Annotated in this window: 206 protein-coding genes and 2 tRNA genes (2 of these 208 only partly in view); 101 read left to right on the top strand and 107 right to left on the bottom strand. The window is 70.8% G+C overall.

The features are described from left to right. Positions 1-656 carry the 5' portion of an SGNH/GDSL hydrolase family protein gene (locus A3G1_RS0116650; protein WP_018350611.1) on the bottom strand. Its footprint begins 163 nt before the window's first position, so only the first 656 of its 819 coding nucleotides appear in the window; it begins with the start codon at positions 654-656; its stop codon lies beyond the left edge, outside the window. Between the two features lie 299 nt (positions 657-955). On the opposite strand from A3G1_RS0116650, the gene A3G1_RS0116645 reads away from it, so the two are divergent. Next, a complete protein-coding gene (locus A3G1_RS0116645; protein WP_245563512.1) occupies positions 956-2,116 on the top strand; it encodes a trypsin-like serine protease in 1,161 nt (386 codons plus the stop codon). Positions 2,117-2,172: 56 nt separating this feature from the next. On the opposite strand, the gene A3G1_RS40635 is transcribed toward A3G1_RS0116645, so the two are convergent. The 4 genes from A3G1_RS40635 to A3G1_RS40625 all read right to left on the bottom strand — a co-directional run bounded on the left by A3G1_RS40635 (position 2,173) and on the right by A3G1_RS40625 (position 4,899). Continuing rightward, a complete protein-coding gene (locus tag A3G1_RS40635) occupies positions 2,173-2,760 on the bottom strand; it encodes an HAD family hydrolase (RefSeq protein ID WP_018350609.1) in 588 nt (195 codons plus the stop codon). After that, positions 2,757-4,040 (bottom strand): NsdA family TPR-like regulatory protein, encoded by a 1,284-nt coding sequence (locus A3G1_RS41155; protein WP_018350608.1) that lies wholly within the window; start codon positions 4,038-4,040, stop codon positions 2,757-2,759. The genes A3G1_RS40635 and A3G1_RS41155 overlap by 4 nt, the downstream gene beginning before the upstream one ends. Positions 4,041-4,309: 269 nt before the next feature. Further along, a complete protein-coding gene (locus A3G1_RS35260; protein ID WP_018350607.1) occupies positions 4,310-4,735 on the bottom strand; it encodes a S26 family signal peptidase in 426 nt (141 codons plus the stop codon). Continuing rightward, on the bottom strand, positions 4,732-4,899 hold the full coding sequence (locus A3G1_RS40625) for a hypothetical protein (protein WP_157641179.1): 168 nt from the start codon (positions 4,897-4,899) through the stop codon (positions 4,732-4,734). Before A3G1_RS40625 ends, A3G1_RS35260 begins: the two co-directional genes overlap by 4 nt. A gap of 192 nt (positions 4,900-5,091) precedes the next feature. Between A3G1_RS40625 and A3G1_RS35255 the strand changes: the two genes are divergently transcribed. Continuing rightward, positions 5,092-8,112 (top strand): AfsR/SARP family transcriptional regulator, encoded by a 3,021-nt coding sequence (locus tag A3G1_RS35255; protein ID WP_018350606.1) that lies wholly within the window; start codon positions 5,092-5,094, stop codon positions 8,110-8,112. 74 nt (positions 8,113-8,186) lie between these two features. On the opposite strand, the gene A3G1_RS0116620 is transcribed toward A3G1_RS35255, so the two are convergent. Beyond that, positions 8,187-8,705, bottom strand: coding sequence for a CHAP domain-containing protein (locus A3G1_RS0116620; protein WP_157641178.1), 519 nt, complete (start codon positions 8,703-8,705; stop codon positions 8,187-8,189). A gap of 248 nt (positions 8,706-8,953) precedes the next feature. Between A3G1_RS0116620 and A3G1_RS41800 the strand changes: the two genes are divergently transcribed. The 5 genes from A3G1_RS41800 to A3G1_RS0116590 all read left to right on the top strand — a co-directional run bounded on the left by A3G1_RS41800 (position 8,954) and on the right by A3G1_RS0116590 (position 17,190). Next, positions 8,954-10,018, top strand: a complete 1,065-nt coding sequence (locus A3G1_RS41800; RefSeq protein WP_018350604.1) for an N-acetylmuramoyl-L-alanine amidase — start codon at positions 8,954-8,956, stop codon at positions 10,016-10,018. A gap of 185 nt (positions 10,019-10,203) precedes the next feature. Beyond that, positions 10,204-13,221: an AfsR/SARP family transcriptional regulator gene (locus A3G1_RS35250; RefSeq protein WP_169437585.1), complete on the top strand. Its 3,018-nt coding sequence runs from the start codon at positions 10,204-10,206 to the stop codon at positions 13,219-13,221. Positions 13,222-13,325: 104 nt separating this feature from the next. Next, entirely contained in the window at positions 13,326-14,387 is a 1,062-nt protein-coding gene (locus A3G1_RS0116605) for an alpha-hydroxy acid oxidase (protein ID WP_018350602.1), read from the top strand. Further along, positions 14,387-15,673 (top strand): aminotransferase-like domain-containing protein, encoded by a 1,287-nt coding sequence (locus tag A3G1_RS0116600; protein ID WP_018350601.1) that lies wholly within the window; start codon positions 14,387-14,389, stop codon positions 15,671-15,673. The genes A3G1_RS0116605 and A3G1_RS0116600 overlap by 1 nt, the downstream gene beginning before the upstream one ends. Positions 15,674-16,032: 359 nt before the next feature. Continuing rightward, on the top strand, positions 16,033-17,190 hold the full coding sequence (locus tag A3G1_RS0116590; protein ID WP_245563511.1) for an ATP-grasp domain-containing protein: 1,158 nt from the start codon (positions 16,033-16,035) through the stop codon (positions 17,188-17,190). A 51-nt stretch (positions 17,191-17,241) separates the two neighbouring features. Here A3G1_RS0116590 and A3G1_RS0116585 read toward each other — a convergent pair whose 3' ends face one another. Together A3G1_RS0116585 and A3G1_RS0116580 are read right to left on the bottom strand one after the other, a co-directional pair. Continuing rightward, positions 17,242-18,474 (bottom strand): ATP-grasp domain-containing protein, encoded by a 1,233-nt coding sequence (locus tag A3G1_RS0116585; protein WP_018350598.1) that lies wholly within the window; start codon positions 18,472-18,474, stop codon positions 17,242-17,244. After that, entirely contained in the window at positions 18,471-19,385 is a 915-nt protein-coding gene (locus tag A3G1_RS0116580) for an alpha/beta hydrolase (RefSeq protein ID WP_018350597.1), read from the bottom strand. The genes A3G1_RS0116585 and A3G1_RS0116580 overlap by 4 nt, the downstream gene beginning before the upstream one ends. 322 nt (positions 19,386-19,707) lie before the next feature. Between A3G1_RS0116580 and A3G1_RS0116575 the strand changes: the two genes are divergently transcribed. Beyond that, positions 19,708-21,102, top strand: coding sequence for a class I adenylate-forming enzyme family protein (locus tag A3G1_RS0116575; RefSeq protein ID WP_026212204.1), 1,395 nt, complete (start codon positions 19,708-19,710; stop codon positions 21,100-21,102). Positions 21,103-21,110: 8 nt separating this feature from the next. Here the strand turns inward: A3G1_RS0116575 and A3G1_RS0116570 are convergent, their stop codons facing one another. Beyond that, positions 21,111-21,671, bottom strand: coding sequence for a 4'-phosphopantetheinyl transferase family protein (locus tag A3G1_RS0116570; RefSeq protein ID WP_018350595.1), 561 nt, complete (start codon positions 21,669-21,671; stop codon positions 21,111-21,113). A 17-nt stretch (positions 21,672-21,688) separates the two neighbouring features. Between A3G1_RS0116570 and A3G1_RS0116565 the strand changes: the two genes are divergently transcribed. The 13 genes from A3G1_RS0116565 (at position 21,689) to A3G1_RS40615 (ending at position 32,516) form a co-directional block, all read left to right on the top strand. Beyond that, a complete protein-coding gene (locus tag A3G1_RS0116565; RefSeq protein ID WP_018350594.1) occupies positions 21,689-21,943 on the top strand; it encodes an acyl carrier protein in 255 nt (84 codons plus the stop codon). A gap of 29 nt (positions 21,944-21,972) precedes the next feature. Further along, positions 21,973-22,167, top strand: coding sequence for a hypothetical protein (locus A3G1_RS0116560; protein WP_040478668.1), 195 nt, complete (start codon positions 21,973-21,975; stop codon positions 22,165-22,167). After that, positions 22,168-23,253, top strand: coding sequence for a beta-ketoacyl-[acyl-carrier-protein] synthase family protein (locus A3G1_RS0116555; protein WP_018350592.1), 1,086 nt, complete (start codon positions 22,168-22,170; stop codon positions 23,251-23,253). After that, positions 23,250-23,723 carry a beta-ketoacyl synthase chain length factor gene (locus A3G1_RS0116550; RefSeq protein ID WP_018350591.1) on the top strand — a complete coding sequence of 158 codons (474 nt, stop codon included), beginning with the start codon at positions 23,250-23,252 and terminating at the stop codon, positions 23,721-23,723. The genes A3G1_RS0116555 and A3G1_RS0116550 overlap by 4 nt, the downstream gene beginning before the upstream one ends. Then, positions 23,720-25,321 (top strand): class I adenylate-forming enzyme family protein, encoded by a 1,602-nt coding sequence (locus A3G1_RS0116545; RefSeq protein ID WP_018350590.1) that lies wholly within the window; start codon positions 23,720-23,722, stop codon positions 25,319-25,321. Before A3G1_RS0116550 ends, A3G1_RS0116545 begins: the two co-directional genes overlap by 4 nt. Beyond that, positions 25,318-26,574, top strand: a complete 1,257-nt coding sequence (locus A3G1_RS0116540; RefSeq protein ID WP_018350589.1) for a beta-ketoacyl-[acyl-carrier-protein] synthase family protein — start codon at positions 25,318-25,320, stop codon at positions 26,572-26,574. The genes A3G1_RS0116545 and A3G1_RS0116540 overlap by 4 nt, the downstream gene beginning before the upstream one ends. 244 nt (positions 26,575-26,818) lie before the next feature. Beyond that, on the top strand, positions 26,819-27,889 hold the full coding sequence (gene hppD / locus A3G1_RS0116535; protein WP_018350588.1) for a 4-hydroxyphenylpyruvate dioxygenase: 1,071 nt from the start codon (positions 26,819-26,821) through the stop codon (positions 27,887-27,889). 14 nt (positions 27,890-27,903) lie between these two features. Continuing rightward, a complete protein-coding gene (locus A3G1_RS0116530) occupies positions 27,904-28,809 on the top strand; it encodes a phytanoyl-CoA dioxygenase family protein (RefSeq protein WP_018350587.1) in 906 nt (301 codons plus the stop codon). Between the two features lie 81 nt (positions 28,810-28,890). Beyond that, on the top strand, positions 28,891-29,856 hold the full coding sequence (locus A3G1_RS0116525; RefSeq protein WP_018350586.1) for a thiamine pyrophosphate-dependent dehydrogenase E1 component subunit alpha: 966 nt from the start codon (positions 28,891-28,893) through the stop codon (positions 29,854-29,856). Continuing rightward, positions 29,856-30,824, top strand: a complete 969-nt coding sequence (locus A3G1_RS0116520; protein ID WP_018350585.1) for an alpha-ketoacid dehydrogenase subunit beta — start codon at positions 29,856-29,858, stop codon at positions 30,822-30,824. The genes A3G1_RS0116525 and A3G1_RS0116520 overlap by 1 nt, the downstream gene beginning before the upstream one ends. Before the next feature lie 96 nt (positions 30,825-30,920). Then, positions 30,921-31,466, top strand: a complete 546-nt coding sequence (locus A3G1_RS0116515) for a DUF4352 domain-containing protein (protein ID WP_157641176.1) — start codon at positions 30,921-30,923, stop codon at positions 31,464-31,466. A gap of 19 nt (positions 31,467-31,485) precedes the next feature. Next, positions 31,486-32,019 (top strand): hypothetical protein, encoded by a 534-nt coding sequence (locus A3G1_RS40620; RefSeq protein ID WP_026212203.1) that lies wholly within the window; start codon positions 31,486-31,488, stop codon positions 32,017-32,019. A gap of 38 nt (positions 32,020-32,057) precedes the next feature. After that, complete coding sequence (locus tag A3G1_RS40615; RefSeq protein WP_157641175.1) at positions 32,058-32,516, top strand: hypothetical protein; 459 nt, start codon at positions 32,058-32,060, stop codon at positions 32,514-32,516. On the opposite strand, the gene A3G1_RS0116505 is transcribed toward A3G1_RS40615, so the two are convergent. After that, positions 32,479-33,141 carry an SGNH/GDSL hydrolase family protein gene (locus A3G1_RS0116505; protein ID WP_018350581.1) on the bottom strand — a complete coding sequence of 221 codons (663 nt, stop codon included), beginning with the start codon at positions 33,139-33,141 and terminating at the stop codon, positions 32,479-32,481. The genes A3G1_RS40615 and A3G1_RS0116505 overlap by 38 nt on opposite strands. A gap of 23 nt (positions 33,142-33,164) precedes the next feature. Between A3G1_RS0116505 and A3G1_RS0116500 the strand changes: the two genes are divergently transcribed. Further along, positions 33,165-33,743: a TIGR03086 family metal-binding protein gene (locus A3G1_RS0116500; RefSeq protein ID WP_018350580.1), complete on the top strand. Its 579-nt coding sequence runs from the start codon at positions 33,165-33,167 to the stop codon at positions 33,741-33,743. Positions 33,744-33,793: 50 nt separating this feature from the next. Here A3G1_RS0116500 and A3G1_RS35240 read toward each other — a convergent pair whose 3' ends face one another. Further along, positions 33,794-35,050 carry an MFS transporter gene (locus A3G1_RS35240; RefSeq protein ID WP_018350579.1) on the bottom strand — a complete coding sequence of 419 codons (1,257 nt, stop codon included), beginning with the start codon at positions 35,048-35,050 and terminating at the stop codon, positions 33,794-33,796. Continuing rightward, complete coding sequence (locus A3G1_RS0116490) at positions 35,047-36,591, bottom strand: AMP-binding protein (RefSeq protein WP_018350578.1); 1,545 nt, start codon at positions 36,589-36,591, stop codon at positions 35,047-35,049. Before A3G1_RS0116490 ends, A3G1_RS35240 begins: the two co-directional genes overlap by 4 nt. Positions 36,592-36,859: 268 nt before the next feature. Between A3G1_RS0116490 and A3G1_RS0116485 the strand changes: the two genes are divergently transcribed. Then, positions 36,860-38,101 (top strand): cytochrome P450, encoded by a 1,242-nt coding sequence (locus A3G1_RS0116485; RefSeq protein ID WP_018350577.1) that lies wholly within the window; start codon positions 36,860-36,862, stop codon positions 38,099-38,101. Next, positions 38,094-39,023 (top strand): hypothetical protein, encoded by a 930-nt coding sequence (locus A3G1_RS0116480; protein WP_018350576.1) that lies wholly within the window; start codon positions 38,094-38,096, stop codon positions 39,021-39,023. Before A3G1_RS0116485 ends, A3G1_RS0116480 begins: the two co-directional genes overlap by 8 nt. 7 nt (positions 39,024-39,030) lie before the next feature. Here A3G1_RS0116480 and A3G1_RS0116475 read toward each other — a convergent pair whose 3' ends face one another. Next, entirely contained in the window at positions 39,031-41,691 is a 2,661-nt protein-coding gene (locus A3G1_RS0116475) for a S8 family serine peptidase (RefSeq protein WP_018350575.1), read from the bottom strand. A 131-nt stretch (positions 41,692-41,822) separates the two neighbouring features. After that, complete coding sequence (locus tag A3G1_RS0116470; protein WP_040478661.1) at positions 41,823-42,722, bottom strand: hypothetical protein; 900 nt, start codon at positions 42,720-42,722, stop codon at positions 41,823-41,825. Positions 42,723-42,844: 122 nt separating this feature from the next. On the opposite strand from A3G1_RS0116470, the gene A3G1_RS41445 reads away from it, so the two are divergent. From A3G1_RS41445 to A3G1_RS0116445, 5 genes are all read left to right on the top strand, one after another. Beyond that, a complete protein-coding gene (locus tag A3G1_RS41445) occupies positions 42,845-44,605 on the top strand; it encodes a metallophosphoesterase (protein ID WP_083936954.1) in 1,761 nt (586 codons plus the stop codon). Positions 44,606-44,669: 64 nt separating this feature from the next. Further along, positions 44,670-45,833, top strand: a complete 1,164-nt coding sequence (locus tag A3G1_RS0116460; protein WP_018350572.1) for an MFS transporter — start codon at positions 44,670-44,672, stop codon at positions 45,831-45,833. Then, on the top strand, positions 45,830-46,762 hold the full coding sequence (locus tag A3G1_RS0116455) for a TolB-like translocation protein (protein WP_018350571.1): 933 nt from the start codon (positions 45,830-45,832) through the stop codon (positions 46,760-46,762). The genes A3G1_RS0116460 and A3G1_RS0116455 overlap by 4 nt, the downstream gene beginning before the upstream one ends. A 63-nt stretch (positions 46,763-46,825) precedes the next feature. Next, positions 46,826-47,446: a hypothetical protein gene (locus A3G1_RS0116450; RefSeq protein WP_018350570.1), complete on the top strand. Its 621-nt coding sequence runs from the start codon at positions 46,826-46,828 to the stop codon at positions 47,444-47,446. A 40-nt stretch (positions 47,447-47,486) separates the two neighbouring features. Further along, positions 47,487-48,659, top strand: coding sequence for an aminotransferase class V-fold PLP-dependent enzyme (locus A3G1_RS0116445; protein ID WP_018350569.1), 1,173 nt, complete (start codon positions 47,487-47,489; stop codon positions 48,657-48,659). 98 nt (positions 48,660-48,757) lie between these two features. Here the strand turns inward: A3G1_RS0116445 and A3G1_RS0116440 are convergent, their stop codons facing one another. Next, positions 48,758-49,687: a LysR family transcriptional regulator gene (locus A3G1_RS0116440; protein ID WP_026212199.1), complete on the bottom strand. Its 930-nt coding sequence runs from the start codon at positions 49,685-49,687 to the stop codon at positions 48,758-48,760. Between the two features lie 166 nt (positions 49,688-49,853). On the opposite strand from A3G1_RS0116440, the gene A3G1_RS0116435 reads away from it, so the two are divergent. Next, the gene (locus tag A3G1_RS0116435) at positions 49,854-51,272 is read left to right on the top strand and encodes an ATP-binding protein (protein WP_026212198.1); all 1,419 of its coding nucleotides are present in this window, start codon (positions 49,854-49,856) and stop codon (positions 51,270-51,272) included. A 76-nt stretch (positions 51,273-51,348) separates the two neighbouring features. Here A3G1_RS0116435 and A3G1_RS0116430 read toward each other — a convergent pair whose 3' ends face one another. Continuing rightward, on the bottom strand, positions 51,349-52,464 hold the full coding sequence (locus A3G1_RS0116430) for a GDSL-type esterase/lipase family protein (protein WP_083936953.1): 1,116 nt from the start codon (positions 52,462-52,464) through the stop codon (positions 51,349-51,351). Between the two features lie 201 nt (positions 52,465-52,665). Between A3G1_RS0116430 and sigK the strand changes: the two genes are divergently transcribed. From sigK to A3G1_RS0116385, 9 genes are all read left to right on the top strand, one after another. Next, positions 52,666-53,244: an ECF RNA polymerase sigma factor SigK gene (gene sigK, locus A3G1_RS0116425; protein WP_018350565.1), complete on the top strand. Its 579-nt coding sequence runs from the start codon at positions 52,666-52,668 to the stop codon at positions 53,242-53,244. Then, complete coding sequence (locus tag A3G1_RS0116420; protein WP_018350564.1) at positions 53,244-53,939, top strand: anti-sigma factor; 696 nt, start codon at positions 53,244-53,246, stop codon at positions 53,937-53,939. Before sigK ends, A3G1_RS0116420 begins: the two co-directional genes overlap by 1 nt. Before the next feature lie 40 nt (positions 53,940-53,979). Next, a complete protein-coding gene (locus tag A3G1_RS0116415) occupies positions 53,980-55,440 on the top strand; it encodes a molybdopterin-dependent oxidoreductase (RefSeq protein WP_425411387.1) in 1,461 nt (486 codons plus the stop codon). 45 nt (positions 55,441-55,485) lie between these two features. Then, positions 55,486-56,079, top strand: coding sequence for a fasciclin domain-containing protein (locus tag A3G1_RS0116410; protein ID WP_040478431.1), 594 nt, complete (start codon positions 55,486-55,488; stop codon positions 56,077-56,079). A gap of 418 nt (positions 56,080-56,497) precedes the next feature. After that, the gene (locus A3G1_RS0116405) at positions 56,498-58,999 is read left to right on the top strand and encodes a collagenase (RefSeq protein ID WP_018350561.1); all 2,502 of its coding nucleotides are present in this window, start codon (positions 56,498-56,500) and stop codon (positions 58,997-58,999) included. Between the two features lie 87 nt (positions 59,000-59,086). Continuing rightward, positions 59,087-60,019 (top strand): NAD-dependent epimerase/dehydratase family protein, encoded by a 933-nt coding sequence (locus tag A3G1_RS0116400; RefSeq protein ID WP_018350560.1) that lies wholly within the window; start codon positions 59,087-59,089, stop codon positions 60,017-60,019. A 69-nt stretch (positions 60,020-60,088) separates the two neighbouring features. Beyond that, positions 60,089-61,378: a hypothetical protein gene (locus A3G1_RS0116395; protein ID WP_018350559.1), complete on the top strand. Its 1,290-nt coding sequence runs from the start codon at positions 60,089-60,091 to the stop codon at positions 61,376-61,378. 32 nt (positions 61,379-61,410) lie between these two features. Beyond that, positions 61,411-62,046 carry a GNAT family N-acetyltransferase gene (locus A3G1_RS0116390; protein ID WP_018350558.1) on the top strand — a complete coding sequence of 212 codons (636 nt, stop codon included), beginning with the start codon at positions 61,411-61,413 and terminating at the stop codon, positions 62,044-62,046. A 176-nt stretch (positions 62,047-62,222) separates the two neighbouring features. Beyond that, a complete protein-coding gene (locus A3G1_RS0116385; protein WP_018350557.1) occupies positions 62,223-62,879 on the top strand; it encodes a hypothetical protein in 657 nt (218 codons plus the stop codon). On the opposite strand, the gene A3G1_RS0116380 is transcribed toward A3G1_RS0116385, so the two are convergent. The 15 genes from A3G1_RS0116380 to sph all read right to left on the bottom strand — a co-directional run bounded on the left by A3G1_RS0116380 (position 62,866) and on the right by sph (position 76,767). Further along, positions 62,866-64,158, bottom strand: coding sequence for an ABC transporter ATP-binding protein (locus A3G1_RS0116380; protein WP_018350556.1), 1,293 nt, complete (start codon positions 64,156-64,158; stop codon positions 62,866-62,868). The two genes, A3G1_RS0116385 and A3G1_RS0116380, sit on opposite strands and share 14 nt — an antisense overlap. After that, the gene (locus tag A3G1_RS0116375; protein WP_211216321.1) at positions 64,155-64,931 is read right to left on the bottom strand and encodes an ABC transporter permease; all 777 of its coding nucleotides are present in this window, start codon (positions 64,929-64,931) and stop codon (positions 64,155-64,157) included. The genes A3G1_RS0116380 and A3G1_RS0116375 overlap by 4 nt, the downstream gene beginning before the upstream one ends. Then, positions 64,928-65,857 carry an ABC transporter permease gene (locus A3G1_RS0116370; RefSeq protein ID WP_018350554.1) on the bottom strand — a complete coding sequence of 310 codons (930 nt, stop codon included), beginning with the start codon at positions 65,855-65,857 and terminating at the stop codon, positions 64,928-64,930. The genes A3G1_RS0116375 and A3G1_RS0116370 overlap by 4 nt, the downstream gene beginning before the upstream one ends. Next, on the bottom strand, positions 65,854-67,389 hold the full coding sequence (locus A3G1_RS0116365; RefSeq protein ID WP_051110546.1) for an ABC transporter substrate-binding protein: 1,536 nt from the start codon (positions 67,387-67,389) through the stop codon (positions 65,854-65,856). The genes A3G1_RS0116370 and A3G1_RS0116365 overlap by 4 nt, the downstream gene beginning before the upstream one ends. Continuing rightward, on the bottom strand, positions 67,383-68,159 hold the full coding sequence (locus A3G1_RS0116360) for a class I SAM-dependent methyltransferase (protein ID WP_018350552.1): 777 nt from the start codon (positions 68,157-68,159) through the stop codon (positions 67,383-67,385). The genes A3G1_RS0116365 and A3G1_RS0116360 overlap by 7 nt, the downstream gene beginning before the upstream one ends. Continuing rightward, positions 68,156-69,274 carry an MFS transporter gene (locus A3G1_RS0116355; protein WP_051110545.1) on the bottom strand — a complete coding sequence of 373 codons (1,119 nt, stop codon included), beginning with the start codon at positions 69,272-69,274 and terminating at the stop codon, positions 68,156-68,158. The genes A3G1_RS0116360 and A3G1_RS0116355 overlap by 4 nt, the downstream gene beginning before the upstream one ends. Positions 69,275-69,371: 97 nt before the next feature. Continuing rightward, positions 69,372-70,430 (bottom strand): PLP-dependent cysteine synthase family protein, encoded by a 1,059-nt coding sequence (locus A3G1_RS0116350; RefSeq protein WP_018350550.1) that lies wholly within the window; start codon positions 70,428-70,430, stop codon positions 69,372-69,374. Then, the gene (locus A3G1_RS0116345) at positions 70,427-71,194 is read right to left on the bottom strand and encodes a Rossmann-like domain-containing protein (RefSeq protein WP_018350549.1); all 768 of its coding nucleotides are present in this window, start codon (positions 71,192-71,194) and stop codon (positions 70,427-70,429) included. The genes A3G1_RS0116350 and A3G1_RS0116345 overlap by 4 nt, the downstream gene beginning before the upstream one ends. Next, entirely contained in the window at positions 71,191-72,396 is a 1,206-nt protein-coding gene (locus A3G1_RS0116340) for an ATP-grasp domain-containing protein (protein WP_018350548.1), read from the bottom strand. Before A3G1_RS0116340 ends, A3G1_RS0116345 begins: the two co-directional genes overlap by 4 nt. Before the next feature lie 117 nt (positions 72,397-72,513). After that, on the bottom strand, positions 72,514-72,888 hold the full coding sequence (locus tag A3G1_RS0116335; RefSeq protein WP_018350547.1) for an FKBP-type peptidyl-prolyl cis-trans isomerase: 375 nt from the start codon (positions 72,886-72,888) through the stop codon (positions 72,514-72,516). A 46-nt stretch (positions 72,889-72,934) separates the two neighbouring features. Beyond that, positions 72,935-73,840, bottom strand: a complete 906-nt coding sequence (locus A3G1_RS0116330) for a hypothetical protein (protein ID WP_026212194.1) — start codon at positions 73,838-73,840, stop codon at positions 72,935-72,937. A gap of 14 nt (positions 73,841-73,854) precedes the next feature. Continuing rightward, positions 73,855-74,343 (bottom strand): SigE family RNA polymerase sigma factor, encoded by a 489-nt coding sequence (locus tag A3G1_RS0116325; RefSeq protein WP_018350546.1) that lies wholly within the window; start codon positions 74,341-74,343, stop codon positions 73,855-73,857. Between the two features lie 77 nt (positions 74,344-74,420). Further along, positions 74,421-75,035, bottom strand: coding sequence for a LysE family translocator (locus tag A3G1_RS0116320; RefSeq protein WP_018350545.1), 615 nt, complete (start codon positions 75,033-75,035; stop codon positions 74,421-74,423). Positions 75,036-75,039: 4 nt separating this feature from the next. Beyond that, the gene (locus A3G1_RS0116315) at positions 75,040-75,759 is read right to left on the bottom strand and encodes an alpha/beta hydrolase (RefSeq protein WP_018350544.1); all 720 of its coding nucleotides are present in this window, start codon (positions 75,757-75,759) and stop codon (positions 75,040-75,042) included. Between the two features lie 57 nt (positions 75,760-75,816). Then, a complete protein-coding gene (sph, locus tag A3G1_RS0116310) occupies positions 75,817-76,767 on the bottom strand; it encodes a sphingomyelin phosphodiesterase (protein WP_026212193.1) in 951 nt (316 codons plus the stop codon). Between the two features lie 208 nt (positions 76,768-76,975). On the opposite strand from sph, the gene A3G1_RS0116305 reads away from it, so the two are divergent. The 6 genes from A3G1_RS0116305 to A3G1_RS41440 are packed head-to-tail and all read left to right on the top strand — an operon-like array spanning position 76,976 to position 83,808. Next, positions 76,976-78,472: a hypothetical protein gene (locus A3G1_RS0116305; protein ID WP_018350542.1), complete on the top strand. Its 1,497-nt coding sequence runs from the start codon at positions 76,976-76,978 to the stop codon at positions 78,470-78,472. Positions 78,473-78,507: 35 nt separating this feature from the next. Continuing rightward, a complete protein-coding gene (locus tag A3G1_RS0116300; protein ID WP_018350541.1) occupies positions 78,508-78,897 on the top strand; it encodes a hypothetical protein in 390 nt (129 codons plus the stop codon). Beyond that, complete coding sequence (locus A3G1_RS0116295; RefSeq protein ID WP_018350540.1) at positions 78,894-79,457, top strand: FHA domain-containing protein; 564 nt, start codon at positions 78,894-78,896, stop codon at positions 79,455-79,457. Before A3G1_RS0116300 ends, A3G1_RS0116295 begins: the two co-directional genes overlap by 4 nt. After that, positions 79,458-80,222, top strand: a complete 765-nt coding sequence (locus A3G1_RS0116290) for a protein kinase domain-containing protein (protein WP_018350539.1) — start codon at positions 79,458-79,460, stop codon at positions 80,220-80,222. It begins immediately after the preceding gene. Further along, entirely contained in the window at positions 80,219-82,045 is a 1,827-nt protein-coding gene (locus tag A3G1_RS35230) for a cation:proton antiporter (protein WP_018350538.1), read from the top strand. Before A3G1_RS0116290 ends, A3G1_RS35230 begins: the two co-directional genes overlap by 4 nt. Further along, a complete protein-coding gene (locus A3G1_RS41440) occupies positions 82,045-83,808 on the top strand; it encodes a serine/threonine protein kinase (protein ID WP_018350537.1) in 1,764 nt (587 codons plus the stop codon). Before A3G1_RS35230 ends, A3G1_RS41440 begins: the two co-directional genes overlap by 1 nt. 58 nt (positions 83,809-83,866) lie before the next feature. Here A3G1_RS41440 and A3G1_RS0116275 read toward each other — a convergent pair whose 3' ends face one another. Next, a complete protein-coding gene (locus A3G1_RS0116275) occupies positions 83,867-84,388 on the bottom strand; it encodes an FKBP-type peptidyl-prolyl cis-trans isomerase (RefSeq protein WP_026212191.1) in 522 nt (173 codons plus the stop codon). 155 nt (positions 84,389-84,543) lie between these two features. Here A3G1_RS0116275 and A3G1_RS0116270 point away from each other — a divergent pair, with 155 nt between their 5' ends. After that, entirely contained in the window at positions 84,544-85,263 is a 720-nt protein-coding gene (locus A3G1_RS0116270; protein WP_018350535.1) for a GntR family transcriptional regulator, read from the top strand. Here the strand turns inward: A3G1_RS0116270 and A3G1_RS0116265 are convergent. From A3G1_RS0116265 to A3G1_RS0116250, 4 genes are read right to left on the bottom strand one after another with little or no spacing between them, the layout of a single operon-like run. Continuing rightward, complete coding sequence (locus A3G1_RS0116265) at positions 85,235-85,726, bottom strand: anthrone oxygenase family protein (protein ID WP_018350534.1); 492 nt, start codon at positions 85,724-85,726, stop codon at positions 85,235-85,237. The genes A3G1_RS0116270 and A3G1_RS0116265 overlap by 29 nt on opposite strands. Before the next feature lie 7 nt (positions 85,727-85,733). Continuing rightward, entirely contained in the window at positions 85,734-86,732 is a 999-nt protein-coding gene (locus tag A3G1_RS0116260) for an S-adenosylmethionine:tRNA ribosyltransferase-isomerase (RefSeq protein ID WP_018350533.1), read from the bottom strand. Next, the gene (locus tag A3G1_RS0116255) at positions 86,729-87,049 is read right to left on the bottom strand and encodes a hypothetical protein (protein WP_018350532.1); all 321 of its coding nucleotides are present in this window, start codon (positions 87,047-87,049) and stop codon (positions 86,729-86,731) included. Before A3G1_RS0116255 ends, A3G1_RS0116260 begins: the two co-directional genes overlap by 4 nt. Continuing rightward, positions 87,046-87,705, bottom strand: coding sequence for an SDR family NAD(P)-dependent oxidoreductase (locus tag A3G1_RS0116250; RefSeq protein ID WP_018350531.1), 660 nt, complete (start codon positions 87,703-87,705; stop codon positions 87,046-87,048). The genes A3G1_RS0116255 and A3G1_RS0116250 overlap by 4 nt, the downstream gene beginning before the upstream one ends. A 142-nt stretch (positions 87,706-87,847) precedes the next feature. On the opposite strand from A3G1_RS0116250, the gene A3G1_RS0116245 reads away from it, so the two are divergent. Next, on the top strand, positions 87,848-88,972 hold the full coding sequence (locus A3G1_RS0116245) for a GAF domain-containing sensor histidine kinase (RefSeq protein ID WP_018350530.1): 1,125 nt from the start codon (positions 87,848-87,850) through the stop codon (positions 88,970-88,972). After that, entirely contained in the window at positions 88,965-89,600 is a 636-nt protein-coding gene (locus tag A3G1_RS0116240) for a response regulator (RefSeq protein WP_018350529.1), read from the top strand. Before A3G1_RS0116245 ends, A3G1_RS0116240 begins: the two co-directional genes overlap by 8 nt. A gap of 129 nt (positions 89,601-89,729) precedes the next feature. On the opposite strand, the gene A3G1_RS0116235 is transcribed toward A3G1_RS0116240, so the two are convergent. Next, on the bottom strand, positions 89,730-90,161 hold the full coding sequence (locus tag A3G1_RS0116235) for a GNAT family N-acetyltransferase (RefSeq protein ID WP_245563510.1): 432 nt from the start codon (positions 90,159-90,161) through the stop codon (positions 89,730-89,732). A gap of 202 nt (positions 90,162-90,363) precedes the next feature. Here A3G1_RS0116235 and A3G1_RS0116225 point away from each other — a divergent pair, with 202 nt between their 5' ends. Next, positions 90,364-91,095 carry an SDR family NAD(P)-dependent oxidoreductase gene (locus A3G1_RS0116225; protein WP_018350526.1) on the top strand — a complete coding sequence of 244 codons (732 nt, stop codon included), beginning with the start codon at positions 90,364-90,366 and terminating at the stop codon, positions 91,093-91,095. Between the two features lie 22 nt (positions 91,096-91,117). On the opposite strand, the gene A3G1_RS0116220 is transcribed toward A3G1_RS0116225, so the two are convergent. Next, the gene (locus A3G1_RS0116220; protein ID WP_026212190.1) at positions 91,118-91,777 is read right to left on the bottom strand and encodes a TetR/AcrR family transcriptional regulator; all 660 of its coding nucleotides are present in this window, start codon (positions 91,775-91,777) and stop codon (positions 91,118-91,120) included. A gap of 176 nt (positions 91,778-91,953) precedes the next feature. Between A3G1_RS0116220 and A3G1_RS0116215 the strand changes: the two genes are divergently transcribed. After that, entirely contained in the window at positions 91,954-92,736 is a 783-nt protein-coding gene (locus A3G1_RS0116215) for a DUF3050 domain-containing protein (protein ID WP_018350524.1), read from the top strand. 9 nt (positions 92,737-92,745) lie between these two features. Here the strand turns inward: A3G1_RS0116215 and A3G1_RS0116210 are convergent, their stop codons facing one another. From A3G1_RS0116210 to A3G1_RS0116195, 4 genes are all read right to left on the bottom strand, one after another. Continuing rightward, positions 92,746-93,585 carry a PhzF family phenazine biosynthesis protein gene (locus tag A3G1_RS0116210; protein ID WP_026212189.1) on the bottom strand — a complete coding sequence of 280 codons (840 nt, stop codon included), beginning with the start codon at positions 93,583-93,585 and terminating at the stop codon, positions 92,746-92,748. A gap of 73 nt (positions 93,586-93,658) precedes the next feature. Next, positions 93,659-94,468 (bottom strand): methyltransferase domain-containing protein, encoded by an 810-nt coding sequence (locus A3G1_RS38650; RefSeq protein ID WP_245563519.1) that lies wholly within the window; start codon positions 94,466-94,468, stop codon positions 93,659-93,661. An 87-nt stretch (positions 94,469-94,555) separates the two neighbouring features. Then, on the bottom strand, positions 94,556-94,957 hold the full coding sequence (locus A3G1_RS0116200; protein ID WP_018350521.1) for a hypothetical protein: 402 nt from the start codon (positions 94,955-94,957) through the stop codon (positions 94,556-94,558). A gap of 39 nt (positions 94,958-94,996) precedes the next feature. Then, a complete protein-coding gene (locus A3G1_RS0116195) occupies positions 94,997-95,350 on the bottom strand; it encodes a nuclear transport factor 2 family protein (protein ID WP_018350520.1) in 354 nt (117 codons plus the stop codon). Positions 95,351-95,473: 123 nt separating this feature from the next. Here A3G1_RS0116195 and A3G1_RS0116190 point away from each other — a divergent pair, with 123 nt between their 5' ends. Genes A3G1_RS0116190 through A3G1_RS0116175 form a run of 4 tightly spaced genes read left to right on the top strand, consistent with a single transcriptional unit; the run spans position 95,474 to position 97,680 of the window. After that, positions 95,474-96,148 (top strand): VOC family protein, encoded by a 675-nt coding sequence (locus A3G1_RS0116190; protein ID WP_018350519.1) that lies wholly within the window; start codon positions 95,474-95,476, stop codon positions 96,146-96,148. A 2-nt stretch (positions 96,149-96,150) separates the two neighbouring features. Beyond that, positions 96,151-96,768 (top strand): pyridoxamine 5'-phosphate oxidase family protein, encoded by a 618-nt coding sequence (locus A3G1_RS0116185; RefSeq protein ID WP_018350518.1) that lies wholly within the window; start codon positions 96,151-96,153, stop codon positions 96,766-96,768. A 19-nt stretch (positions 96,769-96,787) separates the two neighbouring features. Further along, positions 96,788-97,006: a hypothetical protein gene (locus A3G1_RS0116180; RefSeq protein ID WP_018350517.1), complete on the top strand. Its 219-nt coding sequence runs from the start codon at positions 96,788-96,790 to the stop codon at positions 97,004-97,006. A gap of 11 nt (positions 97,007-97,017) precedes the next feature. Continuing rightward, the gene (locus tag A3G1_RS0116175; protein ID WP_018350516.1) at positions 97,018-97,680 is read left to right on the top strand and encodes a hypothetical protein; all 663 of its coding nucleotides are present in this window, start codon (positions 97,018-97,020) and stop codon (positions 97,678-97,680) included. Between the two features lie 10 nt (positions 97,681-97,690). Here the strand turns inward: A3G1_RS0116175 and A3G1_RS0116170 are convergent, their stop codons facing one another. The 6 genes from A3G1_RS0116170 to A3G1_RS0116145 form a co-directional block, all read right to left on the bottom strand. Then, positions 97,691-98,944, bottom strand: a complete 1,254-nt coding sequence (locus A3G1_RS0116170) for an urea ABC transporter substrate-binding protein (protein WP_018350515.1) — start codon at positions 98,942-98,944, stop codon at positions 97,691-97,693. Continuing rightward, positions 98,941-99,849: a bestrophin-like domain gene (locus A3G1_RS0116165; protein ID WP_018350514.1), complete on the bottom strand. Its 909-nt coding sequence runs from the start codon at positions 99,847-99,849 to the stop codon at positions 98,941-98,943. Before A3G1_RS0116165 ends, A3G1_RS0116170 begins: the two co-directional genes overlap by 4 nt. 27 nt (positions 99,850-99,876) lie before the next feature. Continuing rightward, positions 99,877-100,539: a hypothetical protein gene (locus A3G1_RS0116160; RefSeq protein ID WP_018350513.1), complete on the bottom strand. Its 663-nt coding sequence runs from the start codon at positions 100,537-100,539 to the stop codon at positions 99,877-99,879. Positions 100,540-100,615: 76 nt separating this feature from the next. After that, positions 100,616-101,641: a family 2 encapsulin nanocompartment cargo protein polyprenyl transferase gene (locus A3G1_RS0116155; RefSeq protein ID WP_018350512.1), complete on the bottom strand. Its 1,026-nt coding sequence runs from the start codon at positions 101,639-101,641 to the stop codon at positions 100,616-100,618. Beyond that, positions 101,641-103,032: a family 2B encapsulin nanocompartment shell protein gene (locus A3G1_RS0116150; RefSeq protein ID WP_018350511.1), complete on the bottom strand. Its 1,392-nt coding sequence runs from the start codon at positions 103,030-103,032 to the stop codon at positions 101,641-101,643. Before A3G1_RS0116150 ends, A3G1_RS0116155 begins: the two co-directional genes overlap by 1 nt. Positions 103,033-103,143: 111 nt before the next feature. Continuing rightward, complete coding sequence (locus A3G1_RS0116145) at positions 103,144-104,541, bottom strand: family 2B encapsulin nanocompartment shell protein (RefSeq protein ID WP_018350510.1); 1,398 nt, start codon at positions 104,539-104,541, stop codon at positions 103,144-103,146. 231 nt (positions 104,542-104,772) lie between these two features. On the opposite strand from A3G1_RS0116145, the gene argS reads away from it, so the two are divergent. Then, on the top strand, positions 104,773-106,476 hold the full coding sequence (argS, locus tag A3G1_RS0116140; RefSeq protein WP_018350509.1) for an arginine--tRNA ligase: 1,704 nt from the start codon (positions 104,773-104,775) through the stop codon (positions 106,474-106,476). Positions 106,477-106,485: 9 nt separating this feature from the next. Here argS and A3G1_RS0116135 read toward each other — a convergent pair whose 3' ends face one another. Beyond that, positions 106,486-107,028, bottom strand: a complete 543-nt coding sequence (locus A3G1_RS0116135; protein WP_018350508.1) for a hypothetical protein — start codon at positions 107,026-107,028, stop codon at positions 106,486-106,488. A 99-nt stretch (positions 107,029-107,127) separates the two neighbouring features. Beyond that, entirely contained in the window at positions 107,128-107,850 is a 723-nt protein-coding gene (locus A3G1_RS38645; protein WP_026212186.1) for a helix-turn-helix domain-containing protein, read from the bottom strand. A gap of 123 nt (positions 107,851-107,973) precedes the next feature. On the opposite strand from A3G1_RS38645, the gene A3G1_RS38640 reads away from it, so the two are divergent. From A3G1_RS38640 to A3G1_RS0116095, 7 genes are all read left to right on the top strand, one after another. Then, the gene (locus A3G1_RS38640) at positions 107,974-109,326 is read left to right on the top strand and encodes a CHAP domain-containing protein (RefSeq protein WP_169437584.1); all 1,353 of its coding nucleotides are present in this window, start codon (positions 107,974-107,976) and stop codon (positions 109,324-109,326) included. Positions 109,327-109,499: 173 nt separating this feature from the next. Continuing rightward, positions 109,500-110,621: an ROK family transcriptional regulator gene (locus tag A3G1_RS0116120; RefSeq protein ID WP_018350506.1), complete on the top strand. Its 1,122-nt coding sequence runs from the start codon at positions 109,500-109,502 to the stop codon at positions 110,619-110,621. Between the two features lie 230 nt (positions 110,622-110,851). After that, a complete protein-coding gene (locus tag A3G1_RS35205; RefSeq protein WP_018350505.1) occupies positions 110,852-111,838 on the top strand; it encodes an ABC transporter substrate-binding protein in 987 nt (328 codons plus the stop codon). Between the two features lie 6 nt (positions 111,839-111,844). Further along, a complete protein-coding gene (locus A3G1_RS0116110; protein WP_018350504.1) occupies positions 111,845-112,789 on the top strand; it encodes a TauD/TfdA dioxygenase family protein in 945 nt (314 codons plus the stop codon). Then, a complete protein-coding gene (locus tag A3G1_RS0116105; protein WP_018350503.1) occupies positions 112,789-113,619 on the top strand; it encodes an ABC transporter permease in 831 nt (276 codons plus the stop codon). Before A3G1_RS0116110 ends, A3G1_RS0116105 begins: the two co-directional genes overlap by 1 nt. Continuing rightward, positions 113,619-114,335 (top strand): ATP-binding cassette domain-containing protein, encoded by a 717-nt coding sequence (locus tag A3G1_RS0116100; protein ID WP_018350502.1) that lies wholly within the window; start codon positions 113,619-113,621, stop codon positions 114,333-114,335. The genes A3G1_RS0116105 and A3G1_RS0116100 overlap by 1 nt, the downstream gene beginning before the upstream one ends. After that, positions 114,332-115,399: an aldo/keto reductase gene (locus tag A3G1_RS0116095; protein ID WP_018350501.1), complete on the top strand. Its 1,068-nt coding sequence runs from the start codon at positions 114,332-114,334 to the stop codon at positions 115,397-115,399. Before A3G1_RS0116100 ends, A3G1_RS0116095 begins: the two co-directional genes overlap by 4 nt. Here A3G1_RS0116095 and A3G1_RS0116090 read toward each other — a convergent pair. Beyond that, the gene (locus tag A3G1_RS0116090; RefSeq protein WP_018350500.1) at positions 115,396-116,340 is read right to left on the bottom strand and encodes a TetR/AcrR family transcriptional regulator C-terminal domain-containing protein; all 945 of its coding nucleotides are present in this window, start codon (positions 116,338-116,340) and stop codon (positions 115,396-115,398) included. The two genes, A3G1_RS0116095 and A3G1_RS0116090, sit on opposite strands and share 4 nt — an antisense overlap. Before the next feature lie 175 nt (positions 116,341-116,515). Between A3G1_RS0116090 and A3G1_RS0116085 the strand changes: the two genes are divergently transcribed. Further along, positions 116,516-117,628 (top strand): FAD-dependent monooxygenase, encoded by a 1,113-nt coding sequence (locus A3G1_RS0116085; protein WP_018350499.1) that lies wholly within the window; start codon positions 116,516-116,518, stop codon positions 117,626-117,628. Positions 117,629-117,651: 23 nt separating this feature from the next. On the opposite strand, the gene A3G1_RS0116080 is transcribed toward A3G1_RS0116085, so the two are convergent. The 8 genes from A3G1_RS0116080 to A3G1_RS35190 all read right to left on the bottom strand — a co-directional run bounded on the left by A3G1_RS0116080 (position 117,652) and on the right by A3G1_RS35190 (position 125,305). Next, entirely contained in the window at positions 117,652-118,884 is a 1,233-nt protein-coding gene (locus A3G1_RS0116080) for an MFS transporter (RefSeq protein WP_018350498.1), read from the bottom strand. Between the two features lie 533 nt (positions 118,885-119,417). Continuing rightward, on the bottom strand, positions 119,418-120,557 hold the full coding sequence (locus A3G1_RS0116070) for a CapA family protein (RefSeq protein WP_211216320.1): 1,140 nt from the start codon (positions 120,555-120,557) through the stop codon (positions 119,418-119,420). A 77-nt stretch (positions 120,558-120,634) separates the two neighbouring features. Next, positions 120,635-121,753 (bottom strand): alpha/beta fold hydrolase, encoded by a 1,119-nt coding sequence (locus A3G1_RS35200; protein WP_018350495.1) that lies wholly within the window; start codon positions 121,751-121,753, stop codon positions 120,635-120,637. 38 nt (positions 121,754-121,791) lie between these two features. Beyond that, positions 121,792-122,235, bottom strand: coding sequence for a S26 family signal peptidase (locus tag A3G1_RS41795; RefSeq protein WP_018350494.1), 444 nt, complete (start codon positions 122,233-122,235; stop codon positions 121,792-121,794). Further along, a complete protein-coding gene (locus A3G1_RS41790; protein ID WP_018350493.1) occupies positions 122,232-122,729 on the bottom strand; it encodes a MauE/DoxX family redox-associated membrane protein in 498 nt (165 codons plus the stop codon). The genes A3G1_RS41795 and A3G1_RS41790 overlap by 4 nt, the downstream gene beginning before the upstream one ends. Continuing rightward, entirely contained in the window at positions 122,726-124,525 is a 1,800-nt protein-coding gene (locus A3G1_RS0116050; protein ID WP_018350492.1) for an ABC transporter ATP-binding protein, read from the bottom strand. Before A3G1_RS0116050 ends, A3G1_RS41790 begins: the two co-directional genes overlap by 4 nt. Then, positions 124,522-125,016 carry a TlpA family protein disulfide reductase gene (locus tag A3G1_RS0116045; RefSeq protein WP_018350491.1) on the bottom strand — a complete coding sequence of 165 codons (495 nt, stop codon included), beginning with the start codon at positions 125,014-125,016 and terminating at the stop codon, positions 124,522-124,524. The genes A3G1_RS0116050 and A3G1_RS0116045 overlap by 4 nt, the downstream gene beginning before the upstream one ends. A gap of 94 nt (positions 125,017-125,110) precedes the next feature. After that, positions 125,111-125,305, bottom strand: a complete 195-nt coding sequence (locus tag A3G1_RS35190; RefSeq protein ID WP_018350490.1) for a hypothetical protein — start codon at positions 125,303-125,305, stop codon at positions 125,111-125,113. Positions 125,306-125,482: 177 nt separating this feature from the next. On the opposite strand from A3G1_RS35190, the gene A3G1_RS0116035 reads away from it, so the two are divergent. After that, complete coding sequence (locus tag A3G1_RS0116035; protein WP_018350489.1) at positions 125,483-126,082, top strand: pentapeptide repeat-containing protein; 600 nt, start codon at positions 125,483-125,485, stop codon at positions 126,080-126,082. Between the two features lie 24 nt (positions 126,083-126,106). Further along, positions 126,107-127,216, top strand: a complete 1,110-nt coding sequence (locus A3G1_RS39655; protein WP_083936948.1) for a methyltransferase — start codon at positions 126,107-126,109, stop codon at positions 127,214-127,216. Here A3G1_RS39655 and A3G1_RS35185 read toward each other — a convergent pair. From A3G1_RS35185 to A3G1_RS0116010, 4 genes are all read right to left on the bottom strand, one after another. Continuing rightward, the gene (locus tag A3G1_RS35185; RefSeq protein WP_018350487.1) at positions 127,097-128,362 is read right to left on the bottom strand and encodes a bifunctional glycosyltransferase family 2/GtrA family protein; all 1,266 of its coding nucleotides are present in this window, start codon (positions 128,360-128,362) and stop codon (positions 127,097-127,099) included. The genes A3G1_RS39655 and A3G1_RS35185 overlap by 120 nt on opposite strands. 7 nt (positions 128,363-128,369) lie before the next feature. Then, a complete protein-coding gene (locus tag A3G1_RS0116020; RefSeq protein WP_018350486.1) occupies positions 128,370-130,559 on the bottom strand; it encodes an ArnT family glycosyltransferase in 2,190 nt (729 codons plus the stop codon). A gap of 79 nt (positions 130,560-130,638) precedes the next feature. Further along, positions 130,639-132,084 carry a sensor histidine kinase gene (locus A3G1_RS0116015; RefSeq protein WP_018350485.1) on the bottom strand — a complete coding sequence of 482 codons (1,446 nt, stop codon included), beginning with the start codon at positions 132,082-132,084 and terminating at the stop codon, positions 130,639-130,641. Then, the gene (locus A3G1_RS0116010; RefSeq protein ID WP_040478623.1) at positions 132,062-132,778 is read right to left on the bottom strand and encodes a response regulator transcription factor; all 717 of its coding nucleotides are present in this window, start codon (positions 132,776-132,778) and stop codon (positions 132,062-132,064) included. Before A3G1_RS0116010 ends, A3G1_RS0116015 begins: the two co-directional genes overlap by 23 nt. 131 nt (positions 132,779-132,909) lie before the next feature. Here A3G1_RS0116010 and A3G1_RS0116005 point away from each other — a divergent pair, with 131 nt between their 5' ends. Then, on the top strand, positions 132,910-133,701 hold the full coding sequence (locus A3G1_RS0116005) for a dioxygenase family protein (protein WP_018350483.1): 792 nt from the start codon (positions 132,910-132,912) through the stop codon (positions 133,699-133,701). 5 nt (positions 133,702-133,706) lie between these two features. Here A3G1_RS0116005 and A3G1_RS0116000 read toward each other — a convergent pair whose 3' ends face one another. The 7 genes from A3G1_RS0116000 to A3G1_RS0115970 all read right to left on the bottom strand — a co-directional run bounded on the left by A3G1_RS0116000 (position 133,707) and on the right by A3G1_RS0115970 (position 141,948). Then, positions 133,707-135,032, bottom strand: coding sequence for an AAA family ATPase (locus A3G1_RS0116000; RefSeq protein ID WP_018350482.1), 1,326 nt, complete (start codon positions 135,030-135,032; stop codon positions 133,707-133,709). Between the two features lie 200 nt (positions 135,033-135,232). Next, a complete protein-coding gene (locus A3G1_RS0115995; RefSeq protein ID WP_018350481.1) occupies positions 135,233-136,819 on the bottom strand; it encodes an ABC transporter ATP-binding protein in 1,587 nt (528 codons plus the stop codon). After that, complete coding sequence (locus A3G1_RS0115990) at positions 136,816-138,486, bottom strand: ABC transporter substrate-binding protein (RefSeq protein ID WP_211216319.1); 1,671 nt, start codon at positions 138,484-138,486, stop codon at positions 136,816-136,818. Before A3G1_RS0115990 ends, A3G1_RS0115995 begins: the two co-directional genes overlap by 4 nt. 11 nt (positions 138,487-138,497) lie before the next feature. Then, complete coding sequence (locus A3G1_RS0115985) at positions 138,498-139,487, bottom strand: ABC transporter permease (RefSeq protein WP_018350479.1); 990 nt, start codon at positions 139,485-139,487, stop codon at positions 138,498-138,500. Next, a complete protein-coding gene (locus tag A3G1_RS0115980) occupies positions 139,484-140,407 on the bottom strand; it encodes an ABC transporter permease (protein WP_018350478.1) in 924 nt (307 codons plus the stop codon). Before A3G1_RS0115980 ends, A3G1_RS0115985 begins: the two co-directional genes overlap by 4 nt. A gap of 208 nt (positions 140,408-140,615) precedes the next feature. Then, positions 140,616-141,440, bottom strand: coding sequence for a hypothetical protein (locus tag A3G1_RS0115975; protein ID WP_026212178.1), 825 nt, complete (start codon positions 141,438-141,440; stop codon positions 140,616-140,618). Next, positions 141,430-141,948: an RNA polymerase sigma factor gene (locus A3G1_RS0115970; protein WP_018350477.1), complete on the bottom strand. Its 519-nt coding sequence runs from the start codon at positions 141,946-141,948 to the stop codon at positions 141,430-141,432. The genes A3G1_RS0115975 and A3G1_RS0115970 overlap by 11 nt, the downstream gene beginning before the upstream one ends. Before the next feature lie 211 nt (positions 141,949-142,159). On the opposite strand from A3G1_RS0115970, the gene A3G1_RS0115965 reads away from it, so the two are divergent. Beyond that, the gene (locus tag A3G1_RS0115965) at positions 142,160-144,151 is read left to right on the top strand and encodes a proprotein convertase P-domain-containing protein (RefSeq protein WP_018350476.1); all 1,992 of its coding nucleotides are present in this window, start codon (positions 142,160-142,162) and stop codon (positions 144,149-144,151) included. A gap of 21 nt (positions 144,152-144,172) precedes the next feature. On the opposite strand, the gene A3G1_RS0115960 is transcribed toward A3G1_RS0115965, so the two are convergent. Genes A3G1_RS0115960 through A3G1_RS35175 form a run of 4 tightly spaced genes read right to left on the bottom strand, consistent with a single transcriptional unit; the run spans position 144,173 to position 148,089 of the window. Continuing rightward, the gene (locus A3G1_RS0115960; protein WP_018350475.1) at positions 144,173-145,753 is read right to left on the bottom strand and encodes an N-acyl-D-amino-acid deacylase family protein; all 1,581 of its coding nucleotides are present in this window, start codon (positions 145,751-145,753) and stop codon (positions 144,173-144,175) included. After that, positions 145,753-146,850 carry an o-succinylbenzoate synthase gene (gene menC / locus A3G1_RS0115955; protein WP_018350474.1) on the bottom strand — a complete coding sequence of 366 codons (1,098 nt, stop codon included), beginning with the start codon at positions 146,848-146,850 and terminating at the stop codon, positions 145,753-145,755. Before menC ends, A3G1_RS0115960 begins: the two co-directional genes overlap by 1 nt. Continuing rightward, positions 146,847-147,608, bottom strand: coding sequence for a GNAT family N-acetyltransferase (locus A3G1_RS35180; RefSeq protein WP_018350473.1), 762 nt, complete (start codon positions 147,606-147,608; stop codon positions 146,847-146,849). The genes menC and A3G1_RS35180 overlap by 4 nt, the downstream gene beginning before the upstream one ends. Positions 147,609-147,657: 49 nt before the next feature. Beyond that, a complete protein-coding gene (locus A3G1_RS35175) occupies positions 147,658-148,089 on the bottom strand; it encodes an NUDIX domain-containing protein (RefSeq protein WP_018350472.1) in 432 nt (143 codons plus the stop codon). Positions 148,090-148,147: 58 nt separating this feature from the next. Here A3G1_RS35175 and A3G1_RS38630 point away from each other — a divergent pair, with 58 nt between their 5' ends. From A3G1_RS38630 to A3G1_RS35160, 3 genes are all read left to right on the top strand, one after another. Further along, complete coding sequence (locus A3G1_RS38630) at positions 148,148-148,969, top strand: nucleoside-diphosphate kinase (protein ID WP_018350471.1); 822 nt, start codon at positions 148,148-148,150, stop codon at positions 148,967-148,969. 127 nt (positions 148,970-149,096) lie between these two features. Then, positions 149,097-149,426 (top strand): hypothetical protein, encoded by a 330-nt coding sequence (locus A3G1_RS41435; protein ID WP_211216318.1) that lies wholly within the window; start codon positions 149,097-149,099, stop codon positions 149,424-149,426. After that, positions 149,423-149,815, top strand: coding sequence for a hypothetical protein (locus tag A3G1_RS35160; RefSeq protein WP_018350469.1), 393 nt, complete (start codon positions 149,423-149,425; stop codon positions 149,813-149,815). The genes A3G1_RS41435 and A3G1_RS35160 overlap by 4 nt, the downstream gene beginning before the upstream one ends. 58 nt (positions 149,816-149,873) lie before the next feature. Here the strand turns inward: A3G1_RS35160 and A3G1_RS0115925 are convergent. After that, positions 149,874-149,947 (bottom strand) — tRNA-Cys (locus A3G1_RS0115925). 521 nt (positions 149,948-150,468) lie between these two features. Here A3G1_RS0115925 and A3G1_RS0115915 point away from each other — a divergent pair. The 9 genes from A3G1_RS0115915 (at position 150,469) to A3G1_RS40600 (ending at position 158,550) form a co-directional block, all read left to right on the top strand. After that, entirely contained in the window at positions 150,469-150,891 is a 423-nt protein-coding gene (locus A3G1_RS0115915; RefSeq protein WP_018350467.1) for a low affinity iron permease family protein, read from the top strand. Positions 150,892-151,069: 178 nt separating this feature from the next. Next, positions 151,070-151,681 carry a trimeric intracellular cation channel family protein gene (locus A3G1_RS0115910; protein ID WP_018350466.1) on the top strand — a complete coding sequence of 204 codons (612 nt, stop codon included), beginning with the start codon at positions 151,070-151,072 and terminating at the stop codon, positions 151,679-151,681. 111 nt (positions 151,682-151,792) lie between these two features. After that, on the top strand, positions 151,793-152,473 hold the full coding sequence (locus A3G1_RS0115905) for a response regulator (RefSeq protein ID WP_018350465.1): 681 nt from the start codon (positions 151,793-151,795) through the stop codon (positions 152,471-152,473). Positions 152,474-152,565: 92 nt separating this feature from the next. After that, positions 152,566-152,772: a heavy-metal-associated domain-containing protein gene (locus tag A3G1_RS0115900; protein WP_018350464.1), complete on the top strand. Its 207-nt coding sequence runs from the start codon at positions 152,566-152,568 to the stop codon at positions 152,770-152,772. A gap of 16 nt (positions 152,773-152,788) precedes the next feature. Next, the gene (locus A3G1_RS0115895; RefSeq protein WP_026212176.1) at positions 152,789-153,733 is read left to right on the top strand and encodes a hypothetical protein; all 945 of its coding nucleotides are present in this window, start codon (positions 152,789-152,791) and stop codon (positions 153,731-153,733) included. Between the two features lie 236 nt (positions 153,734-153,969). Continuing rightward, on the top strand, positions 153,970-155,901 hold the full coding sequence (locus tag A3G1_RS0115890; protein ID WP_026212175.1) for a hypothetical protein: 1,932 nt from the start codon (positions 153,970-153,972) through the stop codon (positions 155,899-155,901). Between the two features lie 37 nt (positions 155,902-155,938). After that, the gene (locus tag A3G1_RS38625) at positions 155,939-156,943 is read left to right on the top strand and encodes a glycoside hydrolase family 26 protein (RefSeq protein ID WP_018350462.1); all 1,005 of its coding nucleotides are present in this window, start codon (positions 155,939-155,941) and stop codon (positions 156,941-156,943) included. Between the two features lie 18 nt (positions 156,944-156,961). Further along, a complete protein-coding gene (locus tag A3G1_RS0115880) occupies positions 156,962-158,158 on the top strand; it encodes a hypothetical protein (protein ID WP_018350461.1) in 1,197 nt (398 codons plus the stop codon). A gap of 194 nt (positions 158,159-158,352) precedes the next feature. Beyond that, entirely contained in the window at positions 158,353-158,550 is a 198-nt protein-coding gene (locus A3G1_RS40600; RefSeq protein WP_157641171.1) for a hypothetical protein, read from the top strand. 210 nt (positions 158,551-158,760) lie between these two features. Here the strand turns inward: A3G1_RS40600 and A3G1_RS38620 are convergent, their stop codons facing one another. The 9 genes from A3G1_RS38620 to A3G1_RS0115830 all read right to left on the bottom strand — a co-directional run bounded on the left by A3G1_RS38620 (position 158,761) and on the right by A3G1_RS0115830 (position 168,712). Beyond that, a complete protein-coding gene (locus A3G1_RS38620; protein WP_018350459.1) occupies positions 158,761-159,696 on the bottom strand; it encodes a glycosyltransferase family 2 protein in 936 nt (311 codons plus the stop codon). After that, entirely contained in the window at positions 159,693-161,177 is a 1,485-nt protein-coding gene (locus A3G1_RS0115865) for a lipopolysaccharide biosynthesis protein (protein WP_018350458.1), read from the bottom strand. The genes A3G1_RS38620 and A3G1_RS0115865 overlap by 4 nt, the downstream gene beginning before the upstream one ends. Further along, positions 161,174-161,935, bottom strand: coding sequence for a DUF1616 domain-containing protein (locus A3G1_RS0115860; protein WP_018350457.1), 762 nt, complete (start codon positions 161,933-161,935; stop codon positions 161,174-161,176). The genes A3G1_RS0115865 and A3G1_RS0115860 overlap by 4 nt, the downstream gene beginning before the upstream one ends. Continuing rightward, positions 161,932-164,106 (bottom strand): ICP22 family protein, encoded by a 2,175-nt coding sequence (locus A3G1_RS0115855; RefSeq protein WP_018350456.1) that lies wholly within the window; start codon positions 164,104-164,106, stop codon positions 161,932-161,934. Before A3G1_RS0115855 ends, A3G1_RS0115860 begins: the two co-directional genes overlap by 4 nt. Continuing rightward, entirely contained in the window at positions 164,099-165,370 is a 1,272-nt protein-coding gene (locus tag A3G1_RS0115850; protein WP_018350455.1) for a glycosyltransferase family 2 protein, read from the bottom strand. The genes A3G1_RS0115855 and A3G1_RS0115850 overlap by 8 nt, the downstream gene beginning before the upstream one ends. Then, positions 165,367-166,380, bottom strand: coding sequence for a glycosyltransferase family 2 protein (locus tag A3G1_RS35145; RefSeq protein WP_018350454.1), 1,014 nt, complete (start codon positions 166,378-166,380; stop codon positions 165,367-165,369). The genes A3G1_RS0115850 and A3G1_RS35145 overlap by 4 nt, the downstream gene beginning before the upstream one ends. Continuing rightward, a complete protein-coding gene (locus tag A3G1_RS35140; protein ID WP_245563508.1) occupies positions 166,373-167,233 on the bottom strand; it encodes a glycosyltransferase family 2 protein in 861 nt (286 codons plus the stop codon). The genes A3G1_RS35145 and A3G1_RS35140 overlap by 8 nt, the downstream gene beginning before the upstream one ends. A gap of 342 nt (positions 167,234-167,575) precedes the next feature. Beyond that, positions 167,576-167,995 carry a VOC family protein gene (locus tag A3G1_RS0115835; RefSeq protein WP_018350452.1) on the bottom strand — a complete coding sequence of 140 codons (420 nt, stop codon included), beginning with the start codon at positions 167,993-167,995 and terminating at the stop codon, positions 167,576-167,578. 177 nt (positions 167,996-168,172) lie between these two features. Next, positions 168,173-168,712 (bottom strand): GlcG/HbpS family heme-binding protein, encoded by a 540-nt coding sequence (locus A3G1_RS0115830; protein ID WP_018350451.1) that lies wholly within the window; start codon positions 168,710-168,712, stop codon positions 168,173-168,175. Positions 168,713-168,846: 134 nt separating this feature from the next. Between A3G1_RS0115830 and A3G1_RS0115825 the strand changes: the two genes are divergently transcribed. Together A3G1_RS0115825 and A3G1_RS0115820 are read left to right on the top strand one after the other, a co-directional pair. Then, on the top strand, positions 168,847-169,914 hold the full coding sequence (locus A3G1_RS0115825; RefSeq protein ID WP_018350450.1) for a sensor histidine kinase: 1,068 nt from the start codon (positions 168,847-168,849) through the stop codon (positions 169,912-169,914). Continuing rightward, on the top strand, positions 169,911-170,528 hold the full coding sequence (locus A3G1_RS0115820) for a response regulator (protein WP_018350449.1): 618 nt from the start codon (positions 169,911-169,913) through the stop codon (positions 170,526-170,528). The genes A3G1_RS0115825 and A3G1_RS0115820 overlap by 4 nt, the downstream gene beginning before the upstream one ends. Positions 170,529-170,549: 21 nt before the next feature. Here A3G1_RS0115820 and A3G1_RS0115815 read toward each other — a convergent pair whose 3' ends face one another. After that, positions 170,550-171,212, bottom strand: coding sequence for an AMIN-like domain-containing (lipo)protein (locus tag A3G1_RS0115815; protein WP_157641170.1), 663 nt, complete (start codon positions 171,210-171,212; stop codon positions 170,550-170,552). Positions 171,213-171,378: 166 nt separating this feature from the next. Between A3G1_RS0115815 and A3G1_RS0115810 the strand changes: the two genes are divergently transcribed. The 3 genes from A3G1_RS0115810 to A3G1_RS0115800 are packed head-to-tail and all read left to right on the top strand — an operon-like array spanning position 171,379 to position 173,767. After that, positions 171,379-172,008, top strand: a complete 630-nt coding sequence (locus A3G1_RS0115810) for a DedA family protein (RefSeq protein WP_018350447.1) — start codon at positions 171,379-171,381, stop codon at positions 172,006-172,008. Then, positions 172,005-173,132: a sensor histidine kinase gene (locus A3G1_RS0115805; protein WP_157641168.1), complete on the top strand. Its 1,128-nt coding sequence runs from the start codon at positions 172,005-172,007 to the stop codon at positions 173,130-173,132. Before A3G1_RS0115810 ends, A3G1_RS0115805 begins: the two co-directional genes overlap by 4 nt. Beyond that, the gene (locus tag A3G1_RS0115800; protein ID WP_018350445.1) at positions 173,123-173,767 is read left to right on the top strand and encodes a response regulator; all 645 of its coding nucleotides are present in this window, start codon (positions 173,123-173,125) and stop codon (positions 173,765-173,767) included. The genes A3G1_RS0115805 and A3G1_RS0115800 overlap by 10 nt, the downstream gene beginning before the upstream one ends. A 56-nt stretch (positions 173,768-173,823) precedes the next feature. Here A3G1_RS0115800 and A3G1_RS0115795 read toward each other — a convergent pair whose 3' ends face one another. Next, positions 173,824-174,747 carry an RICIN domain-containing protein gene (locus A3G1_RS0115795; protein WP_157641167.1) on the bottom strand — a complete coding sequence of 308 codons (924 nt, stop codon included), beginning with the start codon at positions 174,745-174,747 and terminating at the stop codon, positions 173,824-173,826. A gap of 100 nt (positions 174,748-174,847) precedes the next feature. Further along, positions 174,848-175,135: a DUF1905 domain-containing protein gene (locus A3G1_RS0115790; protein ID WP_018350443.1), complete on the bottom strand. Its 288-nt coding sequence runs from the start codon at positions 175,133-175,135 to the stop codon at positions 174,848-174,850. A gap of 63 nt (positions 175,136-175,198) precedes the next feature. Between A3G1_RS0115790 and A3G1_RS0115785 the strand changes: the two genes are divergently transcribed. Together A3G1_RS0115785 and A3G1_RS0115780 are read left to right on the top strand one after the other, a co-directional pair. After that, the gene (locus tag A3G1_RS0115785) at positions 175,199-176,518 is read left to right on the top strand and encodes a PQQ-binding-like beta-propeller repeat protein (protein WP_157641166.1); all 1,320 of its coding nucleotides are present in this window, start codon (positions 175,199-175,201) and stop codon (positions 176,516-176,518) included. Positions 176,519-176,607: 89 nt separating this feature from the next. Then, a complete protein-coding gene (locus A3G1_RS0115780) occupies positions 176,608-177,468 on the top strand; it encodes a hypothetical protein (protein WP_018350441.1) in 861 nt (286 codons plus the stop codon). 1 nt (position 177,469) lies between these two features. Here the strand turns inward: A3G1_RS0115780 and A3G1_RS35135 are convergent, their stop codons facing one another. The 4 genes from A3G1_RS35135 to A3G1_RS0115760 all read right to left on the bottom strand — a co-directional run bounded on the left by A3G1_RS35135 (position 177,470) and on the right by A3G1_RS0115760 (position 182,603). Beyond that, positions 177,470-178,447 (bottom strand): serine hydrolase, encoded by a 978-nt coding sequence (locus tag A3G1_RS35135; protein WP_018350440.1) that lies wholly within the window; start codon positions 178,445-178,447, stop codon positions 177,470-177,472. Positions 178,448-178,519: 72 nt separating this feature from the next. Then, positions 178,520-179,650, bottom strand: coding sequence for a low temperature requirement protein A (locus A3G1_RS0115770; RefSeq protein ID WP_157641165.1), 1,131 nt, complete (start codon positions 179,648-179,650; stop codon positions 178,520-178,522). A 74-nt stretch (positions 179,651-179,724) separates the two neighbouring features. Then, on the bottom strand, positions 179,725-180,732 hold the full coding sequence (locus A3G1_RS0115765) for a 3-oxoacyl-ACP synthase III family protein (RefSeq protein ID WP_018350438.1): 1,008 nt from the start codon (positions 180,730-180,732) through the stop codon (positions 179,725-179,727). Continuing rightward, positions 180,729-182,603, bottom strand: a complete 1,875-nt coding sequence (locus tag A3G1_RS0115760; protein ID WP_211216316.1) for a ThiF family adenylyltransferase — start codon at positions 182,601-182,603, stop codon at positions 180,729-180,731. The genes A3G1_RS0115765 and A3G1_RS0115760 overlap by 4 nt, the downstream gene beginning before the upstream one ends. 84 nt (positions 182,604-182,687) lie before the next feature. Here A3G1_RS0115760 and A3G1_RS38615 point away from each other — a divergent pair, with 84 nt between their 5' ends. Beyond that, positions 182,688-183,233 carry an EF-hand domain-containing protein gene (locus tag A3G1_RS38615; protein WP_018350436.1) on the top strand — a complete coding sequence of 182 codons (546 nt, stop codon included), beginning with the start codon at positions 182,688-182,690 and terminating at the stop codon, positions 183,231-183,233. Here the strand turns inward: A3G1_RS38615 and A3G1_RS0115750 are convergent. After that, positions 183,215-183,433: a sterol desaturase family protein gene (locus tag A3G1_RS0115750; RefSeq protein WP_018350435.1), complete on the bottom strand. Its 219-nt coding sequence runs from the start codon at positions 183,431-183,433 to the stop codon at positions 183,215-183,217. The two genes, A3G1_RS38615 and A3G1_RS0115750, sit on opposite strands and share 19 nt — an antisense overlap. A 33-nt stretch (positions 183,434-183,466) precedes the next feature. Beyond that, entirely contained in the window at positions 183,467-184,183 is a 717-nt protein-coding gene (locus A3G1_RS0115745) for a FadR/GntR family transcriptional regulator (protein ID WP_018350434.1), read from the bottom strand. Positions 184,184-184,279: 96 nt separating this feature from the next. Between A3G1_RS0115745 and A3G1_RS0115740 the strand changes: the two genes are divergently transcribed. Then, a complete protein-coding gene (locus A3G1_RS0115740) occupies positions 184,280-185,452 on the top strand; it encodes a GyrI-like domain-containing protein (protein WP_018350433.1) in 1,173 nt (390 codons plus the stop codon). Here the strand turns inward: A3G1_RS0115740 and A3G1_RS0115735 are convergent, their stop codons facing one another. Continuing rightward, positions 185,453-188,191 (bottom strand): helix-turn-helix transcriptional regulator, encoded by a 2,739-nt coding sequence (locus tag A3G1_RS0115735; RefSeq protein WP_026212173.1) that lies wholly within the window; start codon positions 188,189-188,191, stop codon positions 185,453-185,455. Positions 188,192-188,253: 62 nt separating this feature from the next. On the opposite strand from A3G1_RS0115735, the gene A3G1_RS0115730 reads away from it, so the two are divergent. Then, positions 188,254-189,372, top strand: coding sequence for an epoxide hydrolase family protein (locus A3G1_RS0115730; protein WP_018350431.1), 1,119 nt, complete (start codon positions 188,254-188,256; stop codon positions 189,370-189,372). 51 nt (positions 189,373-189,423) lie between these two features. On the opposite strand, the gene A3G1_RS35125 is transcribed toward A3G1_RS0115730, so the two are convergent. From A3G1_RS35125 to A3G1_RS0115700, 6 genes are all read right to left on the bottom strand, one after another. Beyond that, positions 189,424-195,795, bottom strand: a complete 6,372-nt coding sequence (locus tag A3G1_RS35125) for a MupA/Atu3671 family FMN-dependent luciferase-like monooxygenase (RefSeq protein ID WP_051110543.1) — start codon at positions 195,793-195,795, stop codon at positions 189,424-189,426. Then, positions 195,792-198,524 carry a beta-ketoacyl synthase N-terminal-like domain-containing protein gene (locus tag A3G1_RS0115720; protein WP_211216315.1) on the bottom strand — a complete coding sequence of 911 codons (2,733 nt, stop codon included), beginning with the start codon at positions 198,522-198,524 and terminating at the stop codon, positions 195,792-195,794. The genes A3G1_RS35125 and A3G1_RS0115720 overlap by 4 nt, the downstream gene beginning before the upstream one ends. A 160-nt stretch (positions 198,525-198,684) precedes the next feature. Further along, positions 198,685-199,098: an arsenate reductase ArsC gene (locus A3G1_RS0115715; protein ID WP_018350430.1), complete on the bottom strand. Its 414-nt coding sequence runs from the start codon at positions 199,096-199,098 to the stop codon at positions 198,685-198,687. Beyond that, positions 199,095-199,826, bottom strand: a complete 732-nt coding sequence (locus A3G1_RS0115710; RefSeq protein WP_040478597.1) for an aquaporin — start codon at positions 199,824-199,826, stop codon at positions 199,095-199,097. The genes A3G1_RS0115715 and A3G1_RS0115710 overlap by 4 nt, the downstream gene beginning before the upstream one ends. Next, positions 199,826-200,131 carry an ArsR/SmtB family transcription factor gene (locus A3G1_RS0115705; protein WP_018350428.1) on the bottom strand — a complete coding sequence of 102 codons (306 nt, stop codon included), beginning with the start codon at positions 200,129-200,131 and terminating at the stop codon, positions 199,826-199,828. The genes A3G1_RS0115710 and A3G1_RS0115705 overlap by 1 nt, the downstream gene beginning before the upstream one ends. A gap of 84 nt (positions 200,132-200,215) precedes the next feature. Further along, positions 200,216-200,599, bottom strand: a complete 384-nt coding sequence (locus A3G1_RS0115700; RefSeq protein WP_018350427.1) for an ArsR/SmtB family transcription factor — start codon at positions 200,597-200,599, stop codon at positions 200,216-200,218. 78 nt (positions 200,600-200,677) lie between these two features. On the opposite strand from A3G1_RS0115700, the gene A3G1_RS0115695 reads away from it, so the two are divergent. The 6 genes from A3G1_RS0115695 (at position 200,678) to A3G1_RS0115670 (ending at position 205,532) form a co-directional block, all read left to right on the top strand. Beyond that, positions 200,678-200,917 carry a hypothetical protein gene (locus tag A3G1_RS0115695; RefSeq protein ID WP_157641164.1) on the top strand — a complete coding sequence of 80 codons (240 nt, stop codon included), beginning with the start codon at positions 200,678-200,680 and terminating at the stop codon, positions 200,915-200,917. Then, a complete protein-coding gene (locus tag A3G1_RS35120) occupies positions 200,914-202,089 on the top strand; it encodes a M28 family peptidase (protein WP_051110542.1) in 1,176 nt (391 codons plus the stop codon). The genes A3G1_RS0115695 and A3G1_RS35120 overlap by 4 nt, the downstream gene beginning before the upstream one ends. A gap of 101 nt (positions 202,090-202,190) precedes the next feature. After that, positions 202,191-202,523 carry an ArsR/SmtB family transcription factor gene (locus A3G1_RS0115685; RefSeq protein ID WP_018350425.1) on the top strand — a complete coding sequence of 111 codons (333 nt, stop codon included), beginning with the start codon at positions 202,191-202,193 and terminating at the stop codon, positions 202,521-202,523. 97 nt (positions 202,524-202,620) lie between these two features. Beyond that, positions 202,621-202,788, top strand: coding sequence for a hypothetical protein (locus tag A3G1_RS40595; RefSeq protein ID WP_018350424.1), 168 nt, complete (start codon positions 202,621-202,623; stop codon positions 202,786-202,788). Positions 202,789-202,824: 36 nt separating this feature from the next. Continuing rightward, entirely contained in the window at positions 202,825-204,297 is a 1,473-nt protein-coding gene (locus A3G1_RS0115675; protein WP_018350423.1) for an FAD-dependent oxidoreductase, read from the top strand. After that, the gene (locus A3G1_RS0115670; protein ID WP_018350422.1) at positions 204,294-205,532 is read left to right on the top strand and encodes an MFS transporter; all 1,239 of its coding nucleotides are present in this window, start codon (positions 204,294-204,296) and stop codon (positions 205,530-205,532) included. Before A3G1_RS0115675 ends, A3G1_RS0115670 begins: the two co-directional genes overlap by 4 nt. Positions 205,533-205,699: 167 nt before the next feature. Here A3G1_RS0115670 and A3G1_RS35115 read toward each other — a convergent pair whose 3' ends face one another. Continuing rightward, complete coding sequence (locus A3G1_RS35115; protein WP_157641163.1) at positions 205,700-206,323, bottom strand: class I SAM-dependent methyltransferase; 624 nt, start codon at positions 206,321-206,323, stop codon at positions 205,700-205,702. 431 nt (positions 206,324-206,754) lie between these two features. On the opposite strand from A3G1_RS35115, the gene A3G1_RS0115660 reads away from it, so the two are divergent. Continuing rightward, a complete protein-coding gene (locus A3G1_RS0115660) occupies positions 206,755-207,009 on the top strand; it encodes a hypothetical protein (protein WP_169437582.1) in 255 nt (84 codons plus the stop codon). A gap of 45 nt (positions 207,010-207,054) precedes the next feature. Here the strand turns inward: A3G1_RS0115660 and A3G1_RS0115655 are convergent, their stop codons facing one another. Next, positions 207,055-207,915: an alpha/beta hydrolase gene (locus tag A3G1_RS0115655; protein ID WP_026212170.1), complete on the bottom strand. Its 861-nt coding sequence runs from the start codon at positions 207,913-207,915 to the stop codon at positions 207,055-207,057. 633 nt (positions 207,916-208,548) lie between these two features. After that, complete coding sequence (locus A3G1_RS0115650) at positions 208,549-209,790, bottom strand: SGNH/GDSL hydrolase family protein (protein ID WP_026212169.1); 1,242 nt, start codon at positions 209,788-209,790, stop codon at positions 208,549-208,551. Between the two features lie 542 nt (positions 209,791-210,332). Here A3G1_RS0115650 and A3G1_RS35110 point away from each other — a divergent pair. After that, positions 210,333-210,548 (top strand): hypothetical protein, encoded by a 216-nt coding sequence (locus A3G1_RS35110; RefSeq protein WP_018350416.1) that lies wholly within the window; start codon positions 210,333-210,335, stop codon positions 210,546-210,548. A 986-nt stretch (positions 210,549-211,534) separates the two neighbouring features. Here the strand turns inward: A3G1_RS35110 and A3G1_RS41785 are convergent. Continuing rightward, positions 211,535-211,888 carry a hypothetical protein gene (locus A3G1_RS41785; RefSeq protein ID WP_245563507.1) on the bottom strand — a complete coding sequence of 118 codons (354 nt, stop codon included), beginning with the start codon at positions 211,886-211,888 and terminating at the stop codon, positions 211,535-211,537. Between the two features lie 14 nt (positions 211,889-211,902). After that, complete coding sequence (locus tag A3G1_RS42370; protein WP_483804226.1) at positions 211,903-213,720, bottom strand: RHS repeat-associated core domain-containing protein; 1,818 nt, start codon at positions 213,718-213,720, stop codon at positions 211,903-211,905. A 4,833-nt stretch (positions 213,721-218,553) separates the two neighbouring features. On the opposite strand from A3G1_RS42370, the gene A3G1_RS38610 reads away from it, so the two are divergent. After that, positions 218,554-221,577 carry an FG-GAP-like repeat-containing protein gene (locus tag A3G1_RS38610; protein WP_018350413.1) on the top strand — a complete coding sequence of 1,008 codons (3,024 nt, stop codon included), beginning with the start codon at positions 218,554-218,556 and terminating at the stop codon, positions 221,575-221,577. Between the two features lie 27 nt (positions 221,578-221,604). On the opposite strand, the gene A3G1_RS0115620 is transcribed toward A3G1_RS38610, so the two are convergent. After that, positions 221,605-222,321, bottom strand: coding sequence for a hypothetical protein (locus A3G1_RS0115620; RefSeq protein ID WP_018350412.1), 717 nt, complete (start codon positions 222,319-222,321; stop codon positions 221,605-221,607). Positions 222,322-222,438: 117 nt separating this feature from the next. Here A3G1_RS0115620 and A3G1_RS0115615 point away from each other — a divergent pair, with 117 nt between their 5' ends. Together A3G1_RS0115615 and A3G1_RS35095 are read left to right on the top strand one after the other, a co-directional pair. Continuing rightward, entirely contained in the window at positions 222,439-223,050 is a 612-nt protein-coding gene (locus tag A3G1_RS0115615; RefSeq protein WP_018350411.1) for a hypothetical protein, read from the top strand. 419 nt (positions 223,051-223,469) lie between these two features. Next, positions 223,470-224,900, top strand: coding sequence for a recombinase family protein (locus tag A3G1_RS35095; protein WP_157641162.1), 1,431 nt, complete (start codon positions 223,470-223,472; stop codon positions 224,898-224,900). 27 nt (positions 224,901-224,927) lie between these two features. Here A3G1_RS35095 and A3G1_RS0115605 read toward each other — a convergent pair. Beyond that, positions 224,928-225,012, bottom strand: a tRNA-Leu gene (locus A3G1_RS0115605). A 112-nt stretch (positions 225,013-225,124) separates the two neighbouring features. On the opposite strand from A3G1_RS0115605, the gene A3G1_RS0115600 reads away from it, so the two are divergent. Continuing rightward, positions 225,125-225,689: the 5' portion of an SGNH/GDSL hydrolase family protein gene (locus A3G1_RS0115600; RefSeq protein WP_026212167.1), read on the top strand. 287 nt of this gene lie beyond the right edge of the window; 565 of the gene's 852 nt are visible here — the first part of the coding sequence; it begins with the start codon at positions 225,125-225,127; its stop codon lies beyond the right edge, outside the window.

Below are 225,689 nucleotides of genomic sequence, written 5' to 3'. Positions count from 1 at the left end.
TGGGCGAGCTGCGCGTTGTACTCGGCCACCCGCTGGCGCACCCGGTCACGGCGGTCCACATCGGCCTGGGCCGTCGAGGTCGGGTTGGCGAGCATCGACTGGCAGATGCCGAACATCGACCAGGCGGTACGGGCCGAGCCGCTGACCTTGCCGACCTCCCACAGCCGCTTGATGTCCGGCACGCTGACGACGTACACCGAGGCGTTCGGCAGGCCGGACTTCAGCCGGCTCAGGGCGCTGTCGAGCTGGGCGCGGTACGTGCTGACCGGGGTCATTCCGGCCTCGGTCGACGTGCAGGCGTCGTTGGCTCCCATCAGGATGGTCACGTACCCGGCGCCCTGGCTGACGGCCGTCGAGGCCTGCCCGGCGAGGTCGGACATCTTCGCGCCGGACTTCGCGTCGTTGTAGTTCCTGCCGCTGATCGCCGGGTTGATCGCGAGGATGCGGCGGTAGTGGGAGTTCACCCCGGTGTCGGTACCGGTGCTCCACGACCGCGACGTGCAGTCGCTGTACCAGCCGCAGGCGTTGAAGCCGCGCGTGATCGAGTCACCGAGACTGGCCATCGAACCCGGTACCGGCGGCGCGGCGTGGGCCGCCGTGGGCAGCGCGAGGACGACGGCGAAGGCGAGCAGGGCGAGAACGCGGGTGGGTCTCACGGTTTCCTCCTGTGCACGACGGGTACGAGGGGACAAGAGCACAGTGGAGCGATATTCATCACTCTGTGGAGTGATTACCGCACAGTAGGGCGGCACAGCCGCCAAAGCAATGGACGGCGGTCGAAGTTCTTCCTGAATGGAGAGTGAAGCTCGGGAGATCCTCTGCTGTGTAGTCACTGAACAACCCAAAGTAATTGACATACTCCGATATTGCTTCCAGTGATGGTGATCGCTAGGTTTCCTCCCAACCCGCCCACGGCGCACATGCCGGGGAGGCGGTACCCCTCAGGGAGGTTTCCGTGGCAATCGCATTTCGCACCATGATCAAGGCCAGCGCGATCGCGCTCGCCGGGATCGTGGCCGGCGGCCTGGCCGCCACTGCGCCAGCCCAGGCAGCCACCGACCCCAGCCCAACTGTCGTCGGGGGCACCCGTGCCGCCCAGGGAGAATTCCCCTGGATGGTCCGGCTCTCGATGGGCTGTGGCGGAGCGCTGTACACCAACCAGATCGTTCTCACCGCCGCGCACTGCGTGAACGGATCTGGCCCCAACACGTCGATCACCGCCACGATGGGCGTGGTCGACCTTCAGGACACGTCCGCGGTCAAGCGCACGTCGGTCGAGGTCCTCCAGGCGCCCGGCTACAACGGGACCGGGAAGGACTGGGCGCTGATCAAGCTGGCCAGCCCCGTCTCCGGCATCCCGCTGCTGCCGATCGCTACCACGAACGCGTACGACAACGGCACGTTCGACGTGGCCGGCTGGGGTGCGGCGTCCGAGGGCGGCGCGCAGCAGCGGTACCTGCTCAAGGCGCAGGTCCCGTTCATCAGCGACGCCACCTGCAAGGCGGCAGGCGGCAGCTACTCCGGCCTGGTCGACGCCGAGGAGATCTGCGCCGGCTACAACCAGGGCGGCGTGGACACCTGCCAGGGCGACTCCGGTGGCCCGATGTTCCGCAAGGACGCGAACAACGCCTGGATCCAGGTCGGCATCGTCAGCTGGGGTGAGGGCTGCGCCCGTCCGGGCAAGCCCGGCGTGTACACCCAGGTCAGCCACTTCGCCGCCGCGATCAAGACGGCCGCCGACTCCCTCGGCGGGACCGTACCGCCCGGTGGCTGCGGCAAGTCCTTCACCAACGGCACCGACGTGGCCATCCCGGACAACACGACCGTGACCAGCTCCGTCGCCGCCTCCGGCTGCACGGGCAACGCGTCGGGCTCGTCCAAGGTGGAGGTGCACATCGTGCACACCTACATCGGTGACCTGGTCGTGAGCCTGGTCGCCCCGGACGGCAGCGCCTACGTGCTGCACAACCGGGCAGGTGGCAGCGCCGACAACATCAACACCACCTACACGGTGAACCTGTCGGGCGAGGTCGCCAACGGCACCTGGAAGCTGCGGGTGCAGGACGCGGCAGCCCAGGACATCGGAAAGATCGACACCTGGACGCTGACCGTCTAGGAACGCGATAACCAGAGCCGCTGCGGGTACCCCTCCCCGCAGCGGCTCTCCCGTGTTCAGAGGTCCAGCAGCTGGTCCAGTTCGGCCAGGGTCCCTGCGGCGTCCCGGTGGTGCACGACGGTCATGCCCAGCCTCGCAGCGGGTACAAGATAGTCCTTGACGTCGTCGACGAAGACGCACGCCGTGGCCGGCACTCCCAGCCTGGCCACCGTCAGCTCGAAGATCCTCGGGTCGGGCTTGCGCAGCCGCACCTGGTCGGAGATCACCACGACGTCGGCCCGGCCCTCCACATCGAACGGCCGGTAGGGATCGAAGTGGCCGGTGCCCCACGAGTTGGACAGGATGGCCACCCGCACTCCGGCAGCCCTGATCCTGGCCAGGCCGGCCAGCATCGCCTCGTCCGGCTCCAGCGCTGCGGCCATCCGCGCGAGCAGGCCCTCCGGCGCGACACCCAGCCGGACCGCCATCTTCTCCTCGAACTCCCGCTGCCCGATCGCGCCCCGCTCCAGATCCCGGCCGAGGTCGCTGGCCACCGCCGAGGCGAGCGTGCCCGGAGGCAGGCCCTCTGCCGCGTCGAATGCCGAGAGGCAGCCCAGGAAACTGCTGGTCAGCACGCCGCCGAAGTCGGTGATCAGTGCTTTCACGACTCTGAGCCCCTGGCCTTGGCGTCCAGCGAGTCCGCCTTCACCGCGATCACCTCGCGCCGCAGCGCCCGCCCGGCCGCCGAGCCCGTGGCCAGCGCCCGCTGGGACAGCGTGTCGAGCCGGCTGAGGTTCTGCGCGTGCTGCACCTGGAAGGCCATCGCCAGTGCGGCGCTCGCGTCCGCACAGGAGCCGTCGACCTCCCCTGCGCCGAACCGCGCCTCCGCCCGGTCGAGCAGCGCCGTGCACTTGTGCCGCTGACTGCTCTCGTCGAACCGGCTGATCGCCGCGTCGAGTAAGGGCTCCGCCTCGCGGAACTTGCCCAGCCGCACCAGATCCCCGCCCTCGTAGGCCAGCAGCTTGTCCCCGTTGAACCCGCCGAGCCCCAGCCAGACGCTGTCGTCGCCCGGCACGTGCTCCAGGGCCGAGCGGGCCTCGGCGAGGCGTTCCCGGCAGCCGCGCTCGTCGCCGAGGGACGCGTGCCGTTCCGAGGCGACGGCAGCCACCCAGGCCCGGGTCTCCCACGAGGCGCCGGTCGCCGCCACCTCGCAGCCCAGCTCGGCGAACTCCAGCCCGTCCTGGTGCCGCCCGGCGCCGTAGGACACGGCGAAGCTCTTCGCGCCCAGCGTCACGGCCTGCAGCTCCGGATCGTCGAGGCTCCTGGCGGCCTTCCAGCACAGGTCCAGATACGGCTGTGCCTGGTCGCGCCATCCAAGATCCATCATCAGGAGTACCGCGACGAGGGAGGCCATCTCGCCAGCCGTGCTGAGGATCGCGGCGTGCTGGGCCGCCGACCGGCTGCCCGGCCGCATCGCGAGTGCCCGGCCCAGGTGGGCGCGGGCGGCGGGCATCAGCTCGGAGGACGGCACGGAACGATAGGACCGCCGGTACTCGGCGGACACCCGGCGCAGGGCGGCGATCGCCTCGGGATCGGCGGGCCCGCCGGGCGCTGGCGGCAGGTCCAGCGCACCCAGGCCCGCGGCTGCCGCGGCTGTCCCCGCAAGGAATGTCCGCCGCAGCATCTCACTCCAGTCATCGACGTTCCCCGCTGGAAGTCTAGCCGCGAGCCGCTCCTGGCTGCGATAGGCGGAGATCAATGCGCCGTTACCCGACAGTGCCGCGTCGCACCGCTCGGCCAGCCGGAGCGACCCCGGCTGCCTGCCGTGTTCCACATGGGAGATGTAGGTGTAGTCGAAACTCGTCGCCGAGCCGAGCTGCCGCAGGGACAGCCCGCGCTGCGCCCGTAGCCGCCGCAGCGCCCGGCCGAACGTATCACCGTCCACAATGGCCTCGCCCGTAGCCTGGAGGAAGCCGCACGCGTATCGGCCGGAAGCCGTTGTTGGTCAACGCCTCAGCCAACGGCAGCCAACTTCCGTAAGCCGCACTGTATGGAAGACGCTACTCAGGACGGGTGGATGATCGCCAGACCCAGCCACAGGAGATCTGCCAGCCGCCGGGGGGAATGCCAGGGGCGCGGTAGTCGGATGAAGCAGGGCCGGCCGCCGTGCCCCTTCCAGCGCTCAGGCTTCGCCTGGCCGGGCGAAGCCCAGGATCACAGCTTGCGGACGACGACGCCGAGGAGCTGGTCGGCCGGTACGTAGCCGCAGTGCCGGGAGTCGAAACTGAGTTCCTGGTTGTCGCCGAGGATCACCAGCCGCCCCGGCGGCACCCGGTCGCCGGCCGCCAGCAGCAGCGCTGGTTCGAGGCCGGCCGGTACGGGATCACCCGGCAGAGCCGCCGCCCGGTTGACCAGCCAGCGGAGCGCCTTGTCCGCACCCGGCTGCCGGTCGATCACCACGATCTCGCCCCGGCGTACCCGGTTCAGCCTCCGCCGCCGCACCAGCACCCGGTCGTCGTTGCGCAGGGCCGGCTCCATGTTCGCGCCGGACACCGTGACGACGGCGAACTGGCTGCGGAGCACCCCGCACACCACCCCGGCCGTGACCAGCACCCCCGCGATCACCAGTAGCGGTGTCATCGGCGGCACCACGCATCCCACAGCGTCCCATCCAGACCACGGGACGGCGGGCGGGACAGCTGCCGGGCAGGCTCGGCGGCCGCCGGGCCGGGCGCGGCGTGAGCCCCCGGCGGGGCGCCGGTCTGGCCGCCGGTGTGACCGTGCGGGCTGACCAGGTAAGACATGGGCCTCCCCTTCCTGTGACGCCGGCGGGCACGCGAAGGACAGTCCGCGCCCGCCGGGCGGTGACGCCAGAGTGCACTGTGGACCTGGCACAGATCTTGCAACGATCTGGCAGCCGTTGAACCACGGCCGGCCGCGATGCTGCAATCTGTGGCTCACGCGCCAGCCATCGCCACGCCACCGGAGGAGGAGACATGCTCGACGTCGGCCTCCTGGGCACTGTGACTGTCAGTGTTGACGGCGGGCAGGCCGAAGTCGGCTCGGGCAAGCAGGCGTGCTTCGTCGCGGCTCTCGCCCTGTACGCGGGCCAGCCGGTCCCGATGGACACGCTGATCAGCCGGGTGTGGGGCGAGGCGCCACCGCCGGCTGTCCGCAGCACGCTCTACAGCCAGATCGCCCGGATCCGCCGGCTGATCCCGGCCGGGCTGATCGCCAGGCGCGGCGGCGGGTACGTCCTCGACGTCCCGTTGTCCAGCGTGGACGTGTTCCGGATGCGGGCACTGGCCGCCGAGGGTTCGGCGGCTGCCTGCTCCGGTGACCTGGCCGGGGCCACGGCGCTGTGGCGGGAGGCGGCGGCGCTGTGGCGTGGCCCGGCGCTGGCCGGGGCGACCGGTGACTGGGCCGACCGGACCAGGGCCGGGCTCGACCAGGAACGCCTCGCGCTCCTCGGCCAGCTCCACGACGCCGAGCTGGCCCTCGGCAGGCACGCCGAGATCGTCGCGGCCCTGGCCGGGCTGGTCGCTGAGTATCCGCTGAACGAGCCGCTCACCGGCCAGCTCATGCTCGCACTGCACCGCTCCGGCCGCACGGCCGAGGCACTGGACCGGTACGCGCAGGCCCGCGCCCGGCTCCGCGACGAGCTGGGCACCGAGCCGGGCCCGGCACTGGCTGACCTGCACCAGCAGCTCCTGCTCGGCGCGCCGCCAGCCACGGACCCGGTGCCCTCAGGCGGCCCGGCCGCCCGGCCCCGCCAGCTGCCGGCCGCCGTGCCGAGCTTCACCGGCCGGTCAGCCGAGCTGGCCGAACTGGACGGAGCGGCGGGCATCACCGTCCTCGCCGGTACCGGGGGAGCAGGCAAGACAGCCCTCGCCCTGCACTGGGCGCACCGGGCGGCAGCCGGCTTCCCGGACGGGCAGCTCTTCGTCGACCTGCGCGGCTACTCCCCGGCCCGCCCGCTCCCGCCGGAGGAGGTGCTGAGCCGTTTCCTGCGCGCCCTCGGCGTCCCGCCGGCCCAGATCCCGCAGGAGCCCGACGAACAGGCGGCACTGTACCGTTCGCTGCTCGCCGACCGCCGGATGCTGATCGTTCTCGACAACGCCGCCTCTCCGGCCCAGGTCCGGCAGCTGCTCCCCGGCACGCCACACTCCCGCGTGGTGATCACCAGCCGGGGTGACCTGCGCGGGCTGGCCGCGACGCACGACTTCCGCACCGTCCACCTGGGAGTACTCACCGAGCCGGACGCGGTGGGCCTGCTGACGGGTGTGCTCGGGCCGCTGGCTCCGTCCACGGCGGAGGCCGCGGAGCTGGCGAGGCTCTGCGGGTACCTGCCGCTCGCGCTGCGCCTGGTGGCTGCCGGGCTCGCCGCCGACCCTGACCAGCGGGCCAGCGACCTCGTGGCCCAGCTCGGCAGCCCGGGGCGGCTCGCGGCGCTGGCCTCGGGCGACGACCCGCAGGCGGCGGTCCGCGCGACCTTTGAGCTGTCGTACCGGGCAGCGGACCCCGAGGCGCGCCGCGTCTTCCGCCTGCTCGGCCTGAGCCCGGCCCCGGAACCCGACCCGGCGGCGATCACCGCCCTCACCGGCACCGACCCGGCCGGAGCGCTCGACCGGCTGGCCGCCGCGTACCTGATCGAGCCGTCCGGGGACCGCTGGCGGCTCCACGACCTGCTCAGGGAGTACGCGGCTGACCTGTCGGCGGCCGAGGACACCCCGGCCGAGCGTGACGCGGCCATCGGCAGGCTGCTCGGCTGGTACCTCGACGCGGCGACCGTGGCCGCGACCCGGATGGACCCCACGCACGTGCGGACCACGGTGCCCGGCCGGGCGGCTCCTGAGTTCGCGGACCACGGGGCGGCGCTGGCCTGGTTCGAGACGGAGCGGCCGGCCCTCGTCGCCCTGGTCGGGCACGCATCGGCTGCCGGGCTGCACAGCCACACCTGGCGGCTGGCGCACACGCTCACCAGGTACTTCCACACACGCGGCTACCTCGCCGACTGGCTCGGCACCGGCAGGCAGGCCCTGACAGCCGCCAGGGAGCTGGCCGAGCCGCACGCCGAGGGCGAGATCCTGAACAGCCTCGGCCTGGCGTACGGCGAGCTGGGCAGGCTCGCGGAGGCCACCGAGTGCCACGAGCGCGCGATCGGGCTCCGCGACACCGCCGGTGACCTGATGGGCCAGGCCCGCTCGCTCGGCAACTTCGGCAACGCCCGCCGGAAGCAGGGCCACACCGCCGAGTCCGTCGGGTACTACGACCGGGCGCTCGCGCTCTTCGAGGAGCTGGGCGACTCGCGCGGCACGGCGATGGTCCTCAACTGCCGGGCCATCGCGTACGTCCACCTGGGACACACCCTGCGTGCGGTCAGCGACTACGAGCAGGCCCTCAAGCTCGTGCTGGACGGTTTCCCGCTCGGCCGGGCCACGCTCCTGCTCAACTACGGCAACATCCTGAGCCGGCGGGGCCACTGGGAACGCGCGATCGGCTGCTTCCACGAGTCCCGCGCGCTCTTCGCCGGGATCGGCGACACGCACGGGGAGGGCGCGTGCGTGGCCACCGAGGCGCACGCTCTGCTCCGCGCTGGCCGGTACTCGCAGGCCGTCGAGGCCGCGCTGGCCGCCGTGGACATGTTCGGCGGGCTCGACGGCCAGCCGGACGTGGCCCGGCCGCACGGTACGGCGGCGGTCGGCCTGGCCCGGCTCGGCAGGCACGAGGAGGCGGCCGCGCACTGTGCGGCGATCCGCGCCCTGGTCATCGGGGCCGGCGATCCGCCACTCTTCCGCGACGTGTTCAACGCGATCGGGGAGTGCGAGCTGGCGGCCGGGGACCCGGCGGCGGAGGCCACCTTCCGGGCCGTCCTCGCGGCTGGGGACGCCGACCTGTACCAGTCGGCGCGGGCCTTGCTGGGGCTGGCGCAGGCGCTGGGAGCCGCTGGCTCGGAGTACCGCAGAGAAGGTCTTGATCTTCTGTCCTACCTGGATCTTCCCGAACCCGGCTGCTGAACGCACGCCGGGGCCGGGCCCGCGTGTCGCGAGCCCGGCCCCGGAACCCCTCAGAGCGTGCGTTCAGGTGCTGGTCAGGCGGCCTTGGCGGTGGTGTAGCCGACGATGTCGGGGTTGGAGCGCTTGATCGCGGTGGAGCCGGTCTTGTGGCGGACCGCGCCGCTCTCGTTGCCGCCGACAGTGTCGATCGTGGTGCTGCCGACCTTCACCACGATCGAGACGTGGTCGATCTTGCCGTCGTTGTTCCAGTCGAACATCACGGCGTCGCCGACCTTGGGCGTGCCGGTCCGGCCGCGGTAGGTGCCGTTGGCCTGGCCGTAGGACTTGAAGCTGGCGGCGAGCGAGTTGGTGCCGGAGGTCTTCGCGCCGGACTTCTTCCAGACCCAGCGCACGAAGTCGGCGCACCACGCCTGGCACGGGCCGTACGGGTTGCAGTTGTTACCGGTCTCCTTGACGCCGACCTGCGTCTTCGCCTTCGCGGCGATCTTCTCGCCCAGGGTGGGGGCCGCGTTGGCCTGGCCTGCGGTCAGGGCGACGATCGCGGTCACGCCGGCCAGCAGGGCGCCGGCCCGCTTCATGGTCAGAGCAGACATGGTGCTTCCCTTCGGTGGGGGTGGCGGGCCGCTCCCGGCTCGGGGCGGCCTCGATGGCACCGAATCTGCCGGGCCCGGTTGAAGAAACGCTGAAGTGCCTGGCCGGCCGTTGTTTGCTCCCCGCAAGTGCCGCAAAAGCGACAGCATTTCGTTCAGTACTCCGTTCAGCGTCCTGTTCAGCACTCGTTCAGTACCGGCGCGCAGGCTTCACCCCATCAAGTCAGCGCTCCACACAGGATGGTGATGACATGCGCAAGTTGGCAGCGTTACTGCTCGGCGGCGTCGTGGTGGCCTCGCTCAGCGGCCTGGCCCAGCCGGCCAGCGCGGCACCGGCGGGCGGGCTCGACGGGGCCTTCACGGCGGCCGGCGCCGAGTACCAGGTGCCCCGCGACCTCCTCGCGGCCGTCGCGTACTCAGAGAGCGGCTTCGACGGCCACCAGGGCCAGCCGAGCGCCAGTAACGGGTACGGGGTGATGCACCTGGTGAGCAACCCGAGCGCGACCAGCCTGGACCGGGCCTCCGTCCTCACGGGCGTCTCCGTCGTCACGCTCCAGAAGGACACCACGGCCAACATCCGTGGCGGTGCGGCCGTACTCCGGGCCTACGCCGACGAGGCCGGCCTGACCCCGGCCGACCGGCAGGACATCAACAAGTGGTACCCGGTCGTCGCCCGGTACGGCAACGCCGCCGACGCGCCCACCGCCCGCCTCTACGCCGACACCGTCTACGAGGCCCTCGGTACCGGGATCAGGGACGCCGCGCACGTCACGCCGCGTACCGTCGCGCCGCAGCGCGGCGAGCTGGCCGGTGTCGCCCCGCTCGGCGAGCTGATGAGCTCCGACTACGGCCCGGCCAAGTGGTCGGCGGCCCACTCGAACAACTACGCCACCGGGCGGGGCGGGAACTCCATCAAGTACGTAGTCATTCACGTCACGCAGGGCTCGTATGCCGGTAGTATTTCCTGGTTCAAGAACGGCAGCGCGAAGGTCAGCGCCCACTACGTGATCAAGTCGAGCAACGGCGAGGTCACCCAGATGGTCCGCAACAAGGACACCGCGTGGCACGCTGGGAACTCGACGTACAACAAGCAGTCGATCGGCATCGAGCACGAGGGCTTCGTGAACGAGGCGAAGTGGTTCACGAACGCGATGTACAAGTCGAGCGCCGCTCTGACCAAGGCGATGTGCAACAAGTACGGCATCCCGAAGACCCGCTCCCGGATCATCGGGCACAACCAGGTCCCCGGCGCCACCCACAGCGACCCGGGCCGGCACTGGAACTGGACGACCTACATGCGCTACGTCACCGCGTAGCCCCGCAGACGTGATGGCCGCTGGACCCCGATCCCAGCGGCCATCACCCTTTTCCGGCGCTTATCGCCCAGGCCCCCGGCAGCGTTACGACCTGTGACCGGCCTCACATGTTCCATTGAGGACAGTCGACGTCCATAATGGGTGACTTGATTCGCTTGGAACGTTCATTCGCAGATCGGGGTCGAATGGATATTCGCATGCTGGGCTCGTTCGAGGTGCACGCCGCAGGGCGAAGTCTCGCCCTGGGCGGCCCGAAACGCCGCTCACTACTCGCCCTACTCGCTCTCCGCAGCAACGCGGTCGTGTCCGTCGAGCAGATCATCGACGGGGTATGGGGCGAAGCCGCCCCGCTGAACGTCCGCAACCAGATCCAGGTGTACGTGTCGGCCCTCCGGCGGTTACTGGCCGAGTCCGGGGCCGGCCGGGACGTGCTCCAGACCCATCCGGACGGTTACCTGCTCAGGACCGGGCCGGCCGCCATCGACTTCCAGCTCTTCGAGACCCGGGTCGCCGCAGCGGAGCGCGCGCTCGCGGCCGGCCAGGTCTCCGAGGCGGCCACCGGCCTGCGCTCGGCCCTCGGCCTGTGGCGCGGCCCGGCCCTCGGCGGCGTGACCGGCAGGTTCGCCGAGGTGGAGGCCGCCAGGCTGGAGGAACGGCGGATCGCCGTCCTCGAGCAGCGGCTCGACGTGGACCTGGCCCTCGGCAGGCACCCGGCACTCATCGCCGAGCTGGTCGGGCTCGTCGACGGGTACCCGCTGCGCGAGGTCTTCCGCGCCCGCCTCATGCTCGCCCTCTACCTGTCCGGCCGGACAGCCGACGCGCTCGGCGTGTTCCGCGCGGCCCGCCGGACCCTCGTCGAGGAACTGGGCATCGAGCCGGGCGAGGACCTGCACCGGCTGGCACAGGCCATCCTCAGCGGACGTGGCGCGGCGGAGCTGGTCGCCGAGCTGGTCCCGGGCACGCCGGCCAGGGTGGTGACCCAGGAGGAGCCCGGGCCGGTGTGCCACCTGCCGGCCGACGTCGGCGGGTTCGTGGGCAGGCAGTCGCAGCTCGCGATCGCGTCCGGGCTGCTCACCCAGGAGGCCGACGGCCCGGCGACCGTGGTCGTGGTCGGGCAGGCCGGGATCGGCAAGTCGGCCTTCGCCGTCCACCTCGGACACCAGGCCAGGCCCGACTTCCCGGACGGCCAGCTCTACGCCAGCCTGCGCGGCACCGAACCAGCCGGGGTCCTCGGCCAGTTCCTCCGGGCGCTGGGCCGGTCCACCCTGCCGGAGAGCCTCGACGAGCGGGTCGCGCTCTACCGCTCGCTGCTCGCCGACCGGCGGGTGCTCGTCGTGCTCGACGACGCGGCCACCGAACGTCAGGTCCGGCCGCTGCTGCCGGGCAGCAGCACGTGTGCCGTCCTCGTCACCAGCCGGGCCAGCCTCGCCGGGCTGGGCGCGCACCGGCTCCAGCTCGGCCGCCTCCCTGAGGAGCAGGCTCTCACCCTGCTCGCCGGGGTGGTGGGCCGGGCGCGGGTCACGGCGGAGCTGGACGCGGCGGCGGAGATCGTGCGGCTGTGCGGGTACCTGCCGCTCGCCGTCCGGATCGCGGCCGTCCGCCTCGCCGCCCGCCCGCACTGGAAGCTCGGGCAGCTCGCCACGGCACTCCGCGACGAGCGCGGCAGGCTCGACGAGCTGGCAGCCGGTGACCTGGAGGTCCGGGCGACCCTGGCGCTCAGCTACGACGAGCTGAGCCCGGAGGCCCAGAGCGCCTTCCGGCTCCTCGGCACGCTCCAGGTCACCGACTTCCCGGCCTGGGCAGCGGCGGCGGTGCTCGACGTGCCGCCACAGCGCGCCGAGCGGATCGTCGACGAGCTGATCGACGTGCACCTCCTCGAACCAGCCGGGAGCGGCCAGCGGTACCGCGTGCACGGCATCCTCCGCGTCTACGCCAGGGAACGCGCCCGCGCCGAGGACCGCGAGCCGGACCTCGACCGGGCGGTGTTCCGGCTGTGCGGGGCGTACCTGGACCTCGCCGAACGGGCCAACGCCCAGCTCGCCAGCGGGTTCCTCGGCACGGCCCCGCACCCGGCCCCCGGCTGGGCGCTGCCCCCGGCGGCGGCCGACGAGCTGACCAAGGACCCGGTGACCTGGTTCGAGGCCGAACGGTCCACGATGGTCAGTCTCGTGCTGCACGCCTGCAAGCTGCGCGACGCGCCTCTGGCCAGCGGGCTCGCCGCGAGCATGGCCTCGTTCTTCGAGGTACGCAACCACTTCGACGACTGGCGGCGCACGCACACCGAGGCGCTGGCCCTGGCGGAGGAGACAGGTGACCGCAGGGCTGCCGTCGCGCTGCACCGCAACCTCGGCGAGCTGCACACCATCCAGGACCGGTACGACTCGGCGATCGAGAGCTTCGAGGCGGCGCTGGCCGACGCCCGGGTACTCGCCGACCCGCACCACGAGGCAGCCTGCCTGGCCGGGCTCGCGCACCTGCACCGGATGCGCGGGCAGTACGCGATCGCGGTCCGGTTCTTCGAGCAGGCCGCTGAGCTGTGCCGGCGGCTCGGCAACCCGGCCGGTGAGGCGTACGCGGCCAACGGCATCGGCACGGCGCTCCGCGAGCAGCGCCGCCCGGACGAGGCCGAGACCTGGCACCAGCGGGCGCTGGACGGGAGCCGGGTGGCCGGGTACAAGCCGGGGGAGGCGCACTCGCTGCGCAGCCTCGGCCTCGTGCACCTCGACCGCGGCAGGCTCGACGAGGCCGAGGCCTGCCTGTCGGCCTCCCGCGAGGTCTACGCGCAGACCGGTGACCGGCTCAGCCAGGCGCACACCGTCCTCACGTTCGCCGAGCTGAGGCTCCGCCGGGGACAGCTGCCGGCCGGTGAGGCGATGCTCGCCTGGTGCCTCATGGTGTACCAGGAGCACGACCAGTCCTTCGGCCGCGCGCTGGCCCTGCGCAGGCTCGCCGCCGCGCACCTGTCGGCTGGCCGCACGGACTCGGCCCGTGGCTGCCTCACCGAGGCGCTGCGCGTGTGGCGCCGGCTGCGCACGCCTTACTGGCTGGCCGATTCGCTGGACGTGCTCGTCGCGCTCGAGAACTACTTCGAGAACGAGGCGGAGGCCAACGGCGCCCGGCAGGAAGCGCAGAAGCTGCGCGGGACACTCGTGAAGTCCGGGCGGGCGGTGATGGAGCCTATTGCTCCGGTGAGTACCGGCTGAGGGTTTTACAGGCAATTGTGGCCGCAGCGATAAAGACTCCGCTGCGGCCACGCGCTTTTCCCCGATGCCCCGGCATACTTATCCTCCACTGAGGAGGTAGCTAAGTGCTGTGCGCTGAGGATTATCGGACAATAGCCCAGTCCCAGGTCAGCCCGGAGATCTGGGATTTTGTCGACGGCGGTTCCGGTACGGAGCTGACACTGGCGGCGAACGACCGGGCATTCAGCCAGATCGCATTCCGGCCGCGCGTGCTGGTCGACGTGTCTGTTGTCGACACGGCCACGACTCTGCTCGGCGCAGCGGTCCCTTCCCCTGTGGTGATCGCCCCGACCGCGTACCACCAGCTGTGCCATCCGGACGGCGAGGTCGCGACAGCGGCGGGCGCGCGCGGGAACCTGTATGTGGTGAGCATCTTCTCCAGCCAGCCGCTGGAGGAGATCGCCAGGGCCGCGACGGGCCCGCTGTGGCTCCAGCTCTACTGGCTCAAGGACCGGGGCGCGCTCGCGGCGCTGGCCCAGCGGGCGGAGGCTGCCGGATTCCGCGCGCTCGTCCTCACCGTCGACGCGCCCCGGATCGGCAAGCGGCTCCGCGACCTGCGCAACGGCTGGGCGATCCCGGAGGGCATCGAGGCGGTGAATCTCGACGCGGCGCTGATGGGCTCAGCGCACATCAGCAAACAGGGGTCCTCCGGCCTGGCCGTGCACGCCGCGGAGGCCTTCGACCAGACCATCACCTGGGCTGACCTGGAGTGGCTGCGCGGCGTGACCAGCCTGCCGATCGTCCTCAAGGGCATCCTGACCGCCGAGGACGCCCTGCTGGCCGCCGAGCACGGCGTGTCGGCCGTCGTCGCCTCCAACCACGGTGGCCGCCAGCTCGACCCCGCCGTCACCGGCCTGCACGCGCTGCCGGAGATCGCCGAGGCCGTGGCAGGCCGCTGCCAGGTGATGGTCGACGGCGGCGTGCGGCGCGGCTCGGACGTCTTCGCGGGCCTGGCGCTCGGCGCTGACGCCGTGCTGCTCGGCCGCCCCGTGCTGTGGGGCCTGGCCGCCAGGGGCGCGCACGGAGTCGGGGGAGTCATGGATCTGATCACGAGCGAACTGGAGCACACGATGGCCCTCACCGGCCGGGTCAGCATCGCGGGCATCGACCGGACGGCGGTCGCCTGATGGACATCATCCGCGAGCAGCTGCACGCCTCTGTCTCGGACCCAGTGTCATCATCGATGAATTTCCTCAACGAGGTCGCCGAACGCTTTCCCAGCGCGATATCCCTGGCGGCCGGGCGTCCGTTCAGCGCCTTCTTCGACCCGGACGACATCACCAAATACATTTCTTTGTACCGGCAGCACCTTGCCGATTCCGGCCAATCCCCTGAGTCGATCCGCGACGCGCTCATGCAGTACGGCAGGACGAACGGCCAGATCCACGGCATCATCGCCCAGCTGCTCGCCACCGACGAGAACGTGCACGTGGCGCCCGAGGCCATCGCGGTCACCGCTGGCTGCCAGGAGGCGATGGTCATCGTCCTGCGCGGGCTGTGCGCAGGCCCCGAGGACGTTCTCCTGGCCGCGTCCCCCTGCTACGTGGGCATCACCGGAGCCGCGCGTCTCCTCGGCATCGAGGTCGTACCCGTGCCCGAGGGCTCCGGTGGCCTCGACCCCGCCGAGGTCACCCGGGTCGCCGCCGAGGTACGCCGCGCGGGCAAGCGCCCGAAGGCCCTGTACATGGTGCCGAACTTCTCCAACCCTTCCGGGGTCTCGCTGCCCGTCGCGACCCGGCAGGCGCTCCTGGACGCCGCGGCGGAGGCCGGGCTGCTGATCCTGGAGGACGACCCGTACGGCCTCTTCGGCCTGTCCGCCGACCCGGCCCCCAGCCTCAAGTCGCTCGACACGGACCGCCGTGTGATCTACCTGGGCTCCTTCGCCAAGTCGGTGTTCCCCGGCGCCCGGGTCGGTTTCCTGGTCGCGGACCAGCAGGTCGTGGACAGCGCTGGCCGCCGGACGACGCTGGCAGCCGAGCTGTCGGCGATCAAGAGCATGCTGACCGTGAACACGTCCCCGATCAGCCAGGCCGTGATCGGCGGATTCCTGGTCGAGTCCGGCTACAGCCTGCGCGCCGCCAACGCGGACAAGATTGCTTTCTACCAGCAGAACCTGCGCACTCTTCTCTCCGCATTGGACACGCATCTCGGCGCCATTCCCGGAGTGTCGTGGAATGTGCCCGACGGCGGTTTCTTCGCGGTAGTGGACGTACCGGTACGCGCGGACGAGGCTTTCCTCGAACGTTCGGCGAGCAAACACGGCGTGCTGTGGACACCGATGAGCTTCTTCTACACGGACGGTGGCGGGAGCAGCTCACTGCGCCTGTCGTGCAGCTGGCCACGGCCGGAGGAGATCACCGAAGGCGTACGGCGGCTGGCACAGTCTCTAGTGGACGAAATGCGGGACGTGTAATCGACAGGCGCGAGCCCTTGACTTGGCTCCATAGTGGCCCGATGCTGTTCCCTGTAAGGCACGTAGTAATCACGAGAAGGGAGAGTCACATGACTCGTCGTGAGGTTGACCCGAGCACCAGTGACGCCAAGTTCGAGGTTGAGGTTCGCGAGGTCGCGTTCGAGGTTGAGGTTCGCGAGGTTGCGCTCTAAGCGCACCCCCGGGACTAACACATAACGCAATATCCGATGGGCCCCACGCACGCGTTGCGCGGGGCCCATCGGCCTTTCTGTCTCCAGGAGACGATGCGCATGGAACGACCTCTCGTACTGATCGTCCGCGGCGGGGGCCGGGCTTTCCGGGAATACATGTACAAAGCAATGTCCTCCCAGTATCGGCTGCACTACCTCACGGGTGTCGAACCGACCTGGGAGAAGGAGTACGTCACGGCCTGGACGGTCGCCGAGGACACCACGGAGCTGGACGACGCGCTGGCGGCAGCCAGAGCCATCCACGAGGCGACGCCGCTGGACGGGGTCGTCACGTGGGACGAGGCCCGGGTCGTGCACGCCGCGCACATCGCCGAGCAGCTCGGCCTGCCCGGCCCCGGGGCCGCCGCCGCGATGCGCTGCCGCGACAAGCACCAGACCCGTGAGGCCCTGGCGGCAGCCGGGGTACCCCAGCCGCGATCCATCCAGGTCACCTCGCTGGAGGAGGCACGCCAAGCCGCCGCCGGCATCGGCTACCCGGTCGTCGTCAAGCCCAGCGACCTGCTGCTCAGCATGGGTGTGGTCGCCGTCGACACCCCCGGCGGACTCGACGCGGCGTACGCCGCCGCGACCAGTGTCGCCGTCCCCGGCAGGGCAGACTACGTCGCCCGGCCGCTCGTCGAGGAACGCGTCACCGGGTACGAGATCAGTGTGGACTGCTCGGTGCACGAGGGCGAGGTGACCGTCCTGTGCCTGGCCCGCAAACGCGTCGGCTTCCCGCCGTACTGCGTGGAGATCGGCCACACGGTCGACGCCGCCGACCCGCTGCTCACCGACGCCGAGCTGCTGAAGGTCCTGCACGACGCGCACGCGGCCCTCGGCTACCGGACCGGCAACACGCACACCGAGATCATGATGACGCCGGACGGTCCCCGGATCATCGAGGTCAACGGCCGGGTCGGCGGGGACCTGATCCCGTACCTGGGCGAGCTGGCCACCGGCGTGGACACCGGCCTGAACGCCTGCGCCGTCGCGTGTGGACAGCCACCGTCGGCCGAGCCTGCCCGGGGGCGGGTCGCTGGCGTGCGGTTCTTCTGGGCCGAACACGATGGCACCGTGATCGAGTCGGTGCGCTTCGACTTCGGGCCCTCGGGCCAGCCGGCCGCGATCGACCAGCTGTCGGCTTTCGCGAAGCCCGGCTCCGTACGCGGCCCGGCCAAGGGCACCTTCGACGGCCGGATCGCTCTGGCCACCGCCGTGGGGGAGAGCCTGGCCGAGGTCGAGGCGGCCCTGGACGCCGCGGGAGCGGCGTTGCGGGTCAACGCGTAGCACAGCGGAGGGCTCCGTCCGGGCACCGCCGGACAGAGCCCTCCGCTCTCACTACTTGTGCTTGATCACGATCTTGCCGGCCGCGGCCTGTGCCGCGTCCAGTGCCTCCGGCACGCTGACCGCGAAGGCGAAGATCTGGCCGACCCGGTCCCAGGAGTTGCGGAGTTCGCGGGTGGTGTCGCCGGGCTTGACGCTCACGGCGGCGAAGTACACGTGCTCGACGGACTTGGCTTCGTCCAGCCCCGTGATGCTCTCCACCTCCCCCGCCTCGGTGTGCAGGAACCAGGTGACCCCGGCCCGGGCCGGGCCCTCGGGGGCGGGCTCCGAGGGCTGCCCGAGCATGATCTGCGCGTACCGGGGGACGAAGTCGATCGGCCAGGAGTTCTTGACCAGGTCGACGATGCCGTCACCGGGCATCCGGCCGGCGCATTCCACCAGGTACGGCTGCCCGTCCCGGACGATCCACTCGCAGTGCAGCACGCCGGATCGGAAGCCGGTGGCCGTCACGACCCGCTCGGTCGCGGCGATCATCTCGGCCGCCACGTCCTGCGGCAGGTCACCGGGGATGACGTGTCCCAGCTCGACCGGCTGCGGGCCCGGGTAGAGGATCTTGCCGGTGATGTTGGCGAACTCGTTCACGCCGTCGCGGACCAGCATCTCGACGCTGAACTCCTCGCCGGCCACGAACTCCTCGGCGAGCATGTGCATCGGCAGGCCACGGTCGGGCACGACCTTGCCCTCGTCCTGCGACGTGGCGGCGATCCAGGCCGCGTCGATCTCCGAGGCGTCCCGGACGATCCGGGTGCCGACCGAGCCCTGCCGGTTCGACGGCTTGAGGATGATCGGGCAGCCGTGCTCCGCCGCGAAGGCCTTCACCTCCTCCGGCCCGCCGACGTGGGCGGAGGCCGGGTTGAGCACACCGGCCGCGGCACTGGCGACCCGGAGCATGGCCTTGTCCCGCAGGAGCTGGGCCGCGCCGAGCGTCGCGCCCGGCACCCCGTACCGCTCGGCGAGCCGGGCGGCGAACGGCACCGCGTACTCGACGGCCGGGATGACCGCCGTGACGCCGAGATCGGGGTGTTCGAGGTAGAACCGGTCGGCGGCCGCCTCCAGCTGGTACTCGAAGGGGACCAGCTCGTGCACGACCGGGTGGGCGGACGTGCGGGCCTCGACGTTGGCGTTACGGATGATGTCGGGTTCCTCGATGACCATGACCGAGCCCTCCGGCTGGCAGGCTCCGAGGGAGTTGAGCATGGTCAGCAGGTAACCAGCGACGAGAATCATGGTGTGTCTCCGAACCAGGTGCGCAGGGCCTCCGCGGCCTCGGCCAGGGCGCGGCGGCCGCCGTCGAGCGTGCCGGACATCGCGAAGAAGCCGTGCACCATGCCCTCGTACCTGCTGAGCGTCACCGGGACCCCGGCGGCCCGCAGTTTCTCGGCGTACTGCTCGCCCTGATCGCGGATCGGATCGTACTCCGCCGTGATCACGAGCGCGGCGGGCAGCCCGCTGTGGCTTTCGGCCCGCAGCGGGGAGGCGAGCGGGCTGGCGCCGTCGGCCGGGCTGGACAGATAGTGGTTCCAGTACCACGCCACCGATGTCTGGTTGAACAGGAACGGGTCGGTGTTCTCGCGCAGCGAGGCGGTATCGGAGAAGTAGTCGGTATTCGGATACACCAGGAGCTGGCCGGCCAGCTGCGGCCCGTTGTTTTCCTTGAGCAACAGGGTCACGGCGGCTGCGAGATTGCCGCCGGCGCTATCCCCGCCCACCGCGATGCGGCCGGGGTCGGCTCCGAGCTCCTTGGCGTTCGCCGCGACCCACTCGACCGCGGCATGGCAATCGTGCACCGCCGCAGGGAACTTCGCTTCCGGAGCCAGGCGATATCCCACGGTGATAACCATGCAGGAAGCCGCATTGGCAAGGTTCCTGCAGATACCGTCCGCTGTGTCGATACTGCCGAGTGTCCAGCCGCCGCCGAAGAAATAGATCAAGACCGGCAATGGCTCCGTGCTTTCCGGCTGGTAGATCCGGATCGGCAATTCGCCGTGAACCCCGGGAATGGCCCGGTTCGTCACCTGGTGCACGGGCTCCGGATCGCCGCCGGCCGCGCGGATGGAGGCCAGATCCGCCTCCCTGGCCTCGGCGAGAGTGAGGGTATAGAGCTGCGGGGTGCTGTTTCGCATCCTGAGCGCCCGCATTGCCTGCACTTGCGGATCGAGTGGTGCCACGAGCTCACTCTCCAATGTGGTCTGCTATCGGCCGTCCTGGGGGGATTTTGCCCGGAGGTGGCGCAAAGGAAAGATTAACCAGGTGTTATTTGACGCACGGATCGTAAACCAGGTGCCTGTCGAATTCCAGTATTGCTGAACGTTGAAACCCGTTGGTACGCTGCCGTCCACGGGGAGGCGATCCAGTGTGGACGCCTATAGATCCACTGATCCATAGTGTACGGTCACAACGCCAGTCAGCACATACGGCAATTCGCCTGCGCGATAAAGATGAACCCCGCATGGAGCCTCGATGAGCATAATTGGATCGGCAGACCACGAACCGGTCGCTGCTTCCGGCTGGGTTGACGAAGTGCTGCTTTCCGGCCCGGACAATGAAGTCTGTCTTTTCCTCGGCGAGCCGGTCGACCGGCTGGCCCTCAAGCGGGAGATCGCCGAGCGGCAGGCCCGCCTGACCGCCGCCGGCCTGCGCGCGGGCGGCACGGTCGCCCTGCGCCTGCCCCCGTCGCTGGCCTACATCGCCAGCCTGCTCGCGGCCTGGCGGATCGGCGCCCAGGTGAGCCTCCTCGACCACCGGCTGACCCAGCACGAGATCGACAAGGCGCTGGAGCGGCTGAGCCCGCAGGTCGTCGTCGCGCCAGAGAAGGTCACCGGCGGCGCGCTCCGCGCCTTCGTCGAGGTGCTGGAGAGCGTCCAGCCGTACCCGGGCCGCCCGGCCCAGACCCCGCACGCCGTCATTCAGCTGAGTTCCGGCTCCACCGGTCCGTCCAAAGTGATTGGCCGGACGGCTGGAAACCTGATCGCTGAAATCCAGCGGTACACGAAGATGGACGGGGTGCCGCAGCGCGGTGAGCGCACGGTGCTGCTCGCGTCGATGGTGCACGTGCTGGGCCTGGTCGGCGGCCTGCTGTACGGGCTGCACGCCGGTGTCCGGCTCGACGTGCCCGAGCGGCTGACCGTGGACAGCATCCTCAAGGCTGTGGCCGCTGACCCGTCCCCGGCCACGATCATCGGCGTGCCGTTCCACATCGAGCTGCTGGCTTCCGTGGAGGCTCCGCCGGCCCTGCCGCAGCTCAAGCGGATGACGACCGGCGGCGAGCTGGTCCGTGCGGAGGTCTCGCAGGCTTTCGTCGCCAAGTACGGCGTGGTCCTGGGCAACATGTACGGGATGACCGAGGTCGGCGTGATCGGCACCGACCTGTTCGGCGAGCACCGGCCGTCGATCAGGCCGGCTCCGGGCATCGTGGTCCGCGAGCAGGACGGCGAGATCCAGATCGGGATGCCGGCCTCGCCGTACATCGGGCTCTCGGATCCGGCGCGGTGGAGCGACGGCTGGCTGTCCACGAAGGACGCCGGCGAGGTCGACGCCGAGGCCGGGCTGGTCACGATCCGGGGCCGGCTGGACTCGCAGGTGTCGGTCGGCGGGCTCAAGGTCGACCTGACCGAGGTCGAGCACACCCTGGCAGCCCTCCCGGGCGTGGCGAGCACGGTCGTCGTGTTCGACAGCGGCATCGAGGCGTACGTGGTCCTGTCGGACCCGGCAGCCGCCGGGACGCTGGAGGCGGAGCTGGCCCAGCGGCTGGCGGCCTACAAGCGCCCCCGGGAGATCCACGTCGTCGAGCAGCTGCCGCGTACCGCCACCGGGAAGCTGGTCAGGGACCGCGCAGCCCTCAGGGAAACGACATGACCTCCGGGTCAGCGGAGGCGCAGGACCGCCGGGGCCGTGCTGGCCACCGCGAGTACAGCGCCGCCGGTGACCAGGCCGGCGACGTGCAGGCCGTCGGGCCCGGGTACCAGCTCGGGGGAGGGCGGCAGCGGCACCGGCCGGTAGCGCCCGCCTTCGCGCATGCCCAGCCCGAGCGCCTTTCCCATGGCTTCCTTGGCCGTCCACAGCTTCAGGAAGGCCAGGGCCTGCCCGGCCTCCTCGTGGCCGTGTACCCAGGCGGCCTCGGCGGGCAGCAGCCAGCGCCGCGCCAGCCCGGCCACCGGCAGGGAACGCTGGGCCTCGGCGTCGACGCCGACCGGCCCGGCCGCGCTGACCGCGACCGCGACCAGGCCCCGGCCGTGGCTCACGGAGACATGCAGGCCGCTGACACCGGTGAGGAGGGGGCGGCCGCCCGGCTCGTAACCGACGCCGAGCGCGGCCACCGGCACCCCGCAGGCACCGGAGGCGGCGGCCAGCAGCAGGTCACGGGCGGCTTCCCGCTCGGTGCCTGGCTGGGCTCCGGTACGGACCCAGACGGACAGTTCTTTCACGGAAGGAAGTACAGCTTATGAGCAAGGACGTGCGCCAGTTCGTCGTCGAGACGCTGGAAGAGATGAACTACGACGTGGAGGGCCTGACCGACGAGACCACCCTCGGCCCGGCAGGCGTCGACCTCGAGTCGCTCGCGCTGGCCGAGCTGGCCGTGCGGGTCGAGGAGGAGTTCGGCGTGAAGTTCAACGAGGACGAGTCCGAGCAGATGGCCGTCATGACGGTCGGTGAGTTCTCCGCGTTCGTCAACGGCCGGCTGGCCGCCGCCCAGTGAGCACGATCGCCCGCGAGGACGTGCTGTCCATGCTCGCGACGTACGGCAACCGCACAGCGGCCGACGTCAGGGAACGCATCGACTCGCTCGAGCTGGCCTGGCTGATCCACCAGGTCGAGCAGCGGTACGGCGTCGAGCTGGATCTGGATGATGATGTTCTGGCCCGAATGTCCACTGTGGACAACGCGGTGACCGCGCTCGGGGAAGTGCTGGCGGAGGACTGAGTGACACGCAGGGTTGCGATCACCGGCCTGGCGGTGTCCAGTGCCTTCGGCCGGGGCGGCGAGCCGCTGCTGGCCGGGGCGCTGGCCGGCAGGCCGGCCTTCGCGCCGGTCCGGCGGTTCGACGTGTCCGGCCGCAGGGTCGGCGTCGCCGCCACCTCGGACAGCGACGGCTCGCTGCTGGACGAGCTGGCCTGGGCAGTGTCCGCAGCCGCGGGCGAGGCCGGGGCTGCGGAGGGCACGCCGCTGCTCCTCGCGGTGCACGGCGACCCGGGCCAGCCCCGGGTCGATCCGGGTGAACGGGTGGCCTTCTCGCCCGCGGCGTTCGCCCGGCGGCTCGGTGACGCCACCGGTATGCGGGCGGAGCGGGTCTACACGAGCGCGTGCGTGGCCGCGAGCACGGCGCTGGCCGATGCCGCAGCCGCGATCGTGCGGGGTGCTGGCCGGGTCATCGTCGCGGGCGGCTACCTGGTCGAACAGGACCAGTTCGCCCTGTTCGACGCTGGGCGCGCACTGGCCGTCGATGGCCAGGTCCGCCCATTCAGTACCGGCCGGAGCGGCCTCCTGCTCGGCGACGGCGTGGCCGCCGTCGTGCTGGAGCCCGCCGGCACCGCCCGGCACGTGCTCGGCACGCTCGACGGCTGGGGCCGCTCGGGCGACGCGCACCACGTCGTGCAGCCACACCCGGACGGCGAGGGTCTGGCCCGCGCGATCAGTGCCGCGCTGTCCCGGGCCGGGATCGGTCCGGCCGGCGTGGGTTACGTCAACGCGCACGGCTCCGGTACGCCGTACAGCGACGTGGCCGAGACGGCAGCCCTGCACAGGGCCGGGCTCGGCGCGACGCCGATCAGCTCGACCAAGTCGGTGCACGGGCAGGCGCTCGAAGCCTCCGGGATCCTGGAGCTCGCGGTGACCCTGCTGGCGCTGCGGGCCGGGCAGCTCCCGCCCAACGCCGGGTACCTCGGGCCGGACGCCGGCTGCGATCTCAACCTCGTCCTGGAGCCGCAGCCGGTGACCTCTCGTTACGCCGTCAGCCTCAATGCCGCGTTCGGTGGCGCGAACACCGCGCTGGTGGTGGGTGCCCCGTGACCCTCGTGACCGTGGCCGAGGCGAGCTGGCCGGCCGGACAGACCCCGCCGGGGCTGCCCGGGTTCGTGCTGTCGCAGTTCAGCCCGCTGGCCGCCGCGACGGCGGAGCGCTGCCTCAGCCAGTACACAGAAAAAGATCTTGAACGGACAGCGGTGATCCTGGTCAGCACCAGCGGTGACCTGGCAAGCGCCGTGGGCGTGGCCGAGGCGGTCGACGCCGGCAAGCGGATCGGGCCGTTGCTGTTCTTCCAGTCGGTGCCCAACGCCGTGGCCGGGCACATCGCGGCCAGGCACGGCCTGTCCGGCCCGGTGGTCAGCCTGTGCCCGCTCGGCGAGCCCCTCGACGAGGGCCTGGAACTGGCCGCGCTGCTGATCGCCGACGGCGACGCCGGCTCGGCGCTGATCGTCCATGTCGAACTCGAACCCTGCAACGCATTCGCGGTGCTCGTCCGTGGAGGAGAAGACCTGTGACTACCAAGAGCCTGCGGGGTGCACTGGCTGCCGACCCGTTCATCGGGGCAGGCAACGTGCTCGGCACGGTGCTGGCGCACGGCGCTGACCCGGACGGCCCCGGCCTGACCTTCGACGTGGACGTGGACGGCCACCCGGCCTACGAGGTGATGAGCCTCGGCAAGCTCGACGAGCGCGTGAACGCCCGCGCCGCCTGGCTGCACGCCCACGGCATCGGCCGCCGCGACGTGGTCGCCGTGTGGACGACCACGGCAGCCGACCACATCCTGAGCTTCCTCGCCCTCAACCGGCTCGGCGCCATCCCGGCCCTGATCAACGGGAACCTGAGCGGGGAGATCGCCGGCGAGTACATCCGGCGGCTGCGCGCCACGGGCGTCCTGACCGACGCCAGGCACCGCGAGCTGCTCGGCGACCAGGAACTCAACGCCCCGCACCTCGGCGACCTGGCCGAGCTGGGCACCGGCGACCCGGCCCTGGCCCCGGAGCCCTACCAGCACCACCAGGACGACCCGATCGTCATCACCCACTCCTCGGGCACCACCGGCCTCCCGAAGGCCGTCGTCGCCTCGCACAGCTCCCTCTTCGCCGCCACCCGGCACCTGCTGACCATGCCGCAGGCCCAGGGCGTCGACCGCATCCTCAACGCCCTGCCGGCCCCGCACACCGCCACGATCCTCATGGTGAACCAGGCCCTCGGCAACCGCGCAGAGTTCCTGGCGCTGTCCTCGCAGGCCGGGGAGTACGTGCTGGAGCACATCGAGCGGTGGAAGCCGCGCGGCGTGTTCGGCTTCGCGGTCACCTGGGCCGAGCTGAGCCGCTTCGACCTGGGCAAGCACGACCTCGACTCGGTCCGCATCTGGTTCAACACCGGCGACTGCGCGCACGAGGCGCACATCCGGCCGCTGGTCGCCGTCGGCTCCCACGTGACCGTCACCCGCGAGGGCAAGGTGACCGTGCCCGGCTCGCGGTTCATCGACGGGCTCGGGTCGACCGAGATGGGACACTCGATGTTCCACATCACCCACGGCGTCGGTACCGAGCGCTACGGCCGGTGCATCGGCAAGCCGTACCTGTTCGCCGACATCGCCGTCCTCGCCCTCGACGGCTCGGTGCTCGGCCCGAACCAGACCGGCCACCTGGGCGTGAAGTCCCCGACCCTGGCCCCCGGCTACTGGAACGACTCGGTCACCACCTACCGCGCCCGGCTCAACGGCTACTACCTGACCGGCGACCTGGTCTACCGGGACTCCGACGGCTACTACTTCCACCTGGACCGGGCCGTCGACTCGGTGATCATGCCCGACGGCAGCTACCTGCACACCTCGCTGTCGGAGGAGCGGATCCTCGCCGCGGTACCCGAGGTCCGCGACTGCACCGTCGTCGCGGTGTCCACAGGGGACACCGTCACCACCGACGTGCTCGTCGTCCTCGGCGACGCGGTCTCCGAGCTGGAGGAACGGGTCCGTGAGGCCCTCGGCGCGGCAGGCTCCACGCTGCGCCGGGTCGTCATCGTCTCCGAGTCCGACATCCCGACCGGCGCGACCGGCAAGGTCCGCAAGCTCGTCCTCCGCGAGCGTCACGCTGCGAGCATGGCATGACGGTCCCAGGCGTCACCATCACGGGCATCGGCCTGTTCACCCCGGTCGGCCGGGGCGCCGACGAGGTGTTCGGCGCCATGCTGACCGGCAGGTCGGGCATCGTCCGGCCACCGGAGGAGCACCCGGTGCACGGCTCGATCGAGGTCGCGGGCATCGCGGCACCTGTCGAGTCCAAGGGCCTGTTCTCCGGCCCCGAGGTGCGCACCATCGACCGGGTGACGCTGCTGGCGGTACTGACGGCCGGCGACGCGCTGGCCGACGCCGGGATCGAGGTCGGCAGGGATGTCGACCCGTACCGGATCGGCGTGATCGGGGCCGGGGTCGGCGGCATCGCCACCCTGGAGAACCAGATCGTGGCCCGCAGCATCAAGGGCCGCGCGGCGATCAGCCCGTACCTGCTGCCCGGCACCCTACCCAACATGGCCTCGGCCCGGATCGCCATCCGGCACGGCATCCGCGGCTACAGCTCCACCGTGGCCACGGCGTGCGCGGCCGGCGCGCAGGCGATCGCCGAGGCCGCCCGGCTGATCAGGGCCGGCGAGGCCGACGTGATGATCGCCGGCTGCTCGGAGGCCCCGCTCTTCCCGACCTTCGCCGAGACGTTCGACAACGCCAGGGCACTGGCGCGCGGCTGGGAGGACCCGGCGGAGGCCTGCCGCCCATTCGACTCGCGGCGCAATGGATTCGTATTGAGTGAGGGCGCGGCTTTCGTCGTGCTGGAACGGACCGATTTCGCCGAGGCGCGCGGCGCGACCGGCTACGCCGATATCGCCGGTTACGGCGGGACAACGGATGCCCACCATCCGACAACTCCCCGCCCAGACGGCGAATCAGCCGCCGAATGCATGCGCCGTGCACTGGTATCCGGTGGCATTGGCCCGGCAGAAGTCGGATATGTCAACGCGCACGGAACGAGCACGAAACTCGGGGATGTCGCGGAAACGAAGGCACTGCGTCAGGTATTCACCTCCGGCGTACCTGCCGTGAGTTCCACGAAATCGGTGACCGGCCACCTGCTGGGCGCGTCCGGGGTCGTCGAGGCGGCGGCCGGAGCGCTGGCGATCGCCCGTGGTGTCCTGCCCCCGACCCGCAACCTCACCGACCCGGATCCCGAGTGCGACCTCGATCACGTGGTGAAACCCCGTGAGCAGGCGACCTCGTTCGTGTTGTCCAACTCGTTCGGATTCGGCGGGCAGAACCTCAGCCTGCTGATCGGCCGTACGGGCACCAGCAGAACGCGAGGTGTCCTTTAAGGGCTGTCCACAAAGGTCATACCAATGTCGTATTGAGTAACCGTGACAGCCGTGGTTATCGTGAGCCTGCGGCAAAGAGATCGGCGATCCATACGGATTCTGGCGCGGTACGGCGGTGAGGGGATCGCCGTAACGAGACGGTGATCTGCACGGCACTGGTACTAGTCGAGATCTCACTATTCCTTGAGCCACGCACGTTCTCGCACCGGTCCCACGTGCGTTTCCCGGCGTGAAGAAGGTTGGCATGAACATTTCTGGAATTGACCACGTAGAGTTCTATGTCGGTGATGCGCGGCAAACGGCGTTCTATCTCTGCACCGCGTTCGGATTCCGGATCTGCGGGCAGGGCGGGCCGGAGACCGGGCTGCACGGGCAGCGTTCGCTGCTGCTCCGCCAGGGCGACATCCGGGTGCTGCTGACATCCGGCCTGGTGCCGGAGCACCCGGCCACCGAGTACGTGGGCCGTCACGGCGACGGCGTAGCGATCATCGCGTTCGGCACCGACGACACCCGCGCGGCGTACTCCTCACTGACCGCCAAGGGCGCGGCGGCCATCGAGGAACCGTCGGCGCACGCGACCGGGGAGACCAAGGTGGTCACCGCCGTCGTCTCCGGCTTCGGTGACGTCAGGCACCGGCTCGTCGAGCGGCACGGCCCGGCCGGCGAGTTCCTTCCCGGCCTGATCCGGATGGACCCGGACTCCGAGGAGGACGAGGGCCTGCTGAAGATCATCGACCACGCGGCGATCTGCGTGCCGGCCGGCGAGCTGGCGGCCACCGCGCGGTACTACGAGGAGGTCTTCGGCTTCTCGGAGATCTTCGAGGAGTACATCTCGGTCGGCGGGCAGGGCATGGACTCCAAGGTCGTGCAGAGCCCGTCGAAGGGTGTCACCTTCACCCTGATCGAGCCGGACACCACCCGCCGCCGTGGCCAGATCGACGACTTCCTGCAGTGGCACGCCGGAGCCGGCGTGCAGCACCTGGCCTTCCTGACCACCGACATCGTGAACACCGTGGCGACGCTGTCCAACCGTGGCGTGAAGTTCATCGCCACCCCGAACAGCTACTACGACGCGCTGCCCTCCCGGCTCGGCGACGTCGACCTGCCGATCGCCGAACTCCAGAAGCTCGGCATCCTGGTCGACCGCGACCACTGGGGCCAGATGTACCAGATCTTCACGCAGTCCATGCACATCCGCCGGACCTTGTTCCTCGAGGTCATCGAGCGGCACGGCGCCCTGACCTTCGGCAGCGGCAACATCAAGGCCCTCTACGAGGCCAAGGAACGCGAACTGTCCGCCACGGCAGCCAACTAGGGAACGGAAACGTCATGACCTTGCTGACCTTCACGCTGACCGAGGCGGAACTCGCACTGCTCCCGTCCGACGAGGACGTCGCGTTCTACAACGAGCACGGCTGGTACCTGTCGAAGAAGCTGCTCACCGACGCCGAGGTCGACGAGCTGGTGGCCGCGAGCGAGCGGTACTACGCCGGGGAGCGCGACCGCCTCCTCCCGGTACGCCCGCCGAAGCTGGCCTACTGGGAGCCCTCGCACGGCGACGTCCAGCGGCACAACGACTACGTGCACTACGAGCACGACGGCCTGGCCGCCATCCTCCGCAAGCCGCTGATCGGCGCGGTGGCGGCGAAACTGGCCGGGGCGACGGAGATCCGGATCTTCCAGTCCACCCTGATCATGAAGCCGCCGATCGGCGGCGAGCCGTCGAACATCGTGCCCTGGCACTTCGACAAGCACTACTGGTCCTCGTCCTCCTCGGACAGGATGCTGACAGCCTTCATCCCGTTCCACGACTGCACCGAGGACATGGGGACCATCACCATGGTCGACGGCAGCCACCTGTGGAAGGAGACCGGCCACCGCGACAGCGTCGTCAAGCACTTCGCAGAGCGCGACCGCTCGGAGCTTGAGGACATGCTCACCGAGAACGCCGAGTACAACAACACCGTGGTGACGAAGATCCCGGTGACCATCCCCAAGGGTCACATGAACTTCCACCACTGCAAGACCTACCACGGCAGTGGCGCGAACGTGAGCGGCCGGCCCCGCCGGGCGGTCTCGCTGCACCTCCAGGACGGCGACAACGCCAACCGCCGCTTCGAGCTGTCCGACGGCAGCATCGCGCAGTACAACCACGACGTGCTGGTCCGCAGGACCGCCGACGGCCGCCCCGACTACGGCGACCCGGAGTTCTGCCCGCCCATCTGGAAGGCGTAGTCCCTACGCGCCCGCCGGGGTCATCCACTGTGGATGGCCCCGGCACTGCTCCAGATGGTCTGCCAGCAAAGGAGAAAAATCATGAACCCCCTTGAGTTGTACCGGGTGGTGCGGCTGATCCGGCGGTTCGAGGAGCGGGCCATCGAACTGGTCCGGTCGGGCGAGATCGTCGGCGGCATCCACCCGTACATCGGGCAGGAGGCCATCGCGGCCGGTGTGTGCGGGGCGCTCCGCACCGACGACATCATCACCAGCACCCACCGCGGCCACGGCCACGTCCTGGCCAAGGGCGCAGACCCGGTGCGGATGATGGCCGAGCTGGCGGGCAGGGTGACCGGGCTGAACAAGGGCCGGGGCGGCTCGATGCACGCCGCGGACTTCGGCCTGGGCATCTTCGGCGCCAACGGCATCGTCGGGGCCGGCGGGGCCATCGCGGCCGGCGCTGCCTGGGCCCGCAGGTACCAGGGCGGCGACCAGGTGGCCGTGAGCTTCTTCGGCGACGGCGCGGTCAGCCAGGGCGTGCTGCTGGAGGCGTTCAACCTGGCCGGCCTGTGGAACGTGCCGGTCATCTTCGTCTGCGAGAACAACGGTTACGCGACCACGATGCCCGTCGAGGGCGGCGTCGCCGGCACGATCCTGGGCCGGGGCGAGGCGTTCGGCATGCCGTCCGTGCAGGTCGACGGCATGGACCCGGCAGTGGTGTACGAGGCGGCCGCCGAGGCCGTCGCCCGGGCCCGTGCGGGCGAGGGCCCCAGTCTCATCGAGTGCATGACCTACCGCTTCGACGCCCACCACACCTTCGAGCACAAGGCGCGGCTGAACTACCGCTCGGAGGAGGAACTGGCCACCGGCCGGTCCCGCGACCCCCTCGACATCGCCGGCGCCCGGCTGTCCACGGAGGACCGTGAGGCTGCCGACGCCGCCATCGAGGAACTGCTCGCCGAGGCGGTCCGGTTCGCGTGCGCCAGCCCGAAGCCCGACCCCGCCGACGCGATGGACCACCTGTACGCCACGGGCCTGCGCGCCCGGACGGGAGCGAGTGCCTGATGCCCAGACTGTCCTACCTCAAGGCGCTGAACCGGTGCCTGGGCGACGAGATGGCCCGCGACGAGAACGTGGTCGTGATGGGCGAGGACATCGGCGTGGGCGTGGCCGGGGTGACCACGGGCATGCTGGACCGGTACGGTGCCCGCCGGGTCATCGACATGCCGCTGTCCGAGCAGGCCTTCACCAGCTTCGCGACCGGGGCGGCGATGGCGGGGCTGCGGCCGGTCATCGAGTTCCAGATCCCCTCGCTGCTGTTCCTCACGTTCGAGCAGATCGCGAACCAGGCGCACAAGTTCGCGCTGATGACGGGCGGCCAGACCTCGGTACCGGTGACGTATCTCGTGCCGGGTTCCGGCTCGCGTACCGGCTGGGCCGGCCAGCACTCCGACCACCCGTACGGGCTGTTCGCCCACGTCGGCGTGAAGACACTGGTACCGGCCACCCCGTCGGACGCCTACGGCCTGTTCGCGTCGGCGATCCGCGATGACGACCCCGTCGTGATCTTCGCGCCGGCCGGTGCGCTCGGCGTTCGCGCCGACGTGGACTACGCGGACCTCCAGCCGGTCCCGATCGGCGTCGGTACCGTGCACCGGCCCGGCACCGACGTGACCGTGGTGGCCATCGGTCACCTGGTGCAGACGGCGCTCGCGGTCGCCGAAGAACTCGCCTCGGAGGTCTCGATCGAGGTCTTCGACCCGCGCAGCGTGTACCCGTTCGACTGGGAGGGCCTCGCCGCCTCCGTCGCGAGGACCGGACGGCTCGTCGTCGTCGACGACTCCAACCGGTCCTGCGGCATCGGTGCCGAGATCCTCGCCACGGCGGCCGAGGAGATGCGCCTGGCGGCACCCCCGAAGCGGGTCACCCGCCCGGACGGCGCCGTCCTCCCGTTCGCCCTCGAACTGGACCAGGCCGTCCAGCCCTCCAAGGACCAGCTCGTCACCGCCATCCGCGCGGTGATGAAGTCCTGAGTCCTGCCAAGGACAAGGGTTCCCGCCGAGCCTGAGGGGCCGGGCCCGGCGGGAACCCTGTACCTTGCTGGTTTCGGGCTATCGGGGGTCAGGAAGATGCGTCGTACGGTTGTTGCCGTTGTGCTGGCGGCTGTTGTGTCGGTGGCTTCGGCCTGTGGTGGTGAAGCGGCGAAGAGCGGCGATACCGGGTCGTCCGCGACGGGCAGGGCGGCGGACAGCCCGAAGGGCAAGGGCTCGCAGCTCACCTTGGGCGAGACGGTGGAGTACGCCACCGCTGCCGGGCAGACGCTGCGGATCAAGGTGGTCTCGTTCAACCCGGCCACGCAGCCCACGGAAGAGATGTTCAAGAAGAAGGGCAAGACGTACCCGACCGCTCAGGTCGAGCTGACGTACGTCAAGGGCGCGGACAGTTTCACGCTGGACCCGAATGCCCTGTTCGCCTTCGCCACGAAGGAGGGCAGGACGTTCAAGGCTGACTTGCTCGCGGACCTCGCCTTCGACACCGCGCTCGAGGAGAAGACCCTCAAGCCGGGAGAGAATGTCACGGGGCTGGTCTCCTTCGGCGTCGAGCAGCCGCAGATCACCGGCGGCAAGATCCAGGTCGATGACGGCGGGACGCCGGCTGCGACTTGGGCTGTCTGAGGACTGTTAGCCTTCGCCGATGCTCATCAACTCTCGTACTGCTGCCGCCGCGGTGGCCCTCAGCGCGTGTATCGCCGTAGCGGCCTGCTCCTCGTCCTCTGAGAGCAGGGACGCGGGGAAGGCCGGGCAGCCGACCGTCGGCGGCAGCAAGGGCACATCGGTGACCAAGCCGGGAGCCGCCGGTACTGGGAGTGCCGTGCCGGGAGCTTCCGGTACGCCGGGTGTGCAGGGCAGCAAGGCTCCGGTGGCGGCGGCGACGCACGATGGCGGGTGCCCGGTGCTCAAGGATGTGCTGCTGGGCGCCCTGCAGGGTACGGAGGCCGGCGGCCGGCTCGCGCAGCCGATCGAGCTATCCGAAGTGGACTGCGCCGAGGGTTACGCGATGGCGTGGACGACGTCGAAGAACAACACCGTGCAGCCGGCCGGCGTCCTGTTCGCGTACAACACCGCGACGAAGCGCTGGGAGCCGAAGGACACCGGCACGGCTATCGACTGCACCGCGAAGCACAAGGTCCCGGCTGCCATCGCTCAGGAGTTCCGGGGCTGCCGCTGAGGTTCTTTCCCGTTGCTGGTGCTGACTATTCTCGATACATGGCTCGGCACCGGGGGGGAAAGAGCGCGGGATCTGGCCTCACTCCAGGGGCGATGCTGCTGTGTGCACTGCCCTTGCTCCTGGCGGGCGTGTGCTCGGGGTACCTGTTCTGGCAGGGCGTGACCGCCGGGTCGGCGACGGCGACTGTCACCGCGTCGAATGCAGGGCACTACCTGGTCCGGTTCTCGACGGCAGACGGGCAGGCTTGTCAGGACGCCCGCCTGCCCAGAGGCTTTCCGGAACTCGATCCTCACGAGGTCGGCGGCCGGGTGGGCGTCCGCTACAACTCTCACCTGCCGTGCGACAACTTCCGTGAGGAAGGCGGCTGGACCTGGCTGCTGCCGGTCGTCGTACCCGTGATCCTGGCCGGGGTCGCAACACTCTTCATCTTGCGGCTGGTGACTGAGGCTCCTGTCCGGTTCAGTGCTGGGCGGCGAGGTGCGCCCCCAGGACCTTGATGGCTTCGGTGGCCGCGACCGCGTGGGAGCGCGCATTGCCGTGCAGGCCGTCGGCGCTGTAGATCGCGGGGTCCGTCGACAGTGGATGGTCTGTCAGGTGCACGTGCAGGGTGCCGAGCCGGTGGCTCAGGGTCCTGGTGTGCTTGGCGAGGGTGGCCATCCGGTCCCGGAGGCCGGGGCGGAGCCACTCGGGGACCTTGGTGCAGTACGAGATGTCGAACATGCCGACCGTGAGCACGTCGCAGCCGGTCGCCTGGAGCGCGATCACCATCGCCTCCAGCTCGGCGTCGACGGCCGCCGGGTCGTAGTCACGGCGGAAGGCGTCGTTGCCGCCGCAGACCACGACGGCCAGGTCGGGCGCGAAGGCCAGGCCGGCGTCGAGCTGGGTGGCCCGGACCTCGGCCGAGCGCAGGCCGTGCTTGCCGAGGTTGAGGTACTCGGCCTGGAGGGCGCTGGCGAGCCGGTCGGCCCACGGTGCCGGGTCGTAGCCGGGCAGCGGGTCGCCGAGGCCCTCGGCGACGCTGTCACCCAGTACCAGGAAATGACGCCAGGGATGGCCGGACAGCAGCGACTGGATCTCCCCGGCTGACAGGCAGTACTGGTCTTCGGATTCCACTGTGGTCATCGGGTCCTCGGTACGCTGGGCGGATGGATCTTTCTGATCTCCGGGAAGCCGACCGGCGAGCGGTCGAGGCTACGGATGACATTGTCGGCCTGGTGACGGCCGGGCACCTCGCGAACGCCACGCCCTGTGCCGGCTGGGACCTCGCTGACCTGCTCCGGCACATGACGGGGCAGCACCGGGGCTTCGCGGCGGCGGCGCGCGGCCAGGCGGTCGACGTGCGCGTGTGGGAGGACGTCGACCTGGGCGCCGACCCGGTGCGGGTGTACCAGGAGTCGGCCGCCGGGGTCCTGGCAGCCTTCGCCGAGGCTGACCTGAGCCGGCGGTGGGCGCTCCACGAGTTCGGGAACGTGCCTGGGTCGCTCGCCGTCAGCATGCACTTCGTGGACTATCTCGTGCACGGCTGGGACGTCGCCCGGGCGATCGGCGCGAGCGAGGAGCTCGACGACGAGCTGTCGGAGCTGGCCCTGCGGCTCGGCTCGCACTGGCCGGCCGGCTCGCAACAGATCTGGGGCCCCGGTGCGCCCTTCGGCCACCAGGTCACCGTCCCGGCGGACGCCCCGCCGGGACAGCGGCTGCTGGGCTTCCTGGGCCGCGAGCCCTAGACCAGCCGCTGGGCAGCCCTCGGGCTGCCCAGCGTGACGCGGGACGGTTCTCACCCGACCGGGCTCGGTTCGGGGCTCGTCTTGTCCCGGTCGAGCTTCCGCCACGTCTTCGCGCCGAAGACGGGCGTGAGCGTCGCTCCGAAGTAGACGATGCCCGTGATGGTCGCGGCGACCGCGATGCCAGCCTGCCCGGCCAGGAACGCGCCGAGCATCGAGCCGAGCGGGATGCCGCCCCAGGCGACGGCGGTACTCAGCCCGAAGACCCTGGCCTGCATGCCGTCCGGGGTGCGTTCCATCAGCATCGCGCCGATGATCGGGTTGACCGAGGACATCAGCAGGCCGGTCAGGAACGTCACCGACAGCACCACCGCGAGCTGGTCGCTCAGGCCGAGGACCAGGAAGCGGGGCGCCCCGCCGATCAGGTAGCAGACGACCAGGGTCACGTACCGTGGCACCTTCGCCGCCAGTGCCGTCATCACCACGTTGCCGATGACGGCGCCGAGCGCGAACGCGCCGGGGATGGTGCCCAGGCCGATCGGCGAGTTCAGCACCTCTTTGATCCACAGCGGGATGAAGAGGTTGTGCGCCTGGTTGCACATGTTCGTCACGAACAGCATCGACAGCACGGCCAGGATGAGCTTGTCCTGCCAGACGAAGACGAACCCGCCGCGCAGCGCCGTGAAGTACGGCTCCTTGACCGGCCTGGCCTCTGCGATGCTCCCCGCCGGGGTCGGTACCAGGAACAGCGTGATCAGCGCGCACACGACGAACGAGGCCGCGTTGATCAGGATCGCCTCCACCCCGCCGACCCACGCGATGACGACGCCACCCAGCGGAGCGCCGATCAGGGTGCTCAGCCGGGCGATGCCGTCGTACAGCGACGTGGCGCGGGTGGTCTCCACCCCGGAGTACTTGACCTGGGCGGTGAGAACCACGCGGCGCGCGTGGTCGCCCAGCCCGCTCGACGCCCCGGCTATCGCGACCACGGCGATCAGCAACGGGAACGAGTCCCGGTACACGAGGGCGATCGCGCCGACCAGCAGCCCGGACAGCACGTCGGCCCCGATCGTCAGCCGCCGCGCGCCCAGCCGGTCGATCAGCGGGGTGCCGAAGGCCGCCGACAGGACGTACGGCAGCACGGCCGACGTGGCGATCATGCCCATCTTGACCGGGTCGCCGGTCGTCAGCAGCACCAGCCACGACACGGCGAAACCGGCGATCCGGCTGCCGAACATCGAGATCGCCTCGGCGGCCAGCAGGCTGATCAGGCCGGTCCTGCGGCCGAACAGCCCGGCCTCACCTGTCATGACGTGCTGGCCAGGTAGCGTGCGCGCAGCTCCAGCTTGTTCACCTTGTTGGCCTCGGTCAGCGGCAGCGCTTCCAGGAACTCCACGGTGCGCGGCGCCCACAGGTCGTTCAGCTCGGCGCTGACGGCGGCCTTCACCTCGTCCTCGGTCATGGTCACGCCGGGCGAGAGCACGACACAGGCGTGCACCGCCTCGCCCCAGGTCGCGTGGGGCACGCCGATCACGGCGGCCGCGGCGACGCCGGGGATCGCGGCGAGGACGTTCTCGATCGGGCGGGCGTAGACGTTCGTCGAGCCCCAGCCGGTCAGGATCATGTCCTTGAGCCGGTCGACCAGGAAGAGGTTGCCCGCCTCGTCCAGGTAACCGACGTCGCCGGTGCGGAGCCAGCCGTCCACGAGGGTCTCGGCGGTCAGCTCCGGCAGGCCCCAGTACCCGGCCATCATCACGCCACCCGACACGCAGATCTCGCCGGTCTCGCCGATGGGGAGCACGTTGCCGTCGGGGTCGCGGATCTCCAGCTGGAGGTCGCCGTACGGCTGGCCGACCGAGGACAGGAGCGCCGGGTCGTCGGGGATCTGCGGGTAGGCGGCGATGATGGGGGCCTCGCTCATGCCGTACGCGGGCCGCAGCACCGTGCCCATCCGCGCGATGGCCTGGCTCATCCGGGCCGGTGCGGTGGGGGAGCCGCCCAGCGACACCCAGCGCAGCGAGGACAGGTCGGCCTTCTCCGTCGCCGGATTGTCCAGCAGGTACCCGAGCAGCGGCGGCGGGATCAGCGTGTCGGTGATCCGCTCCGAGGCGATCAGGTCGTAGAACTCCTCGACGTCGAAACCGTCCTGGATGATGTACGTCCCGCCGGTGAACAGGCTCATGTGCGCGGGCATCTGGGCGCTGACGTGCCAGTAGCCGGACAGGGCCAGGTGGCGCATGTGGTGCCCGCCCGTGGCCAGGTACCGCTCGCCGAAGGCCAGCACCGTCTCGAAGAACCGCTGCTTGTGGTGGACGAGTTTCGGCTGTCCCGTCGTGCCGCCCGTCTGGAACAGAGCCTGCGGCTCCGTCGTCACGTCCGCCAGGTCGAACGGCAGCTCCGTCACCACCGGGGCTGCCTTCAGGTCGGGGCCGAGCCCGTCGGCGCCGATGCAGAACACCGGCAGGTCGCCGGTGGCGGCGAGTTCGGCGCCGGCCTCCGGGTAGCTGTCGGCGTCGTACACGAAGGCGTCCACTCCGGACAGTGCCAGGAACTCCCGCCGGAAACTCACCGGCGAGTTGGGCGCGATCCACGCCACCCGGCCGCCCATCAGGTGCACGCCGAACTGGAGCGCGACCGTTTCCGGTGCGCTGCCGGCCAGGATGCCGACCGAAACTCCGGGCCGCAGTCCGTGGTTGTACAGCGCTGCCGCCATCGTCAGAATCCCGGTGCGCACGTCGTTATACGTGAAACGGCGTTCACCGGCCACAATTGCCTCTGCATCGCCATATCCGGCGAACAGCTCCAGCACCTTCGAAACGTAATTCCCGGCCGGTACTGCGACGTTATCCATCGTGGATCTCCTTTTGCAACGTGCATAACCGTGCCGCCTTGCGCCCGAGCGCAGCATAGCTGTGCTAACGACAACGGGCCAGATGCACTGTGGACGGTCCATTTATGACGTTAAAACCGAGTGAAAGTTACGACTGTGCAAGGGCTGTGCTGGGCTCTTGACCAACCGGCGGAGCTGTGATGATCTGATCGGCGGGCCGGCATCGGCCGAACGGACAACCTTGGTGCGCCTGAACCTCGCCCGAACCTCGCTACCCCTGGGGGACACAGTGGACACAGCGGACTCGGCCTCCGACGCGATCGCCGCACTGGCAGCCCTGCGCGACCGGTCCGGCTGCCCCGACCCCAACCCGCTGTACCAGGTGCTTCACCAGCACGGCGAGGTGCTGGAGCTGGCCGCCGACCGGCAGTACAGCGCGGTGGCCGTCAGCTACCACGCCTGCAACCAGGTGCTGCGCGACCCGGTCTTCCAGGTCGTCGACGCCGCGCTCATGGACAGGGGCAGCACGAGGTGGCGGTCCAGCGCCACGCTGAACGCCTTTATGGGATCCATGCTGTTCAGTAATGGGCAGGACCATTCCCGGGTGCGCAGGCTGTTCGGGCAGGCTTTCACCCCGCGCCGCATGGCGGCACTCGAGCCGGCCATCGCCGCGATCACCGCCAGGCACCTGGATAAACTCGCAGAGCTGGGCGCTGACGGCGCACCGGTGGACTTCATGCTGGAATTCGCTTTCCGGGTGCCCAGCGACGTCATGGGCGAACTCGTCGGGCTCCCGGAGGCCGACAGGGAGTGGTACTACCCCCGTGCGCTGGCAATTCACGGCGCGCTTGAGCTGGGTGGCACGGGTGATCCGGATGTTATGCGCCGCGCGGACGAGGCCACCACCGAACTGACCGGCTATTTCACCGACCTCGTGAAGGAACGCCGCGCGCATCCCTGCGACGACCTGATCAGCAGCGTGATCGAGGCCGGCGAGGGCCTGATCTCCGAGGCGGAGCTGATGGCCAACCTGGTCGTGCTGTTCAACGCCGGGTTCGTCACCACCACACACCTGCTCGGCAACGGGCTCGGCCAGCTGTTCAAGGAGCCGCAGCACCTGGCGAGGCTGCGGGCGCACCCGAAGCTCGCCCCGGCGTATGTCGAGGAGTTCCTGCGCTTCGAGCCGTCCATCCACTTCGTCGCGCGGTGGGCCGCCGAGGAGGCTGAGGTGGCCGGCGTGCGGGTGCCGAAGGGCGGCGGCGTGCTGGTCCTCCTGGGGGCCGGCAACCGTGATCCGCGCAAGTACGAGCACCCGGACCTCTTCGACCCCGACCGCACGGCAGCGCAGCCGCTGTCGTTCAGCGGCGGGGCGCACTACTGCCTCGGTGCCGCCCTGACCAGGATCGAAGCGGGTATCGTCGTGCCCATGCTGCTGGAGCGCTTCCCCGCCATCGCGCCCGCCGTGCCGCTGGCCGGGCGCACGCACCTGGCCCTGCGTGGATACCCGGCGCTGCCGGTCACCCTTGCTTGAGAGCCACCTGCTCCTGCTCGGCCTCACGGCGGCGGAGGCCACCGGCTATCTGCGCCTGCTGCGGGCAGGCGGTGCGATGGAAGACCCCGATGGTGTACCGGGTGAGCTGGTCGACCTGGGTCTCGTCACAGTGGACGGCTCCCGGGTCACGGCGGTCCCGCCCGATGTCGGCCTCGCGATCCTCACCGGCCGGCGGGAAGCGGCCATCGCGGCGGCCCAGGAGGCCGTGACAGCCGCGTACGCCGACTATCGCAGGTCCAGGGACGCCGAGCCCGGGGCCGGCCTGGTGGAGACCGTCACGGGGGCCGCGATCCGCCAGCGCATCCGGCAGGCAGAGGACAGCGTGACGGCCGAGATCCGCCGGTTCGACACCCCGCCGTACCACTTCCCGGACGTGGAGAACGACGTCGAGCTGGCCCACCTCGCGTCGGGCATCCGGTACCGGGTCGTGTACGCGGCCTCGGCGCTTGACCGGCCCGGGTACCTCGACCGGAACATCGGCCCGTGTGTCGCCGCCGGGGAGGCCGCCAGGCAGGCCGCCTCCCTCCCGGTGAAGATGACGCTGGTCGACGACCGGATCGGCCTGCTGTCCCTCGCGAGGCCCGACTGCGAGCCGGTGCTCCTGGTCGTCCGGCCGTCCGGCATCCTCTCCGCGCTGGCCGGGCTGTTCGAGCTGACCTGGCGGCCGGCGGCCCCGCTCTACCCGGCAGCGGCCCCAGCCGCACCCGCCGGGCTGCTCCCTGCGGACCGGCGGCTGCTGGAGCTGCTGGCAGCGGGTACGACTGATGATCTGATCATTCGTGAGCTGGGCCTGAGCCGGCGCACTTTCTATCGCCGGCTGCAGGCCCTGATGGCCAGGAGCGGTGCGGTGAACCGCATGCAGCTGGCCCTCGCCACCCACGAAGCCGTCAGCGGGCGCTGACGCCGGGCTACAGCGTCAGAGTCCAGGTGTCTATCCGGCCGATGTCACCACCTGCCGTGTCCTGCACCCGTAGCTTCCACGTCCCGTTGCGGACCTCGGCTGAGGCGTTGACGGTGTAGGTCTTGTGGATGTCGTGCGTGCCACCACCTGCCTTGTTGTGCAGGAGGTAGGTGGTGCCGTCGGGCGCGACCAGGTTGACGACCAGGTCACCCTGGTACGTGTGCACGATGTGCACCTCGGCCGTGGACGTCGCCGACGCGTTGCCCGCGCAGCCCGCGATCACGATCGAGCTCTCCACAGTGGTGTGGTCGGCGATGTTCACGTCGGTGGCGCTGGTGCCGGTGCAGCCGGCCGCCACCGGGTCGGCGACGGAGCCGCTGGCCACCAGGGCGTAGGTCTGCGGGCCGTTCGGCACGTTGAAGCCACGGACCCGGACCGTCCAGACGCCAGCCGCCGGGTTCTGGATGTAGACGTTCTCGACGTTGTTCCGCCGGTCGGCGTTGCCGCCGGCCGTCGTCCAGCCGTTGGCGAAGACGTTGCCCCGGTACACGGTGCCGTTGGGGGCGACGAGTTCCAGGTCGAGGTCGTTGACCAGGGTGACGGCGGCTGCTGCCGCTGCCTCGCGGTCGGTGTAGGCCATGCTGACCCGCAGCGGCTGGCCGGCCGCGACCTGGTAGCGGACCTCCCGCGTGTTGCCGGTGGCCAGCCCGGCGCCCTCGTCCACGTACTTCGCTGTGCCGGCCGTCGCGCGGTCGAGGTTGATCCGGCCCCAGCCCTCGTGGTTGTTCGGGATCGGGAAGTCGTTGTCGTTGACGCCGTCGTTGTTCTCGTCGAGCAGGTCGTCCGCGCTGTTGATCAGCGTGGCCTTGACGAGCGCCGCGCTCGAACCTGCGTGGTTGTGGTGCTTGTTGTAGAAGTCGCGGACGACGACAGCACCGCTGGCCGCGATCGGGTTGGACATCGAGGTACCGCTGAAGTACTTGTACTGGCTGCTGACCGGGAACCCGAACCCGTCGTCCTGCCAGGTGTTCCCACGCGGATTGCGCGCGGCGTCGTAGCCCTCCTGGTACTGGTCGGAGTACCCCGACACGATCCACGACCCGGGCGCGACGATGTCAGGCTTGATCCGGCCGTCGTTCGTCGGGCCCCGGCTGGAGAAGGCCGCCATCTGCTGCTGGTTGCCGGCCTGCGGATCGTTGCTCAGCGGCGCGACCGGGTAGTCGCCTGGCCACCAGTCGCCCCAGCTCGGAATGGGGTTCTGGCCGTTGAGCTGGGCGCAGGAACGGTTGCCGGTCGTGTTGATCTCGGTCTGCCGGGTGGGCAGGTACCGCAGGTTACGGTCGCAGGGGTAGTCAGCGCGCTCGTTCTCCGAGGCGCCGACCGTGATGACGTTCTTCGCGGTGGCCGGTGAGCCGATCGAGTCGTTGTCGACCACCCCGTCACGGTTGGCGTCGGCACCCTCGTTGCCGGCCGAGAACGTGATGGTCATGTCCCGGTGGCCGTTCACGAACGCGTCAGCGGCCCGGGAGTTCTCGGTGTACGTCCCGGCCTCCGCCGCGCCCCAGGAGTTGGCGTGCACCCGGGCACCCAGGTCGTATGCCTGCTGGAACAGGTCACCCAGGGCGTCGGGCAGCCCGAACAGGTAGTAGCCGTCGTTGTACTCCAGCGCGCACTGGCCCTGCATGTCGACGTACTCCTCGACAGCCTGGAACACCAGGCGCGCGGCCGGGGCCCCGGACCTGCCGATCCCGTTCGCGTCACCGTCACCGACGACGGACACCGCCACGTGGGTACCGTGCCCGCTGTTGACGTCGGCAGCGTTGTCGCCGATCACGTCGTAGCAGCCGATGGCGTCGGGCTTCGTCCAGCTCCGGATCGCGGTGACCCGGCCGGCCGGGATGTCGGCGTGCGCCGTGGCCGCCGTGCCGCCGCCGATGCCGGTGTCGGCCACCGCGGCGATCTGCGTCGAGCCGTCGTAGCCGCGCGCGCTCGCTGCCGGGATCCGGATGATCGTGCCGGCGGACTCGTTGTGCTTCTCCTGTACCGAGAACTTCTCGACCCAGCCGCTCTCCTCCAGGTTCACCAGGCCACGGACCTGCTCTGGGGTACCGGCGACGAGCACGGAGTCCGCCGACTCGCGCACGATCACCGCCCCGGACCCCACCGCCAGGTCGCGGATCGCCTTGGCGTCGGCGCGGCGCTCCACAGTGAACCGGTAGACGCCGGGCTTACCCGACTCCAGCTTCTCCTTCGCTGAGGGCGCGACCTTCCAGGACGGGTCGAACCGCCCGGCGTACCTGACGGAGGCCAGCCGCCCGATCCTGCGTGCCTGCCCGGGCGTGGCCCGGACCTTGAACGCGAAGTCGGGGATGTACTCCAGCAGCTCGGCACCGGTCGCCGTGATCTCGCGCTTCCAGTCCTCCGTGACCGGGCCCCTGCCCTGCACGAGGTAGCTGCCCGGCTCGCCGGAGTCGAGATCCCGGCCGGCCAGGCCCTGGATCTTCGGCACGCTGGCCTGGCCGGGGACGAAGGTACCTGACACGAGGTGGATCGGGGCGCCGGTGGTGCCGGCGCTGGCCGGCCAGTTCGGCAGGCCGAGCGCCGCCACGGCGAGCGTGGCAGCCGTGAAGGCTGTCGCTCCCCGGCGGAGGAGGGGTTTTCTGTTCATGAGGGGCGTTCCCGTCAAAGGAGGGATGGAACTGACGGGAGCGTAGGCGCGCCCTGATCAAGAGCGCCTGAATCAATACTTAACGAATTCTCAGTAACATTTCCGTTCCGTCCAGCGCGCGACCGGACAGGTCAGATCCACTTCAGGGTGACGGCACGGCTGGCGAGCTGGAAGCGGCTGACCGCACCGGCCCGCGTCATCAGCACTTCGAGACGGTTGTAGAGGGTGCGCCGCCCGACGCCCAGTTCCTCGGCGATCCGGTCCTCGTGAGCGTCGGCGATCAGCAGGGCCAGCAGTACCCGGTCGTCGGCGCACAGCGGGCTGCCCGGCCGGTAGAACGGCCAGCCGGCCGCCCAGCACTGGTCGACCAGGCCCACCAGGGCGGACAGCAGGCTGCCGGGCCGGACCATCAGCATCGCGCGCATGTCGGCGGTCTCCGCGATCGTCTGGCTGACGAACGCCACCTCGTCGTCGACGACCTTCACCTTGACCGGCAGGCTGGGCAGCATCCGCGCCTGCTCGCCGGCTTCGATCGCCGGGATGATGTTGCCGCGCAGGTACCCGGGCAGCAGCAGCGACCCGGCGGCGTAGATGCCCTGGTACCGGACGCCGCGTGCCAGGTTGGCCATCTCCTCCCGGTTCGGCTTGGACGCGGCGTAGTGCGGCGGCGAGTCCAGGTACCGGATGAGCGAGACGGCCTCCCGTTCGGCCTGTTTGGAGCGTTCACGCATCACCTGCCCGGTCAGCGTCTCCGCCAGGCCGGACGGCGCCGGGTGCTCGTGGGCGTTGCGGACGGCGATCCTGGCCCTGGCCAGCTCGGCGGCCCGCTCGTGGGTCAGGAGGGCGAGGGCCGCCTCCGGGGGTACCGGGAGGAGAACGGCACCCGCGTGAGCCGCCAGGCCCAGGGTGACCAGGCGATCGGCCTCCGCGGCCTGCGGGGCGGCACCCCCCAGGAGCGAGAGATAGGCGGCCGCCGTTGCGCGGGGCAGGCCGAGCAGCGTCAGCGCCTCAAGTGTCCCCTGTGCGTCCACGCTGATCTCCCTGGTGTTCACCTGCGGGTCCTGCACATCCGTGCCAATGGCAGCTGGATGCACCGCAGCCTAGCGACGACCGGATAGAACGTCGCCACCCCTCACTTTCTGGAGGCACACCGATGAGAGCTAGACACACCGTGGCGGGCGCCGCGGTGGCCCTGCTGGGCAGCGTGCTCGTGGCCAGTGCGCCGGCCGGCGCGCAGCAGCCACAGCAGGCCGCCGTGGCGGCGCAGGCGGACATCGTGGTGGCTGTGGCAGGCGACATCTGCGGCGACTCGTGCGCGCAGACCGCCTCACTGGTCACCGCCATGAACCCCGCGGCCGTCCTGATCCCCGGCGACCTGGCCTACGAGGACGGCACCCTCGACGAGTTCAACGGCGACTACGACGCCACCTGGGGCGCCTTCAAGGACAAGACCTACCCGGTACCCGGCAACCACGAGTACCACACGTCGGGTGCCGCCGGGTACTTCGACTACTTCAACGGCGCCGGCCAGTCCACCGGCCGGGCAGGCGAGCGAGGCAAGGGCTACTACAGCTTCAACCTCGGCGACTGGCACATCGTCGCGCTGAACAGCAACATCAGCATGACGGCCGGCTCCACCCAGGAACAGTGGCTGCGTGCGGACCTAGCGGCGAACACGAAGCCGTGCACGGCCGCGTACCTGCACCACCCGTTGTACACCCGGGGCAGCCACAGCCCGAGCACGGCCACCCGGCCGCTCTGGCAGGCGCTCTACGACCACAAGGCTGACCTTCTCTTCGCCGGGCACGACCACAACTACGTGCGCTACGCCCCGATGAAGCCGGACGGCACGCTCGACAACACCAACGGGCTGCGCGAGATCCTGGTCGGTACCGGCGGCCGGGGCCTCTACGGCTTCACCAACTCCTCGGTGAACGTGCAGGCCAGCAACGACAACACGCACGGCGTGCTCAAGATGACGCTGAGCCCGACCGGGTACAGGGCCGACTTCGTGCCGATCGAGGGCCGGACCTACACCGACACCGTCTCGGGTACCTGCCACAAGGCGGCCCAGACGCCCGACTTCTCGCTGTCGGCCAGCCCGGCGGCTGTGAACGTGCAGCCGGGCGCCTCGGTCACCAGCACGGTCAGCGTCGGCAGCCTCGGCGGTTTCTCGACGCCGGTCACGCTGGGCGTCTCGGGCCTGCCGGCCGGCGTCACCGGTACCTTCGCCGCCAACCCGGTCACGCCGGGCAGCTCCTCGGGCCTCACCCTGTCGGCCAGCGCGTCGGCGGCACCAGGCACGTACGCGCTGACCGTCACCGGTAACGCCGGTGGCGTCACGAAGACGGTCTCGCTGACGCTCACCGTCGGCGGTACCGGGCCGGGCGTCGTGTTCAGCGACGACTTCGAGACGAGCAAGGGCTGGACGGTCAACCCGAACGGCACGGACCAGGCCACGTCCGGCCGGTGGGAGCGTGGCGACCCGGAGTCCACGTCCTCCAGCGGCGCCAAGCAGCTCGGCACGACGACGAGCGGGGTGAACTGCCTGGTCACCGGGCGGCTCGCCGGCAGCAACGCCAACAGCTACGACATCGACGGCGGGGTCACCAGCGTGCAGTCGCCGGCGATCGCGCTGCCGAGCGGCACACTGCGGCTGACGCTGCGGTACAACTTCGTCTACAGCGGATCCAGCAGCGACTACTTCCGTGTGAAGATCGTTGGATCCACGACGACGACGGTGGTCAGCAGGACGGCCAGCGGCGGTGACATCGACGGGACCTGGACGTCGGTCACCTTCGACCTGAGCGGCCACGCGGGCCAGAACGTCAGGATCCTGGTCGAGGCCGCCGACGCCGGCGGGTCCAGCCTGGCCGAGGGCCAGGTCGACGACGTGAAGATCGAAAGGCTCTAGGTTGTACCTCGCGTCCAGCCGACGGCTGGCGTCCCCCGGGCAGGGGGGCGCCAGCCCGGCGCGTGTGCCCGGCACCGTGATCGGCCTGGGCATGGTCAGCTTCTTCACCGACGCGTCCTCGGAGCTGGTCGCGGCGTTCCTGCCCGTGTACCTGCTCTACGGCCTCGGCGTGAGCTATGTCCAGTTCGGACTGCTCGACGGGCTCTACACCGGGGCGACGGCGGTCCTCAGGCTGGCAGGCGGGCACCTCGCCGACCGGCTGGCCAGGCCCAAGGCGATCGCGCTGGCCGGGTACGGGCTGTCGGCGTTCACCAAGCTGGGTTTCCCGCTGGCCGGTGCCTCCGTGGCCGGGATCGGCGGGCTGCTGGCTCTCGACCGGGCGGGCAAGGGCATCCGTACCGCGCCACGGGACGCCATGATCACGGCGGCGAGCGATCGCGGCTCGCTCGGCAGGTCCTTCGGCGCGCACCGTGCGCTCGACACGGCCGGCGCGCTGGCCGGGCCGCTGATCGCCTTCGCGCTGCTCGCCTGGGTGGGCAACGCCTACGACGCGGTCTTCGGGGCGAGCTTCTGCCTGGGCCTGGTGGGCGTCCTGATCCTCGTTTTCTTCGTACGGGACGCACCGGCTCCGGTCGTGCGGCCGAAGGTCAGGATCCGCGAGAGCGTCAAGCTGCTCAGTACCCCGGCCCTGCGGCGGATCACCCTGTGCGTTGTCGTGCTCGGGCTGGCCACCGCCGGGGACGCGTTCCTGTTCGTCGCGCTGGCCAAGCAGGGTGGCGTGCCGGGCAACGGGCTGTCGCTGCTCCCGCTCGGTACCGCCGTGATCTTCCTGCTCTGCGCGGTCCCGGCCGGGCGGCTGGCTGACCGGCTCGGCAGGTGGCGGGTGTTCGTGGCCGGGCAGCTGCTCCTGGTCACGGCGTACGGGTGCGTGTGGCTGCTCACCGGCTGGGCGCTCGTGCCCGTGGTCCTCGCCCTGCACGGCCTGTACTACGCGGCCACCGACGGCGTGCTCATGGCCCACGTCGGCGGGCTGCTCCCCGAGCACCTGCGGTCCAGTGGCATGGCGGTTGTCCAGGCCGGCCAGGCGCTGGCCCGGATGGCGGCGGCCATCACGTTCGGAGCCCTCGCGCAGGGCTGGGCGCTGGGCCCGGCCTTCGGGGTCTTCGCCGCGGCGCTGCTGGCCGCCACACTGTTCAGTACCCGAGCGAGCAGGAGCGTAACCCCGTGAACCGCAAGACCGCCGGAATCCTGGCCATCACAGCCGTCCTCGTCCTCGGCGGCGGGTACGTGGCCTGGTCGGCCTGGCGCCAGTCCCCGGCCTCGGCAGCGGGCGGGCTCGACGTGACGAAGCGCGGCTCACTGCTGTACGTCGGGGCCGACGGCCGGGTCGCCCAGCGCGCCCAGAACGGGACGACGACGACAGGCGACCTGCGCTGCCTGCGCGTGTACTCGGCCGGCGGCACCACGAGCTGCATGCGCACCGTCGCCGTACCGGCAGGCTTCGAGACCGTCGTGCTCGGCAAGTCCCTCGAACCGCTCCGGACGATCCGCGTGGACGGCACCCCGAGCCGGACCCGGGTCTCCGCCTCCGGCCGGCTGGTCGCCTGGACGGTGTTCCGTACCGGCGACTCCTACCAGCCTGGCCGGTTCTCCACGACGGCCGGGATCTACGACACGCAGTCCAAGCGGCTGTACGGCTCGCTGGAGGACTTCGCGCTCACGATCGACGGCCAGCCGTACGACAAGCCGGACGTGAACTACTGGGGCGTCACGTTCGCCGCCGACGACCGCACGTTCTACGCGACGGTCGGCTCGGGCGACCGGACGTGGCTCCTGCGCGGCGACCTGGCGACCCGGAGCCTCACGTCGGTACGGGAGAACGCCGAGTGCCCCTCGCTGTCCCCGGACGGCACGCGCGTGGCGTACAAGAAGAAAGACCAGGACGGGCAGTGGCGCCTGACCGTGCTGGACCTGAAGGCCGGGACGGAGACCCCGCTCGCCGAGACGATGAACATCGATGACCAGCAGGTGTGGCTGGACAACGCGACCATCGGCTACGGCAGGCCGCAGAACGCCGGCGTCTACGCCGTGCCGGCCGATGGCAGCGGCGCCCCCACCCTGGTCCAGGCCAGGGCCAGCTCGCCGTCACCTTTGTAATCCACGTGTGCCTTCTGCTCGTTTTCCCTGCGCAAGGCCTGTTCGCTGTGTGAGCATCGGGGCATGTGGGAGATGAATGCAGGCGTACCCGCCGAGTTCGATCTCGTCTGGCGGGGGTACGACCGTAAACAGGTCGAGCGGAGTTTCGCGACCCTGGAAGGACAGCTCATCGAGGCGCTGGCCGAACGAGAACTGCTGGCCGGGCTCCCGGCCGAACTCGCGGCGGCGAAGCTGGAGCTGGAGTCCCTGCATACCGAGCTCGACCGGCTGCGAGCCGGGTCGACCGACGCGGCCGACTCCCGGGTGCTCAGCGTCAAGATGGAGGCCATCCTGCACATGGCCGAGCAGGAGGCGGCCCGGATCAGGACCGTCGCTGCGGCCGAGCTGGCCGAGGCGCGCCGGGAGGCCGAGGACATCCGCGCCGACGCCAACGACCGGGCGCTGCTGGCCCGCCGGGACTTCGAGCTCGCCCTGCGCTCGCGCCGGGAGAAGGAGAAGCACGCCGACTACGTGCTGCGGGTCAGCGCCGAGTCCGAGGCGGAGGAGATCCTGCGGATGGCGAGGGCCGAGGCTGCCCGGATCAAGGACGACGCCAGCCGCCACCGGCACCGCGCCGTCCCGCAGGCGCCGTCCTTCCTGCGCTGGATCGCCAAGCGCCGCCGGGCGGCCAAGGCCTGGGCCTGAGAGGTACCTGGCTGCGCCGCCTTCCACTAACCTTGCCCCCATGAGCCTGCCGGAGAGCGTCTTCACCGACCCGCCAGCCGCCGCCAGCGGCGTGTTCCTCGACAGCGCTGGCTCGTCCCTCCCCCCGGCCGCCGTACTGGACACTGTGCACGCCCACCACCGCCGCGAGGCCGAGATCGGCGGGTACCGGGCGGCCGAGGAACGCTCCGCGGACTACGCGGCCGCCCGCGCCTCGGTCGGCCGGCTGATCGGCGCCCCGTCCGAGGCGATCGCCTTCACGGACTCGGCGACCCGCGCGTGGACCCAGTTCTTCTACAGCCTCCCGCTGGCGCCCGGCGACCGGATCCTGCTGTCCGGTGTGGAGTACGCGAGCAATGCCATCGCCGCCATCCAGCGTGCCAGGCAGACGGGCGCGGCGGTCGAGTACATCCCGGCCGACGGGCACGGCCAGCTCGACCTCGAAGCGCTGGAGCGGATGCTCGACGATCGGGTGCGGGTCGTGTCCCTCGTGCACGTGCCGACCAACGGCGGCCTGGTGAACCCGGTCGCCGAAGCCGCGGCCCTCGCCAGGGCGCACGGCGCGATCGTGCTGCTCGACGCGTGCCAGTCGGCGGGCCAGGTGGCGCTCGACGTGGACACGCTCGGCGTCGACGCGCTGTCCGTCACCGGGCGCAAGTGGCTGCGGGGCCCGCGCGGTACCGGCTTCCTCTACGTCCGCCCCAGCCTGGTCAAGGAGCTGGAGCCCCCGGTCCTCGACCTGCACAGCGCACAGTGGACGGCCCCGCTGGACTACGAGCTGGCCCCGGACGCGACCCGCTTCGAGCTGTGGGAGGCCGACGTGGCCGCCCGCCTCGGCCTGGGCGCGGCGGTCGGCCACCTGCTCGGCCTGGGCATGACGGCCGTGGAGGAGGCGGTCGCCAGTGGCGCTGCGTACCTGCGCGCCCTGCTGTCGGAGATCCCCGGCGTGACCGTCCAGGACCGGGGCGAGCGGCAGTGCGGCATCGTCACGTTCACTGTGGACGGCCACACGCCGGCCGAGGTCAAGGCGGCACTGCGCGAGCAGGACATCACCCTGGTGACCAGCAGGCGGCCGTCCACCCTGATCGACATGACGGAACGCGGCATCGAGGCGATGGTCCGGGCCTCCCCGCACTACTTCGTCAGCCGGGCCCAGCTGGAGACGATGGCGCGGGCGGTCAGGGCTCTCGGTTAGAGGTCCTAACTTCATGGCGGTGGTGCCATGGCGAGGTCCTGGAATCCTGCGCAGTCCGGTCGTCTTCTGGGGCCGCCAGAGCGCCGCCAGTCATGGAGTTAGGACCTCTCGGCGAGCCACTGTGCGTACCGGGGCCTGGTCGTCGCCAGGTCGTGGTACCACCGGCTCATCCTCGGCACCAGATCGTCCGACCGGCTGCCCAGTGGCCCGTCCGCCCGCCACACCACCTGGATCCGCCGCCACACCGGCGTACCGGCGAGCGGCCGGATCGCGTGCAGCGGCCCGTCCCAGGACAGGGGAGTGGCCAGCGTGACGTACCCGGACTCGGTCACGAACTGCTTGGCGAACACCGAGTCGGTGGTCTGGTGCCGGATCCGCGGCGCGAACCCGGCCGCCGCGCAGGCGTTCCGGAACACGCTGTGCAGCCCGCTGTCGTCCGGCGGGCTCGACACCCACGAGGCCTCGGCCAGGTCCCCCAGCCGTACCTCGTCCCCGGCGGCCATCGGGTGCGCGGCCGGCAGCGAGGCGAACATGGGCTCCACGCTCACCAGCACCCGGCTGACCAGCTCGGGCGGCACGGTGAACTCGTGTCCCGGATACTCCCGCAGGACGGCCAGGTCGAGCTGCCCGGCCCGCACGAGCTGCGCCAGCGCGACGGTCGAGGTGTCGGAGTAGCTGGTCACGTCGGGGACGCCCAGCGCGACCTCCAGCCCGGACAACGGCAGCCCGGGCGCGATGCCGACCCGCAGCTGCCGTGGCCGGCCGGCGACCGGGGACCGGCCACGGTTGAGCCGGTCCAGCTCGCCGAGCACGGTCCTGGCCCGGTCCACCACGTACCGGCCGAAGGGCGTCGCGACCGCCCCGGCCGAGGTACGCGTGAACAGCTGCCCGCCGAGCTCGCGCTCGATCCGGGCCAGCTGGGCCGTGACGGACGGCTGCGGTAACCCCAGCCGCTGGGCAGCCCGCGAGATGCTGCCGGACTCCGCCACCGCCAGGACCACACGCAGATGGCGTAATTCCAACTGCATGGCGCGGATGCTAGTACCCGCCGGTAACTGTGATCAAGACCTCTTCCGGCCGGCCCGCACCAGGTACCCAAGGCCTGGAAAGCGCGGCGGGCGGGCATCGATGCTCTCATTCTCGATAGTATCGGCTGAGATACTCTCCTCCTTGAGAGTATCGAGGAGGCTGGCGATGCACGGGTTTGTGGGCAGGGAGCGCGAGTTGGCGATCCTCGGCAAGATGCTGAGCCGGGTCCAGGCGGGTGGCCGGGCTGATCGCCCTGGCCGGGCCGTCCTGATGCGGGGCAGGCGCCGGGTCGGCAAGTCGCGGCTCGTCGAGCGGTTCATCGAACAGGCCGGGGTGCCCAGCGTGTTCTTCACCGCCTCCGCCCAGCCGTCGATGGCCGCTGACCTGGCACTGTTCGTGCAGGCGGCGGGCCGGTCGGACCTGCCGGGCGCCGGGCTCTTCCGTGACCAGGCGCCGGCCACGTGGGACGCGGCCCTGGAACTGCTGGTCGCGGCGCTGCCCGCCGACCGGCCCAGCATCGTCGTGCTCGACGAGATGCCCTACCTGATCGGCAACGACCAGGGCTTCGAGGGCACCCTCCAGAAGATCTTCGACCGCGAGCTGTCCCGCAAGCCAGCGCTGCTGATCTGTGTCGGCTCCGACCTGGCCATGATGGAGGCCATCAACACCTACGGCAGGCCGTTCCACCAGCGAGGCACCGAAATGGTCATCCCGCCGCTCAGCCCGGCGGATGTGGCCAGCATGCTGGAACTGCCAGCCGCCGAGGCGATCGACGCGTACCTGGTCTCCGGCGGCCTGCCCCTGATCCTCGACGAGTGGCAGCCCCGGCAGCCCGTGCTGGAGTACCTGGCTGAGGCGGTGACCGATCCGACCTCGGCACTGCTCGTCAGCGGCGAGCGGAGCCTGGCCGCGGAGTTCCCGGCCGAGTCGCAGGCCAGGCTGGTGCTCGGCGCGATCGGCTCGGGGGAGCGGACCCATGCCACCGTCGCGCAGGCGGCTGGCGGGATGCAGCACGGCACGCTGGGCCGGGCGCTCCAGATCCTCAAGGCCAAGCGGATCGTGGACGCCGCGTTGCCGCTGTCGGTGCGGGCCTCCCGTGAGACCCGGTACACAGTGGCCGATCCGCACCTGCGGTTCTGGTTGCCGTTCGTCGGCCCGCACCTGCCGGAGATCGAGCGCGGCCGGGGCGACCTGACGCTGGAGCGGATCCGGGCGTCGTGGACATCGTGGCGGGGCCGGGCCGTCGAGCCAGTGATCCGTGAGGCGCTGCGCCGGATGACGGGTGAGCTGCCGGACGGTACTGCTGTCATCGGCGGGTACTGGACCAGGAACAACGACCCCGAGGTCGACATCATCGCCGCCGACCGGGAGCCGATCGCGAAGAGAGTCACGGCTGTGGGCTCGATCAAGTGGCTGGAGAACCGGCCGTTCGACCTGCACGACGCCGGGCGGCTGCTGCACCACCGGCCGCTGGTGCCCGGGGCTGACGCCACGACTCCGATGATCGTCGTGTCGCGCAGCGGCGTCACAGTGGACGGAGTACGGGCATACGGTCCGGAGGAGGTGCTCGCCGCGTATCGCTGAGCGAAGCGGAGGACGGAGCGGCCGGGGTGCCCGTTCGGGGCACCCCGGCCTTATCCCGCCTCCCCAGCAGGTCCGGTCACACGGTCAGGCGCATGCCTTCGACGCCAGCGCCGGCCGTGTTCAGGCACTTGTAGTTGCCCGGTGCCGAGGTCCCGAGCAGGGTCAGGCAGCGCGACAGCGCCTTCTGGCCGTACGCGTTCGGGTGGAAGGTCTCCTGCTGGCGGCCGTCGGAGTCGTTGTACCAGAACTCGCGGACCCACTCGCTCGTCCGGTCGGATGCCGGGTGGGCCGAGTCGACCCGGTACCGGCCACGGGCGCAGATCTCCCGCCCGTCGAAGGCGTCGCGCAGGTCGAGGAACTCGGTGCCGTTGCCAGCCGCCAGGGTACGCAGCTCGGTGCTGAGCTGCGGGACGAGCCGGTCGCGCACCCAGGTGGCGTCGGCGCTGGTCACCGGGCAGCCCATGTTCCACCGGGTCCAGCCGGAGTCGGAGTAGCGGATGTTGAAGCCGCGCGGCACCGGCGACGGGTACGCCTGGAGCACCAGCCGGTAGTCGGTGTCCGCGTGCCCGCTGGCCCGCATCACGTCCCGGATGGCCTGGATGCTGCTGGCGACCCCGGTCCGCATGGCCGGCAGTTTCGCGTTCACCTGGGACTGCTGGTAGCTGGAGCAGGACGAGCCCCAGAACCAGTCCTCGATGCACCCGGCGATGATGTCGCCGAACCCGAGGTCGTTGCCGCCGACCGACAACACGACCATCTTGATCCGCGACGTGCCGGCGAGCGCGGCGAGCTGGTCGATCTGCGGGGCCTCGCCCTTGTACGGCTGGCCGCCGCGCGAGGCTGGCAGCACGTTCTGCGAGGTGGCCCCGGAGCAGGCCAGGTTCACGACCCGGTCGACGCCGAGGGACGCGCCGGTCACGGGTGCGATGTCGGAACGGTGGCAGCCAGAGGCGAACGTGCTGCCGTAGATCCGGGTGGCGTCGGCGTTCGTGCCGTTCCACGAGCGGTCGGTGCCGCCGGAGCCGCCGGTCGTCGTGTCGCTGTTGCCCTGCCAGCGACCGGCCTCACCAGAGATGTAACTGTCGCCCAGCGCGACGGCGAGCGCCGGGACCGCCGCGTGCGCCGGAGCGGCCTGCACGAGCATCCCGGCGGTGGCCACGGCCACGGCCGCCGCCCAGAGTCGTCGTCTCATTCGCGTGCCTCCCAGAGGGGTACCGGTTGAGGGTTACCGGTTGGTAGGGGTGGTACGGCACAGGCTGCCGAACCGGGCACTGTGAGGACAACGAAAGCCGCGGAGGCGGTATGACGGGCCATACTGAATTCCTGGCGGCCATCCTCATCTGGCCCGGCTCCGAACACCCGGTACCAGAGGTCGGCGAGCGAGGAGTCTGACGTGCCGGAAGCTGTCCCCAGCCCGTTCGCGAGCCATCGCGGGCCGCCACCGGAGGACCTGCTCGTGGCGGTGGCCCGGGGCGACGAGGCCGCGTTCGAGGCACTGTACGAACTGGTGGCCGGCAAGGTCTACGGGCTGTGCCTGCGCCTGCTGCGCGACCCGGCGCAGGCGGAGGAGGCCGCTCAGGAGGCGATGGTGGAGGTGTGGCGGACGGCGAGCCGGTTCGATCCCGGCCGGGGTACCGCGACGAGCTGGGTTCTCACCCTCGCGCATCGCCGGGCTGTCGACCGGGTGCGCTCGGCGCAGGCCGCCACCGACCGGGAGCGGAAGGCCGCCGCCGGCGAGGTTCCCGCGTACGACGAGGTGGCCGAGGCCGCAGCCGGGAATCTCGAACGCCAGGCTGTCCGGCGCTGCCTCAAGCGGCTGACGACCGTCCAGCACGAGGCGATCGGGCTGGCCTACTACGGCGGCTACACCTACCGTCAGGTCGCTGACCTGCTCGGCATTGGCCTGCCAGCCGTGAAGACCAGGATCAGGGACGGCCTGATCCGGCTGCGCGACTGCCTGGAGGTGTCGTGATGGCCGCCGATCACGAGATCCACACGCTGGTCGGTGCCTATGCGCTGGACGCGGTGGACGATCTCGAACGGGTGGCTGTCGAGCGGCACCTGGCCGTCTGCGAGGCGTGCGCGGCCGAGGTGGCCGAGCTGCGCGCCACCGCAGCCCGCCTCGGTGCCGCCGCCGAGCAGGCACCCCCGCCAGCCCTGCGGGTCAATGTGCTCACCGAGATCCGCCGGACCCGCCAGGCCCCGCCCCGGCCGTCGTTCCGTGAGCGCACGGCCCTCCGGCGCTGGGCGGCAGCGGCCGCCGCGGGGCTCATCCTCGCCACCGGCGTGACGGCCTACGTCGTCCAGGACCGCCGGATCGACCGGCAGGAGGCCACTGCGACGTCGATCCGCGACGTCCTGACAGCCTCCGACGCGAAGGTGATCGTGCAGGAGGTCCAGGGCGGCGGGCGGATCTCGGTCGTCATGGCCCCGAGCCGGGCCGAGGCCGTCGTGATCACGACCGGGCTGCCCGAGTCCGGCACCAGGACCTACCAGCTGTGGACGATCCGTGGCGGGCGGCCCTCGCCGTCGGACCTCGTCCCGCCGGGGGAGAACACCCAGCTCCTGCGCGGCTTGGCCAGCGTGGAAGCTCTTGGCATCACCAGGGAACCGGCCGGCGGCTCGCTGGTCCCGACCCTGCCCGTGCTCTCCACAGTGCGTCTGTAGTCAAACCCATCCTTCTCGTACCCGGCACCGAATGCCGGATATGAGAAGCAGGGGAGCACTCGCGGGCCTGGCCTGCGCGGCGCTCGCGCTCGGGGTGGCCGAGCTGGTGTCGGTGCTGACCGGCCCGCGTACCAGCCCGCTGGTCGCGGTCGGCGGCGCGGTGGTCGACGCGACGCCGGAACCGGTCAAGGAGTTCGCGATCCGTACCTTCGGCGCGAACGACAAGAACGCACTCCTGCTCGGCACTGGCCTGCTGCTGGCGGCCTGTGCGGCGGTACTCGGGACGCTGGCGGTGCGCCGTCCGCTCGCCGGGTACGCGGGCCTCGGCCTCTTCGGCCTGCTCGGAGCCGTGGCGGCCCTGACCAGGCCGGGAGCCGGGCCGGCTGCGGCGCTGCCCTCGCTGATCGGGGTGGTGGCAGCCGCCGGGGCGCTCCGGTTCACCCTGCGCTCGGATGGGCCACAGTGGAGGGTGGACCGGCGCGGCGTACTGATCGCTTTCGGTGCCGCCGCGCTGGCCGGCCTCGCGGGCTTCAGGCTGGCCCGGCGCGACCAGCCGGTCCTGGCGCTGCCGGAGCCCGTGAGCGCCGGCCCGGCCGGCACCGACATGAAACTCCCCGAACTCACCTCGTTCGTGACCCCGAACGACACCTTCTACCGGGTCGACACGGCTCTCGTCATTCCCCGGCTCGACCCGGGCACCTACCGGCTCCGGATCACCGGCATGGTCGGCCGGCCGCTCACGCTCACCCTGGACGACCTGCTCGCGCGGGGCCTCGTCGAGCGGGAGATCACCCTGACCTGTGTGTCCAACGAGGTCGGCGGGGAACTGGCTGGGAACGCGCGCTGGCTCGGAGTACCACTGAGGGGTCTGCTCGGCGAGGCACGGCCGCGAGCAGGGGCAGACCAGGTGGTGGGCAGGTCCGCCGATGGCTGGACAGCCGGGACGCCACTGGCGGCCTGCCTCGACGGCCGCGACGCGCTCCTGGCCGTGGGCATGAACGGCACGCAGCTCCCGCCGGAACACGGCTTCCCGGTGCGCATGATCGTGCCGGGCCTGTACGGCTACGTGTCGGCCACCAAGTGGCTCACCGAGCTGGAGCTGTCCACTTTCGCCGCCTTCGATCCGTACTGGGTCCGCCGTGGCTGGGCCGAGCAGGCCCCGATCAAGACGTTCTCCCGGATCGACACACCCCGCCCGTTCGCGCGGCCCAGGGCCGGCCTGGTCACCGTGGCCGGCGTCGCGTGGGCACAGCGGCGCGGGATCAGCCGGGTACAGGTACGCGCGGACGGCGGCGCGTGGCAGGAAGCTTCGCTGGGGACGGTCGGCTCGATCGACACCTGGCGGCAGTGGGCGTGGCGATGGGAAGCCACGCCCGGCCGGCACACGCTCGAGGTACGGGCTGCCGACACGGCCGGTGAGTTCCAGCCCGGGGAGCGGCGCGCGCCGTTCCCGGACGGTGCGACCGGCTGGCACGCGGTGGTCGTCATGGTCAGCGCCTGACACCACCGGCAAATCAGACAACTCTGACCCGTCAAGGAGATCGTCATGCGACGCGCATTGCTCAGTGCTGCCCTGATCCCGCTGGCCTTCCTGCTCCCGGCCTGCTCGTCGGAGCCCAGCGAAGCCCAGCCGTCCGCCGTGCAGTCCACGACAGCGGGCTCCGAGGCGCCGTTCGGCACGGCGTGCGCCGCGGTGCCCAAGGACGGCGCGGGCTCGTTCGCCGGGATGGCCAAGGATCCGGTGGCGACGGCGGCCAGCAACAACCCGGTACTGTCCACACTGGTCGCTGCCGTCACGCAGGCCGGCCTCGTCGACACGCTCAACGGGGCGAAGGACGTCACGGTGTTCGCGCCGGCCAACGACGCCTTCGCGAAGATCCCGGCGGCGGATCTCCAGGCTGTCCTCGCCGACAAGGACAAGCTCACCAAGATCCTGACTTATCACGTGGTCGGGCAGAAGGTGACTCCGGCGCAGCTGGGCACGGCTGGCCCGTTCACCACGCTCCAGGGCGGCAAGCTGACCGTCACCGGCGGCGGGACGGACTTCACCGTGAACGGCACGGCCAAGGTGGTCTGCGGGAACGTGCGGACCAGTAACGCCACGGTCTACATCATCGACACAGTGCTGATGCCGATGTGATGTGACTTCAGGCAAGTGACCTCACGGAAGTGCGGACGTCGCCGGATGTCCGCACTTCCACCCTCTGGCCCGAGACGGTGGCTGTCGCGGCCGGGCGTCACGGTCAGTGAGATGACGGGCGAATGGACGGCCATAAGCAGAACTGATGGCCTGTCATCAGCCAAAATGATGGTCCGGAGTGGACCGTCTGGCCGAGTCCAGATGGTGATCTGAGTGGATATTACGGGCGCTGCGCATCGAGTTGATCACGCGCCGTTTCGCTGTCCGTAGTTAATAATTAACCCTATGAATTCACATGCTTCGACGCCTTGCCCGCCTTAGTAAGGTGTGACACTCTTCACCTCACGCCTCACCCGTCCCCCCGAGGCGTGCCGGGCCGGTCCCCTCCGGACCTGGCTAACTCCACAGAGGAGTGTCGATGCGTAAACCCCTCACGCTGCACCGCATCCTGGGTGCGTCCGTGGCGGCACTTGCCGTGGCCGGCGCGCTGGCGTCGCCGGTACAGGCCGCCCCCGGCACCGCGCGGGCAGCGGCGCCGACCCCGGTGAAGGCCGCCGAGCAGCCAGTGCTCGGTGCCGTCGATCCCGGGCACGCGCACAACGTGAAGCTGACCACCGACAAGCGCCCGCCGCAGGCCTCGTCGTCGGAGCAGCTCCGGTCTGACTACAGCAAGCCGCAGCCGCGCGGCCTGGCAGCCACAGCGGCGGCCGCGCCGTGCAACGCCGCGGACTTCGCGGCCAAGACGGGCGCCGACCTGGTCGACTACATCAAGTCCGTACCGGTGACCTGTACCTACACGCTCTTCAACCTCCCGGAGAACCAGGCGAACGCCGTGTTCCGCGAGGCGAAGATGGTCACGGTCGCCGACGCGTACAAGGCCAGCTCGGCCGCCTACGCCGGCGACAACTCGGGCAGCACGCTCCAGCTCGTCATGTTCCTGCGCGCCGGGTACTACGTGCAGTATTCCTACCCGGACGCCACGGGCGCGTACGGCGCACCGCTCAAGACCGCCATCCGTGGCGGCCTCGACGCGTTCTTCGCCAACTCGCACATGCTCGACGTGAACGACGCGCACGGCCAGACGCTCGCCGAGTCGGTCATCCTGATCGACAGCGCCGACGAGCAGGGCCGGTACCTGAACGTCATCAAGAAGCTGCTGAACGCGTACAACAGCTCCTACGACGCGTACTACTACATGAAGACGGCCGTCAACAACGTGTACACCCCGCTGTTCCGGGGGCACCAGAACGACGACTTCGTCAACGCCGTCATCGCCGACCCGAGCGTGATCGACACCCTGAACAGCTTCGCGCTGGGGCACCTCGACCTGCTCGGCACGGACCGGAGCTACCTGACCTCCAACGCCGGCCGTGAGCTGACCCGCTTCGTGCGGCACTCAGCACTCCAGGCGAAGGTCCGGCCGCTGGCCAAGGGCCTGCTCGGCGCGAGCTCGATGACCGGCCCGACCGCCGCGCTGTGGGTGGGCGTCGCCGAGAACGCCAGCTACTTCGACAGCGCCAACTGCGGCTACTACGACGTGTGCAACCTGTCGCAGAAGCTGACCGACGCCGTGCTGTCCGTGCGGCACACCTGCTCGCCGACGCTGAAGATCCGCGCCCAGGAGATGACGGCAGCCCAGCTGGCCGCCACCTGCCAGAGCCTGGCCAGCCAGGACGCGTACTTCTTCAACGTGGCCGGCACGAACACCCCGGTCGCCAACGACAACAACACGTCGCTGGAGGTCAACGCGTTCAACAGCAGCGCGGACTACAAGGCGTACGCCGGCGTCATCTTCGACATCGACACCAACAACGGTGGCATGTACCTCGAGGGCAACCCGGCCACGCAGGGCAACCAGCCGCGCTTCATCGCCTACGAGGCGGAGTGGCTGCGTCCGGAGTTCGCGATCTGGAACCTCAACCACGAGTACACCCACTACCTCGACGGCCGGTTCAACATGCACGGCGACTTCTCCGCCGGCATGACCACGCCGACCGTGATGTGGGTGGAGGGCTTCGCCGAGTACATCTCGTACTCGTACCGCAACGAGGTCTACAGCCGGGCGGTGACCGAGGCCGGCAAGAACACGTACCCGCTGAGCACGCTGTTCGACACCACGTACAACAACTCGGACTCCACGCGGGTCTACCAGTGGGGCTACCTGGCCGTCCGGTACATGCTGGAGAAGCACCGGCCGGACGTCGTGACCCTGCTCGGCCACTACCGGACGGGCAACTGGGCGGCGGCGCGGACCCTGCTGAAGACCACGATCGGCACCCGCTACGACGCTGACTTCGCGTCCTGGCTGGCTGCCTGCGCCTCCGGTGGCTGCACGAACACCAACAAGGCACCGGTCGCTGCGTTCGACGCCGCGACTTCCGGCCTGACGGTCACCCTGACCGACAAGTCGGCGGACGCCGACGGCACCATCGCGTCGCGCTCGTGGAACTTCGGCGACGGCCAGACCTCTGCCGCCGCCAGCCCGTCGCACTCCTACGCCGCCGCCGGGTCGTACACGATCACCCTGACGGTGACCGACGACAAGGGCCTGTCGGCCACCGCGACCAAGACGGTCACCGTGGCTGGCCTCCCGCAGTGCGGCGCGGTGGACATCCGTGAGCTGGGCAAGAACTGCCAGCGCAACGGCTTCTCCGCGAACAAGGGCGACCTGGTCTACTTCTACGTCTACCTGCCGGCCGGGGTCACCACCCTGACCGTCACGACGTCGGGTGGCACCGGCAACGCCGACCTGTACTACAACTCGGGCGCCTGGGCGACCCGGACGAAGTACAGCGCCCGGTCGGTCACCGCCGGCAACGGCGAGACGCTGACCGTGAAGAACCCGTCCGCCGGGTACCGCTACGTCAGCCTCTACGCGACGGACTCGTTCTCGAACGTGAGCATCGCGACGCAGTTCTAGGAATCCTCGCAGTGCACAGGAATCCTTAAGTGAATCGAGACGGCCCGGGGCTCGCACCCCGGGCCGTTCAGCAGTTATTGATGGATCATGCGTAACGTGCTCATCCTCGGCGGGACGAAGTTCCTCGGCCGGGCCATCACCGAAGCCGCCCTCGGCCGTGGCGACCAGGTGACCCTGTTCAACCGCGGCCAGACCAACCCCGGCCTGTACCCGGAGGCCGAGACCATCATCGGCGACCGGCACGGCGACCTGTCTGCCCTCACCGCCCGCAGCTGGGACGTCGTGATCGACGTGGCCGGCTACGAGCCGGAGGTCGTCGCGAGGTCCACCGTGCTCGACACCGGCCGGTACGTCTTCGTGTCCACCATCTCGGTGTACGCCAGCCACAAGACCCCCAACCACGAGGAAGCCCCGGTGCTGGAGTACCGGGAGGGCCTCGACCTGGCCAAGGACTACGGCTCGAAGAAGGTGCTGTGTGAGCGGGAGGTGCAGGCGGCCTACGGCGACCGGGCGCTGATCGTGCGGCCCGGCCTGATCGTCGGCCCGCACGACCCGACCGACCGGTTCGGCTACTTCCCGCGCCGGATCGCGACCGGCCCGCGTCCCGTGATGGCCCCGGGCACGCCCGACGGCTGGCAGCAGTTCATCGACGTGCGGGACCTGGGGGAGTGGATCGCGGGTACCGGTGCGGCCGGCGTCTTCAACCTGGCCGGTGATCCGGTGCCGATGGGCGGCTTCCTCGCACTGTGCGGGGCGGAGCCCGGCGACGTGACCTGGGTGCCGTCGGCCAAACTGCACGCTGCGGGTGTCGACCGCTGGTTCGGGGTCCCGCTGTGGATCGGGTCGCCGGACGCGGAGGCCGCCAACCTGGTACCGAACGCGAAGGCCCTGGCCGACGGCCTGAAGCTCCGCCCGCTGGCGGACACGATCCGCGACCATCTCGCCTGGGACCTCGGCCGGGGCGGCCCGGCCAAGCCCGGCCTGACCCCGGAGGAAGAGGCCCGGCTGCTGGCCCTGTAGGGCTTGCCGGGACAGCCTCGTTTGCCACAATGATGGGCGTCTATCCATTGTGGCGGAGGGGGCTGCCGGATGTTCGGGGCAGAGGGACGGAAGATCAACCGGGTCAGCAAGCTGGCGGCACAGGCCCGGGGCCTCCCGCCGGATCGGGCGCTCCCGCTCCTGCTGGAGGCCAGGGCGCTGGGTGACGAACTGCTCGCGATGGACCCGGGCGACCCGGGCAGGCTGCGGGCGACCGGCTCGCTGCTGTACAACCTGGGCGGCGCCCTCACCCAGGCAGGCAGGCCGGAAGAGGCCGTCACGGTGCTGGAGGAAGCGGAGGAGTGCTACGCCCCGCTTCCCGGCACCGAGCACCTGATCGCCGACGTGCAGTGCCGCCGTGCCACGGCCCTCGCCGCCGGCGGCCGGGGCGCGTCGGCTGTCGTCACGGCGGACGAGGCCGTCCACAGGTACCTGCGGCTGGAGGCGTACGAGGACGACAGCCCGTACTACGCCGACCTGGCCCGCGTCCTGGTCATGAACGCCAGGGTGCTGCACGCGTGCGGTGATCCCGATCTCGCGGTCGCCGCCGCCGACGAGGCGATCGGGATGTACACCGGGTACGGGCAGGGCGCGACCTTCGACATCACCCAGGAGAACCTCAACTACCTGGTGATGGCGCTGGAGGTCGTCGCGGAGGCGCTGACCGTGCGCGAGCCGGACCGGGCGGCCGGCGCCGACGAGAGCATCGTCGCCCTGCTGGACGGCTCGGCGTACACGGCTGACCTGGCGCGCGCCTGCGCCCGGCTCGGGCAGCGCGGCGGCGGCGCGGCGCAGGCCAGCCGGGCCCGCGAGCTGAACGCCCGCCAGGCGGCCGAGGCGCTGTCCCGGCTCCGCGAACCCGGCCGTCCGGCTCTCGCGGAGAGCCTGGCCGCAGCCGGGGCCGCCGGGGAACTCGGCTCGCTCGTGACCAGCGGGGAGACGATGCCGATCATCTCCGGCCGGGTCGGCGGCGACCCGAGCCTGGCGGCGGAGGCTGGCCGGCGGCTCGCCGGATACGCCACCCGGCTGCTGAGGACCGACCCGCAGCACGGCCAGCGGCTGGCCCTCGAAGCCCACTACCTGTTCGCCTTCGCGTCCAGGTCGAACGCGCCGGAGCTGCGGTACGCCTTCTGGGAGACCGGCCAGGTCTGGGCGGGCCTGCTCGCGGACGCGACCCGGTCCTTCGCAGAGGCCGGCGACAAGCGGATGGCGCTGGACCTGGTCGGCTGGCTGGCCGGCGTCATGCGCAACCTCGGGCCGCTCGCGCTCGCCGACCCCGGAGCCGCCCGGCTCGTCGCCCAGTGGGAGGAACTGATCCGGCGGACCACGGCCGGCCGGTAAAAGAGCGGCGGGCCGGGCGGGGGAGTGCGAGTATGCGGGGCATGCCGCACTCCTACTGGCCCGTCCACAACCTCGTGCTCCGCACCGGCGACGTCACGCTCCGCGCGAACACCGAAGCCGACCTGGTCCCGTTGTCGGAGCTCTGCCCGGCCGACGTGGAGACCAACCCGCACCTGCCCGACTTCGGCGTACCGGGCCACCGCGCCGCCCACGCCATCCACCAGGGTTACTGGCGGAGCATGGGCAGCTGGGAGCCGGGTACCTGGAGTGCCGGGTTCACGGTCTGGGTGTCCGGAGAGCTGGCCGGCTTCCAGGACCTCGAAGCGGCGGACTTCGGCGCGCTGCGTACGGTCGAGACGGCGTCCTGGCTCGGTACGGCGTTCCGGGGCAAGGGGATCGGCAAGGCGATGCGGCTAGCCGTCCTGTCGCTGGCCTTCGACGGCCTGGGTGCCGAGGTGGCCGAGACCGAGGCGTGGACGCACAACGCGTCCTCGCTGGGCGTGTCGCGCGCACTGGGCTATGTGGACAATGGCGTGAAGCTCCACCGTCACCAGGACTCCGTCGCGGAGATGGCCAGGATGCGCCTGACCCGCCAGCGCTGGTCCGAGCTGCACACCGGCCACGATGTGACGATCGAGGGCCTGGACACCTGCCGCCACATGTTCTGATCGTCGCGTGCCCTGATCGTTAGCCGGAACATTTCCGGCCAATGCGAGCTATCGGAAGATCGGCTCACCCGTCCCTTGCCTGGCTCTTTACCAGTCCCTTACCCTCCGGTGGCTCTTCGCCCGCCGGGTGGCGGGAGGGGCCTGGCAGTTGGGGGACGGGTATGAGCAGGAAGAACATGGCGCGAACCGCGGCACTGGTGGCGGCCGGGCTGCTGACGGCCGGGCTGACCGGCTGCGGCTCGGGCAAGGCCGCGCCGGGATCCGCCAGTACTCCGGCGGTGACGCCGGGCACGGCCGCGGCCGAGCCCACGGCGACGGCGAAGGCCGCACCGTCCGATGAGGACTATTTCGCCGTTAACGCTTTCGACGCACGGAGGGACGGCTTCCCCGCAGCGGATCAGGTCTGCAAGCGGATCGACATCAAGCCGATCGTCCCGAAGGCCGGTGACCGTGGCGCCCAGGGCGACGGGAAGGTCTGTGCCTTCGGCGCGGCCAATGAGAAGGCCGCCGTCAAGCTGACTGCGGCTGCCGAGTTGTTCTCCGATGTCGGCGGTGCCCGGGAGTCCGTGCTGAAGGAGTTCAGAGAAGCGAAGGCCGCCGGCCGCAAGCCGGTCGTGCTCAGCAAGTCAGCCCCGCCCCACACAGGTTTCATCGAGGAACCGGTGCTGTCGGGCAACACGCTGGTGTACACGGCGAGCCTGTGGCACGGCAACGGCATCTTGCATTTCGTCATCGAAGTGACGAACCACGAACGGCCGCCGACAGCCGGGGAGTCGGCGAAGGGCGTCGAGGCCGTCGTGCTCGGCACCCGGCGGAACTTCAATCTCCGCTGAGGGTCAGCGTGCCGTTCTCGACGGTGGCGACGCGGTCGGCGATCCGGGTGAGCAGGTCCGTGTCGTGGGAGATGAAGAGCAGGGTCGCCTGGATTCCGGTGAGGAGTTCGAGGAGTGCCTCGGTGGTGACGGTGTCGAGGGCCGAGGTGACCTCGTCGCAGACCAGGACCGCTGGTTCGGCGAGGACGGCGCGGGCGATGGCCGCCCGCTGGAGTTCGCCGCCGGAGAGCTGCCGGGGGTAGCCGTCGGGGACGCCGAGCGTGGTGAGCAGGTCGCTGGCTTCGGCGAGGGCTGCGGCCCGGCTCAGGCCGCGTAGCCGGACGGCGGTCCGGGAGACCTGGCGGGCGACCGTGCGGGTCGGGTCGAACGAGCCGAACGGGTCCTGGAAGACGTACTGCACACGTCCGTCCACTGTGATCGATCCGGCGGAGGGCTGGTGCAGGCCGGCCACGCACCGGCCGAGGGTGGTCTTGCCGCTGCCCGAGGGGCCGGCGATGCCGACGCACTCGCCCGGTCCGGCGGTGAGGTGCACGTCGCGGAGCACGGTGCGCCTGCCGTGCGCGGCGCTCAGCCCCCGGATGGTGAGTGCCCCGCCCTGCCTGTGCGGCCGGTGCAGCCTGGGTCGCGGGGCCAGGAGCTTTTTCGTGTACCCGGAACGAGGCGCCCCGAACACCTCACCCACCAGCCCCTGCTCCGCGCACACCCCGCCCCGCAGCACCAGCACCCGGTCGGCGACGGCCCGTACGGCGGCCAGGTCGTGGCTGAGCAGCACGATCGCGTAGCCCTGCCCGGCCAGCCCCTTCAACTCGCGCAGTACCGCGTCCCGGCTGGCGGGGTCGAGCCCGGTCGTCGGCTCGTCGAGTACGAGGACACGGGCGCCGCTCGCCAGCGCCCCGGCGAGTACGAGCCGCTGCTGCTGCCCGCCGGAGTACTGGTGCGGGTACCGGCGCAGGAACGCCCGGTCCGCCGGGAGCTGGGCGGTGGCCAGAGCCTCGGAGTACGGGCCGATGTCGCGGAGCACCGAGCCTGCTCGCCGGGCCGGGTTGAGCGCGGCGGCCGGGTGCTGCTGCACGTACCCGGCGCGTCCGTCCACTGTGACCGTACCGGTGAGGACCACGCCGGGCCGGGTCTCGCCCAGGAGGGCCAGGCCGATCGTCGTCTTGCCGCTGCCGGACTCGCCGACCAGCGCGAGTACCTCCCCGGCCGCGACGGTGAAGGACACGCCCGCCACGATGGCCCGGCCGGCGGCTGTGGCGGTCAGGCCCGACACCCGGATCACGGTTTCCCCCTGGTGAGCTCGTCGGCGAGCAGGTTCACGCCGATCGTGAAGGCCACGACGAGCGCGGCGGGGGCGAGGACCGCCCACGGCTGGAGCAGCAGGCCGGCCTTGTTCCGGTCGATGGCCACTGCCCAGTCGGGGCTGTCCGGTGCGAGGCCGGCGCCGAGGAAGTTCGCGGCTCCGGTCAGGTACACGGCGCTGGTGAGGCGGGCTCCGGCGTCGGCGAGCAGCGGCCGGCGCAGGCACCGGCCGACGTATCCGGCGTGGATCGCCCACCAGTTCTCGCCCTGCAACCGCATCGCCTCGGCGGCCGGCCTGCGCGCCGCGTCGAGGGTCGCGGCCCGGACCAGGCGGGCGATGGCCGGGGCGTTCACGACGACCACGACAGCTGTCACGATCACCGGCCCGTGACCGGCGAGGCTGGCCGCGAGCAGGAGGATCAGGATGCCGGGTATGGCGAGGACGATGTCGAGGGGCCGCATCAGCAGCTCGTCCAGCCATCGGCTTCTGGCAGCCCCGGCGAGCAGCCCGATCAGCCCACCGGCCAGATAGGACAGTGCGGTGGCCGTGAAGGTGATGGCGAGCATCGACGCGCCGCCGTGGAGGAGGACGCCCAGCACGTCGCGGCCGAGGACGTCGGTGCCGAGAAAGCCATCCGGAGCGAAGGGCGGGCCGCCGGAGGCGGGCAGAGCACTGAGCGGTGGCCCGAGCGTAGCGAGGACCACAGGAATCCCGGCGAGCAGGCCGGCGGCGGCCAGCACGGGCCTGCTCACGACACCGCCCGGGGTGCGAGCCGGTACGCGAGCACGTCAGCCCCGAGGTGCAGCACGACCGTCAGTACCGCGAACAGCACCGCGAGTCCTTGCAGCACCGGCACGTCCCGGCTCGCCACCGACGACACGACGGCCGCAGACAGTCCCGGTACCGCGAACACCGCCTCGACCACGATGATCCCGCCGAGCAGCCAGTCCGCCGTCCGGGCGAGCTGCTGCACGGCCGGGGCCAGCGCGTTCGGCAGGGCGTGCCGGAACAGCACGCGGGCGGCCGGGACGCCGTGCCGCCGGGCGTGCGCCACGTAGTCCGAGGCCAGGGCCTCGATCAGGCTGGCCCGGATCAGCCGGGCGAGTGAGCACAGTGACCGGGACACCAGGACGGTCACGGGGAGGACGAGCGCCGCCGGGGTCAGCTCGCCGAGCGCGGTGGCCGGCAGCAGCCCGAGGTACAGGGCGAAGAAGCCGATCAGCAGCACGGCGAGCGCGTACTCCGGGATGGCGTGCAGTGCCACTGTCACCGTGGTCGTCCACCGGTCGAAGCGGCCACCGGCTCTCGTCGCGCAGGTGATGCCGAGTGCCCCCGCCGCGGGTACAAGAAAAAGAAGGGTGACTCCCGCGAGCAGCAAGGTGGGCTCGGAAGCCGCACCCAGGACGGCGGTCACCGGCTGCCCGGTGACCAGCGACCGGCCGAGGTCGCCGGTGGCGAGCCCGCCCAGCCAGGACGTGTAGCGGTCCATGACCGGCTGGTCGAGGCCGAGCGCGGCGCGGATCCCGGCGATCCGGGCCGGGTCCGGGTCGTCGCCGGCGATGACCACGGCGGCGTCGCCCGGCAGGGCCCAGGTGAGCGCGAAGATGACGGTGACGACCGCGAGGACCTGCGCCACGCCGAGCCCGAGCCGCCGGGCCGCGTACCAGCCGAGGCTCATGCGGAGACGTACGCCTTGTCGAAGCGGGCCCACTCCAGCGTGTTCGGCGGGGCCTGGCCGACGCCGCCGACCTTCGCGGCCGTGCCGACGATCCAGTCACCGAAGCCCCAGACCAGCAGCCCGCACTGGTCGTGGAGCTGCTGCTGCATGCCGGTGTAGAGCGCGGCGCGCTTCTGCGGGTCCACAGTGGACTGCATCGTCCTGTACAGCGTGTCGAACTCGGGGGAGCCCCACTTGGTCACGTTCTGCGGGGAGGTGGTGAGCAGCCGGGACGCGATGTGCGTCTCGATCGGCATCGCACCGGAACGGTAGCTCGCGATGGAGCCGGAGTTCAGGGTGTCGGCCCAGAACGTGTCCTTGTTCCCGACCGCAACTTCAACGGTGACCCCGGCCTTCTTGGCGTGCTCGGCGAAGACGGCTGCGGCCTCGACCAGGCCGGCGCCGGCCGGCGCCGTGTCGAGCTTGACCGTGAGCCCCTCAGCTCCGGCCCGTTTGAGGAGCGCGCGGGCCTTGCCGAGATCCTGGGTGCGCTGCGTGATACCGGACGCATAATGCTGGTACCCCTTCCCGAACAGGTCGTTGCCGACCTCACCCATGCCGGACAGTGCCGCCGTGACGAGCTGCTGCCGATCCGCGATCAGCCGGAACGCCGCCCGGACGTCCGGGTGGTTGAACGGCGGCCGGTCGAGCTTCATCGCGAGAGCGTGCATCGCGCCGCCCGGTGAGCGGACGATCCGCACCCTCTGATCTGCACTGTATGTCCTCGCGGAGGTCGCCGCGAGGTCATGCGCGTACTCGGCCTGCCCGCTGAGCAGGGCGTTCATCCTGGCCGTCTCCTCGTTGGCCGGGACGAACTCGATCCGGTCGAGATAGGCCGGCCCGTCCCAGTACCCGTCGTACCGGTCGGCGACCAGCGGCTGCCCCGGCGTGAAGGACACGAACCGGAACGGCCCGGAGCCCACCGGTTTCGTGAAGTCCTCCGCGCCCTTCGGCACGATCCACGCCCCGAACGCGGCCGTCGCGTTCGGGAACTCCGCCGTCGGCCGTTTCAGCGCGAACTCGACGGTCCGCTGGTCGATCGCCCTGGAGTTCGCCAGGTCGATGGGTTCGAGGAAAGCCTTGGCGCGCCGCCCGGCCGCCTTGGGGTCGAGGATGCGCGCGTAGCTGGCCAGCACGTCCTCGGCTGTCACCGGCCGCCCGTCGTGGAAGGTGGCCTCACGCAGCACGAACCGCCACTTCGTCGCGTCGGCGTTCGGCGTGAACTCCCTGGCCAGCCGGGGCACCACGGCCATGTCCGGCCCGAAGTCCGTGAGCTTGTCGTACAGGGCCTTCGAGCGGGCTCCGTCGACGAACAGCACGGCGGTGTGCGGGTCCAGGGACTCCTTCGCCCCGGCGGTCTGGAACGCGGCCCGGAGCCTGCCGCCCTTCCTCGGCTGCGGTGGCGCGCTCGCGGGCCGTGGCGAGGAGCAGGCCGTGACGGCCCCGGCTCCGAGGGCCAGTCCGCCCAGCAGCACATGACGACGGTTCAGCATGACAGGGTTCCTTCCGGGAGGGCGCGGGCGATCACGTGCAGGCGGCGGCCAGCCAGCCCGCCGCACGCTTCCGCTGTGGTGTTGGGGCCGGGCGCGTCGAAGAGGCCGAGCACCTCGAAGCCGGCCTCGGTGAGGAAGTACGTGAGTTCCTGGGGGAAGAGCAGCCGCCAGGCCGACTCCTGGACCAGCTCGCCCGTACCGGATCCCCAGGTCCACACGCGCCGCCGCCGGAGCAGCTGTGCGCGGTGGTCGATGGCCAGCCGGGTCCGGGCCGTGTACGTGACGCCGTCGTGCGCGAGCACCCGGTCCGGTTCGTGGTGCGTCACGGCGTCGTTGCCGAGGAAGAAGGCGCCGTTGCGCATCTCGGCGACGAAGAGGCCGCCCGGGCGGAGCTGGGCCCGCGCGTTGCGGAGCGTCGCGGCCAGCTGCTCGTTGGTGTGGCAGTAGAGCAGCGCGCTGTCCATACAGGACACCGCGTCGACCTCGGGGCCCCGGTAGGACTCCATCCGGCCGAGTTCGAAGCGGACGGCCGGGTGCTGGCTCCGCGCGTAGGCGATCATCTCCGGTGAGATGTCGACGCCGGTGACCCGGTAGCCCTGGCGGGCCAGGTACCCGGCGTCGCGGCCGGTCCCGCAGCCCAGGTCCAGCACGGAGCCGCACGGGCCGTGCCGGACGAGTGCGGACTCGACGAAACGCCCGCCGAGGTGTTCCGGGTCGGGGAACGCGATCTCGTACAGCGCGGGGTTGTCCGTCAGCAGGTTCATGTTCATGCGAGCTGTCCTTTCCGGTCGAGTGCCGCGACCCCTGCCGCGGAGGCGAGCCCGGCCGCGGCCAGCAGTACCCAGGCCAGCGGCCCGGGTGAGGCGTCGAGCGCCCAGCCGATCCCGGCGGAACCTGCCGCGGCCACCACCCCGGAGACCAGGTAGAAAGCGCCGAAGTACGTGCCGGGCAGCCGGTCGGCGCCCAGCCCGGGGATGAGTTCGAGCGCGAAGGGGTGTGCCATCGCGTAGCCGGCCGCGAGCAGGGCTGTCCCGCCGAACACCGCCCACGGCCCGGGCAGCACCGGTACGCAGAACCCGAGCCCCATCACGCCGAGCCCCGCCGCGATGGCCTGGCCCGGCCGCCACCGCCCCCGGCACCAGCGCGTGATCCTGACCTGCCCGGCGATGCTGATCACCGTGGCCAGCAGGAACACGCCGGACACGGCCCACGGCGGGCCAGCTGCCAGCGGCAGGGCGAGGTAGAGCTGGCTGTACAGCGCGTACATCCCGCTGCCGGCGAGCGCGAAGAGCACGAACCGCCGGTTGGACAGCACCTCGGCCCAGTCCTTCCACAGTGGATGCTCGGCCGGCTCGGCTGCCAGCGGCGGCAGCGCGAGCATCTGCGCGACGGTCAGCGCCGCGAAGATCAACGCGGCGACCACGGCCACCAGCCGGAACCCGACGCCGATCAGTGCTGCCCCGAGCAGTGGCCCGGCGAGCGCTCCTGCGTTGGCGTACACGTTGAAGCGGGCGAAGGCCTCGGCCTTGCGTTCCCCGGCGGCGACCGCGACGTAGGCACGCACGGCCGGGTTGAACAACGCCCCGGCCAGCCCGGCCAGCGCCGACGCGAGGATCAGGCCGGGTAAGGAGTCCAGCACGGCGAACAGCCCGAAGCCGAGCGTCCGCAGCGCGCAGCCCGCGATGATCACCGGCCGGCAGCCGAGCCGGTCGGCGAGGCTCCCGCCCAGCAGGAACATGCCCTGCTGGCTCAGCGTCCGCACGCCCAGCACCAGCCCGGCGGCCCCGGCCGCGAGCCCTGCCCCCGACAGGTGCCCGGCGAGGAACGGCACCAGCAGGTAGAACCCCACATTGACCGCGAACTGGTTGACCAGCAAAAACCTCATACCCACGGCAACCCCGCAACCCTTTTCTCGTACGCCGTGACCAGCACCCCGGCACCGGCCAGCAATCCCCGCGCGAAACCCCACAGGTCCGAAGGCCTCACGCCGCATCACTCCACAGCGGATCCCGGACGGACGTGCACCGCGTCCAGCTCGTCACCTCGGCGGCACCCGGGTCGGCCAGCTCCGCCGGTTCCGTGCCGAGGGCCGGCTGGAGCAGGCCGTGCCGCGCGCAGTACCCGTCGTCGTACACCGTCTGCCAGTAGCGGACCGGCCCGTCCGGGAACACCGCCACGACCTGCTGCTCCGGGGCTCGCCGGGCATGCCAGGCCGCCACCGCCGCCACAGCTCCCGTACTCCAGCCGCCCGACACGAAAGCCCCGCTGGCCAGCCGGCGGCACGCGTCGACCACCTCGGCCGGCGCCAGCCAGTGCACCTCGTCGAACAGGTCGTAGTCCACGTTGCGCGGATAGATGCTGCTGCCCAGCCCGCGCATGAGCCGGGGCCTGGCCGGCTGGCCGAAGATGGCCGAGCCGATCGTGTCCACGCCGACGATCCGCAGGCCCGGCCACCGCTTCCGCAGTACGGCTGCGAGCCCGGCGCTGTGCCCGCCCGTCCCCACGCTGCACACCAGGCAGCCGGCGTGCTCGACCTGGCTGGCCAGTTCCTCGGCGAGCGAGGCGTACCCGGCCGGGTTGTCCGGGTTGCGGTACTGGTCCGGCCAGTAGGCCCCGTCGTGCTCGGCGAGCACCGCCCGCAGCCGGTCAATCCGCGCGCCCTGCCAGCCGCGTACCGGGTCGGGTTCCGTGACGATCTCCAGCCGGGCGCCGTGCGCGCGGAGCATCGCCCGCATCACCGGTTCCAGCTCGTCGTCGACGACCAGGATGACCGGGTGGCCGAGCGCCGTGCCCGCCAGGGCGAGCCCGACGCCGAGCGTCCCGCTGGTCGACTCCACGATGACCGCGCCCGGCCGCAGCTCGCCGCGTTCCTTCGCCCGGCTGACCATGCTGAACGCGGCCCTGGCCTTCATGCCGCCAGCGCTCAGGTACTCCAGCTTCGCCCAGAAGCCCGGCTGCGGCACCGGCAGCGGCGTCGTGATCCGTAACAGCGGGGTACCGCCGACCAGGCCGGCCAGGCCGGTGGTCACGAGCGGGGTCACGAGGCGCTCCGGTACAGGAAGATCTGGCTGTCCGAACCGGTGAGCCAGAAGAACGGGAACGGCTCGGCCGACACCGCCGTGACGCCCTGCCCGAGAAGTGCCCTGGCCACCGCGCTCCCGCTCTGTGCGAAGAGGACGATGGGCTTGCCCGTGGCGGCCAGGGCCTCGAAGGTCCCGTTCCCGAGCGTCATCCCGGACACCAGCAGCGCGTCGGCACCGTCCGCAGCCGCGACCGCGTCCGTCACGATCGGCTCGCCCCACTCGGTCGACCCGCCCTTGAGGTCGCACGGCACGTACCCGACACCACGGTCCCGGAGGGCCTGGAGCAGCGAGTTGACGACGCCCACCACGGCGACTCGTTCCGCCTCGGGCGGCAGCAGGCCCGCGACGGCATGCGCCCTGGCCAGCGACCGGGCCAGCGAGTCGCCGGCCGGCAGCCGCACGGCCTCAGCCGCCGGATCGCTTTCGTGCGGCTGGACGGCGAGCAGGAACGCGTCCAGCGCCGCGAGCCGGATCGCCGGGTCGGGATGCCGGAGCCCGTCAGCCACCGGCCGGCCGGTCAGGCCGAACAGGTCGTCGCCGCCGGTACCGGGCTCGATCGCGCACGAGCCGACCGCCGCCCCGGCCCGGATGCTGACCACCTCGTTGCGGTACCCGCCGCCCCGGCCCGGGTGCCGCGCGCCCTGACAGGTCCGGAACGCCACCGTGATCGGCTGCTGGGAACGCGGGTCGGCCAGCGCCTGGCTGATCAGCCGGCCGATCATCGGTACTCCAGCCTGGGTACCAGTGCCTCAGCCCTGGCCGCCGCGTCGGCCCCGGCGGTGATCACGTGCCCGTAGTAGTCGTTGTTGCTGGTCGCGGGCCGGACATCGCGGCCGGTCATGTCGGCCAGGCGCCAGTCCTCGACGCCGTCGGGCCGGCCAGCGGAGTGCACGGCGCGGACTGTGCCGGTCGCGTCGGGTACAAAGAATCGAATGGCGGCGGACGCGTGACCAGTGGCACGCGGCGTGAGATCCGGGGTTTCACCCAGCGCGAGCTGCACCTGCACCGCGGCGAGGTCGATGCCGGTGACGAGCCGGACCAGCTCGGTGATGTAGTTGCCGGCCGGCCGCAGGTTGACCTCGACCAGCCGGCCGCCGCGCACCTCCACGTGGCAGACCCCGTGCGTGATTCCGAGCGCGCCGATCGCGGCGACCGCGACCCGCACCGCCTCCCCGTGCTCGCCCGGAGCCGGGAACTCGTGCGCGGCCTCGACGAAGTACGGCTCCCCGGCCAGCACCTTGCTCGTCACCCCGACCACGGTGGTCCTGCCGTCCACAGTGACCGTCTCGACGCTCACCTCCGCCCCCGTCAGGTACTCCTCCAGCAGCACGACCGGGCACCGTTCCTGCTGGCGGGCGTTGACCGGGAAGGCCGCGAGCGCGCCGTACGCCTCCCGCAGCCCGGCCTCGTCCCTGACCAGCCGGACGAACATCCCGGCGCACAGGTCCACCGGCTTGACGACGAGCGGGTAGCCGAGGGCCGCAGCTCCCGCCCTGGCCTCGCCCCAGCTGGCCGCGATCTCGAACCGGGGCCCCAGGTCCCGGGTCGCCAGCCGCGCGAGGTCCTTGCGCCGTCCCCGCCGGACGGTCTCCGGGCCGGCCCCCGGCAGGCCCAGCCGCTGGGCGATCACGGCTGCGGTGTCCAGGTAGTAGTCGCAGGACGTGAGGACCCCGTCGAAGCCGAGCAGCTGGTGCGCCTGGAGGGCGAAGCCGGCGATGACCTCGGGGTCGTTCGTCTCGGCGGTGAGGATGTGCCGGGCGCCCAGCAGCGGGTGCCGGCCGGCGGGCCGGTGCGGGCCCGGGGCCAGGTAGTGCCCGAGATCCCTGGTCAGGAACGTGAACTCGTGCCCGGCGGCCGTGATGGCCCTCGGCAGCAGGCTGCTCATCGCCCCGACCCAGCTCTCGGTGAGCAAGAGATGCGTCATGGCCGGAGACCATATCGAAAACGAAAACCAGTTTCAACAAGGGGCCGGCCCGGGCAACGCGAAGGGCCGGGCACACCAGGTGGTGTGCCCGGCCCTTATGACCGGAAAGGTATGGAGTTACTGCACGGCGAGCAGGTCGACCACGAAGATCAGCGTCTCGCCCGGCTTGATCGCGCCGCCGGCGCCCCGGTCGCCGTAGCCCAGGTGGGCCGGGATGACCAGCTTGCGCCGGCCGCCGACCCGCATGCCCTGCACGCCCTGGTCCCAGCCGGCGATGACGCGGCCGCCGCCGAGCGGGAAGGTGAACGGGCTGTTGCGGTTCCACGAGGCGTCGAACTCCTCGCCGGTGGAGAAGGCCACGCCCACGTAGTGCACGACGGCCTGGTGGCCGGCCTTGGCCTCCTCGCCGTCACCCACGGTGATGTCGGTGATCTGCAGCTCGGAGGGGGCGACGCCCTCGGGGAATTCGATCTCAGGCTTGGTCAGACTCATGACATCCACGTTATCCCGTTCGTCCCGGTGGCCGGCGCGTGGGTGATCAGGGCGTGTACCGCAGGCCCGGGGTCAGCGCGACCGCCGTGAGCTGCGCGATGCTCAGCGGCGGCTCGGCGCGCGTCGCGTTGAACGGCGTCTGCGGGTTGCTGTGCATGTCGATCTTCGAGAAGCTCGCCGACCACGCCCGGGCCTTCACCATCGTGCCGTCGGCCCGCAGCACGAGGACGAGGAACCCCTTGCCGCCCTTGCCGAGGTACACGGTGGTGCCCTTGGGGTCGGAGTGGGTCAGCGCGAGGATCCGCTCACCGGCGGGCCCGGCCGACTCCACGCAGTCCGTCTGCTGGTCGAAGTCGTCGTACTCGGCCGCGGCCACGTCCGCGCACAGGTACGGCCCGGTCCCGGTTGTGACCTCGAAGCCCACGGCACCCTCGCCAGCCTGGTCACGGAGGTCACCAATGGCGGCGGGGTTGGTGTGCGCGCCGGTCCGGAACGACAGGGCCTGCTCCTCGCGGACCTTCCCGGAACCGGCCACGACCTGGACTCCGGGTGCCACCGCCGTCAGTGCCGTGTTCAGGGTGGTGGTGAGCTGGGCCGCCTCCTCCTTGGTGAGGCGGTGGCCCTCCGCCGGCGGAGGCGGCGGTGTCCAGCTGGGGGTCGCCCTGGTCGGAGGCGCCTTCGGCGTCGACTTCGGACTGGGGGCTGGTGGCATCGGGCTGGAGCCGGCCGTAGGTGCCGCGAAGCCTGCCGGGACCCGATCCGCCGGGGCCGGGCCCGCGTTCAGCCACAGCCCGGTACCGGCGGTGGCGGCCAGCACGGCCACTGCCAGCCCGCCGCTCATGCCCCAGGTCCGCAGCCGCTGCGACCGGCGGCCCTTGACGATCACGGTGTCCAGATCCACGCGGGACGGCGGCGGGGTGCCGATGGCGTGGTCGAATTCGTTCTGCTGCATCTCTTCCAACGCTCCTAAGTGGTTTCCAGCCGGCTGGCGAGCGGGCGCAGCGCGTCCAGCCCGCGGGAGGTCTGGCTCTTGACGGTGCCCTCGGAGCACCCGAGCATCTCGGCGGTCTGTGTCACGGACAGCCCGCAGTAGAACCGCAGGACCAGGACGGCCCGCCGGCGGGCCGGCAGCTCGTTCAGGAGCGCCAGCAGGGCTCCGCCGTCCGGGTCCGGATCGAGGACGGGCGTCTCCGGCAGCTCCTCCACCGCCTGCTCACGCCGCCACGGCCTGCGCTGCTCGTCCAGCCAGGAGTTGACCAGGATCTTGCGGACGTAGCCGTCGAGGCTCTCCATCCGCTGGGCCCGGCGCCAGTGCCGGTACAGCTTGACCAGGGCGATCGACACCAGGTCGTCCGCCAGGTGCCAGTCGCGGCAGAGCAGGTACGCCACCCGGCGCAGCTGGTCGATCCGGGCGGAGGCGTACTCGCGGTACGTCTCCTCCTCAGCACGCTTCATCGCCGACCTTTCCGTTGTTCCTCACTGGACGAACGGAAGGTCCGCACGCGGGGGTTGCCCGGCCGGGGCACCAATTTTCAGGAGTCGAGAATGCCCAGCTTCGCCCCGAAGCCGAGCAGCACGCCGCCGGTCACCCGGTCGAGGGCCCGGCGCACCGCGCCCCGGCTCAGCCAGCCGCGCACGAGGTGCGCCCCGCAGATCAGCAGCGTGAACCAGGCCATGCCCTCGATGTCGTGCACGAGCGCCAGCAGCACGCCCATCGCGAGGTGCGAGGCGTTCTCCGGCATGAACTGGGGGAGCATCGCGACGTAGAAGACGCCGATCTTCGGGTTGAGCAGGTTGGTGACCAGCCCGCGGAGGAAGGCCCGCCCGCCTGCCCCCTTCCCGTCGGCAGCCTCCGGCCGGGCCCTGCGGAACAGCAGGCCCAGCCCGAGCCAGACCAGGTACGCGGCGCCCGCCAGCCGGAGCACGGTGTAGGCGGCCTGCGAGGTGGCCAGCACGGCCGACACCCCGGCGGCGGCGATCGCGCCCCAGATCAGCGCGCCGAGGCTGATGCCGAGGGCCGTGGCGAAGGCAGCCCTGCGCCCCTGGGCGACGGCGGTGCGCAGCACGAGGGCGGTGTCCAGCCCCGGCATGATCGTCAGCAGCCCGGCGACGAGCGCGAACGACGCGGCGGCCTCCACCACGGACATGTCCTCAGCCGTCCTTGGTGAGCAGGCCCGTCACCAGGTCGAACGCCTGCTCGACGGCCCGGCGGGACTGCTCGGTGTGGTTGAGCATGTCGAAGCTGTGCTGACCGTCCGGTACCTCGATGATCTCCAGGCGGGCCCCGGTCTCCTGAGCCCTGGCCACGAACCGCTGCTGGCCTGGTACGAGGGGCTCCACCTCGTGACCAGCCAGGGTGAGGACCACGGGCGGGCTGGCGGCGTGCAGTGCTTCGGAGGCCCGGTAGCGCGGCTCGGCCACCGCGCCCGGCAGGGACTCCAGCGCCGGGTAGCTGGCCGCCACGACCCGCAGCCACGGCGGAGCCGCGCGCAGCCAGTCCGCGAGGAGGATCCCGCCACCGGAACAGGCCCAGAGCGCGATGCGGTCCGCGTCGACGCGCGGGTCGGCGCGGACCGCATCGATCGTGCTGGCGAGCAGGTCGGCGGAGGGCGCCAGGTCCTCGGCGCGCAGCGGGTGGTCGAACATCACGCCGGCCACGCCGCGAGCCGCTGCCGCCGAGGCGTACCCGATGTAGACCGGCCACTCGCTGGGGGCGTGCATGCCCTCCCGGATCGGCCCGCCGTGCACGAAGATCACGGCGGGCCTCGGGCCGGTGCCCTCCGGCAGGTACAGCTGCGCGTCGCCGAGTTTCTCCACGCGCACGGCCGGGGTGGGCAGGACGAAGGGACTCATGTACACAGGTTCAGCCATGCGCCCATCGTAGTCGGGAATCCATAATGGATTCCTGGCGCAAGTACTCCTGCTGCCCTAGGAACCGAGGACCGGGTAGTGGTCGGAGTAGTCGGTGTAGGTGTAGGTCGTCCACCAGCTCGTGACGCTCCACTGGGGAGACTTCGCCTTGAGCGTGGTGTTCTGCCACGTCGCTGGCCTGGCGTTGCCGTTGCGGTGCAGGACGTAGTCGAGCTGCTGCTGGTTGTTCTCGCTGTCGTTGTAGTCGGCGATCGCGTTGGTGCGGGCGTCCCACGAGTACGGGTGCCCGGCGAAGGACGGGGCCGCGGCGCCGAGCTTGCCCAGCATGGCCTGGTACTCGGGGGCGTACCGGTCGACGTTCAGGTCACCGGCGACGATGACCTGCTCGGCGGCCGGGATGTTCCTCGCGTCCAGGAACGCGTCGAGCTGGGCGAACTGCCTGGCCCGTACGGAAGCCCCGTCCCCGCCCTCGCACCCGGTGTCGTCGGCCTGCGCGTGGGTGCCGACCACGTGCACGGCGGTGCCGTTGACGTCGAGCCGGACGTAGACGAAGCCCTTGTTGGAGTACCAGTCGGCCCCGCACCCGTCCGCGTACACGAACTGGATCTTCTCCCGGATCGGCCACCTGCTCGCGATCACGACGCCGCCGTCCTCCGGCGTGGTGTCGGAGTAGGAGCCGAGGGTGGCGTCCCAGCCGGAGCGCGAGCGGCCGAGTACCGGCGTCTGGTGCGGGTACTGCCCGGCCAGCCCGGCCTTCAGCCGCTCGGAGGCCTCGTTGTCGAACATCTCCTGGAGCACGACGACGTCGTTGCCGGCGACGTACGGCGCCCGGCTGATCAGGTCGGCGCGCTGGATCTGGCCCCAGTTCGGGAAGAGGGTGCGCGGCAGGAACATCACGTTGTGCGAGAGCACCTTGAGCGCCGGGGTCGCGGCGGCGGCCGGGCTCGCGGGGACGGCGACGCTGAGTCCTGCGGCGATGGCGAGTACCGCGGCTGTGAGGCGAGAAATTCTCATGAGCCGGTACCCTGCCGGCCTGGGGCAACTGATGGGTAACTTCTGGGTACGCTCTGGCCCAACTCGTGGTGCACAGCCGCGAAGCTCCAGATTATGGGCAGGTTATTACGGTACGGAGACAAGCCCTTACCTGCGGGTCTCCCGTTCGGTTACTCTTTGCCGGCGCTGGGACGGGTGAGCCCGGCTGCGGGGGAGCTGTGCGGTGGGTGCCACGGGTGATCTCACGCCTGAACTGCTGGCCAGGAGCGTCTGGTCGGACGAGGACATGGCGGCGTACGAGATCCCGTTCAAGGATGTCCCTTTTATTACCATCGGCGGCGGCATCGGGTCGTTCGTCACTGTGGACTATCTGCGGATCGCCGGAGTGCCGGCCTCCGACATCGCCGTGCTCTCCAACATCGGCCACCCCTGGCAGACCTACGAGTACCTCACCCGGGTCTCGCAGATCCCCCGGGCGGAGCGGATCCGCTCGGACTCGTCGAGCCGGCCGGACAACATCTGGGGCTTCCCGTCGTACGCGCTGACGGAGGCCTGGCGGGACAAGTCGGTCAAGCACCTGCTCAACGTGCTCACCGAGCCGGTATTCGCCGACTTCTGGACACCGAGGGCCGGCACGGTCTTCGAGGGCCTGGAACGGGAGGCCGCCCGGATCGGGTACCAGGACATGCTGGTCAAGTGCGCGGTGCGGATGGTACGCAGGCGGGAGGCCGGGGGCTACTTCGTGGTGGGCAGCCCGGAGGGCGGGCCGAAGCGGGTCGTGTACCGGGCGCGGTACGTGCACATCGCCGTCGGGTACCCGGGACTGCGCTTCCTGCCGGATCTCCAGCACTTCCGGGAGCGGTACGGCGACTACGAGCACGTCGTCAACGCCTACGAGCCGCACGAGCACGTCTACGAGTTCCTGAAGACCCGGCCGGGTACCGTCATCGTCCGTGGCAGCGGGATCGTGGCCTCCCGGGTCCTCCAGCGCCTGATCGACGACCGGGAGGCCCACGGCCTCGGTACCCGGATCGTGCATATCTTCCGGACCTACGTCGACGGCCCGCACGGCCCGGTGTTCATGCGGCGCAGGGGCGGCCACGGCTGGGCGTACCAGGGATTCAACTATCCCAAGTCGGTGTGGGGCGGCCAGCTCAAGGCGCAGATGCGCAGGCTGGAAGGCGCGGAACGCGCCGCGCTGTACAAGAAGATGGGTGGCTCCGGGGCGAACACGCCCTGGCGGCGCAAGTGGCAGCGGCAGCTCGCCGCGGGCCGGGCGGGCGGCTGGTACGAGACCAGGAAGGGCACTGTGGACAGTGTCGTGCCCGGCGCGCACGGCCAGCTGGTCAGCACGGTCGGCGGCGAGGAGATCCGCTCGAACTACATCATCGACTGCACCGGCCTGGAGGCAGACATCGCCGAGTCCCGGGTGCTGGCCGACCTGCTGGAGCACGGCGGGGCCGGGCGCAACCCGCTCGGGCGGCTCGACGTCGAGCGGCACTTCGAGGTCAGGGGCACGGCCAGCGGCAAGGGCGCTGTCTACGCCTCCGGCACCGCGACCCTCGGCGGCTACTTTCCCGGCGTCGACACCTTCCTCGGCCTCCAGATCGCCGCGCAGGAGATCGCCGACGACCTGGCCAGGCGCGGGTTCTGCCGCCGGATCGGCCCGGTGCGCTCCACCGCCCAGTGGGTGCGCTGGCTGCTGAACCGCCCGATCTGAGATCTCCGTCTCGTCCCTCCACAGGAGACACCCCGATGCTCCCTCTCCTCTCCGGCCGGATCCAGACCCGGCTGTTCCTGTTAGCCTTGGCCGGTTCGCTGGTCACCCTGCTGCTGGCCCCGCTGCTCCCCGGTCCGGTCAAGGACCATTTCCTGGTACTGGGGGCGGTGGCGCTCTTCGGCGTCGGCTGGGAGCTCGTGTACCACCTGCTGATGCAGTTCCGCTGGGAGAAGGACTGGCCGACACTGTTCGGCCTGGTCACAGCGGTACCGGAGGGGCTGGTCGTCTGGCTGGCCCTCCGACCGGAGCCGCTTGCCTTCTGCCTCCACTTCGGGGCGGTGTGGCTGGCCGTGTGGCTGCTGGCGAACGGGCCGATGCGCGTGCCCTTCCTGCGCTGGCGCTTCCGGGGCGGGAGGCTGCTGTGAACGACGTGACCGAACCGTTCGAGTCGTTCATCCTCATTCCCGGCCTGGCCCAGATCCCGGACGGGCCGACGGAACTGGTCGACGACCGGGCGCTGATCGAGGGCGCGAACTGCAAGCGCGGCCACTTCAACGACCCCAGGGTGCAGTACTGCCAGCTGTGCGGGATCGCGATGATCCAGCAGACCCTGGTCACGGTGGTGGGCCGCCGCCCCTCGCTCGGCGTGCTGCTGTTCGACACCGGCGCGACGTACCGGGCCGACGCCGACTACATCCTCGGCCGCGACCCGGCCCAGGCTCCCGAAGTGGTGGCCGGGGAGGCCCGGCCGCTCAAGGTCACCGACCCGACCGGCGAGATCTCCCGCCGCCACCTGAGGATCAGCCTGTCCGGCTGGCAGGTGCGCGTCGTCGACCTCGGCTCGGCGAACGGCACGACGGTGACCCGGCCCGGCGCCGGGCCCGTGCTGGTCACGCCGGGGGAGCCGGAGCTGCTCGTGCCCGGTACGCGGGTGCAGGCCGGTGAGCGCTGGCTGCGGTACGAGTCGCACCGGAGGGGAAGCTAGATGGAGCGCATCGCCGACTACGAGTTCGTCCGGCCCCTCGGCTCCGGCAACCACGGCCACTACTACCTCGCCCGCCGCCCGGCCCGGCTGCCGGTCGCCGACGAGCTGGTCGCCGTGAAGGTCCTGGCCGGCGGGTCCACACCGGACACCTTCCGCCGGGCGGCCCGCGAGCTGGCAGCCTTCGCAGCCGTCCAGTCCCCGTACCTGGTCAGCCTGTACGACGCCGGCCGGCAGCACGGGGTGTTCTACTACGCCGGCGAGTACCTGCCGGGCGGGTCGCTGGCGGATGCCGCCGCCGGTACGGACGTGCTCCGCGCCGTGGGCCACGCCGCGAGCGCTGCGGCGGCCCTGCACGCGGCCGGGATCGCGCACCGTGACATCAAGCCGGGCAACGTGCTGCTCCACGACTCCGGAGCCAAACTCTCCGACCTCGGGCTCTCCCACGTCTTCACCTCGGGGCTGACCCTGACGGGGATGGGGGAGCTGTCCGCCGTGGAGTACGCCGACCCGGACGTGCTGCACGGCGAGCGGCCCGGCCCGGAGGCCGACGTCTGGTCCCTCGGGGTCCTCCTGCACCGCGTGGTCACCGGCCGTGGTGTGTACGGGGAGCTGCCGCAGGGCAACGGCCTCCTGGCCCTCCGCAAGGTACTCGTCAGCAAGCCGGAGATCGCCGAGTCTCCCGTCGCGGGCCTGGTGGCCGAGTGCCTCGCCCCGGCCACGGAGCGGATCACGGCGGCTGCCCTCGCCGCGAGGCTGCTCCAGTGACCGCGCACCAGGTCGGGCAGCTGCTCCTGGCCCTGGCCGGGATCATCCTGCTCGCCAGGGCTTTCGGCTGGCTGGCCAGGAAGTGCGGGCAGCCGCCGGTCATCGGGGAGATCCTGGCCGGCATCCTGATCGGGCCGACGCTGTTCGGCTCGGCCGTCACCGGCCACCTGCTGCCGGACGGCATCCGCCCTGCGCTGTCCGGGCTGGCCAGCGTCGGCCTGGTGCTGTTCATGTTCATCGTCGGCTACGAGCTGGACACCGGCCTGGTCCGGGGCCGGGTCAGGGTCGCGGTGTCGGTGTCGATCGGCTCGATCGTGCTGCCGTTCGGGCTGGGCTTCGCGCTGGCGCTGTGGCTCGCCGGTCGGCACGGGGTGACCGACACGATCCCGTTCGCCCTGTTCGTCGGGGCGGCGATGTCGGTGACGGCCTTCCCGGTACTGGCCAGGATCCTCACCGACCGGGGCATGCACCGGCTGGAGGTCGGCGGCCTGGCCCTGGCCTCCGCCGCGGTGGACGACGTGCTGGCCTGGACGCTGCTGGCCGGGATCGTCACCCTCGGCGGGGGCGGGGCGGGCTGGCAGATCCTGCTGTCCGTCCCCTATGTCCTGGTGATGTTCCTCGTGGTCCGGCCGCTGCTGGCGAAGCTCGCCGCCGCCAGGGCGAGGGCCGGCCGCCTCACGCCGGACATCCTCGGCGTGATCCTCGCCGGGCTGCTGCTGAGCTGCTTCGCTACCGAGTGGCTGGGCGTGCACGCCATCTTCGGTGCCTTCCTGTTCGGCGCTGTGATGCCGCGTGACGAGGTGCTCCGGCACGAGATCCTCGAACGGCTCGAACAGGTCAGCGTGCTCCTGCTGCTCCCGGCCTTCTTCGTGCTGTCCGGCATGAAGGTCGACCTGTCCACAGTGAACCTGTCGGGCTTCGCCGAGCTGGTCCTGATCCTCGCTGTGGCGATCGCGGGCAAGTTCGCGGGTGCGTACCTGGGCGCGCGGCTCCAGCAGGTCCCGGCCAGGGAGGCCGGGGTGCTCGCCACGCTGATGAACACCCGGGGCCTGACCGAGATCGTGATCCTCACCGTCGGCCTCCAGCTCGGGCTGCTCGACGGCGAGCTGTTCTCGCTGATGGTCGTCATGGCGCTGGTCACGACCGTGATGGCGGGCCCGCTGCTGTCGGCTCTGTACCCGAGGAGCCGGGTCGCGGCCGAGACCACCGCCGCGGACCAGGCCGGGCTGGCCCTGGCTCCCGGCACGTACCGGGTACTGCTCGCCGTGCCGGAGGCCGGCCCCACCCCGGCCCTGGCCCAGCTCGGCGCGGACCTCGCTGGCGGCCACGCGCGGGGTGAGCTGGTACTCAGCGCCCTCCTGCCCTACCGGTCCGGGCTGGAGGTCGGCACCGGCCTGTCCGGCGAGCTGCTGGAGATGACCCGGGTCATGGGCGAGCTGGAGGCCGTCGCCGCCCCGCTGCGCTCGGAGGCCCTGGCGGTGCCGGTGCTGGCCAGGTTCGCCGAGGACCCGGCCGCCGAGCTGGCCCGGCAGGTCGCCGCGACCGGCCCGGACCTGGTGCTCACGACCGGCCAGGTACCCGGCGGTTCCCGGCTCGCCGTCCGGGTCCACGACCTGCCAGGGCACTGGGACACCGTCGTCGTCGACGACCGGGCCGGTCCCGCGGCCAGGGCGCTCGGCGCGGCCATCGCGGCGCAGGTCACGGCCCGCTCGGGCGGGAGCTCCGGGCACCCGCTGGTGATCGGGCCGGCCGGCAGGCAGGATGTGCACCTGAGCGTGCACCTTGGCGGTACGAACTCAACAGGGGAGACAGGGGAGTCATGATGGCGGAGCCGTTGCGGGCGGGTGACCCGGAGCAGCTTGGCGGCTACCGCCTGCTGGGCAGGCTCGGCGAGGGCGGCATGGGCAGCGTGTTCCTCGGGGAGCCTGCCGAGGGCGGGCCGAAGGTCGCGGTCAAGGTGATCCGGGCCGACCTCGTCAGGGAACCGGAGTTCCGCCGGAGGTTCCGCCGGGAGGTCACCCGGGCCCAGCAGGTCCCGCCGTTCTGCACCGCCGAGGTGCTCTACGCCGACCCCGACCACGACACGCCCTACCTCGTCGCCGAGTACGTCAACGGCCCGGCACTGTCCACAGTGATCGCAGAGCACGGCAAGCTGTCCGCCGCCAACCTGCACGGCCTGGCGCTGGGCGTGGCGACGGCGCTCACCGCGATCCACGGAGCCGGCATCATCCACCGCGACCTCAAGCCCGGCAATGTGCTGCTCGCCCCGGGCAGCCCCAAGGTGATCGACTTCGGCATCGCGCGCGGCATGGACCTCACGCAGAGCCTCACCCGGCCGGACCAGGTGATCGGCAGCGTGTCCTACATGGCACCGGAACGCTTCGAGAACGGCCCGCTCACCCAGGCGACGGACGTGTTCGCGTGGGGAGCCGTCGTCGCGTACGCCGGCACCGGCCGCCTGCCCTTCACCAGCGACTCGATGCCCGCCACGGTCGCGAAGATCCTCACCCAGGAACCAGACCTCGGCGAGCTGTCCGGCCCGATCCGTGACCTGGTCGCCGAGGCGCTGGCCAAGGACCCGGAGGACCGGCCCACCGCCCGCGAGCTGGTCGACCGGCTGCTGGCCGGAGGCGGGCCGCCGCGCGCCATGAAGGTACCGGCCGCCGATGCCGGGGCCCGGCCCGCGGCCATCACGCCGGCGATCGCCGACGACGAGCCGACCCGGGTCAAGGGCTCAGCCCAGCCGGCACCGACCACAGTGGCCCCGGCTCCCGCGCCGGAAACCACCGTCGTGAAGACGGGCGGTAGCCGGATGCGCGGGGTGCTCACCGGCGCGATGGTCCTGGCACTGCTGCTCACGACGGGTACCGTCGCCGGCCTGTTGACCGGCGTGATCAAGGTGCCCAGCAACAGCAGCGGCAACGCTGGTACCAGCAACACGCCGACCCCGAAGGCGACGCTCCCCGAACTGGCTCCTGGCGTGCCGGGCGACTCTGAGGAGATCATCAGCGACCCGCTGGCCGCAGAGGGCAAGTGGACCGCCGTCAACCTCCCGGAACGGCCACCCGTCAAGCCGGGCGGCGAGAAGTGGGAGTCCTCGTGTTACTTCGAGAACTCCCAGCTCGTGGCCGAGGCGGAGCAGCCGGACACCTACCGGTGCAAGGGGCCTGACGGCGGCACGGTGCAGAACTTCGGGTCCTATGTCGACGTGACCCTGCTCGAACCGGGCAGCTGCGCGGGGATCTGGTTCCGCTTCAACGGCTCGGCGGGCTACGCGCTGCGGGTGTGCGAGAAGAAGCTCCAGATCGTCGAGCACTCGACCGGGATCACCATCTTCCGGGACTGGCCGCTGGCCACACCGGTCACCGTAGGCACTCCGGTCCGGATCGGCGTGGTCATGGTGAAGGACAAGGTGACCATCTACCGCGACGGCAAACCGGCCCAGTCGGCGAACCTGAACGCCGGATACGTCGTGGGCCGGGTCAACCTCGGGGTCTTTCCCATGTACAAGCCGGGCGACCCGGTGGAGTCGTCGAAGGTGTCCTTCCGCAACATCCAGGTCTGGGAGATCCACACCGTTTCCTGAGTACGGCTGGCAGCACAACGCGCCGGTAGCGGAAGCCACCGGCGCGTTTCTCGTGTACTCAGGAACCGGCGCCGGTGACCTTCACGGCGTCGATGACGAAGACCAGGGTCTCCGCGCCCTTGATCGGCGGGGAGCCCTCCGCGCCGTAGCCCTTGTCCGGCGGGACGATCAGGAGGCGGCGCCCGCCCTCCTTCATGCCGATCAGGCCCTCGTTCCAGCCGGTGATGACCCGGGCCTTGCCGACGTTCTGCACGGGGAACGGCTGGTTGCGGGTCCACGACGAGTCGACGTCCTGCTTGTCGGACCAGGTCTTCAGCTCGTAGTGGGTGTCGACGGTGTCGCCGCGCTTCACCGCCGGGCCCTCGCCGGAGTTCAGGTCCTTGGTCAGGAGCTGGGAGCCGGGCGTGCACCCGTCCTTGATCGTGATCGACGGCCGGCTGCCCGTGGCGCCGGCGACCGTCACATCGTCGATCGTGCAGGGCCGGTTGGCTGCGGCCTTGGAACCCTTGCCGTCAGCGCCTCCGCACGCTGCGGCGCTGGCCAGGACCGTGAGCAGCACGGCAGTCTTAACGATTCGCATACCGGCAGGGTACCGATCCGCCCGCTGGCCGACGGCCACCCGGGGAGATTTTGTACCGCCGGCTGCCGCTCTGTCGCGCTCGCCGCCCCGCGAACGTGCCCAAGGCAACAGCTACCCTGAGTAACGTGTTAGCGAATAGCCCTGTGCGGGATGGCGTGCCTGAGCACGGCAGGGTCCCCAAGTACTTCGCCGTGAAGTCCCGGTTGCAGGCGGTGCTCGCCGAGCTGGGCGAGGGTGCCCCGCTGCCGGCGGAACGGGAGCTGGCCGCCGAGTACGGTGTGTCGCGGGCCACGCTCCGCCAGGCGATCTCGGAGCTGGTCCTCGAGGGTCGGCTGAGCGCCCAGCAGGGCCGGGGCACGTTCGTCGCGGCCCCGAAGCTGATCCAGCCACTGGACCTGGTTTCCTACACCGAGGCGATCCGGGCGATGGGCCGCACGCCCGGCCGCCGGATCGTCACGGCCGAGCGGCTGCCTGCCCCGGCCGATCTCGCCGCCCGGCTGGGCATCGAGCCGGGCGCGGAGGTGATCCACCTCGAACGGCTGCTGCTGGCCGACGGCGAGCCCCTCGGCCTGGAGAGCACGTATCTCCCGGCCGCCCGCTTCCCCACGATCCTCGACGTGCTCGAACCGGGCGGCTCGCTGTACCGGTGCATGACGGAGAAACTGGGCGTCGTCTTCGGCGAGGCCGACGAGCAGATCGAGACGGCGCTGGCCAGCCCGCGCGAGGCCCAGCTGCTCGGGACGAATCCCGCGCTGCCGATGCTGCTCATGCTCCGGTCCACAAGGGACAGCGCGGGCGTGCCGATCGAGCGGGTCAGGTCCCTCTACCGTGGCGACCGGATCGGCTTCATGACGAGGCTGCGCGCGCCCCGCTGACCCGGGCACGGCCCGTCGTCAGCACGAGCCAGACGAGCAGGGCGAAGGCGAGCACCGCCGTGCCGGTACGCAGCTCGTGGAAGGTCTCCCACCGGCTGAGGATCGCCTGGTACCCAGCGGGAGCGCCAGAGACCGCCCAGACCTTGATCTGGCCGTTGATCGGCACGTTGCCGAACCTGGTGATCAGGAACGAGGCGACGACCAGGCCGCAGGCCAGCCCGGCCACGAGGCGCCGGCGGCCACGGGTCTGCACGGCGAGCGCGAGGGCCGCCAGCGCCGCCACGGCCATCGTCGTCTGCATGACCAGCCCGTTGGTCTGCATCAGCGCGGTGTGGAAGGTCAGCCGGACGTCGAGCGGCACCGCACGGAACCCGGCGACCAGGTTGACGGCTCCGTAGCCGAACGCGCCGGCCAGCAGGCCCGCCGACAGGAGCGCGACGCCGGAGGTGACGCGGAGGAGCATGGCGCCATCATACGATCAGGTGCAGGTCGCCGAACTCGTGCCACAGGTACCCCTCGCCGAGCGCCGCGGCGTAGGAGCGCCCCAGCCGGTCGGGCCCGGCGATCGCGGCGAGCATGTCCAGATGGGAGGCCCGGGGCTCGTGCAGGCCGGTCAGCAGGCCGGTAACAGCGCGGACGCCGCGCTCCGGGGTGACGACGAGATCCGTCCAGCCGGCCGAGGGTTCCACCCGGCCGCCGGGGCCTGCGGCGCTCTCCAGCGCCCGGACGGCCGTGGTGCCCACCGCGATCACCCGGCTGCCCCGGTGGCGTGCCTCGTTGACGACGTGCGCGGTGTGGGCGGAGACGGCGAAGCGCTCCGGGTACGGCCGCTCGTGCGCCTCGGGGGACGCGACCCCGGTGTGCAGCAGGATCGGCGCGAACTGCACGCCTCGCGTCACGAGCCGGGTCACCATCCGGTCGGTGAAGGGACGGCCGGCGCTGGGCATCTCCGCGCTGCCAGGCTCGGTACCGAAAATGGTCTGGTAGAACGACAACGGCCAGGACCTGGGCACGTAGCCGTAACGGATCGGCTGCCCGTGCCGGCGCAGGTAGGCGGTGACCGGCGGACCGCCAGTGTCCACTGTGGCGTGCCACAGCCTGCCCCGGCTGAACGGCCGGGTGAAGGTCACCGACCCGCCGCCCGCCAGCGGATAGCGCCCGGCCGCACCGGGATCCTGCCCTTCGCCGGACCGCAGCTCGGCCAGCCAGGTCCCGTCCGGCAGCTCCGTCGAGAAGTGCACGCTGAGGCCGGTGCCGGGCACGGGCACTGCGGCTGGCAGCGTCGCCGAGGTGTTGACCACGAGCACGTCGCCGGGCCGGAGCAGGCCGGGCAGCTGGGCGAAGTGGTGGTGGCTGATGTCGTCGCCATCGGTGACCAGCAGCCGCACGCCGTCCCTGGCCAGCCCGCGTGCCTCGGGCGGGTCGTGCGCTTCGAGCTCGGCTGGCAGGGCGAAGTCCAGTACCGTCATGTCTTCTCGCTCCAGATCATCAGGGGCAGGCCACCGGGCGAGGCGAACTCGAACCCGTAGTGGCCCCGGGAGTATCGGTGCGGGGAAACGCCGAGCCGGGCCGCGGCCGCGTCCACCTCGGCCGCCGAGGCGACCTCGAAGGCCAGCGGGGCCGGGTCCGGCTGCTCGTCAGTCGCCAGCTCGACGAACACGGGCATCGGCGTGCTCAGCACGAGCCCCTGCCGCCAGCTGTCCACCGTGGTCAGGCCGAGGTCGTGCAGGAGTGTGGCGTCGAGGCTCGCGACCCTGTGCGGCAGCCACAGCGCGCGGGGTCTCATGCCAGCCTGATCCGGCCCGAGGACGGCCGGCCGGTCAGGAGGGCGAGGATCGCCGGTACGACGGTCTCCGGGAGCGGCCGGTCGCTGATGTCCTCGCCGGGGAACGCCTCCTGGTACATCTGGGTGCGCATGTCGCCGGGGTCGGCGGCCCAGATCCGCACGCCGGGTTCCTCCGCGCCCATGACGCGCATGGCCTGGTCGAGCGCTGCCTTCGCCGAGCCGTAGCCGCCCCAGCCCTCGTAGGCCTCCACCGCGGCGTCCGAGCTGAGGCTCAGCAGCGCGCCCTCGCTCTGCCGCAGCAGCGGGAGCGCCAGCTGGGCGAGCGCGATCGGGGCCAGGACATTGATCTCGTACACCTCGCGCAGCGCGCCCACCGGATACTCGGCCATGCTGGGCAGCGGGCTGACGCCGAGAGTCCCGGCGTTGTTGACCAGCAGGTCCAGCCCGCCCAGGTCCCGGGCGGCGCCGATCAGGCGTTCCCGGTGCGCGGGGTCGGCCACGTCGCCGGGGATCGTGACCCCGAGCGGCCCGGCGGCGTCGTGGAGCGCCTGGGCCCCGCGTGCGGTGAGGACGAGTTTCCAGCCCGCGTCGTTGAGCCCCCGGGCCAGTGCCAGCCCGAGCCCGCGGGAAGCGCCAGTGATGATCGCGACGGACATTTTCCGTACCTCCTTCGTCTGCCTCGACGCTATGACCGCCCGCAGCCCGCGCCATCGGCCCAGAGCCAGGCTGGGTCTACTCCGCTGGGCCTAGGACCACGGGCCGATCCGGGCGCGCCCCGGCGGCCTATACGGTGGGGGCATGACGGAACTCGACCGGAGTGAGCTGCGCGAAGTCAGCGCGGCGGTGCTCGCCGTGACGGCGCACCTGACGGTCAGGGAGGTCCTGCAGACGATCGTCACGTCGGCCAGGAGGCTGCTCGGCGCTGACTACGCCGCGCTGGGGGTGCCGGACCAGGCTGGTTCCTTCGCCGAGTTCGTCGTCGACGGGGTCAGCGAGGAGCAGTGGGCTGCCATCGGCCCGCTGCCCCGGCAGCACGGGCTCCTGGGTGTACTGCTCAGCGATCCGCACCCCGTCCGGCTCGGCAACATCCAGGAGCACCCCAGGTTCGAGGGCTGGCCTGCCGCGCACCCCGCCCTGACCGGCTTCATCGGCATGCCGATCACCGACGGCGGCGACATCCTCGGCGGGCTCTACCTGGCCAACAAGCCGGGCGGCTTCACGGCCGCCGACGAGGAGCTCCTCCGGCTCCTGGCGGCCCACGCCGCGATCGCCCTGGTGAACGCGCGCCTGTACGAGCGCGGCCGCGAACTGTCCATCATGGAGGAACGCAACCGGATCGCCCGCGAGCTCCACGACGCGATCTCCCAGAAGCTCTTCAGCCTGCGCCTGACGGCAGAAGCCGCCGCGACGCTGCTGGAACGGGACCCGGCCAGGGCCGCCTCGGCACTCGGTACCGTGCGGCAGCTCGCCGCCGAGGCGACCGGCGAGCTACACGCGATCGTGTCCGGCCTCCTCCCGCCGGAGCTGACCGGCGACGGGATGGACCTCGCGCTGCGCAAGCACGTCGAGCTGCTCGACCGGGTACACGGCGCGGCGTTCACCTTCGCCAGCACGCCGCTGCCCCGGCTCCGGCCAGCCCAGCAGGAAGCCGTGTACCGGATCGCGCAGGAAGCCCTGCACAACGCCGTCCGGCACGCGCACGCGTCCACCGTGGACGTACGCCTCACCGGCCTCGGCGCGCTCGTCGTCCTGCGGGTCGCCGACGACGGGGCCGGTTTCGACCCGGGCGAGGCCGGCCAGGCCTCCCGCCGCCTCGGCCTGGCCTCGATGCGGGAACGGGCCCGCTCGGCGGGCGGCCGGCTCACCATCGACTCCGGGCCGGGCGGGACGACCGTGAAACTGGAGGTACCGGCCGATGCCTGACGACGGCCTGATCCGGGTACTCATCGCCGACGACCATCCCGTCGTCCGGCAGGGCCTGCGGACCTTCCTCGAACTCCAGGACGACATCACGGTCGTCGGCGAGGCCGCCGACGGGGACGGCTGCGTCGCCGTGGCCGAGGAGACCCGGCCCGACGTGATCGTTCTCGACCTGAGGATGCCCGGCTCCGACGGGGTGGCCGCGCTGCGCGGGCTGGCCGGGAAGCAGAACCCGGCCCGGGTGCTCGTCGTCACCAGCTTCACCGACCCGGCAACTGTGCTGCCGGCGGTGCGGGCCGGCGCGGCCGGGTACGTCTACAAGAACGTCGAACCGGCCGCGCTCGCCTCAGCCATCCGCGCTGTCCACTCGGGGCACATCCTGCTCCCGCCGGACGTGGCGCGGCTGCTCGCCAGCGGCGAACCCCAGGTACCCGGCCACAAGCTCACCCCGCGCGAGAGCCAGGTCCTCGTCGAGGTCGCCCGTGGCCACTCCAACCGGGAGATCGCCCGCGAGCTGCACCTCGCCGAGAAGACCGTGAAGACCCACGTCAGCGCGATCCTCGCCAAGCTCGGGCTCGCCGACCGCACCCAGGCCGCCCTGTACGCCGTCCGCAACGGCTTCCTGGACTAGCTGGTAACTAGCAGGTCGCGGGCTGCTGGAACGTGACGGTGGTGCTGTGCGTCCCCCACGAGCCGGAACCGTCGCTCACGCCGCCGGCCCGCGCCCATCCTTTCGACGACCATCACAACGTTGTACCCGCTACGGGGCCTCCGGCTCCCACAGCAGCATCTGGCGGTGGTGGCTGAAGCCGTTGCGCAGGTAGAAGTCGACGGCCCGCCGTCCGGAGTGGACGGTCACGTGCAGCAGGCCGCGCTCACGGGCCTCGGCCAGGATCGCGGCCATCAGCGCCGCCCCGGCCCCCTGGTTGCGGTACTCCTCGCGGACCATGACCGACTGGACATCGCCGTAGAGCCGGTCGAAGGAGTCTCCGCCCGGTACCCGTCCGGCGATGTGCAGCCAGGCTGATCCGACGATCCGCCCGTCGGCTTCGGCGACGAACGGCAGGTGTGTCCGGGCGTGGTCAGCCACCCAGCTGGCGAACTCCCCGAGCCTGTCCCCGCCGATGTCCCGCAGCTCAGCGAGGGCCGCCACATCCGCTATGTCCGCTGTACTCGCTCTCCGTACGATCACGCGACGGAGTCTAGGTGAACCGCAGCCGGCACCAGTCACGTTCCCAGGCGCCGCCTCGTCGACAGCCCTGCACGCCCTGAACCACTACCTGGACCGTGCCGACGGCGGCGGGCCGGACGACACGTGGAACCTGCTCGCCGCAGCGGTCCTGGCCGGAGCCGGGCTCGTGTTCCGGGTCAGGCAGCGGAGGTAGGGTTCGGGCATGACTGACCAGGTGACAGTGGTAACTGGCGGGAGCAGGGGCATCGGGGCGGCCATCGTGCGGCGGCTGACAGCCGAGGGGCACGCCGTCGCGATCGGGTACGCCTCCGACCAGGCGGCGGCTGAGCGGCTGCGCGCGGAGGTCGGAGAAGCCGGTGGGCGGTGCGTGACCGTCCAGGGCGACACCACTGTGGAAGGTGACGTCGCCCGGCTGTTCGAGGCGGCGGCGACGCTCGGGCCGGTCACCGGGCTGGTCAACAACGCCGGCATCACCGGGAAGCTCGGTGCACTGGCCGGCCAGCCGGTGGCCGACATCCGCCGTGTCATCGAGGTCAACGTCTTCGGGTACCTGTTGTGCTCGCAGTACGCGGCGCGGGTGCTGCCGGCCGGTGGCGCGATCGTCAACATCTCCTCTGCCGCTGCGACGCTGGGCAGCCCGGGGGAGTACGTGCACTACGCGGCGAGCAAGGCCGCCGTGGACGCGATGACGATCGGGCTCTCGAAGGAACTCGGCCCGGCCGGGATCCGGGTGAACGCCGTCGCGCCCGGCACCATCTACACCGACATGCACGCCGCGATGGGCGACCCGGCCCGGCCGGACCGCATCGGGGCCACGACCCCGCTGGGCCGCTCGGGGCAGCCGGAGGAGATCGCCGGGGCGGTGGCCTGGCTGCTGGGGCCGGACGCCTCGTACACGACGGGCACCGTGCTGCGGGTGGCCGGCGGCCGCTGAGCACGCGTCACCGGACCAGGCGTCACCGCAGCCGGCGCCGTCCGAGCTGGAGCTGCGCCCGGAGTACCTGTCGCGGGCGCAGCGGCGGGGCCGGCAGCGGGTGGGCGGCGCTGGCCCGGTAACCGTCGAGGGTGAGCGCCAGGTAACGCCGCCAGGCGTCCGGGTTGATGGCGTACGTCGCCTCGCTGACCCGGGAGAGCGCCCAGACGATGAAGGCCAGGTCCTCGGCCGTGACGTCGGCGCGCAGGCTGCCCTCCGCCTGGGCGCGCTCCACGATCCGGCTGCCGAGGTCGTAGGCGCGCTTGCGGGCGGCCTCGATGCCCGCGTGCTGGAACCGCATCGACGCGATGTCGTTGAAGGCGAGATCCCCGGCCTGGAGTTCGCAGATCCGCTCCAGGAAGTACACGAGCCCGTCCCAGGCCGGCTCCATCACGACAGCGGTCTCGGCGGCCTTGATCCAGGCGCGTTTCTTGTCGGCGACGACTGCCGTGACGAGGTCCATCCGGGCCGGGAAGTGGCGGTACAGCGTGCCGATCGCCACCCCGGCGCGGCGGGCGACGCCCTCCAGCGCCGCGCTCAGCCCCTCCTCCGCGAAGGCTGCCTTGGCCGCGGTCACGAGTGCGGTCCGATTACGGCGCGCGTCCTGGCGGAGCGGCCCGGCTGGTGTCCTGCGAGTTGCCATGCGCGGCAGCATACAAGCGGAGGCCACTCTCCGGATAACCCTCGAAAATGGAGGGACGCCTCACTTTAAAGTGGAGAACCGCCGCTCCAGGCCATTGCGAGCCCGCCAGAAACGCGCCTAGCCTTACGTGAATCCATCAGGAAGTCAGCCCTAGGCCAATCCAGGGAGGGTCAGCCATGTCCCGGTACGAGTGGGATCAGTCGCACGAAGGCATCAGCCAGCTGAAGGAGGCTGTCGCCGCCGCACGGTCGAACGTGATCACCCATGACATGTACGCACGGCTGAAGTCACACGAGGCCATCGTGACGTTCATGGAGCACCACGTGTACGCCGTCTGGGACTTCATGTCGCTGCTGAAGTCGCTCCAGCGCAGCCTGACCTGCGTCGACGTCCCGTGGGTGCCGTCAGGGCCGGTGTCGAGCCGCCGCCTGATCAACGACATCGTCCTCGTCGAGGAGAGCGACGACCTCGGTGACGGGTTCATCAGCCACTTCGAGCTCTACCTGCGGGGGATGGAGGAGGCCGGGGCGGACACGTCGGTCATCGGGTCCTTCATCGACCTGATCCGGAACGGCACCCCGGTGACGGAGGCGCTCACGGCGGTAGCGGTACCGGAGCCGTCCGCCGGTTTCGTGCGCAGCACCTTCGCGTTCATCCAGGAGTCCCCGCTGCACTGCCAGGCTGCAGCCTTCGCCTTCGGCCGCGAGGACCTCATCCCCGAGATGTTCCAGCAGGTCGTCGACGTCAACGAGAACACAGGCAAGCTCGGCCTGTTCGTGGACTACCTGCGCCGCCACATCCAGGTCGACGACGAGGAGCACACGCCGATGGCCATGCAGATGCTGGCCGACCTCTGCGGCGACGACCAGCAGAAGTGGCAGGACTGCGTCGAGGCCGTCACCTCCACCCTCGACGCCCGCACGCGCCTCTGGGACGGCATCACCGCAGCCCTGCCGTAAGGATCAGTACTACTGGCTGATCGCGACGGCCTGGCCGGCCACGTCGACCCGGCCGTCGGGGCGGACGCCGACCCGCAGCAGGCTCGGGCGGCCCATGTCCTCGCCCTGGTGCAGCGTGAGCTCGGCACCGGGTGCGGCGAGGCCGAGGTCGCGCAGGTACCCGCCGAAGGCGGCGGCAGCCGCGCCCGTCGCCGGGTCCTCGACGATGCCGCCGGGCGGGAACGGGTTGCGGACCCGGTACACCGCCGGGGACTCGCGCCAGGCGAGCTGGAGCGTGACCCAGCCGCGCGCGACCATGAGGTCCCGGAGCGCGGCGAAGTCGTAGTCCAGTGCGGCCAGGCGGGCCCGGGTACGCACGGCCAGCACGAGGTGGAGCGCCCCGGCGTAGGCGACCCTGGGCGGCAGGGCCGCGTCGAGGTCAGCCCGCGCCCAGCCGAGTGCGGCGAGGGCTGCGTCGACATCGGCGTCGGCGGCCGGCTCCGAGCGGGTCGGGACGCTGGTCAGGACGGCGGAAGCCTGGCGGTCACCGTCCACAGTGGTCTGGATGCGGATCTCGCCGGCCTGGGTGTGGAAGGTCAGCTCGCCCGGGCCGTCGCGTTCGGCCAGGGCCACGGCCGTCGCCACCGTCGCGTGCCCGCAGAACGGGACCTCGATCTCGGGGCTGAAGTACCTGGCCTGGTACGCCCGGGGGCCGGCCGGGGTCAGGAACGCCGTCTCCGAGTACCCGACCTCCGCCGCGATGGCCAGCATCCGGTCCTCGCCGAGCCCCGTGGCGTCGAGCACCACCCCGGCCGGGTTGCCCGCGCGAGGGGAGGAGGTGAACGCCGCGTACCGAAGAATCTCTGTCATGCCCGGAACGTTATGCACCCAGCGTGACGCTGTCTCGGGCCAATCCACGACAACTGGCCTGCGTCACACTCACTTAGCGGGCGACGTACTGGCGCGGCACGCGCGGGGCCGGCCTGCGCCCCCAGACCTGGAAGGTACGGGGCAGGGCGAGGATCACGGCCGGGTCCTCGGTGAGCGCGGCCAGCGCCCGGCCGATCTCCAGCACCTCCCCGGCGGTGGTCAGCCCCTCGCTGAGCGCGGCGGCCGAGATGTTACGCCAGGTGAGGGCGTGGACGAGCTTGCCGGTGCCTTCCAGGTGCGCCGGGTGGGCCAGGCTCAGCCGGACGTCGGCCAGGCCGGCCTCGCGCATCAGGGCCGGCAGCTTCGGGCCCGTCCTCGGGTCGCCGCCGCGCCGCTCGTGGAGCTGGGCGTGGATCTCCCAGTACCGGTCGAAGGCCGGGTGCGGCGGGTAGCAGAACGCCCCGTCCCAGTCGAGGTCCTCGACGATGACCAGCCCGCCGGGCACGGCGGCCGCCGCCATCCTCGCGAGGACCTCGCCCCGGCCGGGGAGGTGGCTGAGCAGGAGCCGGGCGTAGACCACGTCGTACGCGCCCTCGGGCAGGTCGTTCGCGTCGCCCACCCGGTACTCCACGTTGTGCTGGTGCCGGGTGTCGCGCCGGGCCAGCTCCAGGATCTCGGCGTCGATGTCGATCCCGGTCACTGAGCCGAGCGGGCCGACGGCCTGCGCGAGCTCGCGGGTGGCGTGGCCGCCGCCGCAGCCCAGGTCGAGGCAGCGCGCGCCGCGGCGTACCCCGGCGGCGGCGAGCAGGGTCAGCGTCGCCGCCTGGTACGCGCAGTGCAGGGCGTCGAGGCGCTGCTTGCCCGCCAGCCCGCCGAGGATCATGTAGCTCACGCCACCACGATAGCCAGCGATCCACAGTAGACAACGCCTCGTGCCCGGCAATGCATAGAACTGTGTCTATCTCGATACTCAGCGGGTGGAGCTGGCGGCCAGGCCCGGCTCCGCCGCCGAGCGCAGCCCGAGGAACTGGAGCCCGGCGAACCCGCCCACGGTCAGGGCCTGGAGCACGACCCACACGCTCCCGGCGGTCGTCGTGTCGAGCCCGCCGGCCAGCAGCTCGGCGATGCTGGCGACCGTCCACAGCCCGTTCACCGCGACCACCGTCCAGGTCGCGGCGCGGCTGATCGCCGCTGGGAGGGAGACCAGCATGACGGCGGCGCCGTACAGAATCAGGAGGATGCCGAGCGCTCGCAGGAGGCCGGCACTGGGGCCGAGCAGCTCGTGCAGTGGCCCGGCGAAGGCCAGATACGCCAGGCCGTTGCCGGTGGTGACGACCGAGTCGAGGCGCAGGGCGGTGCGGAGCAGCTTCATGAGGGGAGTGTCCTTTCTGGGGAACGGAGAGGGAAGGAGTTACGCCGGGACCTTGTCCAGGAATCCGTGTACCGAGACGATCCGGCCGGCCTCGTCGAGCACCGCGACGTCCGAGCCGATCACGACCGGCTCGCCACCGGCCGGGCCGAGGCCCCACTGGAAGCGGACCAGGTTGTGGTGCGCGTCGGCCGTGCCGACCTGGCTGAACACCAGCCCGGCGAACTGGCCCTGCACCGCGCCGATCACCGCGCCGAGCGCCTCGTGGCCGGCCACGTCGACGATCGGGTCGACGTAGGTGACCTCGGGGGCGAAGGTCTCGGCGATCCGGGCCTCGCGCTCGGCGGCGGGAGCGTTCCAGGCTGCCAGGTAACCCTCGACGATGTTCGCGTTCATGATTTCCGTCCTCTTTGTTTGCTTTTCGCTGTCTTTCTGACAGGGAGAACGTTACGGAGCTTCGAGCGCCCCGGAATCAGTCACGCATCAGTACTGTCGTAGGTCGCTGCTAGCGTGCGCGGCATGACCGAACGGGTAAGTCCACAGCAGTTCCACGAGACGGCTGGCCTGGAAGACTGGCGGGTGCTCGGCGACGGGGCGGCAGCCTGCTTCGCGACCGGGTCCTTCGCGGCCGGAGCGCGGTTCGTCCAGGCCCTCAGCGACCTGACCTCCGCCGGGGGCAGGCAGCCCGACGTCGACCTGCGGCCGGAGGCCGTGACGGTCCGCCTGATCACCCTCACGGACACCTTCTTCGGCATGACGAAGGACGACGTGGCCCTGGCGCTGGAGATCTCCGCGCTGGCCCGTGCGCTGGGCTTTCCTGCCGACCCTTCGTCGGTGCAGTGTGTGCAGGTCACGCTCGACGCGCTGTCGGGGCCGGAGGTGGTGGCGTTCTGGCGTGCGCTGCTCGGCTACACGCACCGGGCGGGCAGCCCCGAGGACCTGGTCGACCCGCGCGGCCGCAGCGGCCCGTTCTACTTCCAGCAGATGGACGAGCCCCGTCCGCAGCGCAACCGGATGCACATCGACCTCTGGGTGCCCTACGACCAGGCCGAGGCCCGGATCGCCGCCGCCCTGGCCGCTGGCGGGCGCCTGGTCAGCGCGGAGTACGCACCGGGGCACTGGGTGCTGGCCGACCCCGAGGGCAACGAGTGCTGTGTCGGCACGGCGGGCTGGATCGGCCCAGTACCCTCTTGATCATGGAGTATGTGTCGAGCGAGGCCGAGTTACGAGCCATCGTCGGTGAGCCGGGCGCCCGTGCCGCGGCCAAGGACCGTCCCGCCCTCCTGGACGTCGACCGGGAGTGGCTGGCGGCGTCGCCCTTCTGCCTGATCGCCACGTCCGGGCCGGACGGGAGCTGCGACGTCTCCCCGAAGGGCGACCCGCCGGGCTTCACCCTCGTCCTCGACGACCGCACCATCGCCATCCCCGACCGGCCGGGCAACGGCCGCGTCGACGGCTTCCGCAACATCCTGGCCAACCCGCACGTCGGCCTCCTGTACATGATCCCGGGGCGCGGGGACACCCTGCGGATCAACGGCCGGGCCAGGCTGGTCAGCGACGCGCCGTTCTTCGACCGGATGGTCGTGAAGGGTCACCGGCCCCGGCTCGCGATCGTCGTCGAGATCGAGCAGATCTTCCACCACTGCGCCAAGGCCTTCCTCCGTTCCGAGCTGTGGCAGCCGGAGTCGTGGCAGCCGAAGGCCGTCCGCTCGCACGCCCAGATCGTGAAGAGCGTGCAGCAGGTCGAGGCCACGCTGGAAGAGCTGGAGCAGTACTACGGGCCGTCCTACCTGGAACGGCTCTACCGCACGTAGGCGCAGCGGAAGGAGCCGCGTGGTGCTGCCAGTCACCGGTACCCGGCGGATTGGCTGGGCAGCGCTGCCCAGCGGCGTCCGGGCCCGGATCGAGGGACGGCTCGGGAGTCCCGTCGTGCACGCCGGAAGCCAGCCCGGTGGGTTCTCCGCCGGGCTGGCGGCCTTCCACCGCCGGGAGATCGCCACCCTCCCTCCGCTGGTGGCTGTCCCGGCAGTGAGTGTCGTACCGGGCCGGTAGTCTCGCCTGCCATGACGACGAGCACGGCTGACAGCAGCGACCTGGCTTTCGCCGAGCGGGTCGTGGAACTGGTCAGCGCTGATCCGGGCAGGCCCGTCCTTGGCTACTACCCGGCTTTCGGGCCGTGGGTGTCCGGCGAGCCCCGCCCAGCCGGGCCCGAGGTGCCCGAGACATTCCCCAGTGGACGGCCGGTGCCGCCGAGCCTGGCCCGCTGGCTCGCCTTCGACACGTCCATGCTGGAGCGGTCGGGCTGGTTCGACGGGGAGGGTTCCTTCGCCGTCCGGCCGCTCGGCGAGCTGGCGATGGACGAGTTCGGCCCCGGCTGGGGCACCATGTACCGGGCGCTGTCGCCGGTGTTCCCCGAGTGCCTGCTGCTGCCCGGCGGTTCGGACTCCCGCCGGGTCATGATCGTGACGGAGCCCGACGAGCACGGCGAGTACCCGATCTGTGCCCTCGACATCGACGACCTGCCGTGCGTCGAGCTGATGTACCCGGGGTTCGGCGTCTACCTCGCCGACACTGCTGGGCTGCTGGGCGAGCCGGTCCGGCCCGGGTACTCGTGGCTGGCGGCGGACCTGCGGTTCCGGCTCCGGATGCTGGCCTGCGGGCGGCGGCTGTTCGGCGGGCCGCTCGCGCTGACCTGGCCGGAGTCCCCCTTCGAGGACACGTTGTGAGTGACGGGCGTCAGGCCGGGCGTGCCCAGCCGTTCCCCCAGCCCGCGTACATCGAGGCGAGCATCTCGTCCCACTGCTGCCTGGTCCGGTAGACGGCATAGGGTACCGGGTGGATCGGCGCCTCGGAGGTCCACACGATGCTGAGCTGCCCGTCGGGGCGGATCTGGCCGATCCGGGCCTTCTTCCAGGTGTGCAGGTTGACCTCGTCGACGTACACCGTGCCGCTCGGTGCCCTGAACCGCTGGCCGCGCAGCGCCTCCCGCACCAGCCGGGTGTCCAGCGACTCGGCCGACCGGACCGCCTGCGCCCACAGGTGCACGCCGAAGTACGCGGCCTCCATCGGGTCGCCGATCACGCGGTCCGCGCCGAAGCGTGCCTGGAAGTCGCGGACGAACCGCTGGTTCTCGGCGCTGGGCACGCTCTGGAAGTAGTTCAGGCCGACGTAGTCGCCAGCCATCTGGCGCGGGTCCAGCGAGGGCAGCTCGATCTCGTTGATCACCACCGACACCGTGGGGATCACCTTGGGCGTGATCCCGGCCGAGCGCAGGGCGCGGAAGAAGGGGATGTTGGTGTCGCCGACGACGGTACTGACGATCACCTCGGGCCTGGTCCGCAGGATCTCCTTGATCACCGGCTCGACGCGGGTCTCGCCGAGCAGCAGGTACTCCTCCCCGCAGATCTTCGCCCCGAGCTGGCCGAGCTGGTCGCGGATGACGGCGTTGGTGGCGTGCGGGAAGACGTAGTCCGACCCGGCGAGGAAGAAGGACTTGCCGCGGTTGTCGAAGAACCAGCGCATCGCCGGCGTGATGAACTGGTTCGGGCACGCTCCCGTGTAGAGGATGTTGGGCGACAGCTCCAGGCCCTCGTAAAAAGTCGGGTAGACCAGCAGCGTGTCGTGCCTCTCCACGATGGGTACCACGGTCCGCCTGCTCGCGGACGTGTAGCAGCCGAAGACCACCGCGACCTTGTCCACGGTGATCAGCCGCTCGATCGCGGCGGCGAAGGCCGGCCAGTCCGACCTGCCGTCGACCACGATCGGGTCCAGCCTGCGGCCGAGCAGCCCGCCTGCGGCGTTGACCTCGTCGATCGCCATCAGGGTCGCGTCGTTGATCGGGGCCTCGGAGATCGCCACGCTGCCGGTCAGGGAGTGCAGGACGCCCACCTTGACCGGGCCGGCTCCCGGCCGTTCCCCGCAGCCGGCCAGCGCAGCAGCTGCGAGGCCGCCGGCCGCGCCCAGCAGCGCGCGCCTGCTGAGCCCCGTCACCGTTCCAGCTCCGCCATGTTGTCCTGCACGAAGACGAACGCCGCTGGTTCCACCGACATCCGGTCGTCGAAGGGCGCGTCGAGGGCCGCGACGAGGAAGACCGCGAACGCCAGCATCCCGGACAGGATCCAGATCACCATCCGGGTGTACCAGCCGTGCTGCACCCCGAAGGCGTACGCCAGCACCATCGTCACCACGGCGCCGAGATACACGAGCAGCCACATCAGCGGCGGGATGCGGTTGCCGGTGGCCTGGAGCCGGAGCCGGCGGTTGTCGCTGATCTCGTTCAGCCGGGACAGGGACTCGGCGTACAGCGGGGTGGTCCGGTCGGCAGGTGCCAGGTCCGTGTACACGTTCCACAGCTCGACCAGCGCCGCGTCTGCCCTGGCGCTCGACCGGCGCTCGGCCATCGCGTCCCACTCCTCGTCGATGACCAGCCGCAGGTACGTCCGCGCTGCCTCCTGGACCTGACGGCGGACCGGCACGGCGTAGCCCCGTGACATGCGTTCGAGCCCGGCGATGGCGTTGGATTCCCTGGCGACGGTGGTCTCCGCGTCCGACACCGACTGCCACACGACCACGACGACGAAACCGACGACGATCGCGTACACCGTGCCGACGATGGCGAGTGCGCCGCCGACCAGGTTCCCCAGGGCCTCGCAGCGCTCGGCGGGGAAGACCCGTGCGGCCACCGGGATCATCGCGTCGGCGAGTACGACGCCACCGCCGACCATCAGCGCCGCCACCAGCCAGACGGACACAGTGGACTCCTTGAGCAGCCACTGGGCGGCCGCGACTGAGCCCAGGCCTGCCAGGCCCTCAAGCATCCACCAGCGACGCGGCCGCCCGGAGCCTGCTGGCTGCCGAGCCCGCCGCCGGGCGACCATCCGGATGAACCCGATCACCGGCCGATCATGGCATATCGGATATTTCTACCCAGTCGGGGTGCTGGGCTCGTGTTCCGCGCGGGTCCCCTCGATCCATGCCAGCACCCCGTGCGCCCCGCACTCAGTCGCGATCACTGTCGCCTCCGCCAGGTACGCGCGGGCCTCCTCGGGGCGGCCGTCGCGATAGGCCAGGTCGCCGAGGGCGAGGACGGCGGCGGCGAGGCCCGCCGGGAAGTCCAGCTTCCGGCGCAGGGCTGCGGACTCCTCCAGCAGCGCGCGGGCCGTGACCCGGTCGCCACCCATCCCGGCGGCGAAGCCGAGGTGCCGCACGGCGTAGGAGAGCGTCAGGTTGTCGCCCGTGGCTCTGGCGAGTTCCGCCGAGCGCTCGAAGTGGGGCTGGGCCGCGGCCCCGTCGCCCTTGACGACCTGGTGGTAGCACCCGAGCGCGAATTCGGCCTCCGCCAGGCCCCGGTCGTCGCCGAGCGCCGCGTACAGTTCCGCCGCGCGCTGTGCGGCGGGCAGCTGGCCGGGCTGCTCGGCCCGGTCCCGGAGGAATGCCGCGTGGAGCACGCGGGCGCGGGCCACGGACAGGTCGGCTTCAAGGCTGTCGAGGTGCTCGTTCGCCGTGCCGGGCGCGGTGCCGTCCCCGCCGAAGACGGCAGCGTGGTACAGGCTGTCCGCCAGCTCCAGTCGTTGATCTTTGGTCATGCCCGCACAGTACAAGGAAAAAGAGAGCGCCCTGACCCCTCCACAGTGGAGAGATCGGGGCGCCCTCGGGCGGTCGTCAGTGATCCCGGTGGGTCGCCAGCTTCGCCAGCGAGATCAGCTCGGCGGCCGTTCCGCCCTCCGACGTTGCCGGGCCGATCTCGACGAGTGCCTCCGCGAGCAGCCGGTCGGCCTCCGCCTGGCTCCACAGCCGCCCGCCGGCCTCGTCGACCAGTTCGGCGGCCCGGCGCAGGTCCAGCGGGCCGGGCGCGGCGTACCGCTCGGCCAGCTCCAGGCCGGCCCCCGTACCGGAGTTGAGCGCCTTGACCACCGGCAGCGACTTCTTCCGGCTGGCCAGGTCGTTGTAGACCGGCTTGCCGGTCAGCTCCGGGTCGCCCCAGATGCCCAGCAGGTCGTCGACGTGCTGGAAGGCGAGGCCGAGCAGTTCGCCGAACCGCCGCATGCGCTGCACCTGCTCCGGCGGGGCGCCGCCGGTCAGCGCGCCGATCGCGCACGCGCAGCCCAGCAGCGCACCCGTCTTCGCCAGGGCCATCTCGACGCACTGGGTGACGCTGACCTGATCCTGCCGTTCGAACGCGAGGTCGGCGGCCTGCCCGTCGAGGAGCTGGAGGACGGCCCCGCTGAGCATCCGCATGCTGTCGGGGGCAGCGCGGTGCCCGCTGGCCGCCAGCACGTCGAAGGCGAGGACCTGGAGCGCGTCCCCGGCGAGGATCGCGCCGGACCTGCCGAACACCGTCCACGCCGTCGGCCGGTGCCTGCGGGTCTCGTCGCCGTCCATCACGTCGTCGTGCAGCAGCGAGTAGTTGTGGATCAGCTCCACCGCCACGGAGGCCGGCACCGCCCGTTCCGGGCTGCCGCCGGCCGCGGTCGCAGCGAGCAGGACCAGGGCGGGCCGGATGGCCTTGCCGCCGTCACCACGCGCCGGGTTGCCGTGTGCGTCCAGCCAGCCGAAGTGGTACCCGGCGACGAGCGCCATCGACTCCGGCATCCCTCGCACCGCCGCCCGCAGCGCCGGATCGGTCAGCGACCGGCTCCAGGAGAGCAGCTCCCTGACCGGGCGGGCGGTCGCAGCTTTGGTGCTCATCAGTGACCCAGTTCCACGTGCTCGAGGATGCCGAGCGCGTCGGGGACGAGGACCGCGGCGGAGAAGTACGTGCTGACCAGGTACCCGATGATCGCCTGCTCGTTGATGCCCATGAAGCGCACCGACAGCCCCGGCTGGTACTCGTCCGGCAGCCCGGTCTGGTGCAGCCCGATCACGCCCTGGTCGTCCTCGCCGAGCCGCATCGCGAGGATGGAGCTGGTACCCGACTCGGTGATCGGGATCTTGTCGCAGGGCAGGAGCGGGACGCCGCGCCAGGTCATGGCCCGGGTGCCGGCCACCTCGGTCACGTCCGGGTACACGCTGCGCTTGGTGCACTCCCGGCCGAAGGCGGCGATGGCCTGGGGGTGGGCCAGGATCAGCCGGGTCTTGCGCCGGCGGGAGATCAGGTCGTCCATGTCGTCCGGGGTGGGCGGGCCGGAGTGGGTGTGGATGCGCTGCTTGAGGTCGGCGTTGTACAGCAGCCCGAAGTCGCGGTTGTTGATCAGCTCGTGTTCCTGGCGTTCCCTGAGCGCCTCGATCGTGAGCCGCAGCTGCTGCTCGGTCTGGTTCATCGGGTTGTTGTAGAGGTCGGCGACCCGGGAGTGGACCCGGAGGATGGTCTGCGCGACCTGCAGCTCGTACTCGCGCGGCGCCAGCTCGTAGTCCACGAACGTGCCGGGCAACTCCGGCTCGCCCGTGTGACCGGCGGCCATCGCGATCTCGGCCTCGCCGTGCTTGTTCTGCGGCTTGCCCGCCAGCGAGGCCACGTCGTCGAGGTGCGCGGCCAGCTCCGGCGAACGGTCACGCAGGCTGGCCAGCGCCGGGGCACTCAGCACGAGCACGGTCACCGGCGTGACGGCCCGGGCGCTGAACGCCCACTGTCCATCCTGGCCGGTCAGCAGCTCCTCACCGAAGTGGTCGCCGTCGGAGACGACACCCAGCGAGGTGGTCTCGCCGTACTCGCTCACGCCGGACTTGGCCACCTTGCCGTGCGCGAGCAGCACGACCTGGTCGCGGGGCGCGCCGGCCGTGAAGATCGGCTCACCGGCCTCGACCTCGCGCTGCTCGAACCGGCGGGCCAGCTCGCCCAGCACCTCGTCGTCCGGGAAGGCGCGCAGGGCTGGCAGCTCGCGCAGCTCCTGCGGCACGACCTGCACCCGGGCGCCGGTACTGGTGAAGGACAGCCGGCCGTCGCCGACCGTGTACGTGAGCCGGCGGTTGACCCGGTACGCCCCGCCCTTGGCCTCCACCCAGGGCAGCAGCTTGAGCAGCCAGCGCGGGGAGATGCCCTGCATCTGGGGTACGGACTTGGTCGTCGTCGCGAGATTGCGCGCTGCCTGGGTACCAAGGCTCGACGCGGCCGGCGGGCTCACGGATTCCGTGACGGTCACTGCCAACACCACCTAACTGGCTTCGGATATGTCTGAGTGCCCAACGAGCAGGCTGGCGAACAGGCCCGGGACAGGTGTCAGCCCCGGGCCTGGTGGTTCGGCGAGGTGTCCTCAGTGGCCGATCTCGACGTGCTCGAGGATGCCGAGGGCGTCGGGGACGAGGACGGCGGCCGAGAAGTACGTGCTGACGAGGTAGCTGATGATGGCCTGCTCGTTGATGCCCATGAAGCGCACGGACAGCCCCGGCTGGTACTCGTCGGGGATGCCGGTCTGGTGCAGGCCGATCACGCCCTGGTTGGCCTCGCCCGCCCGGACCAGCATGATCGAGCTGGTCTGGGTCTCGGTGATCGGGATCTTGCCGCACGGGTAGATCGGCACGCCCCGCCAGGCCGGCACCATCTGCCCGGCCGCGTCGGCGCTGGTCGGGTAGATCCCGCGCTTCGTGCACTCCCGGCCGAACGCCGCGATCACCCGGGGGTGCGCGAGGAAGAACGTCGGCTCCTTCCACACCGTGGCGAGCAGGTCGTCCATGTCGTCCGGGGTCGGCGGGCCGGTGCGCGTGTGGATGCGCTGCTTGAGGTCGGCGTTGTGGAGCAGGCCGAAGTCGCGGTTGTTGACGAGCTCGTGTTCCTGGCGTTCCCTCAGGGCCTCGATGGTCAGCCGGAGCTGCTGCTCGGTCTGGTTCATCGGGTTGTTGTAGAGGTCGGCGACCCGGGAGTGGACCTTGAGGATGGTCTGTGCGACCTGCAGCTCGTACTCGCGCGGGGACAGCTCGTAGTCCACGAACGTGCCGGGCAGCTCCGGCTCGCCGGTGTGGCCGGCCGCCATGTTGATGGCTGCCTCGCCGTGCGCGTTCTGGTCGTGCCCGGCGCGGCCCTGGAGGTCGGCGATGTGGGCCTGGAGTTCCGGTGAGCGGTCCGCCAGCTCGGCGAAGGCCGACTGGGGGAGCACGAGCACGGTGCACGGGGTGACTGCCTTGACCGTGAACTCCCAGATGCTCTGGTCCTCCACGAGCGACTGCTCGCCGAAGTAGTCGCCGTTGGCCAGCACGCCGAGCACGGTCTGCGCGCCGAACTCGCCGACCCCCGTCTTGCTCACCTTGCCGTGCGCGAGCAGGAACACCTGGTCGGCCTGGTGTCCGAACTCGACGATCACGTCACCGGGCTCGAAGTGCTGCTGCTGGAACCGCCCGGCCAGCTCGGCCAGCACCTCCTCGTCGTCGAAACCGCGCAGGGCTGGCAGCTCGCGCAGCTCCTGTGGCACGACCCGGATGTCGCCGCCGGTGCTGGTGAAGGTCACCCGGCCGTCGCCGATCGCGTAGGTCAGGCGGCGGTTGACCCGGTAGACGCCGCCGGTGGCCTGGATCCACGGCAGGAGCTTGACCAGCCAGCGCGACGTGATGCTCTGCATCTGCGGCACGGACTTGGTGGTCGTCGCCAAGTTCCGCGCTGCGGCAGTCGCGAGGCTGGACTGCGCCTGGGCGTCGAGCCCGGGAGCAGATTCGGTCACAGACACAACCAACACCACCCATCAGAAAGGTGTACGACACGGTGCGGGAATCGGTGCGGGGAATGGGGGAACGGGATTCTGGAGGCCATGCGAAAGGGGGTACCCTTGCAGCGCAATCTTAGGAAACATCGGGCATGTCAGGCAAGGAAGGTCCGGTCAGTAAATAGACAGGTATTCCATGTTTGAGAAAAGCGAATGAGGGAAGGCGCGCCCGTCGTCTACAGTCCGCGGATGGAGAATCTGGAAGAGCTGCTCACCGAGCGGCTCGCGCACGCGATGGAAGCCGCTACCGGACACCCGGCGGATCCCGCGCTGCGACGGTCGGCGCACGCCGACTTCCAGGCTGACGGCGCGCTCGCACTGGCCAGGCAGCTCGGCCGGCCGCCGCGCGAGATCGCGGCGGCGATCCTCGCCCGCTCCACTCTGGACGATCTCGTCAGCTCCGCCGAGATCTCCGGCCCGGGCTTCGTCAACCTGACCATCAGGGACGACGTGCTCGCCGGGCGCGCCGGCCAGCTGGCTGCCGACCCGAGGCTGGGCGTGCCGGAGGTGGCCGATCCCGGGGTGATCGTCGTCGACTACTCCGGCCCGAACGTGGCCAAGGAGATGCACGTCGGCCACCTCCGCTCCACCGTGCTCGGTGACGCGGCGGCCAGGGTGCTCGGCTGGCTCGGTCATACCGTGATCCGGATCAATCATCTGGGCGACTGGGGCACGCCGTTCGGCATGCTCATCGAGCACATGATGGAGATTGGCGAGGCTGAGGCGTCGCACACGCTGTCCGCCGGCGATTTGAGTGCGTTCTATCAGGCGGCCAGGGCGGCATTCGACAGTGATCCGGATTTCGCTGCCCGCTCACGCGCGCGTGTCGTGGCGCTCCAAAATGGAGATCCGCAAACTTTGCGGCTGTGGGCTCAGCTCGGCGCCGAATCACGGAAATACTTCATGACTGTGTACCGGCAACTCGGAGTTCTTCTCGCCGACGCCGACTTCCAGGGCGAGAGCCGCTACAACGGTGACCTTGCCGGAGTGGTGTCCGCGCTGGACGGGCTCGGCCTGCTCACGGAGAGCGATGGCGCGCTGTGTGCCTTCCCGGCCGGGTTCGCTGGGCGGGACGGCGAGCCGCTGCCGCTGATCGTCCGCAAGAGCGACGGCGGCTTCGGGTACCCGGCGACGGACCTGGCGGCTCTGCGGTCCAGGGTGGACGGCCTCGGGGCCGGCCGGCTGCTGTACTTCGTCGGCGCGCCGCAGCGCCAGCACTTCGAGATGGTGTTCCAGGTGGCCCGGGAGGCCGGCTGGCTGGGCGGGGCCTCGCCGGAGCACATCGCCTTCGGTTCCGTCCTCGGTACCGACGGGAAGATGCTGAAGACCAGGGCCGGCGGCACGGTGAAGCTGACCGAGCTGCTGACGGAGGCGGTGACCAGGGCCGAGGCCGCGATCGGCGGGCGCGGGGTGCCGGACCCGGCTGCTGTGGCCCGCGCGGTCGGCATCGGCGCGGTCAAGTACGCCGACCTGTCGACCGACCGGATCAAGGACTACGTGTTCGACTGGGACCGGATGCTGTCCTTCGACGGGAACACCGCGCCGTACCTCCAGTACGCCAACGCGCGGATCCAGTCGATCCTGCGGACGGCCGGCGGGGCGCCGGAGAACGGCACTGTGGTGCTGACCAATCCCGCCGAGCGCGCGCTGGCCCTGGAACTGACCGGCTTCGGTGCTGTGGTGACCCGGGCGGGGGAGACGCTGGAGTTCCACGGGCTCGCCACGTACCTGTTCGGCCTGGCGTCCTTGTTCAGCAAGTTCTACGAGACGTCCACAGTGCTGGTGGAGGACCGGGCGGTGCGGGGCAGCCGGCTCACGCTCTGTGCCGCGACCGCCCGGACCCTGATCACCGGCCTCGGCCTGCTCGGCATCGAGGCCCCGGAACGCATGTGAGCTGGGAGGTCAGCAGCGGGCCACGCTGCTGGCCGTCCACGACCACACGCCCGGAGAGGTCTGCTCCTCGCTGTGCCAGAAGCGGTAGGTGTAGCTGGCCGGGAAGAACACGCCGGTCACGCTGGCCCGTGATCCGGCGTACCGGTGGGTGATGATCTTCCCGCCCGCCACCTCCGAATACTCTCCCGGCGCGGTGCACGGTGCCTGCCCGCTGGCCGCGACCGGGGTGAGCGTGTAGACGGTCGAGCCGAAGACCCCGCACGTCGCGTAGGACACCGACTCGAACCGGTTGTACGAGCCGCCGGAGTTGAAGTAGACGATCTCGGTCAGCCAGTACCGCCGGGTCACGCCGAACACGCCGCTGCCGTTGCTCCGCTGGCCGATCACCCAGTTCGTGCGGGGGTTGCCGGTCGGCGGGTTGGTGCTGTGGCTGCCATACGTGCACCGCCAGTCCTGCGCGGCCACTGGGGCCGCCGCCTGCACGGGTGAGGCAGAGGCGAGGGCTGCGCCGAGTGTGACGGCCGCCGCGAGGATGCTGATCGTGCGCTTCATCGCGCACCTCCATTCAGGAGTTCCCCAGGTACCACCAATGGGTCGGCCGGAACGCTAATCGAAAGACGTGGATGTGGCTGTCGGGTATCGGCACTCCGGTCAGCTGATGCTCAGCGCCTGGGTCGTGCCACTGCCGACCAGCACCCCGTCCATGTACACGGCGGCCTCGGCCCGGACCGGCCGCTCTCCTGCCAGCAGCAGATCACTCCACATGTAGTCGTGGGCGTACTCGGCGCGGAACAGGGTGTGCGTTTCGCCCAGGCCGGTCCGGCGCGCGCCCAGCTCGATCTCGACGAAGGCCCTGGCTGCCAGGTGGTCCAGGCTGGAGGTCCCCTCGAACCTGGCCCACACCGCCTGCCCCCACGGCGACAGCCGGAGCTGGATCTGGCCGACGACCCGGCCCTCGGAGATGCCGACCCGCTGGGCGCACACCGTCACCGCGTCCTCGGAGCAGCCTGCCCGGTCGGGGTCGGCCCCGTCGGCGAGCGCCTGCGGTGGCCAGGCCGGCCTGGCCGGTGTCTTGCGTTCGACGATCACGTCCGGGACCCTGGCCAGCCGGGCCTGGGCCGTCGCGCGTTCCCAGTGGCCCGTCCACTCGGCCGGGTCTCCGCCGCAGGCCGTCACATAGGCGAGCGCCAGCTGGAGTGATGGCATCTTCTGCCCGCTGGCCGCCTGCGACAGCGCCGTCCGGGAGAAGTGGGTCCGCCGTTCCAGCTCTCGCAGGCTCGGATCTCCAGACTGCCTGCGAAGCTCGCGGAGGGCCTCGGCGAACCGTGCCGTGGCGTCGTTCTTCCACTGCGGAGATCTGCTGCCGTGTTCCATCGGCCCCCCCGTCGGATGTGCTGGAGATCGTCATTCTCCAGTCGCGGATCACAGGTGGCAACCCGGTGTCCGCTAACCCGTTTCCACTGCCCAGGAGCGCACTGGCCATCGAAGCTTGCAGGCATGACAAGACGAGTTCTCTCCACAGTGGTCATTGCTCTTCTGCTGCTGGCGGGCGGCCTGGCCTCCCCTGCTGCCGCGGCCACCGGCCAGCAGGTCGCCGACCTGGCCGTGGCCAACCTCAACCGCGGGTACTGCCAGGCCAACAGCCTCGGCGGCGTGGGGTACGGCCTGAGCTGCCAGCACCCGGTCGCCTGGTGCGCCGACTTCGCCAAGTGGGTCTGGCAGAACTCCGGGCTCCAGGTCGGCGGCCTCGACTCCGGAGCCTCCAGCTTCTTCCGCTACGGGCGGGACCGGGGCACCTGGCACACCACGGGGCCGAAGGCCGGTGACGCCGTCGTGTTCGGCCAGAGCGCCGACGGCTCGTGGGCACAGCACGTCGGCCTGGTCACCGCCGTGTACGGCAACGGCCGGATCCAGATCATCAACGGCAACTACGGCGACGGCAGCAGCAACCCCTCCCTGGTCAGGTACTCCGAAGGCGAAGGCAGGGCCGGCGCGTCGGTCAACGGCCAGGTGATCAGCGGGTTCACCACGCCGGTCGGGCTCACCGACGCCCGCCGGATCGGCGTCGTCGACGACAACGGCGTCGCCATCGTCAAGGAAGGCGCGATCAACGCCGGCTGGGGAGGCGCGCAGCACACCGGCGTGGTGTCGGTCAGCCTGGCCGGCAACCGGATCGGCGTGCTGCTCGCCGACGGCCGGGCGCTCGTCAAGGAGGGTGGCCTCAGTGCTGGATGGGCGGAGATGTACACAGACGTCACTGTGCTGCGGCTCAGCGCCTGGGGTAACCGGATCGGGGTCGTGAACCGCGACGGCGTGGCACGGGTCAAGGAAGGCGGCCTGAGCGCAGCCTGGTCCGTCATGGACTCCAACGTCTCTGACCTGCAGATGACAGGCGACCGGATCGCCGTGCTGCACCGTGACAACACCGTCTGGGTCAAGCAGGGCGGGCTGGGTGCCGGCTGGGACACCGGGATGGCTGCGGACGTCAGGCAGGTGGTCGTGACGGGCTGGCGGATCGGCGTCCTGCGGACCGACAACACGGTGTGGGTGAAGGAAGGCGCGCTGAACGCCGCCTGGGACCAGGGCGTCGACAGTAACGTACGGCAGCTCGCGATGTCCGGTGACCGGATCGGTGTCGTCCACCCCGACAACACCGTCTGGGTCAAGCAGGGTGCGATCAATGCCGGCTGGGACAAGGGCATGGCTGCGGACGTCAGCGACCTGGTACTCGAGGGTGACCGGATCGGCATCCGGCGGACCGACGGCTACCTCTGGGTGAAGGAAGGCGCGCTGAACGCCGCCTGGGAAGCGGGCGTCGCCTCGGGCGTCCGGCAGGCGGCCCTGACGTAGGAGACGCGCGGCGGCGGACCCTTGCCTGAGAGGGTCCGCCGTTCCTGGATATCCGCGTCACTTCTGTTGACCGGTGATCCGGGGCCGTGCCAGAGTCGGGCGCATGACGGCCAGCGCGATCTGTACCCCGGGAAGTGCCAGCGACCTTGGACACCTCACCCGGGAGTACTGCCATGCGCCCCGCTTCGCCCGGCTCGACTGACACCCGCAGGGCCGACACGGCGGCGCACGTGCTGCGTACCGTGCTCGACCACGGCCCGCTGTCCCGCACGACGATCGCCCGGCTGACCGGCCTGAGTCCCGCCGCGATCACCCGGCACTACACAGACCTCGCGGCCCGTGGCCTGCTCCGGGAGGCCAGCCACGCGCCGGTCGCCCCGTCCGGGGCCGGGCGGCCGCACGTGCCCGTCGACCTCGGTACCGGGCAGGTCGCCTGCGGCGTGCACATCGCCGTACCGGGTGTCACGCTCGCCCTGGCCGACCTGCGGGGCCGGATCATCGCCCAGGAGCACCACCCGCACGCCGACCGCGACCCGGCAGCCGTGTTCGCCGCGATCCGCGAGCGGCTGCCGGCCTTCACCGCCGGGCACCGCGTACTCGGGACCGGGCTCGTCACCGGCGGCTGGGTCGACCCGGGCCGGGGCGTGATCGTCGAGCACCCCGTCCTCGGCTGGCGCGACGTACCCGCCGCCGAACTGCTACCGGGTGCCACTGTGGACGGCCACGCCCGCGCGCTCGCGCTGGCCGAGCAGATGTTCGGCGCGGAACGTGGCCGGCGCAGTCTCGTGCACCTCTTCGTCGGCAACGTGGCCGACGCGGCCTTCCTCACCGGCGGGCAGCCGCACCACGGCCCCGGTTCCGCAGCCGGTACGGTGGCTCACCTGCCGCTTGGCGTACCGGGCGTGGCCTGCCCGTGCGGCCGGGCCGGCTGCTTCCAGGCCTCGGTCGAGGAGGGCGCGCTGCTCGCCCGGTCCGGCGACCGCGACTTCCCGGCCCTGCTGGCGAGGGCCAGGGCTGGCGAGCAGGACGCCGTCGCGCTGTTCCGTGAGCGGGCGGCACTGGTCGGCCGGGCCGCCGGGATGCTGCTCGACCTGATCAACCCGGAACTGCTCGTCGTCACCGAACCCGGCGCGATGTACCTGCCGGACTGCCTGGCGATCATCCGTGCCGAGGCCTCCCGGTACGCGCGCAGCCCGGCGCTCGTGATCCCGAGCAGCTTCCCCGGCCAGGTGCTCGGGATGGCGGCTGTGACGGCCGCGCTGGACGCCGTGTACCGCAGGCCGCTGGCTGGTTAGCCCCGTTCCCGGTACCGGATTATTTTCTTTTTGCATTATGTTGTGCGGTCCCGGGCAGGCGGACAGGATGGTCACATGACGATCTGGACCGGGACTTGTGAGGGCGCGCTGGCCGCCCCGTCGTCCTGTTGCCGCGTCTGTCCCGCGGCCTGATCCGCGGTCCTTCTTCTCGTTTTTCCTGGCGCCGCAGAGCGCCGCCTTTCCCTGTGTGTCCTCTGTGGAGGTTCGTTGTGCGTGCCCGCCTGCTGGCTGCGATTCTTCTCGTGTTACCCGCCCTGGCGGCGTGCTCTGCCGATCCGAGCGCCGGCCAGGTGACCCTGCGGATCGGTGACCAGGGCCGCAGCACCGAGCTGCCGCTGCGGTTGTCCGGCCAGCTGGACGGCCTGCCGTACAAGGTGGAGTTCAGCCAGTTCGCGAGCGGGCCGCTCGTCAACCAGGCCATCCAGGCCGGCGCTGTCGACTTCGGCACGATGGGCGACACCCCGGCGATGTTCGCCCAGGCCAGCGGCCTGCCGGTCTCGGTGGTGTCCGTGACCAGGACCGACGGGCCCGGCTACACGCTCGTCGCGCGGCCCGGCAGCGGGATCACCTCGGTCGCCGGCCTGCGCGGCAGGAAGATCGCCTTCTCGAAGAACACGGCCAACCACGGCTTCCTGCTCCGCGTGCTCGACCAGCAGGGCCTGACGCAGAAGGACATCACCCCGGTCGACGTGCCGTTGCAGAACGTCGGCAACGTCCTGGAGTCCGGCACGGTCGACGCGGCCACCGTCAGCGAGGAGACCCGGGTCAAGTACCTGAAGGAACATCCCGGTGCCGTCGAGCTGGTCAACGGGAAGACCGTCACTCCCGGGTACGGCTTCCGGCTGGCCAGCAAGGCGGCCCTCAAGGACCCGGCCAGGCGGGCCGCGCTCAAGGACCTCACTGCCAGGCTGGTCCGGGCCAACGCCTGGGTGAAGGCCAACACCGAGCAGTGGATCGACGCCTACTACGTGAAGGAACGCAAGCAGGACCCGGCGACCGGGCGGCTCGTCTACGCCGGATCCGGCAGTAGCACCTTCATCCCGATCGACGCGGCCGTGGCGGAAGCCCAGCAGCGCCAGGCCGACCTGTTCACCAGGAACGGCCAGCTCCCCGCCAAGGTCGACATCGCACCGCAGTTCGACCAGGCGGTCATCTCCGAGTTCAACGCGGCAGTCGCCGCAGCCCAGAAAGGCTGACCCAGCATGAGCATCATCGTCAGGCCCGTCGCCGGCCACATCGGCGCCGACATCTCCAACGTGGACATCTCGCAGCCGCTCAGCACGGACACCGTGCAGGACATCAGGGACGCGCTGCACACGTACAAGGTGATCTTCTTCCGGGGGCAGCAGCTCGACCACGCCAGCCAGATCGCGTTCGGCCGGCAGTTCGGCGAGCTGACCTACGCCCACCCGCACGACGACACCCCGCCGGAGGACTTCCCGGAGATCTACACCGTGGACCCGAAGCGGTACGAGAAGAAGTACGGCGCAGAGTTCGGCGTCGCGAGCCGCCGGCGCCGGTACAGCTACTACACCGGCTGGCACACCGACGTGACGGCGGCCGTGAACCCGCCGGCCGGCTCCATCCTCCGCGCCGAGGTCGTGCCGGACATCGGCGGCGACACGCAGTGGACGAACCTGGTGGCGGCGTACGAGGGGCTGTCGGAGCCGGTGAAGGCGTTCGTGGACACGCTGCGGGCCGAGCACCGGTACGGCGGGGGATACCAGATCACCGCGGGCTCGAAGTACTCGAAGGTCGTGGAGGACAACCTGCTCGTCGCCATCCACCCCGTCGTGCGCGTGCACCCGGTGACCGGAGAGAAGGGCCTGTTCGTCAACCCGGGCTTCACCAGCCACATCGTGGGCGTGTCGGCTCGCGAGTCCAAGGCGGTCCTCGACCTGCTGTACGCGGAGCTGACCCGGCCCGAGTACACGGTCAGGCTGCGCTGGGCGAAGGGCACCGTGGCCTTCTGGGACAACCGGGCGACCGCGCACCTGGCCCCCAGCGACATCGAGCACCTGGAGGTCCAGCGGACCCTGCACCGGGTCACCCTGACCGGCGAACGGCCGGTCGGCCCGGACGGCCAGGAGTCGGAGCTGGTCGCGGGCAAGGAGTTCACGGCCAAGCACACAGTACTGGTGGACTGATGGCCCTCACCCAGGCCACCGGAGCCGCCGCGCCGCCCCTTGTGGACGCCTCGGCGATCCACAGGCCACGCACGCTGCTCGTCAAGCTGCCCCGCCCGGTTCGCCGGGCGGGCGGCCCCCTCCTTCTCCTGCTGCTGTGGCAGCTCCTCGGCGACGGCCGGATCCTCGCCCCGCCGAGCGCGGTGCTCGCGGCCGGCTGGGAGCTGGCGGAGACCGGCGAGCTGGGCGTGCACCTGCTGGCCTCGCTGACCCGCGTCGCGCAGGGCCTGGCGCTGGGCATCGCGGCCGGCGTGCTGTTCGCCGTCCTGGCCGGGCTGTTCCGCTCCGGCGAGGACCTGCTGGACTCCAGCCTCCAGATCCTGCGGGCCCTGCCGACCCTGGGCCTGCTCCCGCTGGTGATCATCTGGTTCGGGGTCGGTGAGCTGCCGAAGGTCGCGCTGGTCGCCTACGGCACGATGTTCCCGGTCTACATCAACACCTACGCCGCGATCCGCGGCGTGGACGCCAAGCACGTCGAGTCCGGCCAGACCTTCGGGCTCGGCCGGGCCGGGCTGATCAGGCACGTGATCCTGCCGGGCGCGGTGCCCGGCTTCCTCGTCGGGCTGCGCTTCGCCCTGACCAGCAGCTGGCTCATCATGATCATCGCGGAGCAGCTGAACGCGACCAGCGGGATCGGCTACCTGATGAACCAGGCCCAGAGCTGGTACCGCACGGACATCATCGTCCTCGGCCTGCTGATCTACGGCGTCCTCGGCCTCGGGGCCGACGTGCTGGTCCGCTTCCTCGAACGCCGCCTGCTGACGTGGCGGCACGGATTCGGCGGCGCGTGATGGGCGCCGTCGTCGCCGAGAACGTCCGGCGCTCCTTCGACGGCCGCGAGGTCCTGGCCGGCATCGACCTCACGATCGGGCCGGGCGAGTTCGTCGCGCTCCTCGGCCGCAGCGGCTCGGGCAAGAGCACCCTGCTGCGGGCGATGGCCGGGCTCGACTCCGGGTACACGGGGCGGCTGCGGGTCCCCGGCAAGCGCTCGGTCGTGTTCCAGGAGCACCGGCTGCTGCCGTGGAAACGGGTACTGGACAACGTGACCCTCGGCCTGCGCAACGCCACGGCACAGGGCAGGGCCGCCCTCGGCGAGGTCGGCCTGGCCCAGCACGAGCGAGCCTGGCCGGTGACACTGTCCGGAGGGGAGGCCCAGCGGGTCGCGCTGGCCAGGGCTCTGGTCCGCGAACCGGATCTGCTGCTGCTCGACGAGCCCTTCGGCGCGCTCGACGCCCTCACCCGGATCAGGATGCACGCGCTGCTCCAGGAACTGTGCGGCAAACACGAACCAGCGGTCTTCCTCGTCACGCACGACGTGGACGAGGCGATCCTGCTCGCCAGCCGGGTACTGGTGCTGTCAGCGAACGGCCGCCTCGCCCTCGACCTGCCGGTGGACCTGCCCGCCGGCCGGGACCGCGGCACACCGGGCTTCGCGGCCCTCCGGGCCCGGCTGCTCACGGAACTCGGCGTGAGCGAGGAACCCGCAGGCGTGAGCGTGGCCCGATGAGCGGCCCGCGGACCGGATATGGTCGCTGGGCAGGCAGCAACCCGGCAGTCCAGCAGATCGGAGAGCGTGACGTGCGACCCTTCGGCCGTACCGGCGTCCAGGTCAGCCCGCTGACCCTCGGCGTCATGAACTTCAATCTCGCGAACGAGGCGGAGGGCGTCCGGGTCATCCACCGGGCGCTCGACGCCGGCATCACCGTGATCGACACCGCCGACGTGTACTCACGCGGGGAGTCCGAGCAGGTCGTCGCCAAGGCCCTCACCGGAGGGAAGCGGGCCGACGTGTTCCTCGCGACCAAGGTCCACGGCCACATGAGCGACAACCCGAACCACCGGGGCAACTCGCGCCGGTGGATCACCCGGGCGATCGAGGACAGCCTCCGCCGGCTGGGGACGGACCATGTGGACCTGTACCAGATCCACCGGCCCGACCCGCACACCGACATCGACGAGACGCTCGGCGCGCTGACCGACCTGGTCCGGCAGGGCAAGATCCGGTACTTCGGCACGTCGACGTTCTCCGGAGCCGAGCTGGTCGAGGCCCAGTGGGCAGCGGAGAAGCGCGGCAGGGAACGCCCGGCCTCCGAGCAGCCGCCGTACTCGATCCTCGCCCGGGGCATCGAACGCGAGGTGCTGCCGGTCGCCCAGCGCTACGACCTGGCGGTGCTGCCGTGGAGCCCGCTGGCCGGCGGCTGGCTGTCGGGGAACTTCGGCCAGTCGCACCGGGCGGCGACCTCGCGCTTCCCGGCCAGGTACGACGCCTCGCTGCCGGCCAACGCGCCGAAGGCTGTGGCGGTCGCGGCCCTGGAGGAACTGGCGAAGGACGCCGGGCTGAGCCTGATCCAGCTGGCACTCGGCTTCGTCCTGGCCCACCCGGCCGTCACCTCGGCCATCATCGGCCCCCGGACGCTGGAGCAGCTGGAGGGCCAGCTGGACACCGTGGAACTGTCCGGCGACGTCCTCGACCGGATCGACGAGATCGTCCCGCCGGGCGTCACGCTGAACAAGGCCGACGCCGGCTACGAGCCACCGTCGATCGCGGAGGCTGCCCTGCGCCGGCGCTAGCCCTGGCTGAACCGGATCGACAGCCCGTCGAGCAGTGAGCGCAGCCCGAGCTCGAACAGGTCGTCCAGGGCCAGGTCGTAGTCCTGGGCGGCCAGCGCGCCGAGCATCCGGCCGAACGCCGGGTACCTGCCGCCGCCGGTGATCGCGCCGAGCGCGGGGAGCTGGCTGTCCATCCACTCGTCCTCGGAGAGCCCCGAGGTGCCGAGGGCCTGCTCCTCGCGTTCGAGGTGGATCGCGATGCCCTGGACGTAGCTGAACAGCAGCACGTGGACGTCGCACAGCTCGGCGGGCCCGAGGCCGGCCTCCTCCAGCGCGCTGATGATCCATTCGGCGTGCGCGGCGAGGCTGGGCAGCGGGAGCGGGCGGGTGATCGGGCTGAGGTGGGCCAGCCACGGGTGGCGCCGGTACAGCGACCAGAGCGTGCGCGCGCCCAGCTCGGCCCTGGCCCGCCAGCCGGCCGGTGCCCGGGCCGGGTAGCCGCGCTCGCCGAACGCCGCGTCGGCCATCAGCATGACCAGCTCGTCCTTGCCCGCCACGTACCGGTACGGCGTCATGGCCGCCACGCCCAGCCGGGCAGCGACGCCGCGCATCGTGAGCACCGGCAGGCCCTCCTCGTCGGCCAGCTCGATGGCGGCCCGCACGACCCGCTCGCGCGTGAGCTCGTACTGGGCGGACGGCGAGGTCCGGGCGGCCACAGCGGACGGTGCCCGGTTGGGGCTCGGTGCTGGTGCCGCGACGACCATCCCGGAGCGCGGCTCGGCGCGGATCAGCCCTTCCTGGGCCAGTGCGGCGAGGGCCCTGGCCGCCGTGGCCGTCGCGACGCCCCACTCGGCGGCCACCTTGCGGACCGAGGGCACCCTGGCACCCGGCACGAGCCCGGCCTCGGTGATCCGGCGGCGCAGCTCGGCGGCGATGACCAGGTACTGCGGCTGCGACGGCATGTCCTCCCTCTCTCCTGTGCTAGTACAGTCCGGCCACACTGTACTAGGTCAGTCTGGGCACGCTCGCGCTTCTCCTGACACGGTTGACACCGTAAGCGGCAGGGGAGCGCAACGCATACGGCGTATACCGCGAGCCGCGTACAACCAAGATTTTTCCACTGTGGAGGGTTGTGTCATGCGGAACGTCCTGATCTCTGGTGCTGGCGTCGCTGGTTCGGCCCTGGCCTACTGGCTGCGGCGGAACGGCTTCTCGGTGACCGTCGTCGAGCGCGCGCCGCAGCTGCGCAGCGGCGGGCAGGCCGTCGACATCCGGGGCGCGGCCCTCGACGTGATCGACCAGATGGGCCTCGGTGAGCAGGCCCGCGCCGCCCGGACCCGGATGCGGGGCATGACCATGCTGGACGGTCAGGGCAACGAGCTGTTCCGCTCCGAGGAGCACACGCTCAGCGCCGGCAGGCTCGACAGCGAGGACATCGAGCTGCTTCGCGAGGACCTCGGCGCCATGCTGTTCGAGAAGGCCACGGACGCGCACGCCGAGTACGTCTTCGGCGACTCGATCACCGCGCTCCGCCAGGAGGAGCACGGGGTGGTCGCCCAGTTCGAACACGGCGGGTTCCGGACGTTCGACCTGGTGATCGGCGCGGACGGGATGCACTCGGCCGTGCGGCGGCTGGCCTTCGGGCCGGAGGCGCAGTTCGTCAGCCACCTCGGCAAGTACCTGGCGATCTTCCCTGCGCCGAACTTCCTCGGGCTCGACAACTGGCAGGTGTGGTTCCAGGACTTCGCGACGGAGACCGGTGGCGGCATCTACCCGGTGCGCGAGAACAGCGAACTCCGCGTCACCCTCGGCTTCGGTTCCGAGCCGATCGAGTACGACTACCGCGACACCGCGTGGCAGAAGCAGGCGGTGCGGGACCGGCTCGGCGGCCTCGGCTGGGAGGCCCCCAAGCTGCTGGAGCTGATGGCCGGGGCGCCGGACTTCTACTTCGACGCGATGGCGCAGGTGAAGATGGACACCTGGTCGCAGGGCCGGGTGACACTGGTCGGCGACGCCGCCTACTGCGCGTCCCCGCTGTCCGGGCAGGGCACGAGCCTGGCGCTCGCCGGTGCGTACGTCCTCGCGGCCGAACTGGGCCGGGCGGGCGCCACCCACGAGGAGGCCCTCGCGGCCTACGAGGAGCGGATGCGGCCCTTCGTCGCGCTCAACCAGGCCCTCGCCACCGAGAACCCGGCCGGCCCGGCCTCGGAGGAGTCGGTCGAGCGCGCCAAGAACGCGATCGAGCTGTAGACGAAGGCTCCGCCCGGCCCCGCTCACGAGGTCAGGCCCGCTCCGGCGGGGGCCGGCCGCGATTCCCGGATCAGCAGGGCGAGGCCGGCGGAGGCCAGGACCAGGATCGCGGCGAGGTCCAGGGTCGGCACGATGCCCACGGCCCCGCTGAGACCGGCGCCTGCCAGCGCGCCGATCAGGGTCGCGGCTGCCTGCATGGTGAAGTAGGCCGCCGACACCCGGCCGAGGAGGGCGTCGGCCGTCCGGCGCTGGATGAACGTGTCCATCGAGACCAGGGCGCATACGCCCGGCGGCCCGATCAACGCGAAGAACACCAGCGCCGGTACGAGGCTCCGGGCGTGGAAAGCCAGCAAGAACACCACGCCCAGCGACCCGAACGCTCCGGCCAGCAGCGGCCGGATCCCGAACCGCTCGGTGACGTACCGGCTCAGCGGAGCCCCCGCGACGTACCCGGCGCCGAGCGCGCCGAGGAGCAGCCCGAGGGTCCGGGCGTCGGCGTGCAGGGCCTCGCTGGTGAACGGGACCAGCAGCGCCGTGAGCATCGCGTTGCCCAGGAAGAACAACCCGGCGGCGGCGAACAGCGCGCGGAACCCCGGCGTCCCGGCGACGTGCGCCCAGCCCTGCCCGGCCTCGCGGGCGAACCGGCGCAGCGCGCCCCGCTCCCGGGGCGCAGGGACCGCCGCCGGCTGCCGGTACCGGATCAGGGCCAGCAGCGCGGCCGAGGCGAGGTAGGTGGACAGGTCCATGGCGACGAGCGGCCCGAAGCCGACGAGGACGTACAGCACCCCGCCGGCCGGGGCCGCGACGAGCCGGATGACGCCGGAGACGAAGGCACTCGCCGAGTTCGCGGAGGTCAGCTCCGGCCCCCGGCCGACCAGGGCCGGGAGGAGGGCCTGGCGGGCCGGGCGGAAGAACTGGGCGAGGGAGTTCTCTGCGATCAGGACCGCGTACAGCAGCGGGAGCCAGTCGGCGCTGGTCACCAGGAACAGCGCGGCCATCGTCCCAGCGCACAGCAGGTCGGTGGCGATCATGACGTGCCGGTGGTCCCACCGGTCGGCGAAGACCCCGGCGACCGGGCCCAGGACCAGCGCAGGGACCGTCTCGGCGATCAGGGTCAGGCCGACGGCCATCGGGGAGTGGGTGAGGCTCCAGACGTGGGAGACGATCGCGATCATCAGCAGCCAGTCGCCGACCGCCGAGAGGAAGTGCCCGCCGAGCAGGAGCCGGAAATCCCGGATCCGCAGTGACTCCATCATGGACTTGATCCCCGTTCGAGTTAGCACTCTCGAGGTGAGAGTGCTAACCGGGGATCCTGCCATCCAGCCTCCTGGAGCGAAACCCCCTGCCCTTTCCCGCCCGGCGATCTCCAGCCCTCGATGTCCCAGTTCAGGTCAGGACTTCACCATCTGGGGGTCCGGAACCACGATCGGGCCGGCAGCATCGGCCAGTGGCCGGCGGCGATGTCGAACCGCTGCCATTCCGGCGGATGTCCGCGCAGGCGATCGTCACCGGGATCAGCTGGCCTGCGGGGTCGCCGGGGCGGAGGACGCGAACGTAGACGATGTGAGAGAGCCGGTGTCTGGGCGTGGCCTCAGCCGGATCCCTTGTCGCGCGTGCGGACGAACCGGTTGGCGACAGGTCCCGCCAGCACGCCAGCGCACAGGATCGCGACGATCACGAAACTCATGAGACCCCCGGCGGTATCGCGCCCAGTCAGCTACGAACCGTAGTCGCGCCCGGCGCGCGCCACCCGCCGACGCGCAGGACCAGCCCCGGCACGAGCGCCAGCTCAGAGGATGATCAGGCCCTGCTGCCCGGCGCCCCGGGAGTTCAGGTAGCCGGAGATCCGCGTGTGCGCGGCCTGGTAGCTGGCCCGGCTCGCTGCCGGGGTCGCCGGGTCGGCCAGGGCGGCTGGCAGGTTCACCAGCCGCAGCTTGGGTGTGATGTCCATCCAGATCGGCAGTGCCTCGGCCTTGCTCAGGGTCCACTGGCCGGGTGCGGTCTCGGTGAAGGTGAAGCGGGGCATCACGCCCTCGCGGTTGTCGTTGATCGGCTCCGAGTGCCGGGCGATCTGGTTGCCCATCCCGTAGGCCACCCACTTCCCGCCGATCTTCTCGAAGGGCTGCACCACATGCGCGTGGTCGCCGAGAATCACGTCGATGTCCGGTGAGGCCAGCAGCTGCCTGGCCTGGGTCTGCTGTTCTGGCGTGGTCTTGTGGTCGTACTCGACGCCCCAGTGCATGCTCAGCACCACGATGTCGGCACCGGCTTTCCTCGCGCGGGCCGCGGCGGCCAGGATCGCCGGGATGCTGGTCTGGTTGGCCAGCCAGTCCTGCCCGGCGGGTTTGGTGCGGCCGTTGAAGCCGAACGTGTAGGCGAGCTGGGCGATCCTCACCCCCTGCCTGGTGGTGATGATGAGCGGAGTGCTCGCCTCCTCGGCGCTGCGGGCGGTACCGGTGTGCCGCAGGCCCGCGGCGTCCAGGTGGTCCAGGGTGCGCTTCACTCCCTCGTACCCCTGGTCGAGGCTGTGGTTGTTGGCGTTGGTGCAGGAGTCGTAGCCGATCTTCTTGAGGGTGGTGAGCACCTGCGGTGGAGCATTGAAGTCCGGGTACCCGGCGAAGGGGCCCTCCGCCTTCGCCAGTGGCGTCTCCAGCTCACAGGTGGCCAGGTCGGCCGCAGCCACGAAGTCGGCGATGCTCGCGTAGATCGGGCCGAAGTCGTAGCCGGTCCCGCCGGCGGCCTTGGCGTCCGCTGCGGCCTGCTCCCACAGGGGCGGGTGGATCAGCACGTCGCCGGAGCCGACGATCGTCACGGTCCGCGGCCCCGCCGGGGTACCCGAAGCTGGAGCCGAACCGGCAGGGGAGGCGGGCTGCCGGAATTCAGGCCCAGCGGCCGTGCAGCCAGACAGGAGCACGAGCAGAGCAGACACGAAACGTAGCCGACTGAACACCCGGCAAGGCTACAGGCGGCCCCGGAGTCCTGCGGGCCCCGTCCGGGCGGGCGTGCTCAGGGCACCCGGACGAGGTCCGGCCAGCCCGTCCCCGGGCCGTCGAACGGCCAGGCCTGCCCGGCGGTCAGGAACTCGCCGAAGAAGGCCAGCAGGCACGCCCGCTGGACGGCAACTGCCCGGCTGGCGTCGATCGTGCCGGTGACGCGTTCGTAGAGCTGGGCGGGCATCCCGGGTGCCTCGGCGGCCGCCCGGTAGATGGCCGGGAAGTCGGTGAATCCGTGGTGGGACGCGCCTGCCAGGGTCACATCCCGTTTCCAGCCCCGGTGCCGTGCCCAGAAGTCCGCCCAGCCCGGATCACCGTCCGGGGCGTGGCTGCGGCTGCGGTGGCCACCTGCCCCGTCGGGCCGGGACAGTGCCGCGCCGAGGAGCAGGAACGGCCGGTCGTGGCCATGCCGGGCAACGTTCGCTGCGGGCATCGGGCTGGTAGCCGACTCGCCCAGCGGACCGTCCAGATTGGCGCCGGCGATCAACCGGGTGTCCTGTGCCATCGCCTCGCAGGCCGTGGTCCCGCCGAGTGAGTGCCCGAACACCCCGGCCGTCCGCACACCCAGGTGGTCCAGGACGAAGAACAGGTCAGCGGTCCGGGCATCAAGAGCTTTTCCGATGTACCCGGCCATCCGCGCCGGATCGCCCGCCAGCTCGTCCGTCAGCGCGTTGTCGGTGCGGAGCCGGCCGCCGGGGAAGGCGACGGGTGAACCCTCTCCGGGGTGGTCGACGGTCACGACGGTGTAGCCGTGGCTGGCCAGTTCGGACACCAGAGCGGTGGCCGTACCGCGTGCCATGCCCAGCCCGGGTGAGAACAGGATCACCGGCAGCGCCTCGTCCCCGGGGAGCCTCGGTGCTCCGGCGTGACCGGCGGTGGGCGAGGCCCAGTCGACTGCCCCGGCGGGGAAGCCGCTGGCCGCCACGAGTTCGTCGAAGGGCCCGGCGGCCGCGCCCGTCATCCACGGTGCCTGAGGCAGGCCGGTGACGCCGGCCGCCGGGTACCAGACGCTGATCATCAGCTCCCGGGGCGTCTCCGGCAGCCACGGGTCCGGCCGGCTGGAGTCCACAAGGTACTCGTCGGTCACGCCCACTGGGTGGGGGCCGGTCGGGGCAGGCAGGACGAACTGCATTGGCGCTCCGCTCTCGAAGGTGCGAGTCGTGGGACCCCTCATGCTGCTATAGCAGCATGAGGGGTCCCACGTTCATCACCGAGCCTGCGCACGACGACGCCGAGCAGTGCGGACTCCGGTACCAGGCCGAAGCGGCGGGAGTCGAGGCTGCGCGGGTTGTCGCCGAGGACAGCCAGGTACCCGGCCGGGACGACAGGGACGCGCACCGCGCCGGTCATCTCCTCCGGTACCCGGTCGCCAGCCGTCGCCGTGGCCCGCTTGACCAGCCACGGCGGGTCGCCGGGCAGGCCGGGCCCCGGGGGAGCGAAGACGACGGCGGCACCCCGGCCGGCGGTACGGGACCGGCGGACCAGGAGCCGGTCACCGTCCACATAGGTCGGTTCCATGCTCTCGCCGGAGACGGTGATGACCCGGTACCGCCACCGGTACCACAGCGCGGCGGCGGCAAGCAGCGCGACGAGGGCAGCAATCCAGGGGGTCACTTGCCGGTCACCAGGTACGCGAGGTCCGGCCAGCGGTTGATCAGGAACCCGGCCAGCAGGCCCAGCCCCGCCCCGGCCACGGCAGCAGGGCCGGCGTCCCCGGCCGGCAACACGATGCCTAGTAAGGCGAAGGACAGGAGCACGCCGTTGCGGACCAGCTCGCCCGGCCCGAGCAGGCTCACCGGCCCGAAGCACGCGCACCGCACCCGCCGCCGGCCCAGCACCGCCCAGCCGATCACGCCCGTGAACGCCGCGAGCAGGAGTGCGCTGAGGGCGAAGCCGGCCAGCTGCGTCCCAGGTACCAGCAAAAGAACTGCGGCGGCAGCCTCCGTGAGCGGCACAGCGGCCGTGACCACCGGCCGCGCCGCGCCAGGAAGCCAGGCCAGATCGGCGAGGCTGGCGCGGAATCCGGCCAGGTCTCGGAGCTTGCCGGCACAGGCCAGCACGAACACGGCCACAAGCGCGGCCCGGCACGCGTACTCGGCGAAACTCATGACACCTCCACATATCCCGAAGCCTGGAGCGCGAACAGCTCCGCGTACCGCCCGCCGGCCGCGACCAGCGCCGAGTGACTGCCCTGCTCGGTGATCCGGCCGGCCTCCACGACGACGATCCGGTCGGCCTCGCGGAGCGCGCTGAGCCGGTGGGAGACCAGGAGGCTGGTCCGCCCGGCCCGGTGCCGGCGCAGCGTCTCGTGGATCTCGTACTCGCTCACCGCGTCCAGCCCGGAACTGGGCTCGTCGAGGATCAGCAGCTCGGCGTCGTCCCGCATCAGCGACCTGGCCAGCGCGACCCGCTGCCGCTGCCCGCCGGACAGCGCCACGCCGCGTGTCTCGCCGCCCTCGCCGAAGAAGATCCGGCTGAGCAGCGTCCGGTAGCCGTGCGGCAGCCTGCCGATCATCGGCGCGGCGCCAGCCAGCTCCGCTGCCCGCTCGACCCGGCCATGATCGTCCATAAGGGAGAGATCGCCGACGCCGATGTTCTCGGCGACGGTGAGGTCGTAGGTCATGAAGTCCTGGAAGGTCACGCCGATCCGGCGGCGTAGTTCGCTGATCGAGTACGTGCGGATGTCCTCGCCGTCCCAGAGGATCTGGCCGCGCTGCGGGTCGTAGAGCCGGCACAGCAGGCCGATGATCGTGCTCTTGCCCGCGCCGTTGACGCCCGCGAGCCCGGTGGCCTGGCCAGCGGGGATGCTCAGGTCGAGGCCGCGCAGCACCCACTGGCCGTCCTCGTCGTAGCGGAACCACACGTCGCGGAACTCGATGCCGCGCCGCAGCTGCCCGGGCGTGCCCTCGCCGTCCGGCAGGTCGGGACCTGCGTCCACAATGGCCAGATAGTGCTGGAAGAGGCGCAGAGCCTGGGCGGTCTCCGTGAGCTGGACGCCAACCCCGGCCACAGCGGCCTGCAACCCGGCCACCGCGCTCAGGAACAGGACCACGTCACCGGCGGTCAGCTCCCCGCCAGCCGCCCGCGTCACGACCACCGCCGATCCGGCAGCCAGCGTCACAGCGCTCAGCAGGGCCAGCGCACCCTGGGTCAGAGCAACCCTTCCCTGTACCCGGAGATCGGCGCCATTCACCGCCACCGAAGCCCGCGTCATCCGGGCGTGGAACAACGGGCCCAGCCCGAACAGCCGGTGCTCCGCCGCGCCGGCCAGCTCCGACTGGAGCGCCTTGTACATGTGCAGCGACCGGCGGGCCGTCATCGTCTCCTCGGCCGTCCGCGCGAACCGCCGGGCCAGGCCCAGCTGCGCCACCACGGCCGGCACGGCGGCGAGTACGAGCAGCGCGCCCATCGGGGGCCACACCGACAGGACCAGCACCACGAACCCCGCCGAGCCCAGCACCGCCCGCACGGCGGTCAGCACGAAGGACGCGAGCGCGCCGGGCGCGTGCTGCGCGCTCTCCTCGGCCAGCCGGAACCTGTCCTGGAAGTCCGGGTCCTCCAGCACACGCAGGCCACGGTACTGGCTGGCCGTCCGGTACAGCCGCTCCTCGACGTGCAGGCTGATCCTGGTCCGCATCCAGGCCGCCAGGTAGCTGATCAGGAACCCGGCACCGGCGACAGCCCCGCCGAGCAGCGCGGCGGCGACAGCGAGGAGCCAGAGGTCCACGCCCGGCACGCCCTTGCCGGTCAGCCCGTCGATCAGGAGCTTCCCGGCCCAGGCAGTCAGCACGGGCAGGCCGCTGACCGCCGCGCCCGCCGCGAGGATCGCGAGCCCGCGCGGGCCGGTCGCCTGCCAGCCGGTGCGCAGCGCGGCCGGGATCGGCCTGTTCAGGGCCGGACTCACACGCCGGCCCCGGCAGGTACGCCGTTCTCGACCTTCCGGATCAGCCCGCCGGTGATGTGGAGCGTGGTCGGGAACATCTCGACCCCGAAAGCCCTGTCGTCAGCGATGACGGCGGCGCTGGCGAAGGACGGCACCTTGGCCAGCACGGCCTCGGTACCCTCGTCGCCCGGCTCTCCCATGACGAAGACGAACGTGGGCACGGTGCCGGGCAGGGCCGCCAGGACCTTCGTGCACGGCGCGCAGCCCGGGAGCGCGAAGACGATGGTGGCGTCCCCGGCAGGCAGGTCGCGGTCGGTCAGCGTGCCGCCGCTGGTCAGGGTGACGGTGAAGGCCGGTACCGGATCGCCGGCGGCCGGGCCCTGGGTGGCGCCGGCGGGCTTGCGCGTGCCCTCGCTCTCGCGGAGGCGGCGGATGACGGCGAAGGTCAGGACCAGGTTGAGCACCACAGCCCCGGCCAGGACCAGGACGGCAGCCCACAGCAGAGAGATCATGGAGTGTCCCTTCCGGACAATGCGGCTGGATGGACGGGCACAGGAGGGCAGGGGTGACGCCGCACCCTCGCGGCGGCGCCACCCCTGGTGGTTACTAGCAGCGCACGCCGTTGGAGACGCAGCTGCCGTAGCAGTTCATGTAGTTGCGGTAACACACGACCCGGTCGTACTCCTTGCGGCACTTGCAGCCGCAGTAGGAGCCGGCTTCCGGCACGCACGCGCCGGCCGTGCTGCCCGGCAGCAGGCGGGACAGCAGCTTGTCACCGAACTTCGTGATCATCTTTGTCATGACCAGTCCTTCCTTACGTCGGTCGATCCCTGTTTCCAGAGCCAGGTTCGGACTCTAGTGTGGACTGTCTTATGTGTGATCATGTAAGGCGTAACATATGAGTAACAGGAAGGTCACGGCCGCTCGCGCCGGGCAGGCACACTACGCTGTCCGTACACCGAGACGCCGGAGGCCGGGTTGGACGCGATCGCAGCGATCGAGGACGAGGAGTTCCGCGGCGAGGACTGGTACGGGGAGGATCTCGCCGACCGGGCCTACACCGGCTGCCTGTTCTCCGACGTCGACCTGACGGAGGCGGTCAGTGCCGGAGCGGTGTTCGAGGACTGCACGTTCCTCAACGTGAAGCTGAACGCGTCCCGGCACACCGGCTCGGCGTTCCTGCGCTGCACCTTCCAGCGGTGCAACCTCTTCGAGGCCGAGTTCGACGGGTGCAAGCTGACCGGCTCGACGTTCACCGACTGTGAGACCCGCCCGCTGCGGGTGACGGGCGGCGACTGGTCCTTCGTCACGCTCACCGGGGCGGACCTGCGCGGAGCCTCGTTCCGTGAGGTGCGGATGCGCGAGGCTGACCTGACCGGTGCGAACTGCGAGGGGGCCATCCTGGCCGCCTGTGACCTGTCCGGAGCCCAGCTGAACCGCGCGCAGCTCACGAAGGCCGACCTGCGGGGGAGTGACCTGACGGCGCTCGACCCCGCCGTGACCACGGTCCGGGAGGCACTGATCAACGCGGAGCAGGCCGTCGTCATCGCCCAGGCGGTCGGCTTCAGGCTCGGCTAGCCGGCAGGCTAGGTTAGCGGGGATATGGACGCCTTGGACCTGGTACGTTTCCCGATCGATCCCCGCGACCAGCTGCGCGCCTGGGACGCCGCCGACGAGTACCTGCTGAAGGAGCTCCCCGGGCTCACCGGCACCGTCGTCGTCTCCGGTGACCGGTGGGGCGCGCTGGCCACGGCGCTCGCGCCCCGGCACCCGGGCATCGTCCAGATCACCGACTCGTACCTCACCCAGCAGGCCACCCTGGCCAACCTCGCCAGGAACGGCGTCGCGGCCGGGGCCGTCGAGCTGCGGACCACGCGCGACCCGGTACCGGAGCGGATCGACGTGCTGCTCGTCCGGGTACCGAAGAGCCTCGCCCTGCTGGAGGACCAGCTGCACCGGTTCGCGCCGGCCCTGCACGCCGGGTCGGTCGTGCTCGGTACCGGCATGGTGAAGGAGATCCACACCTCCACACTGGAGCTGTTCGAGCGGATCCTCGGCCCGACCCGGACGTCACTGGCCGAGCGCAAGGCCCGCCTCATCCACACGACCCCCGGCGGTGTGAACCCCGGCCCGGACCCGTGGCCGAAGACCTACCGCCTGCCGGCCGACGCCGGCCCGGTCGCCGGGCTGACCGTGACCGACCACGCCGGGGTGTTCTCCGCTGGCAAGCTCGACATCGGTACCCGCTTCTTCCTCGACCACCTGCCCCGGGGCCGCCACGACACCCGGGTCCTGGACCTGGGCTGCGGCAACGGGATCGTGGGCCTGGCGGCCTCGCTCGCCGACCCGGGAGCCGAGCTCGTCTTCGCCGACGAGTCCTACCAGGCCCTCGCCTCCGCGGAGGCCACCTTCACCGCGCACAGCACGGCGGCCGCGTCGTTCGTGGCCGGTGACGGTGTGCCGCCGGTACACCCTGGTGGGTTTGATCTGGTCCTGAACAACCCGCCGTTCCACACCCACCAGGCGACCACGGACGCGATCGCCTGGCGGATGTTCACCGGAGCGCGGCGTGCCCTGCGCCCCGGCGGGGAACTATGGGTGATCGGAAACCGGCACCTGGGCTACCACGTCAAGCTCCGCCGCGTCTTCGGCACCTGCGAGCTGGTCGCCAGCAACCCGAAGTTCGTGGTGCTGCGCGCCGTCCGGAGCTGACGCGCGCCCGCTGAACACCCAGTGCCGCAGCAGCAGGAAGCGGAGCAGGGTCGCGAGCAGGTTCGCGCCGACGAGCACGGAGAGTTCGGCGGCACGGGCCGGGGCGGCCTCGATCGCGTGCAGGCCGGCCAGCGCCCCGCTCGTCAGCCCGAGGCACAACCCGAACACGACCAGGCCCTGGACATGGTGCCGGAGCAGCCCGGCCCGGCCGGTGACGCCGAAGGTGACCCGCCGGTTGGCCGCCGTGTTGCCGGCCGCCGTGACCGCCAGCGCCAGGAAGTTGGCGAGCTGGGCCGGTGCGACCGTCCGGAGCAGGGCGAACAGCACCAGGTAGGCCAGGGTGCTCAGCACGCCGACCCCCGCGAACCGGATCACCTGCCTGGCCAGGCTCTCCGGCTGGCCGGGCCGGAGCCTGGCCCGCAGCTGGGCCAGCGGCAGGCTGCCGGACGCCAGCGACCGGCCGAGCCGGAGGATGCCGAGCAGGTCGGCCTTCACCGTCGCAGCGATGTTGACCCGGCTGTCGGGATCGTCGACCCAGTCCACCGGCACCTCGTGGATGCGCAGCCCGGCCCGCTCGGCCAGGACCAGCAGCTCGGTGTCGAAGAACCACCCGGTGTCCTCGACGAGCGGCAGCAGCTCCCGCGCGGCCTCGGCCCTGATCGCCTTGAACCCGCACTGCGCGTCGGAGAACCCGGCCGCCAGCGTCCCGCGCAGCAGCAGGTTGTACCCGCGCGACAGCAACTCCCGCTTCGGCCCCCGCACGACCCGCGACCCCCGCGACAGCCGGGTACCGATCGCCAGGTCGGAGTGCCCCGACAGCAGCGGGGCGACGAGCGGGAACAACGCGGCCAGATCGGTCGACAGGTCGACATCCATGTATGCCAGTACCTGGGCGTCGGACTCCAGCCACCCGGCCTTGAGTGCCCGGCCACGGCCCTTCTCCCGCAGGTGGACGACCCGCACGCCGGGCAGTTCCTCCGCGAGCCGGCCGGCGACCGCGAGCGTGCCGTCGGTGCTGGCGTTGTCGGCGATCGTGATCCGGGCGGGGTAGGGGAACGTGGCGGACAGGAACTCGTGCAGCCGCCGGGCACACGGCCCGAGATCGCGCTCCTCGTTGTACACCGGGATCACCACGTCGAGGATCATGGCCAGCTCACTTCCTCGTAGTCGTCGGGGTAGTCAGGTCGTACACCGGCACACCGTCCACTGTGGTCGATGTGAAGTTCGCGGCCACCCACTCCGCGATCTCCGCCGAGACCCGGCTGCCGCCCATCTGCTGTGGTCCGCCCGTGCGCTGCGGCCCGCCGCTCTGCTCGGGTCCGCCCGTCTGCGGCTGGGCCGGGGCGCCGCTCTCGCCACTGGGGTCGAAGAACATGCCGCCGCCCGGGCCGCCGCCCCCGAGGAAGTAGTGGATCCTCTTTGCCGCGACGAGTTCCTGGAACTGCGCGAGCGTCGGAGCCGGGTCGCTGCCGTTGAAGCCGCCGAGCGGCATCACGGGCCGCTGGAGCGCCAGCTGGTACCCGGCGGCGTTGTTCGACCCCACCGTCGCCGCGACCCAGGTGTACGCCCCGGCGTTGACCCCCAGCAGGTCCCGCATCGCCTGGCTGGGCGTGCTCGCGCCGAGCAGGCCGCCCGGCCCGCCGGTACGCCGCCCCGGCGCCAGCTCCACCCCCGGCGGCAGCTGCGTGCCGGCCTGCCCGGGCCGGAGCACCTGCGGCCCGCCGCCGCCAGTGTTGTTCTGCGGTCCGCCACCCCTCGCGGCCATGCCGCCGGCGGGTGCACCGGGGCCGCCGGGAGCGTAGTTGATGAACAGGATCGGGCCACCCCGCCCGCCGAACCCGCCGGCCACGGGCGGCCCGGCCGTCACGATCGCCCCGGTGTGCGGAGTCGCGGCCGTCTCGACCGCGTACGCGGCCGGCCCGGCGAGCACGGCCAGCAACCCAGCCGTGGCGGAGACGGGGGCGGTACGGCGCGCGACGAGCACCAGCTTGTTCTGCCGCACCGGCTCCGGCTCGCTCTCGTCTGGTGGTGCCGGTGCGCGGCGCTGGTCCAGCAGGCCGGCCAGCAGCCCGATCACGGCGACGATCCCGAGGCCGATCACGGCGGGCCGCAGCCACGGCTGCCAGTCGGGGCTGCGCGACAGCAGCACAGCGGACCAGATGGCCGTGCCGAGTACCGTCACGGCGAGGAGCACCGTCGCCCACCAGTACCGCCGGAGCCGCCACAGCACAGCGGCGCCCATCCCGCACAGCGCGCCGACGGCCGGGGCCAGCGCCACCGTGTAGTACTCGTGAAAAATGCCCTGCATGAGGCTGAACACGACGGCGGTGACCACGAGCCACCCACCCCAGAGGACGAAGCCGGCCCGGCGCTTCCGTTTCGTCAGCACGATCCCTGCGATGGTGAGCACGAGGGCCGCAGGCAGCAGCCAGGCGATCTGACCGCCGATGTTGCCGGCGAACATCCGGTCCCAGCCGGTCTCGCCCCAGCCGCGTCCGCCGCCGACGCTCCCGATCTCCTCGCCGGTGATCCGGCCGAGCCCGTTGTAGCCGAGCGCGAGTTCCAGCACGCTGTTGTTCTGCGAGCCGCCGATGTACGGCCGCGACTCCGCCGGCCACAGCTCGACGATCGCGATCCACCAGCCGGCGGCCACGATCATCGCCCCGCCTGCCGCGAGCAGGTGCACGATCCTCAGCCCCCACGAGGCCTTCCGCGCGCCGAGCAGGTACGCGATGGCCAGGGCTGGCAGCACCAGCAGCGCCTGGAGCATCTTCGCCAGGAAACCGAACCCGATGAACGCGCCAGCGAGCGCGAGCCACCCTGCTGACGCCCGCTCGATCGCCCGGACCGTCGCGTACGCTGCGGCCACCATCAGCAGCACCAGCACCGCGTCCGGGTTGTTGAACCGGAACATCAGCGTCGCGACCGGCGTCAGCGCGAGCACGGCACCGGCGAGCAGCCCGGCCCCGTCGCCGTACCAGCGCCGCACCGTCAGGAACAGCAGCCACACGGTCGCCACACCGGCCAGCGCCTGCGGGACGAGAACGCTCCACGAGCTCAGCCCGAACAGCCGCACCGACAGGCCCATCAGCCACAGCGCCACGGGCGGCTTGTCCACCGTGATCGCGTTGCCGCCGTCGAACGAGCCGAAGAACCACGCCTGCCACGACTGCGAGCCGGCCTGGGCCGCCGCCGAGTAGTAGGCGTTGGCCCAGCCGGAGGCGCCGAGGCCCCACAGGTACAGGACTGCGGTGCCGGCCAGCAGCCCGGCCAGGGCGAGCCGGGATCTGAGCCGTGAGCCATCGCCCGGTCTTCTCATGACTGTTCCCACGTTGAAGGTCATGACTGGGAGCCTGCCGGTCCAGGCTATGCCCTGCCGATGACCCAGCTGTGCGCCAGCTATGAAAGACGGCCCGGAATTCCTAAGTGGACGGCAGGTCGACCGTGAACGTCGTGCGGCCCGGCCTGCTGTCCACCCGCACCGACCCGCCGTGCGCGCCGACGACAGCGGACACGATGGACAGCCCCAGGCCCGTCCCGCCAGACTCGCGCGACCGCGAGCTGTCGCCCCTGGCGAACCGCTCGAAGACATCCGGCAGCAGGTCAGGCGGGATGCCAGGACCGTTGTCTGTCACCATGATCTTCCCGGTACCGGTGAGCGAAACGCTGATCACGGTACCCGGCGGAGTGTGGCTCCGCGCGTTCGTCAGCAGGTTCGCCATGACCTGCTGGAGCCTGGCCGCGTCGCCGGGCACGGTCACCGGCTCGGCGGGCAGGCCGAGGCTGAACCTGTGCTCCCGGCCGGCGATCCGCGCGTCGTTCACGGCGTCGATCAGGAGCCGCGACAGGTCCACGTCGGACCGTTCCAGCGGGCGGCCCGAGTCGAGCCGGGCGAGCAGCAGCAGGTCGTCCACGAGCGCGGTCATCCGGGCGCTCTCCGCCTCGATCCGCCCCGTCGCGTACGCGATGTCGGCCGGCACCGGCTGGTCACCGCGCCGGGTCAGCTCGGCGTAGCCCCGGATCGCCGCGAGCGGGGTACGCAGCTCGTGACTCGCGTCCGCCACGAAGTGCCGTACCCGGGTCTCGCTGGCCTGCCGGGCGGCGAGCGCGTCGGCGATGTGCTCCAGCATCCGGTTGAGGGCCGCCCCGACCTGGCCGATCTCCGTACCCGGCCGGGTGTCCGGCACCCGCTCGGCCAGCGCCACCTCGCCCCGGTCGAGCGGCAGGCCGGCGACCCGCCTGGCGATCGCGGCCACCCGGTCGAGCGGGCGCAGCGCGAACCGGATCACGCCGGCCCCGGCGAACAGCGCGATGATCAGTACCCCGGCGGTCACGCCGGCCTCGACGGCCACGAGCCGCCACGCCGTCGCGTTCACCTGGTCGAGCGGGAGCCCGCTGACGATCTTCTCGCCCCGGTTGCTCTGGAGGGCGATGACCCGGTACCCGCCGACGGTGTGCGGATCGCCATCGGCAGGCACGTCCTCCAGCCCCGCCACGGTCACGGCCCTGAACCCGTCAGCCTCGACCGTGGCTGCCGTCGTGACCTTCCCGTCCCTGACAACCGCCCCGAGCGCGCCGAGCGGCTGCCCTGGGGCGGCGAGGAACTCCAGCCCCTGCGGCGGCACGGTCCCCTGCACCTGGATCTGCGCACCGGGCGGAAGCCGGAACAGCACCCGCCCGGTCGACTCCCTCAGCTTCGTGTCGACCTGGCCGACCAGGAAACTGTGCAGGGCGAGCGCCGTGATCACCCCGATGACCAGGCCAGCGACGGCCAGCAGCGCCAGCAGCCCTGCCAGCAGCCGGAACCGCAGGCTCCCCGGCCGGACCTGCTCAATCTCGTGATCGTTATTCGGCTGGTTTGAGGACATACCCAGCGTTCCGCATCGTGTGGATCATCGGCGGCCGTCCCGCGTCGATCTTCTTCCGCAGGTAGGAGATGTACAGCTCGACGACGTTGGCCTGGCCGCCGAAGTCGTAGTTCCACACCCGGTCGAGGATCCGCGCCTTGCTGAGCACGCGGCGCGGATTGCGCATCAGGTACCGCAGCAGTTCGAACTCTGTGGCGGTCAGCGTGATCTCGTCCCCGCCCCGCCGGACCTCGCGGCACTCCTCGTCGAGGCTCAGGTCCCCGACCACCAGCACGTTGCTCGGCCTGCCGTGCAGCAGCGCCCGCCGGAGCAGTGCCCGGATCCGGGCCACGACCTCCTCCAGGCTGAACGGCTTGGTCACGTAGTCGTCCCCGCCGGCCGTCAGCCCGGCCACCCGGTCCTCCACGGCGTCCCTGGCCGTCAGGAACAGCACGGGAACGTCGGGCTGCGCGTGCCGCAACCGGCCCAGCACCTCCAGCCCGTCCCAGTCGGGGAGCATCATGTCGAGGACGACGGCGTCCGGCCGGAAGTCCTTCGCGGCCTTCACCGCCCCGCTGCCGCTGTGCACGGCGCGGACCTCCCAGCCCTCGTACCGCAGGGCCATCGTCAGCAGGTCGGCCAGCGCCGTCTCGTCGTCGACGACGAGCACCCGGGGCGGCTCGCCGTCCGCCCGGCGCAGTTCCCCGGTCACCATGCCGACCACGATCCCCGCGTTTGCTGTGCCGGACCTGAGCCGTTCCTGTGTACTGACTGTGAAAGCGTCCCCACAGCCACCCCACAGGGACCCGACAGCCCGGTCACAGGAAACGAGCGCCTGCTGGAACCATGAACAGCCACGAGAACCACGACCTCGGCCTGGCCGCTGACCTGGGCACCCTGATCACGCGGCGCCTGGCACTGGGCGTGCTCGGCGCCACGACCCTCGCGGCCTGCGGCACAACAGCCCAGCCCTCACCGTCCGCCACTCCCTCGGCGGCGGCCTCCTCTTCGGTGCCTCCCGGCAAGATCCCCGAGGAGACCGCTGGCCCGTACCCGGGCGACGGCTCCAACGGCCCGAACGTCCTCACCCAGAGCGGCATCGTCCGCAGCGACATCCGGAACAGCTTCGGCACGGCCACCGGCATGGCCGCAGGAGTACCCCTGACCATCGCACTGACCATTGTGGACAGCTCGACCGGCCAGCCCCGCAGCGGAGCCGCGCTCTACCTCTGGCACTGCGACATCAACGGCGACTACTCGATGTACTCCCAGGCGATCGCGAAGGAGAACTACCTGCGCGGCGTCCAGGTAGCCAACGCCGCCGGCCAGGTGACCTTCCAGAGCGTCTTCCCCGGCGCGTACTCCGGCCGCTGGCCGCACATCCACTTCGAGGTGTACCCGAGCCTCGCCAAAGCCACCTCGTCCGCCGCGAAGATCGGTACCTCCCAGCTCGCCCTGCCCTCGGCGGCCTGCCAGGAGGTGTACGCGACCTCCGGCTACTCCGGCAGCGCCGCCAACCTCGGCCGCAGCTCCCTCGGCGGCGACATGGTCTTCCGCGACGGCTACGACAAGCAGCTCGCCACCATCACCGGCACCCCGTCCACGGGCCTGACCGTCACACTCACCTTCGCGATCTGACCAGCTCAGTCCCCGTTGTACAGCCTGTTCAGGTCGACAAGCTCGACGTCGGACCGGCCTGCGGCCTCAGTGGTGAGATCGGGGACGAAGCCTGTCCGGCTGAACAGCAGGAGTTTCGGGGGAGTCGTCACACGATCGGGCGGGAGCAGGTCCCGCAGGTGCCCGAGCCTGCTCAGCTCGGCCACCCCGACGGGCTTGCCGGTCGCCTTGACCTCGCCGATCGCCAGCACCCGGTCCCCGGTGAACGCGGAGGACTCCATCGCCACGACGTCGATCTCGTGCCCCTGCTTGTGCTCGGCGCAGGCCACAGTGGCCGGTCGTACCCAGCTGGCCCGGCCGCCACCCATCGTTTCCTCCGAGGCGTGCGCCAGCACCCACTCGCGGGCCAGGTCCTCCAGGTGCGGCCCGTAGATCTTCGAGGCGACGGTGTCGGCGGCATCCGCCCAGACCCGTTTCGCCTCCCCCCGGACGAGCCGCCCCTCGTCGCGCTGCACGACGAGCTGACTGAACCGGATGATGGGATCGGCGATGCGGTAGGTGCCCCGCTTGGCCCTGAACGCGTCCTCGACGCGTTCGAGCAGCCCGACGTTCTCCAGGCCGGCTAGCGGATGTGCGATGGCTGTGGCGGCGCGGCCGAGGGTCGCGGCGATCTCGGACCGCCGGACGCGGCCCATGCTCACAGCCGCGAGCACCCCGGCGTACGAGGTCGGATCCGTGATCTCAGGCTCCTCCTGGAGCAGCTGGTTCCCTTCCCTGAACATCGCGTTCGCCGGATTGAGCAGGGTGCCGCAGATCCAGGCGTCGAAGTCTGCCGCCGATGGGGGGCCGCCGCCACACATCCCCAGGTAGGCAGGGGTGCCGCCCACCAGGGCGTTGACCCGGAACGCGAGGTCGGGGTCGCCGTCGAGCCCCCAGAACCCGGCTGCCTCCCGGTACCAGAACGGGCGGACGACCAGCTCCATGCTGTGCCTGCCACGCAGAGGAGCTCTCCCATCCGGCAGGCCCCGCATCGTGCTCAGCGCGCTGCCGCACAGAATGAGCCGTGCGTTTCCGTGTTGCTTGGCTTCGCTCATCGGGCTCAGCGCGTGTTGCAGCTCCGATGGCAAGGAGGGTGTCGTCGCGACGAGATGAGGAAACTCGTCGATGATGACCGGGCCGCTGAGCCTCAGCAGAGCTTTGAGCGCGTCGCGCCAGCTTCCGAAAACAACCGGCGACGGTGACCCGATGTGCCGGGCGTACGCCGCCCCCAGTTCCGTGAGGTTCTGGGCTTCGGTCAGTTGCCGTACGCCGAAGATGAATCCGCCCGTGGCCGCAGCCACCAGTCGCAGCATGAGTGTCTTGCCCTGCCGTCGCCTCCCGTACACCAGCCCGAGCGTTGAGCCGGTCACCTGACTGGTGACGAAGTCTCGCAACGTATTCCATTCCCAGTCCCGGGCCCGGAGAGATGCTGGCTTGCGCCATACTTCGACCATCACATACGGAAGCTATGGATGGAGTGGCAAGAACTCCAGCGATGAATTGCTTTCCCAGGTCAGGCGGCGTGTTTGAGGCGGCGCTCCCGCTGCTCCACCGGATCAGCCACCGGCACTGCCGCGATCAGCCGTTGTGTGTACGGATGTGCGGGCGAGTTGAGTACCTGTGCCGCTGGGCCCTGTTCGACGATGTGGCCGGACTGCATCACGGCCACCCGGTCCGCGAGCCGTTCGACGACCGCGAGGTCGTGGCTGATGAAGAGGCAGGCGAAGCCGAGGCTGTCCTGGAGTTCGCGGAAGAGGTCGAGGACCTTGGCCTGGACCGACACGTCGAGCGCGCTGGTCGGCTCGTCGGCGACCAGCAGCCGGGGCCGCAGGGCCAGGGCTCGGGCGAGGCCGACGCGCTGGCGCTGGCCCCCGGAGAGCTCGTGCGGGTACCGGGTGGCGAAGGAGGCCGGGAGCTGCACGGATTCCAGCAGCTCGGCGACGCGGTCGTCCACGGCGGACCCGGTCAGAGCCTTGTGAAGGCGGATCGGCTCAGCGATCGAGGTGCCGGCTGTGGCCCGGGGGTTGAGCGAGGACACCGGGTCCTGGAACACGACGCCGATCTGGCGGGCCAGCTCGCGGCGGGCGGCCCCGCGCAGCCGCGCCGGGTTGGTACCGAGGATGCTGACCTCGCCGCTCGTGGGCCTGAGCAGCCCGGTGACGATGCCGGCCACCGTGCTCTTCCCCGAGCCCGACTCGCCGACCAGCCCGAGGACCTCGCCGGCGGCGATGCTGAACGAGGCGTCGGCGAGGGCGCGCACTCCGCCCCGGTACACCTGGGAGAGGTTCTTGACCTGGACCACGGGCTCGGCGACCTTTGCGGCGGCGGGTGACACCGTGCCGCCGAGCGTGATGACGGAGCTGAGGAGCTGGCGGGTGTAGGGGTGGGCTGGGCTGGCGAAGACCTGCTCGACGCCGCCGGACTCGACGACCTCGCCGTCGCGCATCACCAGCACCCGGTCCGCCAGGTCGGCCACCACGCCCATGTCGTGCGTGATGAGCAGGATCGCGCAGCCGTGCCGGTCGCGCAGTTCGCGCAGCAGGCTCAGGATCTCGGCCTGCACGGTCACGTCCAGCGCCGTCGTGGGCTCGTCGGCGATCAGGACCGCCGGGTCGTTGGCGATCGCCATCGCGATGACGACCCGCTGGAGCTGGCCGCCGGAGAGTTCGTGCGGGTAGGCGCGTGCCGGGTCGGGCAGGCCGGTCAGCTCCAGGAGTTCGAGTGCCCTGGCCTTGGGATTCCTCAGATCTTTCTGGTGTACCCGAAGAGCCTCGGCCAGCTGGTTCCCGATGGTGAACACCGGGTTCAGCGCGGTCATCGGCTCCTGGAAGACCATCGCGATCTCGTTGCCCCGGATCGCGCGCAGCTCGGCGGGCGGCAGTCCATACAGGTCAGTCCCGCGCAGCAGCGCCTTCCCCGTGACCGTCGCCGTACCGGGCAGCAGCCCGAGCAGGGACAACGCGGTGACCGACTTGCCGGAGCCCGACTCGCCGACCACGGCCAGGACCTCGCCGGCCGCCAGGGTGAAGCTCACCCCGGCGGCGGCGCGCTGCCCGCCGAACGACACCGAGACGTCCTCGGCGGACAGCACAGTCGTCACTGGGAGATACCGGCCTTCAGGTAGTTCGGGTATGCCGGGAAGTCGGCGATGAAGAAGTCGGCGACCTTCGACCCGCGCAGGAAGGAGTTGCGGGTGTAGATCAGCGGGACGACCGGCGAGTCCTGGAGGATCAGCTTGTCGATCGCTGCCCACTTCTTGCCGGCCTCGTTCGGGTCCACGGTGCTCTGCGCCTCGGTGATCAGCTTGTCGACCTCCGGGTTGGAGTACCGGGAGATGTTGTAGCCGCCCTTGCCGATCTCCGAGGAGGAGAAGAGGGGCTGGAGGTTGGCGTTCGGGCTCGGGAAGTCCGGCTGCCAGGAGCTGAGCGCCAGGTCGTAGTCGGCGTTCGGGCCGGTGGTGGCCGCTGTGTACGCCTCGCCGTCCAGGGTCTTGATCGTGACCTTGATGTTCGCCCTGGCCAGCGCGGCCTGGATCGCCTGCGCCTTCTCGGGGAAGTTGTTGCTGGTCGACACGACGAGGTTCAGGTTGTCGAGGCCGCCTGCCTGACCGGCCTCGGCGAGCAGCGCCTTGGCCTTCGCCGGGTCGCCGACCGGCGGGGCCGGGTAGAGGTCGTACTGCTGGCGGCCGTTGATGCCCTGCGTGATCAGGGTGGTGGCGATGTCACCGGCGAGCGCGGGGCTGCCGGCCGTGGCGACCTGGTACGTGGTCTTGTCGACCGCGTACTGGAAGGCCTGCCGGACCTTCGGGTCCTTGATCCGCTGCGTGTTGATCGCCAGGTACGCGACCGCGCCCGTCTTCGAGGTCACCAGCCGGGACTTCGCACCCGGGTTCCCCTGGATCTGGGCGAGCTGCGCCGGGGACACGAACGAGGCACCGAAGGCGAACCTGTCGTCGCCGTTGTCCTCGATCAGCCGCTTCGACGTGACAGAAGCCTGCTGCCCGAGCTGGAACACGACCTCGTCGGGCAGGCCGCCCCGGATCTTGTCGGTCTCCTTCGACCAGTGCGTGTTGCGCTTGAGCCGCATCTCGACACCCGGCTGGTACTTCGCGACCTGGTACGGGCCGGACGCCGCCGGGTTCTCCCCGTAGTTCGCCTCGGCGCCCTTGCCCTTCGGCACGGGGGAGAAGGCCGGGTTGCTTGCCACCCACGGCCAGTCGCCGTACGGGCGGGACAGCCTGAACACGATCGTCTTCGGGTCCGGAGTCTCCACAGAGGACAGGTTCTTGCCCTCGAACGGGCCACGGAAGTCCGGCCCGCCCTCCAGCAGCGTCTTGTGGTACCCGAGCCCGCCGGAGAAGGCCGGGGCGAACGACCGCTCGACGCCGTGCTTGACGTCAGCCGACGTGATCGGGGTGCCGTCGCTGAACTTCACGTTGGCCTTGAGCGTGAAGGTCCACGTCTTACCCCCGTCGCTGGCCCGGCCGGTGTCGGTCGCCAGGTCGGGTACGACGGTGGTCGGCTTACCCTCCTGCACGTCCCACGTGGTCAGCCGCCGGTGGACGAGCGCCAGCGACGTGATCGCCAGGCCCTGGCTCTTCGCCGGGTCGAAGGACTGCTTCTGCGCGTCGGGCAGGATGTAGAGCGTGCCGCCCTGCTTCGCCGCGGACTTGGAGGGGGCCGCCGCCGTGTCCTTCTTGTTCGCGCCGCACGCGGCGAGCGAGACGGTCAGGCCGATCGCTGCCAGTACGGAAACGGTTCTCTTCACGGTGCTCTCTTTCATGTGAGGCGGGCCCTGGGATCCAGGAACCCGTAGAGGAGGTCGACAGCGGCATTCGCGGCGACGATCAGGAAGGCGGAGAAAAGGGTGCAGCCGAGCAGGAGCGGCAGGTCGAGCTGGCCGACAGCCTCCATCATCAGCGCGCCCAGGCCGGGCATGCCGAACACCCGCTCGGTGATCACCGCCCCGCCGAGCAGGCCACCGAGGTCGATGCCAAAGAGCGTCACGACCGGCAGCAGGACGTTGCGGAGCGCGTGCTTGCCGACGACCGCCCGCTCGCCCAGGCCCTTGGCGCGCGCGGTCCGGATGTAGTCCTCGCCCAGTGTCTCGATCATCTGCCCGCGCGTCAGGCGCGTGTAGATCGCGGCGTGCACGAAGGCCAGCACCAGCCACGGCAGGACCAGATGCCACGCCCAGTCCACCGGGCTCTCGGCGAAGGGCACATATCCGTGTACCGGGACAGCGTCCAGCGTGAAGCCGAACAGCAGGATGCCGAGCAGCCCCACCAGGTACGTGGGAGCCGACACCCCGGCGAGCGCCCCGGTCATCGCGGCCCGGTCGAGCAGCGTGCCGCGCTTGAGAGCCGACAGCACGCCCGTGCTCACACCCAGCAGCAGCCAGGCGACCGCCGCGCCGCCCGCGATGGAGAACGTGACCGGCAGCCGATCGACGATCAGCTCGGCTACCGGGGCGTTCTGCTGGAACGAGTACCCGAAGCACGGCGCTCCACAGTGGATGGCCGTCGCGCCCGTGCCGAACGTCCGGCCGCCGAAGATGCCGCCGAGAAAGTCGAAGTACTGCAGGTACCAGGGCTTGCCGAAGCCCATGAACTCGCGGGCGATCGCCAGGTTCTCCGGTGTGCACGGCCGGCCGCACGACATCTGGGCCGGGTCGGAGGGCAGCAGGTAGAACACGGCGAACGTCACGAAACTCACCACGAGCATCACGACCAGCAGGCCGGCCAGCTTGGACAACGCGAACCGGATCACGACCGCGCTCCCGTCTTCGGGTCGAACGCGTCGCGCAGCCCGTCGCCGAGCAGGTTGAGCGCCAGCGTCGCCAGGAACAGCGCGCCGCCCGGGAAGACCAGGTACATCGGGTCGGTGGCCACCCAGTCGACCGCCCCGCTGATCGCCCGGCCCCAGCTCGGGCTGGGCGGCGGGATGCCGACCCCGAGGAAGGACAACGCCGCCTCCGTGCCGATCTTGCCGGGGATGGACAGCGTGGCGACCACGATCACCGGCACCCACAGGTTCGGCAGGAGCTGGTGCCGGAAGACGTGCCAGGGCCCGGCCCCCATCACCCGGGACGCGGCCACGAACCGCCGGGCGGCCAGGCTCAGCGTCTGCGCCCGGACGACCCGCGCGATCCTGGCCCAGCCGAACGAGCCCATCAGGACGATCAGCAGCAGCTCACGGGGGAGACTCGCCGGGGCGACGGCACTCAGCCCGATCATGAACACCAGGTACGGGAAGCCGAAGATGACATCGGCCACCCAGGACACCGCCCGGTCGGTCCAGCCGCCCAGGTACCCGGCGAGCGCGCCGAGCACCGTCCCGATCACGACGGAGACGATGGTCGCGGCGAAGCCGATCAGGAGAGACGTGCGGGCGCCGTACGCGACGATCGCGAACAGGTCCCGGCCGGTCAGCGGCTCCACCCCGAACCAGTGCTTCCCGCTGATCCCGCCGAGCGCCCCGGCCGGCGCGCCCGTGGCCGGGTCCAGCGCCGACGTGTCGAACGTGTACGGGTCCTGCCCGGTGACCGACGTCAGCGGCCCGGCAGCCAGCGCCAGCCCGATCAGGAGCACCAGCACCACGGCCCCGGCCGCGGCGGCCCGGTCGGCGCGCAGGGCACGGCCGACGGCCGCCGGTACCGATCGTGCGGGGCTTGCGGTCACAGCTGCCACGGGTGGTTCCGTCCAGTGAGGGGAGAGGTCAGGTCACCCATGTCAGCGGTATGAAGTTGCGAAGTCAACGATTCTGTGAGGGCTCACACAAAATTAGCTACCAAGACGGTAGGTTTTGTAGGCTGAGCAGGTCACCGCGCTGCCCGCAGTGACACAAGTGGCCCGTGCCGGTGGGTACCGGCACGGGCCACTCTGGACAGGCAATGGGTTACTTCGGCAGCCGGTGGCTCACCGGGCCGGAGAACTGGTACACGCTGTTCATCGGGACCTCGTCCATCTGGAAGCCGCTGACCTCCACCACCGCGACATGGTCACCGGAGCGGAATATCGCAACATACGTCACGCGGGTCTGGATTTCGGGGAAGCCGAGGGCGACAGGGCTGGTGTGCGTGATCCGGATGATGATCGAGTCCTCGCGGCTGAACTGCTCGGCCACCACCTCGTAGGTGGTCCGAACTGGAGCTGCCGGATCCGTGGACGAGCATCGCGGGATGGCGTACCGGACATCGTCCATGTACTGCTCTGCGCCCCCGGGCCTATGCAACGTCACGACCTGGGTGGCAATGAGCCGGGGCCCCTCCGGGAGACCGATGGGGAAGCTGGCGCTGACCGCCCTGACGGCCTTTTCGGGCAGGTCGTTCGATCGCCCTCTGGTGGTGCAGGGTCTATAGGACGTGTAGGGCTTCCGGGGTGTCATGGGCGGTCCGACGGTTCCGCCCGCCGGGAGGTCGGAGACCTGAAGCATCGCCGCGTCAGGAATCGAGGGCTGGGCCGGCTCGGGGGCTGCGGGGGATGCCGAAACGGGAGTGGCCGAGGGGGCCGTTCCTGGCGGCAGCGGGCCGTGAGCTGTCGGCGCCGCCGCCGACCAGGTCAGCACAGCTGCCGTGACGGCGGCCACCGCGCCTATCGCCGAGACGGCCCGTACCCTGGCCCGCCGGTCGGCCCGGCCGCGCAGGTCGGCCGAGCCGGTCACGGGCAGCCGGTCGGTTTCGGTGCCGAGGGCGGCGAGCTGCTTGCTGAGGTCAGAGCGCATGGGCCACCTCCGGAGTACCTGGCTCGCCGGTTTCGCTGATGTCGATCAGGTTTGCCAGGGCCGCCCGCCCCCGCGACAGGCGGGACTTGATGGTGCCGGGAGACACTCCGGCCTCGGCCGCGATGTCCTCGATCCGCATGCCGAGCAGGTGGTGCTGGACGATGGCCACGCGCTGCGCGTCCGGTAGCCGGCGGAGCGCCGCCGTGAGCAGCACGGAGTCCTCGGAGGGCTCCGGCACGGCCTCCGGCCGGCGGAACAGCAGCATGGCCCTGGTGAACCGGGTCGCCTTGCGGAAACCGCTGACCGCGAGCCGGGTGCCGACCAGGCGGATCCACGCTTCCGGGTTGTCGTAGCCCTGGAGCTGCGACCAGCGCCGCCAGGCTCGCAGGTACACCTCCTGGGTGATGTCCTGTGCTTCGGCGAGGTCGCCGGTGAGCGCGTAGAGATAGTGGGTCAGGCGCCGGGTCGTCGCGCTGTGGAACTCGTCGAAGCTGGATGAATCGCGCATCTCACCGCCGTCCTGTCTGGTGTTGTCCGTGAGGTCATGCCATCTAACACGCCAGCCGCCCGGGCCTGGTTCCCCGGGATCTCCGGCTGATTCTGTGACGGGTGTGCCGTGTGCTGTTCAGTCCCTTGTAACACGGCAGTTATATCGACCATGATGGCTCTCCCAGGGGCGCGGAACCCCTCGTGCGCCCCCACCCCTCAAGGAGCACGGCGTGAGAAGACCCTCGATCTTCCGCGGCATCCTGGCGCTGGCGGTGGCCGGAGCACTCGCGATGGCCACTCCGGCGGCAGCCACCGCCACCGGCGGCGCTGCCACGACCCCGGCCGTCCGCGCCACCACGCTGGCACCGCCGGACATCCCGGTCGCCAACGTGCAGGCGCATCTCCAGCAGTTCCAGACGATCGCCACGAACAACGGCGGCAACCGCCGGTCCACGTCGGCCGGGTACACCGCCTCGGTGACCTACGTCTACGACAAGCTGGTCGCGGCCGGATTCCAGGTCGTGAAGCAGCCCTGCACCTCCGGCTGCACGTCGGGGGCCGGCCCCAACGTGATCGCCGACTGGCCGGGCGGCGACCCGGCGCAGGTGTACATGTTCGGCGCGCACCTCGACAGCGTGTCGGCCGGGCCGGGCAGCAACGACAACGCCTCCGGCTCCTCGGTCGTGCTGGAGATCGCGCTGACCCTGGCCGCGCAGAACCCGACGATGCTCAAGCACGCGCGCTTCGCGTTCTGGACGGACGAGGAGCAGGGCCTCAACGGCTCCGACTTCTACGCCAGTACCCTGCCCTCGGCCGAGCGCACGAAGATCAAGGGTTACTACAACTTCGACATGGTCGCCTCGACCAACGCGGGGTACTTCATCAACCGGATCACGAGCGCGACCGGTCAGGTGCTGAAGGCCTACTACGACTCGATCGGCGTGCCGACCGAGGAGAACACCGAGGGCGCCGGCCGCTCCGACGACGCCTCGTTCAACGCGATCGGCGTGCAGACCAGCGGCGTGGCGGCCGGTGCCAGCTACGTGAAGACGGCGGCCCAGGTGACGAAGTGGGGCGGCACGCAGTCCTCGTACGACCCCTGCTACCACCGCTCCTGCGACACGTACCCGAGCAACATCAGCACGACCGTCCTCAACCGGAGCGCCGACGCTGCGGCCTACGCGCTGTGGACGCTCGCCGTGGGTACGCCGGCCGGGGACGACTACACGATGGCGGCCTCCCCGAACGCCGGCTCCGTGGACCCGGGCGGCTCGCTGACCTCCACGATCGGCACGACGATCACGAACGGGGCCGCGCAGCCGGTGACCCTGGGCGCGACCGGCCTGCCCGCCGGGGCCGGGGCGGCGTTCAGCCCCGCGCAGATCAACTCGGGTGGCTCGTCGACGATGACCATCACGACGGCGGCGAGCACGCCGCCTGGCACGTACACGGTGACGGTCAACGGCGACGGGACCGTGGCTGACCGGTCCACCACGTACACGCTGACGGTCAACGGGCCGGCTGGCTGCTCGGGTACCAACGGCAACGACGTGGCGATCGCGGACAACTCCACAGTGGAGAGCCCGATCACGATCTCCGGCTGCCCCGGTACCGCGTCGGCAGGCAGCACGGTCGAGGTGCACATCCAGCACACGTACATCGGTGACCTGGTCGTGTCCCTGGTCGCGCCGGACGGCTCCGCCTACGTCATGCACAACCGGGCCGGCGGCAGCGCCGACAACATCAACCAGACGTACACGGTGAACCTCGGCAGCGAGCAGTCCAACGGCACCTGGAAGCTGCGCGTCCAGGACGCGGCGGCCAACGACGTCGGCAAGATCGACACGTGGACGCTGACCCTGTCGGTCGCGGTGCCGCCGACCTGCGCCGGCACCAACCCGAACGACGTGGCGATCGCCGACAACGCCACCGTGGAGAGCAGCATCGCGATCTCCGGCTGCACCGGCAACGCCTCGTCCACCAGCAAGGTCGAGGTACACATCCTGCACACCTACATCGGTGACCTGGTCGTGTCGCTGATCGCGCCGGACGGCTCCGCGTACGTCCTGCACAACCGGGCCGGCGGCAGCGCCGACAACATCAACCAGACCTACACCCAGAACCTGTCCGCCGAGGTCCGCAACGGCACCTGGAAGCTCCGGGTGCAGGACGCGGCGGCCCAGGACGTCGGCACCATCGACTCCTGGACCCTGACGCTGTAGGTCGTGGGACCCCTCATGTCGCTATAGCGACATGAGGGGTCCCACGACCTGGCCGGCCCGGATCCCGGTGAACGAGCCGTCCGCCACGGCCACCTGCCCGCCGAGCAGGACACAGTGGACGCCGGCCGGGCGGGTGTCCGGGGTCAGGTACGTCCCGGGGTGGCCGATCGTGGCCGGGTCGAAGACGGCGATGTCGGCGACGGAGCCCGGGCCGAGCCAGCCCCGGCCGGTCAGCCCGAACTGGCCGGCCGAGGCTGAGGTCATCTTCCGGATCGCCTCCGGCAGGCTCACCAGGCCCAGCTCCCGGACGTACTCGCCGAGGAAGTGCGGGAAACACCCCCACGTGCGCGGATGCTGGAGCCCGTACGGCATGCCGTTGTCCGAGCCGATGCTGGTCAGCGGGTCGGCCAGCAGGACACGCACGTCCTCCTCCGCCATCATCGTCAGGACCATCCCTGCGGACGGGTCGGTGGCGATCAGCTCGCAGGCGATGTCCCACGGGTCGGCCGCGTCCTCGGCGGCGAGCAGGGCGATCGTCCGGCCCACGGCGTCCGGCCGGTTGGCGTGGCTGGTGACCAGCACGTCCCCGGGTCCGACCTCCCGCCAGAATCCCGTACCGGCAGCGGCAGCCGGATCCGTCGCGGCGGCCAGCAGCGCCGCCCGCCCGGCCGGGTCCAGGAGCCGTGACCGGAGCGCGTGCACGCCACCCGCGTGGGCCTCGTTCGGCAGGAGCGCGGAGAGGAACGTGCCGCCGGCCAGGTACGGGTACACGTCGCCGCGAATGTCCACACCGGACACCCGGGCCGCCCGGAGCGCGGCGAGCAGCTGGCCGGCCGAGCCGTGCTGGGCGCGCCCGGCGGCCTTGCAGTGCGAGATCTGCACCCGGACCCTGGCCCGCCGGCCGATCTCGATCGCCTCGCCGAGCGCGGCCAGCAGGTCACGGTCCTCGTTGCGCAGGTGCGTGGCGTACGGCAGCCCGTACGCGTGCGCGACCTTCGCCAGCTCGACCAGCTCGCCGGTGCCGGCGTAGCAGCCCGGCGGGTAGATCAGCCCGGAGGAGAGCCCGATCGCCCCGGCCTCGAACGCCTCGGCGAGCAGCCCCTGCATCCGTGCCAGCCCGCCGGGCGGCAGCCCGGGTTCCATCCCGGCCACGTTGAGCCGGAGGGTGTTGTGCCCGGCCAGCACGCCGATGTTGTTGGCCGGACCGGCCGCCGCGACCTCAGCCAGGTACTCCTTGAAGGTTCGTGCGACGACCGGCTGGCCGGCGCTGATGTCGGTGAGCAGGTCGTGGCCGTGCGCGGCGGCGGCCTCGCCGAGCGGGGCGAAGGAGTAGCCGCAGTTGCCCGCGATCTCCGTCGTGACGCCCTGGAGCAGCTTGAACGGCTGCGGCTCCGCCATCAGCGGCACCATGTCGGAATGGCTGTGCGGATCGACGAAGCCCGGCGCGACGGCCAGCCCTGTCACGTCGATCACCCGCTGGGCCGCGCCGAGGTCCCGCCCGACGGCGGCCACCCGGTCGCCGCTGACCGCGACATCGGCCGTGACCGGCTCGCTGCCGAGTCCGTCATGGACTGTGCCGCCGCGCAGGATCAGGTCGTGCATCAGACCTCCAGCCACTCGCGCGCGGTGGTGATCTCGTCGAGGAAGTCCATGTCCGGGGTCACCCCCAGGCCAGGGCCGGCTGGCACCGTCACGTGCCCTTCGTCCAGCTCGAAGGGCTGCGTGACATCCCTTTCGTAGTACCGATCAGAGGCCGACGTGTCTCCCGGCAGCGTGAACCCTGGCAGCGCGGCGAGCGCGATGTTCGCGGCCCGCCCGATCCCGGTCTCCAGCATCCCGCCAGCCCACACCGGCACCCCGTGCGCCTGGCAGACGTCGTGCACCCGCCGGGCCTCCAGGTACCCGCCGACCCGGCCGGGCTTCACGTTGACCACCGAGGTCGCGCCGAGGGCGATCGCGTCGGCCGCGGCCCTCGCGGACACGATCGACTCGTCGAGGCAGATCGGCGTGGTCATCCGCTGGGCCAGTGCGGCGTGCCCGCGCAGGTCCTCCTCCGGCAGCGGCTGCTCGACCAGCAGCAGGCCGAACGCGTCGAGCTGCGCCAGGTGCCGGGCGTCGGCCAGCTCGTAGGCGGCGTTCGCGTCGACCTGGAGCGGGATGTCGCCGAAGCGTTCCCGGACGCGGGCCACCGGCTGGATGTCCCAGCCCGGCTCGATCTTCAGCTTGATCCGCTGGTACCCCTGGGCGAGGTAACCGTCCACAGTGTCCAGCAGCTCGGCGATCGACGTCATGATGCCGACGCTGACGCCGGCCGGCACGCGGTCCCTGGTCGCGCCCAGGTACGAGCCGAACGACATCCCGGCCGCGCGCAGCTGGGCGTCCAGCACGGCCATGCCGAGCGCGGCCTTGGCCATCCGGTGCCCGCGTACCCGGGCCATCCGCTGCTCAGCGGTGTGCGCGTCGACCTCGCCGGACAGCAGCGGCAGCAGGAACCGGCCGATCACCTCGGCAGCCCCGGACGCGTACTCGCTGGAGTACGACGGCTCCGGCATCGCCACGCACTCGCCCCAGCCCTCCGCCTCGGGCGTCACCACGCGGACGAGCACGGCGTCGCGGGCGAGTGACGTGCCGAACGACGTCCGGAACGGCGTGACGAGCGGCAGCGCGATCCGGCGCAGCTCGACTCTGCTGATCTTCACTGATCCCCCTCCAGGACGTACCAGCCGGATCTCGTGACCCCGCTGACCGTGTACCGGCCTTCCGCCAGCGCGGCACCCAGCGTCTCCCGCACAGCCACCCGCCAGGCGAGAGCCAGGTCCGGCCTGGACTGCCGCAGGGACTCGATGTCGGGCGGCAGCGCGACCAGCAGCCGGGGACCGGCCAGCGCACCCGCTCGCTCCGGCCCGCCGTCCGGCGCCCGGCCCAGCACGACCCGCCCGTCCAGCGCCGGCTCCGCGCGGCCCTCCGCCGTCACCGGCCACCGCACGAGCACCCGGTCCGAACCCTGCCCGGCGTTCAGCTCGTCGGCCATCGCCCCGTAGAAGTCCACAAGGTACTCGTCGGCCGAAGCGCCCAGCCTCGTCAGGTTGAAGTACGCGTTCCGGCTGACCAGCGGGTCGAACGTCCACGTCACTGCGGCCAGCCCCTGCTCGCGCGCCCACGCCTGCTGGTGGAGCTTGACGGCCCGCCCGATACCGGCGGCCCGGTGCGCGGGGGACACCGCCGCGACATGGGAGTGCAGCTCGTCATGCCCACCACGGAACGCCGCAGCGGCACCGGCGAGCTTGCCACCGATGGTGACCCCGGCGACGTAGTTCCCGGTGTGGGACAGAGCGCGCAGCATCTCGGCGCTCACCGGCTGCTTGCCGTCCCCGCCGTACCACGTGCGGCCGAACAGCCCGGCGGCCTCCGCCAGCTCGGCCATCGTCACCAGCTCGGTGACCTCCTGACCTGTCATAGCTGGACAGTACCGGTGGACAGCGCTGGCAGGGCCCCTCCGGACGGGGTTACTCCCAGTCGGCGACGCTGAGCGTCTCGCCGCTGTCGAGCAGCTCCAGCCCACGCACTGTGTTCGGCGAGGAACCCTCCGGCGGATCCTCCATCGGGAACCAGCCGATCGCCGAGCAGCGCTCCGGGTCGGCGTTGAGGGGCTCGCCCTGCAGATCCGGCAGGCTCGGCGCGTGGAAGACGAAGGCCATGTTGGCCCGGTCGGGCCCGTGCCGCCGGTGGATCACCCCGACGAACTCCAGCTCCTCGGCCGTGAGGTGCACCCCGGCCTTCGCGTGTGCCTCGCGGATCGCCGCACCGAGCACGTTCTCGTCGCCGTCGAGCCTGCCGCTCGGCACCGACCACTGGCCGCTCGCCTTGTGCTGGGTGAGGAACACCTCCTCGTCCCGGGTGAGGATGATCAGGACGCCGAGTGCGTGCAGGTGGGCCACCCGGTCACCGTAGCCGGCCGGGCTACAGTGGGACGCTCAGCGGCCGGAGGGGAGGAACATGCAGGTCAGAGATCACGGCGACCTTCCTGGGCCGGCCCGCTGGGAGCTGCTCACCCAGGTGCCGGGCAAGGCTGCCTGCTTCGCCGGCGACCTGTACTTCCGCGAGGGCTGGGCCACCCTCCTCGAAGAGCTGGGCGAGGAGGGCGCGTACCGGTTCGCCCAGAGCACCGCGACAGCCTGGCTTCGCCCCGACGCCTTCCGCTCCGGTGCCGCGTCCCGCCTGCTCGACGCGATCGCGGCAGCCGGATTCGAGGCGGCGGCAGGCCGGCCGGTCACGGTCGACCGGCACGGCATCCGCGCCCTCTGGGCCTACGAGCTGGGCGGGGCGACAGCCGAGCGCCTCATGCTCCTCGACGGCGTGGTGAGCCTGGGCCCGGGCCTGTTCATCCTGTACCGGGGCCCGGCAGCCCCCATCCCAGCCGCCGCCCGGCTCACCGACCTCAAGGGCCCCAACGTGCCGGAAGGCCGCCCGGCGTCGAGCCTGCGTACCGTGGCCGGCAGCCCGAACCGCCTGCTCACCATGATCCATACGGGCAGCGACCCCGCCGACGTCGTCCGGGAACTCGCCGTCTTCGCCGAGCACGCCGACCGGGTCGCCCTGATCCGGGCCGCCGTCTCCGGCGAGCCCTGGCACCCGGTTCCGCTCCCGCAACACCAGCCCCAGCCGTCCCCCGCCGTACCCAGGCCCCTCGCCAGCCGCGAGGCCGAGAGGGCCGCTCTCCGCGAAGCCCTCGCCTCGCCCGACCCGGCGCACCGCTGGGCGGCCATCACCGAATACGCCGCCCGCGTACCCCTCCAGCCGCGCAAGCCCCGGTCGTAGCCGGACCGCGCCGTCCACCTGGGAGGGGAGCCCGAGGTTCAGCCCCCGGCCGGACGTCTGAGGTACCCGGCCCGGGCCAGTATGGGTGAGTAAGCCCAGCAGTACCCGACAGATGCAGGTGATGACCATGCGCCTCGAACGGGAAGCCATCATCGTCGCCGAAGCTCACGCGCTCTTCATCAGCCCGTTGCCCAGCTCCCGGACCCCGACCCGCCTCGAAGCCACAGAGGCGATCCGGCGGGGCATCCGCGAGCACGGCGGAAGCCGGGGCTGCGCGGCAGAGGTGGCCTACGAGTACGGCGACCACCCGGAAACGGCTGCGGCCCGCATGCGGTGGGCGAGGACAGTCGCACAGGGACTGTCCGCGCGCGCCGCCCGCAACCGGGCCGCACGCGACGGCACCAGCGGCACGAGGGCATCCCTCTGCCCGAACAGCACCATCGGAGGTACCCCATGAACGCCCAGAACCTCACCCGCACCCGTACCCGCCAGGCAGCAGGGACAGCGGTCGCTGTGCTGGCCGGCCTGGCAGCGCTGACCCTTCCGGCGACAGCCGCCCAGGCCACCGGGAACACGTCCTCATCCTGCTACGCCCGCAACGGCGCGCTGTACTGCGGCAACAACGCACCGGCCACTGTGTACCGGGAACCCGGTTTCACGGCCGGCGTGGACACCCTGCGCAGCTCGCACAGCTATTTCCAGTGCTGGGTGTACGGCGCGAAGCACCGGGGCGGCAACACCGTCTGGTACTTCACCTACGGGGACGACACGAACCGCTGGGGCTACGTCCCGGCCAGCGAGATCCACACCAGCCAGGACCCCTTCCCTGGCGTGACGCACTGCTAGAAAGATCGTGGGACCCCTCATGCTGCCAGGGCAGCATGAGGGGTCCCACGATCATGAGAGACAGGGACGGGATTCGAACCCGCGAATACTGGTTTTGCAGACCAGTGCCTTGGACCACTCGGCCACCCTGTCCTGCGCCTCTGCCGTTGGGCTACGGAAGCTCGTGTGAGTGTTCTGCCAGTTTCACCACCGGGATATGCTTTGTTGAATTATGTAGTACGTGTTTTCTGTGAATACGGAATCGCATTATGGGCAGCGTGAATAAACGGCTGGGAATTGCAGCCGTTGGAAAGGCCGGTGGAAGGAATGGGTGAGCCTGTGAGCGGGATCCGTGGCACGAGAAAACCGCCCCGGAGGTGAGCTCCGAAGCGGCTGGCCGGTAAGGGGATCCCTTACTCCACAGGCCACTCCGGGCTGGTGCGCAGGCTGAGCAGCTGACACGCAAGCTCGCCACGCAGACACAGCGCACGTAGCGCGGTGCTGTGGAGCTGGGCCTGACGAGTCATGACGAACTCCCTGACAGTCACGATTTCCGGCGCCTGAAACTGGCGCCTGGAGAAACGATAGCCGCGCCCGGCCGCACCAAGCAATAGCGTTACCGGAATTAATTCCCACCGGGTTTCGCGCCCGGTCGTTGCGGGTACCGCCCAGGCATGACGCGCAAGGGTGAGAACAGGCCGGCCGGGCACGCGCACATGCCGAGTGACGTGACGCGGGAGGTGAGCTTCTTCGACCGGTTCGCCGCAGGGGCCTCGAAGTTCTTCTCGCGCGCGTGGTTCTTCGCGATGTGCCTGCTGCTGGTGCTGATCTGGGCCCCGTCGTACTTCCTGATCGGCGACCTCGACACCTGGCAGCTCATCATCAACACGGCAACGACGATCGTGACCTTCCTGATGGTCGCGCTGCTCCAGAACAGCCAGGCCCGCTCGGAGCGCGCGATCCAGGACAAGCTCAACGCGATCGCCGAGGGTCTCGCCGACCTGATGAAGTCCGGTGCCCGGCACGATCCCCAGCTCGACCACGACCTCGAGGAACTGCGCGACGCCATCGGGCTGGAGGACCGCGAGTCGTCCTGAGGTAAGAGTGTGGCGGCGTGACGTCGATCTCGGGTGCTCGCGTGCCGGGGAGACGGGACGCTACGGTCATCCCATGAATTCTGGGTACCTGTGTTGTGCCGGGGAATGTCAGCTCCACTGACCCTCGGCCACCAGCCGGCCGCCGCGCGAGGCGGGGCCGCTCACGGAGTACACAATCATGGTTTTGATCTTCTTTGACCTGCTGGGTGTCGCGGTCTTCGCCGCGGCGGGCGCTGCCGCCGGGGCCAGGAAACGGCTCGACGTCTTCGGTGTGACGGTGATCGGCGTGGTCACGGCGCTCGGCGGTGGCCTGCTCCGGGACCTCATCCTCCACAAGGGACCGCCGCTCGCGCTGAGCGACTGGCGCTACCTCGGTGTCGCCGTGGCCGTCGCGCTGGCCGGATTCTGGCTGCATCCCTTCCTGACCCGGCCCCGCCGCACCCTGATCGTCATGGACGCGGCCGGCCTCGGCCTGTTCACGGTGACCGGCACGCTCACGTCGCTCGACGCCGGAGTGCCCACAGTGGAGGCCGTGCTGCTCGGTGCGCTGTCCGGCTTCGGCGGCGGCATCCTGCGTGATCTGCTCATGGCCGAGATCCCGTCGGTGCTGCGCCGCGAGGTGTACGCCCTCGCGGCGCTCGCCGGAGCCGGCCTGGTCACGGCGCTCGACCGCACCGGGTTCCGCGAACCGCACTGGGTCGCCCTGGCGGCCGTCCTGGTCTTCGCCCTCCGCCTGATCGCGCTGAAACTCCCCTGGCAGGTTCCGGTGGCCCGCGCGCAGGACTCGTGACGGGCCACACGAAGAGCCGGTCCACCGGCTTCGCGGGCGGGGCGGGTGCCAGTGTGCTGGAGTTGGACCTGGCACTCGGGGAGGAGCTGCGAGCATGGGAAACCCATCACGATGACCCGGATCCTGATCGTTGACGACGAGCCGCAGATCCTCCGGGCGCTGCGGATCAACCTGACCGCCAGGCAGTACGAGGTCCTGACGGCCGCCGGCGGTACCGAGGCGCTCCGGGTGACCTCCGCCGCCCGCCCCGACCTGCTCGTCCTCGACCTCGGCCTCCCGGACCTCGACGGCGTGGAGGTGATCCGGCAGCTGCGGGCGTGGAATCCGGTACCGATCATCGTGGTCTCCGGCCGGGCCGGCGGCGCGGACAAGATCGAGGCGCTGGAGGCCGGGGCCGACGACTACGTCACCAAGCCGTTCAACGTCGACGAGCTCGTGGCCCGCATCCGGGCCGTCCGGCGCAGGATCGGGCCTTCGGAGACCCCGGAGAACGCGCGGATCGGCCGGTTCACCGTCGACCTGGTCAGCTACACCGTGGCCGACGAGGCGAATGGCGAGGCGGTGCACCTGACCAAGACCGAGTGGCAGATCCTGGAGATCCTGCTCCAGCACCCCGGGGTGCTGGTCACCCAGCGCAAGCTGCTCCAGCAGGTGTGGGGTCCCGCGTACCGGAACGAGACCCACTACCTCCGCCAGTACATGGCCCAGCTGCGCCGGAAGCTCGAACCGGACCACACCCGGCCCCGGTACCTGATCACCGAGCCGGGGATGGGGTACCGCTTCCAGCCGTGAGCGGCTCTTCGGGCCTTGGGAACCCCCGGGGGGTATGCTACTGTCACGGTGATGGATACCCCCTGGGGGTAGTCGCGGAGGAGGGACTGGTCATGGTTCTCACGAGGTACCAGGTCACGGGCATGACGTGCGGGGGCTGCGCCGGCCGGGTCCAGGCCCAGCTCGGCGGGCTGCCCGGCGTCTCGGAGGTCACCGTCGACGTGGCCAGCGGCCAGGTCAGCGTCCGCAGCGCGGCGGAGCTGGACCGGGCGGCGGTCGCCGGGGCCGTGACGGCCGCCGGGTACGAGCTGGCCGGCTGAGCGGGCGGTGGCGACGATGAACACTCCGGCGAAGCTCGGCGCGTTTGTGCTCGGCCTCGCGGTGGTGTTCGGCGGGGCGTACGGGGCCGGGAAACTGGCCGGCCCGGTCGAGGCCACCCCGCCGGCCGCCGGGCACGCCACAGCGGGGCACGGCACCACCCAGCACGACCAGAAGAACCCGGATCCGCAGAGCGGGCCCGCCGGGCTCGCGGTCAGCGACCAGGGTTACACGCTCAGCCCGGGGCCGGCGGCGGCCGGGGAGTTCGCCTTCCGGATCCTCGGGCCGGACGGGCAGCCGGTGACCAGGTACGAGGTCGCCCACGACAAGCGCATGCACCTCATCGTCGCCCGCCGCGACCTGTCGGGTTTCCGTCACGTCCACCCGGAGCTCGACGCGTCCGGCGTGTGGCGGGTGCCCAGCCCCTTCGGTACCCCCGGGGAGTACCGGGCCTTCGCGGACTTCCGTCCGTCGGGCGGGCCGGCCCTCACCCTGGGCGTGGACGTGCCGGTGGCGGGGGCGTTCAGCCCGGTACCGCTGCCGGGGCCTGCGGCGAGTGCCACTGTGGACGGGTACACCGTCAGCGTGGACGGCACCCTCGAACCTGGCCGCACCAGCCAGCTGACCCTGACCGTCACCAAAGCCGGCGCTCCCGTCACTGACCTGCAGCCTTACCTGGGCGCGTATGGCCACCTCGTGGCCCTGCGGCAGGGTGACCTGGCCTACCTGCACGTCCACCCGGACGGCGTACCGGGCGACGGGAAGACCCAGCCGGGGCCAGCCATCAGGTTCTTCGCCGAGGTGCCATCGGCCGGCACGTACCGGATCTATCTGGACTTCCAGCACGGGGGAGTGGTGCGGACGGCCGAGTTCACGCTCGTGGCGGGGCCCGCGCCCGCACAGCCGGCGCCGGCGCCCTCGCCGGCCGCCTCGCACGGGAGCGACGGGCACGGCCATCCCTGACGGGTTGTCTACACCGGAGCGGATGGCGTCCATAGTGGGCCGGTGATCTGGCTTACACGCCAGTCGGAAACGGAAGTACTTTCCGGGCAAGGCGGCGGGCGGCGCTCGCGAAACGGCCCGCCGCCCCGCCGCCCGACGGCCCACTCACCCGATGCCCGGGGTCCACGGTGTCCTCTACGCTGTCGCGCGGTAGTTACGATCAGGCGGATCGGATTCCCCACCCCCGAAGAGGCGCAATGGCGAAGGTAGGCCCGTACACACTGCTCCAGCTCCTGAGCGACTCCCCGGTCGCGCAGTCCTGGCGGGCCCAGGACGACAACGGACAGGGCATGATCGTCGTTGTGCTGGCCAACTCGGCCCGTAACGACAGCGCCCACCGGTCGACCTTCCTCTTCGCGCTGGTGTTCATCAACCAGGCGTTCAGCAGCCAGGGTCTCGTCGCGGCCTCGGAGAACACCGCCCAGCGGCCGTGGATCGCCTTCTACGGCGACAACGACGAGCCGGCCAAGCAGCTCTTCGCCGCGATGAACGTGCCGTACGGGCAGGGCGCGCAGCCCGCAGGGCAGTTCCCGGCACAGGGGCACGAGGGCGGCCAGTACGACGAGATGACCGTGCCGAAGGTGTTCCCGGCGCCCGTCGAGGAGCCCCGCACGATGCTCCAGCCCGCCCCGCAGCCCTCGTCAGCACCCCAGCCTGTCCAGGGCTCTCCTGTCCAGGGCGGCGCGTTCCCGCACGGGCCGGACGCCTACCAGCCAGCCCAGTTCCCGCCCCCGGCCGTCCCGGGCCCGGAGGGCTACCCGCAGCAGGCTCCTTACGGTGAGGGCTACCCGCCGGCCGCCCACGGGTATCCGCAGCAGCAGCCAGCCCCGTACCAGGACCCGATGTACCAGCAGCCGGCCCCGGGGCAGGCCATCAGCGGCGGGCAGTCGCTCCTGCCCCCGCACGGCGGCCCGGTGCCCGGCCAGCCGTACCCGGGTGGCCCGGTGCCTGGAGTTCCCGGTCACGGTGTGCAGGGACATGGCGCGCCGGGGCACGGTGTGCCCGGTGACGACGCGCAGGACGTGCAGTGGCCGGACGCGCCCGGTGCCGCCGGCGGGCCGGAGCAGCACGAGCAGCACACGGGCGGGCCGTACGACGCCCCGACGATGGTCGGCCAGCCGGCCGCATTCCCGCCGGCCTCCGGCGCCCCGGTCTCCGGTGTGCCGGTGTCCAGCGGTCCGGTCTCGGCCGTGCCGATGTCGGGCATGCCGTACTCGGCTCCGCCCGCGTCCGGTGTCCCGTACAACGCGCCGCCGGTGTCGGGGGCTCCCTACAGCGCTCCGCCCGTGTCGGGTGCTCCGTATCCGGCAGCGCCGGTCTCGGGCGGGCCTGGCTGGCAGCAGGGTGGCCAGGGCGGCCAGTACGGGATGAACCCGGCCCCGCGCCAGCCGGACGGCAGCTACAACCCGATGGGCATGCCGCAGAAGAAGTCCCGTAAGGGCCTGTTCATCACGCTTGGCCTGGTCGCGCTGGTGCTCGTGCTGGCGGCCGGCGGCGGCATCCTCGCGTTCACGAAGCTCGGCCAGTCCGACCCCGACGCCAAGCCGACCGGCGCGGCCAGCAACGCCCCGCAGGGCGACCCGGAACCGACCGCCGGCGTGGTGGCTGGCAAGGAGCCGGCCACCGCCGGCACGTGGCCCGCTGGCTGGTCGACGTTCCAGGCTGGCGACAAGGTCGCGATGTCCGGCACACAGCCGGACCTCGGGTTCGAGATCAAGCTGCCCTTCGGCTGGGCCTGTGAGAAGCAGGAAGGCAAGCCGGGCTGGGCCATCACGGTGAACTGCAGCGACAAGTCTGGCTCCGCCGCCCCGAACGCCGCCACGGTGCAGATGGTCGTCCGGAACTGCGCCGGGGGCTGCCCGGAGGCCAAGCAGAAGGAACTGCGGGGCAAAGAGCACGCGTGGGGCCTGCCGTGGTACCGCTCCGACGACGGTACGTACTACGCCCGTAACCGTGAGGCGACCGGCCCGGCGGGCAAGCAGCAGCAGATGGTGATCCTGCGCTACGCGCGGTCCACACCCGGCGGCCAGCTGGACCGGCAGGTTACGCTGCGCATGACCTCGCCGGTCGACCAGGGCTGGGTGCTGGAGCGGATCGCCAACGAGTTCCGCACCACGACCAGCCGCTGACCGCGCAACCTTCCCGCGACCACGGAGACGAGCACCAATGTCCTTTCCCCGTACCAGGCTGGGCCTCGCCCTGGCCCGGGGCATCGCCGTGATGCTCGTCCTCGCCGCCGCCAGTACCGCCTGCTCGTCGGCTGACCCGAAGGGCAAGGCCGGGGGTGCCGGCGGCGGGGAGGCGTCGGCCGGGGCCGAGGCGCCCACCGCCGACGTCACCCCGGAGAAGGCACAGATCGGGGCGTACCTCCAGATCAGCGGCCGGACGATCAGCGAGAGCCTCGCCCTGCGCAAGCAGCAGCTGGGGCGGGACCCCCAGATCCTCCAGTGGTTCTACAAGTGGACGGACGACCTGCCGAAGACCTACCCGAACGCCCCGGCGGGTACGAAGGTGATGGTGTCCTGGCACGGCACGTCCTACGCCTCGGTGAACAGCGGGGCGGAGGACGCCCGGATCAGGAAGAACGCGAAGGCGCTGAAGGCCTACGGCAAGCCGATCTACGTCCGGTGGGCGTTCGAGATGAACGGCAACTGGTTCCCGTGGTCGGGCGTCAAGCAGGGCTCTGACCCGTCGAAGTTCGTGGCGGCCTGGCGGCGGATCCACGGCATCTTCAAGGCCGAGGGCGCGACGAACGTGCAGTGGGTGTGGTCGGTCAACTGGGGCTCGGAGCCGGCAGCCGAGTGGAACTCGATCGACAAGTACTACCCGGGTGACGAGTACGTCGACGTGGCGGGCGTGGACGGCTACAGCAACGGCACGACGACGCCGGAGGACCTGTTCGGCGACTTCTACAAGAAGTACGCCCCCCGCAAGCCGATCATGATCACTGAGACCTCGGTGCGCGACGCCGGCGGCACGACCGTCCCCGACTGGATCGGCCTGCTCGCCGAGTGGGCCGCCACGCATCCCAAGCTGGTCGGGATCATCTGGTTCGACACGAACGGGCACGTCAACTGGAGCGGCCGGATCGAGGACTGGCGGGTCGACCGCAGCCCGGAGTCCCTGGCGGCGTACAAGAAACTGTTCAACCATCCCAGGTTCGCGGCATAGTACGAAGGTGAACGGGGGATGAGCGGCCGGCGGTTGTCACTGCGGGATCGTGGCTGGCTGCCGACCGAGACGATGCGGCTGACCGGCCCGTTCGCCGGGCTCGGCACCGACGGCCTGACCTGGGCGCTCCGCGAGTGGTATGCCTGGTGCGGGCCGAGCCGTTTCACCAGCCGGATCGACCGTGATGCCCGGCGCTGGCGGCCGGCGTCCCCGGCGGAGACCGCAGCGGCCTCGGTGCTGCACGTACCCCCGGCCGGCCCGGAAGCGCTGCTCATCCGGGCCGCCGCCGAGCCGCTCGACGGCCGGCCGCTGATGTTCGTGCACGACGGGGCGTACGTCGTCTTCAAGGCCAGTCACGCCACACTGGACGGTGGCGCGGCCAACGCCCTCCTGCCCGAGCTGCTGCGCTCCGCGACGGGCGGGCAGCCGGCCTTCCCCGGCCCGTACGCGACGCGGCTGCCGCTCGCCAGGGCCCTGGTCCGGCATTTCGGTGCCGACCCGCGCCGGCTCGCGCTCGCCGCCCGGCTGCCGAGGCCGGTGCAGGAGCAGGCACGCGGGCCGGTCCGGCCGTGGCAGCCGGCCCCGGCTTACCTGACTGTCCGGTCGGAGCGCGGCGTACCGGGCCGGATCCGGGCCTGGCGCGAGGCCACCGGGAGCACGGCCTCGGCGGCGAGCGTCGTCCTGGCCGCGATCCACTCCGCCTTCACCCAGGCGGGGCTGCCGCCGGCTCCGGGGCTGACGGTGCTGGTCAACGGCCGCCGGTACCTCGGCAAGCGATCGTGGGTGCCGGGGAACTTCGCGTCGGGGCAGTACCTCGCGCCGTCCGATCCGTCCGATCCGGAGCAGGTCGACGCGGCGATCAGCAGCGCCGTCGCGGCCGGCCGCCCGCTGACCAGCCTCGCGCTGTGCGACGCCCGCGAACTCCTCAGCCGCGCCAGCCCCCAGCAACCCCGCGACGTTCCCGCCGAAGCCCGGCCCGCGCTGAGCCTCAGCCACCAGGGCCGCCTCACCGGCTACGAGGACCTGCCCTGGTCCGGACCCCAGCGCTTCGGCATGTTCGGCACGCCGGGCAGCCCGGCCGGCCTCACCGTCTCCATCGCGGAACTCGGCGGCGCACTGCACCTCGCCGCAGCCTTCCACGCCTCCGTCTTCCACCCCGGCCAGGTCAGAACAGCCCTCGAACTGGTCACGACCGACCCCAGCACCCTCGTCTAGGCTCCCGGCATGGTCAGGTCGCCGTTCCCGCTGTTCCCGCACCGGATCGAACCGGCATACAGCTACGCGAGCCACCCGTTCCGGGTTACCCGGATCTGCTGGCGAAGGTCCAGATCATCGAGAGCATCGCCGCCAGCCCGCACGTGCAGGCCCTTGCCGGTACCCGCAACATGCGCGGACTGCACGTTGCTGCCGTGTGCGACACGACCCCGCCCTTTTCTGTGGTGACCGTCTGCGTGCATCCGGCGGGTGTGTCCAGCCCGGCGACAGTGGAGATCAGCCACACTGCGGCGAGCGGCTGGCGGGACACCATCACGCGCCCGGTCGATTTCGCCGTCCCGCTGTTCTGGCGCTTCGTGACCACCAAGTTCGGCCTGACCCCAACACCGTAAAACCCTCATTTTGTACCGGTGCCGGAGTTGCACCCTCCACTGTGGCCAGGGCGTGTCCTGCCGGTCTTGCCGAGGTCGCGGCGAGTCTGAGAGTGCTAGCGGCAAGCAGAATTCTTGTCCGGATACCGGTGTTGTATCCGGACAAGAATTCTGCGCCGCCGGTCGTGCTCTCAGGCCGGCGCGGCCCGGTGAAGATCGGCAGGACACGCCCTAGTGTGGTAACCCGCGATATCCGCGTACCAGTTCGATCTGGCGCTGGAGGCGGGCGAGGCCGGACTCGGCCGGCCACACGCCCAGCCGGCCAGCCAGCCGGACGCCGGCCCGGGTCGCGGCTCGCGTGACCCGGTAGGCCAGCGGGTGCGCCCCGGCCAGGACGGCCAGCCGGACCGGCCCGCCGAGGCCGGTCGCGGGGTCGGCCCCCGCCGGGGTACCCGGGTATCCGCTCGCGAGGATCCGGCGCGCCTCACCGGCCAGCCAGGCCTGCCGCAGGAACGGGGCGAGGTCGCGCTGGTGGGTGTGCCGGGCGGCCAGGTCCCGGCTGAACTGGCCGGTCAGCCCGGCGGCGGCGCAGCGCAGCCCGAAGTCGGTGTCCTCGTGGTACCCGAGGCGGCGGGCGGTGCGGACGCCGACCCGGAGCGCGTCGGCCCGGCGGAGCGACAGGTTCCCGCCCCACAGGCCGGTGAGGACGCTCGACGGGTCGCGTTCGTAGTCCAGGCAGGCCCGCTCGTACTCCTCGGCGTACAGGTGCGTGCTGAAGTCCCCGGCCCGCCGCGCCTGAGGCCGGTCGGTCGGCATGTACCCGAGCATGACCAGGCCCGGGCGCCGGGCGTGCGCCAGGGCGTGGCCGTGTGCGAGGTGCGCGCCGGCCAGTACGTCGTCGTCGAGGAACAGGACGACGTCACCGGTCGCGCGTTCGAGGCCGGCCTGCCGGGCCGCCGACTGCCCGGCGTTGTCCTGCCAGAGCGGTACCAGCCGGGGCTCGGCGGCGGCCAGCTCCGTGAGCAGCTCGTACGAGCCGTCCCGGCTGCCGTCCACCACGACGATGATCTCGGTGGCGGCCGGGTCGGCGGCGATGGCCGAGATCATGGGCGGCAGGTGGTCGCGGCGCCCGTACGTCGGGATCACCACGGAAACCGTGAGCGTCATCGGATCCCCTCCAGCCGGAACTCCATCGTGGGCGTGTCGTCGGCGAACGGCTTCCTGGGTGCCAGCGGCGGGCGGGGCCCCCGGTTCGCGCCCCGGGCGTGCACGCCGCGCTTTCGACCCCACCCGAGGGCAACGCCCAGCACGGCCGGAGCCATCACCAGGCCCTCGGCGGCGACGACGATCGCGAAGTACAAGGTGAGAGAAGTGAGCCCGCCCCGATGCCCGCCGGTGAAGGCGGCGGCGATCTCGGCGATCCCCGCCACGACCGCCACGCCGGTCGCCCAGCGGAGCTGCCCGCGCACCCGGCAGACAGCGACGAAGAGCTGGCGGAACACGGTCGGGATGTAGACGAGGGCCAGAATCGCCAGCGTAGGAGCGGCCACCTCCGCGTAGTGCTTGCCGAACCGGCCCATGATCAGCGACGATCCCGCCGCGACCACCAGCGCGGCCGGCACCCCGGCCCCGAGGCAGACCAGCAGCGCCATCCGGGTCTTCGACCGCAGCCCGGACGTGTCAGCCGCCGACACGGCGAACAGCGTGGACGCGAAGGTCATCGGCACCATCGCCAGGAACGAGAAGATCATCCACGCGGTGTAGAAGCCCGCCGTCGCCTCGGCGGACACCACAGCCGTCACGATCAGCGGCAGGGCGACGCGGGGCAGGAAGAGCGCGAGGTTCAGCGCGTTGTGGCCGAAGGCCCGGCGGGCCTGGCCGCGCAGCATCGTCCAGTCGGGGCGGAGCGAGGACAGCAGGCCGCGCCGGCGCATCGACCAGCCGGCCAGCAGGACCGACAGCCCGATCCCGCCGACCCAGGTGGCCAGCACCGCCCCGCCAGCCGCGCGGATCGGCAGCACGGCCAGCAGCCCGAGCAGGGCCAGCTTGGCGATCGCGAAGTAGCTGTTGCGCTGCATCTGGAGGCGGCTGGCGAGCAGCCCGACGAAACCCTCGTCCACGACCAGCGTCATCGCGGTGAGCACGATGCCGGCCGCCAGCAGCACGAGTACCTGCCAGGAGCCCGTCACCCGGTCGAAGCCGGGCAGCAGCCACGCGACGGCCGCGAACAGGACACTGCCGATGGCCGCCGCGGCGCCGGCCACCAGTACGCAGGTCGCGATCAGGTTCCACTCGCGGCCGGCCTTGACCCGGGGCAGCTCGGCGATCAGCAGGGTACCCATGCCGGAGGTGGAGAGCGTGCCGACCAGGGTCATCGCCGACACCGCCACCGAGGCGACGCCGACGACGGCCGGGTCGAGCGTGCGGGCGGCCAGCCACCAGTACGCGAAGCCGAGGACCGAGCTGATCAGCGAGGACGCCATCAGCGCACCAGAGTTGGTCAGGAGCACCAGGTGCCTGCGGACCGCAGCTGTGAGCTTGCCGGCCGGCGGGGCCGTGCTCGTGCTCTCGTATAGCGTGGTCCAGCGCAGCTGCTGGACCCCGGTCTTCTCGGCTCCGTCGGCGTTCCCGCTCTGGTAGAAGGTCATTCGTGGCCGCTGAGGAACACGTTGCGGTACGGCTGCTTGTCGCCGGCGCGGAACAGCTCGGCGGTGACCCGGCCCTCGGACGGCACCTTGAGCTGCTTCGCCCACGTCGTGCCCGGCCACAGCCGCGCGGTCAGGGTGGCCTCGAACTTGTTGTGCCCGCGCACCTTGATCGTGTAGTCGGTGACCTTGTGCTCCTCCGACTGGAGGCCGATCGACACGGTGCGCTGCGGGCCGTCCGGCTCGTGCGCGAAGGCCGGCACCATAGCCAGCACGGTGAACCCCTCGCGGGGCTGGTGCTGCTCACTGCGCAGCGAGAACCAGGCCGCGCCGCCCAGCAGCGCCACGGCGAGCAGCCCGGGAGCGAGCTTCCGGCCCAGCCAGAGCCAGTCGCCGGCCTCCACGGGAGCCTTCTCGCGCTCCTCCACGACGGCACCACGCTGCCGGTACCAGGTCACGGCCGCGCCGAGCACGGTGGCGCCGGCCAGCAGCGCCAGCCACGCGCCCCGGGTCAGCTTGACGTCCGCCGCGTCGAGAGCCAGGCCGCCGAGGACGACGACGGTGAGGCTCAGCGCGGGTACGAGGAAAAGGGTTTCCTGCCAGCCTGCGCTGCGGCGGGCGAACAACGCGCCGTGCAGGGCGGCACCCGGGACGACGAAGACCATCAGCAGGCCGGCCGCGATCGCCAGCGGGGCAGGAGCGTAGAGCACCCCGGCCGCCGCGAGCGCGCCGGAGACCAGGAGAACCGCGGCCCTTCTCATAGGTCCCTCACGTCGTAGATCCGGATCACGCCGCTGTCGTAGACCCGGTCGATCTTCGGCAGCGCGTTGAACTTGGCCAGGCTCTCCCGCAGGATCGGCGAGACGTGCTGGCCGGCCATCGGGTCGACGTTGAAGTACGTGCCAGACGCCGGGAGCTGCGCGGACAGCCGGATGTCCACCCAGAGGAAGTCGACGCTGAGCGCCTTGAGCCGCTGGGCGGGCAGGATGCCCCACTGCTTCGGGTAGAACAGCGCGGAAGCCTCACCGACCGGCTTCTGACGGCCGTAGGCCGCGGCCAGGATGTTGCCCGTCGTGTCGCCGGCCATCCGGTGCCCCGCGCCGAGCCAGCCCCTGGCCCACTTCGCCGTCACCAGGCCCTGCCGGTCCACCGAACGCTCGAACGCGCCCACCTTGTGCGGGCCAGGCAGCCGGTCCCACGCTGGCGGCCAGCCACCCACCCGGGCCGTCACCAGCAGCAGGGCGGCCAGCACCGTACCGGCGATCACCGGCACCCTGCGCGGCTGCGCCGAGTGCGAGGCCCGCCGCCGCTCCAGCAGCACGAGAGCGACCACAATGGACAACGGCAGGTACGTGAACGTGCTCGCCCGGCCCGCCAGCTCCGGCCCCTGGCTCCCGGCGAACCGCATGGCACCGGCCCCGAAGAACGCCAGGCTGCCGAGCAGCAGAGCCCAGGCCAGCGGATGCCGGATCTTCTCCTTGACCACCACGTACACGGCCCAGCCGAACACCGCCAGCAGCGCGAGCATGCCCAGCGCCTGCACGGCGCTCTCCCACGCCGGGGCGGGCGTACCGTGCGCAGCCGTGCCCTGCGAGCCGCTGAAGAGCGCCCCCAGGGCCTTGCCGAGCCGCTTCGCCGGAGCCTCGAAGTACGGCAGCACGGCGCGGGCGGGGAACGCGAACCACAGCGCGACGGCCCCGGCGGCGACGACCAGCAGGATCGTGGCGCCGGAACGGTACCCGGCCTTCCGCCAGATCCAGCCGCACGCCGCGAGCAGGAACAGCAGGCCGGCCAGCGCGACACCCGTCACGTGGTGCGTCACGGTCACCACGAGGATCGACAGCACGCCGGTCACGATCACGCCGGCCCTGGCACCCGTCTTCCGGTACCAGGACAGGGCCGACCAGAGGGCGAAGATGAGGAAGGGGAGGGCGGCGGCCTGGTAGAGGTACATCGCGTTGAAGAAGAGGTAGTGCAGGGCCGTCGTGTAGACGACGCAGCTCAGTCCGGCCACGACCGGCGAGCCGCCAGCCGCGCGGACCATCGCGAACAGCCCGGCCACGAACATCAGCCGGGTCACAGCGATCAGCACGAAGCCGGCTTGCGTGACCGTAAGACCGGTCAGCGAGGCCGTCGCGGCACCCATCTCCTCCAGCCCGGGGAAGTACGCCCCGACCGGCAGCGCGGCGTTCGCCTCGAACAGCCGCCCCTTCTGGACCACCAGCTCGGTACCGAGGAGGTGCTGGAGCTCGTCGGGGAAGCGGAACTGGTCGGGGCTGTACATCCACTTCAGCAGATACTGGTTGACCGCCAGCCCCATGACCAGCAGGAACGGCTCAGCACCCCGGGTGACCCGGCGCGAGAGCATCCGGGCGGCCACGGGGAGGAACACGAGCGCCTGGCCGCCCCAGTAGGCCAGCTCGGCCCACGACTTGCCGGTCCGGCCGGCGTCGTAGCCGAGGGCCACGACGAGCACGCCGAGCGCGGACAGCGCCCAGACCTCCAGCGCCCGGCCGAGAACCGGCAGCCGGAACCGCCCGCTGCGCTCGGCCTCTTCGTCCTCGTCCTCGTCCTCGTACGCCTCTTCCTCGGCGTCCCCGGTCACGACAGGCAGGACGGTCGTCTCGCCGGCGTCGCCCCAGGAACGTGGACCCGGCCCGGACCGGCCGCCATCAGCCCCGGAACTGCCCAGGTCATCCCCGTCCAGCGGCTGATCCCGGAGGTCGCCGTCCTCGTCCTCAGGCCCGCCGTCCCCGGCACCCTCCTCCAGATCCGCGTCCTCGCCGTCCTCAACCGGGCCAGGTTCGGCCTCGGCCCCGGCAGCCCGGCCACGGCGCCACCGCCGGATACGCCGGGGCTCCGGGACGGCGCCGTCGCCAGCGTCGGAGTCCCTGATCACCGGCAGGATCCGGGTCTCGTCTTCGTCACTCACCTCTGGACAGCTCCCGCCTCGCGCGGCGCTGCCGCCGCCTTCCGCGCAGGTACGCGGCCGGCCCGGCCAGCATCCCGCGCAGATTCCCCTTCAGCAGCTCGGCGGGGAAGTCCTCCCCGAGCCCCGCGACCCGCAGGCTCCCGCCGCCGAACACGTCCCGTACCGCCGTCGGCACGAGCCGGACCAGGGCGAACAGGACGGACGGCGAGCCGAGCAGCAAACTCGTGTACACGGCGGTGAGCCCGGTGCCGTAGCCGCGCAGCTGCGTGGCGAGCCCGGCCAGGTCACGGCGGTGGTAGTGCCGGATCAGGGCCGACGGCTGGTACACCATGACGCCACCCTGCCGGAGAACCTTCATGAACGCGAGAGTGTCCTCGCCCCCGGCGGCCGGCATACCGGCACCGAGCGCCGCGTCGAAGCCGCCGATCGCCTCCAGCGCGCCCGGGCGGAACACCATGTTGGCCCCGGTACCGAAGGGCGGGAGCGGGTACAGCGGGTTCTGGTCCTTGGCGGTGGCGGGGGAGAACACCGCCTGCCGGTAACCCCGGCCCTTGCCGTGCCCGCCGTACTGCTCGAACCACAGCTGCGGCTTCGTCTCCAGCTCGGCAGGGACGATGGCCCCGGCGACCACACTGGCCCCGGGGTGCTGGTGGAAGGCGCGGGCGATCTCGGCCAGCCAGTACCGGTCGGCCACGACGTCGTCGTCGGTGAACGCCAGGTACTCGCCGGGCGCCGCCACGATCGCGGCGTTCCGCGCGTTCGACAGCCCGGGCAGCGGGGCGAGCAGGTAGCTCACGCGCTCGTCGCCCAGCTCCCGGACCAGCTCGGCCGTCGCCTGCGTCTGCGGAGCGTTGTCGACGACCAGAATCCGGAACTCCGGGTACTCCTGGGCGAGCAGGCTGTCCAGCGCCCGGCGCAGCTCGGCCGGCCGGTCGCGTGTGCAGACCACGACGCACATCGGCGGGGCCGCGCGCAGCGCCTCGGCTCGCCCTGCCAGGAAGCCGGGTGTCCCGGCCGGGTCACCGAGGACGGCACGCAGCTCGTCACCGGTCATCCCGCCCGCTGGCACCTGCACGAGCGCGCTCGCCACCGGCTCCGTGTCCCGGCGGGCCAGCACCCAGGCCAGGCTGCCGCCGCTCGCCGCAGGCAGGTCCGGCAGCCGCGTGCTGAGTTCGACGTCGAGCACCTGGGCCACGTGCAAGGGCCGCCCTGCCTCGCTGCCTCGGGCCACCGGCTCCGGGACGGGAGCGGTGACCCCGGTCACCGCCGCGCTCCCTGCCCTGAGCGTTCGGCCTGCCCGGCGGCCTGAGGCGCGTGCTGGCGGCGGCCACGGGCCAGCTCGACCAGCCCGCCGAACGCCGCCGCGGCGATGCCGAGCATCATCACGCACGACCGGGCCGCTGGCGCCAGGCCACGGCCGCGCAGCGTGCCCGCGAAGCCCCGGGCCACGGCGCGGGGGATCTCCCGGCGCAGGTAGTCCTTCTCCAGGTCGAGGGCGTCACTGCCACCCTTGTTGTACCTGGCCATGCCGACCTTGCCCCGGCCCTCGTGATAGGACCTGGTGACCAGGTACCCGACCCTGGCGCGGGCCGCGGGCACCGGGTGGTCGATGACGGCGGTCGGGACGTACATCCACGTGCCGCCGGTCGCCTCGGTCATCCGCAGGCACAGGTCGGTGTCCTCTGCCCGGTAGGCGTCGTCCTGCCGGGTGAAGTCGAGCCGGAAGCCGCCTGCGGCGTCGAAGGCGTCGCGCCGCACGGCAACGCTCGCCCCCCACACGTTGCGGACCCGCACCGTCTCCGGCCCCTTGTTCATGTCGGACGCCGCGACGACCCACAGGAACTCGTCCGGGAACCAGCCCGGCCGGGGCACCTCCCACACCGGGCTGATCGCGCCGCCGGTACCGATCACGCGCGGGTCGGCGAACGGGGCAGCCAGCCCGGCCAGCCAGCCGGGCCGGGCGCAGCCGTCATCGTCGAGCAGCGCCACGAGCGGGGTACTCGTGTGCTCCACGCCGGTGTTACGGGCACCGGAGACACCACGCGTGTACCGGTTCGCCAGGACGGTGACCTCAGGCAAATGGCGCTGTGCCCGCTCCAGCAGCGCGTCGTTGTAGTCCACGACCAGCACGACCTCAGCCGGGGCCGGTTCCTGGGCCTGGGCCGAGCGGACGGCCGCCACGAGCGCGTCCCAGCGCTTCTCGGTGTAGCAGGGGATGACGACGCTGATCCGCGCCGTCTCCGGGGTGCGCGCCGTCTCCGGGGCGTCAGCCACCGTGGCCAGCCTGGAACTGGCCAGCCTCGACCTGCCCCGCGGCAGGCTGCCCCGCGACGGGCCCGGCGGCGGTGCGCTGGGCGGGGACGGCTGCCTTCGGGGCGCGCCGGAGCCGCCGGTACTCGCGGATGATCGTCCGCAGCACCCGGATGCCGTCGCTGAACGCGTTCAGGTTGCTCACGCCGTGCAGCCGGGGGCCCTCGACGCTCGCGACCTCCGAGATGGACAGCCCGTGCGCGGCCACCCGCACGTTGATCAGGGTCTCGATCTCGAACCCGTCGCCCCAGAGCCGGTCGCCATTGGCTGGCCGGGGTGTGCTGGTGGACGGCAGGCCGAGCAGCGGCACCACATCGCGCCAGAAGGCGTTGTACCCGTAGCACAGGTCCGTGAACCGGGTACCGAAGAGGATGTTGACGATGCCGTTGAGCCCGTGGTTGCCGAGCCGCCGCAGCCGGGTGATGTCGTGGCTGTCGCCGCCGGGGCGGAACCGCGAGCCCTTCGCGAAGTCGGCCCCGCTGGTGAGGGCCGCGACGAAGTCGGGGATCTCCTCCGGGTCCGTGGAGCCGTCCGCGTCGATCATGACGACGATGTCGCCGGTGCAGGCCTCGAATCCGCAGGCCAGGGCGTTGCCCTTGCCGGTGCGGGTCTGCTGCACGACCCGGATCCCTGGGTACAGCTCGCGGGCGACCTCGACCGTGCGGTCCTTGGAACCGCCGTCGACCAGGATGACCTCGGTGATGCCCTCGGGGAGGCGGCCGAACACGTACGACAGGTTGCGTTCCTCGTTGAGCGCAGGCACCACAAGGCTGATCGATGGTGACTGACCGTTACTGGTGTTCCGACGCCGAGTCATTGGCTCGTGCATGCCTCGAATCTCCCCGTGGTGTCCCTGCGGCGGCGGCGTGTCGAGGGGCCGGCCTGCCGTGTCGCAGGCTGGAAACTAGCACACCGGTGCTTGTGGACCGCATCCGTCATCGTGGATCGAGGGGATCGGCTGTCCATGATGCGCACAGGTGATCACCAGCGAGAACACCGGCTGCCGTGCGTCTGCGGGCATTCCAGGGCAGTTCACCTCCACTACCGGCGGGGCACCGACTGCGCGAGGTGTGGAGCGGATCACTGTCCCCGGTACCGCCCGCTGACCTGGTGGCGGCGATGGCTGGCGCGTACGGGCCTGGCCGGCGCACCGTGATCGTCACCGGTCCGGGGCGTCCTCGGCGAGATACAGCTCCAGCTGGATGCCGTCGGGGTCACGGAAAGCGATCAGCGTGAAGCCCATCTCCGGGGTGACGCACACCCCCGAGTGCTCGATCCCGGCCACGGTCAGCCGGGCGGCCCACGCGTCGAGCTCCGCCCGGGTGTCCACCCGGAACGCCAGGTGGTCGAGGCCGGTGACCCGCTCGTTGAAGCGGGTCTCGCCGTCGGGGTGGTCGTGGCGGGACAGCGCGAGCACAGTACCGCCCGGATGCCGGAGGATGCGGCGCTGGAAGGTGCCGGTGTCCCACGGGATGAGCGGCCGGAAACCGAGCACCTCCCCGTACCACCGCACGGCGGCGTCGAGATCCCGGACATTGATCGCGACATGATGGAAACCAGAGAGCTTCGCCTGGGTCATCGCTCCAGTGTGTACTGGTTTTGGAGGGCTGTCCCCTTCAGCAGGTGCCCTTTGCGCTCCGGCCCCAGGGGGCCCTCCGCGCAAAGCGAACCGGGGACAGCCCTCCACGCCCGTGCCCGGGCGCCGTTATCCGTGCGACGTTTGCCGGCGCTTTGCGGTCAAATCTGACAAATCTGCCTAGCGCAGTACGGCCAGGCCTGCCTGTGCGTACTGCTCGTCCAGGTCGCCGCTCGGTGCGCCGCCTACCCCGATAGCGGCGATCGGAGCGCCGTCCACAGTGATCGGCACGCCGCCACCGAGGAACAGGGTGCCGGGGATGTCGCGGACCGAGGGGTTCGTGCCGCCGGCCCTGGCCGCCAGCGCCGAGGTCGGCTGGCCGAAGGACACCGCGGTGAACGCCTTGCGCTTCGCCGACTCGTCGGTCTGCGGGCCGGCCCCGTCGCCGTGCAGGGTGACCCGGACCACGCCGGAGCGGTCCATCACCACGACGGTCACCTTGTGCCCGCCCTTCTCCGCGGCGTCGAGGGTGGCCTGCGCGGCCTTGATCGCGGAGTCGATCGTGATCACCTGAGCCGGCTGGCTGACGGCGTGCCTGGCCTGCCCCGGTGCGGTGGCCGGCCGGTCGTCGGCGGCCAGTGCGACGCCTGCCGAGCCGGCGACCACTGCCAGGCCCGCGGCCGCGCCAACGATCGCCATCCGGCGGTTCATCTTCGTCATCACTGCTGCTCCTTCGTCGGGTGCTGTGCCTCAAGCCTCTGGCCGGCAGGCACCCCGCCGCGTGGTGGAAGGGGTTGACGGAGGATCAACCCAATGGTTGATGGCCGCCTGTGCCCCGGCCGTATCGTTGGGGCATGCGGAGCTGGATGCATGGCGGGTTCTACCTGCTCCTGGCCGCGTCAGCCGCCCGGTACGTCTCGCGTCACGGGCTGGGAGATGGTGGCCTGCTCGTCCTGGTCCTCGCCCTGGCCCTCGCCGCCGGGTACGGGGCGGTGCTGATCTGGCCGCTGCCGAGGCGGAGCTGGCTGGCCGGGATGCTGGCGGGCTGGCTGCTGCTCGTGGTGATCGCCCCCAGCTTCGCGCTGTGCGCGGTACCGCTGCTGTTCGCGGCGCTCGGCGAGCTGCCGGCCAGGGCCGCCGTCGCCGTGGCCGCCGGGCTGACCACTGTCGTCATCGCCGCCCAGCTCCAGCTCGCCGAGCGGTTCGACCTGAGCCTCGTCCTCGCGCCGGTCGCGGTGGCGGTGATCGCCACCGCCGCGTACCTCCAGCTCGCCCGGACCAGTGAGCAGCTCGCCGCCAGCCAGCGCCAGGCCGGGGTGCTGGAGGAGCGCCAGCGGCTCGCCCGCGACATCCACGACACCATCGCCCAGGGACTGTCCAGTGTGAACCTGCTGCTCCAGGCGGCCGACCGTGACTGGGAGACCCGGCCGGAGGCGGCACGCGAGCACGTACGCCAGGCGGCGGGCACCGCCAGGGAGAACCTCGCCGAGGCCCGCCAGGTCGTGGCTGGCCTGACGCCGATCGCGCTCACCGGTCAGTCCCTGGCCGGCGCGCTCGGCGACCTGTGCTCGGGGGCCGGCGCCCGCTTCGTGATCGAGGGCGAGCCGTACCCGCTGGGCGGCGACCTCGACGTGGCCCTGCTCCGGATCACCCAGAGCGCCCTCGCGAACGTCACGGAACACGCGGCGGCGACCCAGGCGGCCGTCACCCTCACGTACCTGCCCGGCTCCGTCACGCTCGACGTGTGCGACGACGGCCGGGGTTTCGTGCCGGGCACGGCAGCCGGGGAGCCAGGCCGGGGCTACGGCCTCGCCGCGATCCGGCAGCGCGCCGAGCTGCTGCACGGCACCGTGACCGTCGAGAGCGCGCCGGGCGAGGGCACCGCACTGGCCGTCACGCTGCCCACCGGAGGTACCGGATGAAGATCTTGATCGTCGACGACCACCCGGTGGTCCGGGCGGGCCTGAAGGCGCTGCTGGCCGGGGAAGCCGAGGTGGCGGGCGAGGCGGCGACGGGGGAGGAGGCCGTGGCGATGGCCGCCGCGCTGCACCCTGACGTCGTCCTGATGGACCTCCAGCTCGGCCCGGGGATCGACGGCGTGGAGGCGACCCGGCGCGTGCTCGCCCTGCCGCGGCCGCCCCGGGTGCTGATCCTGACCACCTACGAGACGGACACCGACATCGTGAGCGCCGTGGCGGCCGGCGCGAGCGGCTACCTGCTCAAGGACGCCCCGCCGGAGGAGCTCTTCCGGGCCGTCCGGGCGGCGGCCGCAGGGCAGAGCGCGATGTCCCCGCCGGTCGTGGCGCGGCTCGCCCGCCGCGTCCGCGAACCAGGCTCGGAACTCAGCGCCCGCGAGACCGAGATCCTCCAGCTGCTCGCCGAGGGCCTGACCAACGACCAGCTCGCCCGCCGCCTGTTCATCAGCAGGGCGACAGTGAAGACGCACCTGGTGCACATCTACGCCAAGCTCGGCGTCGACTCCCGCACGGCGGCCGTCACCACAGCCGTCGAACGCCGCCTGATCCGCCTGGACTGAACGCCGCCGTCTGTGCGCTGCTCACCCGGCGACGTCCACCACGACAGTGAAGGAACCATCGGCCCGCTGGCCCTCGGCCACCCTCACCTGCACTTGCTCGTCGGCCCCGGCCGGCCCGGCCAGCCCCAGCCCGTAGCGGACGACGCCCTCGAAGTCCTCGCCCTTGGCATAGCTGCGGAGCCGGCTCAGCGCGGCACTCTGCGGCCGGGCGGACAGCGCGTGCGCCTCAGCCCCGTCGAACCGGACCTGCAACACCCCGCCGCCGCCGTCCAGCGGGATGACCTCACCTGTCCCGCCGCTGGTCAGGGCACGCACGAACCGCACGTCGTAACTGGGAAGCCGCTGTCCGAAGACAAAGACCATCCGGTTGTACCCGGTGTGCTGCGCCGTCTCGACCGCCGTGAGCCTCGCGAGCGGCGGCACGGTCTCCCGGTGCTCGGCCGTGCAGGCAGCCCCGCCGCCGGGCCACATCCAGTCACACACCGTCCGATACGCCCGGTACCCGGCGGGGGAGCCCTGCGCCCCGGGTGTTGTCTGTGCGGGCTGAGGGCCCGGTGTGGCTGACGGCGAGGTCCCCGGGGACGAGGCGGGAGGCGGGTCCGGCGACCGGGACGGGCCTGTGCACGCCGTGACGGCCATGCATCCGGCGATCCCGGCGGCCAGCAGTGCATTCGTCCTGGCCATACCGTCTATGGTGCGCCTGCCGCATCCATGATCACCACTGGCGGTCCGCCGTGTGCACAGTGGACCGGCGGCCTCCGGCGCGCACCCTGCGGTTTTCCGCACCCCAGGTCGGTGGCCAGCACCGTGCTGGCCGGGCTCCCCGCTCCGTAGCGTCGTGATCATGGATATGACACAGCTGGTCACCGACCTGATGGAGCGGCTGGGCGGCCCGGGTGCCGGGCTGGCCGTGGCGCTGGAGAACCTGTTCCCGCCGATCCCGAGCGAGGTGATCCTGCCGCTGGCCGGGTTCGCCGCCGGGCAGGGCCGGATGAGCCTCTTCGCCGCGATCGCCTGGACCACCCTGGGCTCGGTGGCCGGAGCCGTCGCCCTGTACTACGCCGGCCGGCTGCTCGGCCGCGACCGGGTCCGGGCCATCGCGAGCAGGCTGCCGCTCGTCAAGCTGGCAGACGTCGACCGGACCGAGGCGTGGTTCGCCCGCCACGGCCGCAAGGCTGTCCTCTTCGGACGGATGATCCCCATCTTCCGCAGCCTGATCTCGATCCCCGCCGGGGTCGACCGGATGCCACTGCCGGTGTTCGTGCTGTACACGACGATCGGCAGCCTGGTCTGGAACACGCTCTTCGTGCTGGCCGGCTACGTGCTCGGCGAGAACTGGACGGTGGTCGAGGGCTACGCCGGGGCTTTCCAGAACGTGGTCATCGCGGTGTGCGTGCTGGCGGCCGGGTACTTTGTCATCTCCCGCATGATCAAATCCCGTGCGGCCAGGCCCGGCAGGCACGCGAGAGGCAGCAGGTGAGACGACTGATCCCCGCAGCGGCCCGTACGCCGGTCACCGTGGCGCTGGGCGTGCTCAGCGCGGCGGCCGGGCTGCTGCTGGCCGGGCTCGGCGGTGTGGCCCTCGCGCTCACCGCGCCGCTGCCCCGGCCGCGTCGCGCACTCCTCGGAAAGGCCGGCGCCGCCGTACGCCGGATGGCGGCCTGGGAGTGCCACCGGCTGGGCGTGACCCCGGAACCGTCCGTGCCGGACACCCGCCGCGCCGCCACGTACCTGGCCGCGAGGACCGGCCCGGCCGTGCTCGGCGCGCTGGCCCTCTGCCTGCTGCTCTTCGGCGGTTACCTGGCCGCGATCGTGCTCGCCTCGGCCGCGCGGGGCCGGATGACGGCCGGCCAGTTCCTGCTCCAGCTCGTGATCGGCGGGGTGCTGTTCGCGCTGAACTGGCAGGCCATCGTGAGCGTCGCCGGGCTCGACCGCCGCCTCGCCAGCAACCTGCTCACCCCGAGCGCCCGCGACCTCCTCGAACGCCGGGTCGGCGAGCTGGCGGCCAGCCGGGCCGGTGTGATGTCGGCAGTGGACACCGAACGGCAGCGGATCGAGCGCGACCTGCACGACGGCCTCCAGCAGCGCCTCGTCGCGCTGGGCATGCTGCTTGGCCGGGCCAGGCGCAGCCAGGACCCCGCCAAGGCCGCGGAACTGCTCGCCCAGGCCCACGCCGCGGCCCAGCAGGCCATCGACGACCTGCGCGAGGTGGCGTGGCGGGTCTACCCGTCGGCGCTGGAGCACAGCGGGCTGCCCGACGTGCTCGCCCTGGTCGCGCAGCGCTCGCCCGTCCCCGTCCGGATCGAGCACGACCTCCCGGCCCGGCCTGCCCGGCAGACGGAGACCGCGCTGTACTTCGTGGCCTGCGAGGCCATCACGAACGCCGCCAAGCACGCCGGGGCTACCATGATCAAGATCGAGATCGGGTGGCTGGGCGCGGAGGTGCGGATGCTGGTCAGCGACGACGGTACCGGCGGAGCCGACCCGGACGGCACCGGCCTGCGCGGCCTGGAACGCCGGGTCGCCGCGCTGGACGGCCGGTTCACAGTGGACAGCCCGGCGGGCGGGCCGACGACGATCGAGGCGGTACTCCCGTGCGGATAACCCTCGCCGAGGACTCGGCACTGCTCCGCGACGGGCTGGCCCGGCTGCTGGCCGACGAGGGCCACGAGGTCGTGGCGGCCGTCGGTGACGCCGGAGCGCTGATCGCCGCAGTGGCCGCCGACCAGCCCGACGTCGTGGTCACGGATGTCCGGATGCCGCCGGGGCACACCGACGAGGGGCTGCGGGCCGCGCTGGAGATCCGCCGCCGGTGGCCGGAGGTCGGGGTGCTGGTGCTGTCGCAGTACGTCGAGAAGCGGTACGCGGCGCAGCTTGTCACCGACCGGCCGGACGGCGTGGGCTACGTGCTCAAGGACCGGGTGGCCCAGGTCGAGGACTTCCTCGACGCGCTGGCCCGGGTGGCGGCAGGCTCGACTGCCCTCGACCCGGAGGTGATCCGCCAGCTCGTCGCGGCCTCCAGCCACACCGACCCGCTGAACCGCCTGACGCCCCGCGAACGCGAGGTACTGCACGAGATGGCGCAGGGGCACACCAACGCGGCGATCGGCGCCCGGCTGCACCTGTCGGTCAGCTCCGTCGAGAAGCACATCAACGCGATCTTCGACAAGCTCGGCCTGCTGAACTCCGACGGCTACAGCCGCCGGGTGCTGGCCGTCCTCAGGTACCTCGAATCCTGAAAAGGCAGAACGGGCAGGCCCCCGGAGTGTGGCCTGCCCGCCCTGCCCTCACCGCGTCAGAAGGACCACTTCTGCGAGGCGGTCTGGTTGCAGGTCCACACCTGGAGCTGCACGCTGTTGGCCGTGCTGCCGTTCGGGACGTCGAGGCACAGGCCCTCGTGCTTGAACGCCCGCGTGCCCGGGTCGAAGTACCAGCGCTGGGCATTGGAGCCGTTGCAGCCCCACAGGCGGGTCTTGTCGCCGACCCCACCCCACGCGTCCAGGCACAGCGAGGTACCGGTCAGCTGGATCGAACCGTCGCCCCTCAGCGACCACCGCTGGGAGATCGTGCCGTTGCACTCGTAGTTCTGGACCGAGTTCCCCTGCTCGAACCGGCCGCCGGCCACGTCGACGCACTTGCCGGGGATGTCGGAGCGGATCGCGGTGCCGACGTTGTTCGTCCTGCTCTTGAACGAAAGGGTGCTGCCCCACATGCCGAACATGTCCTGCCACCGGGTCGCCGCGGTGAAGTTGCCGCGCTGGCCCATCCACGTGTCGTAGTCGAAGTAGTTGGCGGCGTTGAAGTCACCGCTGTCGAAGATGAAGACGCCGTAGGTGTAGCCCTTCACCGTCCCGGACCGGTACATCGGCCGGTTGTTCGCTTCGGGCCCGCCCTGGATCTTGCCCTCGCTGATGTTGCGGTCGAATCCGTATCCCATGAAGATGACGACCACGTTGTACCGGTACTCGGCGGCCTGGTCGACATTGGCGAGCATGTCGTTGATGAAGGACTTGTACTGGTTGGACTCGTTGTACTTCCGGAAGACGTCGACGACCGCGTTGCCGATCACGCCCACGTCGATAGCCGTCGTGCCCATGCCCGCCTTGACCTGGGCGGTACGCGAAACGGGTGCCGCGGTCGCCGCAGAGGCGGCTGGCAGCATGCCCAGCACGGCCAGCGCGGCGCCAGCCACGCCCAGTACTACTTTCCTCAGTCGCACGAGAACACTCCCTTGAGGACTCCTTGCCCGGCCTGACTGGCCGCGCCGGAAGTACCCTCCTGGGAGGTCGTCAATGGACGGTCAACGACGGATCAACCGCTCATACATCCACGGTGAGCCGGATCGTGACCGTGTCGCCCACGTCCAGCCCCTCGGCCCTGCGGACGACGGTCTTCACCGGCACCACGTACCGGCCGTCCTTCGGGAACAGCGACGTGGTCCAGCTCGTGTCCCCGATCGCCGCGGTCACCGGGATCATGCCCCAGCCGTAGCTGACCCGGGCGGCCGTCGCCTCCAGCTCGCGGCACCCGTCCTCGGGGACGGTGACGAAGTGCCAGGGGGCCGGCCCGCGCCAGTACCAGATCTCTCCGGTGAACTCGACATCCATCGGCCCAGCATAGGAGCGGATGGAGGCAATCTCTCCGTGACCTGGCTTGCCTACCCTGTCCGCATGACGGTAATCGATCTCGGGGTTGTCGGCGACGCGGAACCAGCGCTGCCGGGGGAGCCGCGCTGGCGTGCGGCCCTCGCGGGGAGACTGCGGCCCGCGCTGTCGGCCGTGGTCCTGGCGAGTGTGCTGCTCACCTCCGGCGCGGCGGAGGCCGAACCCGTGCCGAGGATGCAGGAGGTCGTGCTGCCCGGCTCAGGGCCGGCTGATCAGCCGGAGGTCCTTTTCGACGGCGACACGATGTACGTGCTGGCCGGTAAGGGTTCCGCGGGTTCGCTGCGCAGGTACGACCTGAGCGGCCCAGCCGCCAGGCTGGTCTGGCAGGTGCCGGCGGAGACGCAGGCAGCTGGCCGGCTGCGCCTCGCGGACGGTGTCCTGGTCGCGAGCACCCGGTCCGCCCTCCTGGGGCCGGGCGGAGTGCTGATCCACCCACGGCTGACGACGACTGTCACCGACCCGGTGACGGGGCGCCAGCTCTGGCAGCGGCCGGGTGAACTCGTCGACGAGGTCCTTCCGCTGCTCGCCGGCGACGGCGCATTGTCGCTGGTGGACCTGCGGACCGGCCAGGCGAGATGGCAGCGGCCCGTCGCGGGTATCCACCAGGTTGTCACGGGCCCGGACGGCCTGCCGGTCACCCCGCTGCGGCTGGCCCGGTTCGAGGTACGGCCGGCTGTCACCGTGATGAGCGTCTGGGATCCGGAGACCGACCAGATCCTCGCCACCCGGGAGGTGCCGCTGGAAGCACAGCCGGGGCGCGGTGACATGGGCGGCAAGCCGGTCGGCGGGCTGATCGTCTTCCCGTCGGGCGAGGACGAGCTGCGGGCCTTCGACGCCGGCAGCCTCACCAGCGCGTGGACGAGCACGGCTGTGCGCGGGGTGGCCGACGCGTGGTACTGCGCCGGGCTGCTCTGCGTGCACAACAACCTGGAGACCGTGGCCCTCGACCCGCGCACGGGTACCAGAGTCTGGTCAGCGGCCGGGGCGGACACCGTCCTCAACTCGGCACTGTGGTCCGACCGCGTGTCCAGCCGGCAGCCCGTGGACCCGGCTCTGCTGGACACGGCGACCGGCCGTGAGATCCGCAGGCTCGGCCGCTGGCTGCCGGCCAGCCACTGGTCGGACGGCGGGGGCCAGCTGGTGCCGATGCTCGGCCGCTACGCCGAGCGCGGCGGAACCTGGGCCGGGGTCATGGACCGCAGGACCGGCAGGCTCACCCCGCTCGGGGTGGTCGGGCCGGGTGACAGCGCCTACTGCACTGGCCACGCGCGCTACTTCGCCTGCCTCGGCCGGCCGGGCACCCTGCGCGTCTGGCGGGCCACCTGACCGGAGGCATGGAGGCAACCTGGAGCGGGGCTGGAGGTGCTGGTGCCACCGTGGGAGCTCCGATCCCGGTACCGAGGATGGAGCGACCGATGGACCTTCCCACCAGGCGCTGGCTGCTGACCCGTGGTGCGCTCACGGCGGCGGCGATCACGATTCCCGCGACGTGGGCGGCGGGCCCGGCAGCCGCCGGCCCGGCCGTACTGCCCGCGGTGGACATGGAACTGGTTCTGCTCGCCGCGCAGGTCGACCCGCCGAAGCCCGACACCGGCCTGACCCCGGGTGCGAAGGCCCACGTGCTGCCGGTCGAGCAGGCGCTCCACGCGAAAGGGCTCCTGACCTCGGCGTCCGCTGTGGACGGTCACTACGGCTCGTCCACGATCTCGGCGTACTCCGCCTGGCAGCGCCAGCTCGGCTACACCGGGATCGACGCGAACGGGCTGCCCGGCGTCACGTCGCTGACGAAGCTCGGCGAGACCCGGTACACGGTGGTCAGGCCGGTGCGGTCCGGCTCGCGGACGGCCAGCTACGGCGGCAGGCGGGTCAACCAGCGCACGGCGGACATGCTCGCGGCCGCCGATGCCATGATCACGTCCAGCATCACGCTCAGCCAGGGCTCGTACACGACCGAGGACCCCACGTCCGCCGGCACGCACGACGGGGGCGGCGTCGTCGACATCAACGTGGACGGGCTGACCTCCGCGCAGCGCTGGAAGATGGTGAAGGCGCTGCGCACGGTCGGCTTCGCGGCCTGGCTGCGCACCCCGGCCCAGGGCTTCCCGTACCACGTCCACGCCGTCGCGGTCAGTGATCCCGACCTGTCGGCCCCGGCGCAGCGGCAGGTCCACGACTACTACTTCGGGAAGAACGGGCTGGCCAGCCACGCGGCTGACGACACGCCCGCCGAGTACCGGATGCCGTTCACGTGGTGGGAGAAGTACCTGCGCGGCTGAGTCAGGTCGGGCGGACCACGACCGGCACCGGTGTGGCCACCCCGAACAGCGCGGCGGCGATGTCGCTGACGGTGTGCACGCCGAGGTCGAGGGAGTCCTGCCCGGCGGGCATCGAGTACATGATCGCCAGTGTGTAGCGCTCGCCGGGCCCCGCGAACCCGACGGTGTGGGTCACCCAGTGCTCGGCCCCGCCGTCGACCTCCTCCGACCAGCCGTTCTTCGTGCCGGCCTGCTGAGCGGCGCCGGCGGCCCACACGCCCCAGTGCTGGATGTCGTCGACGGTGCGCATGGCCTTGACGACGAAGGCGCGGTCGTCGGCGTGCAGGCGGCTCAGCACGTAACCCATGAGGTTGGCCAGGTCGGCGGGGGTGCACTTCATGAAGCCCCAGTAGCGGTCGAAGCCGGTGACGAAGGTCAAACCCTTCATCGTGTACCGCTGCTGGAAGACCGGCACCATCGCGGCCCCGCCGCCCCGCTTCCAGATCCGGTCGGCGGCGTCGTCGGACGACCAGGCGAGCATGTCGGCGAGGTCGCGCCGGTCGGCGGCGGTGAGCGTGATCGTGCCCGCCCGGGATCCTTCGAGCAGGTACGCGACCATCGCCAGCTTGATCGTCGACGCCGTCCACGTGGCCTGGCCGGGCTGGCCAGCCTGCCACACCGCCCCGGTCTGCCGGTCACGCAGCACCACGCCGAGCTGGCCCGGCGACTGCTTCACCCGCGCCGTGACCTGCGCGAACCGCTGCTGCCACACGCAGTCCCAGCCGTCGGCGGCCTGGCAGGCGGCAGCACTGGGCCGCGCCGAGGCTGACGGGGCGGGGGCCGGAGCCGGCAGAGTCGGCACGGACTCCTCGCGGGGCTGGGCCGCCGGGGTAGTGCTGGGCGCGGGCGCGCTGGCGGGCGGTGTGCCCTCCGAGCAGCCGGAGCCGAGTGCGGCGAACGTGACCAGGGTGGTCGCCGCGAGCAGTAATCGGCCGATCATCGTGCGGCCCGAGGGGATCTGAGCACCCGGCCACTGTAACCGCGGCCCGGCGTGCGGGATGTTCGGCGCAAGTCAGGCCTTTGCCGCCGCCGAGCGGATCCGGTGGATGCCCCGGAGGAGCTGCCCGGCCGCCTCGGCGGCGAGCAGGGCGACGACGGCCCAGCCCGGCACGTACCCGGCGATCGCGAGGGCGAGCGTGACGGCGGCGACCAGCACGGCCGGTACGGCCCAGCGCAGCACCTCACCCCACGACCGGCCGGCCCGCACGGCGAGGACGGCGAAGCAGATCCGGTACACGGCCAGGCCCCCGCACATCGCCACCGCTGCCCCGGCCGGCAGGTGCTCTGGCTCGGCGACGGCGGTACCCAGCCCTGCGGCCATCGCCGTGAGCGAGGTCACGATCGGGAAGTGCCCGAGGGCGAAGATGTCCCGGAGCTGCCCGATGGTGCCGGACAGTTCCCGCTCGATCGCCGCGGCCCCGAAGTCGAAGTACGCCCACCACAGCGCGGCGATCCACGCGAGGCCGAAGCCGAACGACACCCAGCCATGGGCGCTCCAGTGCTCGTTCAGCGCCCTGATCGCGGAGACGATCGACTCCCCGAGCACGATGATCACGAAGAGGCCGACCCGCTCGACGATGTGGCTCAGCTCGTACCGGACGTCGCTGCGGCTCTGCACGAAGATCAGGAGCAGGACCTCGTACGCGAGCGCGCCCAGCCAGACGTACGGCCGGTCGTGCGCCGGCAGCCAGATCGAGCCCACCCACACCGCGCACGGGATCGCGTTGAACAGGATCACGCGCACCGGCCGGGCTCCCTGCTGCCCGCGCCGCCCGAGCAGCCACATCACGGCGATCAGCGCGCACGTGGCCGCGTACCCGAGGGCGTACACCGCGCCCCGGTCGCCGAGCGCGTCGGGGATCGCGGCGCCCATCACGGCGACCGTGGCCATCGCGGCGAGCATCTCCAGCCGGTACCGCGCGCCGCCACCGTCGGCGGTACCGGCCACGTTGCTCCACGAGCTGAACTTCAGCCACGCCCACCACGGGGCGGCGAACAGCAGCAGGAAGTCGCCGAACTCGCGCGGGCCGGGATCGCCCTCGAGATGGTGGGCCAGCTGCGACACCGTCACCACGAACACCAGGTCGAAGAACAGCTCGATCCACACCGCGTGCCGGGCCTGGGCCGCCTCCTGCGTACTCACGTTGACCAGGATCGCCGAGATCATCCGGGTACGCAGGGGATCACGCCATTCCGGCGGTCACGGCACCCGCCCGGCTACCCCGTGCCGACCCCGTGCCGGAACACCAGCGTGCCCCACTGGAAGCCGGCCCCGATCGCCGCCATCGCGTACGTCTGCCCGGGGCTCAGCCTCCCGGCCGCCGTGACCTCGTGCAGCGCGGTGAGCATGCCGGCGCCGCCCGTGTTGCCGAGCCGGTCGAGGGTGATCGGTGCCCGCTCCGCCGGTACGCCGAGGGCGGCCAGCGCCTCCGACAGGATGTTCAGGTTCGCCTGGTGCAGGAAGTAGTGGTCGATCTCCTGCGGGGCGAGGCCCGCCAGCCGGGCGGCCGAGGCGATGCTGTCCGGCAGGTTCACGGTCGCCGACTTCCAGACGGCCCGGCCGTCCATCCGCACGTGATGCCGCCCGGCGGCCACCGTCTCGGCGCTGGCAGGCAGCCGGGAACCGCCGGCCGCGATCTCCACGTCGTACGACAGCTGCGAGCCGTGGTGGTAGGCCAGCAGCCCGCCGCCGGCGGCCCGGCCGAGCACGAGGGCACCGGCGGCGTCGCCGAAGAACACCCGGGTCGTGCGGTCGGCGGGGCTGGTGACCCGGGAAGCGCAGTCGGCGGCGACGACCAGCACCGTACGGGTGGCCGGGTTCTGGAGCAGGTGCGCGGCGAGCAGCACGGCCTGGACGCCGCCGGCGCAGGCCGCCTGGGCCAGGTCCAGTGGCAGGGCGCGAGCGGCGCCGAGCCGGTCCTTGACGATCAGCGCGGTGGAGGGCAGGGGCTGGTCGTAGGTGTAGCTGGAGACGATGATCGCGTCCACGTCCAGCGCGGACCGGCCCGCTGCGGCGAGCGCTGCTTCGGCCGCTGGCACGCACATGTCCGAGCAGGACAGCTCGGGTGCCAGCCAGCGGCGCTCCCGGATGCCGGTCCGGGAGACGATCCACTCCTCAGTGGTGTCCAGGCTCTCGGTCAGCTCCCGGTTGGTGACCACGCGGGGCGGGAGATGGACGCCGGTACCGAGAATCCCGACTGGTACCGGCAGGCCGTTGCCCGTCATGCGATCGCCCCGCACTCAGGAAGGAAGCCGGAGCCAGCAGGCATCCCTGACGTGTCGCGCCCGGCCGCGACCAGCTCGGCCAGGTCGGCGTAGTAGCGGCCGGACGGGCAGTCCTCGCCGAGCAGGATGCGCCGTGCCGCGTCGGTGACCAGCGCGCCGCCGAGCGCGACACCCGAGGCGAGCTGCGGCCAGCTGCTCAGCGTCCGGCCGAGTTCGGCGACGGAAGCCCTCAGCTGCGGGCTGATCCGCCGGGTGTCGACCATGTCCAGGATCAGCGCGATCCGCCCGGCCGGGCCGAGGCCTGCGGCTTCCTGCGAGGTGACCCGGATGCGGCCGTGCAGCAGCGGCCTGGCCGGTTCCAGGTCGAACCGCTCGACGTCGAGCATGCCCCGGTCGTTGCAGTCCATCACGACAGGTATCCGCAGCTGTCTGGCCCGTTCGCGGGCGGCCACCTTCACGTACGGGCTGTCGCACTCCTCGACCAGCAGGTCCAGCCCGTCCAGGAAGCCCGCGAGGTTGTCCTCGTCCAGGCCGCCGGGGAAGATCTCGATGTCGAGGTACGGATCGATCTCGGCCAGCTGCCGGGCGGTGAGCACGGCCTTGTTCACGCCGAGGTCGTGTACCCCGGCCCGGAGCCGGTTCAGGTTGGACAGTCCGAAGTGGTCGAAGTCGGCCAGCCGGTACCGGCCGCCGACCCCCTCCAGCGCGAGCGTGACGGCTGCGCTGTTGCCGACCGAGAGGCCAGCCACGCCGATCGCCCGGCCGAGCAGCCGCCGCTGGGCGGGCCGCTCGATCTTCCCCCGGTTCCGGTCGGTGCGGACCAGGCGGTACTCCTCCCGGGGCAGCACGTGGACCAGGCGGCCCGACCACGGGTAGTGCACCCACGTCCCGTACTCCCAGGGTTCGAGGCCGGCCAGCTGCTCGGCCCGCCGGGCCGCGTCCGGGGCCGCACCGGGTTCCCGGCTGCTGATCAGCTCGGTGATCTGTTCCTCGATCGTGTCGCAGACCTCGCGCACCGCCCCGGAGGCCAGCAGCGCGCCCAGGGCGGCGCGGCCGTCCGGGTCGGCGGGGCTGAGTAGCACCGGCCGCCACGAGTCGCGGTCCGGCTCGCGGCCGGCGAGCGCTGCGGGGAGCCCGGGAGCCGCCTGCCGCGGGGCGGGGGAGTGCTGGCCTGGCGCGGCCGGGCCGGCTGTGCCCTGCGCGGCGGCGAACGCGGCAGCCAGGCCGGCCACCAGCTCCGTGTACTGGCCGGCCCCGTCGGCCGTCCGCTTCATCATCAGGACCACGTCCTCGGTGTACTGGTCGACGTACCGCCGCGTACCCGGCACCGCCCGGAACCCGAAGCGCTCGTGGAACTGGTCCTGCCCGTCCTTCGTCCCTGAGGTACCGGTCATCGCCACCGCGCCCAGTGCGTGTGCCGCGCCGATCGCCACCGCGTTGAGCTGGATACCCAGCCCGAGCTTGCGGGCCCGGTGCTCCACGACGAGCCTGCTGTGCTCGAAGACCAGTTCGGGGGCCAGCCCGCAGGCCGCCAGCAGGTCCTCGTACGCCGCGTCGCCCGCGTACTCGCGGGACTGGAAGCGCGCGGTGCTCTCGGGTGTGGCCAGCCGGACGTAGCCGAGCGGCGGGCCGTCCGGTTCGCGGCGGGCCAGGAAGTGCCAGGCGCCGCTGTCCAGGTCCTGGGGGTCTGCGTGGTGGCCGTCGGCGTGCCGGAAGGCTGGCCTGCGGCCCCTGTCGTACAGGATCCTGGCCCGGAGCTGCCGGATCTGGGCCACGGCGCTGCCGTCCTGCGGCGCCCGGAAGGCCTCGATCAGCCAGGGTCCGGTGGCGAAGGTCAGCCCTCTGCCACCCGTCAGCAAGTCGATAATCACGAAACATATTATGTGTGACAAAAGTGATGTTATGTGGCATTTCATCACCAAAGCGAAATATGTTCCTCACATTGGAGAATCGCCATGACCGACCTGCTCGAACGCAAGTGGGCCCTGTCCTTCGCCCAGCTCGACGCCAACCGGGACGGATTCGCCGACGAGTCGGACGCACGGACCCTCGGCCGCCTGGTCGCGGACAGCTACGGCCATCCGGAGGGCTCGCCCGGGGCTGGCCGGGTGCTCGACGCCTTCCAGAACCTGTGGGCAGCCATCGCCGCCGGGATGGACACCGACGGCGACGGCCGGGTCACCGCCGAGGAGTTCGTCGCGGGGATGCGAACGGTGCTGGCCCTGGAATCCGGGTACGACACGCACTTCCAGGCTGCCGTCGATCCGGTGCTCGACCTGGCCGACTCCGATGGCGACGGCGTGGTGACGCTGGGCGAGTGGCGGCTCTTCCAGCAGGCGTACGGCACGTCGCCCGCCGACGCCGACGCGATCTTCGAGCTGCTGGACGTCAACGGTGACGGCGAGCTGAGCCGGGCCGAGCTGGCGGCGGCGCTGCGCGACTTCTACACCAGCTCCGACCCGGACCGCCCCGGCAACCACATCTACGGCCGCCTGTCCTGACCGCCACCCGCCCGCATGGGTACCTGGCCGCCCGGCGAACGCTGGCGGCCAGGCCCGTGCAGGTTCTTCGCCGTGGGCGAAGCGCTCACACTCTGCTGGTCCGGATACGCGCCCAGCACCCGGTCCGCCGTCCCGCTCGTGGTCACCGTGAACCAGTAGTGCTCGTTGCGGTAGTGATGCAGCCGGTGATTGCGCCACACGGCACGGAACGCGGCTCACGGCCTTTCCTCCCATCAGTCAGGCTGCTGGTTCTCCCATCGGCCGAGCACGTCGAGAAGCGCGTTCGTCGTGGGCAGCAGAAGCTCGTGCGCAGCCGCGATCGCGGAGCCGCTGTCACCGCTGCGGACAGCCTCCACAACGGAGCGGTAGTCGCGGCCCGTTTCGTTGCCGGGGACGGAGGCCAGGACCTCCAGCAGCGGCTCGTAGGCGGCGCGCAGGTTGTTGAACATCAGGCGGAACACGATCGAACCGGCCGCCGTCACCAGCTCGTCCCAGAACTCCAGCGCGAGGCGCTGCGCGGCGACCGGGTCCGGCTCCGCCGCCAGCTCACCGGCCATCGCGTCCAGCGCGCCGATGTGCTCAGGCTCGGCCCGGCCAGCTGCCAGCCCGGCGATCTGCGGCCCCACCGCCAGCCGCGCCTCGATCACGCTGCGGGCCACGGAGGGGTCCAATTGCCCATCGTGTACCAGGAGGTGCGCGAGCACCCCGAGCCCCGCGTCCCGCCGGAAGTCCCGGACCGTGGTCGCGCCGCCCTGCCGCACCTCGATCAGCCCGGCGTGCGCCAGCCGCTGCAGGGCCTCCCGTACGACCGGCCGTGACACGCCCAGCGCCTCGGCCAGCTGCCGCTCGCTGAGCAGGCTGTCGCCGGCCTCGCCGCTGACGATGTTGCGGACGAGCTGCTCGAACACGTCGTCCCGCACGGAACGCCTGGCCACCGGGTTCAGCTCCATAGTGGAGAGCCTGGGACAGCCGGCCCGCACTGGTCAAGTGGTCAGACCAGTTCTGGCATGCCAGGACGTCGATTACTCTAGTGCTAGAGTAATGCCGTGAGAGCGACACTGACGCCCGCCGAGGCCCTGCTGCTGGGCCTCCTCGCCGAGCGGCCCCGGCACGGTTACGAGCTGGAAGAGGTCATCGCCGCCCGGGGCATGCGGGAGTGGACCGAGATCGGGTTCAGCTCGATCTACTACCTGATCGGCCGGCTGGAGAAGTACGGCTTCGTCACCGAGGTGCCCCACGCGCCAGGCCCGAAGCCCGGCAGGGGCAAACCCCGGAAGGTGTACGCGCCGGCGCCCGCCGGCCTGGCAGCGCTCGCCGAAGCCACCCGGACGGCGCTCGCCGAGCCGCACCCGCTCTTCCCGCAACTGCTCGTCGGCCTCGCCAACCAGCCAGTACTCGACTCTGCCGAGGTCGCGGAGGCGCTGGACCGCCGGGCAGCACTGCTCGCCGAGCGGGCCGCAGCTGTCCGCGCTGCCGTCCAGCCAGGCGCGCCGGCCTTCGTCCAGGCCATCTTCGACTACAGCCTCAGCCAGCTCGACGCCGAGCGACGCTGGCTCGACACCTACCGAGCCACCCTCCGAGCCGAACCGGGAGCGAATCCGATGTCCCCGTACGACGTCAAGCGAGACCAGAAAGCGCTCTACGCGCCCAAGAACACCGACTGGGGCCTGGTCGAGGTGCCCGTCACGCAGTACATCGCCGTCGACGGCAGCGGAGATCCGAACACCGCCGGGGAGTACAGGCACGCAGTGGAGGCGCTCTACGCCGTGGCGTACGCGATCAAGTTCGCCAGCCGCAGCGACCTGGGCCGCGACCTGGTCGCCGGGCCACTCGAAGGACTGTGGTGGGCCGACGACATGTCAGTGTTCACGTCCCGGGCCAAGGGCAGCTGGAAGTGGACGATGCTGATCCACCAGCCCGGCTGGATCACCGAGGAGATGATCGAGGCCGCGAAGGCCACCGCCGCCGCGAAGAAGAAGCTGCCGTCGATCGGCCTGGTACACCGCAGGGAACTCACCGAGGGCACCTGTGCCCAGGTCCTCCACATCGGCTCGTACGACGACGAGGCCCCGCTCCTCGAACGCCTGCACCAGGACTACCTCCCCGCGCACGGGCTCGTCCCGGCCGGCCTCCACCACGAGATCTACCTGAGCGACCCGCGCCGCGTCGAGCCCGCGAAGATGAAGACCATCGTGCGCCAGCCGGTGGCCCCCCAGTAGCTACCAGCCCGCCCGGTGGGCGATCGCCGCTGCCTCCGTGCGGCTCGACGCTCCCAGCTTCGCCAGGATCCGGGAGACGTGTACTCCGGCGGTGTTCGGGGAGATGCCCAGTTCGCGGGCGAGCTGGCGGTTGCTGAGACCCCGGGCGACCAGGGTCAGGACCTCGCGTTCGCGGTCGGTCAGGCCGAGCGGGGCCTGGGGCGCTGGCTGGGGTTCGAGGAGGTCCGCGATCCGGGCGGCCAGCGGGACGGCGCCCAGGCCGGCGGCCAGGGTCGCGGCTTCCGTGAGGGCTTCGCGTGCGGTGTCGGGGTCGCCGGTACGCGCAGCGGCGCGACCCGCGTCGGTGAGCGCCCGGGCGGTGGGGTACGGCTGGCCGAGGGCTCGCCAGGCCGCGGCTACGGCCAGCCACGTCTCCGGGCCGGCGTCGTCCAGCGCCGCGCGGGCCTCGGCCACGTGGGCGTCGGACACGGGACCGCCGGGAGTCTGCCGGTCGAGAAGCTCCCGGAGCGCTTCCCGGTCCTCGGGGGAGGCGATGCGGGCCGCGTCGGCGAGGCTGATCCGGATCGGGTCCAGATCCTCGGCCGTGTACAGCGCGGCGAGCACCGGGCCTGCCGGTACGCCCGACTCGGGCTCCACGGCCATCCGCAGCGCCAGGTAGAGCCAGTCGTCGACGAGGAGATCCGGGCGGCCACTCGCCTCCCGGATCTCCTCGACCTCCGCCAGCGCCGCCTGCGCCTGTGGCCACAGGCCCTGGGCGGTGTCGAGGGAGCCGCGAGCCGCCACGAGCACACAGCGGACCAGCAGTGGCGGCTCGGCGGCCAGCGCCTCCGTGATCAGGGCGCGTGCCTGCGGCCACCTGCCCTGGGCGGCGAGCGTCTCGACCAGGTAGGACTCCAGCGTGGCGCCCCGGCCCCGGTCCTGCCCGAAACGGCGAGCCACGGCCAGCCCGCGCCGTGCCGCTGCCTCCGCGCTGGCGAGTTCGCCGAGCCGGGCAGCCACGTCGCATTCGTACAGGCAGACCGTCAGCAGCAGGTCGTGGTCGCCGGAGGCCCCGGCCAGCCGGGCGGCCTCGGTCAGCGGCGGCTGCCAGTCGGGTGATCCGGTGCGGGCCCGGTACATGGCGAGCAGGAGGTGGCCGCGCGCCTGGAGCACGAGGTCCCCGGTCGCCTCGCCGATCGCGATCGTCTCCTCGGCCGTCCGCAGCTCGGAGTCCGGGCCATCGGGGAAGATCCGCGCACTGGCGAGAGTGGACAGTACCCGGCCACGGACCACGCTGAGCCCCTCGGCAGGCAGCAGTTCCCCGGCCGCCGCCAGGTCCGGCCCGCCGTCGGCGTTGGACCGGAACCGCAGCCGCCCCCGGATCTCCAGCATCGACGCGACCCGCTCAGCGTCCGTGGCCGGGTCGAGCAGTTCGAGTGCGGCAGTGGCCAGCTCGACCCCGCGCGGGTACTCGCCGGCGTGCTGGCAGGCGTCGACGGCCTGCTCCAGTACCTCCAGAAGATCTGTGGTTTCGGCACTGGACAGAACCAGCTCCAGGGCGCGGAGGCGCTCGGCAGGGGCACAGGACCGCCTCGCCTCCTCAGCGGCGCGCCGGCCAGCGACGGCGGTGCGCTCCCGGTCACCGGCGGCGTGCCAGTGCGCTGCCAGCTCGGCAGCCGGCGCGCTTTCGGCCTCCAGGGCCTCCGCGCAGCGGGTGTGCAGGCGGACGCGCTCGCCAGGTAACAGGGTTTCGTAGGCTGCGGCGCGGATCAGGGCGTGCCGGAAGGCGTATCCGTGACCGGAGACCACCAGCAGCCGCCGGTCCAGCAGCGGGCGCAGTGCCTCGTCGAGTTCGGGGCCGGGGAGGCCGACCACGCGCGCCAGGACCGGGTGCGACACCTCCCGGCCCAGCGCCGAGGCTCCGCGCAGGACCGTCCGGCTGCGGTCACCCATCTGGGTCATGCCGGCCAGCAGCAGGTCACGGGCCGAGTCGGGGGTGGCGTCCGAGTCGGGATCGAGCGCCTCGACGAACAGCGGGATGCCCTCGCTGCGCCGGTGCACCCGGGCCACCGCCGCCGGGTCGGGTTCGCGGCCGGTCAGCGCGCGCAGCAGCAGGCGCACCTCCTCGCGGTCGAACCGGGCCAGTTCGAGCCGGACCGCACCGGACCGCGCCAGCCCGCTGTGCAGCGCGGTGATCCCGCTGTCCTCCTCCGGGCGGAAGGTGGCGATCAGGAGCAGCCCGGGACGCCGGAGGTTACGGCCGAGGAAGGAGGTCAGCTCGGCAGTGGACACGTCGGCCCAGTGCAGATCCTCCAGGACCAGCACAGTCGGCACGGACTCGGCGGCGTGCTCCAGCAGCGCCAGCACTTCCTCGTACAGCAGGCTGCGGCCGGTCGGCCCGGAATCCTCGTCGGCGGGGCCCAGGGCCGGCAGCCAGCGGGCCAGCCGGCGCGCGCCACCGGGCAGCGCGGCGGCCACGTGATCGGCGCCCAGCTCACGGACCAGCTCCCTGGCGACCGTCACGAACGGCGCGTGCGGCAGCCCTGCCGACTCCGGGCACAACCCGGTCAGCACCCGCACGCCAGGACCCAGCCGGTCGGCGAACTCGGCCACCAGCCGCGTCTTCCCGATCCCCGCCTCGCCGCGCACCAGCACCACCTGCGCGCCGCCGGCCAGCGAACGGGCGTACGCCTCCTCCAGCGCGCCCAGCTCAGCCAGCCGCCCCACGAAACCCGATCCTCCGGCCAAACCGTTGATCATGGGGCCATGATAATGAGAAGTCGCTATATGGCCCACCACCTCTTTACGGGCAGGCTGAGACCATGACCGAGAAGATGACCGAGTACACGCTGGACATCCCGCAGGCCGACCTCGACGACCTCGCCGACCGGCTCGAACGTGTCCGCTTCACCGACGAGATCCCCGGTGCCGACTACGGCGTGGGCCTCGACCGGCTGCGCCGCCTGGTCGGCCGGTGGCGGGACGGCTTCGACTGGCGGGCGGTGGAGCGGCGGCTCAACGCGTACCCGCAGTTCACGACCGAGATCGACGGGCAGAACATCCACTTCCTGCACGTACGCTCGCCCGAGCCGGACGCGCTGCCGCTGATCCTCACGCACGGCTGGCCGGGGTCCATCCTGGAGTACGAGCGCATCATCGCCCCGCTCACCGACCCCAGCAGCCACGGTGCCGACCCCGCCCAGGCGTTCCACGTGGTCATCCCGTCCCTGCCCGGCTTCGGCCCCTCCGGCCCGACCACCGAACCCGGCTGGGGCACGGCACGCACCGCCCGGGCCTGGGCCGAGCTGATGGCCCGCCTCGGGTACGAGCGCTACGGCGCGGCAGGCAACGACGCCGGTTCGATGATCGCCCCCGAGATCGGCAGGCACGACCCGGAGCGAGTGGCCGGCGTGCACGTCACCCAGCTGTTCTCCTTCCCCTCCGGCGACCCGGCGGAGATGGCTGACCTCACCGAGGAGGAGCAGGCGGCGCTCGGCGTGCTCGGCTGGTTCTGGGAGAACAAGGGAGCGTTCAACACGCTGCACTCCCAGCAGCCGCAGACCCTCGCCCACGCGCTCGCCGACTCCCCGGCCGGCCTGCTCGGCTGGCACCTCCAGCTGCTCGACGAGGACCTCGACGACGAGTTCGTGCTCGCCAACACCGCCCTGTACTGGCTGACCCGCACCGCTGGCTCCGCGATCCGGTTCTACGCGGAGAACGCGCGGGCAGGCCACGAGCAGACCGGCCCGACCACGGTGCCGACCGGCCTGTGCGCCGCCGCCTCCGGCGACTTCCAGTCCATCCGCAGGTTCGCCGAACGCGACCACTCCGCGATCACGTCCTGGAATGTCCACGCGGGCGTCACCGGCCACTACGCCGCGCACACCCACACCGCGACGGTGGCCGAGGACCTGCGCGCTTTCTACGCGAAACTGCGCTGACCGATCCCAGCAGCCGGGGCCTCTCGTATTGGAGAGGCCCCGGCTCCCGGGTCAGGACAGTGGTGCGTCTGGTTCGGCTGTCAGCTCGGCCAGCAGTTCCAGGTACCGCGCGCACCAGCCCTCCACTGTGGCCGGTTCGAACAGGTCCAGGGCGTAGTAGACCAGGCCGGTCAGCTCGTCCCCGTCCGGCAGGAGCTGGAAGTGCATGTCTTCGCCCGCCGACTCGATCGGCACGTCGGCGATGGTCACGTCGAGGCCGGGCAGCTCGACGCGCAGGTCGAGCGAGTTGTGGAACGAGAACATCACCGGCAGCCAGGCCGGCACGTCGTCGCGGCGCTCGCGGAGGCCAGCGAAGACCGCCTTCATCGGCGCGTGCCGGTCGATGCCGGTGAACACCGAGGTGGTCACCCGGTCCACAGCCTCGGCGAAGGTGGCGGCCCCGGCCAGCCGCATCCGGACCAGCAGCACCATCGTCGTCATGCCGAGCAGGCCCTCGTGCTCGCGGAGCCGCCGGTTCTCGAAGGCTGTCCGCAGCACGAAGTCCCGCTGGCCGGTCAGCTCGGCGACCAGCAGGCCCATCGCGGCCCCCGTCACGGCGTACGCTGTCGTGCCCCGGCCCTTGGCCAGCACGGCGACCCGCTCGGCGACGTCGGCGGGCACGGTGAACACGCACCGCCCGGCGCGTTCGGTGCGTTCGGCAGGCTCCGGATGGTCGTTCGGGAGACGCAGCACCAGGTCTGTCGTCGCGAGTTCCGCCATCCAGTACTCCAGGTGCGCGGCGCTCTGCTCGGCCAGCCGGGCGTTCTGCCACCGGGCGTGCTCGATCGGCTGGGAGGGCACCGGCGGCAGGTCCTCGTCGGCGTAACTCGCGGCCAGCTCGCGGAACAGCAGCGACATGGCCGAGCCGTCGCACGCGGCGTGGTGCACGACCACGACCAGCCGCCACTCCGCCGCCCCGGTCCGGATCAGCGCGGCCCTCATCGGCCGGCCAGCGGCCAGGTCGAGCGGTTTGGTGGCTGCGGCGCGGACCAGTTCGGCGGCGCGGGCCTCGCGGCTGGCGGCCGGCATGCCGGTCAGGTCGTCGATCGGCAGCGGCAGGCTCTCGGGAGGAAGTACCTCCTGCCGCCACTGGCCGTCGCGCTCCGCGTACCGGGTGCGCAGGATCTCGTGCCGCTCGACCAGGGTGTCCAGCGCCCGGCGCAGGGCCGGAACGTCCAGCTCGCCGGTGATGCGCCACTCGAACGGCACGTTGAAGTGCTCGGGGCGGGCGGCCTGGTACCCGGCGAAACCGTTCTGCTGGTAGGACAGCTCGCCGGACCTCAGTACCGGGCCCGCCAGCCGGTCGAGCATGGCGCGCAGCGTCGGGCGCTGGAAGAACTCCAGCACCGGGTACTCGTGCCCCAGCTCCTCGCGGACCCGGTTGAGCAGCCGCATCACCGAGACGGAGTGCCCGCCGAGGGCGAAGTAGCCGTCGTCGTCGCCGATGACGGAAGCCGGCTGGCCGAGTTCGGCCGACCACAGGGCACGCAGCCGTTCAGCCAGGTCCTGCTGAGGGGGAGTGGGTTCGGGTGCGAGGGCCGCGCGGTCGACTTTGCCGTTGACGGTCAACGGCAGAGCTTCGACCAGCGACCACGCCGTGGGTACCAGATAGGGCGGGACCTTTTCGGACAGCATGGCCTTGAGCCGCTCGACCAGGCCTGAGTGGCTGGTGCCCGGCGCGGGCACGACATAGCCGGCGAGATAGGCCTCGTCGCGGTTGTCGCGGTGGGCGAGCACGACCGCCTGGCCGGCGCCCGGCAGCGTGGCCAGCGCCCGGCTCGCCTCGGACGGCGAAACCCGGTAGCCGCGCACCTTGACCTGGTCGTCAGCCCGGCCGAGATACTCGTAGCCGTCCGGTCCGAGGCGGACCAGGTCGCCGGTGCGGTAGACGCCGCCGAACCGTTCGCCGCCGAGGTAGCCGAGTCCGACGGGCGGGCCCTCGACCACCAGCTCGCCGTCCACGATGGACAGTTGTGCGCCGTCGACCGCGTGGCCGATGGGGATCATGTCCGGGCCCTCCGGGCCGACGGTCGCGGCGGTGACCAGCACCGTCGTCTCGGTCGGGCCGTAGAGATTGGTGACGGTGTACGGCATGCCGGGCGCGGGGCGGCGGCGGAGCGCGTCACCACCGATCGTGAGGTGCCTCAGCGGCGGCTGGCCGGCGGCGGGCAGCCCGAGCAGCGCCTCACCCAGTGCGGTGGGCAGCAGGGTGAAGGTGATCCCAGCTTCGGCGTACCACCTGGCCAGAGCCTTGGTGTCCAGGCGCAGGTGCTCGCCGGCGATGGCGAGGCTCCCACCGGCCGTGAGCACGGGCCAGGTCTCGAACACCGAGGCGTCGAAACTCTGCCCGCAGACCAGGGCGCCACGGTCTGCCGGGCCGAGGCCGAAGTACCGGCCTGCCCACTGGCAGAGGTTGACGACACCCCGGTGCGCGATCTCCACGCCCTTCGGCCGGCCGCCGGAGCCGGAGGTGTAGATGACGTAGCACCGGTCGTCGGGTCCGATGGTCAGCTCGGGTGCCACCGGGCTGGAGTCTTCGGCGGGCTGGATCCAGCGTGTACCGGGCGGCAGATCCGCCGCACCGTCCACTGTGGTGAGTGTCAGGGCTGGGCGGGCGTCGGCGAGGATCGTGCCGACCCTGGCCTTGCCCAGGCCGGGATCCAGCGGCAGGTAGGCGGCACCAGCCTTGAGGACACCGAGCATCGCGACGATCAGCTCCGGCGAGCGGGGCAGCCACAGCGCGACCAGATCACGGGGGGCGACGCCCTCGGCGCGGAGCTGGGCGGCGACGGCGTTGGCCCGGGCGTCGAGGTCGCCGAAGGTCAGACCGGGGGCAACGGCCACGGCTTCCGGGGTGCGGCGCGCCCGGTCGGCGAGCCATCCCGGCACGGTCTCAGGGGCCGTCTTGGTGGTGAAGGCAGCCAGGCTGGCTTCGAAACGGTCGAGCAGGCCGTCGATCGTCGCCAGATCGAACAGATCACTGCTGTACTCCGCGTGCACCCGCACCCCGTCCGGCGCGTCCTTGAAGTGCAGCGCCAGGTCGGTGAGCGCCTTGTCCGGCCCGTACGGCAGCGGCTCGGCCGTCACGCCGGGCAGTTCCAGCCGGAACGGGTCGGCGGCAGCGTACTCGACCAGGGTCTGGAAGATCGGCGTGCGGTCCAGGTGCCGCTCGGTGAGCAGCTCCGCGACCAGCGCCTCGAACGGCACGTCCGCGTGGTCGTACGCGTCGAGTGTCGTCTCCCGTACCCGGCGCAGCAGCTCAGCTGTGCCCGGCTCGCCGGACAGGTCCAGCCGCAGAGCCAGCGTGTTCACGAAGAACCCGACGTGCTCCTCCGTGCCGGCCGGCCGGTCGGCGTACGGCGTGCCGACGATCAGGTCCGTCTGACCGGTCACCTGCCGCAACGCCGCCGCGTACCCAGCGACCAGCACCATGAACAGCGTGCAGCGGTGCTCCTTCGCGACCGCTCGCAGGGCAGCCGACAACTCCGGATCCAGCGTCCGGTACGTGGCCCGGCCCTGGCCCGACATCACCGCCGGGCGCGGCCGGTCGGCGGGCAGCGCGAGCACGGGCAGGTCACCGGCGAGCTGGCCGCGCCAGTAGGTCAGGTCCGCAGGGCGGTCGGGCCGGTAGTCCACAGTGGGCAGTTCCGGCAGCGACGCGCCCTGGTACAACGCTGACAGGTCCCGGCTCATCAGCACCGCGGAGACCTGGTCGACGACGATGTGGTGGAACGACAGGATCAGCACATGCTGGTCCGGCCCCTCGGTCAGCAGGCTGGCGTGGAACAGCGGGCCGTTCTCGAGGTCGAAGCGGCGGGCCGACTCGGAGCGCATCGCCTCCTCGACCGTGGCGTCCGAGCGCAGGAGCGGCTGAGGAGCAGGCGGATGGACACGGCGGCGGGGTTCACCGTCGCGTTCGGTGAAGGTGCTGCGAAGGGCTTCGTGGCGCGCGGTGAGCGCGGTCAGCGCCGCCGAGAGCGCTCCGATGTCGAGCGGGCCGGTGAGGCGGATCGCCTTCGGCTCGTTGTACGCGGTACCAGGGAGCAGCCGCTCGGACAGCCAGATCCGGCGCTGGGCGGACGTGAGCGGAAAGTCGGCAGGCACCTCGGGCAGCACGGCTGGGCTCGCGACCGGCTCGCGGCCGGCGGGCTGATCGGAAGCGAAGCGGCGGCGGAGCGCGTCGAGATGGGGCAGCGCGGCCGTCAGGCGCTCAGCCGGTACCCCGAAGTCGACCAGGGCGGCGATCTCGTCCACCCCGATCCGGCGCAGGTCCTCGACCACTGCCGCACACGAGTCCGGCGTGCCGATCAGCGACCGGGCGTCGCAGTAGCGGTCGTAGGCTCGCTCGAACAGGTAGTCCAGGTCGGCGTCGGCGGCCTCGGCGATGTCGAGGCTCCGGGCCACCTGGCCGAACAGGGCCAGCGACGAGCGCATGTACCTTTTCAGCGGCTCGAACGCCTCGGCCCGCGCCCGCTCGTGGTCCTCACCGAGATAGGCGTGCAGCAGGACGACGATCCGGCCGGCGTCCAGCCCGGCTGCTGCCCGCTCGCTGCGGTACAGGGCGATGTTGCTGGCGAGCTGCTCGACGTTCTGGGTCATCAGGTTCGTCACGACGCCCAGGCCCGAGGCCGCCGCCCGGCGGAAACTCTCGGGGTTACCGACGATCGCGGTGTACATCGGCGGCTCGGCCTGCACCGGGCGCGGATACAGCGAGATGGCGGTGTCCAGGCCGGTCCCGCCGCGCCGGGTCACCGCCTCGCCCCGCCACAGCCGCCGTACCTGGTCGAGGTGGTCGTACATCACCGACTGCCGGTCGGCGAAGTTGTCAGGGAAGAACACGAAGTCGTCGGGCTGCCAGCCGCTGGCCACGCCGATCCCGGCCCGCCCGCCCGACAGCCGGTCCACCATGGACCATTCCTCGGCCACCCGGACCGGGTCGTGCAGCGGGAGCACCACCGAGCCGGCGTTGAGCCGGATCCGGCTGGTTTCCCTGGCCAGCGCTGCGGCGAGCACCGCAGGGTTCGGGAACACGCCGCCGAACGAGTGGAAGTGCCGCTCCGGCAGCCACACCCCGCAGAAGCCGTGCTGGTCGGCGTACCTGGCAGCCGAGGCCATCACCTCGTACGGCTCCTCGGCGCCCTCAGCCGGGTAGTCGCCGAAGAAGTACAGGCTCATGTCCATCGCCTTGGGCGCCGGCGCCAGGCCGGCCGCACGCAGCTCGCCGAGCGCGTCCCGCACGGCGCTGACGAGCATCTCGATGTCGCTTTCGGCGTGCGCGGCGGACAGGTAGAACGTGCGCTGGTCGCCGACGTGCACGCCGCGCAGGGTGAGGTGCGGGTAGAGCAGGTCCAGCTCCGCAGGGTGCTCGAACCAGAACTGTGAACCGGAGTGCGCCAGCCGGACCGGATAGCCCTCGGCGGTGAAGAAGGCGTTCAGCTCGGCGGCGAGGCGGGTGGTCAGGGCCGTGAGCTGCTCCTGGAGGTGCGGGCTGTATTCGCGTACCCGTGTCAGCACGGCCTCAGCGGCGGCCACCGCGAGCGGATGCGCCAGAGCCGGCGCGGGAGCGGACTCGGGCAGCAGGCCGGACCGGCCGGTGATCGCGCCGACCGGCAGGCCGTTGGCCAGGGTCTCGCCGTGCACGACCAGGTCGGCGGTGAACCCGTGGGAGCCCGGCGCGCCAGCCACGTGCGACCGCAGGCCGGTGCGCCGCTCATCGAGGATCAGCAGGATGCCGTGCTGATCGGCCAGCGTACGAAGCTCGCGGAGGAACCCGGCCGGCTGCGTCTCGCCGAGTGGTTCGATCAGCACGGCCGCCACGTCCGGGCCGAGCAGGTCGTACGCTGCCGCGTCCCGCCCGGCCAGCAGGCTCGCCTCGTCGGCGTGACGTGCGTCGAACACCACGACAGTCCGCCGGCCGGTCGTGGCCCGCGCGATCCGGAGCGCCCCGGCCACGGCCTCCGCGCCCGACCCGGTGAGGACGGCGTGGTCCATCCCGGTCAGTTCGGCGAGCAGGCCGGGCACGTCACGGGAGTCCGGGGTGCCGAGCGGTGCCGGGGTGAGATCGCCGAGGAAGGCCGGGGCGTGCCCGAAGAGCAGCGCGCCGCCACCGAGGGCGATGTCCAGATAGGTGTGACCGTCGAGGTCGGTGAGCCGGGAGCCAGAAGCCTGCTGCCCGATGACCTGCGGGAACGCCGGGGCCGGGCCGCCACGGGCGGCGAGTGCTGCTGAGCGGGGCACCCGCTGCTGGTACCGGCGAGCCAGGTCCTCACGATGCGGTTCCGGCTCGGTGCCTGCCGTCGGGACAGGGGGAAGGGCTGCGAGCTGGCGGTCCAGCAGGTCCGCCGCCTCGGTGAGTGCCCGGATCTGGGCGCTGATCGAGGTCATCGGCCCTCACCAGCCGCGAACCGGGCCACCAGGCCGGACATCTCGGCCATCAGCGAGAGCTGACGCCCGGTGACCTGCCGGATCTCCTCCGCAAGAGCTTCGATCTCGGCCCGGGTGACGGGCCCGCCGGAGGCCAGCGGTGCAGAGACCGGCAGGGCGGAAGTCTTCGGGACAAAGACTGGCGGGGTAGCGGCCTGCGGGGCAGCGACCTGAGGTTCGGGGACCGCCGGGACAGCGACCACCGGCACGGGAACCGCCGGCACCGAAGGCGCTTCCGATCGCAGGGCGGTCCTGTCAGCCGACCCCGGAACCCGCTGGGCCGGCACGACCACCCTCGCCGCCAGAGCCGCTGACGGCTCCCCGGCACCCGCTTCCGGCAGCCCGGCCATCCGGGTCTCGATCAGGGTGGCGAGCCCGCGCGGCGAGTCGGCCTCCTCGAACAGTTCCCGCATCGACACCTTGACCGCGAACTCCCGTTCGAGGTCACGGACCATGTTGACCATGACCAGGGAGTCGGCGCCCAGCGAGGTGAAGGCCGTGTCGGGGCCGACCTCGCTGACCGGGCAGCCCAGGTGCCGGCCGGTCAGCTCGCGGATCCGGTCGAGTACCTGTACCTGCATCGGGGTCTCCTTGTGCTCGGGTGCCAGCCAGTGCCGGCGGCGCTGGAAGGGGTATGGCGGGATGTCTGTCCGGGTACCGCCGGTGCCGGCCAGGACGGCCGCCCAGTCGACGGCAGCGCCCCGGCTCCACAGCTCGGCGGCGGTGCGTTCCAGTTCCGGGCCGGTGAGCGGGCGGACGGTGAACGTCTCGTAGCCCGCCGCCGCGAGCCCGCCGCCCGGCGCTGGCGGGGCCGGCCAGTCCGCCCAGGACGGGGTCCAGCCGGCGGCCCGGAGTCCGGTACCCCACAGGACGGGGATCCTGGCCGGCTGCCAGGGTGCGGCGTCGAACGCGGCCCGGAAGGCTGGCAGGCTCGGCCGGTCTCCGAGCGGGACGAGCATGCCGTCGGTGTCGGTACGTTCCGCGTCGAGGCTGGTCCGCAGCGCGGCGAGCTGTCCGGCGGCGGCCATCGGCAGCGCCCCGGCCATACCGAGGGCCATGAACTCGCCTGCCACGGCGGCCGGCTCGATGCCGAGCTTCGTCCACTGTGCACACGTTTCCGCGGTGGTACCGGCAGGCACGACGAGCCCGATCCGGGGCGGCTCGCCGGCCTCGACGGCCGTCGCGTCAGCCAGGGACGCGGCGAGTTCGGCGGCGGTCGAGCCGGTGGCGGCGACGCGGTACCGGTGCTGCCCCTGCCCGACAGCGACACTCCACACCAGATCCGCGACGTCGTCGGTGACGCCGAGCCGGGCTGCGAGGGCTGAGGTCAGCTCCGTCAGGGCCGCCGGGGTGTGCGCCGACACCGGCAGCACTCCGGCCGCCCGGCTCCTGCGCGGCCGGGCCAGCACGGGTGCCTGTTCGAGGACCAGGTGCACGTTCGTCCCGCCGACGCCGAGCGAGGTCAGCCCGGCCAGCCTCGGACCGGTGCCGGCCCACGGCTCGGCGGCGAGCGGGATCCGGAACGGGCTGCCGTCCAGCGCGAGCGCCGGGTTCGGCCGGGTGAAGTTGGCCAGCGGCGGGATCTCGGCGCGCTGGAGTACGAGGATCGCCTTGATCAGGCTGGCCATGCCGGAGCAGGAGTCGAGGTGCCCGATGTTGGCCTTGGTCGAGCCGAGCGCGCAGTACGCGACCCGGCCGGTGTGCTCCCGGTACGCGGCGACGGCGGCGTCGAACTCGATCGGGTCGCCCTTGAGGGTGCCCGTGCCGTGCGTCTCCAGGTACCCGATGTCCCCGGCGTCGACACCCGCGACTTCCAGGCCGCGCAGCAGGGCCCGGGTCTGGCCGGCGGCGCTGGGTGCGGCGTAGGCCCGCTTGTCTGCGCCGTCGTTGACCACCCCGACGCCGCGGATCACCGCGTGGATGCGGTCGCCGTCGGCCAGCGCCCGGTCGAGCCGCTTGAGCAGTACTGCCGCGACGCCGTTGCCACCGACCGTGCCGTCGGCAGCCGCGTCGAAGGGCCGGCAGACGCCGGTCTTGGACAGGATCGAACCCTTGACGTACGTGTAGCCGGTGACCTGGGGGATGTGCACGGAGGCCGCGCCGGCCAGCATCAGGTCGCTCTCGCCGGTGAGCAGGGACTGGCTGGCCAGGTGCACGGCCATCGCGGACGTGGAGCAGCCGGACAGCACGCTGAACGCCGGCCCGGTCAGCCCGAGCCGGTAGGCGACCCGGGTGGCCACGAAGTCGGGATGGTTGCCGATCGCGGACTGCAGGGTGCTGACCGTGTCGTCCGGCCCACCGGCGGGGAGCACGTTGTTGAGCAGGTAGTTGTGCAGGGGATACAGGTGGTAGCTGGCTCCGGCCACCACCCCGATCCGCGTACCGGGGGACGACGCGTAGCCGCCGTCGGCCAGGGCCTGGTAACAGGTTTCCAGGAACAGCCGGTGCTGCGGGTCGGTACGGGCCGCCTCGGCGGGGCTCATCCCGAAGAAGCCGGCGTCGAAGTCGGCGACGCCGTCCAGAGTGCCCGAAACGGCCACCAGCCCGGGGGTCCGCTTCACGCCGGCGGCGTCGAGCTCGGCGGAGCTGAACCGGCGGACGCTGTTCACCCCGTGCCGGATGTTGTGCCAGAACTGGCCTGGATGGTCGGCCCCCGGGAGCCGGAACGCGAGCCCAACGACGGCGATCACGTGGCCGAGCATTACACAGAATCGCGGAGCCTAAAAGATCTTGAAGTGCGGCAAATATCACGGCACCGAAACGGATCCCCAGCTCAAACCCCAGAACAACCCTCCATATAGTACTCAGCCCGTGAGCCACCCCACCGAGAAACGGTCACGGACGGTAACGCTAGGCGACTGCGGTGATCCCCAGCGACGCGAGGAGTTCCTCCACCTTGGTCTTGATCTGGTCGCGGATGACGCGGACCGGCTCGATGCCCTGGCCGGCCGGGTCGTCGAGTTTCCAGTCCTCGTACCGCTTGCCAGGGAAGACGGGGCAGACGTCGCCGCAGCCCATCGTGATCATGACGTCGGAGGCTTCGGCGGTTTCGTAGTCGAGTACGCGGGGCTTGTTCGCGGTGATGTCGATGCCCACCTCACGCATGGCTTCGACGGCCACCGGGTTGATGGTCTCAGCGGGAGCCGATCCAGCTGACCGGACCTCCACAGCGCCACCTGCGAGGTGACGGAGCCAGCCTGCGGCCATCTGGGAGCGGCCGGCGTTGTGTACGCAGACGAACAGTACGGACGGCTTGGCTGTCATGACGTCTCCTGGGCGGGTGCGGGGTCGATGGCTTCGTGACCTGCGGCCGGGGCGGCCTGCGGGTACAGGGCGACCACGGCCGCCAGGCCGATCAGCAGGCCGAGGATCTGGAAGCCGGCGAATGCGGGTACAGAGGAGGGGTTGATGCCTGCGAAGGTGTCAGTGAAGGCACGGCCGATGGTGACAGCGGGGTTGGCGAAGCTGGTGGAGCTGGTGAACCAGTACGCCGCTCCGATGTAGGCACCCACGGCCGGAGCGGCGATGGCGGCCCGGCCGGTACGCACGAGCGAGAAGATCAGCAGGACGAGCCCCGCCGTGGCCAGTGTTTCGCCGAGCCACAGGTGGCTGTCGTCGCGATCCTTCGCCGACATGGTGACCGCTGGCAGGCCGAAGGTCAGGTTGGCCAGGATCGCGCCCGCGATCGCGCCGCCGATCTGAGCTGCGATGTAGGGGCCGAGATCCCGGGCAGCGAGGCCGCCGCCGCCAGACTTGTGCAGCCACCAGTCCGCGATGGACACCACCGGGTTGAAATGGGCACCGGATACCGGGCCGAAGATCAGGATCAGCACGGTCAGGCCGAGGACGGTGGCGGTGGAGTTCTCCAGGAGCTGGAGGCCCACGTCGCCGGGGGAGAGGGTCTGGGCCATGACACCGGAACCGACGACAACGGCGACGAGCAGCGCCGTACCGAGGAATTCGGCGAACAGGCGGCGGGGCAGGGCCTGCATCAGCACTCCCTCCGGTTACCCGCCGACTGCCGGGCCCGTTCGCCCAGGTCGGAGAGCGTCCCTGCGGCGGCATCGAAGGGCTCGGGGATCAGCCGGTAGTAGGTGAACCGGCCGTGCGGCTCGGCCTTCACCAGTCCCGCCTGCCGCAGGGCGCGCAGGTGGTTGGAGACGTTGGGCTGGGTGGTGCCGAGGTCTTCGACCAGGTGGCACGTGCAGGCCGGCCCGGCGGCGAGGATCTCGATGATCTGCGCGCGGGTCGGGTCAGCGAGGAGCCGCAGCAGATCAGGGGCAGCTGATATCACCATGTGCTGATAACACCCGCAGGGCACACCCCCGGTCAAATTCTTGATCATGAACTTCTGGTGTACCGGCGCAGGCGGGCGGCATCCTCACTGTGCCCGCGCTGCCGTGAACGTCCCGACGTTGAGCAGGGCGGACAGGGCGGCGAGCTTCTCCGGCACCGCCCGGTACCAGACCCAGGTGCCGCGCCGGTCGCCTTCGATGAGGCCGGCCTCGCGCAGGCTCTTGAGGTGGTGGGAGATGGTCGGGCCGGACAGGTCGAAGGCCGGGGTCAGGTCGCACACGCAGATCTCGCCGTCGTCCGCCGACGCGATCATCGACAGCAGCCGCAGCCGGACGGGGTCCCCGAGGGCCTTGAAAGCCGGGGCGAGGTCGGCTGCCGCCTCGGCGGAGACCGCCTGGCTGGACAGCGGCGTGCAGCACGCTTCGGCCGCGACTGGCGTGAGGGTGAGGACTGGCCCCTGCTTCGACATGCCTCTAGGTTGACAGATTTCGAAACAGGCGGCAAGCTCGGGTCACTGCTTTGAGATTCATCTAACTAGGGAGTGATGATGCGTACCGAACCCACGATCAGCACCGGCGGTTTCCTCGGCGACCCGGCCGAGGCCCTCAACCCGCCTGCCGCGACCGGCGGCTGCTGTGGCAGTGCCCCCTCCGCCACGGCCACGGCGGTCGCCGAGCCGGTCAGTACCTGTTGCGGCACGGTCGCCGAGGCGAAGGCCGAAGGGTCGTGCTGCGGGTCTGAGGCCAAGGCGGAGGCCGTCGCGGCCGGTACCGGCTGCTGCGGATGACCAACGTGCAAGCGCCGGGGCCGGTTACCGCCGGCCCCGGCGCCCCTTCTGCTGAGCGCCTCACCGCCACCGTCGCTGCCCTCGCCGCGCCGGAGTTCACCGGCCGGCGAACGGGAACCCCCGGCGGGCGCTCCGCCCGGGAGTACCTGGCCGGGCAGCTACGGCAGGCCCGGGCCCGGGCGTCCCTGGAGGAGTTCGCGGTGCCGGCGGTGCGGGAGTTGTACGCGACCCCCGCTGCCGTGTGGACCACTCCAGACGGCGCGTCGCACACGCTGGCCCATCGGCGGGACTTCGCCGAACACCTCGCCACCGCAGACGTTCCCGGCCTGCGCCCTGGCCCGCTCGCCGCCGGGACAGATCCCGGCTGGACGGGCCGCTGGGTGCTCGTACCCGCCTTGACACCGGAAGTGATCTCGCAGGCCCAGGCGGCCGGCGCTGGGCTGCTGGTACCACGCGGGACGGACGAGGCCGGGTGGATGCCGAAGATGATCGCCGGCCCCGCCACGGCCCCGGTCCCGATACTCGGCATCCGCCACGACCTGCACCAGCGGATGCTCGCCGAGCGCGGGGAACTGTCCGCCTCGGCCCCGGTCCGCACCGTCGCTGTCACGGGCACGAACGTGCACGGTGTGTTGGCGGACCCCGCTCCTGGCGGGGTCTCAGTACTGCTGACCGCGCACTACGACGGCGTCGGCGACGACCCTCAGCAGCGCTTCCCGGCAGCTGGGGACAACGCCTCCGGCTGCGCGGTGATCCTGGAAGCCGCCCGCATCCTCGCATCCGTGCTACCGGCCGGGACGGGGCTGGCGGTGGCGTTCCTGGACGCCGAGGAAGCTGGCGCCTGGGGTTCCGCCCATCACGCGCCGCAGGTGACGGCAGGCACGTACGTGATCAATGTGGACGGCGCGGCAGAACTGGCGGACGCCGCTGCCGTGGAGGCGGGGGCCCGGCCGGGCCGCTGCTGGCCGCGCTCGACGCGGCAGGGCGGCAGGCGGGAGTGCCGCTACGGGCAGCGCCCATGCCCTCGGACAACCGCCGCTACGCCGCCGCCGGGCTGCCCTCGGCAGGGATCGGAATGGGAATGCCCGGCTACCAGACCCCCGCCGAGACGATCGATCGTGTCCAGCCGGAGACCCTGGTCGCGGCAACCCGGCTGGTCCTCGCGACGGTGAGGCGGCTGGCGGGCATGGCGGCGCGGTAGCCGCGCGGGGGATCGGCGGGATAGTCTTCATCGTCTATCGGCGATAAACGATTATCCTGGAGGTGCGGGCGGATGGAACTCCTCGACCGGAGTGAGGCCGAGACGTACGCGACGTGGTTCAGGGCGCTGTCGGACCCGACCCGGGTGCAGATCCTCGAGCTCCTTGCCCGCGAGGACCGTCCGCTGAGCGTGGGGGAGATCGTCGCCGCGGTCGGGCTGGCGCAGTCGACGGTCTCCCAGCACCTCAAGATCCTGGCGGGCGTGCGGTTCCTGCTGGTCGAGCCGGATGGCAACGCCCGCATGTACCGGGTCAACGAGCGTTGCCTGAGCCGGTTCCCGAGCGCGGCCGACGTGGTCATGGGCAGGCCTGCGCCGGATGCCGGGGATGCCTGCCCTGAAGTGTGACCGGGGCCACCGGCCGAGCTGCCTTGACAATCATCAAATTAGGCGAGAGTCTAATCAGGCAACGAGTTAGAGAAACGTCGAATCAAGGAGCGCGATCATGTTCGCCCTGCTGCACCGCATCGCCGCCCACCGCACCGCAGCCATCGCCGCAGGCGTCCAGTTCTGCGAGACCTGCTCGGAGGGCGTCACCACCGCCTCCCAGCGCGCCGAGGCCCGCCTGGCCTGCGCCCACGAGAAGGCCGTCACCGCCGGCTTCCGGTTCTAGAACCCTCCCGTCCCGAACCCGAAAGGCAGTACCACGATGAGCAGCATCCCGGCCGCCACCCACCCCGTCGTCGTCATCGGCGCAGGCCCCGTCGGCCTCGCAGCCGCCGCGAATCTCGCAGAGCGCGGCCAGGACTTCCTGGTACTGGAAGCAGGCCCCGCCGCCGGTGCGTCGATCAGCCAGTGGGGGCACGTGAAGCTGTTCAGCCCGTGGCGCTTCGACATCGACCCGGCCGCCCGCCGTCTCCTGGAGGCGGACGGCTGGACCGCCCCGGACCCCGCGGGCCTGCCGACCGGCGCCGAGCTCGTCGAGAACTACCTCGCGCCGCTCGCGAAGCTGCCAGCCCTGGCTCCGTACATCCGCTACGACGCGCAGGTCACCGCGATCAGCCGCCTCGGTATCGACCGGGTCCGCACCGCCGGCCGCGAGAACACCCCGTTCCTGATCCGCCTCGCCACCGGTGAGGAGATCACGGCCCGGGCCATTGTGGACGCTTCTGGTACCTGGCGCACCCCCAACGTCCTGGGCGCCTCCGGCCTGCCAGCGCACGGTGAGCACGAGCTGGGCGCGTTCATCGACCACGCCCTCCCGGACGTCCTCGGCGCGGACCGCGAGCAGTACGCCGGCCAGCACACCCTCGTCGCAGGGGCCGGGCACTCGGCAGCCAACACCCTCCTCGCGCTTGCCCAGCTCGCGGAGGAGGAACCGGGCACGCGGGTCACCTGGGCGATCCGCGCGTCCAACGCTTCCCGCTCGTACGGAGGCGGCGACGCCGACGCCCTACCGGCCCGTGGCGCGCTCGGTACCCGGCTGCGCAACCTGGTCACCGAGGGCAAGGTCGAGCTGCTGACCGGGTTCTCCACCCGGGCGGTCCGGAAGGCCGGTACACAGGTGACTGTGGAGAGTGCCGGCGGGCAGGCCGTGACCGTCGACAAGGTCGTGTCCGCCACCGGTTTCCGCCCGGACCACTCGATCGCCACCGAGCTGCGCCTGGACCTCGACTCCGTCATGGGCTCGGCCCGGGAGCTGGCCCCGTTGATCGACCCCAACGAGCACTCCTGTGGCACCGTCCCCCCGCACGGCGAAGCCGAGCTGTCCCACCCCGAACCCGGCTACTACGCGATCGGCGTGAAGTCCTACGGCCGCGCCCCGACGTTCCTGATGGCCACCGGCTACGAGCAGGCACGCTCCGTCGTCGCGGCACTGGCCGGCGACTGGGAAGCCGCCCGCAACGTCGAACTCGACCTGCCCGAGACCGGTGTGTGCTCCACCAACCTCGTCTACGGCGGCGAAGAAGACACCGCGGACTCCGGCTGCTGCGGCCCGGCCCCGGCCGAGCAGGCCGCCGGCTGCGGTACCGAGGCCAGCTCCGGATGCGGCACCCCGGCGCCGGCTGAGCCGAAGCGTGGCCTGGCCACCGGCATCTCCGGCGGCCTGCTCGCCGCACCGATCAACCTCATCGACGTCAGTACCGCCCCGGCCAGCAGCAGCGGCTGCTGCGGCTCATGACCCACCCCGCACCGCTGGCCGCCACCCGTACCCCGGGCGGCGGCCAGCACCACACCCGGGAGGGCCTGGCCCTGATCGGCGCGCTCGCCGTCACCCAGACCATCGGGTACGGCGTCCTGTTCTACGTCTTCGCCGTCTTCCTCACCTCCGTCACCCGCGACCTGCACACCACACCCGCCGTCGTCACCGGGGCACTCACCCTCGGAATCCTCGTCACCGCCGCAGCGTCCGTACCCGCCGGGCGATGGCTGGACCGGCACGGCGGGCGCGCCCTCATGACCGCGGGTTCGGTGCTCGCCGTCATCAGCGTGCTGGCCTGGTCACAGGTCCGTACCCCGGCACAGCTCTACGCGGTGTTCGCGCTGATCGGCCTGGCCTCGGCGATGGTGCTGTACGAGCCGGCTTTCGCCGTCGTCATCCGCCACTTCGCGCAGTCCCGCCGCCAGGGCGCACTTCTCGCCGTCACGCTCGTCGCCGGATTCGCCAGCAGCATCTTCCTGCCCCTCGCCGGGCAACTCGAAATCCACCTCGGCTGGCGCAACGCCGTTGTAGTACTCGCGGCCATCCTCGCCGTCACCATTCCGTTGCACGCCTTCGCCGTCCCCAAGCGGCACACCGTGCAACCGAAGACCAGCACGGAGCCCGGCGACGGTCAGCGGCGGCAGATCGTGCACACCGCGCTCCGCGAAAGGGGTTTCTGGCTGCTCACTCTCGCCTTCCTGGCCCAGGGCGCAGCCGTCGCCGCGATCTCGGTACACCTGATCGCCTACCTCACCAGTCGTGGCCACAGCCCCGCTTTCGCCGCCACCACCGCCGGCCTGCTCGGCGTTCTGTCCGTGACCGGCCGCATCCTCACCACCGGCGTCACCCGCCGGCTGCCCATCGGCCTGGTCACCGCCGCCGTGTTCGCGCTGCAAGCCGCAGCCGCCGCAGCCCTCCCAGCGCTCGGAGGGACGAGGGCCGGGGCGATCATCTGCGTGACAGCCTTCGGCCTCGGGTTCGGTGTCGCCGCCATCGCACGGTCCGCCATCCTCGCCGCCCGTTACGGGACCACGGCCTACGCCACTCTTTCCGGCGCGCAGGCCTTGCCCATCACCCTCGCCAAAGCCGCCGCACCCCTCGCCGCAGCTGGAGTCGCGGCGGCTAGCGGTTACAGCACCGTTCCCGCTGCGGCCGCCGGGGCCTGCGTCCTCGCCGCCGTCTGCTTGTTCACCGCCAGGCAGCCAGCAGGCTAACGACACCGCAGGTGGGAGCGGCCGCGAACGCCGGCGAGGATGCCCAGCAGGCTGGCCGACTCGACTCCGGTGGTGCCAGCATGGATTTCATCACCTTGATCGAGCACCAGCGTGTCACCTGCATCGGGTACCGGCCCTCGCCAGCGTCGATCGACGGCCCTCTTGCGTTATGTACTTGGAGCGCCACTCGGGCCGGCGTCAGGTCGTATCGCTAGCTGCCGCAGCCAGCCACCACGCCCGACGGCCTGCCAGCGCAGGTGGAAGCCGCAGCGTTCCAGCAGAGCCGCGATCTCCTCGGGCGAGTGCCGGGCGGTGAACTGGGTGTGGTCGCCGTCGGTCTCCCAGCCTTCACCGTGGCCCTCGCGGACAACCAGCGCGAGGACACCACCGGGCCGCAGGACCCGCGCGACCTCCACCAGTGCGGGCTCGACCAAGGTCCTGGGCAGATGCTGCATGACGGCCACCGACCACACCGCGGTGAAGGTCGCGGCGGCGAACGGCAAATGGAGCAGGTCCGCACGCAGGAGCGACCCCGCCGAACGACGCGCGGCCTGAGCCAGCATCCCCGCCGAGACGTCCAGCCCGACCGCGCGAGCGCCTCGGGCATGCCAGGCGGCCAGGTCCCGGCCGGCGCCGCAACCGTGGTCGAGCACCAGGCCGTCCGCTCCGCCGGCCGCGGCGACGTCGTCCATCATCGCCGCGATCGGCGGCGGTGCGACGGCCCTGGCTTCGGCGTACTCCCCGGCGACGCGGTCATAGGCCGCCTGAACGCGATGGGTGATGTCATGCACCAAGCGACTCTAATAGATCATGAAGCCCGCCGTGGTACCGAAGCATTGCTCCCCGGGCCATGATGGACGGTGAGCAATGTCTCCACAGTGGACCGGACTTCGGAGGCGCAATGGGCGGGGTGAAGTGGGCGCTGGACCACCCGGGCGCGATGATCCTCCTGGCTGTCGCCCTCCTGGCGGTCCTCGGGGCAACGGTGGATCGAGTACTGAAACGCCTGCGCGCTGGTCGCAGGTCCTGGCCTCGTGGCTGGAGGTGGCTGTGCCGGGTAGGCCAGCACACGCCCGCAGGACGGCATTCCCAGCTGGAGTCCGCGACGGACCCGTGCCGGTACGAATGGCGGTGCGCAAGCTGCGGCCGGCTGGGGTCGGCCGGGTTGATCCACGATCACGGCCCAGCCGGTGGGAAGGACCCGTCGTGCGTACGGATCGCCGTGTGCCGCCGATGTGGCGATGAACGCCGCGACACCGACCACCGGGTCAGAGCGGTTCTCGGAGCGGACCTCGACGGCGAGGACCGCAGCCGGATCCCGGCGTGGAGGACGGTCGAGGCCTGCGACGTCGTCGAGATCTGCGTTGACTGCGGCAACTGCGACATCGCCACATTCCAGCAGCACGACCCGGAGTCCACGGATTTCAGCCATCGCTGCCGGCGCTGCGGGCACTGGGACGCAGACGACGCCGACTGACCGGCCGGGCCCGCCCCCTGGGGCACGAACCCGGCCGGCTTCACGTCAGACCAAGCTGACCAGCAACTCTGCGAAGGGCTGCGGTCGGCTGAAGTAGCCGACGTGCGAACTGTCCAAGGTGTACACCTCGAAGGGGTTTTCTGGGGTGAGCGCGTCCGCCCTGGCGATCATGTGATCCTGCACGGCCAGCGCGATGCCCTGGTCGGCGGTGAGCCGGACGAAGCTGTGCGGGACCCGTCCCCAGCCCTCGGCCCGGACCAGCGCCGCCGGCTCCAGCACCGAGTAGTTCTCGTCCGGGTCCAGCGAGTCCAGCAGCGCCCGGAACTGGTGATCGGTGCCGTCCGCCATGATCGCGGCCTTCAGAACGGCGAACAGCTCTGGATCGGTGTGCCCGGCCCGCCAGTTCAGCCGGGCCACTCCTGGTTCCGTCACCGGCACGGCGATCCGGGCCGCCGCCGCGTCCAGCAGGTTGTCGTCGGCCACGCCCCACGGCTCGGTCAGCATGGCCGGGTCACTGAGGCACAGTGCGGACAGGTAGACGACGCGGTCGAGCAGCTCCGGAACCGCGTTGGCGACGGCGCTGATCGTCAGGCCGCCGAGGCTGTTGCCGACCAGCACGACCGGCCCGTGCCCGGAAAGCCGGCGCACGATCCGTTCCACATGCCGCACGTTGTCCTGCAAGGTGATGCCACGCATCGGGGATGGTTCGGCGGCCAGTGCCGCCGCGTCCTGGGGTTGGCGGAAGTAGCTGGCGGGGCCGCCGGCGGTGTCGCCGTGCCCTGGCAGATCGACAGCGTAGGAGCGGTGGCCGAGCAGGGCCAGCTCGTTCTGCAGCGGACCCCAGGCCCGCGCGTTACTGGAACCGCCGTGCACGAGTACGAAAGTGGGGCGCGAAGATGCGCGCATGGTGAATCCTTGTCATCCGGAGACCAACGGTGGACGTGGGACCCGGGACGCCGGCGAGGCCAGCACCGGGTCAGCGCGCCGACCGGGTGCGAGTGGCCTGCCAGTTGTGGATGACTGAGCACATGAAGATCATCTTAGCGGGTACGCCGTCGCAGGCAGTGTGCCTAGTGCGGGAGGACGTGCCCGGCGACCGGCGTCTCCTGCATACCTGACGGCAAATCGGACGGCTCATAACCTCCGAGTCCGGCGACACGGTCCTGGGAGGCATTCAAGGATGCCAACCGTGCTGTTGGCTGCGGAGTAGCTGAGCGGATGTCGTCGATGACGAGTCATGGACAAGGCGCTCATGCCTGGCACGGCTGTCGCTCGCACCCCGACGGCATCGATGCCGTCGTCTTCGCCTACCCCCAATCGCCTGACACCGGCGACCTGCGCGAGGCACTGGGCATCCTCGCCGCCGCACCAGACACCACCCCCGGCCTGCGCAACGCCGCACTGCGAGAGCTACGCCGTATCACCCATGACGTCGCCGTAAACCGAGGTCGCGCCATGGGCGGTACGGTGCGGGCGGCGGCTGGGAACGCGGGACGGGGCGGCGCCAGCTGTGGCGTCGCCCCGTCCGGGTCGAGCGGGTCAGAGCAGCGCGAGGTCCACCGCGTCGGCTATGGCCTGCATGCCGGCGTCTTTCGGGTGCAGCCCGTCGCCGCCGTCGTACTCGGTCCGCATCGCGTCCGGGTCGGCTGGGTCGGAGAGCGCCCGGTCGAGGTCTACGACCCCGTCGTACTCGCCCGAGGTGCGAATCCACGTGTTCACCGCGTCGCGGATCGCTTCCTTCTCCGGTGTGTCGTAGCCGTACTGGTTGCCCTTGACCGGGGTCATCGTCGCGCCCAGCACCCGGACGCCGCGCTCGTGCGCCGCCCGGATCAGCCGGCGGTGCCCGGCGATCAGGTCGTCGGCGGTGATCACCGGGGACGGTCCGCAGCCGAAGTCGGTGCCGGCCGTTCCGATGTCGTTGATGCCCTCCAGCACGATCACGGTCCGCACACCCGGCTGGTCGAGCGCGTCCCGGCGGAACCGGTGCAGCGCGCTCTCGCCGAAGCAGGTCGTGTCGCTGAGCACCCGGTTCCCGCTGATCCCGGCGTTGACGACGCCGAGCCTGCGGTGGGTGCCGGCGAGGCGGGCGGCGAGCCGGTCGGGGTAGCGCCGGTCGGTGTTCGCGGTGGAGAACACGCCGTCGGTGATCGAGTCGCCGAACGCGACCACGGTGCCGCGCGAGCCGCCGCTGACGTCGACGCCGGACAGGAAGTACCACGAGTGGCTGCCGCCGTCGGTGAACCCGCCCTGGTCGAACAGGTGGTCGCCGGCCGCCCGCCAGGTGGTGGTCAGGCCGGTCTCGTGGAACGTCGCCGGGCCGGTGGGGACCGCGAAGTACAGCGTGACGGTCAGCTTGTCGAGCGCGTCGACCTTGAGATGGACGTCGTCACTGGCCAGCGATCCGCCGGCAGAGATCACCGTCGACGCGGAACGGCCGAAGGTGAGCCGCCGGACCGTACCGGGCAGCACCGCAGGGCCGTCGCCGGCCTTAGCAACGGTCGCCCCGGCCAGCCGGAGCGGTGCGGTGCCGTACTGGTTGGACAGCCGGATCCGGACCCGGGAGCCAGCGGCGGTAACCCGGACGACCTGCCGGACCGACTGGTCGGCGAAGCCCTCCATGGACCAGTTCGGTCCCTGCCAATCGGCGCCCGGCATCGGGTGCTGCGGCGCCGTGGCCCAGCCGGCGACCCATGGCCGGGCCGGAGCCGCGCCGGCGGTGCCGGGCACGGCGACGGCGGCGGCGAGGACCGCCACGGCGAGCAGACGGGAGGTCAATCTCATAAGGAGTGTCCTTTACTTCGATGTTGATCTTGAAGCTAACGTGCGAACGCTACGGCCGCATCCACCTTTACGAACGCGGCGAGCGACTCCGTCTCGGTGGCCTGGGCCGGGCTCAGCGGGCGGGCCGGAGTGAGCAGCACCCGGCCGCCGGGCAGTTCCCGCACCCCCTGCACGAACCCGTGACCAGGAACGCCGGCCGCATGATCGAGCCACCCGGCATCACCAGCGCCCGGTCGGCGTCGGAGATGATCCGGCTCCGGACCAGGTGCGGTTGAGGACGTGGCAGTTGATCGGCATGCGCTCACGCTATGCGGGATTCCGGTCACTTCTTGACCGCTATTCTGCGGTGATCGCGAGTTCGGATCAGAGAGCGTAATCAGGCTGCGTCTTCTGAGCCGAACTGCCGATCAAGCCACCGTCAGTGCTCAGGTGTCGATCCTGCCGGGTTCGGCCGTGGAGGCGGAGCCGGAGGCCCAGGTACCGTTGCGGGCCTCGCTGGACATGGGTCTGGTCGATGTTTCCGCCCGAGGCGCCAGGCCCCGTTGTGGCGCACGCCGGCGCTGCCGCCGGGCGCGGCGAGCGAGAAGATCAAGTCGCCTATGGAGGCGGGCTACGTCAACAAATGCGGATTCCACATCGTCGAGTACTTCAGCAAACACCACCCCGACCCCCACACAGTCGAAGCCAGCCGCCACGGCGGCCACCCCCCGATCGACGACGAGGAGTTCTTCAGATTCGTGAAAGTGATGAAGGAGTAGCGTCCGCCCGGCCGTGCCCGGACGGTTCAGTGAGGACCTGCAAGCTGACGGGGCTGGTGACGTGCGGGCCGTGCGGTCGGCGGATGGACGCGCACTGGGTCAACGGCCGGGCAGGCTGCCGTTGCCAGCACGGCCGCACCAGCTCAGCCAAATCTGCTGAAGACAGAATCAGGAATCTGTACCAACGAGGGGACCGGATTCTCGAGTGGCTCCGCGGCTTACTTCAGGAGGTTGCTGACCCGGCTGCTTACCTGCGCCCCCAGGAAGCGGTCGTCGTCTGTCACCGAGGCCGGTGGGAGCTCTCGCCCAGAGAGGAGGAGAAGCAGAAAGCCCCGACCAGATCAGCTGCAAAACCGCTACAACCGACCCTGCCGGGACTGTAACCCCAAGATCTATATGGGGTAATTGAGTGTCCGAAGGGGGACTTGAACGCGCCCCAGTAGCACCTGTGCCACACACAGGTGTTCATGTGGTCAAACTAGCTGATACTTCCGCGACTGTCAAATATGGACTGGACGCGACGATTCACTTCGCCGATCCAGCCGGTTGTATGGTCGTTGCAGGGCTGGCGAGATTTCACTGCGGAGATTGGCCTACTTACGTGATGTGATGGCTCAAGAATCCAGTCATTCTTCCCCTGCGCAGGCGGCAGCAAACCCGGCACGTACGACGGGGCCGCCGCAGCGGTTCAGGCTGCCCGAACCGGCCAGCCACCCGCGCTATGAGATCATCCAGCCCCAGCGACTACCCCGCGATCTCATTCACGCCAATCACAACGAACATCCATGCAGGACGGCAACGGGGAAAGTAGAGCCACCCAGAACGTCCCGGGCATCGGTGGCCACGATGGCGATGCCGCCATCAGTGCTACAGCCATTGCAGCCAGAACTAGCGGACCACCAGCCGAGGGACCGCCTGCTATACAGGCGATCCCTCGTATCGATGCACATTGCATTCAGCCCTATAGGGCACCTATGTCTAGCTGTCTACGAAGACTCGCGACCTTCGACCGCTAGAGCCCTATCCATCAACTGCGCAGCTATGTCATCCCAGTCCGGGCCGTGCAGCACGAGATCATTGGCGGCCTCACGCAGGAGTTCAGCGTCTTGTGGTCGCTGAAGACAAGCGAGGCGGTAGGCCAGCAATCGAGCCCAGACGGGCAAGTACCAGCCACGCTCTTCAAGACTGACATGCAGCATATGGAGAATGGCGTCCGCGTCGGCGTAAGCGATTGTTTCGATGTATTCAACCGCGAGCGCACCGATGCGCGGGTCACCATCCGACTGAAGCTGCCCAGTCAGTTGCCGAGCCGCAATGTCAAGGGGGTCCACACTCATCACCCACACACCTTCCCCTATGACCCAGCTGGCCAATAGGTCGCTACACTTACTTTGCCAGGCAGGCTGATCACGCGATATCCGACAGCATACTGTCCGTTGATGACGACAGCACCTTCATGTGGTCTGGAAGCAGGAAGGCTGTCGAGCTTTGTCATCAGATCATCCATGATACTGGATTCGATATCGTCTGGGGTAAGGCCCGAGCCGCCAAAGTCCCGCTTCACGCCGCCAGGACCTGTGTGCGCTCGATCGAAGCCGTGGCCAGTCTTGAACTCGAACTGCGTCTCCCCGCGGCTTGCGTATCTGTAGCGAGTTCCACCTTTCTCAACTTGCACAAATACGTCGGCAGCCTTGCCGGCTTTCGCCAGATCCCCAGCGCCAGCCAAGACCTTTCCCACCTTACCGGCCGGAATAATGCCTGCAGCGCCGAGAGTGGCAGCCACGTAGTGGCCCTTGCTGGCGTCGCGCTTCGCAACGATGAGTGCAGATGGGATTCCAATGACCGGAATCCAGCTGAAGAGTTCATGGAACTCCTCGTCTTGCTTCTTGAGTTCAGCCTCGGCCCACTTCCTGTATTCCTTGGGGAAGTTGTGCTGAATGAAGGACTGCCTGACAGAAGCTCGCTCGTTGCGGCTCAGCGAGTCGACGTGCCTGGTCGGATACAGGAACGTGGCGACTTGGATCTCAGTGAGCGGGTTGCCGGGGCTGACGTCGATGGGCCGGCCATGGTTGGAGTTGTTGTCGTCCCAGCCACTACAACCCATACCCTCGCAGCCGTCAGGAGCTTCGTCGGGGCTCTGCGAGTTGTCACACTTATCCCACATGTTTCCATCGCCACATTCGGGCCGGAGTCCAGTGGGATCACTCATGCTGATGGGATTGCCGTTGGCGTAGGTGTAGCCATTCATCTGCTGGGGATCCTTGGTGTCAAGGATCGGGTCAACGGAGATGAACCGTCCGGCGGTTTGGTCGTACTCGCGCGCTCCGATGTGGACGAGGCCAGTCGGGTCGTTGGTACCTCCGACGAAGCCCTTGTCGCCTGGCCATGCGGTCGGCGCGGTGCCTCGGCTTTCGCCGTACGGCGAGGCCCGGCGGAACTGCACCGACAGGTCCGATGCCTTGAAGGCCATGGTGTTGGTGCCATGGTGATCAGTTGCCAGCCACGTCACCCCAGCCACGGTGCGGACTGCGACGGTGGCTCCGCCGTGCGTGTAGTACCGGGTTCCGGTCAGGGCCTGTGAAGAGTTGTCCAGGCGCACTTCGCTGGAGCCGAGATAAAGAGTCGTACCCGTCGTGTCACGCCGGAGGATGCGCGTGCCGTCGGCTGCGTACACGAAGCTGTGGGTCGCACTACCTTCGGTGAGCTTGGCGAGCTTGCCGAAGATGTTCCACTCCAGTGCCTGGGTACTGGTCCCATTGGGCCGGGTGGTCGTGTTGCCGGTGACGTCGTAGCCGTAGGCGTCGGTCCGGTCTGCGCCAGGGCCGGTGGTGCGCACCGAACGGGCGGCGTGAGGCTGGGCTTGGCCCGCAGCAGCGTAGACGTACGTCCTGGTTGTGTCACCGGTGCTGGCGTGCCGGGTCTCGCTGAGCCGGTTACCAGTGGTGTCGAAGGTCCAGCTGTGCCAGTACGGTGCAGGCCCGCCGATTGTGGTGTTGCCAGGTGCCTGGCTGCAGTCGGGCGTGGTGCTTCCAAGCGTCCATGCGTCGGTAAGACGGCGGGCGTGGTCGTACCGGAAGCACTGGGTCTCGGCTGCAGCTGCCTTGGGGGCCTCCGAGATCTGTGTGATGTTGCCGATCGGGTTGTAGGTGTATGTGGTCTTGCCCTGCTGCATGCCGGTGGCCTGACGTTCGGCCAGGGTCTGCTGCAGTCGGCGTGAGCCGTCTTCGTAGTAGGAGGACAGCCACAAGCGCTTGGTGGCGTTGGTTGTCGTGGTGAGTTCGAGCTGGGTTTGCTCGCCGTAGCTGGTGTAGGTGGTGTTGGTGACGTACGGCGTCTGCCCGGTCGTCTTCAGCGGCAGGCCGAGGGGCGTGTAGCCGAACGTGAGAGTTTCTGCTGGCAGGTCGCCAGCTGCTGGCAGGCTTTGCGTGGCCACGGAGCCGTCGATGTTGAAGGTGGAGCCGAAGGCGTAGGTCCCGGCGAGTTTGCCTTCCGAGGCCGGAATGGTGACCTTGGTACCGGTGGGCCGGTAGGCCTCGTCGTAGCCCGTGGTCTCAGTTGTGTAGGCGTTGCCGTTGTTGAAGATGGTGCTGGATGTGGCAAGGCCCTTGTAGAGGGTGTCGTATGTCCATTTGGCCAGCAGCTGGCCGGTCTGCGAGCCGGCTCGGACCGACGTCTTACGCCCCAGAGTGTCGTAGTTGAACGCGAGGGTCTTGCCGCGTGCGTCAGTGGTGGTTAGCAACTGGGCGGCGTCGTCGTAGGTGCTGGTGCTGGCGCCCTTGTCGGGATCGGTCGAGGAGATCAGCCGACCCCGGATGTCATAACCGTAGGTCCAGGTATTTCCGGCCGGGTCGGTGACCGTGGCGAGCGCGTCCTGCTTGGTGTAGGTGTATTTGGTGGTGTCATAGGTTCCCGACGGCGAGCCGGATCTGTACCGCCGGACTTCGGAAGTCCGCCCACGCGCGTCGGTGTACGTACTGGCCGCAGCGCCACCCTGGGGCGGAGTCACGTCGACATGGTCACCGAAGTACGCGGTTGTGGTGCGCCATTTCTCGGTGGCGTAAACCCAGAACGTCTCGGCGATGGCCCGGCCCGCGCCATCGAAGGTGACGACGGTCTGGCCGGGCACCTCATTGTCGTTCGCCGTGACCAGACTGTTTCCAGGTGCTGCGGTGTTGTAGTACGGGCCGTTCTTCTTGAATGCCTGGCCGCGGCTGTTGTACTTGGTCTCAGTGATCAGGCGTCCGCCGTTGGGGCTGGCGGTCTGGGTCTGCCGAGGGCGCATGAGCCCGTCATAGAGAGCGAACGTGGACCGGTAGGTACCGTCTGCCATCAGGTTCTTCGACGTCACGGTGATCGGCCCGTCGGTGCGGACAAGATACTCGTACTCGATGTTGGGGGTGTCCGTGGCCTTGTTCCGGCCGGGCAGCCAGACCTTGAGAAGTCTGCCCAGAGGGTCGTATGCCAGGTCGGTGCGCTTGCCGTTGGTGTCGATTTTGGAGGTGGGAAGCGCAGTAGCCGGGTCTGCAGTCGTTGTGCTGCTCATCCCGGCTGCGTTGGTCGCCTTGGTGCTGGTGACAAGCCCCATCTGAGGGGTGTACTCGGTGGTGATGGTCCGGCCGAGCACATCGCGGATGGTCAGGGCGCGGCCGTAGGCGTCGAAGGTCGACGTTGCGGTAACGGTGTAGACAGGCTGGCCGTTGCTCCAGCCGGAGATGGCGTCAACCTGGGTCGCGTCGCCCTTGTCAACCGGGCCGAGCGTTGCGTTGCCGTCGTAGTAGGTGCGCAGGTCCGTCAATGCGTCACCGGGGAAGGCCGGAGTTTGGCCGCATGCGGAGCCAACGGTTTCGATCCTGCTGGGCTTGTTCAGGATCCACTTGGCGTCGTTGCGGGCATAGGTGGTCCGGGTGCACTTGTTGTCGTTGTCGACCTTGATGTCTCCGAGGTCGTCCACCTGGGTGACGAGGCCCTGGGCGTCGTAGGTGCTGGCGAGTTCGGTGACGCGCCAGGTACCACCAGCAAGGGCTGTGTAGCTGCGGGACTTGCCGGTTGCCACGACCCGGGCCTCGCTGGTGCGGCCGTTATAGGTCCGGCTCGCGGTCGGTGCGGAGGTGTACGGGTCGGTAATGGTCTTGGCTACCGCTGAACCGCTGGGACCGTTGTAGGTGATGCTTTCACGCAACCTGCCGGTCAGCCACTTGTCGTCGTTGACGACGGCACCTTCGGAGTCGGTGATCGTAGCGGTCCGGGTTCCCGAGGACAGTTTGTCGCCGTGCATACCTCGGTAGTAGGAGGTCTCGGTCAGGCCCTGTGGTTCCCATGCCTCGCCAGTGGTGGTGCGAACCTTCTGGTATCCGCGCCAGACGCCCCAGGTGCGATGCTTGTCTTTGGTCAGGTCGTTGTCGTCGTAGGCCCAGCCCGGATTCCCGATATATTCGTGGCGGACGACGGTGCCGGGCGAACCACCTGTGTTGTCACTTTCGGACACAGACGTGACCACGTACTTGTTGAACCAGTCCAGAGTCGGCTCAGTGAAACCTTGCGGGGTCCAATAGACCGGCATACACCGGGTCGTATTGGTTTCAGGAGTGGGCTTCGTGTCTGCGCTGCATTCGGCGGCTGAGTAGTTCACCGCGATGGATCCGCCGGTCTCGTTGAAGATCGCGTTGATGCGGCGGCGGATCATAGGGTCGATGCCATCGGCCGCGACGACGCGGTTGGGCATCTGCGTGCCGGCAAAGGTCACCTTGGGCATCACCGCGGTGCCACCGACGTGACCGGCGCGGGTGATCGAGTCCAGCCACAGCACGGGCTTGGTTACGTCGCCGCTGGCTGGGAAGCTGTGTTCGAGTGTCCAGGAATCCACATCACGGTAGGCGGATCCGCCCCAGATCTGTGTGGTTACCTTGGCCAGTCGCTTGGTGGTCCAGAAGGTTGGGGCGAACTTCGCGCAGGTACCGCTGTCGCAGTTCTGGTCCCACGGGATGTCCGGGGCGTTCGCAGGCTGGCTCTTGTCGCAACTGGTTCCGGGGATGCAACGATCGGCTGAGCCGAACACCACCCGCGCCGGAGCGCCAAGGTACTCCTCGCCCGAGCGCATGCCGTAGTCCACGCGGGCCAGGTATCCACCCCGGGTGTAGCCAGTAGCCTTGGCGGAGTCGAGGTTACGCCCGTAGTTGTTGGTTTCCTGCTCGTAGTAGTAGCTCATCGCGTTGCCGTGGGTGTCGACGATGTAGTCGAGGTTCCATCGCCATCCCTGCTGGCACCACGAGAGGTCAAAAGCACCGGCCTTGCACGGCTCACCAGTGTGGTTACCGAAGACCGGCATGGTGAACACCGATTTCGTCTCCGGCTTGCCTGCCGCCCAGCCGGGCAGGCGCTGCAGGCCAAAGTAGTACTGCGTCCCGTCTACAGTGGTGACCTTCCAGTGTTCACCGTCGTTGTCGCCGTTGACCGCGCCCGTGATCTTCTCGACCCGGGCGCCGTTGTCGTTCTTCGGACGCCATACACCGGTTGCATCGTCGCGGACCAGTTCCGTCGCCGATCCGTTGAGCGTCATCGTGGCGTTGTCGGCGTACCAGCACTGGTCGGCGGTCTTGGTGGTGTTGTTGCCGCCGGTCATGTCATCCATGCACGGCTTGTAGCGGCGCTCGATGAACCCAGGCCAGAAGTCGAAGCCCTCACCAAGCCAGGAAGGCTGGTTATTGGTCGCCGATGTCCGGCCGTCAACGCTGGCGGAGGAGTACGAGAACCTCAGCTTCGGTACCAGGTTGCCGGGGACGGGCGGAGTGCTCAGGTCATAGTTCCAGGTGAAGTCGCCGGCCGAGCCGCCAGAGTTCCAGGTGGCCGAGGGCGACAGAGAGGTGGCCGTGTAGTCACCGCTGCCTCCGGTCGGGGCTGCGGCAGCGGCGAAGAGCATCGGCGCGGAGCCGGCACTACGTGGCATCGCCCCCGTCGCGGAGACCTCGACATCAGCTGACAGCTTGCTGCTCTTGGCATCGTTCTTTGAGGGCACTGGCACGCCCTCGCACCCAGGCTTGTCAGGCGTTACCAGTGCGCATTCCGGCAGGCTGACCAGCCGCAGCCGTGAGCCCCAATCGGCGCCGAACGCGTCGCGGAACGTGGAGTAGTCGAGGTCGAGCCGCACCTTGCCAGACGCGGGGCTGTCGACGCGCAGGAGGACGCCGTGCTGCTTGGCTCGCTCGGCTACCTTGCGGTCGAGGATCTCGACCCTGGCCTTGCGCTTGCCAGCAGACGGTGGCGCCGCGGGGCTTCCGGCCTCGGCGGGTGTGCTGACTTCGACAGGAAGCGATCCTGCCTTGACCTTCCCAGCTCCAGGTCCGGGAACTTCCAATTCCGCGGCTCCGGCACTCGGCCAAGTGACCTTGGGAGAAGCACGCAGGGCCCGCTTGGCGCCTTCATCGGACGTCCGTGGGCTGGGTTTCACGTTCGTCACTCGGACGGATTTATCCCGCTGAGGCGCCGATGGCGTGAAAGGCGCAGCCAAGGCTGGTGCTGGCCCCAGCAGGCCAGTCACCAGCATCGTGCTCAATGCCGTGATGATCGCGCGTTTGCTTGAGGTCGCCTTCCAGCGGCCGTACAAGTGCACGGTTCCTCCCCCGAGGTTATGAATACGCTGCGTGTCGACGGGCACCCTAACTGCGCTTTCGGAAGCGGTGTCAAACCGCACACCAGCCTTCGAATCAAACGTGACCGAGCCGTGATATTCACAGTTCCTTAACATCACCCCTCGGCCATTTACCCGCTATGTATCACTGCTTCGGGTTTGGACGCCAGTGAAAGTGCACGTAGAGTCACGGCCGCTGCCCTGGGGACCGCTGGGCAGAACCACACGGGGAAAGGTTCGGTCGTGACTCGAAGTAACCGGCGTTGGCGGAACCGCGCGCCACACTTACTCGTCTTCGCGGTTGCCGCTGCTGTGCCAGTGCCGCTGCTCTCAGCTCCACCAGCCATGGCAGCCCCTCCGGCTGCGGAACAGCCCAGCGAGGTGAGCGCCGTCGCCGCCGCCCGCACCCTGAAGACTCGGGTGGAAGTCACCAGCAAGCGCTCCGAGACCACCACGCGCTGGGCTAATCCCGATGGCACCCTGTCGGAGGAGCAGCATGTCCGCCCCATCAGGGTGGCCAGAGGCGACGGCTGGGTACCCGTTGACACGACCTTGGCCACCCGTCCGGACGGTACTGTCGCGCCGAAGGCCACCACCGTTGACCTGAGCTTCTCCGGCGGTGGAGAGCAGCCACTTGCGACAGCCAGCCGCACCAGTACCTCGTTCACCCTGGGGTGGCCGGGCAAACTGCCCAAGCCGACCCTGACAGGGGACACCGCGACTTACCCCGAAGTGATGCCCGGCGTCGACCTGCGCGTCCGAGCCGATGCCGAGGGCTTCTCCGAGGTTCTCGTCGTCAAGACCCGCGAGGCCGCCAGCAATCCCGCCTTGGCCAAGGTGAAGTTCACCACCAGGACCCAGGGCCTCACGCTGGCCTCCGACCCAGCGGGCAATCTCACAGCCACCGACGCGGCCGGAAGCGTGGTCTTCCGCGGCCCGACACCGAAGATGTGGGATTCCTCGGCAGCTGGTTCCGGCAACGCCACCAAGCTCCGTGCAGCAACTGCGGCTCCCGCTGAAACAGCACCTGCGGGCGCCAGGCACGCCCCGCTGGGCATCGAGCTCAAGCCGGGTGAACTGTCTCTGGTCCCGGATCAGAAACTCCTCACTGGGCCGGACACCGTCTACCCGGTCCACATCGACCCCTGGATCACCCTCAACCGGGGTAGCTGGACGTCGGTGTGGAAGCAATACCCCGGCACCAACTACCTCAATGCCAACGACATCGCCCGGGTCGGCTACGAATCGGATACAGGTCAGACAAACCGGTCGTTCTTCCAGTTCGGCGTCGGATCTGTGGCCGGCAAGCAGATCCTGTCGGCGACCTTCAAGATCAGCGAAACCTACTCCTGGTCCTGCAACGCCCGGCCCGTCGAGCTGTGGCACACCGGGGTCATCGACGGCAGCACGACCTGGACCAAACAGCCCGCGTGGTACAGCAACCAGGGAACCCTCTGGGCCGCCAGCGGCTACAGCGGCGACTGCCCTGCGCTCCCGCTCGAATGGAACCTCACCAGCCTGTTCCAATCCGCCGCGTCGGGCGGCTGGAACACGGTCGCTGTCGGCCTGAAAGCCAGCAACGAATCTGACGCATTTGGCTGGAAGAAATTCGACAACAACCCAGCCATTGTCATCAACTACAACACCAGCCCGAACATCCCCGCTGGTCTGTCGGCTGAGGGCAATTTCCAGTGCGTCAGCGGCCTGCCCGCCAGCCAGCGCCCGCACTTCAACGGCAGTCAGGGAATCAGCTTGGGTGCTACCATCAGTGACCCTGATGCGAGCGTTACGGGTGAGAACGTCAAGGCGACCTTCGGCTGGTCCTACACCAACGGCGGATTCATCGCCGAGGTTGATACCGCCTACAAGCCATCAGGAACCCCGGTAACCACCACAATCCCAGCCACAGCGTTGAGGGACGGCGAATGGATCTCGTGGCGGGTCAAGGCCACTGACGCCTCGGGCGCCACTGGGCCATGGTCCGGCTGGTGCGATTTCGTCGTCGACAGAACTCCGCCCAAGGCCCCGATTGTCACCTCGCCGGACTTCATCGAAGACGACTATGGTCCCGGGCTGACACGCAAGACCGCCACCTTCACTTTCAGGCCCGACGGCGACACCGACGTCGCCGAATACGTCTACGGCCTCAGCGACCCGCCGGCCACCAGTGTCAAGGCTCGCAGCGACGGCACGGCTGACGTGCCAGTGACCGTCTGGTCTCCGGACATGACCGCGCCCGGTCCACAGGATCTCTACGTCCGGGCGAGAGACAAGGCAGGCAATATCCACGCTGGTAGCAGGAAATATCACTTCACCGCCTCGGAACCGGAGGCTGAACTCTCGAAGAAGCCCGGAGACGTTAACGGCAACGGCGTTGCCGACATCACCGCCCGCTACACCGACCCTGCCAATGGTGCTGCGACGACGCTGGACTGGATCTCCAAACCGGACGGCGTGTACGACCCTGTCCAGTCCTGGACCAGCGGCAAGGATGCCGGATACGACGCCAGCAAGATCCGGCACGTCACCGGGGACTTCACCGGCGATGGACGATCTGACGTGGCGATATTCCGTGAGGCCGCAGGCAAGCTCTACGTCTCCATCCTGCAGTCCAACAGCAACGGCTACACGTCTTTACCCGAAACCGATGCAGGTCTGGCCTCCTCGCCGATCAGCCAGATGAAGTTCATCGCTGGGGACTTCAACGCGGACGGCAAAAGCGACGCCGCCATGTTCTTCGACTACGGCAACGCCAGCGCCAGCGCCTGGATGTGGCTGTCCGGCGGCACCAGCCTCGGCCTGGCCAAGCAGGTGTGGTCCCAGGCCACCGCCGGATACTGGGACATGAAGGCGGCCACCCCGATCGCGGGCGACTTCAACGGAGACGGCAAGGCCGACATCGCAGCCTTCTACAACTACGGTGGCGGCCACGCCGCCCTGTGGGAATGGATTTCCGACGGTGCCGGTGGGTTCAGTGCCATGGACAAGTTCTGGGAACAGAAGACCGGCTGGTACCTGGACAACGTCAAGGTCGTGACTGGCGACTTCGACGGCAACGGCACCACTGACCTTGCTCATCTCACTGGTTATGCCGACCAGTCCTGGAAGATCTGGACGTTCATCAGCAACAAGCCGACGGCTGGCGCGGTCCGTAACACATGGAGATCTCCTGTCAGCTGGCATGACCACCCCGCCTGGTACGCGGACCCGGCCCGAATGAAGATCACGGCTTCTGACTACAACGGCGACGGCAAGGCTGACATCGTCGCCTACTACAACTACGACAACAGCGACACTGGCATCTGGACCCACCCGTCTACCGGTACCAGCTTCAACGGCGCTTCAAGCATCGGCTGGCGGAGCGGCAGCGGAAAGCTCGACTGGAACCGGTTAGTTTTCGGATAGAGATACTCATGTTCGTGGCGGGTGTTCCTAGGAACACCCGCCACGAACATAATTTAAAGCGGCGTTCGAGGGTGTCGAGGAACTGCCACCACCAGCTTGCGGAGCGGTACCGGTGCTGCTCGCATAGGTGATGCCGGAGCACGTCGGCGGGCAGCCACCTCGCCTGAGTGATGGCGCCTGCGACGGGCCGGACGAGTTGGCGATCCGCTGCGGGGTCGCGAGCTGCGAGTTGCTGCCCCGGCTCGCGAACAGCGCCCCGAACAGCAGGATCGCCGTGTCCAGGCTGCCGGCCGGGAGGGCGCTGGTGGAGACGTCCGGTACGGGCACCCACACACCGCACACGTCGCGGCACACAGGCTGGGAGCTCAGCTCGCAGGACGCGTCGAGCACCCAGCCTATGCTGAACAGGTCCACCGTCTCCAGCGGCTCGAACGGGTCCCTGGCCGACAGACCAGCCCACGGGTACCTGGGGACGAGCTCTGGCCACGTGCGAAAACCGAGGAACGCCACGAGCCGCTCCGGGGCCCGGGACGCGAAGACACGACGCAGGGAGCCGGGGAACGACGGAAGCCGGTCAGTGATGATCACGTGTACCGGGCCACCGGGCAACTGGAGGACGAGAACACGCGGACGTGGAAGCAGGGCCGGGACTTTGGTCGTCAGCGTGTACGCGACAGGCTCAGCGACGGCGGCAGGCTGCGGGACGGCGGGGCAGGCGTCTCCGGCGACGCCTGCCAGCGGCACAGCAGAATCCCCGGGTACGCGGACACCAAGTCGGCTGCTGGTCACGGCTACTGTGAGCAGAGCATTGGCGCGGTGAAATCCGGGCGGTGCGGGCCGGCAGTAGTGGATGATCGGCCGGTGGCCGATTCCTCGAAGTTCACCATTACCGATAACTGGGCCGGCGGCTTCTACGAGCTGGCACTCGAGCTGGGCGACCGCAGCGACGAGCGACTGGAGCGAGCCCTCAGATCCGCGTGGGCTGTGGCCGGCGTCGAGGGATGCTTCGCCGACCGGAGTGCCGAGCCTGATGCGCAACATCCGGTCGCCTGCACGCTGGCCTCGTTGAACGAGCACGGCCATCTACACGGCATTGTCCAGCTGCCCAACGGAGCCAAGACGGTATGCGGCGTGGTGGCGATACGCGAGGACGACGGCCCTGACTGGCTGGACTTCTACCTGCCACTGGGAGCCCTCGGCCACGCCGACCCGCGCGTGAACACCTACCTCCCGGGCGATCCGTCCGACACTGCCGCAGGTTCGTTTGCCTGGCGCCGCCCGATCGATGATTGGCTCGCCGAAGTGGGCGCCGGCGTGTACACCGCGGTCGGCTACCAGCTCGGGTTGATCGGCTGGGAGGTCTCCGGGGACACGTACGCCGCAGATCTCACCGGCGATCCAGCACCTTGTCAGGGCATGGGCTACCTGGTCCCCCGGCACGGCAAGGTGCGCTACTTTCCTGCCGCGCCGTAGGACGACCAGCGATCCCCACAGCAGATCATCCTGTGTCACGACGTGGCAGCCCCCGGGGCTCAACTGTCCGCCGAACCGGAGATCACTCTCCGCCCAGCCGGAAATCTCCGTGACCGCTAACAGTGCCCAGACCGGCATCGGGCCGGAGAACCCTCCCCCTGAAAAAGCAGAAGGACCCGGGGCGCTTCAGTTGCGCTGATCATGCGTCCGGCCCATCCGCACGAGCGAGCGGACGCGAGCTGAAGGGGAAGTGCTCTTGCTCGCCCACCGTTAGCTGTGTTGCCAGGCCAGGCGCCCGCTATCTGCCCCGCTGGGTGCCGATGATCGGGTGAACGGAACAGCTGCTGGAAAGGGCGCGCAGTTTCCCCTCTTCTGTACTCAGGGCCTGTCTGCGGTAGGGGGTGGTCTGGGTGGCTGCCATGACGACGAGCGGCAGCACCGCTGTCGGGAGCACGCTGGGGAACTGGATGGCCACCCGGCGCTCGGGGCACTGCTCACCGGCGCAGGGCGTTGAGCAGCGAATACGGTTTGCGTTTCTTGGCCGGGTGTCCACGCATGGGTACCAGGATCCGGAGTCGTCTCTGGCGTGGCAGCTCCACAGTGCACAGGAACTGATCGGGAATCAGGGCGTGATAGTCGCGCGGTATTTCGATGTCGGATGCTCGCGCCGGGTCGCGTTGTGGTCGCGGCCGGAGGCTGGCCGGTTGCTGAGGGATCTGGAACGCGATGACCGGGGGTTCGACGCGATCGTGGTAGGGGAGGCTGACAGGGCTTTCTGCGGCCGTCAGCTCGTCCAGCTCGGGCCGCTGCTGGCGCGGAGTGGTGTTCAGATATGGCTTCCCGAGACGCTTGGTCCTGTCGATTTGGACGATCCGGCGCACGTGGCGCTGGTGTTATGGCTGGGAAGCAAGGCACGCCGTGAGGTAGAACGGGCGAGGTTCCGGACAACGGCGGCGATGCGCGAGCAGGTACATCTGCAGGGGCGGTTCCAGGGAGGACGGCCGCCGTTCGGGTACCGGCTGGTAGATGCTGGCCCGCATCCGAACAGTGTGCACGCCGCGTGGGGGAGGAGGCTGCGGCGTCTGGAGCCTGATCCCGTGACCGGGCCGTGGGTGACGTGGATGTTCCAGCGGCGCCTGGACGGCTGGACGCTGTCGAGGATCTCCAGAGAGCTGAATAGTGCTGGCGTGCCGTGCCCGGCGGGGGCGGACCCTGACCGTAACCGTCATCGCACCGGGGGCGGGTGGATCCTGCGCACGGTGGCGTCGATCCTGGAGAACCCGCGCTACACCGGCTGGGAAGTCTGGAACAGGCAAGGCGGCGACCATGAGACAGGCGACGATGGGTCGGGTGAGACTGAAGCCAAGCGTCACTGGAACCCGGCCGCGGACTGGGTGATGTCGCGCAAGCAGGCGCACCCGGCACTGGTGTCGCAGGAAGACTTCGTCGCGGCACAGGAAACGCGAGTGAAGCCGGAGCATGGCGGGAAGAAACCCCGGACGTATCTGCTCACCGGCCTGGTCGTGTGCGGGCTATGCGGCCGGCGGATGGCAGCGCATTGGGGCAGGAGCCGGCCCGCCTATCGCTGCCGCCATGGGCACTCCAGCGCCAAGCGGCGGGATCGGGATACAGATCGCATCCGGAACCTGTACGCCAGGGAGGACATGATTATCAACATCGTCCGGGACGAGGTGCCTGGCATGGCTACGGCCACGGCATCTGAGGTAGCCGCAGAGCTGCGCCGCCGCGATGTGATGATCACCGTGGACCGGGAAACCGTGACAATCACCGTCCCGCAAGGCTCGCCTGGATACAGCACGGCCGGACAGGTAGCCCTGCCCGGCCTGTAGTCCCAAGATCGCCTTGGGGTGTTTGTGTGTCCGAGGGGGGACTTGAACCCCCACGTCCGATAAAGGACACTAGCACCTCAAGCTAGCGCGTCTGCCATTCCGCCACTCGGACTTGCATATGTAGTTATCCGGCCATCCCGGGAGGTTTCCCTCGCCGTGACCGCCGCACGGGGAGTAACTGTACACGGAACCTTCGCGGAGGCGTAATCGGCTACCGTCGTCGCATGCGCCGGCCCCTCCTCGCCCTGCTCACCACCCTTGTTCTGGCTGCTTGCGGTACCTCTGCGGAGGGGGTGGACACCCCTGCCGCGACCGGTGTGGCCAGCCCTGGCCCGACGGCCGCGCCGAGTTCCCGCCCGCCGAAGCTGCCCGGCGGAGTCGTCGCGCTGGGCGACTCGATCACGCGGGGGATGAACGCGTGCCTGGTCCGGTTCGGTGACTGCCCGGAGGCCTCGTGGTCGACGGGTACGTTCGGCGGCAGTCACGCGCAGCTGGTCGGGCAGGCGGGGACGAATCTCGCCGAGTCGGGTGCCCGGGTCTCGGACCTGGCTGACCAGGTGGCCAACGCCGTGCCGCTCAAGCCGGCGTATGTGACGGTGCTGATCGGGGCCAACGACGCCTGCCGGAACACGACCGGCCAGATGACCTCGGCAGCTGACTTCCGCCGGCGGCTGGACACCGCGCTGACGAGGCTGAAGCAGGGCGCGCCGGGCGCGAAGGTACTCATGGTCAGCATCCCCGACCTCCAGCAGCTCTGGCAGATCGGGCGCGCGGACAGTACGGCTGTCA

This window comes from Longispora albida DSM 44784, from assembly GCF_000379825.1.
In the GTDB taxonomy this organism is placed as follows: Bacteria; Actinomycetota; Actinomycetes; order Mycobacteriales; family Micromonosporaceae; genus Longispora; species Longispora albida.
Note: the sequence above shows the minus strand (reverse complement) of the source record. Positions and strands in the feature narration are given on the sequence as shown.

Excerpts from the sequence above, each read along its gene's own strand:
- A3G1_RS0116260 (WP_018350533.1), bottom strand. The coding sequence starts at position 86,732 with ATGACGGTACTGGACTTCGCCCTGCCAGCCGAGCTCGAAGCGCACGAC.
- A3G1_RS0116515 (WP_157641176.1), top strand. The coding sequence starts at position 30,921 with ATGCGTCGTACGGTTGTTGCCGTTGTGCTGGCGGCTGTTGTGTCGGTG.
- A3G1_RS0115895 (WP_026212176.1), top strand. The coding sequence starts at position 152,789 with ATGAACACTCCGGCGAAGCTCGGCGCGTTTGTGCTCGGCCTCGCGGTG.
- A3G1_RS0116200 (WP_018350521.1), bottom strand. The coding sequence starts at position 94,957 with ATGAAGCTGCTCCGCACCGCCCTGCGCCTCGACTCGGTCGTCACCACC.
- A3G1_RS35250 (WP_169437585.1), top strand. The coding sequence starts at position 10,204 with ATGGATATTCGCATGCTGGGCTCGTTCGAGGTGCACGCCGCAGGGCGA.
- A3G1_RS0116250 (WP_018350531.1), bottom strand. The coding sequence starts at position 87,705 with ATGTCCGTCGCGATCATCACTGGCGCTTCCCGCGGGCTCGGGCTGGCA.
- A3G1_RS35120 (WP_051110542.1), top strand. The coding sequence starts at position 200,914 with ATGACCAACGTGCAAGCGCCGGGGCCGGTTACCGCCGGCCCCGGCGCC.
- A3G1_RS0115865 (WP_018350458.1), bottom strand. The coding sequence starts at position 161,177 with ATGACCTTCTACCAGAGCGGGAACGCCGACGGAGCCGAGAAGACCGGG.
- A3G1_RS0116530 (WP_018350587.1), top strand. The coding sequence starts at position 27,904 with ATGACCTTGCTGACCTTCACGCTGACCGAGGCGGAACTCGCACTGCTC.
- A3G1_RS35160 (WP_018350469.1), top strand. The coding sequence starts at position 149,423 with ATGAACGCCCAGAACCTCACCCGCACCCGTACCCGCCAGGCAGCAGGG.
- A3G1_RS0116360 (WP_018350552.1), bottom strand. The coding sequence starts at position 68,159 with ATGAACATGAACCTGCTGACGGACAACCCCGCGCTGTACGAGATCGCG.
- A3G1_RS35135 (WP_018350440.1), bottom strand. The coding sequence starts at position 178,447 with ATGATCGGCCGATTACTGCTCGCGGCGACCACCCTGGTCACGTTCGCC.
- A3G1_RS0116085 (WP_018350499.1), top strand. The coding sequence starts at position 116,516 with ATGCGGAACGTCCTGATCTCTGGTGCTGGCGTCGCTGGTTCGGCCCTG.
- A3G1_RS0115915 (WP_018350467.1), top strand. The coding sequence starts at position 150,469 with ATGACGCGCAAGGGTGAGAACAGGCCGGCCGGGCACGCGCACATGCCG.
- A3G1_RS38645 (WP_026212186.1), bottom strand. The coding sequence starts at position 107,850 with ATGGAACACGGCAGCAGATCTCCGCAGTGGAAGAACGACGCCACGGCA.
- A3G1_RS38630 (WP_018350471.1), top strand. The coding sequence starts at position 148,148 with ATGCAGGTCAGAGATCACGGCGACCTTCCTGGGCCGGCCCGCTGGGAG.
- A3G1_RS0116185 (WP_018350518.1), top strand. The coding sequence starts at position 96,151 with ATGGAGTATGTGTCGAGCGAGGCCGAGTTACGAGCCATCGTCGGTGAG.
- A3G1_RS0116415 (WP_425411387.1), top strand. The coding sequence starts at position 53,980 with ATGAGAAGCAGGGGAGCACTCGCGGGCCTGGCCTGCGCGGCGCTCGCG.
- A3G1_RS0116005 (WP_018350483.1), top strand. The coding sequence starts at position 132,910 with ATGAACAGCCACGAGAACCACGACCTCGGCCTGGCCGCTGACCTGGGC.
- A3G1_RS0116335 (WP_018350547.1), bottom strand. The coding sequence starts at position 72,888 with ATGAGTCTGACCAAGCCTGAGATCGAATTCCCCGAGGGCGTCGCCCCC.
- A3G1_RS0116385 (WP_018350557.1), top strand. The coding sequence starts at position 62,223 with ATGGCGCGAACCGCGGCACTGGTGGCGGCCGGGCTGCTGACGGCCGGG.
- A3G1_RS0115835 (WP_018350452.1), bottom strand. The coding sequence starts at position 167,995 with ATGACCCAGGCGAAGCTCTCTGGTTTCCATCATGTCGCGATCAATGTC.
- A3G1_RS0115705 (WP_018350428.1), bottom strand. The coding sequence starts at position 200,131 with ATGGTGATATCAGCTGCCCCTGATCTGCTGCGGCTCCTCGCTGACCCG.
- A3G1_RS35260 (WP_018350607.1), bottom strand. The coding sequence starts at position 4,735 with ATGACACCGCTACTGGTGATCGCGGGGGTGCTGGTCACGGCCGGGGTG.
- A3G1_RS0116475 (WP_018350575.1), bottom strand. The coding sequence starts at position 41,691 with ATGAACAGAAAACCCCTCCTCCGCCGGGGAGCGACAGCCTTCACGGCT.
- A3G1_RS0116240 (WP_018350529.1), top strand. The coding sequence starts at position 88,965 with ATGCCTGACGACGGCCTGATCCGGGTACTCATCGCCGACGACCATCCC.
- A3G1_RS38650 (WP_245563519.1), bottom strand. The coding sequence starts at position 94,468 with ATGATCCTCGGCGGGCTGGCGGGCAAGCAGCGCCTCGACGCCCTGCAC.
- A3G1_RS35140 (WP_245563508.1), bottom strand. The coding sequence starts at position 167,233 with ATGACTCGGCGTCGGAACACCAGTAACGGTCAGTCACCATCGATCAGC.
- A3G1_RS0116540 (WP_018350589.1), top strand. The coding sequence starts at position 25,318 with ATGACGGTCCCAGGCGTCACCATCACGGGCATCGGCCTGTTCACCCCG.
- A3G1_RS0116300 (WP_018350541.1), top strand. The coding sequence starts at position 78,508 with ATGCTCCCTCTCCTCTCCGGCCGGATCCAGACCCGGCTGTTCCTGTTA.
- A3G1_RS0116090 (WP_018350500.1), bottom strand. The coding sequence starts at position 116,340 with ATGCCGTCGCAGCCGCAGTACCTGGTCATCGCCGCCGAGCTGCGCCGC.
- A3G1_RS0116355 (WP_051110545.1), bottom strand. The coding sequence starts at position 69,274 with ATGAGGTTTTTGCTGGTCAACCAGTTCGCGGTCAATGTGGGGTTCTAC.
- A3G1_RS0116395 (WP_018350559.1), top strand. The coding sequence starts at position 60,089 with ATGTTCGGGGCAGAGGGACGGAAGATCAACCGGGTCAGCAAGCTGGCG.
- A3G1_RS0116045 (WP_018350491.1), bottom strand. The coding sequence starts at position 125,016 with ATGATCTCTCTGCTGTGGGCTGCCGTCCTGGTCCTGGCCGGGGCTGTG.
- A3G1_RS0116080 (WP_018350498.1), bottom strand. The coding sequence starts at position 118,884 with ATGATGGAGTCACTGCGGATCCGGGATTTCCGGCTCCTGCTCGGCGGG.
- A3G1_RS0116590 (WP_245563511.1), top strand. The coding sequence starts at position 16,033 with ATGTCCTCCCAGTATCGGCTGCACTACCTCACGGGTGTCGAACCGACC.
- A3G1_RS0115700 (WP_018350427.1), bottom strand. The coding sequence starts at position 200,599 with ATGTCGAAGCAGGGGCCAGTCCTCACCCTCACGCCAGTCGCGGCCGAA.
- A3G1_RS0116345 (WP_018350549.1), bottom strand. The coding sequence starts at position 71,194 with ATGATCGGCCGGCTGATCAGCCAGGCGCTGGCCGACCCGCGTTCCCAG.
- A3G1_RS41445 (WP_083936954.1), top strand. The coding sequence starts at position 42,845 with ATGAGAGCTAGACACACCGTGGCGGGCGCCGCGGTGGCCCTGCTGGGC.
- A3G1_RS0116420 (WP_018350564.1), top strand. The coding sequence starts at position 53,244 with ATGGCCGCCGATCACGAGATCCACACGCTGGTCGGTGCCTATGCGCTG.
- A3G1_RS0116520 (WP_018350585.1), top strand. The coding sequence starts at position 29,856 with ATGCCCAGACTGTCCTACCTCAAGGCGCTGAACCGGTGCCTGGGCGAC.
- A3G1_RS0115745 (WP_018350434.1), bottom strand. The coding sequence starts at position 184,183 with ATGGAGCTGAACCCGGTGGCCAGGCGTTCCGTGCGGGACGACGTGTTC.
- A3G1_RS40595 (WP_018350424.1), top strand. The coding sequence starts at position 202,621 with ATGTTCGCCCTGCTGCACCGCATCGCCGCCCACCGCACCGCAGCCATC.
- A3G1_RS0115780 (WP_018350441.1), top strand. The coding sequence starts at position 176,608 with ATGGACCTTCCCACCAGGCGCTGGCTGCTGACCCGTGGTGCGCTCACG.
- A3G1_RS35240 (WP_018350579.1), bottom strand. The coding sequence starts at position 35,050 with ATGACAGGTGAGGCCGGGCTGTTCGGCCGCAGGACCGGCCTGATCAGC.
- A3G1_RS0116490 (WP_018350578.1), bottom strand. The coding sequence starts at position 36,591 with ATGGATAACGTCGCAGTACCGGCCGGGAATTACGTTTCGAAGGTGCTG.
- A3G1_RS35185 (WP_018350487.1), bottom strand. The coding sequence starts at position 128,362 with ATGATCCTCGACGTGGTGATCCCGGTGTACAACGAGGAGCGCGATCTC.
- A3G1_RS0116135 (WP_018350508.1), bottom strand. The coding sequence starts at position 107,028 with ATGAAGCGCACGATCAGCATCCTCGCGGCGGCCGTCACACTCGGCGCA.
- A3G1_RS0116095 (WP_018350501.1), top strand. The coding sequence starts at position 114,332 with ATGAGCGGCCCGCGGACCGGATATGGTCGCTGGGCAGGCAGCAACCCG.
- A3G1_RS0116450 (WP_018350570.1), top strand. The coding sequence starts at position 46,826 with ATGTGGGAGATGAATGCAGGCGTACCCGCCGAGTTCGATCTCGTCTGG.
- A3G1_RS0116410 (WP_040478431.1), top strand. The coding sequence starts at position 55,486 with ATGCGACGCGCATTGCTCAGTGCTGCCCTGATCCCGCTGGCCTTCCTG.
- A3G1_RS0115820 (WP_018350449.1), top strand. The coding sequence starts at position 169,911 with ATGAAGATCTTGATCGTCGACGACCACCCGGTGGTCCGGGCGGGCCTG.
- A3G1_RS0116325 (WP_018350546.1), bottom strand. The coding sequence starts at position 74,343 with ATGAAGCGTGCTGAGGAGGAGACGTACCGCGAGTACGCCTCCGCCCGG.
- A3G1_RS0115825 (WP_018350450.1), top strand. The coding sequence starts at position 168,847 with ATGCGGAGCTGGATGCATGGCGGGTTCTACCTGCTCCTGGCCGCGTCA.
- A3G1_RS0116265 (WP_018350534.1), bottom strand. The coding sequence starts at position 85,726 with ATGCTCCTCCGCGTCACCTCCGGCGTCGCGCTCCTGTCGGCGGGCCTG.
- A3G1_RS0115810 (WP_018350447.1), top strand. The coding sequence starts at position 171,379 with ATGACACAGCTGGTCACCGACCTGATGGAGCGGCTGGGCGGCCCGGGT.
- A3G1_RS0116365 (WP_051110546.1), bottom strand. The coding sequence starts at position 67,389 with ATGCTGAACCGTCGTCATGTGCTGCTGGGCGGACTGGCCCTCGGAGCC.
- A3G1_RS0116000 (WP_018350482.1), bottom strand. The coding sequence starts at position 135,032 with ATGCTGCGACTGGTGGCTGCGGCCACGGGCGGATTCATCTTCGGCGTA.
- A3G1_RS38625 (WP_018350462.1), top strand. The coding sequence starts at position 155,939 with ATGTCCTTTCCCCGTACCAGGCTGGGCCTCGCCCTGGCCCGGGGCATC.
- A3G1_RS0116195 (WP_018350520.1), bottom strand. The coding sequence starts at position 95,350 with ATGAACGCGAACATCGTCGAGGGTTACCTGGCAGCCTGGAACGCTCCC.
- A3G1_RS0116315 (WP_018350544.1), bottom strand. The coding sequence starts at position 75,759 with ATGGCTGAACCTGTGTACATGAGTCCCTTCGTCCTGCCCACCCCGGCC.
- A3G1_RS0115960 (WP_018350475.1), bottom strand. The coding sequence starts at position 145,753 with ATGCACGACCTGATCCTGCGCGGCGGCACAGTCCATGACGGACTCGGC.
- A3G1_RS0116175 (WP_018350516.1), top strand. The coding sequence starts at position 97,018 with ATGACGACGAGCACGGCTGACAGCAGCGACCTGGCTTTCGCCGAGCGG.
- A3G1_RS0115715 (WP_018350430.1), bottom strand. The coding sequence starts at position 199,098 with ATGACAGCCAAGCCGTCCGTACTGTTCGTCTGCGTACACAACGCCGGC.
- A3G1_RS38640 (WP_169437584.1), top strand. The coding sequence starts at position 107,974 with ATGACAAGACGAGTTCTCTCCACAGTGGTCATTGCTCTTCTGCTGCTG.
- A3G1_RS0116440 (WP_026212199.1), bottom strand. The coding sequence starts at position 49,687 with ATGCAGTTGGAATTACGCCATCTGCGTGTGGTCCTGGCGGTGGCGGAG.
- A3G1_RS0116225 (WP_018350526.1), top strand. The coding sequence starts at position 90,364 with ATGACTGACCAGGTGACAGTGGTAACTGGCGGGAGCAGGGGCATCGGG.
- A3G1_RS0116370 (WP_018350554.1), bottom strand. The coding sequence starts at position 65,857 with ATGAGCCTCGGCTGGTACGCGGCCCGGCGGCTCGGGCTCGGCGTGGCG.
- A3G1_RS0115975 (WP_026212178.1), bottom strand. The coding sequence starts at position 141,440 with ATGCGCTCTGACCTCAGCAAGCAGCTCGCCGCCCTCGGCACCGAAACC.
- A3G1_RS0116560 (WP_040478668.1), top strand. The coding sequence starts at position 21,973 with ATGCTCGCGACGTACGGCAACCGCACAGCGGCCGACGTCAGGGAACGC.
- A3G1_RS0116405 (WP_018350561.1), top strand. The coding sequence starts at position 56,498 with ATGCGTAAACCCCTCACGCTGCACCGCATCCTGGGTGCGTCCGTGGCG.
- A3G1_RS0116290 (WP_018350539.1), top strand. The coding sequence starts at position 79,458 with ATGGAGCGCATCGCCGACTACGAGTTCGTCCGGCCCCTCGGCTCCGGC.
- A3G1_RS0116330 (WP_026212194.1), bottom strand. The coding sequence starts at position 73,840 with ATGCAGCAGAACGAATTCGACCACGCCATCGGCACCCCGCCGCCGTCC.
- A3G1_RS0116340 (WP_018350548.1), bottom strand. The coding sequence starts at position 72,396 with ATGACGCATCTCTTGCTCACCGAGAGCTGGGTCGGGGCGATGAGCAGC.
- A3G1_RS0116190 (WP_018350519.1), top strand. The coding sequence starts at position 95,474 with ATGACCGAACGGGTAAGTCCACAGCAGTTCCACGAGACGGCTGGCCTG.
- argS (WP_018350509.1), top strand. The coding sequence starts at position 104,773 with ATGGAGAATCTGGAAGAGCTGCTCACCGAGCGGCTCGCGCACGCGATG.
- A3G1_RS0115905 (WP_018350465.1), top strand. The coding sequence starts at position 151,793 with ATGACCCGGATCCTGATCGTTGACGACGAGCCGCAGATCCTCCGGGCG.
- A3G1_RS0116020 (WP_018350486.1), bottom strand. The coding sequence starts at position 130,559 with ATGACCTTCAACGTGGGAACAGTCATGAGAAGACCGGGCGATGGCTCA.
- A3G1_RS0115735 (WP_026212173.1), bottom strand. The coding sequence starts at position 188,191 with ATGATCAACGGTTTGGCCGGAGGATCGGGTTTCGTGGGGCGGCTGGCT.
- A3G1_RS0115650 (WP_026212169.1), bottom strand. The coding sequence starts at position 209,790 with ATGAGATTGACCTCCCGTCTGCTCGCCGTGGCGGTCCTCGCCGCCGCC.
- A3G1_RS41790 (WP_018350493.1), bottom strand. The coding sequence starts at position 122,729 with ATGAGTTTCGCCGAGTACGCGTGCCGGGCCGCGCTTGTGGCCGTGTTC.
- A3G1_RS0116580 (WP_018350597.1), bottom strand. The coding sequence starts at position 19,385 with ATGCGGGCGCTCAGGATGCGAAACAGCACCCCGCAGCTCTATACCCTC.
- A3G1_RS0115970 (WP_018350477.1), bottom strand. The coding sequence starts at position 141,948 with ATGCGCGATTCATCCAGCTTCGACGAGTTCCACAGCGCGACGACCCGG.
- A3G1_RS0116585 (WP_018350598.1), bottom strand. The coding sequence starts at position 18,474 with ATGATTCTCGTCGCTGGTTACCTGCTGACCATGCTCAACTCCCTCGGA.
- A3G1_RS0116015 (WP_018350485.1), bottom strand. The coding sequence starts at position 132,084 with ATGTCCTCAAACCAGCCGAATAACGATCACGAGATTGAGCAGGTCCGG.
- A3G1_RS41435 (WP_211216318.1), top strand. The coding sequence starts at position 149,097 with ATGCGCCTCGAACGGGAAGCCATCATCGTCGCCGAAGCTCACGCGCTC.
- A3G1_RS0116255 (WP_018350532.1), bottom strand. The coding sequence starts at position 87,049 with ATGAGACCCCGCGCGCTGTGGCTGCCGCACAGGGTCGCGAGCCTCGAC.
- A3G1_RS0116600 (WP_018350601.1), top strand. The coding sequence starts at position 14,387 with ATGGACATCATCCGCGAGCAGCTGCACGCCTCTGTCTCGGACCCAGTG.
- A3G1_RS0115675 (WP_018350423.1), top strand. The coding sequence starts at position 202,825 with ATGAGCAGCATCCCGGCCGCCACCCACCCCGTCGTCGTCATCGGCGCA.
- A3G1_RS0116400 (WP_018350560.1), top strand. The coding sequence starts at position 59,087 with ATGCGTAACGTGCTCATCCTCGGCGGGACGAAGTTCCTCGGCCGGGCC.
- A3G1_RS0115790 (WP_018350443.1), bottom strand. The coding sequence starts at position 175,135 with ATGGATGTCGAGTTCACCGGAGAGATCTGGTACTGGCGCGGGCCGGCC.
- A3G1_RS0116160 (WP_018350513.1), bottom strand. The coding sequence starts at position 100,539 with ATGACCAAAGATCAACGACTGGAGCTGGCGGACAGCCTGTACCACGCT.
- A3G1_RS0115910 (WP_018350466.1), top strand. The coding sequence starts at position 151,070 with ATGGTTTTGATCTTCTTTGACCTGCTGGGTGTCGCGGTCTTCGCCGCG.
- A3G1_RS0116120 (WP_018350506.1), top strand. The coding sequence starts at position 109,500 with ATGCGCCCCGCTTCGCCCGGCTCGACTGACACCCGCAGGGCCGACACG.
- A3G1_RS0116390 (WP_018350558.1), top strand. The coding sequence starts at position 61,411 with ATGCGGGGCATGCCGCACTCCTACTGGCCCGTCCACAACCTCGTGCTC.
- A3G1_RS0116435 (WP_026212198.1), top strand. The coding sequence starts at position 49,854 with ATGCACGGGTTTGTGGGCAGGGAGCGCGAGTTGGCGATCCTCGGCAAG.
- A3G1_RS0115710 (WP_040478597.1), bottom strand. The coding sequence starts at position 199,826 with ATGCAGGCCCTGCCCCGCCGCCTGTTCGCCGAATTCCTCGGTACGGCG.
- A3G1_RS0115890 (WP_026212175.1), top strand. The coding sequence starts at position 153,970 with ATGGCGAAGGTAGGCCCGTACACACTGCTCCAGCTCCTGAGCGACTCC.
- A3G1_RS0115880 (WP_018350461.1), top strand. The coding sequence starts at position 156,962 with ATGAGCGGCCGGCGGTTGTCACTGCGGGATCGTGGCTGGCTGCCGACC.
- A3G1_RS0116565 (WP_018350594.1), top strand. The coding sequence starts at position 21,689 with ATGAGCAAGGACGTGCGCCAGTTCGTCGTCGAGACGCTGGAAGAGATG.
- A3G1_RS0116245 (WP_018350530.1), top strand. The coding sequence starts at position 87,848 with ATGACGGAACTCGACCGGAGTGAGCTGCGCGAAGTCAGCGCGGCGGTG.
- A3G1_RS0115670 (WP_018350422.1), top strand. The coding sequence starts at position 204,294 with ATGACCCACCCCGCACCGCTGGCCGCCACCCGTACCCCGGGCGGCGGC.
- A3G1_RS35200 (WP_018350495.1), bottom strand. The coding sequence starts at position 121,753 with ATGCAGTTCGTCCTGCCTGCCCCGACCGGCCCCCACCCAGTGGGCGTG.
- A3G1_RS0115785 (WP_157641166.1), top strand. The coding sequence starts at position 175,199 with ATGACGGTAATCGATCTCGGGGTTGTCGGCGACGCGGAACCAGCGCTG.
- A3G1_RS35125 (WP_051110543.1), bottom strand. The coding sequence starts at position 195,795 with ATGACCTCGATCAGCGCCCAGATCCGGGCACTCACCGAGGCGGCGGAC.
- A3G1_RS0116505 (WP_018350581.1), bottom strand. The coding sequence starts at position 33,141 with ATGACCACAGTGGAATCCGAAGACCAGTACTGCCTGTCAGCCGGGGAG.
- A3G1_RS0116275 (WP_026212191.1), bottom strand. The coding sequence starts at position 84,388 with ATGCGAATCGTTAAGACTGCCGTGCTGCTCACGGTCCTGGCCAGCGCC.
- A3G1_RS0115900 (WP_018350464.1), top strand. The coding sequence starts at position 152,566 with ATGGTTCTCACGAGGTACCAGGTCACGGGCATGACGTGCGGGGGCTGC.
- A3G1_RS0116500 (WP_018350580.1), top strand. The coding sequence starts at position 33,165 with ATGGATCTTTCTGATCTCCGGGAAGCCGACCGGCGAGCGGTCGAGGCT.
- A3G1_RS0116155 (WP_018350512.1), bottom strand. The coding sequence starts at position 101,641 with ATGAGCACCAAAGCTGCGACCGCCCGCCCGGTCAGGGAGCTGCTCTCC.
- A3G1_RS40620 (WP_026212203.1), top strand. The coding sequence starts at position 31,486 with ATGCTCATCAACTCTCGTACTGCTGCCGCCGCGGTGGCCCTCAGCGCG.
- A3G1_RS35255 (WP_018350606.1), top strand. The coding sequence starts at position 5,092 with ATGCTCGACGTCGGCCTCCTGGGCACTGTGACTGTCAGTGTTGACGGC.
- A3G1_RS0116575 (WP_026212204.1), top strand. The coding sequence starts at position 19,708 with ATGAGCATAATTGGATCGGCAGACCACGAACCGGTCGCTGCTTCCGGC.
- A3G1_RS0116210 (WP_026212189.1), bottom strand. The coding sequence starts at position 93,585 with ATGACAGAGATTCTTCGGTACGCGGCGTTCACCTCCTCCCCTCGCGCG.
- A3G1_RS35095 (WP_157641162.1), top strand. The coding sequence starts at position 223,470 with ATGACGACGAGCGGCAGCACCGCTGTCGGGAGCACGCTGGGGAACTGG.
- A3G1_RS39655 (WP_083936948.1), top strand. The coding sequence starts at position 126,107 with ATGGACGCCTTGGACCTGGTACGTTTCCCGATCGATCCCCGCGACCAG.
- A3G1_RS35190 (WP_018350490.1), bottom strand. The coding sequence starts at position 125,305 with ATGACAAAGATGATCACGAAGTTCGGTGACAAGCTGCTGTCCCGCCTG.
- A3G1_RS38615 (WP_018350436.1), top strand. The coding sequence starts at position 182,688 with ATGACCGACCTGCTCGAACGCAAGTGGGCCCTGTCCTTCGCCCAGCTC.
- A3G1_RS0116620 (WP_157641178.1), bottom strand. The coding sequence starts at position 8,705 with ATGTCTGCTCTGACCATGAAGCGGGCCGGCGCCCTGCTGGCCGGCGTG.
- A3G1_RS0115685 (WP_018350425.1), top strand. The coding sequence starts at position 202,191 with ATGGAACTCCTCGACCGGAGTGAGGCCGAGACGTACGCGACGTGGTTC.
- A3G1_RS0116525 (WP_018350586.1), top strand. The coding sequence starts at position 28,891 with ATGAACCCCCTTGAGTTGTACCGGGTGGTGCGGCTGATCCGGCGGTTC.
- A3G1_RS0115695 (WP_157641164.1), top strand. The coding sequence starts at position 200,678 with ATGCGTACCGAACCCACGATCAGCACCGGCGGTTTCCTCGGCGACCCG.
- A3G1_RS0115860 (WP_018350457.1), bottom strand. The coding sequence starts at position 161,935 with ATGAGAAGGGCCGCGGTTCTCCTGGTCTCCGGCGCGCTCGCGGCGGCC.
- hppD (WP_018350588.1), top strand. The coding sequence starts at position 26,819 with ATGAACATTTCTGGAATTGACCACGTAGAGTTCTATGTCGGTGATGCG.
- A3G1_RS0115830 (WP_018350451.1), bottom strand. The coding sequence starts at position 168,712 with ATGACGAAGATGAACCGCCGGATGGCGATCGTTGGCGCGGCCGCGGGC.
- A3G1_RS0116010 (WP_040478623.1), bottom strand. The coding sequence starts at position 132,778 with ATGGTGACCGGGGAACTGCGCCGGGCGGACGGCGAGCCGCCCCGGGTG.
- A3G1_RS42370 (WP_483804226.1), bottom strand. The coding sequence starts at position 213,720 with ATGCAGCAGGGCAAGACCACATACACCTACAACCCGATCGGCAACATC.
- A3G1_RS0116445 (WP_018350569.1), top strand. The coding sequence starts at position 47,487 with ATGAGCCTGCCGGAGAGCGTCTTCACCGACCCGCCAGCCGCCGCCAGC.
- A3G1_RS0116100 (WP_018350502.1), top strand. The coding sequence starts at position 113,619 with ATGGGCGCCGTCGTCGCCGAGAACGTCCGGCGCTCCTTCGACGGCCGC.
- A3G1_RS40625 (WP_157641179.1), bottom strand. The coding sequence starts at position 4,899 with ATGTCTTACCTGGTCAGCCCGCACGGTCACACCGGCGGCCAGACCGGC.
- A3G1_RS0116215 (WP_018350524.1), top strand. The coding sequence starts at position 91,954 with ATGTCCCGGTACGAGTGGGATCAGTCGCACGAAGGCATCAGCCAGCTG.
- A3G1_RS0116220 (WP_026212190.1), bottom strand. The coding sequence starts at position 91,777 with ATGGCAACTCGCAGGACACCAGCCGGGCCGCTCCGCCAGGACGCGCGC.
- A3G1_RS0115815 (WP_157641170.1), bottom strand. The coding sequence starts at position 171,212 with ATGGCCAGGACGAATGCACTGCTGGCCGCCGGGATCGCCGGATGCATG.
- A3G1_RS0116430 (WP_083936953.1), bottom strand. The coding sequence starts at position 52,464 with ATGAGACGACGACTCTGGGCGGCGGCCGTGGCCGTGGCCACCGCCGGG.
- A3G1_RS0115730 (WP_018350431.1), top strand. The coding sequence starts at position 188,254 with ATGACCGAGAAGATGACCGAGTACACGCTGGACATCCCGCAGGCCGAC.
- A3G1_RS0116320 (WP_018350545.1), bottom strand. The coding sequence starts at position 75,035 with ATGTCCGTGGTGGAGGCCGCCGCGTCGTTCGCGCTCGTCGCCGGGCTG.
- A3G1_RS0115765 (WP_018350438.1), bottom strand. The coding sequence starts at position 180,732 with ATGACGGGCAACGGCCTGCCGGTACCAGTCGGGATTCTCGGTACCGGC.
- A3G1_RS41440 (WP_018350537.1), top strand. The coding sequence starts at position 82,045 with ATGGCGGAGCCGTTGCGGGCGGGTGACCCGGAGCAGCTTGGCGGCTAC.
- A3G1_RS0116110 (WP_018350504.1), top strand. The coding sequence starts at position 111,845 with ATGAGCATCATCGTCAGGCCCGTCGCCGGCCACATCGGCGCCGACATC.
- A3G1_RS40615 (WP_157641175.1), top strand. The coding sequence starts at position 32,058 with ATGGCTCGGCACCGGGGGGGAAAGAGCGCGGGATCTGGCCTCACTCCA.
- A3G1_RS0115655 (WP_026212170.1), bottom strand. The coding sequence starts at position 207,915 with ATGCGCGCATCTTCGCGCCCCACTTTCGTACTCGTGCACGGCGGTTCC.
- A3G1_RS35180 (WP_018350473.1), bottom strand. The coding sequence starts at position 147,608 with ATGACAGGTCAGGAGGTCACCGAGCTGGTGACGATGGCCGAGCTGGCG.
- A3G1_RS41800 (WP_018350604.1), top strand. The coding sequence starts at position 8,954 with ATGCGCAAGTTGGCAGCGTTACTGCTCGGCGGCGTCGTGGTGGCCTCG.
- A3G1_RS38620 (WP_018350459.1), bottom strand. The coding sequence starts at position 159,696 with ATGACGCTCACGGTTTCCGTGGTGATCCCGACGTACGGGCGCCGCGAC.
- A3G1_RS0116105 (WP_018350503.1), top strand. The coding sequence starts at position 112,789 with ATGGCCCTCACCCAGGCCACCGGAGCCGCCGCGCCGCCCCTTGTGGAC.